The organism is Mesorhizobium sp. M0848 (genome assembly GCF_040319805.1).
In the GTDB taxonomy this organism is placed as follows: domain Bacteria; phylum Pseudomonadota; class Alphaproteobacteria; order Rhizobiales; family Rhizobiaceae; genus Mesorhizobium.
In genome coordinates this window covers 109,784-273,412 of record NZ_JAMYOM010000007.1, presented here as the reverse complement: position 1 = coordinate 273,412, position 163,629 = coordinate 109,784, and the positions used below count along the sequence as shown (strand labels likewise).

152 protein-coding genes, 2 tRNA genes, 1 other RNA gene and 2 pseudogenes are annotated in these 163,629 nt (G+C 63.5%); 96 read left to right on the top strand and 61 right to left on the bottom strand.

The genetic code is table 11. The features are described 5' to 3' along the window. Positions 1-194: 194 nt before the first annotated feature. The 3 genes from NKH95_RS10805 to NKH95_RS10795 are packed head-to-tail and all read left to right on the top strand — an operon-like array spanning position 195 to position 3,702. On the top strand, positions 195-1,706 hold the full coding sequence (locus NKH95_RS10805) for an ABC transporter ATP-binding protein (protein ID WP_128304111.1): 1,512 nt from the start codon (positions 195-197) through the stop codon (positions 1,704-1,706). Then, complete coding sequence (locus tag NKH95_RS10800; protein WP_128304110.1) at positions 1,706-2,761, top strand: ABC transporter permease; 1,056 nt, start codon at positions 1,706-1,708, stop codon at positions 2,759-2,761. The genes NKH95_RS10805 and NKH95_RS10800 overlap by 1 nt, the downstream gene beginning before the upstream one ends. Then, positions 2,758-3,702, top strand: a complete 945-nt coding sequence (locus NKH95_RS10795; RefSeq protein WP_128304109.1) for an ABC transporter permease — start codon at positions 2,758-2,760, stop codon at positions 3,700-3,702. The genes NKH95_RS10800 and NKH95_RS10795 overlap by 4 nt, the downstream gene beginning before the upstream one ends. A gap of 208 nt (positions 3,703-3,910) precedes the next feature. Here NKH95_RS10795 and NKH95_RS10790 read toward each other — a convergent pair whose 3' ends face one another. Further along, on the bottom strand, positions 3,911-4,678 hold the full coding sequence (locus NKH95_RS10790) for an SDR family NAD(P)-dependent oxidoreductase (RefSeq protein WP_023811180.1): 768 nt from the start codon (positions 4,676-4,678) through the stop codon (positions 3,911-3,913). A gap of 290 nt (positions 4,679-4,968) precedes the next feature. On the opposite strand from NKH95_RS10790, the gene NKH95_RS10785 reads away from it, so the two are divergent. Beyond that, positions 4,969-5,124, top strand: a complete 156-nt coding sequence (locus NKH95_RS10785) for a hypothetical protein (protein ID WP_023811179.1) — start codon at positions 4,969-4,971, stop codon at positions 5,122-5,124. 109 nt (positions 5,125-5,233) lie between these two features. After that, positions 5,234-6,175 carry an LLM class flavin-dependent oxidoreductase gene (locus NKH95_RS10780; protein WP_352613059.1) on the top strand — a complete coding sequence of 314 codons (942 nt, stop codon included), beginning with the start codon at positions 5,234-5,236 and terminating at the stop codon, positions 6,173-6,175. Between the two features lie 235 nt (positions 6,176-6,410). Here NKH95_RS10780 and NKH95_RS10775 read toward each other — a convergent pair whose 3' ends face one another. The 6 genes from NKH95_RS10775 to NKH95_RS10750 form a co-directional block, all read right to left on the bottom strand. Continuing rightward, complete coding sequence (locus tag NKH95_RS10775; protein WP_352613057.1) at positions 6,411-7,085, bottom strand: cysteine hydrolase family protein; 675 nt, start codon at positions 7,083-7,085, stop codon at positions 6,411-6,413. A gap of 35 nt (positions 7,086-7,120) precedes the next feature. Continuing rightward, positions 7,121-8,845 (bottom strand): ABC transporter ATP-binding protein, encoded by a 1,725-nt coding sequence (locus tag NKH95_RS10770; protein ID WP_352613055.1) that lies wholly within the window; start codon positions 8,843-8,845, stop codon positions 7,121-7,123. A 109-nt stretch (positions 8,846-8,954) separates the two neighbouring features. Then, positions 8,955-10,958, bottom strand: coding sequence for a Fe(3+)-hydroxamate ABC transporter permease FhuB (gene fhuB, locus NKH95_RS10765; RefSeq protein ID WP_352891513.1), 2,004 nt, complete (start codon positions 10,956-10,958; stop codon positions 8,955-8,957). Then, positions 10,955-11,815 carry an ABC transporter substrate-binding protein gene (locus tag NKH95_RS10760; RefSeq protein WP_352722571.1) on the bottom strand — a complete coding sequence of 287 codons (861 nt, stop codon included), beginning with the start codon at positions 11,813-11,815 and terminating at the stop codon, positions 10,955-10,957. Before NKH95_RS10760 ends, fhuB begins: the two co-directional genes overlap by 4 nt. A 25-nt stretch (positions 11,816-11,840) precedes the next feature. Beyond that, on the bottom strand, positions 11,841-12,467 hold the full coding sequence (locus NKH95_RS10755) for a TonB-dependent siderophore receptor (protein ID WP_352891512.1): 627 nt from the start codon (positions 12,465-12,467) through the stop codon (positions 11,841-11,843). Further along, complete coding sequence (locus tag NKH95_RS10750; protein ID WP_352891510.1) at positions 12,431-14,023, bottom strand: TonB-dependent siderophore receptor; 1,593 nt, start codon at positions 14,021-14,023, stop codon at positions 12,431-12,433. Before NKH95_RS10750 ends, NKH95_RS10755 begins: the two co-directional genes overlap by 37 nt. Before the next feature lie 215 nt (positions 14,024-14,238). On the opposite strand from NKH95_RS10750, the gene NKH95_RS10745 reads away from it, so the two are divergent. From NKH95_RS10745 to NKH95_RS10730, 4 genes are all read left to right on the top strand, one after another. Continuing rightward, positions 14,239-15,030, top strand: a complete 792-nt coding sequence (locus NKH95_RS10745; protein WP_164762277.1) for an ATP-binding cassette domain-containing protein — start codon at positions 14,239-14,241, stop codon at positions 15,028-15,030. A gap of 65 nt (positions 15,031-15,095) precedes the next feature. Beyond that, positions 15,096-16,061: a tonB-system energizer ExbB gene (gene exbB, locus NKH95_RS10740; protein WP_352891508.1), complete on the top strand. Its 966-nt coding sequence runs from the start codon at positions 15,096-15,098 to the stop codon at positions 16,059-16,061. A gap of 5 nt (positions 16,062-16,066) precedes the next feature. Beyond that, positions 16,067-16,534, top strand: a complete 468-nt coding sequence (gene exbD, locus NKH95_RS10735; RefSeq protein ID WP_352442129.1) for a TonB system transport protein ExbD — start codon at positions 16,067-16,069, stop codon at positions 16,532-16,534. Beyond that, positions 16,531-17,475, top strand: coding sequence for an energy transducer TonB family protein (locus NKH95_RS10730; RefSeq protein ID WP_352891507.1), 945 nt, complete (start codon positions 16,531-16,533; stop codon positions 17,473-17,475). The genes exbD and NKH95_RS10730 overlap by 4 nt, the downstream gene beginning before the upstream one ends. Before the next feature lie 150 nt (positions 17,476-17,625). Here the strand turns inward: NKH95_RS10730 and NKH95_RS10725 are convergent, their stop codons facing one another. The 6 genes from NKH95_RS10725 to NKH95_RS10700 all read right to left on the bottom strand — a co-directional run bounded on the left by NKH95_RS10725 (position 17,626) and on the right by NKH95_RS10700 (position 21,295). After that, a complete protein-coding gene (locus tag NKH95_RS10725; protein ID WP_031213427.1) occupies positions 17,626-17,946 on the bottom strand; it encodes a hypothetical protein in 321 nt (106 codons plus the stop codon). A 165-nt stretch (positions 17,947-18,111) separates the two neighbouring features. Continuing rightward, positions 18,112-18,324: a hypothetical protein gene (locus NKH95_RS10720; RefSeq protein ID WP_352891506.1), complete on the bottom strand. Its 213-nt coding sequence runs from the start codon at positions 18,322-18,324 to the stop codon at positions 18,112-18,114. 4 nt (positions 18,325-18,328) lie between these two features. Then, entirely contained in the window at positions 18,329-18,583 is a 255-nt protein-coding gene (locus tag NKH95_RS10715; RefSeq protein WP_023811699.1) for a hypothetical protein, read from the bottom strand. Positions 18,584-18,650: 67 nt separating this feature from the next. After that, complete coding sequence (locus NKH95_RS10710; RefSeq protein ID WP_352891505.1) at positions 18,651-19,613, bottom strand: SagB/ThcOx family dehydrogenase; 963 nt, start codon at positions 19,611-19,613, stop codon at positions 18,651-18,653. A gap of 530 nt (positions 19,614-20,143) precedes the next feature. After that, on the bottom strand, positions 20,144-20,893 hold the full coding sequence (locus NKH95_RS10705; RefSeq protein ID WP_128304096.1) for a helix-turn-helix domain-containing protein: 750 nt from the start codon (positions 20,891-20,893) through the stop codon (positions 20,144-20,146). Positions 20,894-21,219: 326 nt separating this feature from the next. Further along, positions 21,220-21,295, bottom strand: a tRNA-Ala gene (locus tag NKH95_RS10700). A 260-nt stretch (positions 21,296-21,555) separates the two neighbouring features. Between NKH95_RS10700 and NKH95_RS10695 the strand changes: the two genes are divergently transcribed. Then, positions 21,556-21,846, top strand: a complete 291-nt coding sequence (locus tag NKH95_RS10695; RefSeq protein WP_023811703.1) for a YggT family protein — start codon at positions 21,556-21,558, stop codon at positions 21,844-21,846. Positions 21,847-21,859: 13 nt separating this feature from the next. Further along, positions 21,860-22,177, top strand: a complete 318-nt coding sequence (locus NKH95_RS10690; RefSeq protein WP_023811704.1) for a DUF167 family protein — start codon at positions 21,860-21,862, stop codon at positions 22,175-22,177. A 17-nt stretch (positions 22,178-22,194) separates the two neighbouring features. On the opposite strand, the gene NKH95_RS10685 is transcribed toward NKH95_RS10690, so the two are convergent. Genes NKH95_RS10685 through NKH95_RS10675 form a run of 3 tightly spaced genes read right to left on the bottom strand, consistent with a single transcriptional unit; the run spans position 22,195 to position 24,891 of the window. Next, complete coding sequence (locus NKH95_RS10685) at positions 22,195-23,076, bottom strand: MurR/RpiR family transcriptional regulator (RefSeq protein WP_013528979.1); 882 nt, start codon at positions 23,074-23,076, stop codon at positions 22,195-22,197. Between the two features lie 10 nt (positions 23,077-23,086). Then, positions 23,087-24,154, bottom strand: coding sequence for an ABC transporter ATP-binding protein (locus NKH95_RS10680; RefSeq protein WP_023811705.1), 1,068 nt, complete (start codon positions 24,152-24,154; stop codon positions 23,087-23,089). 2 nt (positions 24,155-24,156) lie between these two features. Beyond that, complete coding sequence (locus tag NKH95_RS10675; RefSeq protein ID WP_352891516.1) at positions 24,157-24,891, bottom strand: SDR family oxidoreductase; 735 nt, start codon at positions 24,889-24,891, stop codon at positions 24,157-24,159. 271 nt (positions 24,892-25,162) lie between these two features. On the opposite strand from NKH95_RS10675, the gene NKH95_RS10670 reads away from it, so the two are divergent. The 4 genes from NKH95_RS10670 to NKH95_RS10655 all read left to right on the top strand — a co-directional run bounded on the left by NKH95_RS10670 (position 25,163) and on the right by NKH95_RS10655 (position 29,729). Then, complete coding sequence (locus NKH95_RS10670; protein ID WP_023811707.1) at positions 25,163-26,395, top strand: ABC transporter substrate-binding protein; 1,233 nt, start codon at positions 25,163-25,165, stop codon at positions 26,393-26,395. Between the two features lie 137 nt (positions 26,396-26,532). After that, positions 26,533-27,402 (top strand): carbohydrate ABC transporter permease, encoded by an 870-nt coding sequence (locus NKH95_RS10665; RefSeq protein WP_023811708.1) that lies wholly within the window; start codon positions 26,533-26,535, stop codon positions 27,400-27,402. After that, on the top strand, positions 27,399-28,223 hold the full coding sequence (locus NKH95_RS10660; RefSeq protein WP_013528984.1) for a carbohydrate ABC transporter permease: 825 nt from the start codon (positions 27,399-27,401) through the stop codon (positions 28,221-28,223). Before NKH95_RS10665 ends, NKH95_RS10660 begins: the two co-directional genes overlap by 4 nt. A 24-nt stretch (positions 28,224-28,247) precedes the next feature. Next, on the top strand, positions 28,248-29,729 hold the full coding sequence (locus NKH95_RS10655) for a M81 family metallopeptidase (RefSeq protein WP_352722568.1): 1,482 nt from the start codon (positions 28,248-28,250) through the stop codon (positions 29,727-29,729). Positions 29,730-29,844: 115 nt separating this feature from the next. Here the strand turns inward: NKH95_RS10655 and NKH95_RS10650 are convergent, their stop codons facing one another. From NKH95_RS10650 to NKH95_RS10625, 6 genes are all read right to left on the bottom strand, one after another. After that, a complete protein-coding gene (locus tag NKH95_RS10650) occupies positions 29,845-31,899 on the bottom strand; it encodes a M3 family metallopeptidase (protein WP_023811710.1) in 2,055 nt (684 codons plus the stop codon). Between the two features lie 97 nt (positions 31,900-31,996). Then, a complete protein-coding gene (locus NKH95_RS10645) occupies positions 31,997-32,431 on the bottom strand; it encodes a hypothetical protein (RefSeq protein WP_023811711.1) in 435 nt (144 codons plus the stop codon). Further along, complete coding sequence (locus NKH95_RS10640; protein ID WP_027037320.1) at positions 32,428-33,072, bottom strand: carbonic anhydrase; 645 nt, start codon at positions 33,070-33,072, stop codon at positions 32,428-32,430. Before NKH95_RS10640 ends, NKH95_RS10645 begins: the two co-directional genes overlap by 4 nt. A gap of 148 nt (positions 33,073-33,220) precedes the next feature. Beyond that, positions 33,221-33,991, bottom strand: coding sequence for a DUF429 domain-containing protein (locus tag NKH95_RS10635; RefSeq protein ID WP_352793085.1), 771 nt, complete (start codon positions 33,989-33,991; stop codon positions 33,221-33,223). Beyond that, positions 33,988-34,872 (bottom strand): pyridoxal kinase PdxY, encoded by an 885-nt coding sequence (pdxY, locus tag NKH95_RS10630; protein ID WP_352797653.1) that lies wholly within the window; start codon positions 34,870-34,872, stop codon positions 33,988-33,990. Before pdxY ends, NKH95_RS10635 begins: the two co-directional genes overlap by 4 nt. A gap of 13 nt (positions 34,873-34,885) precedes the next feature. After that, the gene (locus NKH95_RS10625) at positions 34,886-35,137 is read right to left on the bottom strand and encodes a hypothetical protein (protein WP_352797650.1); all 252 of its coding nucleotides are present in this window, start codon (positions 35,135-35,137) and stop codon (positions 34,886-34,888) included. A 162-nt stretch (positions 35,138-35,299) separates the two neighbouring features. Between NKH95_RS10625 and NKH95_RS10620 the strand changes: the two genes are divergently transcribed. The 6 genes from NKH95_RS10620 to ppa all read left to right on the top strand — a co-directional run bounded on the left by NKH95_RS10620 (position 35,300) and on the right by ppa (position 39,757). Further along, a complete protein-coding gene (locus tag NKH95_RS10620; RefSeq protein ID WP_023811716.1) occupies positions 35,300-35,938 on the top strand; it encodes a LemA family protein in 639 nt (212 codons plus the stop codon). Between the two features lie 200 nt (positions 35,939-36,138). After that, the gene (locus NKH95_RS10615) at positions 36,139-36,954 is read left to right on the top strand and encodes a TPM domain-containing protein (protein WP_352772736.1); all 816 of its coding nucleotides are present in this window, start codon (positions 36,139-36,141) and stop codon (positions 36,952-36,954) included. Positions 36,955-36,958: 4 nt separating this feature from the next. Beyond that, the gene (locus NKH95_RS10610; RefSeq protein ID WP_352772738.1) at positions 36,959-37,840 is read left to right on the top strand and encodes a TPM domain-containing protein; all 882 of its coding nucleotides are present in this window, start codon (positions 36,959-36,961) and stop codon (positions 37,838-37,840) included. A gap of 8 nt (positions 37,841-37,848) precedes the next feature. After that, positions 37,849-38,487 (top strand): TPM domain-containing protein, encoded by a 639-nt coding sequence (locus NKH95_RS10605; RefSeq protein ID WP_352772741.1) that lies wholly within the window; start codon positions 37,849-37,851, stop codon positions 38,485-38,487. A 117-nt stretch (positions 38,488-38,604) separates the two neighbouring features. Continuing rightward, on the top strand, positions 38,605-39,111 hold the full coding sequence (locus NKH95_RS10600) for a GNAT family N-acetyltransferase (protein WP_056586049.1): 507 nt from the start codon (positions 38,605-38,607) through the stop codon (positions 39,109-39,111). Between the two features lie 112 nt (positions 39,112-39,223). Then, a complete protein-coding gene (ppa, locus tag NKH95_RS10595) occupies positions 39,224-39,757 on the top strand; it encodes an inorganic diphosphatase (protein ID WP_127294141.1) in 534 nt (177 codons plus the stop codon). Positions 39,758-40,078: 321 nt separating this feature from the next. On the opposite strand, the gene NKH95_RS10590 is transcribed toward ppa, so the two are convergent. Together NKH95_RS10590 and NKH95_RS10585 are read right to left on the bottom strand one after the other, a co-directional pair. Beyond that, the gene (locus tag NKH95_RS10590; protein ID WP_352772744.1) at positions 40,079-40,672 is read right to left on the bottom strand and encodes a hypothetical protein; all 594 of its coding nucleotides are present in this window, start codon (positions 40,670-40,672) and stop codon (positions 40,079-40,081) included. 45 nt (positions 40,673-40,717) lie between these two features. After that, positions 40,718-41,335 carry a TetR/AcrR family transcriptional regulator gene (locus NKH95_RS10585; RefSeq protein ID WP_023811722.1) on the bottom strand — a complete coding sequence of 206 codons (618 nt, stop codon included), beginning with the start codon at positions 41,333-41,335 and terminating at the stop codon, positions 40,718-40,720. Between the two features lie 72 nt (positions 41,336-41,407). Here NKH95_RS10585 and NKH95_RS10580 point away from each other — a divergent pair, with 72 nt between their 5' ends. Together NKH95_RS10580 and NKH95_RS10575 are read left to right on the top strand one after the other, a co-directional pair. Beyond that, positions 41,408-42,691 carry an MFS transporter gene (locus tag NKH95_RS10580; protein WP_352772747.1) on the top strand — a complete coding sequence of 428 codons (1,284 nt, stop codon included), beginning with the start codon at positions 41,408-41,410 and terminating at the stop codon, positions 42,689-42,691. Between the two features lie 286 nt (positions 42,692-42,977). Next, positions 42,978-44,537, top strand: coding sequence for an alkaline phosphatase D family protein (locus NKH95_RS10575; protein WP_502895189.1), 1,560 nt, complete (start codon positions 42,978-42,980; stop codon positions 44,535-44,537). A 91-nt stretch (positions 44,538-44,628) separates the two neighbouring features. On the opposite strand, the gene NKH95_RS10570 is transcribed toward NKH95_RS10575, so the two are convergent. After that, entirely contained in the window at positions 44,629-44,910 is a 282-nt protein-coding gene (locus NKH95_RS10570; RefSeq protein ID WP_352891503.1) for a hypothetical protein, read from the bottom strand. A gap of 197 nt (positions 44,911-45,107) precedes the next feature. Here NKH95_RS10570 and typA point away from each other — a divergent pair, with 197 nt between their 5' ends. Further along, positions 45,108-46,937, top strand: a complete 1,830-nt coding sequence (typA, locus tag NKH95_RS10565) for a translational GTPase TypA (RefSeq protein WP_352891501.1) — start codon at positions 45,108-45,110, stop codon at positions 46,935-46,937. 60 nt (positions 46,938-46,997) lie between these two features. Here typA and NKH95_RS10560 read toward each other — a convergent pair. Beyond that, positions 46,998-47,565, bottom strand: a pseudogene (locus tag NKH95_RS10560) (DUF1062 domain-containing protein). After that, on the bottom strand, positions 47,498-47,767 hold the full coding sequence (locus NKH95_RS10555; protein WP_352891518.1) for a hypothetical protein: 270 nt from the start codon (positions 47,765-47,767) through the stop codon (positions 47,498-47,500). The pseudogene NKH95_RS10560 and the gene NKH95_RS10555 overlap by 68 nt, the downstream one beginning before the upstream one ends. A 253-nt stretch (positions 47,768-48,020) precedes the next feature. Between NKH95_RS10555 and NKH95_RS10550 the strand changes: the two genes are divergently transcribed. Further along, positions 48,021-48,635: a LysE family translocator gene (locus tag NKH95_RS10550; RefSeq protein WP_352891500.1), complete on the top strand. Its 615-nt coding sequence runs from the start codon at positions 48,021-48,023 to the stop codon at positions 48,633-48,635. Between the two features lie 4 nt (positions 48,636-48,639). Here the strand turns inward: NKH95_RS10550 and NKH95_RS10545 are convergent, their stop codons facing one another. After that, positions 48,640-48,963: a YciI family protein gene (locus tag NKH95_RS10545; RefSeq protein WP_023811729.1), complete on the bottom strand. Its 324-nt coding sequence runs from the start codon at positions 48,961-48,963 to the stop codon at positions 48,640-48,642. A gap of 136 nt (positions 48,964-49,099) precedes the next feature. Next, positions 49,100-49,663 carry a peroxidase-related enzyme gene (locus NKH95_RS10540; protein WP_352891499.1) on the bottom strand — a complete coding sequence of 188 codons (564 nt, stop codon included), beginning with the start codon at positions 49,661-49,663 and terminating at the stop codon, positions 49,100-49,102. Positions 49,664-49,797: 134 nt separating this feature from the next. Between NKH95_RS10540 and NKH95_RS10535 the strand changes: the two genes are divergently transcribed. Continuing rightward, on the top strand, positions 49,798-54,588 hold the full coding sequence (locus NKH95_RS10535; protein WP_352891498.1) for an NAD-glutamate dehydrogenase: 4,791 nt from the start codon (positions 49,798-49,800) through the stop codon (positions 54,586-54,588). 84 nt (positions 54,589-54,672) lie between these two features. Here NKH95_RS10535 and NKH95_RS10530 read toward each other — a convergent pair whose 3' ends face one another. Then, positions 54,673-56,817 carry a TonB-dependent siderophore receptor gene (locus tag NKH95_RS10530; RefSeq protein WP_352891497.1) on the bottom strand — a complete coding sequence of 715 codons (2,145 nt, stop codon included), beginning with the start codon at positions 56,815-56,817 and terminating at the stop codon, positions 54,673-54,675. 355 nt (positions 56,818-57,172) lie between these two features. Between NKH95_RS10530 and NKH95_RS10525 the strand changes: the two genes are divergently transcribed. Continuing rightward, positions 57,173-58,549: an MFS transporter gene (locus tag NKH95_RS10525; RefSeq protein ID WP_352891496.1), complete on the top strand. Its 1,377-nt coding sequence runs from the start codon at positions 57,173-57,175 to the stop codon at positions 58,547-58,549. 254 nt (positions 58,550-58,803) lie between these two features. Here the strand turns inward: NKH95_RS10525 and purH are convergent, their stop codons facing one another. The 4 genes from purH to htpX form a co-directional block, all read right to left on the bottom strand. Then, positions 58,804-60,420: a bifunctional phosphoribosylaminoimidazolecarboxamide formyltransferase/IMP cyclohydrolase gene (gene purH / locus NKH95_RS10520; RefSeq protein WP_352891494.1), complete on the bottom strand. Its 1,617-nt coding sequence runs from the start codon at positions 60,418-60,420 to the stop codon at positions 58,804-58,806. Positions 60,421-60,755: 335 nt separating this feature from the next. Continuing rightward, entirely contained in the window at positions 60,756-62,480 is a 1,725-nt protein-coding gene (locus NKH95_RS10515; RefSeq protein WP_352555475.1) for a heparinase II/III family protein, read from the bottom strand. Positions 62,481-62,627: 147 nt separating this feature from the next. Next, complete coding sequence (locus NKH95_RS10510; RefSeq protein ID WP_352891492.1) at positions 62,628-64,016, bottom strand: RsmB/NOP family class I SAM-dependent RNA methyltransferase; 1,389 nt, start codon at positions 64,014-64,016, stop codon at positions 62,628-62,630. Beyond that, on the bottom strand, positions 64,013-65,032 hold the full coding sequence (gene htpX, locus NKH95_RS10505) for a zinc metalloprotease HtpX (RefSeq protein ID WP_352611345.1): 1,020 nt from the start codon (positions 65,030-65,032) through the stop codon (positions 64,013-64,015). Before htpX ends, NKH95_RS10510 begins: the two co-directional genes overlap by 4 nt. A gap of 137 nt (positions 65,033-65,169) precedes the next feature. Between htpX and NKH95_RS10500 the strand changes: the two genes are divergently transcribed. Further along, complete coding sequence (locus NKH95_RS10500) at positions 65,170-65,391, top strand: DUF1674 domain-containing protein (protein ID WP_352555469.1); 222 nt, start codon at positions 65,170-65,172, stop codon at positions 65,389-65,391. Between the two features lie 8 nt (positions 65,392-65,399). Here the strand turns inward: NKH95_RS10500 and NKH95_RS10495 are convergent, their stop codons facing one another. Further along, the gene (locus tag NKH95_RS10495) at positions 65,400-66,065 is read right to left on the bottom strand and encodes an HAD-IA family hydrolase (protein WP_352555467.1); all 666 of its coding nucleotides are present in this window, start codon (positions 66,063-66,065) and stop codon (positions 65,400-65,402) included. 168 nt (positions 66,066-66,233) lie between these two features. Between NKH95_RS10495 and NKH95_RS10490 the strand changes: the two genes are divergently transcribed. From NKH95_RS10490 to NKH95_RS10480, 3 genes are all read left to right on the top strand, one after another. Continuing rightward, on the top strand, positions 66,234-67,103 hold the full coding sequence (locus NKH95_RS10490) for a transglutaminase-like domain-containing protein (protein ID WP_352891491.1): 870 nt from the start codon (positions 66,234-66,236) through the stop codon (positions 67,101-67,103). A 347-nt stretch (positions 67,104-67,450) separates the two neighbouring features. Next, positions 67,451-68,929: a TadE/TadG family type IV pilus assembly protein gene (locus NKH95_RS10485; RefSeq protein WP_352891489.1), complete on the top strand. Its 1,479-nt coding sequence runs from the start codon at positions 67,451-67,453 to the stop codon at positions 68,927-68,929. A 386-nt stretch (positions 68,930-69,315) separates the two neighbouring features. After that, complete coding sequence (locus NKH95_RS10480; RefSeq protein ID WP_352891487.1) at positions 69,316-70,584, top strand: class I SAM-dependent methyltransferase; 1,269 nt, start codon at positions 69,316-69,318, stop codon at positions 70,582-70,584. 1 nt (position 70,585) lies between these two features. On the opposite strand, the gene NKH95_RS10475 is transcribed toward NKH95_RS10480, so the two are convergent. After that, a complete protein-coding gene (locus NKH95_RS10475; protein WP_352891486.1) occupies positions 70,586-71,329 on the bottom strand; it encodes an MOSC domain-containing protein in 744 nt (247 codons plus the stop codon). Beyond that, positions 71,329-73,284, bottom strand: a complete 1,956-nt coding sequence (gene acs / locus NKH95_RS10470) for an acetate--CoA ligase (RefSeq protein WP_352891485.1) — start codon at positions 73,282-73,284, stop codon at positions 71,329-71,331. Before acs ends, NKH95_RS10475 begins: the two co-directional genes overlap by 1 nt. Before the next feature lie 314 nt (positions 73,285-73,598). On the opposite strand from acs, the gene NKH95_RS10465 reads away from it, so the two are divergent. Further along, positions 73,599-73,871 (top strand): usg protein, encoded by a 273-nt coding sequence (locus tag NKH95_RS10465; protein ID WP_109664371.1) that lies wholly within the window; start codon positions 73,599-73,601, stop codon positions 73,869-73,871. A gap of 58 nt (positions 73,872-73,929) precedes the next feature. On the opposite strand, the gene NKH95_RS10460 is transcribed toward NKH95_RS10465, so the two are convergent. Together NKH95_RS10460 and NKH95_RS10455 are read right to left on the bottom strand one after the other, a co-directional pair. Next, positions 73,930-74,964: an aldo/keto reductase gene (locus NKH95_RS10460; RefSeq protein ID WP_352891483.1), complete on the bottom strand. Its 1,035-nt coding sequence runs from the start codon at positions 74,962-74,964 to the stop codon at positions 73,930-73,932. 52 nt (positions 74,965-75,016) lie between these two features. Then, positions 75,017-76,198: an MFS transporter gene (locus NKH95_RS10455; protein WP_352773036.1), complete on the bottom strand. Its 1,182-nt coding sequence runs from the start codon at positions 76,196-76,198 to the stop codon at positions 75,017-75,019. Positions 76,199-76,317: 119 nt separating this feature from the next. Between NKH95_RS10455 and NKH95_RS10450 the strand changes: the two genes are divergently transcribed. Further along, the gene (locus NKH95_RS10450) at positions 76,318-77,226 is read left to right on the top strand and encodes a LysR family transcriptional regulator (protein ID WP_352773033.1); all 909 of its coding nucleotides are present in this window, start codon (positions 76,318-76,320) and stop codon (positions 77,224-77,226) included. Between the two features lie 45 nt (positions 77,227-77,271). On the opposite strand, the gene NKH95_RS10445 is transcribed toward NKH95_RS10450, so the two are convergent. The 3 genes from NKH95_RS10445 to NKH95_RS10435 all read right to left on the bottom strand — a co-directional run bounded on the left by NKH95_RS10445 (position 77,272) and on the right by NKH95_RS10435 (position 79,850). Further along, on the bottom strand, positions 77,272-78,321 hold the full coding sequence (locus tag NKH95_RS10445) for an aldo/keto reductase (protein WP_352773030.1): 1,050 nt from the start codon (positions 78,319-78,321) through the stop codon (positions 77,272-77,274). A 177-nt stretch (positions 78,322-78,498) separates the two neighbouring features. Beyond that, positions 78,499-78,753, bottom strand: a complete 255-nt coding sequence (locus tag NKH95_RS10440; protein WP_127380713.1) for a type II toxin-antitoxin system Phd/YefM family antitoxin — start codon at positions 78,751-78,753, stop codon at positions 78,499-78,501. A 434-nt stretch (positions 78,754-79,187) separates the two neighbouring features. Beyond that, positions 79,188-79,850, bottom strand: a complete 663-nt coding sequence (locus tag NKH95_RS10435) for a YggS family pyridoxal phosphate-dependent enzyme (protein ID WP_352891481.1) — start codon at positions 79,848-79,850, stop codon at positions 79,188-79,190. 155 nt (positions 79,851-80,005) lie between these two features. On the opposite strand from NKH95_RS10435, the gene leuS reads away from it, so the two are divergent. The 3 genes from leuS (at position 80,006) to NKH95_RS10420 (ending at position 86,189) form a co-directional block, all read left to right on the top strand. Then, positions 80,006-82,630 carry a leucine--tRNA ligase gene (gene leuS / locus NKH95_RS10430; protein ID WP_352773025.1) on the top strand — a complete coding sequence of 875 codons (2,625 nt, stop codon included), beginning with the start codon at positions 80,006-80,008 and terminating at the stop codon, positions 82,628-82,630. Continuing rightward, positions 82,617-83,195 (top strand): LPS assembly lipoprotein LptE, encoded by a 579-nt coding sequence (lptE, locus tag NKH95_RS10425; protein ID WP_023811749.1) that lies wholly within the window; start codon positions 82,617-82,619, stop codon positions 83,193-83,195. Before leuS ends, lptE begins: the two co-directional genes overlap by 14 nt. Positions 83,196-83,504: 309 nt before the next feature. Next, entirely contained in the window at positions 83,505-86,189 is a 2,685-nt protein-coding gene (locus NKH95_RS10420; RefSeq protein ID WP_352891479.1) for a DNA translocase FtsK, read from the top strand. Positions 86,190-86,276: 87 nt separating this feature from the next. Here the strand turns inward: NKH95_RS10420 and fsa are convergent, their stop codons facing one another. After that, positions 86,277-86,933, bottom strand: a complete 657-nt coding sequence (fsa, locus tag NKH95_RS10415; protein ID WP_127270489.1) for a fructose-6-phosphate aldolase — start codon at positions 86,931-86,933, stop codon at positions 86,277-86,279. Positions 86,934-87,023: 90 nt separating this feature from the next. Between fsa and NKH95_RS10410 the strand changes: the two genes are divergently transcribed. The 8 genes from NKH95_RS10410 to NKH95_RS10370 all read left to right on the top strand — a co-directional run bounded on the left by NKH95_RS10410 (position 87,024) and on the right by NKH95_RS10370 (position 96,195). Then, positions 87,024-89,207: a primosomal protein N' gene (locus NKH95_RS10410; RefSeq protein ID WP_352891477.1), complete on the top strand. Its 2,184-nt coding sequence runs from the start codon at positions 87,024-87,026 to the stop codon at positions 89,205-89,207. Between the two features lie 366 nt (positions 89,208-89,573). Then, complete coding sequence (locus tag NKH95_RS10400) at positions 89,574-90,269, top strand: aspartate/glutamate racemase family protein (RefSeq protein WP_023811754.1); 696 nt, start codon at positions 89,574-89,576, stop codon at positions 90,267-90,269. A 94-nt stretch (positions 90,270-90,363) separates the two neighbouring features. After that, positions 90,364-90,759 (top strand): AGROH133_08824 family phage infection protein, encoded by a 396-nt coding sequence (locus NKH95_RS10395; RefSeq protein WP_013529034.1) that lies wholly within the window; start codon positions 90,364-90,366, stop codon positions 90,757-90,759. 246 nt (positions 90,760-91,005) lie between these two features. After that, positions 91,006-91,566, top strand: coding sequence for a F0F1 ATP synthase subunit delta (locus NKH95_RS10390; protein ID WP_023762496.1), 561 nt, complete (start codon positions 91,006-91,008; stop codon positions 91,564-91,566). After that, complete coding sequence (gene atpA, locus NKH95_RS10385) at positions 91,566-93,095, top strand: F0F1 ATP synthase subunit alpha (protein WP_023811756.1); 1,530 nt, start codon at positions 91,566-91,568, stop codon at positions 93,093-93,095. Before NKH95_RS10390 ends, atpA begins: the two co-directional genes overlap by 1 nt. Before the next feature lie 31 nt (positions 93,096-93,126). Beyond that, on the top strand, positions 93,127-94,011 hold the full coding sequence (locus NKH95_RS10380; protein ID WP_127261419.1) for a F0F1 ATP synthase subunit gamma: 885 nt from the start codon (positions 93,127-93,129) through the stop codon (positions 94,009-94,011). Between the two features lie 70 nt (positions 94,012-94,081). Next, positions 94,082-95,674, top strand: a complete 1,593-nt coding sequence (gene atpD, locus NKH95_RS10375) for a F0F1 ATP synthase subunit beta (protein ID WP_352799234.1) — start codon at positions 94,082-94,084, stop codon at positions 95,672-95,674. Between the two features lie 113 nt (positions 95,675-95,787). Beyond that, positions 95,788-96,195, top strand: a complete 408-nt coding sequence (locus NKH95_RS10370; RefSeq protein WP_013529039.1) for a F0F1 ATP synthase subunit epsilon — start codon at positions 95,788-95,790, stop codon at positions 96,193-96,195. Between the two features lie 118 nt (positions 96,196-96,313). Here the strand turns inward: NKH95_RS10370 and NKH95_RS10365 are convergent, their stop codons facing one another. Then, positions 96,314-97,849: a mannitol dehydrogenase family protein gene (locus tag NKH95_RS10365; protein ID WP_352891474.1), complete on the bottom strand. Its 1,536-nt coding sequence runs from the start codon at positions 97,847-97,849 to the stop codon at positions 96,314-96,316. A 143-nt stretch (positions 97,850-97,992) separates the two neighbouring features. On the opposite strand from NKH95_RS10365, the gene uxaC reads away from it, so the two are divergent. The 8 genes from uxaC (at position 97,993) to NKH95_RS10325 (ending at position 105,096) form a co-directional block, all read left to right on the top strand. Continuing rightward, positions 97,993-99,405, top strand: a complete 1,413-nt coding sequence (gene uxaC, locus NKH95_RS10360; RefSeq protein ID WP_352891472.1) for a glucuronate isomerase — start codon at positions 97,993-97,995, stop codon at positions 99,403-99,405. A 36-nt stretch (positions 99,406-99,441) separates the two neighbouring features. Next, positions 99,442-100,419, top strand: a complete 978-nt coding sequence (locus NKH95_RS10355; RefSeq protein WP_128304059.1) for a TRAP transporter substrate-binding protein — start codon at positions 99,442-99,444, stop codon at positions 100,417-100,419. Positions 100,420-100,520: 101 nt separating this feature from the next. Further along, positions 100,521-101,051 carry a TRAP transporter small permease gene (locus NKH95_RS10350; protein WP_031213442.1) on the top strand — a complete coding sequence of 177 codons (531 nt, stop codon included), beginning with the start codon at positions 100,521-100,523 and terminating at the stop codon, positions 101,049-101,051. 4 nt (positions 101,052-101,055) lie between these two features. Next, positions 101,056-102,336 carry a TRAP transporter large permease gene (locus NKH95_RS10345; RefSeq protein ID WP_352611358.1) on the top strand — a complete coding sequence of 427 codons (1,281 nt, stop codon included), beginning with the start codon at positions 101,056-101,058 and terminating at the stop codon, positions 102,334-102,336. 7 nt (positions 102,337-102,343) lie between these two features. Continuing rightward, on the top strand, positions 102,344-103,120 hold the full coding sequence (locus tag NKH95_RS10340) for a FadR/GntR family transcriptional regulator (RefSeq protein ID WP_128304058.1): 777 nt from the start codon (positions 102,344-102,346) through the stop codon (positions 103,118-103,120). Between the two features lie 23 nt (positions 103,121-103,143). Continuing rightward, positions 103,144-103,995: a 5-dehydro-4-deoxy-D-glucuronate isomerase gene (gene kduI, locus NKH95_RS10335; protein ID WP_023811766.1), complete on the top strand. Its 852-nt coding sequence runs from the start codon at positions 103,144-103,146 to the stop codon at positions 103,993-103,995. Continuing rightward, on the top strand, positions 103,992-104,750 hold the full coding sequence (kduD, locus tag NKH95_RS10330; protein ID WP_023811767.1) for a 2-dehydro-3-deoxy-D-gluconate 5-dehydrogenase KduD: 759 nt from the start codon (positions 103,992-103,994) through the stop codon (positions 104,748-104,750). Before kduI ends, kduD begins: the two co-directional genes overlap by 4 nt. A 10-nt stretch (positions 104,751-104,760) precedes the next feature. Continuing rightward, on the top strand, positions 104,761-105,096 hold the full coding sequence (locus NKH95_RS10325) for a cupin domain-containing protein (RefSeq protein ID WP_023811768.1): 336 nt from the start codon (positions 104,761-104,763) through the stop codon (positions 105,094-105,096). Positions 105,097-105,253: 157 nt separating this feature from the next. Here the strand turns inward: NKH95_RS10325 and NKH95_RS10320 are convergent, their stop codons facing one another. After that, positions 105,254-106,633 (bottom strand): coniferyl aldehyde dehydrogenase, encoded by a 1,380-nt coding sequence (locus NKH95_RS10320; RefSeq protein WP_352891468.1) that lies wholly within the window; start codon positions 106,631-106,633, stop codon positions 105,254-105,256. Positions 106,634-107,054: 421 nt separating this feature from the next. On the opposite strand from NKH95_RS10320, the gene NKH95_RS10315 reads away from it, so the two are divergent. Together NKH95_RS10315 and recQ are read left to right on the top strand one after the other, a co-directional pair. Beyond that, a complete protein-coding gene (locus NKH95_RS10315) occupies positions 107,055-107,816 on the top strand; it encodes a sulfotransferase family protein (RefSeq protein WP_128304054.1) in 762 nt (253 codons plus the stop codon). Beyond that, positions 107,816-109,657 carry a DNA helicase RecQ gene (recQ, locus tag NKH95_RS10310; protein WP_352891466.1) on the top strand — a complete coding sequence of 614 codons (1,842 nt, stop codon included), beginning with the start codon at positions 107,816-107,818 and terminating at the stop codon, positions 109,655-109,657. Before NKH95_RS10315 ends, recQ begins: the two co-directional genes overlap by 1 nt. A 260-nt stretch (positions 109,658-109,917) precedes the next feature. Here recQ and NKH95_RS10305 read toward each other — a convergent pair whose 3' ends face one another. After that, complete coding sequence (locus NKH95_RS10305) at positions 109,918-110,814, bottom strand: LysR family transcriptional regulator (RefSeq protein ID WP_352677026.1); 897 nt, start codon at positions 110,812-110,814, stop codon at positions 109,918-109,920. A 277-nt stretch (positions 110,815-111,091) separates the two neighbouring features. Between NKH95_RS10305 and NKH95_RS10300 the strand changes: the two genes are divergently transcribed. Continuing rightward, positions 111,092-111,826, top strand: a complete 735-nt coding sequence (locus tag NKH95_RS10300; protein WP_352611363.1) for an SDR family NAD(P)-dependent oxidoreductase — start codon at positions 111,092-111,094, stop codon at positions 111,824-111,826. Between the two features lie 72 nt (positions 111,827-111,898). Next, positions 111,899-112,498, top strand: a complete 600-nt coding sequence (locus tag NKH95_RS10295) for an NADPH-dependent F420 reductase (RefSeq protein ID WP_352441002.1) — start codon at positions 111,899-111,901, stop codon at positions 112,496-112,498. A gap of 96 nt (positions 112,499-112,594) precedes the next feature. On the opposite strand, the gene NKH95_RS10290 is transcribed toward NKH95_RS10295, so the two are convergent. After that, positions 112,595-112,888, bottom strand: a complete 294-nt coding sequence (locus NKH95_RS10290) for a hypothetical protein (RefSeq protein WP_352891459.1) — start codon at positions 112,886-112,888, stop codon at positions 112,595-112,597. 276 nt (positions 112,889-113,164) lie between these two features. Then, a tRNA-Ser gene (locus NKH95_RS10285) sits at positions 113,165-113,254 on the bottom strand. 408 nt (positions 113,255-113,662) lie between these two features. On the opposite strand from NKH95_RS10285, the gene NKH95_RS10280 reads away from it, so the two are divergent. The 4 genes and pseudogenes from NKH95_RS10280 to NKH95_RS10265 form a co-directional block, all read left to right on the top strand. Next, on the top strand, positions 113,663-114,343 hold the full coding sequence (locus NKH95_RS10280; RefSeq protein WP_352441000.1) for a 50S ribosomal protein L21: 681 nt from the start codon (positions 113,663-113,665) through the stop codon (positions 114,341-114,343). A gap of 96 nt (positions 114,344-114,439) precedes the next feature. Then, positions 114,440-114,709 (top strand): 50S ribosomal protein L27, encoded by a 270-nt coding sequence (gene rpmA / locus NKH95_RS10275; RefSeq protein ID WP_013529063.1) that lies wholly within the window; start codon positions 114,440-114,442, stop codon positions 114,707-114,709. A gap of 120 nt (positions 114,710-114,829) precedes the next feature. Next, entirely contained in the window at positions 114,830-115,417 is a 588-nt protein-coding gene (locus tag NKH95_RS10270) for a GNAT family N-acetyltransferase (protein WP_352554292.1), read from the top strand. Between the two features lie 21 nt (positions 115,418-115,438). After that, positions 115,439-115,954, top strand: a pseudogene (locus NKH95_RS10265) (GNAT family N-acetyltransferase); the annotation flags it as partial. Positions 115,955-115,975: 21 nt separating this feature from the next. Here the strand turns inward: NKH95_RS10265 and NKH95_RS10260 are convergent. Next, positions 115,976-116,845 carry an endonuclease/exonuclease/phosphatase family protein gene (locus NKH95_RS10260; RefSeq protein ID WP_352554290.1) on the bottom strand — a complete coding sequence of 290 codons (870 nt, stop codon included), beginning with the start codon at positions 116,843-116,845 and terminating at the stop codon, positions 115,976-115,978. Between the two features lie 134 nt (positions 116,846-116,979). Here NKH95_RS10260 and obgE point away from each other — a divergent pair, with 134 nt between their 5' ends. The 5 genes from obgE to NKH95_RS10235 all read left to right on the top strand — a co-directional run bounded on the left by obgE (position 116,980) and on the right by NKH95_RS10235 (position 122,665). Continuing rightward, the gene (gene obgE / locus NKH95_RS10255; protein ID WP_352891456.1) at positions 116,980-118,011 is read left to right on the top strand and encodes a GTPase ObgE; all 1,032 of its coding nucleotides are present in this window, start codon (positions 116,980-116,982) and stop codon (positions 118,009-118,011) included. Between the two features lie 3 nt (positions 118,012-118,014). After that, positions 118,015-119,187 carry a glutamate 5-kinase gene (gene proB, locus NKH95_RS10250; protein ID WP_023811780.1) on the top strand — a complete coding sequence of 391 codons (1,173 nt, stop codon included), beginning with the start codon at positions 118,015-118,017 and terminating at the stop codon, positions 119,185-119,187. A gap of 2 nt (positions 119,188-119,189) precedes the next feature. Next, entirely contained in the window at positions 119,190-120,476 is a 1,287-nt protein-coding gene (locus tag NKH95_RS10245) for a glutamate-5-semialdehyde dehydrogenase (protein WP_352440998.1), read from the top strand. A 204-nt stretch (positions 120,477-120,680) separates the two neighbouring features. Continuing rightward, positions 120,681-121,313 carry a nicotinate-nucleotide adenylyltransferase gene (locus tag NKH95_RS10240; protein WP_352440997.1) on the top strand — a complete coding sequence of 211 codons (633 nt, stop codon included), beginning with the start codon at positions 120,681-120,683 and terminating at the stop codon, positions 121,311-121,313. A 68-nt stretch (positions 121,314-121,381) separates the two neighbouring features. After that, positions 121,382-122,665 (top strand): MFS transporter, encoded by a 1,284-nt coding sequence (locus NKH95_RS10235; protein ID WP_352440996.1) that lies wholly within the window; start codon positions 121,382-121,384, stop codon positions 122,663-122,665. Between the two features lie 9 nt (positions 122,666-122,674). Here the strand turns inward: NKH95_RS10235 and NKH95_RS10230 are convergent, their stop codons facing one another. Next, positions 122,675-123,526, bottom strand: a complete 852-nt coding sequence (locus NKH95_RS10230; protein ID WP_352440995.1) for a mechanosensitive ion channel family protein — start codon at positions 123,524-123,526, stop codon at positions 122,675-122,677. Between the two features lie 242 nt (positions 123,527-123,768). Between NKH95_RS10230 and rsfS the strand changes: the two genes are divergently transcribed. The 10 genes from rsfS to NKH95_RS10180 all read left to right on the top strand — a co-directional run bounded on the left by rsfS (position 123,769) and on the right by NKH95_RS10180 (position 133,353). Beyond that, on the top strand, positions 123,769-124,146 hold the full coding sequence (rsfS, locus tag NKH95_RS10225; protein ID WP_013529073.1) for a ribosome silencing factor: 378 nt from the start codon (positions 123,769-123,771) through the stop codon (positions 124,144-124,146). Positions 124,147-124,173: 27 nt separating this feature from the next. Further along, positions 124,174-124,656 (top strand): 23S rRNA (pseudouridine(1915)-N(3))-methyltransferase RlmH, encoded by a 483-nt coding sequence (rlmH, locus tag NKH95_RS10220; protein WP_023811784.1) that lies wholly within the window; start codon positions 124,174-124,176, stop codon positions 124,654-124,656. A gap of 124 nt (positions 124,657-124,780) precedes the next feature. Further along, positions 124,781-126,118, top strand: coding sequence for a murein hydrolase activator EnvC family protein (locus NKH95_RS10215; protein WP_352677039.1), 1,338 nt, complete (start codon positions 124,781-124,783; stop codon positions 126,116-126,118). Then, the gene (locus NKH95_RS10210) at positions 126,119-127,450 is read left to right on the top strand and encodes a S41 family peptidase (protein ID WP_023811786.1); all 1,332 of its coding nucleotides are present in this window, start codon (positions 126,119-126,121) and stop codon (positions 127,448-127,450) included. A gap of 211 nt (positions 127,451-127,661) precedes the next feature. Next, positions 127,662-128,840 (top strand): divergent polysaccharide deacetylase family protein, encoded by a 1,179-nt coding sequence (locus tag NKH95_RS10205; protein ID WP_352440993.1) that lies wholly within the window; start codon positions 127,662-127,664, stop codon positions 128,838-128,840. A gap of 156 nt (positions 128,841-128,996) precedes the next feature. After that, the gene (locus NKH95_RS10200; protein WP_023811788.1) at positions 128,997-129,512 is read left to right on the top strand and encodes an RNA pyrophosphohydrolase; all 516 of its coding nucleotides are present in this window, start codon (positions 128,997-128,999) and stop codon (positions 129,510-129,512) included. Positions 129,513-129,589: 77 nt separating this feature from the next. Continuing rightward, complete coding sequence (gene alr, locus NKH95_RS10195) at positions 129,590-130,729, top strand: alanine racemase (protein ID WP_352772993.1); 1,140 nt, start codon at positions 129,590-129,592, stop codon at positions 130,727-130,729. Between the two features lie 273 nt (positions 130,730-131,002). Continuing rightward, positions 131,003-131,419: a nucleoside diphosphate kinase regulator gene (gene rnk, locus NKH95_RS10190; RefSeq protein WP_023811790.1), complete on the top strand. Its 417-nt coding sequence runs from the start codon at positions 131,003-131,005 to the stop codon at positions 131,417-131,419. Positions 131,420-131,433: 14 nt separating this feature from the next. After that, entirely contained in the window at positions 131,434-131,976 is a 543-nt protein-coding gene (locus NKH95_RS10185) for a GreA/GreB family elongation factor (protein WP_352677044.1), read from the top strand. Positions 131,977-132,096: 120 nt separating this feature from the next. After that, positions 132,097-133,353, top strand: coding sequence for a D-amino acid dehydrogenase (locus NKH95_RS10180; RefSeq protein ID WP_128304957.1), 1,257 nt, complete (start codon positions 132,097-132,099; stop codon positions 133,351-133,353). Positions 133,354-133,357: 4 nt separating this feature from the next. Here NKH95_RS10180 and NKH95_RS10175 read toward each other — a convergent pair whose 3' ends face one another. The 3 genes from NKH95_RS10175 to NKH95_RS10165 all read right to left on the bottom strand — a co-directional run bounded on the left by NKH95_RS10175 (position 133,358) and on the right by NKH95_RS10165 (position 137,037). Then, entirely contained in the window at positions 133,358-135,517 is a 2,160-nt protein-coding gene (locus NKH95_RS10175; RefSeq protein ID WP_352864804.1) for a phospholipase D-like domain-containing protein, read from the bottom strand. Next, complete coding sequence (locus tag NKH95_RS10170; RefSeq protein ID WP_023811794.1) at positions 135,514-135,957, bottom strand: phospholipase A2 family protein; 444 nt, start codon at positions 135,955-135,957, stop codon at positions 135,514-135,516. Before NKH95_RS10170 ends, NKH95_RS10175 begins: the two co-directional genes overlap by 4 nt. A gap of 198 nt (positions 135,958-136,155) precedes the next feature. Next, positions 136,156-137,037: a LysR family transcriptional regulator gene (locus tag NKH95_RS10165; protein WP_023811795.1), complete on the bottom strand. Its 882-nt coding sequence runs from the start codon at positions 137,035-137,037 to the stop codon at positions 136,156-136,158. A 376-nt stretch (positions 137,038-137,413) separates the two neighbouring features. Here NKH95_RS10165 and NKH95_RS10160 point away from each other — a divergent pair, with 376 nt between their 5' ends. Together NKH95_RS10160 and NKH95_RS10155 are read left to right on the top strand one after the other, a co-directional pair. Next, positions 137,414-138,910 (top strand): CoA-acylating methylmalonate-semialdehyde dehydrogenase, encoded by a 1,497-nt coding sequence (locus tag NKH95_RS10160; protein ID WP_023811796.1) that lies wholly within the window; start codon positions 137,414-137,416, stop codon positions 138,908-138,910. A 216-nt stretch (positions 138,911-139,126) separates the two neighbouring features. Continuing rightward, positions 139,127-139,426 carry a hypothetical protein gene (locus NKH95_RS10155; RefSeq protein WP_023811797.1) on the top strand — a complete coding sequence of 100 codons (300 nt, stop codon included), beginning with the start codon at positions 139,127-139,129 and terminating at the stop codon, positions 139,424-139,426. 54 nt (positions 139,427-139,480) lie between these two features. Here NKH95_RS10155 and NKH95_RS10150 read toward each other — a convergent pair whose 3' ends face one another. After that, positions 139,481-140,173 carry a GntR family transcriptional regulator gene (locus NKH95_RS10150; protein WP_050592699.1) on the bottom strand — a complete coding sequence of 231 codons (693 nt, stop codon included), beginning with the start codon at positions 140,171-140,173 and terminating at the stop codon, positions 139,481-139,483. 69 nt (positions 140,174-140,242) lie between these two features. Between NKH95_RS10150 and NKH95_RS10145 the strand changes: the two genes are divergently transcribed. The 13 genes from NKH95_RS10145 (at position 140,243) to NKH95_RS10085 (ending at position 155,297) form a co-directional block, all read left to right on the top strand. Continuing rightward, positions 140,243-141,136, top strand: a complete 894-nt coding sequence (locus NKH95_RS10145) for a dihydrodipicolinate synthase family protein (RefSeq protein WP_352760437.1) — start codon at positions 140,243-140,245, stop codon at positions 141,134-141,136. Between the two features lie 59 nt (positions 141,137-141,195). Beyond that, positions 141,196-142,446, top strand: coding sequence for an NAD(P)/FAD-dependent oxidoreductase (locus NKH95_RS10140; RefSeq protein ID WP_023811800.1), 1,251 nt, complete (start codon positions 141,196-141,198; stop codon positions 142,444-142,446). Between the two features lie 31 nt (positions 142,447-142,477). Continuing rightward, positions 142,478-143,479 carry a 4-hydroxyproline epimerase gene (locus tag NKH95_RS10135; protein ID WP_023811801.1) on the top strand — a complete coding sequence of 334 codons (1,002 nt, stop codon included), beginning with the start codon at positions 142,478-142,480 and terminating at the stop codon, positions 143,477-143,479. 334 nt (positions 143,480-143,813) lie between these two features. Further along, the gene (locus NKH95_RS10130) at positions 143,814-144,716 is read left to right on the top strand and encodes a branched-chain amino acid ABC transporter permease (RefSeq protein ID WP_013529092.1); all 903 of its coding nucleotides are present in this window, start codon (positions 143,814-143,816) and stop codon (positions 144,714-144,716) included. Positions 144,717-144,720: 4 nt separating this feature from the next. Continuing rightward, positions 144,721-146,316 carry a high-affinity branched-chain amino acid ABC transporter permease LivM gene (livM, locus tag NKH95_RS10125; RefSeq protein WP_023811802.1) on the top strand — a complete coding sequence of 532 codons (1,596 nt, stop codon included), beginning with the start codon at positions 144,721-144,723 and terminating at the stop codon, positions 146,314-146,316. Further along, on the top strand, positions 146,316-147,884 hold the full coding sequence (locus NKH95_RS10120; RefSeq protein ID WP_352891451.1) for an ATP-binding cassette domain-containing protein: 1,569 nt from the start codon (positions 146,316-146,318) through the stop codon (positions 147,882-147,884). Before livM ends, NKH95_RS10120 begins: the two co-directional genes overlap by 1 nt. Further along, positions 147,884-148,612 (top strand): ABC transporter ATP-binding protein, encoded by a 729-nt coding sequence (locus NKH95_RS10115; RefSeq protein ID WP_127296224.1) that lies wholly within the window; start codon positions 147,884-147,886, stop codon positions 148,610-148,612. Before NKH95_RS10120 ends, NKH95_RS10115 begins: the two co-directional genes overlap by 1 nt. Positions 148,613-148,723: 111 nt before the next feature. After that, positions 148,724-149,071, top strand: a complete 348-nt coding sequence (locus NKH95_RS10110) for a DUF6867 family protein (protein WP_023811804.1) — start codon at positions 148,724-148,726, stop codon at positions 149,069-149,071. 137 nt (positions 149,072-149,208) lie between these two features. Then, complete coding sequence (locus NKH95_RS10105) at positions 149,209-150,327, top strand: branched-chain amino acid ABC transporter substrate-binding protein (RefSeq protein WP_023811805.1); 1,119 nt, start codon at positions 149,209-149,211, stop codon at positions 150,325-150,327. A 285-nt stretch (positions 150,328-150,612) separates the two neighbouring features. After that, the gene (gene pyc, locus NKH95_RS10100; protein WP_352722977.1) at positions 150,613-154,071 is read left to right on the top strand and encodes a pyruvate carboxylase; all 3,459 of its coding nucleotides are present in this window, start codon (positions 150,613-150,615) and stop codon (positions 154,069-154,071) included. Positions 154,072-154,226: 155 nt separating this feature from the next. Continuing rightward, a complete protein-coding gene (locus tag NKH95_RS10095; protein ID WP_013529099.1) occupies positions 154,227-154,487 on the top strand; it encodes a DUF2312 domain-containing protein in 261 nt (86 codons plus the stop codon). Positions 154,488-154,537: 50 nt separating this feature from the next. Then, positions 154,538-154,978, top strand: coding sequence for a hypothetical protein (locus NKH95_RS10090; protein ID WP_352891448.1), 441 nt, complete (start codon positions 154,538-154,540; stop codon positions 154,976-154,978). A 7-nt stretch (positions 154,979-154,985) separates the two neighbouring features. After that, on the top strand, positions 154,986-155,297 hold the full coding sequence (locus NKH95_RS10085; protein ID WP_127270382.1) for a hypothetical protein: 312 nt from the start codon (positions 154,986-154,988) through the stop codon (positions 155,295-155,297). A gap of 80 nt (positions 155,298-155,377) precedes the next feature. Here NKH95_RS10085 and msrB read toward each other — a convergent pair whose 3' ends face one another. The 5 genes from msrB to NKH95_RS10060 all read right to left on the bottom strand — a co-directional run bounded on the left by msrB (position 155,378) and on the right by NKH95_RS10060 (position 159,366). Continuing rightward, the gene (gene msrB, locus NKH95_RS10080) at positions 155,378-155,782 is read right to left on the bottom strand and encodes a peptide-methionine (R)-S-oxide reductase MsrB (RefSeq protein ID WP_127270383.1); all 405 of its coding nucleotides are present in this window, start codon (positions 155,780-155,782) and stop codon (positions 155,378-155,380) included. 197 nt (positions 155,783-155,979) lie between these two features. Beyond that, complete coding sequence (locus NKH95_RS10075) at positions 155,980-156,777, bottom strand: MBL fold metallo-hydrolase (protein WP_023811810.1); 798 nt, start codon at positions 156,775-156,777, stop codon at positions 155,980-155,982. Between the two features lie 19 nt (positions 156,778-156,796). Beyond that, positions 156,797-157,987: a vWA domain-containing protein gene (locus NKH95_RS10070; protein WP_352611383.1), complete on the bottom strand. Its 1,191-nt coding sequence runs from the start codon at positions 157,985-157,987 to the stop codon at positions 156,797-156,799. A 7-nt stretch (positions 157,988-157,994) separates the two neighbouring features. Continuing rightward, entirely contained in the window at positions 157,995-158,441 is a 447-nt protein-coding gene (locus tag NKH95_RS10065; protein ID WP_352611384.1) for a GNAT family N-acetyltransferase, read from the bottom strand. Between the two features lie 85 nt (positions 158,442-158,526). Further along, positions 158,527-159,366, bottom strand: a complete 840-nt coding sequence (locus tag NKH95_RS10060; protein ID WP_023811813.1) for an AAA family ATPase — start codon at positions 159,364-159,366, stop codon at positions 158,527-158,529. A 148-nt stretch (positions 159,367-159,514) separates the two neighbouring features. Here NKH95_RS10060 and ssrS point away from each other — a divergent pair. The 6 genes from ssrS (at position 159,515) to NKH95_RS10030 (ending at position 162,725) form a co-directional block, all read left to right on the top strand. Beyond that, positions 159,515-159,670: non-coding RNA, 6S RNA (gene ssrS / locus NKH95_RS10055), on the top strand. A 96-nt stretch (positions 159,671-159,766) separates the two neighbouring features. After that, complete coding sequence (locus NKH95_RS10050; protein WP_023811814.1) at positions 159,767-160,354, top strand: 5-formyltetrahydrofolate cyclo-ligase; 588 nt, start codon at positions 159,767-159,769, stop codon at positions 160,352-160,354. A 69-nt stretch (positions 160,355-160,423) separates the two neighbouring features. Beyond that, a complete protein-coding gene (locus NKH95_RS10045) occupies positions 160,424-161,248 on the top strand; it encodes a TIGR00282 family metallophosphoesterase (RefSeq protein ID WP_023811815.1) in 825 nt (274 codons plus the stop codon). 74 nt (positions 161,249-161,322) lie between these two features. Then, positions 161,323-162,090: a TerC family protein gene (locus NKH95_RS10040; protein WP_031213449.1), complete on the top strand. Its 768-nt coding sequence runs from the start codon at positions 161,323-161,325 to the stop codon at positions 162,088-162,090. Between the two features lie 79 nt (positions 162,091-162,169). After that, the gene (locus NKH95_RS10035) at positions 162,170-162,457 is read left to right on the top strand and encodes a BrnT family toxin (protein WP_081734874.1); all 288 of its coding nucleotides are present in this window, start codon (positions 162,170-162,172) and stop codon (positions 162,455-162,457) included. Beyond that, positions 162,438-162,725, top strand: coding sequence for a BrnA antitoxin family protein (locus tag NKH95_RS10030; protein WP_023811818.1), 288 nt, complete (start codon positions 162,438-162,440; stop codon positions 162,723-162,725). Before NKH95_RS10035 ends, NKH95_RS10030 begins: the two co-directional genes overlap by 20 nt. Before the next feature lie 6 nt (positions 162,726-162,731). Here NKH95_RS10030 and NKH95_RS10025 read toward each other — a convergent pair whose 3' ends face one another. Continuing rightward, positions 162,732-163,163, bottom strand: coding sequence for an SRPBCC family protein (locus tag NKH95_RS10025; RefSeq protein ID WP_352793039.1), 432 nt, complete (start codon positions 163,161-163,163; stop codon positions 162,732-162,734). Between the two features lie 61 nt (positions 163,164-163,224). Then, positions 163,225-163,587: a VOC family protein gene (locus NKH95_RS10020; protein WP_352554268.1), complete on the bottom strand. Its 363-nt coding sequence runs from the start codon at positions 163,585-163,587 to the stop codon at positions 163,225-163,227. Between the last annotated feature and the right edge of the window lie 42 nt (positions 163,588-163,629).

Here is a 163,629-nt window from a genome sequence, read left to right as displayed (position 1 = left end):
TGCTGCTTTTTTTTTTTTTTTTCTCCTTGGGGCGGGGGGGGGGGGGTGTGGGGGGCGGGCGGGGGGGGGGGGGGGCCCCCTCCTCGTAGGGCGCATCCCCACCCCGTCTCGCAATCTCCGCTTCGCTCCGACTGCGAGCCGACCCTCCCCACAAGGGGGAGGGTGAAGCAGAGCCTCTCTCCGCAGGAGCATCCTTGTCCGCCCCACTCATCGAAATGCGCGGCATCACCAAGAGCTTTGGCGCCGTCAAGGCGAACGAGGCCGTCGATCTCAGCGTCGCGCCCGGCGAGATCCTCGGGCTACTGGGCGAAAACGGCGCCGGCAAGACGACGCTGATGAATGTGCTGTTCGGCGCCTATGCGCCCGACGCCGGCGAGATTCTCATCCAGGGCCAGACGGTGCGGATCACCAGTTCCGCCGATGCGCTGGCCGCCGGCATCGGCATGGTGCACCAGCATTTTCACCTCGCGCCGCGGCTGACGGTGCTGGAAAACCTGCTCATCGGCATTCCCGGCAAGACAGGACGGATCGACCGCGCCGGCGGGCTGGCGCGGCTGGCCGAGATCGGCCGCCAGCATGGGCTGGTGCTTGACCCGGACCTGCCGGTCTCGGCGCTGTCGGTCGGCGAGCAGCAGCGGCTCGAAATCGTCAAGGCGCTGTTTCGTGGCGCCAGGCTGCTGATCCTCGACGAGCCGACGGCGGTGCTGGCGCCAAGCGAGGTCGACGGGCTGTTTTCGGCGTTGCGTTCTATGGCGGCGCAAGGTCTCGGCATCATCTTCATCTCGCACAAGCTCAACGAGGTGCGGGCGCTGACGCATCGCTGCACGGTGCTGCGGCATGGCCGCGTTGCCGGCCGCGTCGATGACCCGGCCAACACGACATCCTCGGAGATGGCAACACTGATGTGCGGCCATGAGATCGTGCCGCCGGCGCGGGGACCATCGGCGCCGGGTGCTGATGTGCTGACGCTCGACGGTATCTCAACCTCGCATCATTCGGGCACGGCGCTGCGCGACGTATCGCTTGCCGTCCGTGCCGGCGAAATCCTCGGCATTGCCGGGGTGTCGGGCAATGGCCAGCGGGCGCTGGCGGAGGTGATCTCCGGCGTGCGGGCGCCCGATGCCGGCCGGATGACGATTGCCGGCCAAAAGGTCTCGCGGTTCTCGCCGCGCGAGGTGCAGGCGCTCGGACTTGGCCGTATCCCGGAAGACCGCATGACGACCGGACTGGTGACCAATCTGCCGCTGGCCGATTCGATGGTGCTGCCGCGCATCGGCACCACAGCGTTCAGCAGCAGGGGCCTGCTCAAGCCCGATGCGATCCGCGCCTTCACTGAGGCGCAGATCAAGGCCTATGATATCAGGTGCCCCGGGCCGATGACCCGCGCCGGGGCGCTGTCCGGCGGCAATCTGCAGAAGGCGTTGTTGGCACGCGAGCTTGCCTTCGATCCGAAGGTGCTTGTTGTCTCGCAGCCGACGCGCGGCCTCGACATCGGAGCCGCCCGCTTCATCCACGAAAAATTCCTCGACATGCGCGCCAAGGGCTGCGGCATCGTCGTCATTGGCGAGGATCTCGAAGAACTGCTGGTGCTCTGCGACCGCATCGCGGTGATGTATGAGGGCCGCATCGTCGGCACGCTCGACAGCGCCGATGCAACGATCGCACGGCTCGGCCTGATGATGACCGGGGCGGAGGGCCACAGCTGATGTTTCGCCTGGAGGTCCGCAGCTCGACGCCGACCTGGTTCAACCTCGCTCTGCCATTGCTCGCGATCGGAGCAACGCTCATCTTGTGCAGCGGCCTTATTGCGCTGGCCGGCCCCGGCGTGCTCGAAGCTTATGGCGTGATGTTCACGGCGTCGCTGGGCGACAGCTATGCGATCACCGAAACGATGGTGCGTGCAACACCCATGATCTTCACCGGACTGGCGGTCGCGGTCGCCTTCCGAGCAAAATTCTGGAACATCGGCGCCGAAGGGCAATTGCTTGCCGGCGCGGTGGCCAGCTGCTTTGTCGGCGCCATTCCAATGCCGGGGCCGCTCGCCATGGTCTTGATGGCGGTGGCGGGCGCCGCAGCGGGAGCCGCAGTCGCGTTGGTGCCGGCGACGCTCAGAGTAAAATTCAAGGTCGATGATGTCGTCAGTTCGCTGTTGCTCAACTCGGTCATCTATTACGCCTTGATGGCGCTGATCGAGGGGCCGTGGAAGGACAGTTTCAGCGGCTATCCGATCTCGCCGCCGATCGAGGATTCGGCCAATTTCCCGGTGCTGCTCGAAGGCACGCGGCTGCATCTCGGCGTCGTCGCGGCACTGATCGCGGCGCCGCTGATCTGGTTCCTGATCGTGCGCACGACGCTCGGCTTCAGGATCAGGGTCACCGGCGAAAACCCGGAAGCCGCCAGATATGGCGGCATCCACGTCGAGCGGGTGCTGATCTCGACGGCGCTGCTGTCCGGCGCGCTGGCCGGATTGGCCGGCGTCGGCGAGGTCGGCGGCGTGCATTTCCAGGTGATGAGCGACATCTCGCCGGGCTACGGTTATTCCGGCATCGTCGTTGCGATGCTGGCGCGGCTCAATCCGCTCGGCGTCGTGCCGGCGGCGATCTTCCTTGCCGCCGTGATGACCGGCGCCGAGGCGATGTCGCGGGCGACCGGCGTGCCGGCCTTCCTCAGCGACGTCATCCAGGGCACCGCATTGCTTGCCATGCTTGTGGCGCTGCTGTTCACCGCCTATCGCATCCGTCGCGTCGGAGTTGCCCGATGAGCGCGGTGTTCGAACAAATATTCCAGGTCGGCTTCCTGGCCGCGATCATCCGCATTGCCACGCCGCTGGCTTTCGCGACGCTCGGCGAAATGTTTTCCGAGCGGGCCGGCGTGCTCAATCTCGGCATCGAAGGCATCATGCTGTTGTCGGCGATGACGGGCTTCACCGCCGCCAGCCTCACCGGCAGCCTGTGGCTTGGCGTGCTGGCGGCGGTGCTCACCGGCATGCTGATGGGCGCGCTGCATGCGCTGTTCACCGTGGCGCTCGGCCTCAGCCAGCACGTCTGCGGCATCGGCGTGACGCTGTTCTCGTCGGGCCTCGCCTATTTCCTCTACCGGCTGATCTTCGGCCAGCAATCAGTGCCGCCCAGCATCAAGGGTTTTCAGACGCTGCCGATCCCTCTCCTGTCTGACATCCCGGTGCTCGGGACGGCGGTGTTCAACCAGTTCGCGCTGGTCTACATGGCGATCCTCGCCATTCCGCTCGCCGCCTTCGTGCTCTACCGCACGCCATGGGGCCTGTCGGTGCGCATGGTCGGCGAAAACCCGCGCGCCGCGGATTCGGCGGGGGTCAGTGTCACCGCCACGCGCTTCCAGGCAGTCATCCTCGGCGGGGCGCTGATGGGGCTGGCCGGCGCCTTCCTGTCGATGGCGCAGTTCAACGCTTTCACCTTCGGCGTGGTGTCGGGGCGCGGCTGGGTGGCGATCGCGCTGGTCGTGTTCGGCCGCTGGGATCCGTGGCGCTCGGCGGGTGCGGCACTGCTGTTCGCCTTCGTCGATGCGCTGCAGCTGCGCATGCAGGCCAGCGGGCTCGGACACATCCCCTACGAGGCGTTCCTGATGCTGCCGTTCATCTTCACCATCGTCGCCATGGCGGTGATGTCGCGCAACGCGGTGGCACCGTCGGCGCTGCTCAAGCCGTTTCGGCGGGAAGAGCGGTAGCAAAGCTTGGGTTCCTCGCCCCGCAAAGCGGGGAGAGGTGGCCGCGAAGCGGTCGGAGAGAGGCCTGCGACGCTGGCGAGTTGTCGCCGAAGCAAGGCAAGGTCGAGCCATTCCCCCTCTCCGTCTCGGCTTCGCCGAGCCACCTCTCCCCCCATTCGTGGGGGCGAGGAACCCGCATCCTGCCAAGTTCGCGCCTTCTTTGAGCGTCTCACATCGCGGTAAAGCCGTTATCCACAAACAGATGCGTGCCGTTGACGAAGCTCGACTCGTCGCTGGCCAGGTAGAGCGCTGCCCTCGCCACCTCTTCCGGTTCGCCGATGCGGCCCTGCTGCGCGGCCAGCGCCGCGTCGGAGACGTCGACGCCGAGCCTGCCGAGGTCGGCGACCTCGCGCAGGCCGTGCGGCGTGCGGATGAAGCCGGGGCAGACCGCATTGCAGCGGATGTTGCGGTCGCGGAACTCGACGGCGATGGCGCGGGCGAACATGTGGCAAGCGCCCTTGGTGGTGTCATAGAGCACTTCGTTGGGAGTCGCCGCCACCGCCGAGATCGACGAAGTACAGACGATCGAGCCGCCGCCGGCCGCAATCATGCCGGGCAAAACGGCGCGCGTCATCAGGAACATCGAGCGCACATTGACGGCATGCAGCCAGTCCCATTCCTGGACCGTCGTCTCCAGGAAGGGTTTGATGACGATGGTGCCGGCGTGGTTGAACAGCACGGTGACCGGTCCGAGTTTTTCGATAGCACCCTTCACCGCCGTTTCGACCTGGGCTTCGTCGGAGACGTCGGCGATGAAATGCTCGGCTATCTGTCCCCGCGCGCGTATCGCCGCTGCGGTTGCGGCGGCCGCCTCGCCGTTGCGGTCGATGATCGCCACCTTGGCGCCTTCGGCGGCGAACAGCTCCGAAGCCGCTCCGCCCATTCCCGTCGCTCCTCCCGAAATGATGGCGACCTTGCCGGCCAGTCTTGTGCCCATTTTTCTGCCCCTGTGTGACGATTTCGCTTTGCTGGTTGGGCGATGCTACCGCGCCCGTGCCGGGCGGCCAATCCACGAATTGAGCGCAGCGAGGGCAAGGCCATAGGTCCATTCGGACGCAGAAGCAAAAAACGGACGCGCCATATGGATCGGCCGTCCGAGCGCTCCCTCTAAGCAAGTGCCTACCAACTTCCGGCATCATAGGAGAAAATTATTCTGTCTTTAGCCCAAAAATAGCAATCGACAAAGTCTACCAGTTTTATAGATTAATCGCCGAGACGGAGGTCGATATGTCCTACATCCAGAACGCCCAGACGGATCGCAGCGCTCAGCGGTCGGCCAATGCCCAGGCCTTTCGCCCGGCCTATGCCGGGGCTTTCGCCTATCTCGTCTTTGCCCTTGCGTTCGTGTTCACCGGGGCAGTTGTTCTGGGCCTTATTCCCTGAGTCGTCAGATCGACCGGGGTTAGCTGCCCACCGCTTTCAGGCAATCGGAGTTGAATGAACCGAATCCTCGGCGTGCTTTCGCGCGCCCGACACAACGGAGGACATGGCAATGCCGATCGAGTTCACGCATATTCCGGGTAAGACCGCCGATGCCGCGGTTCCCTTTTTCTACGACTTTGCCGAGACCGCGACCAAGCTCGGGCTGATCGAGGATGGCGGCTTCCGCAAGATCGTCGTCGACGATTCGGCCGGGCTGCTGACCAACATGGATCTTGCGGCCCAAGTGCTCGATCGCACCTCGTCGCTGGAAGTCGTGCTCACCCATTGGGCGGGCGTGGTCGAACCGACCGTGGCAGCCCGCCAACTGGCGTCGATCGACAGGAAAAGCGGCGGACGCCTGGCGCTGAGGATGATCAGCGAGCCGCTGAGCGACGCCGACGCCGAAACACGGCCGGTCGGGCACACCGTCATTTGGCAGCGCATAGACGAATATCTGGTGTTGCTGAAGCGGCTGTGGTCGAACGACCGGCCCTTCGACCACGAAGGAACGTTCTACAGCATCAAGGGCGGCTACGTGCCGCGCAAGGGACCGCACGGCGCCGACCTGGTCATCCGCATGGGCGGGCAGTCCGGAACGGCACTCAAAGTTGCCGGCCGGCATGCCGATGTCTTTGAATTGGCACCGGGCTCGATCGATGAGATCCGGCAATTGATGGAGCGGGTGCGCCGCTCGGCCGCCGAACATGGCCGGGCCGGCAAGCTGCGCTTCGCGCTTCCGGTCGGGATTCACCAAGGTGCTTCCGCCTCCGGCCACAAGGCAGTCGATGTTGCCGGGCCGCCAGCCCAGGCCGCCCTGTCGCTGCTTGCCTATGCAGCCCTCGGGATCGATGAATTCATGATTGTCGGCGTCGACACGCCGCGTGAGATCGCAACGGTCGGCCGGGAAACCATCGCCCTGCTGCGCAATTCGCTGGCGCGTCGCGAACACGAGGCATTCCAGCCTGGGGCATATGCGTCTCGTGCAGGATTGGAGACGCGCGCAACGGGCTGAGTTCTGGCCTACGGAATGAAAGCTATTCCGGTAACGCCGAGATCCTTAACACCCCCCTCTGTCCTGCCGGACATCTCCCCCGCAAGGGGGGAGATCGACAGCTTCACCCGCAGCGCTCGTCTTGCCACGTTGGCGATTAGTGAAAGCCGAGATGACAGCCAATCTCCCTCCTTGCGGGGGAGATGGCCGGCAGGCCAGAGGGGGGTGCTGTCCCGCCGGCATTGATCTTGGCGCCCTAACTCGCCATGCCCGACAATCGCGACAGGCCTTCAATGACAGCGCTGGAATCAGCGAGCGCGCCAAAGACGCCATCCTCAACCGTCACCATGTGAAGCGCTGCTTCGTGCGCTTGTCTGTCGCCGCTGGCGCAAGCGTCCGAGATCGTCAGGCATTGGAAATTCCGGTCGCAGGCTTCGCGCAGCGTGGTGTGGACGCAGACATCCGTCGTGCATCCGGAAAACATGAGATGCGTGATGCCTTGCGCGCGCAGGACAAGCTCGAAATCCGTATAAATGAAGGCGCTGTTGCAGGTCTTGTCGACAATGATGTCCTGCGGGGCCACATTGATCTCCGGAACGATCTGGAACCCCGTGCCCGAGCGCAGCAGGATATCGGTGCCGTCGAGACCGGCGCGCTTGCGGCGCCATTTTTCGTAAGGCGTCATATCGGCCATATCGGCCCGATAGCCCTGCCTCGTGTGGATGACCCTGACGCCGGCCTTGCGCGCGGCCGCGATCAACCGGCTCACCGTCGGCAGGATCGCCCTTAGAGGCGACGGGTCATAGCCCTGCCTGGCGAAGTAGCCTGATGTCGAAAGGAAATCCTGCTGCAGGTCGATGACGATCAGCGCGGTGTTTTCGGCCACCAGCCTGCCGTCATAGGGGAAATCGAAGGGCGTTGCCTTGATCATCCGGGGCTCCCTGCCTCGGCCGCCACCATAGTGGATCAGCGCGACGACACCAGATGCTGGGCGTCGTGCAGGCGCCGATAGATACCGCCGGCGCGGAGCAGTTCGCTGTGCGAACCCTGTTCGACGACGCCGGACTCCGAGACGACGACGATGCGGTCGGCGCCGCGGATCGTGGCCAGCCGGTGTGCGATGACCAGCGTGGTCCGGCCCTCGGCAAGTTCGGCCAACGACTTCTGGATTTCGCGCTCGGTCTCGGTGTCGAGCGCCGACGTCGCCTCGTCGAGGATGAGGATCGGCGGGTTCTTCAGGAACATGCGGGCGATCGCCAGCCGCTGCTTCTGGCCGCCCGACAATTTTACGCCGCGCTCGCCGATGATCGTGTCATAGCCGGCCGGCAGGCCCGATATCATGCCGTCGAGCTGCGCCCGCCGCGCGGCATCGGTGATGGCCTCGTCGGAGGCGCCGAGACGGCCATAGGCGATGTTTTCGCGGATCGAGCCGCCGAACAGGAAGACATCCTGCTGGACGATGCCGATCTGGCCGCGCAGCGAAGCGAGCGTCATGTCCCTGATATCGATGCCGTCGATGCTGATCCCGCCGGCGCTGACCTCATAGAAACGCGGCAGCAGCGAGCAGATGGTAGTCTTGCCGGCGCCCGACGGTCCGACGAAGGCGATGGTTTCGCCGGCGTGAATGGTGAGATCGATATCCCTGAGCACCGGCTTGCCGTCGCCATAGCCGAAGCTCACACCGCGATATTCGATGTCGCCCTTGAGGCCGCTTACGGTCACGGCACCTGGCCGGTCGGCGATGTCGGGTTCGGTGTCGAGCAACTCGGTGTAGCGGCGGAAGCCGGCAATGCCTTTTGGATAGGTCTCGATCACCGAATTGATCTTCTCGATCGGCCGCACGAAGACGCCGACCAGAAGCAGGAAGCCGACGAAGCCGCCATTGCTCAGGCCTCCCGTAATGACGAGGTAGCTGCCGGCGATCATGACCACGAGCTGGATCAGCCTTATGCCCATATAGTTCAGCGAATTGCTGGCCGACATGATGCGGTAGGCGTCGAGCTTGGTCTGGCGGTAGCGCTGGTTGTCATGCGCGAACAGCGTGCGCTCATGCTCCTCGTTGGCGAAGGCCTGGACGACGCGCATGCCGCCGACATTCTCCTCGATGCGGACGTTGAAATCGCCGACACGCCGGTAGAGCGCCTGCCAGTTGCGCTCCATGCGGTCGCCATAGCGCATCGTCACCCAGGCGATCAGCGGCACGATCACCGCCGTGATCAGCGCCAGATGCATGTTGACGGTGAACATCAGCACGAAGGCGCCGGCGAAGGTCATGATGGCGATGAACAGGTCCTCGGGACCGTGATGGGCGATCTCGCCGATTTCCTCGAGGTCCTTGGTGACACGGCCGACGAGATGGCCGGTCTTGTGGTTGTCGTAGAAGCGGAACGACAGCTTCTGCAGATGGTCGAAACTCTTGCGCCGCATCTCGGTCTCGATGTTGATGCCGAGCATGTGACCCCAATAGGTGACAACCGCCATCAGCACCGTGTTGAGCAGATAGATCACCAGCAGCCCGGCCGACGCGATGATGATCAGCGTCCAGTCCTGCTGCGGCAGCAGCTGGTCGACGAAGGTGCGGACCGCCATGGGAAAGCCGAGTTCGAGCAGACCGGCCAGCACCGCGCAGGAGAAGTCGAGCGCGAACAGCCCCTTCCAGGGCGCGTAATAGGAAAGGAAACGTCTGATCATCGAGGTGAACCGCAAGCTGTTTTGATGGACGCGGCGAGGGCGCCGGCCGCCATCGATGGGCGCTGCTTACAATCGGCAGGGCAGGGCCGGCAATATGCCAGGGCCGACTTCATTGCCTGCCTTTCCACATCAGCGCCATGAAATAGGGGCCGCCGACGAAGGCGGCGATGAGGCCGGCCGGCACTTGCCAGGGAAAGATCAGCGTCCGGCCTGCCCAGTCGGCGGCAACGAGGATCAGCCCGCCTGTCATGGCGGAGGCCAGAAGCTGCGGCACGGCGCGGCGGAAGCCGAGCATGCGTGCGAGGTGCGGCGCCATCAAGCCGACGAAGCTCAGCGGGCCGATGACCAATGTCGCGGTTGCGGTGGCCAATGCGGTGAGCGCAAGCAATGTGGCGCGAACACGTCCCAGTCGCAGGCCAAGGCCACGCGCGGCGGTTTCGCCGAGCGGCATGATGTCGAGCCAGCGCGCCGTCAGTGGCGCCAGGGCGAGGACGGCAACCGCGACCGTTGCGGCGGTGAAAGCATCATTGGGTGTTGCGCGATAGGTCGATCCCGATAGCCAGGCGAGCAGGAAGTCCATGCGCGGATCGCCGCTGGCCAGAAGCAGCGCGGCGAAGGCGGACGCGACAGTGGCAACGGCGACGCCGGCAAGCAGCAGCCGTTCCGGCGACAGTGCATTGCGCCGCCCGGCCAAAACAACGATCGTCAGCGCCAGCATGGCGCCGGCGAGGGCGGCGCCGAGCATTGCCGCGCGGTCGAAGCCGTCGCTGAGCAGCAGCAGCGCCAGCACGCCGAAAGAGGCGCCGCCGGAAATGCCCAGGACCTCGGGCGCGGCCATCGGGTTGCCGGTCATGCGCTGCATCAGCGTGCCGGCGACGGCGAGCAGGACGCCCGCCGACAGGGCGACGACGACGCGAGGCGCGCGCAGGGCAAGCAGCTCGGTCAAATCCGCGGATGCGATCCAGTGCCAACCGCCTGCGGCACGGCCAAAGCCGATGGCGAGGACAACCGCGAGGATAAGCGCCAGCAGGCCCGCGATCAAAGGCAGGCCGTTTGTCGGCAGGCGTACCGACGACATCATGTCGGTCTGCCTTTCGGGAGTGGTTCGCATTCGCGGCAACAGGAACAGCAGCAGCGGTGCGCCGAGCAAAGCGGTCGCGGTGCCGGCGGGGATTTCGCCGGCGAACGGCAGATGCTGCACCAGCCGGTCGGTGAGCCAGAGCAGGGCGCCGCCGACCAGCGGCGACCAGACCAGGCGGCGGCCAAGCGTGCGCGCTCCGGCCAGCCGCGCCAGCGCCGGGGCGGCGAGCGCCACGAAACCGATGACGCCCACCTCGGCGACGACCAGCGCGCTGAGCGAGACGGCGACAGCCATGCCGGCAAGGCGGATGACGGCCGGCCGGGTGCCGAGCGATGCCGCACCGTCGTCGCTGAGATCGAGCAGGCGGAGCGGTCGCCAGAGCAGGAACGCGGCGCAGATGCCGGCCAGCAGCCACGGCGCCAGAACAACGACCGCCGCGTCGCCATTCTGCACCAGCGAGCCGCTCTGCCAGATGAACAGCTCCTCGGTGTATTCGCGGTTGAGCGCCATCAGCAGCGCGCCGGCCGAGCCGAAAGTGAGGCTGACGACGAGGCCGGCGATGATGATCGACACTGGCGAAAAGCTGCGCCCGCGCGCCAGTGCGAAGACGGCTGAGGTGGCGAGCGCGCCGCCGGCCAGCGCCACACCTTCGCGGCCGCCCTCCAGCAGCCATGGTGCATAGAGGGTGGCTGCTGCCAAAGCGAGGCTCGCTCCCGCATTGGTGCCGATCGTGGTCGGCTCGGCCAGCGGATTGCGCAGCACATGCTGCATGATGGCACCGGCGAGACCAAGTGCAGCGCCGGCCAGCATGCTGACGGCGACACGCGGCAGGAAGGCATAGCGATACAGCAACTGCGCTGGATCGGATGTGTCGGGGGCGGTGAGCGCCTGCCACCACAGGTGCGTAGGCAGAAGGTGGATGAGATCGAAAACGGTCAGCATCAGCGCCAGGCCTGCGGGCACGGCCGCCAGCAGGATAAGCGCACCGATGCCGTCGCGCTGTCGCGGCAGGGACATTGCCTGGGAGATCATGCCGCTGCCATGAATTCGGCGAAACGCCCGGCGGCGGCAAGACCACCGAACGGCCAGACCGGCGGAATGGTCCGCACCCGGCCGCTCCTGACGCAAGGCAGATTGGCCCAGAGCGAGCTGCGGGCAATCCTGATCCTGACGTGCGGCGGGATCGGATCGAGCGAGATCAGTTGCGCCTCGCCGACGGCGACCAGTTCCTCGATGCCGACCGTGGAGAAGCCCCATTCATTGGTGGCGGTGGTCCAGGCGTTGACGAGGCCGAGCCGGTCGAGGACATCCTGCAGCAGGCTGCCGGCGCCGTATACGCGGACATGGCGATCGTCGAACATGCTGACGACGCAGACCGGTTTCTGCACCGCCCGCTCCAGCTTGGCACGCGCTTGGGCGATCGAGGCTTCGATGCGCCCGACAAGGTTTCCTGCTTCCGTCCTGCGGCCAAGCATGTCGCCAAGCTGCAGCGTCACCTGTTGCGCCTGCGCGTAAGGTGGAGCCTTGCCGCTGTAGAACGGCACGTTGAAGGTCGGCGCCAATCTGGTGAAGCTGTTCTCGTCCAAGCCATAGCCATAGGCGCCGACGATCAGGTCGGGCCGCAATTCCCGGAGCAGTTCGAGATTGGGTTCGCTGCGCGATCCCAGGTCGACGGTGGCCTGCGGCAGTGCCGGGCCCTGGACCCAGTCGCCATAACCCCTGATGTCGCCGACGGCGAGCGGCGACAGGCCGAGCGAGACCACGATTTCGGCCGACGTCCATTCCAGGCAGACGACGCGGGCAGGTGCCGCGCGTGCCATGCCGCCCGGCAAGGCGAGGCCGGTCGCGGCGAGGCCGGCAAGATACTGGCGCCGTGTCAGCGCCGCCATTTTGGGTCGGCCCGCCACCTTGCTTCTACCATGTGTATTTCACCGAACCGTTGATCCTGCGGCCCTCGCCGTAGAAGCAGCCGAAGCCCGAGGAGAAGCAGGAGGCGACGTAGCGTTTGTCGAACAGATTGCTGGCATTGAGGCTGAGCGTGGCGTTCTGCCAGGCGTAATGCACCGCCGCGTCGGCGAGCACGACCGATGGAACCTTGAAGCTGTTGGCGTCGTCGCCATAGGTCGAGCCGACATAGCGGACGCCGGCACCCAGGCCGAGACCTTCGAGCTTGCCGCTCATGAAGGTGTAATTGGCCCAAAGCGATGCGGAATGGGCCGGCACGCCGAAGGGCATGTTGCCTTCGTTGCTGACCCAGACGCCGTTGACGTCTTCGACAGCGGTCGCCTTGGTGATCTTGGTGTCGAGGTAGGTGTAGGCCGCTCTCAGATCGAGGCCCGCATCCAGGCTCGCCACGGCTTCCAGTTCCACGCCGCGCGAACGGATCTCCCCGGTCTGGAACAGATCGTTGGGTGAGCCCTCATTGCCGGAACGCACGACATTCTGCCGGGTCAAGTCGAAAACTGAGGCCGTGATGAAGGAATTCCAGCCGGTCGGCTGGTACTTCAGCCCGATCTCGTATTGTCTGCCGGTCTCGGGCACGAACAGATGCCGTCGCTGTCGGCGCCCGCCACCGGCTGGAACGATTCGGAATAGCTGACATAGGGCGCAAGCCCGTTGTCGGCGAGGTAGACGAGCCCCGCCCGGCTGGTGAAGGCGTTGTCCTTCTGCTCGGGAATGTAGCCACCGGCCAGATTGTCGTAGACCTTGGCGTCCGACCAATCCTGGCGGCCGCCAAGGGTCAGCCGCCAGTTGCCGAGCTTGATCTGATCCTGCGCATAAAGGCCAACTTGCTGCTGGGTGGTGTCGGTATCGGTGTAGGGCGTCAGATCACCGATCTTGTAGCCGTAGACCGGATCGAAGACGTTGAAACCGTCCTCGACGGTCCCTTCCGAGGCATAGTCGCGGTAAGTATAGCGTTTGTAGTCGAGGCCGACGAGCAGCGTGTGGGCAAGCGGCCCGGTGTCGAAATCGGCTTGTGCCTGGTTATCGATGGTGACGCCGCTGAGCTTGGTGCCACCGGCATCTGCATAACGGTAGTAGTCGCCGCTTGAAGGTTCCAGGCCGTTCGAGTCCGTCAGTCCGCCACCAAAGACGCCTTCCTCGGTGTGGGTAAGGTGGACGTAGCGGGCATGCTGTCGAACCTGCCAGGTTTCGTTGAAACGGTGATCGAATTCGTAGCCGATCGAGGCCTGGTCGTTGTTGTAGGAGTCGAAGCCGGGTTCGCCGACGAACATGCTGTTCGGCAGGTGCTTGCCGTCCTTGCCCGGTATGACCGCGCCGTAGGCAGGCAGATACTGCATCGCCCATCCCGAACGATCGCGCTGATAGTTGGCGAGGATGGTCAGGCTGGTGTCGGCATCTGGCTGCCAGGTGATCGCCGGCGCGATGAAGATGCGGTCGTCCTTGACGAAATCGGTCTGCGTGTCGCCCATGTGAGCGGCACCGGTGAGGCGAAACAGCAGCGACTTGTCGGAGTTCACGGCACCGCTGAAGTCGAACTTGCCTTCATACCGGTTGAAGCTGCCACCACCGAATTCGACCTCGCGCAGGTTTTCCTCGGTTGGCCGTTTGCTGACATAGTTGATGATGCCGCCGGGGCTTGCCTGGCCATAAAGCACCGACGCCGGTCCGCGCAGCACCTCGTAGCGTTCCGCGCCATAGGAATCGAGTGCGGTGAACAGGGTGAAATTGCTCTCCTTGAGCTGCAGCCCGTCCCTGTAGAAGACGCCGCTGGCGTTCGAAATGCCGCGCAACTGCAGGCCGAGGCCGCGATTGTCGGTGCCGTAGAGATTGCCGGTGGCGCCGGGTGTGTAGCGCAACGCGCTGTTCAGGCTGTCGACGGCTTGCGCTTCCATCTGGTCCCTGGTGATGACCGATATCGATTGCGGCGTCTCGATCAGCGGCGTGTCGGTCTTGGTGCCGGTGGAGCCCTTGGTGGCAACGTAGCCCTTAACCGGCCCGAATGCGCTTTCGACACGTTCCTGGACGTTGATCGGGTCCAGGGTGGTGGTGACCGTCTCCTGGGCCAGTGCATGGCCGCAGCCAAGCAGGGCCGGCAGCGACACCGTTGCGATCAGCAGGCGCTTGCGCGCCATCCGGTTCTGCCAAATCGGTCCATGTCCTGAAATCATCCGGTGCGCCTCCTGTTTCCCAATTCCGTGCCGATATCGCCGGTCGCGACGATTTGTTGATCGTTGCAGTCATCTTCAATGTTGACTAGTAAGGTCATGTTTCATAGTCAACCGGGCATGACCCGTCGAAAGCCGGAATCTGGAAATGCGGGCGGCCGCACTGGAGAAAAGCCATGAGCATGGCTGGAATTGATGCCCAGACTGCCTTCCATATCGATGCCGTACGCTTTGCCGTCGGCGAGCGGACGCTGCTCGGTCCGGTTTCGCTCGAACTGGAGCGCTCGCGCGTCTATGGGCTGATCGGCCACAATGGTTCGGGCAAGTCGACGCTTATCAAGCTCATGGCGCGCCAGCAGCCGGCGAGTTCAGGCGCCATCACTTTCGCCAGGCGTCCGTTGCCGCAATGGGGTGCCCGCGAATTTGCCCGCGCGCTTGCCTATCTGCCGCAGACGACCCCTGCGGCGACCGGCCTGACCGTGCGCGAACTGGCGACGCTCGGGCGCTATCCCTGGCATGGCGCGCTTGGCCGTTTCCGCGCCGAGGACAGGCAGCATGTCGAGGAGGCGCTGGCCCTGACCGATATGGAGGGTTTTGCCGACCGGCTGGTGGACGAATTGTCGGGCGGCGAGCGCCAGCGCGCCTGGCTCGCCATGCTGGTGGCGCAGAACGCCGGCGTCATGCTGCTCGACGAGCCGATCTCGGCACTCGACATCGCCCATCAGGTCGAGGTGCTCGGGCTGGTCAAGGAGCTCAGCCGCAAACGCGACCTATGTGTCGTCGTCGTGCTGCACGATCCCAACATGGCGGCGCGCTACTGCGACGAACTGATCGCGCTGAAGGACGGCAAGCTGCTGACGCGCGGCACGCCCGGCGAAATCATGCGCAGCGATGTGCTGAAAGGCATTTTCGGTGTGGAGATGGGCGTGTTCGCGCACCCCGTCACCGGCCAGCCTGTCGGCTATGTGCAGTGACAATATCTGATGCGGCGGCGGGAAATAAAAGGCGGCAGGCCGCTGTGAGAACAAGGAAGAAGCTGTTGTCGAGAACTGGTTTGTTGGCGGCGTTGGTCGCATCCGTCATCCTGTCGGCCGGCAGCACAATGGCCCAGGAGCAACCCGCCGGTGCCGCGCCGGCGGTCGAAGCCCCCGCCGTGCCCGCAGCCCCAGCGCCGATTGCACCCGCACCCGCCGCACCGGCAGTCGCTCCGCCGGCCACAATGGCGCCTTCGCAGCCAGGCACGCAGCCGAATACGGCCGCGCCGGCCGAGGCCGGACCTTCGACGGCGATGGAGATGACCTTGCCGCATGACCTGTCGCCATGGGGCATGTTCATGGCGGCCGATATCGTCGTCAAGGCGGTGATGATCGGGCTGGCCTTTGCCTCCCTCGTCACCTGGACGATATGGTTGGCCAAGTCGCTGGAGCTTTTCGGCGGCAAGCTGCGCATCCGTCGCGCCGTGCGGGCGATCAGCGAGGCCGCCACGCTGAAGCAGGCCAGCCGTACCCTTGACCGCAGCGGCGGCCCCGGCGCGCTGCTGGTTCGGGCGGCCGAGGAGGAGACCGCACTCTCGGCCGGCGCGCTCGATCATGTTTCGGGCGATGGCCTCAAGGAACGGGTCACGTCGCGCCTGTCGCGCATCGAGGCGGCGGCGGCGCGGCGCATGTCGCGCGGCACTGGCGTGCTGGCGACGATCGGCTCGACAGCGCCGTTCGTCGGCCTGTTCGGTACGGTCTGGGGCATCATGAACGCCTTCATTGGCATCTCGCAGGCGCAGACCACCAATCTCGCCGTGGTCGCGCCGGGTATCGCCGAGGCGCTGCTGGCCACCGCGATGGGCCTGGTCGCGGCCATACCGGCCGTCGTCATCTACAACGTCTTTGCCCGCTCGATAGCCGGCTATCGGCAGATCCTCGCCGATGCCGCCGCCGGGGTCGAACGGCTGGTCAGCCGCGACCTGGACTTCCGCACCGTTGCGCCGGCAACGCCACTGGCGGCGGAGTAGGCGCCATGGGAAGCAGAATCCGACAGGCCATGGATGATGATCTCGAGGAAAGCCACGAGATCAACGTCACCCCGTTCATCGATGTCATCCTGGTGCTCTTGATCATCTTCATGGTCGCGGCACCGCTGGCCACGGTGGATGTCAATGTCGATCTGCCTGGTTCGACGGCAACGCCCGCACCGAGGCCCGAGACACCGCTGTTCCTGACGCTGAAGGACGATCTGACGCTGGCGATCGGCAATGACAGCGTGCCGCGCCCGGCTTTCGCCACGACGCTGGACGCCAAGACCAAGGGCGACAAGCAGACGCGCATCTTCCTGCGCGCCGACAAGGCGGTCGCCTATGGCGACCTGATGGAGGCGATGAACCTATTGCGCGGTGCCGGCTATCTGAAGATCGCGCTGGTCGGCCTGGAGACGGCTCCCGCGTCCAATTCTCCGGCGCCCGCAGCCACGGGTGCGCCGACGCCATGACGCAGGCGGTCGCTGTGCCCTCGGTCCAGTTGTCGCGCTTCGGTTGGCGCGACCTTGGCTTGTGGGCCGGTGCTGCCGCGCTGGTCCTTGGAGCCCATGTCGCGGTCGCCTATGCAGTGCAGAACCTCACAATGGTCACCGAAGCGGATGGCGGTCCCCCCCCCGCGCAGATGATCGAGATGGCACCGATGGTGGTGATGCCGGCCGTGGAAGAACAGGTCGCCGCGCTGGATGCGGTGACGCCAGATCAGACCGAACCGACACCGACGACCGAGCCGATACCTGAAGAACCGGTCGAAAAGGCGGAGCCGGTTGTCGAGCCGCCGGAAGCGGTCGCGCCAGACGAGACAGAACCCACCCAGACCGAAACGGTTGAAGAGGTCGATCAGCCGCCGCCGGATGAGGTCGTCCCCGATGTTGCCGAGGCTGTCACGCCCGACGTCGTCATTCCCTTGCCGCAGCCGAAACCGGTCGAAGCTGTCAAAGACAAGAAACCGGTCGCGGCCAAGGCGAAAAAGCCTCTCGAGAAGCCCAAGCCGCGGCCTAAGAAGGAGAAGGCAGCCCCGCCGAAGACGGCAACCGCCACCAGCGCCGACGCACGGCCCGCGGCCAGGACCGCCGCGCCGAAGTCGGCCGGATCGACGTCTCGCTCCGGCGACTCCAGCAAATGGGACTCCCGTCTGGGTGCCTGGATCAAGCGGCACACGCGCTATCCCAGTTCTGCCAAGGCCCGACGCGTCGAAGGCAGGCCGTATGTCGCCTTCACGGTCGACTCGTCCGGCCGGGTCCTGTCCGCCAGGCTCTCTCGTTCCTCGGGGGATGCGGATCTGGACCGTGCGGCGCTCGCCGTGCTGCAAGGCGCCACGGTGCCGGCACCGCCACCGGAACTTGGTTCGCGTCTGAGCCGTACAGCGCCGTTCGTGTTCAGCCTGCGCAACTAGAGCATTCACCGTTTCACGGAAACGGCGAGCTGCTCTAACTCTTTGTTTTGATGCAATTCTCTAGGGAAAGCGCTACGCGCTTTTCCCGGGAAAACCGCTTCACACTTTTCCTAGAATTGCTCTAGAGCCGAACTTGATCGGGCCGGCCTGTCAATAGGCCAGTGACAGGCTCAGGGCCTCGACCTGTTCGAGATAGAATCGGCATTTCGTGCGCAAGGGCCCGAGGCCCGGGTCATCGGCGCCGTTGATCTCGACGGTCTGCATCATGAAGTCGAAATGGGCGTGGAAAGCGTCCACTGTACCCCAGAGACTGTCGGCCTGGCAGCTGTCGGCAATCGCCATCGAGACGAGTTGGCGGGCCTCGACCCGCGCGGCGTCAGGCGACGGCGGCCGCCTGGCGATCAAGACGTCGAGCCGGCTGAAAATGCTTTCCCTGGCATCGACGCTTCTGATGTTGGCTATCATGTTCATGTGCAGGTCCCCCTTGGCATTCCAAACGCGCAATAGGTTCCGGTCCGAAATTGAAAAACTGGTGATCAGAGCATTTTCAGCGGCGCCAATGAACGCGTCGCGTTTGGGCGGGCGACATGCATCAAGCTTGAGCGACCGACCGCCGGTCCTGCGGGCAGGATGCAATCAGGGCGGGATGGCGGTTGCATCGGAGGGATGGCCCCTGATGATGTTGGCGACCTCGGCATCGGCCTGCTCGAACCAGTAGACCATGTCGGCGCGGCGCAGGTCCGTCGCGGCCTTCTTCAGCAAGGGCAGCAGGCTTTGCAACGCGCACAGTGTCTCCCACCGGTTTGGGGAGGTCGAGCCGGCCACCGCGCATGCGGCTGACGATTGCATGTCGCTACGCTCTCCGTGGCTGGACGGCCCGAGTGTCTTTTGCCTGCGCCTTGGGGTGCAGCGGGTTGCCGCTGAGCTGCGCATGCCTGGCCGGCCGTGCGCCGCGAAGAACGTCGAAGGCCTCTGCATAGGCCATGCCGAGCAGATAGGAGATCATCGGAAAACGGCTGGCTTCGGCCATTTGCACGAGCTCATTGGTCATCGACGAAATATATTGAAGACTATCGATTTCCGACTGGCGTAAGGATTGATTTGGCACGTGCTGCTCCTGTCTCTGGTTATACCTAGGGAACGCGTTACTGGCCGCGATGCACATAGTTGGTCGACTAATTGATGGATTGGCCCGCCGTCGAGGGATCTCTTTCCGGGGTCGAGAGGGTCAAGGCATAGATCGGTGCGTCGGTGAAACTGTCGAGACCAAGCAGCCGCTTGATCGCGGAATGACTGAGCGCGGCTGTCGGACATGCCGACAGGCCATGACTGGTCGCCGCCAGCATGATGTTCTGGCCGATATGGCCGGCCTCGATCAGCACGACACGATAGGCGTTGGCGTCCTCATATTTCCACATCGTGCGATCGAGCCTGGCGCAAAGCAGGACCAGGCACGGCATGGCGTCGGCCCACTCCTGTCCGCCGACCAGTTCGGAGATCTTCGGCAGATGGTTTGCAGAAATCCTGCCAAGGTCGTGATCCGCGGCGGAATAGTGATAGACACCGGGTTCGAGGCCATCGACGCCGAGCGCGACCACATAGGCCTCATAGGGATTTCGCGCGCCGCCTGAAGGGGTCATGCCGAGCGGCAGGGTGCCAACGCAATTGGCGGTCTCGCCGATGATGCCGAGCCCTGCGAACAGGCAATCGGAAAGCTGTTTGGCCGTGATGGTGGGCTGAGCCGCCGTGCGGTTGGTGCGGCGCCGCGCCATCAAGCTGAGAAGTTCATTGTCTTCCAGTGCATTCGGCAGCTGGATGGCGCCCGCGGAATTCTTGAGCATGAGGTTCGGCTGCGGCGTATGGCCGGCGCGTTCTATCTGCCGCTCTTCCGCTTGCTCGATGGTCATGTATTCGCTGTCCTGGACGCAGAAATGCATCAGCGCCGTCGGAAGCCCCCAACTCCATTGTCCTGAAAACTGTTCCTCCTGCTCGGCGAGAGGCGATCCGGCTGTGACCAGCGCGGAGAAATCGAGCAACTGGGGAACGACAGCCTTCAACTCGGACTTCGACCATCCATGGGCGCGGGCAATGTCCGCCGTCGATGCCCATTTGTCCCACGATGCGAGAAGGCCGACCATCTCGGGGCTGCATTCAAACACGCTTCTGGTCAGGAAGTTGCATGCCGTGACCTTGTTCGGTCCGGGGTAGAAAACAAGCGTTTTCGAAGAGCGCATTTTCATGAAGCTGGTTGCCATCTGCGGAGCCGAGGCGCCGACAAGCAAGACGCTCGTCGGCGCAGAACGGCTTCAGCGCTTGTTGTAGTGCATGCCCTGCGAAAAGAAGACGGTCTGCGTGCCGGCGGCAATCGTCAGCTTCGGAGCATTGGTCACTTTCTTGGCCATTTTCATCCCTTTCCTGACCCCGATTTGGGATCCGTTGAAAGACCCCCAGAACGGGATCCGCGTGAAGAAAGGTAAGGTCGGAAGAGTTAATGGTTTGTTAAAATTATAGTAAAACCACGAGCCTAAGACGGACCCGTGGATTATCTTTCCTGGCATTAAAGTGTAAAATATCGATTTTATTCAGATACAGAGTAGACAATCGTTGGCATACGCTTTATCGGCGTACGCTTATTCTTATTCGGCGTAAGACACGGCGATCCGAGGGGTTAGCCCAACCCGTCCCGGGTGAGGCTGACAACCAGTTGATCGACGCCCGGATCGTCGAGATTGATGACATGCGCCATGCTGATGGCATCCCTTCGGTGGATGTTGGCGATGTCGCGCCGCATGATGACGGACACGAATGCCGGGCCGGCCTCCGTCAGTAGCATGGCCTTGCCCATCAGCACCGGTTCGGAGATGGGAGCCCATTGCACGGAGATCAGCGACGGCTCCCCGGTCTGGCGGCGATTGATGCCGCTGAAATAAATCCAGTTCAGCCGCGAGATCGCCACGCCATAGTGATTGCCGCGCGCCCGTGCCCAGGTCGATCCCCGGCGCTCCGACCATCCGGTGACCCTTCGGAAGGTGACCAGTTCGGCTTCGCGCCGCACGAAGGTCACCGAGCGCATCAGGAGGTCTAGGCGGCCCGGGATCGAGAAATAGGTGAAATAGGTGCCGCCCGCGATCGAAGGACTGGGAGGGCGGATCATCTGGTTGAACAGGCTCTCGGACACCGGCGGCAAGCCACGCATCGCCGGCTCGGGTGCGCCGGGATCCTGGTACAGTTCGGCCTCGTCGATCCGAAAGTAATCGCATATCAGCTTGGCGGTGGCCTTGTTGGGAACGGTCTGCCCTTGCAGGTAGCGTTCGAACTGCGTGCGGTTGATGTGCAGCTCACGGCACACCGCACTTACGGAGGCATGTTCCTTGCATAGCCGTCTAAGGTTTACAGCGAGATTCTCGCGAATTGACACGTCTTTGCTTCCGCAGGCGGATTTTTCATTTCGACTCGAAATCGATATAGCGCCTCCGGTCGCCCCCGCCGAAACGCCCTGGTCACAACGCACAGAAAAACTGATTTGGTAACGTCAATTTAGTGGGGTGGTTTCCAAAAAAAACGGAAACAATCGGTGAGCGCTTCCGCCATAAGTCCAATTGACAAAAATTTTGCCGGATATTGCGAAATAGGCGATGTAGCGCGGCCTTTTAAGGTGCGCTGGGCACAGCAATGCTAACGCGGGGCAAGCCGGGACGAGCGTCGCGGACCGCATCTGGCGCGGAGAGTGGAGAATTATTCCACTGGTGGAGCTGAGGAGGATCGAACTCCTGACCTCGTCATTGCGAACGACGCGCTCTCCCAGCTGAGCTACAGCCCCGTCCAGCGGATGGGCGCATTTATCGGGCGCCGCGGTTTCCTGTCAAGGCGGAGGTTTGCCGAAATCCAGTGCCGTCAAGCGTCGAGTTGGCGCCGGCGGATAGCGGCCCTTGCCGGTTTTGTGTATTCGCGCCTTCGTTGGGGTGTCGGCGACATGCCGCCCTACAGGTCAGACCGAGCCGGTATTGGCGCCCCACAGAAAGGCGGCCCTTGCCGGTTTCGCGTGCAATGGCTACATGTCGGCAACAATTGGAGACCGGCATGCTCGCCCTCATTCAAACAATCGTCATGGCGCTTGACCTCTACTGGTGGATCATCATCGCCTCGGCGATCTTTTCCTGGCTCTACGCCTTCAACGTCGTCAATTCGAAGAACCAGTTCGTCGGCAGCATCGGCAACATGCTCTACCGGCTGACCGAGCCGGCGTTGCGGCCGATCCGCCGCTTCATGCCGGACCTTGGCGGCATCGACATCTCGCCGATCATCCTGCTTCTGATCCTGTTCTTCCTGCGGCAGTTTCTGCTCACCACGGTGGCGCCTCTGATCCTGTGAGCAGGATGACCTTATGAGCACGCCGTTTCGCCTGCGCGAAAACGGCGCCGAGCTGTTTGTCCGGCTGACGCCAAAAGCTGCGCTGGACAGGCTCGAAGGCTTCGAGGCCACGGCGGACGGGCGAAGCCATCTGAAAGCGCGCGTCCGCGCCGTACCGGAAAACGGCAACGCCAATCATGCGCTCGAAAAGCTGCTGGCCAAGGCTCTGGGCGTGCCCGGGTCCGCTGTCTCGGTTGTCGCTGGCGGCACCGCGCGGCTGAAGACCGTGCGCATTGAAGGCGATCCGGCGACGTTGGCGAATAGCATCGAGGCGCTCGGCCATCAGTCCTGATGTCCTTGTCGGAGGGTTCAATCGCCCAATGGCAAACGCGGATCGTCGACTTTCAACGTGTTCACGCTCTGCTTGATGCGGCGCAGATTCTCCAGAACCCTTGGTCCGCGCGTCTCGGCGACCGAGGTGACGATCATGTCGACGATCGACAGCAGCGCATAGCGCGACGATGTCGGCTTGTAGATATTGCCGTCCTCGAGCGACTGGAAATGGATGACCGTGTCGGCGACCTTGGCGAGTGCGGAGTCCGGCGGGGTGATGGCGATCGTGGTGGCGCCATATTGCTGGGCGACCTGCACCGCATCGATGACCGATCGCGCATAGCCGGAGACAGAGAAGGCGATCAGCGTGGTGTCAGGGGTGGCGACGGCGGCGTACATGCGTTGCAACTGTCCGTCGATCTGCGCCAGCACCGACACGCCAAGCCTGAACAGCCGGTTCTGCATTTCGGTCGCCATCATGGACGAAATGCCACCGGAGCCGATGCACAGCACATTACCGGAAACAGCGATGCGTGCGGCGACGGCGACCAGCGTCGTCATGTCGAGGTTTTCGCTGGCGCGCTGGATGGCCGATATCGCCGCTTCGGTGATGGCGGAAGCGATGCGCTGTTCGCGGGCATCGCGGCTCAACGGTTCCGGCGACAGATACTGGCCGCCGATGGCGATGGCCTGCGCCAGATAGAACTTGAAGTCGCGCAGGCCCTCGCAGCCGAGATTGCGGCAGAACCGCGTCACCGTTGGCTCACTGACGCCGACGCGGGCGGCAATTTCCGAGATCGCTGCCTTGGAGACGAAATCGAGGTCTGCCAAGACGAAGCCGGCCAGCTTGCGATCCGACTTCGTTCCGTCCTGCGACATCAGCTGCAGGCGCGTGATGATGTCGGCCGGCGTCTTCATGCTGCTATTTTCATAGAGGCAGCCCCGTCGCCTTGTCGAACAGATGGATGTTGCCGGGATCGACCGAGACCGGGAGCAGGTCTCCCGGCCTGACCGGCACCCTGTCACGGAACACGGCACGTACCGTATCAGCACCGATAGCGCCGTAGACATGGGTTTCGGAGCCGGTGGGCTCGACGACATCCACCCTGATCGCCATCGCGTCGACAGCCTCGCCGATGACAAAATGCTCGGGCCGGATGCCAGCCTCCACCGCGCTGTCCGCCGGCACCTGTTTGCCGGCAAGCGCAAGCCGCCCGCCACCGGCCGATTCGAACCAGGTTTTCTGAGCTGCCGCCTTGAGCGAACCGGACACAAAGCTCATCGACGGGGAGCCGAGGAAACTAGCCACGAACTTGTTGGCCGGCCTGTCATAGAGCTCCAGCGGCGCCCCCACCTGCTGGATCCTGCCGCGGTCCATCACGACGATGCGGTCGGCCATCGTCATGGCCTCGATCTGGTCGTGGGTGACGTAGACGATCGTCGATTTCAGCCGCTGGTGCAGCGCCTTGATCTCGACGCGCATCTGCACGCGCAATTGTGCGTCGAGGTTGGACAGCGGCTCGTCGAACAGGAACACAGACGGTTCGCGTACGATGGCGCGGCCCATGGCGACGCGCTGGCGCTGGCCGCCCGACAGCTGGCGGGGATAGCGGTCGAGATAGGAGAAGAGATTAAGGACGCCGGACGCCTTCTTGACCTTCTCGTCGACCACCGTGCGCGTCTCACCGCGTATCTTCGGGCCAAAGCCGATATTGTCAGATGCCTTCAGATGCGGAAACAGTGCATAGGACTGGAACACCATGGCGATGTTGCGCTGCTGCGGCGGCAGCGCGTTGGCGCGCACGCCGCCGATCAACAGGTCGCCGGAGGTGATCGTCTCTAGGCCGGCCAGCATGCGCAGCAAGGTCGACTTGCCGCAGCCGGACGGGCCGACCAGCACGACGAACTCGCCGCTCTTGATATCGAGGCTGATGTTCTCGAGGATATTGTGCTGCCCGAAGGATTTCGACAGGTCGCGAAATTCGACGTCGGTCATGGTCACGCTCCCAGAATGTCGTCGATGAATGGCAGGCAACCGGCGGTCAGCCCCGCGTCCACGGGCATCACCACGCCTGTTATTCCAGATGCACGATCGGACGCAAGGAAAGCGACGGCTTCCGCGACTTCCGAAGCGTTGACGATGCGGCCGAGCGGATAGAGCCGCTGCAGCTTGCCGAGGATTTCGGGATCCTTGGCAAGGCGGTGGTCCCAGGCGGCGGTGCGGATCGATCCGGGGCAGACGACATTGGCGCGCAGGCCGCTGCGGCCGAGTTCGACGGCGATCGCCTTGGCGTAAGCGTTGATGCCGGCCTTGGCCGCGGCATAGGCGGGATTGCCGAAATGCGCGATGGCATTGACCGACGAGATGAAGACGACACTGCCGGGGCCGCGGCCGGCCATCGCCTTGACCAGCGGGTCGGCGAAGTTCATCACGCCGGTCAGGTTGAGGTCGAGTTCCTGCTCTATTCTGTCGGGATCGAGCGCCGAAATCGTCTCTGCGCGTGTCCAGCCGGCATTGTTGACGAGAATGTCGGGCACGCCATCGCGGTCGAGGATCGCAGCGATCGCCGTGGTTATCGACGCCTTGTCGAGAAGATCGAAGACGTGGCGGGAGGCAAAATGCGGGCTCTTCAACGCCTCGCTCGACTGGTCGCAGCCTATGACCCTGGCGCCCCTTTGCGCCATCAGCGCCACGATCGCCGTGCCGAGGCCGCCGCCAGCACCCGTCACCACGACAGTCTTGCCCTCGAACTCGGTCCTGCCTTCGAACTTGGCCCTGCCTTCGAACTCGGCCCTGCCTTCGAACTCGGATTGCGAAACCACCGTGCGTCATCCTCCGGGAGTTCTGACAGATCGTGCAAGGCCTGGGCCCGTAAATGTAATTAAGCAACAAAATAATCCGCTTGCAAGCCTTCAAATCATCGATAATGTAGGAAAGTCACATAATCTTCTGCTCCGGCAACGAAGAGGCGCGCAGGCGCAAAATCAAAATGGGAGAGATCAAATGAGCCTTGCAAAATGGACTGTCGGCCTGATGGCCGGAATGAGCACGCTGGCAATTGCGGCGCAGGCGGATGCGGGCGAGGTGCGGGTCACCGTGGCCGAGTACAGCGCCAAGACTGCTCCCTATTTCGCCGACGTCAAGAAGGAATTCGAGGCGGCGAACCCCGGCATCACCGTCAAGTTCGAAGTGGTGCCGTGGGATGTGCTGCTGCAGAAGCTGACCACCGACATCACCGCCGGCACCAATGCCGATCTGTCGATCATCGGCACGCGCTGGCTGATCGACTTCGTCCAGCAGGATGTCGCCGAGCCGCTCGACGGCTACATCAAACCCGACTTCAAGGACCGCTTCATCGATACCTTCCTGTCGCCCTCGATCATGGACGGCAAGACCTACGGCCTGCCGATCGCGGCCTCGGCGCGCGCCATGTACTACAACAAGGAGCTGTTCGAGAAAGCCGACATCGCCAAGCCGCCGGCAACCTGGACCGAGCTGCAGGACGATGCGCGCAAGATCAAGGCGTTGGGGTCCGGCACGTTCGGCTTCGGCCTGCAGGGCAAGGAGATCGAGACCGACGTCTATTACTATTATGCGATGTGGTCGCAGGGTACCGAAATCCTCAACAAGGACGGCACTTCGGGCCTGAGCACGCCAGGTGCGCTTGAGGCCGCCAAGCTCTATAAGTCGATGATCGACGAAGGCCTGACCGAACCCGGCGTCACCTCCAACAACCGCGAGGATGTGCAGAACCTGTTCAAGCAGGGCAAGGTCGGCATGATGATCACCGCACCCTTCCTGTCCAACCAGATCAAGGACGAGGCGCCCAACCTGAAATACGGCGTGGCGGCCATTCCGGCTGGTCCGACCGGCGCGCGCGGTACCTATGGCGTCACCGATTCCATCATCATGTTCAAGAACTCCAAGAACAAGGACGAGGCCTGGAAGCTGCTCGACTTCCTGTTCACCACGGAGCAGCGCGCCAAGTTCACACAGGGCGAAGGCTTCCTGCCGGTGAACAAGGAAGAAGCCAAGATGGACTATTACGTCAACAATGCCGATCTGGCGGCGTTCACCGCGCTCTTGCCCGACGCCCGCTTCGCGCCGGTCATTCCGGGCTGGGAAGAAGTCGCCCAGATCACGTCGGACGCCATGCAGAAGATCTATCTCGGCGGCGACCCCGAGGCAGGATTGAAAGACGCAGCAGCCAAGGCCAATGCAGTGCTGAAGAAGTAGGGCGTATCTCCCTGCGCCCGTGGCGCGCTCCACTCAGGCGGGGCGCGCCACCCCTTGGTTCCCGGCCCGGTGCGGCGGATCCGAAATTCGCATAAGCAGACCTTCTGATCCAGCGCACCGAGGTTGCAGGCCAGCAGATGCAAAATCGTTTCTTGCCCTATCTCCTGACCTTGCCCAGCCTGTTTCTGGCGGCGGTGGTCATCTTCTGGCCGGTCTGGGACCTGATCCAGATCTCGACGCATGAGGTCAGCCGCTTCGGCCAGCTTCGCGACTTCAACGACTTCGCCAATTTCGCGGCACTCGCTGCCGATCCCGATTTCACGGCCGCGCTCTGGCGCACCGGCCAATGGACGGTGATGGTGGTCGGCGGTGCGCTTCTCTTGTCGATCCCGGTGGCGATGATCCTCAACACCGATTTCTATGGCCGCGGCATCGCCCGCGTCATCATCATGCTGCCCTGGGCGGTGTCGCTGACCATGACCGCGGTGGTCTGGCGCTGGGCGCTGAGCGGCGAAAGCGGCATGCTCAATTCGGCGCTGATCGGCCTCGGGCTCATCGATCACAACATCCAATGGCTGGCGAGCGCCGAGACCGCTTTCCCGATGCAGGTGCTGATCGGTATCCTGGTGACGGTGCCGTTCACGACCACGATCTTTCTCGGCGGGCTGTCGTCGATTCCGGACGATCTCTACGAGGCGGCGGCGCTCGAAGGGGCGACGCCGCTGCAGCAGTTCCGCGAAATCACCTTTCCGCTCCTGAAACCGTTCATCAACATCGCCATCGTGCTCAACACCATCTACGTCTTCAATTCCTTCCCGATCATCTGGGTGATGACGCAGGGCGGCCCGGCCAACTCGACCGATATCCTGGTCACCCATCTCTACAAGCTGGCCTTCCGCATCGGCAAGCTGGGCGAAGCGTCGGCGGTGTCGCTGGTGATGTTCGCCATATTGCTGGTCTTCACCATGATCTATGTGCGGCTGGCGATGCGGGAGCAACGCACATGACGAGCAAGCTGAAGCGCTCCATCATCGCCTGGCTGCTGCTGGCGCCGCTGATCGTGGTGACGCTCTTTCCCTTCGCGGTGATGTTCCTGACCGCGGTCAAGCCGAGGCAGGAAGTGCTGTCGCCGACCTGGTGGCCGAGCGAATTCCGCTGGTCGAATTTTTCCGACATGTGGGTGGCGACCGGCTTCGGCCAGGCGCTGCTCAATTCGCTCTACGTGTCTGTGATCGCCACAGTCGGCGCCATCCTGATCTCGGTTCCGGCGGCCTATGCGATGTCGCGCTTCCGCTTTGCCGGCTACGGCGCCTTGCGCCAGTTCCTGCTGATTTCGCAGATGATCTCGCCGATCGTGCTGGTGCTTGGCCTGTTCCGGCTGATGGCGGCCTGGGGCCTGGTCGAGAGCACGACGGCGCTCGGCTTCATCTACATGGCCTTCAACGTCGCCTTCACGGTGTGGATGCTGCAGAGCTATTTCGACACCATTCCGCGCGATCTCGAGGAGGCGGCCTGGATGGAAGGCGCCGGCCGCTGGCTGACCTTGCGCAAGGTGTTCCTGCCGCTCTGCCTGCCGGCGATCGCGGTGACGGCGATCTTCACCTTCATCAATGCCTGGAACGAATTCGTCGTGGCGCTCACCATGTTGCGCAGCCAGGAAAGCTACACGCTGCCGATCCAGGTGTTCTCGCTGGTCGCCGGCCGCTACACCATCGAATGGCATCACGTCATGGCCGCCACGCTGCTGGCGACCTTGCCGGTGGCCATCCTGTTCATCTGGCTACAGCGTTATCTCGTTCGCGGGCTGGCGCTCGGAGCGGTCAAGTAGCCGCTATCTTTCTACGGAGCTTTCATGCGCATCTTCACCGCCTCGCTGGCGACGGAAACCAACACCTTCTCGCCGGTGCCGACCGATAGGGCCTCGTTCGAGATGGCCTTCTATGCCGGGCCCGGCAAACATCCGGACACGCCGACGCTGTGCTCCTCGCCGATGGTGGCGCTGCGCCGGCGGGCAGCGGCCGAAGGCCTCGATGTCATCGAGGGCACCGCAACCTGGGCGGAGCCGGGCGGCCTGGTGCAGCGGCAGACCTATGAGGTTCTGCGCGACGAGATCCTTGGCCAGCTCGAGGCCGCGCTGCCGGTCGATGCTGTCATCCTCGGCCTGCATGGCGCCATGGTGGCGCAAGGCTATGACGACTGCGAAGGCGACCTGCTCGAACGGGTTCGCGCAATGGTCGGGCCGGAGGTGGTGATCGCAGTGGAACTCGATCCGCACAGCCATCTGACACCGAAGCGCGTGGCGGCCTCCGACATCCTCGCCTACTTCCTCGAATTTCCGCACACCGATTTCTACGAGCGCGGCGAACACGTCGTCGAGCTTGGGCTTGCGGCGGCGAGGGGCGAGATCAAGCCGGTCATTTCGACCTTCGATTGCCGCATGATCCAGGTCCTGCCGACCAGCCGCGAGCCGATGCGCTCTTTCGTCGACCGGATCAAGGCGCTGCACGGCAAGGACGGCGTGCTGTCGGTCTCCGTCATCCACGGCTTCATGGCGGCCGACGTGGCCGAGATGGGCACGCGCATCCTGGTCGTCACCGACAATGACAAGGCCAAGGGCGACGCGCTGGCGGAACGGCTCGGGCGGGAACTCTACGCGCTGCGCGAAAAGACGGCGATGACGATGCTGAGCGCCGCCGACGGCATCGATCGGGCGCTGGCCGTGCGCGCCGAGAATCCGGGCAAGCCGGTGGTCATCGCCGATATCTGGGACAATCCCGGCGGCGGTGTGCCCGGCGACGGCACCTTCGTGCTGCGCCAGATGCTGGCGCGTAGCCTGGACAAATTCGCCGTGGCGACGATCTGGGATCCGATCGCCGTCACCTTCTGCCTGGCGGCCGGCGAGGGCGCGGTCATCAACCTGCGCTTCGGCGGCAAGGCCGGGCCGCAGGCCGGCGAGCCGATCGATGCGCGCGTGCGCGTGCTGAAGGCGGTTCCGGAGGGTTGGCAGAGTTTCGGGCCAAGCCGGGTGACGCTCGGGCCGACGGCGCTGGTCCGCCTCGAAGGCACCGAGGTAGACATCATCCTCAACACCAATCGCACGCAGACCTTCGAGCCGGATATCTTTTCCAACATCGGCGTCGATCCGCTGGCCAAGGACGTGCTGCTGATCAAGTCGACCAACCATTTCTACGCCGGCTTCGAGCCGATCGCCGCCGAGATCATCTATGTCTCGGCGCCAAGTTCATATCCCAGCAATCCGGCGGTGACCGATTACAAGAAGCTGACGCGGCCGGTGTGGCCAAGGATTGCGGATCCGTGGAAGGTGGCTGGGTAATCTCCCCCCCTTGCGGGGGAGATGTCGCCGAAGGCGACAGAGGGGGTCGTCGCGCGTGAAGCGCCAACCTTCTTCTGCCGCAGCAGGTCGAGTCCGGTCGAACCGACCCCCAGCGCTACACCAGCCCGCGCTTCACCATCATTGCTTCCGGCGACGGCATCTTGCCGCGAAATGCCGTATAGAGCTCTTCCGGGTCCTTCGAGCCGCCAGCGGCATAGATGTGCTTCCTCAGCCGTTCGGCCAGCGCCGGGTTGAAGGGGTCGCCGGTCTCCTCGAAGGCGGCGAAGGCGTCGGCATCGAGCACCTCCGACCACATGTAGGAGTAATAGCCGGCCGAATAGCCGTCACCGGAAAACACATGGCCGAAATGCGGGGTGCGGTGGCGCATGGCGATGGTGTCAGGCATGTGCAGCTTCGCAAGCGTTTCGGCCTCGAAACGAAGTGGCTCCTGCGGGGCATCAGGCCGTGCATGGTAGGCCATGTCCATCAAGGCGGAGGCGGTGAATTCTACCGTTGCGAAGCCGGCGCCAAACGTGCGCGCGGCCAGCATCTTGTCGAGCAGCGCCTTGGGCATCGGCTTGCCGGTCTTCACATGCAGCGCGTGCTTTTCCAGCACCGCCGGCACGGTCAGCCAATGTTCGTAGAGCTGCGAGGGCAGTTCGACGAAATCGCGGCTGACGGAGGTGCCCGAAACCGAGGGCCAGGTGACGTCGGTCAGCATGCCGTGCAGAGCATGACCGAATTCGTGGAACAGCGTTTTCGCCTCGTCCACCGACAGCAGCGCCGGCTCGCCGGCCGGCGGCTTGGCGAAGTTCATGATGTTGTAGATGACCGGGCTCGCACCGTGGCCGAGCCTGTAGCCGGATTGCAACGCGCTCATCCAGGCGCCAGAGCGCTTTGACGGCCGGGCGAAATAGTCGGCCAGGAACAGGCCGTGCTCGCTGCCATCGGCATTCTTCACCACGAAGACGCGGGCATCCGGATGCCAGGCCGCGATGCCCTTTTTCTCTTCGAAGGTGATGCCGAACAACCGTGTCGCCACATCGAAGCAAGCGTCGATGATGCGGTCGAGCTGCAAATAGGGCTTCAGTTCCGCCTCGTCGAAGGCGAATTTTTCCGCGCGCAGTTTCTCCTGGTAGAAACGCCAGTCCCAGGCAGCGAATTTTTCGTTGCTGCCGGCCTCCGTCGCCAACCGTTGCAATTCGATCTGGTCGCTTGCTGCCTTCTCCAGCGCCTTCTCCCACACCGGATCGAGCAGCGCGTGTACCGCCTTCGGCGTCTTGGCCATGGTGTCATCGAGCTTCAGCGCGGCGAAGGAGGCATAGCCGAGCAGCTTTGCCTTTTCGGCCCGCAGGCGCAGCATGTCGCGCACCACGTTCGTGTTGTCGGTGGTGTCGCCATTCTGCCCGCGCATGGTGAAGGCGCGGAAGGCGATCTCGCGCAGGTCGCGGCGTTCGGAGAAGGTCGAGAACGGCTCATAAATCGAGCGCGACAGAGTGACGGCATAGCGGCCCTTCTGGCCACGCATTTCGGCGGCCTCGGCCATGGAGCTTTTCACGAAATCCGGCAGGCCGGCAAGGTCGGCGTCATCGAGGAACAGCGCCCAGTCGCGCTCGTCGGCCAGCACATTCTGGCCGAAAGCCGTGCCGAGCGAGGACAATTCCTCGCTGATGCGTGCCAGCCGTTTCTTGCCGTCGGCGTCGAGCTTGGCGCCGGAACGGACGAAGCCCTTCCAGGTCTTTTCCAGCACCCGCAGGGTCTCTGCGTCGAGCTTCAGGCTCTCGCGGCGCTGGTAGAGATCGTCGATGCGGGCAAACAGCCGCTCATTCATCGAAATCGCCGAGAAATGCCTGGACATTTTCGGCGAGATGTCGCGCTCCAGCGCCTGGATCGTCTCGTTGGTGTAGGCGCCGGCGCGGCACCAGAAGATCGACGAGACGCGGTCGAGCGCTTCGCCGCCGAGTTCCAGCGCGGCAAGCGTGTTCTCGATGGTCGGCGCATCCTTGCAGCCGGCGATCGCCTCGATCTCGGCCTCGTGCGCCTTCAGCGCCGCGTCGAAGACCGGGGAGAAGTCGCCGTCACCAATGCGCGTGAAATCGGGCAGGCCGAGCGGCCCTTGCCACGCGGTCAGCGGATGGGCGGCGAGGTCGACGGCTTTCGTGGAAGGCATGGACAGTCTTTCGCTGGTGAGGGCAGGCAGGTGGATGGTACCCGATGTAGGGCGCGGCTGGCGGACCCGCAATATGCGGATTTGGCCGATATCGGCCTCAGAAGCCGTCGCAGTTCTCGGCGATCGTGGCTTGCGAACTGGCGGTGATGCGGTTGTCGCTTACCGCGAAGGTTTCGTGCATCAGCATGTCGTTGTTGGGGAAATCGTAGCAGGCGACCACCGTGGTGACGCCGCCTTCGCTTTTCTCGACCCTGTGCCGGATTGCCGCACCGGCAACCGCACCTTTCCACTCGTCGATCGAAGCGATGAATTCCTGCTTGCTTTGCACGATGCCGAGGTCGTCCAGCTTGATGCGGACATCGTCGGCGAGCAGGTCGGACAGTTCGGTGCGGTCGGCGACCAGCAGCGCCGAATACCAGCGGCTGATGAGGGCACGATCATCGGCGCGGGCGGCAATAATCGCTACCAGCAGCGCGGCCGCCGTCAAAACGATCGACCTGATGTTCACCACCTTGCGCGCCGCTGTGTTCATCCCAGCTCCGGCCGTTCGAAATCGCCGGTCTCCTTGTTCATCGTCCAGAGTTCGCCGGTCGAGATATCGAACCAAGCCCCATGCAGCGACAGTCGCCCCTTGCCCTCGAGAATCGAGACGCAAGGAAAGGTTCTGAGGTTGGCGATGGAATAGCGGATCGAGATGCGCTCCAGCGCGGTCTGGCGCTCCGACGCGGTCATGAAGGTGCTGGAGGAGACGGTTTCGGCCGCCGGCGCGATCAGGCTCATCCACTTGCCGATGAAGTCGCCCGGCGAAAGCGGCGCGGAATTGCTGTCGAGCGCGGCACGGATGCCGCCACAGCGGCCATGGCCCATGACGACGATGTTCTTGACCTTGAGGCTCTGCACGGCGAATTCAAGCGCCGCCGAGGTCGAGTGGAACTCGCCGTCGGGAGCATAGGGCGGCACCAGATTACCGACATTGCGCAGCACGAAGAGTTCGCCGGGCCCGGCGTCGAAGATCGCCTCGGGCGCCGAACGCGAATCGCAGCAGGCGACGATCATCGTCTCCGGCGCCTGGCCTTCCCGAGCGAGATCGCGATAGCGCCCGCTCTCTGTGAGATAGCGGCCATTCATGAAATTGCGGTAGCCGGCGAGAAGATGTTCAGGGAGATGGGACATGGGCGGCGTCTGGAGCCTTTCCGGGTTGGATGCGGCAGCTCGTTGCGGTCTAGAGAGGCTCTAGCGGCAAAAGCCGGTCGCGAGCAATGCAGAATTATGAGGGCTGGCTAGAAATGCCATGCATCGAGCGCAACCTTGGCCAACAGCGTTACGCCCAGATGGCGACAGGAATGCCAAAGCTGTCGCGGCGCGGCGGGTCGGGCAGCGGCCGTGCCTCACCGCTGGCGATGCGACCGGCGATCAGCATCATTGCGGCCGCGTCGAGGAAATCATCGGCGGCTGCGCCGCGCGGTGGCGGCTGGTCGAGAAAGCCCGTCTCATAGCCATGCCGGCAAAGCAGAGCCTTGCGTTCCGTCATGCCGGCCGGATTGACGCTGCCCTTGATCTTCTTCGGCAGCTGCATGGCCTGATCGCCGTTCAAGCAGCAGAAAGCGACTTCCGGATGCGATTCGTAGACGCGGCCGCGCAAATCGGGTCGCGCGATCAGCAGGGCGTCGATCTCGCGAATCTTGGCAAAAATGCCGAAGGCCTGGATCGAGACGCCACGCGGCGGGTCGGATGTGGTCATGGCCACCTCGCTTGCCCTGATGTGCGCGGCATACCAGGCTTCGATGGTGGTGAAGCCGTTGGTGTCGGCATAGAGCGCGGCGCGGGAGGGGATCGAGAAGACGCTGGATTGGCGTGCCCCGAGCAGCGGCCGCACCAGCGCTTCGGGGCCGCGACCGCCCTTGCCCGAAAACTCGGGCAGGCCGATCGGCATGTCGACAGCGATGACAGTATCTGTGGGAAGCGATGCGAGCAGGGCGGTGAAGGTTGCAAAGACACCGACCGACGGTGCCATGCCAGAAGCGCGCCGGACGGCGATCCAGCCGGCCTTGCAGCCGTCGACGCCGACAAGCACGGCCTCAGTCGACGTCACGCCCGGCGGCCCCGCCCCGGATGCGTGAGGTGGCGAAGCTGGACCATCGCCATCGGATGCGACAGGCTCTGCGCATCGGTTTCGAGCTGCAGTTCGTCGCCGCCGCGCTTGGCGGTGCGCGCCAGGATCTCGTAGACCGCCGCCGTCGTCGATTGCAGCGCCTTGATCGGCGGCTGGCCGGACAGGATACGTGCCAGATAGACGGCCGCCGTCAGATCGCCCAGGCCATTCGGCGGCTTGTCGATCAGGCGATGTTCGGCGAGCAGCGCCTGGCTGCTATCGAGCAGGAGATTGCCGGTGCCGCCCGTCATCATCGACGGCGCAGAGGTGACCAGCATGGTCAATGGTCCGGCGTGGAGCGCTGCCGCGATCGCCGATTTCAGGTCGGGCAACGCGGCGCCGGCCATCCATTCCAGTTCGTAGCGGTTGGGGGTGGCTATGTCGGCGATCGGCATCAGCCGGTCGCGCATGGCTATGGCGGTTGGCTCGGGCACATAGAGGCCGCCCGAATCACCCATCACGGGATCGCAGATATAGACGGCGCCGGGCGTCCTTGCCTTGACCGCGGCGACCAGCGAGGCGACGGCCTCAGCCTGGCCGGCCTCGCCGAGATAGCCGGACAACACGGCGCCGACTTCACCCAGCCATGGCGCCCGCTCGAGATCGGCCATCAGCGCCTTGAATTGGTCGAGCGGCGGCACGATGCGCGTTGCCCGGCCATGGCCGGGATGCCAGGGCAGGATGACGGTCGGCACCGCCCAGACCGGGAAACCCAGGGTCTCCAGCGCAAAGACGGCGGCACGGTTGCCGACCGAGCCGCGCGCGACATGGCTGGAAATGACGATGACCGCACGCGGCGCGTCGGTTTGTTCGGCGCTCATTGTCGTTTGATTCCTAACTGCCCCGGATGACGTAAAGCACGAGCCAGACCATCAGGCCCAGCGCCAGCAGCAGGCCCAGCGTGCGGCCAAAGCGGGTGCCCCAGACTTCGATCGGATCGGCGCGATCGGCATCGGCCGCGGTAGCGTGATCGTGCATGCCTTTCGCGGCCCGCCCCGCAAACGAGTCGCCGGCCGGATCCGTCTCGTGCGCGATGCGCTCGAGGATACGGCGCGATTCCTTCTCGCTGTCCTGGTGCTCCGCCATGATGATGTCCCGTTTTGCAGGACCTTATCGCGTTCGTACGGCCAATCACAGAGCCTTGCAGCGGCATTGGGCATGCCAGGCGAGGGCTGCCGGCCCGGGCGGTTTTCTTGCGCGCTGATTGTGGTAATGCTTCGCGTGCAACTTCTACCGAGGGACCCCATCATGTTTGCCCAGCGCCTTGCCTCGCCGTCCACGTTCCGCACGCTGCCCGCCTTCCTGATGATGGCGATCGTGCTGCCGCTGCTTGCCGGCTGCGGCTACAACACCATCCCCACAGCGGAAGAAAACGCCAGGGCGGCATGGAGCGAGGTGCTGAACCAGTATCAGCGCCGCGCCGACCTCATCCCCAACCTGGTCGAGACGGTGAAGGGTTATGCCTCGCACGAAAAGGATACGCTCGACGCGGTGGTCGAGGCACGCGCCAAGGCAACGCAGATCACGGTAACACCGGAAACGCTGAAGGATCCCGAAGCCCTCAAGAAGTTTCAGGATGCCCAGGCGGGGCTGACCAGCGCGCTGTCGCGGCTGATCGCGGTCTCGGAGGCCTATCCCGACCTCAAGGCCAATCAGAATTTCCTGGCGCTGCAAGCCCAGCTCGAAGGCACCGAGAACCGCATCGCGGTGTCGCGGCGCGACTACATCCAGGCGGTCAGGGACTACAATCTGACGCTGAGGACCTTTCCCTCGGTGCTGTGGGCGACCTTCTGGTTCCGCGGCAACGAGCCCTTTGCCAATTTCACCGTCGCCGAAGACAAGATGCAGCCGCCGAAGGTCGATTTCGGCACGAAGCAGGGCGGGTGAAGGACGCATGGTGAGCTTGGTCATTGTCGACCTTGTGTTCCTTCACACCCCCCTCTGTCCTGCCGGACATCTCCCCCGCAAGGGGGGAGATCGGCTGCTTTGGCGGATTGGCCAATTTTCAACATCACAGGAAAAGAGCCGTCAGTGAAGACAGCCAATCTCCCCCCTTGCGGGGGAGATGTCCGGCAGGACAGAGGGGGGTGCCAAGAAACGCCAGCCTGACATTCTTGGCTGTCATTCTCAGCTTCCTCTTCCTGCCACTCGCCATCGCCGCCGATCTCCCCGTCCTGACCGGCCGTGTCGTCGACAATGCCGGCATCCTCGATGCCGCGACCAAGGCGGCGCTGACGCGGAAGCTCGCCGACTTCGAGACAAAAGGCTCCGACCAGATCGTCGTCGCGACGATCCCGAGCCTCGACGGCGAGGAGATCGAGCCCTACGCCAACCGGCTGTTCCGCTTCTGGAAACTCGGCCAGGCGAAGGAAAACAACGGCGTGCTCCTGCTGGTCGCCCCGAACGACCGCAAGATGCGCATCGAGGTCGGTTATGGGCTGGAAGGTACGCTGACCGACCTGCATACCAAGCTCATCATCGAAAGCGACATGGTGCCGGCCTTCCGTGCCGGCGATTTCTCCGGCGGTATCAGCAAAGCCGTAGACGACATGATCATGGTGCTGGAAGGAAATCCGGAGGAGCTGGAGGCGCGCGGCGAGCGCAACCAGGAGGCGCCTTTCGAGTCCGACGACCTGTTCTTCACCGTGTTCATCGGCATATGGATAACCATTATGGTCGGCAGTCTTGCTGTCTCCATCTTGCCGCCGATCTTCGGCCAGAAGCTCGGTCCTGGCCGCTACCGCTGGCTCGGCATGACCTTCGAGCCAAGCCGGCGATCCTCCCGTGGTGGCTGGTCGTCGGGAAGTTCCAGCGGCGGCTGGTCTTCGGGGTCAAGCAGCGGTGGAGGCTTTTCCGGCGGCGGCGGTTCGTCCGGCGGCGGCGGCTCGTCGGGAAGCTGGTGATGGCATGACGATACCCAGCATCAGCCTGTCGAAACACGACCGCCTCGCCTCGGCCGTCCTGATTGCCGCGGTCGTGCTGTTCTCCTGCGTCATGGCCTACGCGGCCGACCTGCCGGCGCTGACCGGCCGTGTCGTCGACAATGCCGGCATCATCGATGCCGCGACCAGGGCGGCGCTGACCCAAAAACTCGCCGACTTCGAGACAAAAGGTTCCGATCAGATCGTCGTCGCGACGATCCCCAACCTTGATGGCGAGGAGATCGAGCCCTACGCCAACCGCCTGTTCCGCTTCTGGAAACTTGGCCAGGCGGGCGAGAACAATGGCGTGCTCCTGCTGGTTGCCCCGAACGACCGCAAGATGCGCATCGAGGTCGGTTATGGGCTGGAAGGTACGCTGACCGACCTGCACACCAAGTTGATCATCGAAAACGACATGGCGCCGGCCTTCCGCGCCGGGGACTTCTCCGGCGGTATCAGCAAAGCCGTCGATGACATGGTCATGGTCCTGGAGGGCAATCCCGAAGAACTGGAAGCGCGAGGCAAGCGCAATCCCGCCGATGACGGCACGTCCATCGATCCGATCGTTGCCGTGTTCCTGATCCTGTGGGCGACGATGTTTTTCGGCGGGTTGGCGATGGCGTTCCTGCCGCCGATGTTCGGCACGAAGCTGTCGCCGGGCGTGTACAGATGGCTGGGCATGACGTTTCGTTACGGCCGTGGGCCGAGCGGGTACTCGGGCAGCAGCGGCTGGACAACGGGTTCGTCTTCGGGCGGCTGGTCGTCGGGCAGCTCCGGTGGTGGTTGGTCTTCGGGATCAAGCGGCGGTGGCGGGTTTTCCGGTGGCGGCGGCTCATCGGGTGGTGGCGGTTCTTCAGGAAGCTGGTGAGACATATCATGGCAACACGACCAATCAGCCCGCAGGATCATGAGCGCATCGCAACCGCGATCCGCGCCGCCGAGGAGAAAACCGACGGCGAGATCTACTGCGTCGTGGCCCATGCCAGCGACGGCTATTTCTTCCCGGCCGCCTTCATGGCGACCGTGTGCATGCTGATCGTCAGCCTGGCGGTCGGCTACGGTCTGGAGGCCTGGTGGCTGTCGATCCGGCTGCCGCATTTCGTCCTCGCCCAGCTCCTGGCGCTTGCCTGCGTGCTGGCCTTGTTGTGGGCGCTGCCCGGCCTGCGCATCCATCTGGTGCCGAGGCGGCTGCGCTACCAGGCGGCGCACGCGAACGCGGTCAAGCAGTTCCTTGCCCGCAACGTCCACCGCACCACGGCGCGCACCGGCGTGCTGGTCTTCGTATCGATCGCCGAGCGCTATGCCGAAGTGGTCGCCGATTCGGGCATCGACGCCAAGGTCGGCCAGCATGTCTGGGACGGTGTCGTGCGCGACTTGACCGCGCATGCCGGCGACGACCGGCTTGCCGACGGCTTCGTCAAGGCGATCGAGCAGGTGGGTGCGGTACTGGCCGAGCATTTCCCGGTCACAGTGGGCGACAGCAACGAACTCGACGACCATTTGGTCGAAATCTGAGTCCTTCCAGTGAAGCTTCGAGGGCCCTGTCTTAGGTGGTGACCGCCTGTGAGAAAGCAGCCGGCGGGCCGCCGGGACTCTTGCAATCGGGCGATGCGGGTTTATGGTTAACAAATCATGAATACGCTGACGATCGACATCCGGAAAGCCGACCCGCGCGATGCCAGTGCCATCGCCGAGGTGCATCTGGAGGCCTGGCGCGGCGCCTATTCCGGCATCATTCCGCACCGCACCCTGACATCGATGATCAACCGTCGAGGAGCCGACTGGTGGGCGAATGCGATTCGCCGCGCCGCCACCGTCCTGGTCGTCGAGATCGGCGGCAAGATCGCCGGCTATGCGACGATCGGCAAGAACCGCGCCCGCGAACTGCGCCAGCAAGGCGAAATCTACGAATTGTACCTGCGGCCGGAATATCAGGGCATCGGGCTTGGCAGCCGGCTGTTCGCGGCGGCCAGGGCGCGCCTGGCCGACCATGGGCTGAAAGGCATGGTCGTTTGGGCGCTGGAAGACAACCAGAACGCGCTTGCCTTCTATGCCGGCGCCGGCGGCCGCGATGTAGCCGAAGGCGTCGAGATCTTCGAGCAGAAGGCGCTCAAGAAGGTCGCTTTCGTCTGGGAATGACAGCCCGGCCTTTCGGCCATTGCGTCTCCCGATTTCAGCCAGCACCATTCGCCGCATTGCACCATGGCGCGCCGCCCGCTATCGATCGCCCATCGAGAGAGGGATTTAAGCCATGCGCATCGAAGCCATAGCCAGCGGAAAGAACCCGCCTGAGGACGTCAACGTCATCATCGAGGTGCCGATCGGCGGCGAGCCGATCAAGTATGAGATGGACAAGGAAGCCGGCACGCTGTTCGTCGACCGCTTCCTGCACACCTCGATGCGCTACCCCGGCAACTACGGCTTCGTGCCGCACACGCTGTCGGGCGACGGCGATCCGATCGACGTGCTGGTCTGCAACACGCGCGCCCTGGTGCCGGGCTGCGTCATCAACGTCAGGCCTATCGGCGTGCTGATCATGGAAGACAATGCCGGCCAGGACGAGAAGATCATCGCCGTGCCGTCACCGAAACTGACGCTGCGCTACGAGAACGTCACCGAATACACCCAGCTGCCCGACATCACGCGCCAGCAGGTGCAGCACTTCTTCGAGCACTACAAGGATCTCGAGCCCGGCAAATGGGTCAAGATCGAAGGCTGGCACGATTCCAAATATGCCAAGAAGATGATCGTCGAGGCGATCGAGCGGGCCAAGGCGAGCAAGTAGCTGGGCTTAGGCTCTGCGGAGCATCAACCTCGCAGGGCCTAGGCCTCGCGAGGCCCCTCAACTTCGTCATACCAGGGCGGAGCAGCCGCGAAGCGGCGTCGCGGAGACCCTGGTATCCATGCCGTGACGCTCGGTGAAGTGCGCGGCTAAGCAGAATTCTGCACCGTTGTGGTGTTGTTGGTGTCGCGGCATGGATCCTCGGGTCTGCGCTGCGTCGCTACGCTCCTTGCTGCGCCCGTGGATGACGAAGTCAAAGGCGTTTCGGTCAATCCCGACGTGTGCGACCTGCATGTGGCAGAAGTTCCGTGCTAAGCAACTGATCTAGTTATCCACCCGGCCGAAAGCCGGCACGTTGCCGATGACAGTGCGCCTGTCCTTGCCACAGGCGAAGGTCCGTGCCTTGCCGTCGGCAAGCTTGCGCGCCTGATCGTTGGCGGTGGGATTGCCCGTGGCCAGCACCAGGCCGACGGTGCAGCCGTCGCGGGCTTCCATCTGGCCGACCTTGGCGACGAGCAGCACCTCGGTCGGCTTTTTCTCGTCCTCGGGATTGCTGATCGAGCGGCGATGGATGGCGGCATAGGGCACTGCCGTGTCGCCCTTGGTTTCGATGCGCCATTCGATCTTGGCTCCGGACGAATTGAAGCCGGAAAAGCTTTCCCAGACCGTCGTCATGTCGCCGCCGGGCGGAAAGCCGTAGAACAGCGATTCACGCGCGTCGTCATAGGCGATCAGTACGGGATAGCCGCGATAGCCCGAACAGGCGAGTTCGGCCCAGTCGCCGTCGCCTTCTTCTGCCTGCGCGTAGGTCACGCAGTCCGTTTTCGAATCCAGATCGGTGTAGGCGCTGGAAATGCCGTCGGCTTGCGCCGCCTGACCGAGACCGACCAGAACAAGCGGGATCAGAATGGCACGCATGGCGGTCAATCTCCGTTGCAAGCCGCTGCAGCGTAGCGTCAAACGCTATTTCTTCAAGCTCGCTTCAATCAGCAGGTCGGCATTGCGGGCAACCGCCTGGGCCGGGCCGCCGAGCCCGAACAGCTGGCCGCTGATATAGGCGCCCTCGATCAGCAGCAGCAGGCCGTCGCCGAGCGTGTCAGGGTCTTGCGCGCCCATCGCGGCCGCCATGGCGCGCAGCCGGCGGCGCAGTTCCTGCTTGTTGGCCTCGCTGACCACGCGGGCCGGATGGCTGTGGTCGGGATATTCGACCGCCGCATTGGTCATGCCGCAGCCGCGATAATCCGCCACTTGCGTGCGCTTGCCGATGCGGGTCAGAAAAGCCTTGATCTGTGCGCGCGGCTCGCCGGGATGAGCGGCGACCGCCTCGTCGAAACGCTCCCAATATTCAAGATCGTACTGCCTGAGATAGGAGGCGGCCAGTTCATCCTTGGACGGAAAGCTGCGATAGAGGCTGGGCTTGGTGACGCCGGCACGTTTGACGATCTCGTCGACGCCTATCGCCCTGATGCCGCGCCGGTAGAACAGGTCATAGGCCACATCGAGGATCTTCTTGGCTGCTTTCGGCGGCGCCGACGCATGACCGTCGCTGATGGTCAGATCAATATTTTTGTCCGTTGGCATCGTGTGGCTCGATTGACAATGTTACCGATCGGTACGTATACATACTCCACCTGCAACGTACCGGTCAGTAACATGATAGCTCAATCCCGCCCATTTGGCCAGCGCTACGCTTTCGTCGTGGTCGGCGTCATCTTCCTTAGCCTGCTGGTCGCGGCCGGTCTGCGGTCTGCTCCCTCTGTCATGATGCTGCCGCTGGAGACCAGTTTCGGCTGGCGGCGCGACATCATCTCGCTGGCCGCAGGTGTCGGCATCCTGCTTTACGGCCTGACGGGGCCATTTGCCGCGGCCCTGATGGAGCGCATCGGGCTGCGCCGCACATTGCTGGCCTCGCTGGTGGTGATGTCAGGCTCGACCGCGCTCAGCCTGCTGATGACCAAGCCGTGGCATCTGTTTATCACCTGGGGCGTGTTCTCGGGCATTGGTTCCGGTGCTGTCGCCAGCGTGCTCGGCGCGACCATCGTCAACCGGTGGTTCAAGACCAATCGCGGCCTTGTCATGGGATTGATGTCGGCCTCCAGCGCCTCGGGCATGCTGGTGTTCCTGCCGCTGATCGCCGCGCTGGCGCAGTCGGGCGGCTGGCAGCCGGTTGTCGTTGCGGTCGCGATCGCAACCGCGGCTCTGATACCGCTGGTCTGGCTGCTGGTGCCGGAGCGGCCGGCCTCGATCGGCATGGTGCGCTACGGCGCCGATGCCGACGACCTGCCGCCGGCTCCGCCCGCGTCACAGGGCAATTTCCTCGCGCATACGTTCTCGACGCTGCGCCGCGCCGCCGGCACCCGCGTCTTCTGGTATCTGTTCGCCACCTTCTTCGTCTGCGGCTTCACCACCAACGGGCTGGTCGGCACGCATCTGATCGCGTTCTGTGGCGACATGGGCATCGGCGAGGTGCAGGCCGCCGGCCTGCTGTCGATGATGGGTATCTTCGACCTGATCGGCACGACACTGTCCGGCTGGCTCACCGACCGCTACGACCCGCGCAAGCTGCTCGGCGTCTATTACGGCATTCGCGGCCTGTCGCTGATCTACCTGCCCTATTCCGGCTTCTCGGCGACCAGCCTGATCATCTTCGCCGTGCTCTACGGCCTCGACTGGATCGCCACCGTGCCGCCGACGCTGCGGCTCGCCAATGAGGCGTTCGGCGACCGCAGCGGGCCGATCGTGTTCGGCTGGATCGTCGCCGGACACCAGATCGGTGCGGCGACAGCCGCCGCCTTCGGCGGCACCATGCGCGAGTTGCAGGGCAATTACGAACTGGCGTTCCTGATCGCCGGCATGACGGCAATCGCCGCCGCCTGTATCTCGCTGCTGATCAACACCAGCAAGCCAGCTTTCGAGCCAGAGCCGCAGGCGGCTTGAAGCTCGGCGACGGAGCAAATCTCCCCCTCGAGGGGGAGATGGCCGCGAAGCGGCCAGAGGGGGCGGTCCGACCGGGCTCGGCCTCCTGGTGCAGATGGAGGCTGGCGCTCCATGCGCGGCGACCCCCTCTGTCGCCTTCGGCGACATCTCCCCCTCGAGGGGGGAGATCACCCGCCTGTTGATCGTCAGAAAAACTTCATCATTTCGAGATGTCCCTGAAACATTGACGCTGGATTTTGGTGGCACCGTTCAAGCCATCCAGGAGACAGCCGTGAACAAGCTTTCGATGACCCGCCGCGCTTTTGTCACTTCCGCCGGCGCCGTTGGCCTGGCCGGCGTTTCGAGCCTGGCGCTGCCCTACTATTCGCGTGCCAATCAGCGGCCTTCCTTCACCCATGGCGTTCAGTCCGGCGATGTCGACGCAACCAGCGGCATGGTGTGGACGCGCACCGATCGCCCGTCGCGCGTCATGTTCGAAGTGTCGTCGACGGAGAATTTTGCCAATGCGACGCGCCTGGCGCCTCTCGATACGTCGCCGGCCAGCGATTACACGGTCAAGCGGCTGCTCACCGACCTCGCTTCCGACCAGGACATCTTCTATCGAATGACGGCAGCCGACCTCGCCGACATCAACGCCGTTTCGGAGCCGATCACCGGCCGTTTCAGGACGGCGCCAGCCTCGAAGCGCGACATCCGCTTTGCCTGGTCCGGCGACACCGCCGGCCAGGGCTGGGGCATCGATGAGACCGGCATGAAGACCTACGCCACGATCGGCAAGCACACGCCCGACTTCTTCCTGCATTCGGGCGACACCATCTATGCCGACGGCGCCATGAAGGACGAGGTCGACCTGCCCGGCGGCGGCAAGTGGAAGAACGTCGTGCTGATCGACGGCAAGCGCAAGGTCGCCGAGACGCTGGACGAATACCGGGACCAGTGGAAATACAACATGATGGACAAGAACGTGCTTGGCCTGAGCGCCATCTGTCCGACTTTCTACCAGTGGGACGACCATGAAGTCCTGAACAACTGGTCGGATTCGAAGGATCTCAGCGCCGACGGCCGCTATACGGAAAAATCCATCCACGTGCTGGCGGCCCGTGCGGCGCGGGCTTTCCACGAGATGACGACCATCCGCTACGAACCGTCCGAGCCCGGCCGCGTCTATCGCAAGATCGCTTATGGGCCGCTGCTCGACGTGTTCTTCCTCGACATGCGCTCCTATCGCGGCCCCAATGGTCCCGACATGCAGGATGAGATGACGCCGCAATCGCGCATGCTGGGCGAACAGCAGACGAAATGGCTGAAGCGCGAACTGGCGAATTCGAAGGCGACCTGGAAAATCATCGCCGCCGACATGCCGCTCGGCCTCGTCGTCTGGGACGACGGCACCAAGAAGGTGGGTGCCGAGGCGGTCAGCAATGGCGATAATGACTTGCCAAAAGGGCGCGAGATCGAGATCGCCGACCTGCTGCGCTTCATCAAGAATGCCGGCATCAGCAACACCGTCTGGCTCACCGCAGACGTGCATTACACGGCCGCGCATTATTACAATCCGGACAAGGCGCAGTTCCAGGAGTTCAATCCGTTCTGGGAATTCGTCTCGGGTCCGATCCATGCCGGCACGTTCGGTCCCAACGATTTCGACATGACGTTCGGTCCGGAGTTGAAGTTCATCAAGGTGCCGACCGCCGAACAGGGACAGAACCTGCCGCCCTCGGCGGGTTTGCAATTCTTCGGGCTTGTCGATATTTCAGGCGCCAGCGAGCAGATGACGGTGCGGCTGATGGATCGCGACGACAATGAACTCTACAAGGTGACGCTCGACCCGGTGCGGTCGGCGTAAGCGCACTTTATACCCTCCCCCTTGTGGGGAGGGTCGGCGCGGCGGCTTCGCAAAGCGAAGCTGGCGAGACGGGGCGGGGATGAAGCGCTGACTAGTCCGGGTAGCAGACCATGGGGATATTCGGCCAGACGGCGCTGTCGCAGTTGGCGGCGTCCTGCCGCTGCTTGAAGGCGGCGCTGACCGGGCCGGTCACCACCGGGTCGACGCCGTCGGGCGCGTCGGCGAAAATCTGCTCGGCCGACTGTGCCTCCGACGGCAAGGCAGGCCGGGATTCCTTCATCGTGGCGGCCGACTGCGCGGCGTTGGCCGCCAGCAGGACGGCGAAGGCAACGGAGGCGATGAGCGGCCAAAATCGGTTGAGTTTATCGGTCATGACGTTCGAACTGTCTGGGCCCCGAAGGGTTCCCGCCTTGGTTAACAAAATCATCTCACACGCAGATGCTTAAGATTTGATGAGTATTTGGTGACGCGCCTCCTCTTTCGCAACTGCGAAAAACCCTGTATGAGCCGCGCAACCGAAAGAGGCAGCGCCTTTTGGCCTGCTGCCTGCAACGCTTCCGAGACCAGAACATGAAAATTCGTAATATCGCGATCATCGCGCACGTCGACCATGGAAAGACCACCTTGGTCGACCAGCTTTTGAAGCAGTCCGGCTCCTTCCGAGACAATCAGCGCGTCGCCGAGCGCGCCATGGATTCCAACGACCTCGAAAAGGAACGCGGCATCACCATCCTGGCCAAGGCGACCTCGGTCGACTGGAAGGATACCCGCATCAACATCGTCGACACGCCCGGCCACGCCGATTTTGGCGGCGAGGTCGAACGCATCCTGTCGATGGTGGACTCAGCCATCGTGCTGGTCGATGCCGCCGAAGGGCCGATGCCGCAGACCAAGTTCGTCGTCGGCAAGGCGCTCAAGGTCGGCCTGAAGCCGATCGTCGTCATCAACAAGATCGACCGTCCGGACGCCCGTCATGTCGAGGTGGTCAACGAGGTGTTCGACCTTTTCGCCGCGCTCGACGCCACCGACGAGCAGCTCGACTTCCCGATTCTGTACGGTTCAGGCCGCGATGGCTGGGTTTCGGAAAATCCGGAAGGACCGAAAGACCAGCAGCTGGCGCCGCTGTTCGACCTCGTCATCAAGCATGTGCCGGAGCCGACCGTTCATCCCGGCCCGTTCCGCATGATCGGCACCATCCTGGAAGCCAATCCGTTTCTCGGCCGCATCATCACCGGCCGCATCGAGAGCGGCACGCTGAAGGCCAACCAGCCGGTCAAGGTGCTGCACCATGACGGTACCCAGATCGAAACCGGCCGTATTTCGAAGATCCTGGCCTTCCGCGGCCTCGAGCGCCAGCCGATCGAAGAAGCGCAGGCGGGCGACATCGTCGCCATTGCCGGCCTGTCGAAGGGCACCGTCGCCGACACGTTCTGCGACCTGAGCGTGAGCGAACCGCTGCATGCGCAGCCGATCGATCCGCCGACCGTGACCATGTCGTTCCTGGTCAACGACAGTCCGCTGGCCGGCACCGAAGGCGACAAGGTGACCAGCCGCGTCATCCGCGACCGCCTGCTGCGCGAAGCCGAAGGCAATGTCGCGCTGAAGATCGAGGAATCGCCTGACAAGGATTCGTTCTTCGTCTCCGGCCGCGGCGAATTGCAACTGGCCGTGCTGATCGAGACGATGCGCCGCGAGGGTTTCGAGATTGCCGTGTCGCGTCCGCGCGTCGTCATGCAGAAGGCCGAAAATGGCGACCTGCTCGAGCCGGTCGAAGAAGTCGTCATCGACGTCGACGAGGAGCATGCCGGCGTCGTCGTGCAGAAGATGTCCGAGCGCAAGGCCGAGATGGTCGAACTGCGCCCATCCGGCGGCAACCGCCAGCGCATCGTCTTCCACGCGCCGACCCGTGGCCTGATCGGCTACCAGTCGGAACTGTTGACCGACACGCGCGGCACCGCCGTGATGAACCGGCTTTTCCATGCCTATGAGCCCTACAAGGGCGAATTGCCGGGCCGCACCAATGGCGTGCTGATTTCCAACGAGCAGGGCGAGGCGGTGGCCTACGCCATGTGGAACCTGGAAGACCGCGGTCCGATGGTCATCGATCCCGGCGTCAAGGTCTATCAGGGCATGATCATCGGCATCCACTCCAGAGACAACGATCTCGAAGTGAACGTGCTCAAGGGCAAGAAGCTGACCAACATCCGCGCCGCCGGCAAGGATGAGGCCGTGAAGCTGACGCCGCCGATCCGCATGACGCTGGAGAAGGCTCTGGCCTGGATCCAGGACGACGAGCTGGTCGAGGTGACGCCGAAGACGATCCGTCTGCGCAAGCTCTATCTCGATCCGAACGAGCGCAAGCGCTTCGAGAAGTCGGCCAAGGTGGTCGGCGCGGCGTAAGCTCTCTATTTTCCAACAACCGAGAGGGGCGGAGCAACCAGTGTTCCTCCCCTTTTTCGTTCATCCACCGGCAGCCGAGATGATGGCCTGCCGATCGGTCTCGCCGGCCAGATCGATGCGGATCGCGATTCCCGCGCGGGCCGGCTTGCGCAGGGCCTTTGCTCCATCCGGGTCAACGATGAGCAGCCGCTTCTCCTCCAGTGCCTGAAGCCGTGATCGCGAGATGCCAAGTTCGCCGGCGAGCAGCCGGTCGAGTCGCAGCGATGTCGGCATTTCGAGCCCAAGCTGGATTTCCAACACGGTCGCGGCTTCCCTGGTGTCGCCGAGCCTGCGCTTGTGAACGCTGACATCGGAGAACTCCTCGACGCGCCCGATCCGGTTGCGCAACGCGATTACATCGAAGGCATGACGATGAGCGAGTGCAGGATCGTTGCTTTTCGAGTGCCGCCAGCAGCGCCGGGTCGATGTCGCGGCGGTTGCAGCGCTCGAAAATGCCGAAATTCCAGGAGTTGTCGCAGTCGATGCAGCGATAGATCAGCCACACGTCGATGCGTTTGCCGTTAGCGTTGATGCGGAATTTCCCGCTGCTGCAATAGGCCTTCACAGTGCCGCAGCGATTGCAGCTGATGAGCGGCCGAGGTGGGGTTTTGGGTGCGATCGTCCAATGGATACGCAGTGGTCCAGACATGCCGATAAGCCCTTCCCGTCGGGAAGTTCATCAGGCCGGCGATGTCGAGATGCCCATGCGGGCACGGCGTGGCGGTCGCTTGCAATGATCGGAAATCGGATGTCACGGGCGGCAGCGCGCAACAACGGTTCAGCAGTGCCAAACCGGTCTCGAACCGCCGCCCAGAAGAACACATGGAAATGAAAACAGACACCGCGAATGCGGTGTCATGCAGTGTGTCGGGGGAGTTGGCGAGACCGGCGGTTACGTAGGCAAAGTGAAGCTCGAAATTGTTTTCGCGGCGGCCTTTCTAGCCGCGAGATGCTGGACCGACAAGGGTCTTTTGTCGGTGCTACCGCAGCCGAGCCACTTGCGCTAATATCCGAAATCGAAGGTTTTCAACCAGAGACCCGGTTATGCACCCCACCTCGCTCCAGATTTTCGCCGCCGCTCTGTTCGTTGCCGCGGGCTCGCCCGGGCCATCGATCGCGGCGCTCGTCGCCCGCGTCATCTCGAAAGGGTTTCGCGACGTGTTCCCGTTCCTGCTCGCCATGTGGATCGGCGAGGGCATCTGGCTGTCGCTGGCGGTGTTCGGGCTGGCTGTCGTGGCGCAGACCTTCCATTTCGCCTTCGTCGTGGTGAAATGGGTCGGCGTCGCCTATCTCGCTTACCTCGCCTGGAAGATGTGGACCGCGCCCGTCGATGCAAAAGAGGGCGAGATGCCGCGCGAGGATTCGGCGATAAAACTGTTCTTCGCGGGCATGGCGGTGACGCTCGGCAACCCCAAGATCATGATGTTCTACCTGGCGCTGCTGCCGACCATCATCGATCTCGCTTCGGTCAGCATTGTCGGCTGGGTCGAGCTGACGGCGACCATGGCCGTGGTGCTGGTCGCCATCGATCTCGCCTGGGTGCTCGCCGCTTCGCAGGCGCGCAAGCTTTTGAAGAGCAAGCGCGCCATGAAGATCGCCAACCGTGTCAGCGCGACGACGATGGCCGGCGCGGCGGCCGCGATCGCGGCGCGGTCCTAACCCGTCACATCATTTCAATGATCGGCGCGATTTCGACGCTGAAACCCGGATCCATCAGGATCGGGCAATCCTTGGCCTTGGCGACGGCTTCGTCGATGTCTTTCGCTTCGACGATCGTGTAGCCCGCGGTCGGATTGCTGCCGCCATTGTTCTCGACCTTGCCGCCGGGCAGCACCATCTTCGACATGCCGACCGGATTGCCGCCGTCGACCACGGCCGAGCCGAGCTTGCCGTACCAGCCGTTCCAGGCGTCCATTGCGGCTTTCCGCTCGGCCTCGTCGGTCGGCATCTTGCCCGAGCCATGATAGACGTAGAGATACTTCGCCATGTTCTCCTCCCTTGGTGAGCGGCATCGAACCGGCATGCGGTCATGCCGCCTGCCGATCATCGGACCAAACCGGCAAACAAGCAACGAGAATGCGAAACTGCTAATATAACGCTCGACCTGGCCCAGCTGCCGCGCCTCACCGCGCCATGGCGTGGTATTCGTCGTTCGGCCGCATGTCGATTGCCGCGGCCACCCGGTTCGACATGTTGAAGAAGGCCGCGGTCGAGGCGATGTCCCAGATGTCGCGATCGGTGAAGCCGGCCTGACGCAGCGCGGCCCGGTCGGCCTCGACGATCTTGGCCGGCTGTTCGGTCAGCTTGACGGCGAATTCGAGCATTGCCGTCTGCCTGGGCGAAAGATCGGCGGCGCGGAAATTCATCACGATCATTTCGCCGAGCGCCGGGTCGCCGGAGAGCTGGCGCACCGCCGCGCCGTGCGCGGTCAGGCAATAGTAGCAATGATTGATCGAGGAGACGGCGACCGCGATCATCTCGCGCTCCAGCTTCGACAGGCCGGACTCACCCAGCATCAAATCGTTGTACATGTCGGTGAAGGCGCGCAGCTTCCTATCATCGAAGGCATAGGCCTTGAGCACGTTGGGGACGAGGCCGAGCTTCTCCTCGCATTTGGCGAAATAGGTTTTTGTCGCCTCGCTCAGCTCTCCCTGGCCAAGATCAAGCGCGCTGATTTTGCCGGTCATGGATCATTTCTCCTCGTTGGGCGATTCTTGTTGCCGAATTCCGATATTTCTTTGCAAGCCGTCAAACCTTTGTCGCCAAACAGCGGTCATCTGCTACCATAGTCGTAAAAGCATTGACGGGAGGGACGTGCGTCATGGCCAGCGTGAAATCCGCGAGCAAGCCGAAGAAAAAAGCCACGGCAGCGACAAAAGCGGAGGAAAGGCCAGCCAGGCTTGCGGACTATCTGCTCGCCCGCGCGCCAGCTGAAGACATTGCTCCCTACGATGTGGCCGACCTCGAACGCGCCGCCGATCTCGCCGGCCAGGCAGTCGCCACTCACAGGAAAGGCGAGTGCGTCGTCGCCGTCGATGCCGATTCGGGCGTTGTGCGAGACGGCCGCCCGATGACGGTTGTCACAGTCGTCAACGACAACATGCCGTTCCTGTTCGATTCCATCCTCGGCGAGATCACCGAGACATCGGGCGAACCGACCCTGGTCACTCATCCGGTTATCGTCGTGCGCCACGGCAAGGGCGGCGTGGAAGAAATCCTCGGCGACGGCAATTTCGCCAAGGACGATGGCAGCCACGACAGGCTGAGCGTCATCCATGTCCACATCCCACGGCTGACATCCGAGCAGGCGAGCGGATTGAGCGAGCGGCTGCGCAAGATCCTTGGCCAGGTTCATGCCGCCGTTCACGACTGGAGGCCAATGCTGGCCCGCCTCGATCAGGCGATCTCGGAATTCCGCTATACGGCCGTGCCGCTCGACAAGAAGAGCGTTGCCGAGGCCCTCGCCTTCCTGGAGTGGCTGCGCGACGACAATTTCACCTTCCTTGGCATGCGCGAGTTCAAATACACCGGCGGCGAGGAAAGCGGCACGCTTGAGCGCGCCGAAAAGCCCGGCCTCGGCATCCTGTCTGACCCCGACGTGCTGGTGCTCAGGCGCGGCACCGAAGCGGTGACGACGACGCCGGAGATCCGCGCCTTCCTGCATGGGCCGGAGCCGCTGATCGTCACCAAGGCCAATGCCAAGTCGTCCGTGCACCGCCGCATCTATCTCGATTACATCGGCATCAAAACCTACACCGCCAAGGGTACGCTCGCGGGCGAGTTGCGCATCGTCGGCCTGTTCACCTCGACCGCCTACACGCGCTCGGTGATGAAGATCCCATATCTCAGGTCAAAAGCCGAAACCATCATCGCCAAGTCCGGCTTCGACAGGCACGATCACTCCGGCAAGGCGCTGATCAACGTTTTGGAGAGCTATCCGCGCGACGAACTGTTCCAGGTGCCCGTGCCGGTCCTGAGGAAGCATGCCGCTGCCATTCTCGGCCTGGTCGAGCGGCCGCGGGTGCGGGCGCTGGTGCGCGCCGACCAGTTCGACCGCTTCGTTTCGATCCTCGTCTTTGTGCCGCGCGACCGCTACGACAGCGTCGTGCGCGAGAAGATCGGCTTCTATCTGAAGACCATGTTCGAAGGCCGGCTGTCGGCCTATTACCCGGCCTTCCCCGAAGGCGGGCTGGCGCGTGTGCACTTCATCATCGGCCGCTCCGGCGGCAAGACGCCGAAGGTCGAGCAAGCGACGATCGAGGCGGCGATCCGCGACATCGTGCGCACCTGGGAAGATGCGCTTTCCGATGCGGCGGAGGCCAATGGCGCCGACCAGGCGTTGAAGAGCATCGCCGCGCGGCTGCCGGAAAGCTACCGCGATTCGTTCAGCGCGGCGGTTGCGCTGGCAGATGCGGGGCGCATCGCCAAGATCAGCGCCGGCAATCCGATCGCCATCGACTATTATCGCCATGCCGAACAGAAGCCGCATCAGGCGGCGCTGAAGATCTATCATCACGGCAGCCCGGTGGCGCTGTCGCGCCGGGTGCCGGTGTTGGAAAACATCGGCTTCCGCGTCATCAGCGAACGCACTTTCGAGGTCGGCGACGACCAGTCCGGCCTGGTCTTCATCCACGACATGGAGCTTGAGAACAGCTACGGCAAGCCGATCGATCTGACCGATGGCGGCGCACTTTTCGAGGATGCGTTCCTCTCCGTCTGGCGCGGCGACGTCGACAATGACGGTTACAACGGCCTCGCCCAGACCGCCGGCCTGTGGTCTGGCGAGATCACCATCCTGCGCGCCTATGGCCGCTATCTGCAGCAGGTCGGTATTCCGCAAAGCCAGGATTTCATCGCCGCCGCGCTCAATCGCTATCCCGACATAGCGCGGGGCCTGCATGCGCTGTTCATCGCCCGGCTTGGCCCGACAGCCGAGACCGAAGGCGTGGTGGCGGCAAAGCACCTCAAGGCCAAGATCAAGGATGCGCTGGAGGATGTGCCGAACATCGACGACGACACCATCATCCGGCGCTACCTCAATCTGATCGAAGCCTCGCTGCGCACCAATCATTTCGTTGCCGATACGAAAGAAAAGGGCCAGTCGCTGGCGATCAAGCTCGATTCGCACGCGGTCGAGGGCTTGCCGGCGCCGCGACCGTGGCGGGAGATCTTCGTCTACGGTTCCGAGGTCGAAGGCCTGCATCTGCGCTTCGGTCCGGTGGCGCGCGGCGGTCTGCGCTGGTCGGACCGCGCCCAGGACTATCGCACCGAGGTGCTTGGCCTGGTCAAGGCACAGCAGGTCAAGAATGCCGTCATCGTGCCGGTCGGCGCCAAGGGCGGCTTTTATCCGAAGAAGCTCCCGATGAGCGCCGGCCGCGACGCGATCTTCGAGGCCGGCACCTCGGCCTACAAGAACTTCGTCTCCAGCCTGCTGTCGATCACCGACAATATCGGCCTCGACGGTGTCATCCCGCCGGCCGGCGTCATCAGACGCGACCCGGACGATCCGTATTTCGTCGTTGCCGCCGACAAGGGCACGGCGACCTTCTCCGACACCGCCAACGCGATCTCGGAGAAGCACGGCTTCTGGCTCGACGACGCCTTCGCCAGCGGCGGCTCTGCCGGCTACGACCACAAGAAGATGGGCATCACCGCCAAGGGCGCCTGGGAAGCGGTCAAGCGGCATTTCCGCGAGATCAACCGCGACATCCAGACCTCGTCCTTCACCGTCGTCGGTGTCGGCGACATGTCGGGCGACGTGTTCGGCAACGGCATGCTTTTGTCGCCGAAAACCCGGCTGATCGCCGCCTTCGACCATCGAGACATCTTCATCGATCCCGATCCCGACATGGCAGCCTCCATGCCCGAGCGCGAGCGCATGTTCGCGCTGCCGCGTTCGAGTTGGCAGGACTACGACAAGACGAAACTGTCGGAAGGCGGCATCATCGTCTCGCGCAACCAGAAGTCGATCACCTTGCCGGCGGCGGCGGCGGCGGCGATCGGCCTGGCCAAGACCACCGCCACGCCGGTCGAGATCATGACCGCCATCCTCAAGGCGCCGGTCGATCTCCTGTGGTTCGGCGGCATCGGCACCTATTTGCGGGCATCGACCGAGACCAATGCCGAGGTCGGCGACCGCGCCAACGATGCCATTCGCATCACCGCGCTCGACGTGCGCGCCAAGGTGATCGGCGAGGGCGCCAATCTCGGCGTCACGCAGCGGGCGCGCATCGAGTTCGGCCTAAATGGCGGCCGCTGCAATTCCGACGCCATCGACAATTCGGGCGGCGTCAACTGTTCCGACGTCGAGGTCAACATCAAGATCGCGCTTGCGTCCGCCATGCGCAAGGGGTCGTTGACGCGCCCGGCACGCAACAAGCTGCTGGCCGAGATGACCGACGAGGTCGGCTCGCTGGTGCTGTCCAACAACTACCAGCAGACGCTGGCGCTTTCGATCGCCCGCAAGCGCGGCCTCGCCGACATCGCGCATCAGAGCCGCTTCATGACGGCGCTGGAGGCGCGTGGCCTGCTCGACCGCGCGGTGGAGACGCTGCCATCGCCGGCAGCGCTCGCCGAGCGCGAAGCGCGTGGCGAACCGCTGACCAGAGCCGAGCTCGGCGTGCTGCTCGCCTATGCCAAGATCGTGCTGTTTTCCGACATCGTCGCCAGCGACGTGCCTGACGACGCGCATTTCGACCGCGACCTGATGGGCTATTTCCCCGACCGGATGGCGACGAAATACGCCGCAGAGATCCACGGCCACAGGCTGCGCCGCGAGATCATCACGCGCGTCGTCGCCAACGATCTGGTCAATCGCGGCGGCCCGTCCTTCGTCAACCGGCTGCAGGAAGCCACGGGGCGCTCCGCCGCCGACGTGGTGCGGACCTTCGCGATGGTGCGCGACGGTTTTGCCTTGCCGGCGCTGTATCGCGAGATCGACGCGCTCGACAACCAGATCGACGGCCAGGTGCAGCTCGATCTCTATCAGATGGTCAGCCGGCTGATCTACGTGACCAGCGGCTGGTATCTCAAGAACGATGCCGGCACGGCACCCCTCGGCCAGCGCATCGCCGAGCTGCAGGAAGCACGCAAGGCGCTGGAACCCAAGCTCGTTTCGCTGCTGCCGGCTTTCTCGCGCGAGCGCATCGAGGAGAAGCGGCACGGGCTGTTCAAGAGCGGCGCGCCGGAAGGGCTGGCCGGGCAACTGGCGCTGAGCGAGGTGGCGGAACTTATCCCCGACATCGCGCTGACGGCGCGCACCGCCGGCGCCGATATCGTCGCCGCGGCCAAGGCGTTCTTCGCCGTCAGCGATGCCTTCCGCATCCCGCGTGTCGAGGACGCCGCACGCTCGATCACGCCTTCGGACTACTATGATCAGCTTGCACTGTCGCGCGCCACCGACACGATCGGCGCGGCACGGCGCGGCATCGCGGTGGCGGCACTCACCGGCCACGCCAAGACGGCCGATCCGGTGGTTGCTTGGCTGGACGCCGGCGGCGAGCGGGTGGCGCGCATCCGCGAGCGGCTGCAGGCGCTGACCGAGGGCGGCGACATCACCGTGTCGCGGCTGTCGGTGGCGTCGGGGCTGATGAGCGATCTGACGGGGATGTGAACCGCCGACGATCACCACACGCATCACCGGATGCGTGTGGCTCTTTTCGAATGCCATCCGCTTCGAAACCGGCGTTCAAAAAGCTCACCAGGAATGTTTGAGCGTGCCGACGATCTTCAGCCGGTCGCCGTAGAATTCGGTTCCGTAATAGCTGGTTGTCAAATACTTCCGGTCGAACAGGTTCGTTGCATTCAAGGCCAACGTCACGTCCTTGGTCATCTTGTAGCTGATCGCCGCATCCACCAGTGCGTAGCCGCCAATCGAAACCGTGTTCGCGTCATCTCCGTAGGTTTGCCCGATATAGCGCACGCCGCCGCCGATGGTCAGGTCGCCACGCCGTCCTTCCTCGGGAAGCGTATAATCGACCCAGGCCGAAGCCAGGTGGCGAGGGACACGCTGCGGCCGATTGCCGGCATTCCCGCCAATGCCGTCTTCCAGGATTTCGGCATCCCAGTAGGAATAGGCAAGCGTCAGGTTCAGGTTTTCCGCGATGGCGGCCTTGCCCTCGAGTTCGATGCCGCGGACGCCAACCTTGCCGATCTGCTGCTGGACAACAGGCGTGACATAGGTCGGAACATTGGTTTGGGTAAGGTCGAAGACCGCGGCCGTGAACAGGCCGTCGAAGCCCTCGGGCTTGTACTTGATGCCTGCCTCATACTGCTTGCCCTCTTGAGGCTTCAGCGAACCCGAGACCGCATATCCGTTGGCGCTCGGCGCCACGAGCGGCTGGAAGCTTTCCGAATAGTTGGCGTAGACCGCGAGGTTCGGGGTGAACTTGTAGGTCAGGCCGGCGCGCTTGGTGAAGGCGGATGCGGTGTCGTTGTCCTGCGTTCCCGAGTCGAGATAGTCCGCCGTCGTATGCACGCGGTCCCAGCGCCCGCCCAAGGTGACGATCCAGCGGTCGTCAAACGTCAATTGCTCCTGGGCATAGACACCGACCGCCTGTTGCTTGACCCGCCAGTTCACGTAGGGGCCGAGGTTGATGCAGGACAGACCGCAATAGGTCGGATTGTCGATGTCGATGGGACCGGCGGTGCCGAAGAGGATGTTTTCACGGGTGTTGTCGTTGGCGTAGTCGACGCCGACGAGCGTCTTGCTGTCGATCCCGTCCCAGCCCGTACCGTATTGCAACTGATTGTCGAAGGCATAGCGGTTGGACAGGCCCTCGACCGAAAATGCTGTGCGGTCCGCGGTGGGGTCAAGCGACGCGCCGTAGACCTCGGCGTAGTCGAGGCTCAAATGCGTGTAGCGGGCGTTGGAGCGGAGGGTGAGGTTCTCGTTGAACTCGTGCTCGAATTGGTAGCCGATATCGACCTGCTCCGTGTTGAAGCGGTTGAAATCCGGCTCGCCCAGGAATGTGCCGACGTCGATATTGCCGCCAGCCGGGGTGCCGCGTGCGCCTGTCCCATCTCGCTTGTAATAGTCAGTCAGGATGGTGAGCGACGTTCCTTCCTCGGGCTTGATGGTCAACGCGGGCGCGATGTAAAGCCGATCGTCGTTGGAATAATCCCATCCTTGATCGCCATCCTTGGCCAGCCCGGTGAGCCGATAGGTCCACACGCCATCGGGGTCGATCGGTCCGCCAAAATCAACGCCAACCTCCTTGGTACCGTCGCCATAGGACGTGTAAATCTCCCCCTGCTTCTGGTCCAGCGGCCGCTTGGTGATGGCATTGACCAGTCCGCCAGGGCCGTTGAGACCAAAAAGCGTCGATGTCGATCCCTTCAGGACCTCCACGCGCTGAAGTCCGTAAGGCTCGAGACGGCTGGCCGTGAACCAAGCGGGGATGCGCGCCGTGAGACCATCGCGATAAGTACCGAGCGATGTCTGGTCGAAACCGCGGATACGAATATAGTCGTATCGGTCATCATTGCCGAACTCGTCGGTGAGGACGCTGGATGTGTAGGCCACGGCCTGCTGCAGGCTTTCGACATGGCGCGCCTCCAGTTCCTTCTGGGTTACCACTGAAACCGAGGCGGGAACGTCGACGATCGGCGTATCGGTCTTGGTGGCGGTCGCCGTCTCCTTGGCGACGATCGTTTGATCTGGCCCGACAACGCGGTCGGACTTGCCGGTGACGACGATCGTTTCCAGTTGAGTTGCATTGTCCAGCGAAACGTCCTGGGCCTGGGCGGGCCCCACCACTCCAAAAGATGCCGCTATCAAGGCACTGCTCGCAATCAATCGCTTTGCCTGAGTGCGCAACAATGCCTGTCGATCAATCGTCATCTGTTATTCCCTGTCAGACCAATAGCGAGCAGTTCGACCGGTCACCTTTCCGGTCCTGCGCGAGCGCAATTAGTCAAACAGGACAAAAAGAGTCAACTTAATAATCGGGAAATCCACGCCGGCGGCAATCGCCGCGAAGCAGGGGGTGGAGGACGGCGCCGGACCTTCGGTTCGACTTCCCCCACGAGAAAAACTAAGGGCTTGGCCCCGCGTCGCGGAGGAAAGCCAATTGCTGGGTTTTCCAACAATGAACCCCGGGCAGGGGCAAGGGACGGCACCAAGCTTCGTTCATTGCATGAGCGCATGAAACATGCAGACATGGCGCCCGACACGGAACCGGTGCCGGGGGATCATCATGACGGTAGAGACAGTGCAGCGTGCGTCCGGGCGCGGCATCTGGGGATGGATGTTGTTCGACTGGGCGGCGCAGCCGTTCTTCACCGTCGTCACCACCTTCATCTTCGGGCCTTATTTCGTGTCGCGGATGGCGAGCGATCCGGAAACCGGGCAAGCGGCCTGGGGCTACGGCATTGCCGCGGCCGGCCTTGTCATTGCAGTGCTGTCGCCCATCCTCGGCTCGATCGCCGACCAGACCGGACCGCGCAAGCCTTGGATCGCATTCTTTGCCGCGGTCAAGGTCACCTGCCTTTGCATGCTTTGGTTCGCGGCCCCCGGTTCGAACCTTTTCCTGGTCGTGCTGTTCTTTTCGCTGGCGTCGGTGGCGGCGGAGTTTTCGACCGTGTTCAACGATTCGATGATGCCGCGCCTGGTGCCGAAGAGCGAGATCGGCAGGATCTCCAACATGGCCTGGGGCCTTGGCTATCTCGGCGGCATGATCGCGCTGATCTTCGTCGTCGCTTGCCTGGCCGGTTCGCCGGAGACCGGCAAGACGATCATCGGCATCGACCCGCTGTTCGGGCTCGACCCGAAGCTCGGCGAGGACGCGCGCGCAACCGGGCCTTTGTCAGCCGGCTGGTACTTCCTGTTCATCCTGCCGATGTTCTTTTTCACCCCCGACGCCATCAAGGGCCTGCCGATCGGTCCGGCTGCCCGAGAGGGGTTGGCGGAGCTGAAAGTGACATTGGGCGAGGTGCGCAAGCGCAGCGGTATCTTCCGCTTCCTGGTCGCCCGCATGATCTATCAGGACGGCGTCAACGCGCTGCTGGCGTTGGGCGGCACTTTCGCCGCTGCGATGTTCCACTGGTCGATCACCGAGATCGGTATTTTCGGCATCATTCTCAACGTCGTCGCCATCTTCGGCTGCCTGGTCGCAGCCCGTCTCGACACGGCGCTTGGCTCAAAAACCATCGTCATGATCTCGCTGGTCCTGCTCAGCATCGCCACGATCGGCATCGTCTCGACCGGGCCGGGCTATACGTTGTTCGGCCTCTGGATGATGCCTGGACCGGACAGCGGCGGCCTGTTCGGCACGGCAGCGGAAAAAGCCTACATCTTCTTCGGCCTGTTGATCGGCGTGGCTTTCGGGCCGGTGCAGGCGTCGTCGCGATCCTATATGGCGCGCAGCGTCACGGCGGCAGAATCCGGCCGCTATTTCGGCATTTATGCGCTGGCCGGGCGGGCGACCAGTTTCCTGGCGCCGTTCATGGTCGCGTCGGTCACCCTGGCCAGCGGCTCGGCGCGGCTCGGCATGGCGGTGATCGTGCTGTTCCTGGGCATCGGCATGGCGATCCTGGTCAAGACGCCCTATCCGGCGGACCGGCCGGTGGATTGACTTTACCCTCCCCCTTGTGGGGGTGAGCAGCCGGTTCGCGAAGCGAATTCATCGTGCCAGTGGCACGATGAAAGGCCGGTGAACGCCGGGACGCTGCGAAGCAGCGGGGACCCGGCCCCGCGACTGGTCATTCAGAATTCAGCCCCGAGCCCTTCGCAGGCTCAGGGCGTTCGAAGCTCGAAAAGCCAAGCAATTGGCTTTTCGTTCGCTGCGCGAACCGCTTCTCACCCCCACAAAGGGGAGGGTAAAAGCAGCTAATGGCGGAAATGCCTGACGCCCGTAAACACCATAGCGATGCCGTGCTCGTCGGCGGCGGCAATGACGTCCTTGTCGTTCATCGAGCCACCCGGCTGGATGACGGCGGTGGCGCCGGCAGCGATTGCCGACAGCAAGCCATCGGCGAAGGGGAAGAAGGCGTCGGAGGCGACCACCGAGCCCTTGGTCAGCGGTTCGGCGAGGCCGGCGGCCTCGGCGGCGTCGAGTGCCTTGCGGGCGGCGATGCGTGAGGAATCGACCCGGCTCATCTGGCCGGCGCCAATGCCGACGGTGGCGCCGTCCCTGACGTAGACGATGGCGTTGGACTTGACGTGCTTGGCGATGCGGAAGGCGAATTTCAGGTCGGCCATTTCGGCCGGCGTCGGTGCCCGTGTGGTCACCACTTTCAGTTCGAGGTCGTCGACGACGGCGTTGTCCCGGCCCTGGATGAGCAGGCCGCCGGCGACGGATTTGACCGTCGTGCCCGGCGTGCGCGGGTCCGGCAGCCCACCGGTGACCAGCAGGCGCAAATTCTTCTTCCCCGCCACGATGGCCGCTGCCTCATCGGTGGCGCCGGGCGCGATAATCACCTCGGTGAAGGTTTTTACGATCTCTTCCGCCGCCTCGGCGTCGAGGGTGCGGTTGACGGCGATGATGCCGCCGAAGGCCGAGACCGGGTCGCAGGCCAGCGCCTTGGCGTAGGCGGCTTTCAGCGAGGCGCCTTCGGCAACGCCGCACGGATTGGCGTGCTTGATGATGGCGACGGCAGCGGAAAGGTCGGGGTCGAACTCGCCGACCAGTTCGAAGGCGGCGTCGGTGTCGTTGATGTTGTTGTAGGATAGCTGCTTGCCCTGCAGCTGGCGCGCTGTTGCGACGCCCGGGCGCTTGTCGCCGTTGACGTAGAAGCCGGCGCTCTGATGCGGGTTCTCGCCATAGCGCATCACCTCGACCAGCCTGCCGCCAAAGGCGCGCCATGTCGGATGTTCGATCTCGAGCGCCTCGGCGAACCAGCCGGAGATCGCCGCGTCATAGCTGGCGGTGCGGGCAAAGGCCTTGGCCGCCAGCTTCTTGCGGAAATCCAGCGACAGCGAGCCGATGTTCATCTCCAGCGCATTCAGCACCGAAGCGTAATCGCCGGGATCGGTGACGATGGCGACATAGGCGTGGTTCTTGGCCGAGGCGCGGATCATGGCCGGGCCGCCAATGTCGATGTTTTCGACGATCGACGCGTAGTCGGCGCCGGAGCGGCGGACCTCCTCGAACGGATAGAGATTGGAGACGACGAGATCGATCGGCTCGATGCCGTATTTGCGCATTGCCGCGGAATGCTCCGGATCGTCGCGCACGCCAAGCAGCGCGCCATGCACGCCAGGATGCAAGGTCTTGACGCGGCCGTCCATGATCTCGGGGAAACCGGTGAGCTCGGAGACGTCGCGCACCGCCAGGCCCGCCTCGGTGATCGCCTTTGCCGTGCCGCCGGTCGAGACCAGTTCGACACCGGCCGCTGCCAGCGCTTTGGCGAAATCGATGAGGCCCGTCTTGTCGAAAACGGAGAGCAGGGCGCGACGCACGGGAACAAGGTCTGGTGCGGGAATGTTCTTGGCGGCGACGGCCATGGGCTGGCGGCCTTTCACGACTGGTGTGGTGGATGCCCGCGCCCGTAGCACATGCCGCCCGGAAATCAAACCGGCGGTCAGGTGGGGCAAGGCAACGAATCCGTGTTAACGGGTTTCTTCGGAGACTTCGCAGGCGCGTTGGCTGACGGAGCACCAACGAAAAAACCCGCCTATGCGGCGGGCCACTGGCGCAAACCGGCACCATAGGCAAAAATGTACCATAGCTGAGGGCACGGAGTCAAGAAAAAATTCCTATCATGGGAAAGCTGCCGATGCCCCGAGCTGGTTGTCGTCAGGCCTTTTGTTAACCTGAGTTTGAAGTCCTGTCAGGAGGATCAGTTGTTTTCCGGGTAGCCGGCGATGCTGGTGCGGGTCAGCTGCCAGTGGACTTCGGCGATTTCCGAAGCCTTGAAGGCAAGCACGATCTGGCGGCTGCGGCGCGGGCCGCCAAGGCCGGCGAAATAGATCGATTCCTCGACCTCCGGCACCACTTCGGCTGCTGTGAACACCCAGGTGTCGGCCTGATCGGCGGCCAGCACCAGGCGGTCATGCTCGTCCTGCAAAAGGTTGACGTCGGGATGAACGTGGAAGCGGACGGTGACGAAGTCGCGCCCATTGTTGCGGATCGCCGTATTGCCGGGGCGCTGGAAGCGGTCGCGGCCAGCCAGCACATTGCCGTTCGACGACAGTTTCAGCTCGCGCTCATGCAGGAAGCCGAAGCGCGGGACATAGCCGTCATGGCGGGCGATGAAGCCCTGAACGCCCTTCTGGTCGGTGCGCTTGCACTGCACATGCTGCGGGCCGCCGATCAGCGGCGAACCGAGCAGGTCGTTGACGCGCAACGAATGGCTGAAGCGCGCCGACGAGGTGTCGTTGATGGTGGCGGTCGAGTGCGCGGCGGTGGCGCGCGCCAGCGGCCGGAATTCAGCCGCGCCATAGGTGTCAATGCCGGCATTGACGATGTAGTGCTGGCGGCCGGACGACAGTTCGAAGGCGAGGCAGCTGGCGTGTGCGGCGTTGGACACATCGATCGGCGGCGGCGGGCCGGTGTCGGCGATGACCGTGGTGCCGCCCATCGACAGGCGCTCATAGCCGGAATGCGGCGCATGCAGCAGCGGCGCGCCAGCGGTGTCGTCGTGGCGCAGAATGGTGGCGATGCGGTCGTGGATGGTGGCGCCCATGCCGTTGAAGCGGGCGAGGCTGCCATCCTGATGGCGAAAGAAGCGCAGCGCCGGCAGCATGCGGTCGATGGCGCCGATCAGCGCCTGCGGCGGCGTTTCCGCCTGGTTGGCATAAGTCTGGCGCAGCGGCAGAAGGTCGGCGAGGATTTCCAGGACGACCATCGGATTGCGCGAAATGTGCCCGCCATCGGCGAGGATCTGGCGGTCGAGTTCCTCGGCAAGATTGCGGGTCGCGCCCCGCAGGGCCGATGCCGGTGCCGGCAGGGACAAGGCAGCGAAGGCGAGCGCGATACGGGCCCGCAGCCTGTCCTTGCCGTCGGGCATTTCGCGCGCCATCGACCTGAGGTAGCGGATCTGGATGGCAACCGATTTCAGGAAGGCGCGGTAGAAAGGGAACTCGGCGCCCTGCAATACGACCGAGGAGTGCTGCAACCAGGCGATGATGCGCTTGGCCGTCGTGCCCGGCTCCCAGGCGATGCCGGAAATATGGCTGCCATGCATGGTGATCCAGTCGGAGACCAGGGCGCGGGCATTGGCGGCGGCAAGCTCGGTGCCGGCGGCGCGCATATGGCGCAGCCAGCGAAAGCCGTGCAGCGTCTTCTGCCAGCCGTGATTGGGCACGTGGATCTGGAAAGGCGACTTGCCGCCGGTCTCGACCACGTGCCCCGACAGGGGATAGCGGCCGTAATAGATCTCGAGTGCGATCTGCGGGTCGGCGAGGCGCAGGTCCGGCGGTGCGATCAGCACACGTTCCGGCGTGCGGCCGGAATATCGCCAGCGATAGACAGGCCCGGCGCGCAGGCGTCGGCGCGTTTTGCGCCAGAACTCCTTCGCGACAAGCGTCCACAGACGCGTCGTGCTGCTGGCAGCAAGTGCCAAAACCCCTCCTGATCGTCCTCTACCCCGGCGCCGAGTCTACATGATTGCACGATTCGTGCGAAGGCGAATTCCACGAGCCCACGCCGGTTCACCTGGTTTTGCCCCCGATCCTGCCTAAAAAGTCAGTAGATCCGGGCAGTTCAATTCCTAGCCGGCTCGCCGCATGCGAGCGGCGAAGAAACCATCGAGGCCCGAGCGTTCCGGCGGGCCGAGCTCCAGGTCGGCGGGCGTGGTGCGCAGCGTGCCTTGCGGCGTCAGGAACGGATCGATGCCGGCGATCTCGCCTTGCCGCAACGGATCGTTGGTGATTTCAGGCGTGCCGGCCAGAAAGGCGCGATAGAGATCCTCGCCCTCGAGCGGGTCGAGCGAACAGTTGGAAAAGACGATCGTGCCGCCGGGCTTCACCAGGGTGACGGCGCGGGCGAGCAGCCTGCGTTGCAGGTCGGCCAGTTTTTCGACATCGGCCGAAGTCTTGGTCCATGGCACGTCGGGATGCCGCCGCACCGTGCCGGTCGACGAGCAGGGCGCGTCGAGGAGGATCGCGTCGAAGAGTTCTTCCGGCTCATATTTGAGCAGGTCGGCCTGGACGATTTCGGCCGACAGGCCGAGACGGTCGAGATTCTGCGTCAGCCGCACGAGCCGGTTTTTTGACGTGTCGACGGCGGTGACCTTCGCGCCGGCAACGATCAGCTGCGCGGTCTTGCCGCCGGGCGCGGCGCAGAGATCGGCAACCCGCAATCCCGTGACATCGCCGAACAGCCGGGCGGGCAGGCTGGCCGCGGCGTCCTGGACCCACCAGGCGCCCTCGGCAAAGCCAGGCAATTCAGTGACAGCACCGACAAGATTCTCGACTCGCACCGTGCCTGTCTGCAGGACGATGCCGCCGAGCTTTTCGGCCCAGAGACCGGGATCGGCCTTGACCGAGAAGTCGACCGGCGCCTCAACGCGATGTGCTTCGAGGATCTGTCTGGCCTTCTCGTTGCCGTAGGTGGTCTTCAGCCTGTCGGAAAACCATTTGGGCGCCTCGTCGGTGGCGGCAAGGGCGGCAGGCAATTCCGTTTCCTTGGCCCGTGCCAACGTGCGCAGAACGCCATTGACGAGGCCGGAGAAGCGCACCGTGCGCGGATCGGACTTGGCATGGGTCACCGCAATGTCGACGGCGGCGCTGTCGGGAATATCGAGGAACAGGATCTGTGCTGCGGCCACATGCAATATGTGCGACAAAGCGGTGGCATTGGGCGGCAGCGGTTTTTCCAGGCGCCTCGCCAGCAGCCCTGATATGGTCATGCGATAGCGTAGCGCGGTGACCAGGATGGCGCGGACCAGGCCGCGATCGCGCAAGTCGAGCGCCTTGTATTGCGGGTGGCCGTTCTCGTGATCGGTCAGCCCATCAAGCGGCGTCCTGGCGTCGATGACGGCGGCAAGCAGGCGCGCCGCCGCCTTGCGGGCGGCGAGGCCGGCAACGAAGTCGCCGCCGTCCCTGTGTTCCTGATCACTTGAAACAGTGCGTCGTGGTCCTCTGTCCGCCACGCTCACGACCACCGGCCCTTGGGCCCGGTCGGATTGCGACCCCACGGGTTGGACTTCGGCTGGGCGGGCTCCGCCGACTGCTCGGGCCGCGCTGCCTGATCCCATGGGCCGGATGGCCGTAGTTCGTCCGCCTGGCGTGGCGTTGGGGCCTGGCGCTGGGCGGCCTGGGTTTGGCTGCCGGCCATGTCGCGCGCCATCGCTTGCAAGGCTGCGATGCGGTTCTCAGTGGCGGGGTGGGTGGAGAACAGGCTGTCCATGCGCTCGCCGTGAAGAGGATTGATGATGAAGAGATGCCCGGTCGCGGGATTTCGCTCGGCATCGGGGTTGCGGATGCGTTCGGCGCCGCGGGCGATCTTGTCAAGCGCCGATGCCAGCCAGAGCGGGTGTCCACAGATTTCGGCGCCACGCCGGTCGGCCTCGTATTCGCGGGTCCGGCTGACCGCCATCTGCACGACCATCGCTGCAAACGGAGCCACGATCATCGCAACCAGCACGCCGACAAAGCCGAACGGGTTGTTGTCGCGGTTGCCGCTGAAAAAGAAGGCAAAATTGCCGAGCATTGAAATGGCGCCGGCAAAGGTGGCGACGATCGTCATGGTGAGCGTGTCGCGATGCTGCACATGGGCGAGCTCGTGCGCCATGACCGCCGCGACCTCTTCAGGCGTCAGCGCCTGCAACAGGCCGGTGGAGGCAGCCACCGCCGCATTCTGCGGATTGCGGCCGGTGGCAAAGGCGTTCGGCTGCGGGTTGTCGATCAGATAGGTCTTCGGCATCGGCAGGCCGGCCTGTTTGGCCATTGCCTGGACGATGGCGTAATATTCGGGCGCGTTCCTTTCATCGACCTCGACGGCACGGTTCATCGACAGCACCATCTTGTCGGCATTCCAGTAGCTGAACAGGTTGGTGCCGGCGGCGATCAGCAGCGCGATCATCATGCCGCCGGTTCCGCCGATCAAAAAGCCGACGCCCATGAACAGCGCGGTCATCGCGGCAAGAAGCATGGCGGTGCGGATGGTGTTCATCGTCTGCTCCTGTCCGGGGGATAGCGAAAAGGGGTCGATCGTCGTGGGTTCATGGCTATATGATGGGAAACGCCAGTTCCTGTTTCAATTGACTGGACTCAATCTGCTGACTGGACTCTATCTGCCGAGATTATCGCATGACCGACGAAATCAGTAAAACAGGCTCCGCTCCTGCCGAAGCGGCATCGCAAAGAGAGCTAGCGCCGGCCGCACGCCGTGCGTTGGCCGAGGCCGCAGCGCGGCGGGAACACTACCGCGAAAAGGAGGCCGCGCTGCCGAAGGAGATCGGCGGCCGCGGCGGCAAGGAGCCAGGGCGCTACGGCGACTGGGAAGTAAAGGGCCTGACCAGCGACTTCTAGATGCCTCCCTACGCAGCGTTGCGCTGCGGCTCGAGCGCGATCCAGCCACGCTCGTCGACCGTGATGCCGACCATGTCGTAGCCTGCGATCGCGGCATGTTGCGTTGGCAAGGGGTGCTTGTGCGTGGCGCTGATGACCATGACCGCCGCGCCCGCCGCTTCGGCTGCCGCGATGCCAGCTGGAGCATCCTCGAAGACGAGGCAATCGCGCGCGTCGAAGCCGAGCCGTTCCGCGCCAAGCCGGAAGCAATCGGGCGCCGGCTTGCCGCGGGAGACATCTTCCGCCGCGACGATGACGCCCGGGACGGGGATGCCGGCGGCCTTCATGCGCAACAGCGCCAGCTCGCGCGGGGCGGAGGTGACGATTGCCCAGCGTTCGGGCGGCAGCGAATTGAGAAATGCCACGGCGCCGGCGATCTGGAGAATGCCATCGAGATCGGCCGCCTCGGCCTTCAGCAGCAGATCAGCCTCGTATGCCGGGTCGACGCCCGGCAGTGCCAGGCCGGTGATGGTCTCGATCGCGCGCACGCCATGGATCGTCGGCAGGAAGGCGGCGACGTCGAGGCCTTGGCGACGTGCCCAATCGCTCCACACCCGTTCCGCCGAGGCGATGGAATTGATGAGCGTGCCGTCCATGTCGAAGAGGAAGGCCGCGAATTTTCTGCCTGAATACATGATTTTCCTTGAGTTCGGGGAGCGCTGGTGGGGTTGCCGAACCTAACGTCTCGACCGCGGCAGGGGAAGACACGGGGTGGGCTTTTCGATCGGCCCAGGGAACCACGGTATCCTCCGGGCGTTTGGGAAGGACTGCTTCTCACAACAACGATCGAAGGGGGACCAACGATGCTGATCCGGCTCGGCTACGAAATCGCCATCGAATGCGTAGCCGCCACGCCGGTGATTTCAGTGCTCGAGATCCATCGGGACAGGCAGGCCGACATCAAGCGGCAGACGCGGGTGCTGACCTCGCCCGCGGTGCCGACAAGGCTGTACCATGACCTGCATGGCAATGCCTGCCGGCGCTTCACAGCACCCGCCGGTGGTTTTCGCATCCTGTATGAAGCGGTCGTCGAGGACAGCGGCGAGACGGACGAGGTCAACACGCTGGCCAGGGAAGTGCCGGTGGCGGACCTGCCCGACGAAGTTCTCGGTTATCTCCTGGGCAGCCGCTATTGCGAGACGGATCATCTGAGCAGCCTGGCCTGGGAGCTCTTCGGCGACATCCCGTCCGGCTGGGCGCGCGTGCAGGCGATCGTCGATTATGTCCACAACCGGCTGTCGTTCGGCTATGGCTATGCGCGCTCGACCCGCACCGCGGCGCAGGCGCATGAGGAGCGCGTCGGGGTCTGCCGTGACTTCGCCCATCTGGCGATCACGCTTTGCCGCTGCATGAACATTCCGGCACGCTACGTGAACGGCTATCTCGGCGATATCGGCGTGCCAGCCGATCCGGCGCCGATGGACTTCTCGGCGTGGCTGGAAGTGTTCCTCGACGGCAAATGGTACACGTTCGATCCTCGCCACAACACGCCAAGAATCGGCCGTATCGTCATCGCCCGCGGCCGCGACGCCACCGACGTGCCGCTGCTGCACAGTTTCGGCCCCCACCGGCTCAGCCTGTTCAAGGTGTGGACCTACGAACAGGAAGGCAATCTGTTCAACCCGCCCTACCACGGCATCGACAGGACCGTCAGCGCACAGATGCTGGCGTAGTCGCGAGGCCTACCGATGCAACTGCTCCAGGGTGGTCAGGAGGTTTTCTCCGGGCCGCAACTTTCGGGACACATGGTCCGCTTCGGCACAGTGAGCTTGTGCCGCAACAGGACGCCGTCGACGGCGTCGCGGTGCCTCGGGCCAGATCATGGTAAGCGGCTGGTAAACGCCAGCGCCACGGCGCGTTCCCGTTTACCAACCGTTCACCTTTGTTGGTTCCAAGATTTAACAAAAACAATGACTTGCTACTGGAAAGCCAGCTCTCCGCCAAGCTAGGGCGTCATCCGGCGGGAATCCTGCATTGCCCTTTCCGCGGCGACGAGGCCGAGGCGAGTGGAGGCTGTAGGATGCGGAATTACGGGGGTCTTGTTCACGCGGTTGGCGGGTTCGCCAGGGATCGCGGTGGAAATTTCGCAATCTTGTTCGGCCTCAGCGCCTCGGTCTTGGCGCTGGCTGTCGGCTTCTCGGTCAACGTATCGCAGCTCTACAATGCGAAAACGAGCCTTCAGGGCGTGGTCGACGCCGCGGTCACGTCGACGGCACGCGACCTGACGACCGGTGTCATCAAGGAAGCCGATGCCAACAAATCGGTGCAAGCCTTTCTCGACGCCAACAGCCAGGCAGGCATTCTGCAGGCCGACCAGATCGTACTCGACAAGCTGATCGTCAACAGGACTGCCAAGACGGTCCAGGCCGACGCCCATGTCGATGTCGGGCTGTATTTCCCGATTTTTGGCACGGGCGACATGAAACAAGTCGCCGCCTCCACGACGGCGCTCTATTCGGACAAGACCATCGAAGTGGCGATGATGCTCGACATAACGGGGTCGATGGCCAAGCTCGGCAAGGTCGACAAAATCGGCGATTTGAAAGCAGCTGCAAAAAACGCCGTCCAGACGATGCTGCAGAAGCAGGATCCGCAGAACCCCCGCATCCGCGTCGCGATCGTGCCTTATGCATCTGGCGTGAACGCCGGCAAGCTGGCGGAAAACGTCTATGCCGAGAAGCAAGCCAGCTCTGAGCTCCCACCCATCGCCGGCAGCCCGCTTCTCGTCGCCAAGACAGGCAAAAATCTGCTGCCGTCCTTCAGCGACTACATCTCCATTGTCGGCGCGGCGATGCCACGCCCCGACAATTGCGCCACCGAGCGCAAGGACAAGAACGGCAACGCGGATATGAGCGCCGACGGCCCGGATACCGTTCGCACCGACAGGAACGGCAAGAAATACTATGCGCTGGTCAATCGGGACGATCATCTCGGTGACGGGGACATGAACAGGTGCCCTGATGCGGAAGTGATCCCCCTGACCGCCGAATTCGATGCATTGCTTGAATCGATCGACGACTTCCGGGCCAATGGGTTTACGGCCGGCGCGATCGCCATTCAGTGGACCTATTATATGCTGTCGCCGCAATGGCGCACTGCAATCAGGAATGCCGGTCTCGGCAAAGGCGCCTCGGATGCCGATCCGAAGAAGATCGCCAAGGTCGCGATCCTGATGACCGATGGCCAGTTCAATACCGCCTTCGCCGGCGCTGGGGACAGGTACAACAGCCAGGGCAACCTTGCGCGCGGCAACGCCGAAACGCTGTGCGACAACATGAAAAATGATGGCATCGAGATTTTCACCATCGGCTTCGATCTGGACGACAAGGACATGTCGGTAACCGAGCGGGACCAGGCAAAGGCGGTGCTCAGGGACTGTTCGTCGAAGGATACCTCCGCCGCCAAGAGGCATTTCTTCGACGTGTCCACCGGAGCCGAATTGGACGACGCCTTTCAGGAAATCATTCGCAACACCGAAAAGGTCGCATTGACCCAGTAGTCTAGTCCGCAAACGGAAAAGGCCGCCGCTTCTTTCGAAGCCGGCGGCCTTCCGTGTTTCCGTCCGTGGCGCGGCCCTATGGCGATGACCTATGAGGTCAGCCGCCGCGCATTTCGCGCCTTAACGGGAAGACTGCTTCCCGAAAGTGCAATCCGCTGAGGCCACGTTCTGGAAAACGAAATCACTCGACATCGGATCACCTCCTTTCGATTTGTTGAACACATACTCATGATGGGGTGCGTTGCAGCAAAAGACAAGGCGAAGGTTTGAAAAAGTCGGGAAGGTGCTTTTGGCACGACACTGGGTTGCGGGCTGTCGGCCGGGCAGGCAAGATCATGGCATAGAGCCGAGCCGGCAATCCGGGTCGGCCCCTGTGGGAGGGATGCATGGAGGCAGCCGAGAGAGCGGCGCGGATCGTGCGGACGGTTGTCGAGACGCTGAAACCGGGCTTTGCCGTCAGGCTGTGGACCGGGGAGCGGATCGGCCCCGCCACTGGTCCGGTGCTCACCATCAACGACCAGGACATCGTCTGGCAGATCGTGAAGCGACCGTCCCTGTCGACGCTGATCGAGATGTGGATTTCCAAGACGATCAACATCGAAGACGGAACGATCTTCGACTTCTACGCCCTGCCGTCGCAAGGCAAGCTCAGAACCAAGCTCAAGTCGCTGCCGAAAATGGCGATCCTGCGCGACCTGCCTTCCGTGCTTTTGGCACGCAAGCAGATGACGGCGCGGACCGATCTTTCGGGGCGCAATCCTTATGTCAGCGGCTCGAGCCAGGAGGCGATCCAGCATCACTACGACATTTCGAACGCCTTCTACCGGCTCTTCCTCGACGAGCGCATGGTCTACAGCTGCGGCTACTTCAAGGATTTCGACAACAGCATCGATCAAGCGCAGATCGACAAGCTCGACCATATCTGCCGCAAGCTCCGGCTGAAGCCTGGCGAACGACTGCTCGACATCGGCTGTGGCTGGGGAGCGATGCTGATCCATGCCGCGAAGAACTATGGCGTCATCGGCCACGGTGTCTCGCTGTCGCAGGCCCAGACCGAGCTGGCCCGCGAACGCATTCGCGCCGAGGGGCTGGAGGACCGCATCACCATCGAGATCAAATCCTATGCGGAGCTTACAGGCAGCTTCGACAAGATCTCGTCGATCGGCATGTTCGAGCATCTCGGACTCGCCAACCACGCGACCTATTTCTCAACTGTCCACCGCCTGCTGAAGCCCGGCGGCATCTATCTGCATCACGCCATCACCAGGCGCAGCAAGGGCGACATCAAGAAGACCCTGCGCAAGGGGTCGGAGTTCAAGGCGCTGATCAAATACATTTTCCCCGGCGGCGAACTCGACACGATCGGCATGACAACAGGCAATCTCGAGGCGCACGGCTTCCTGGTCTACGACGTGGAGAATCTGCGCGAGCATTACGCCCGCACCTGTCGCCTGTGGGCCGAGCGCCTGCACGCGCGTTTCGACGAGGCAATCGCCGAGGTGGGCGAAGCCAAGGCACGGCTATGGCTGCTTTACCTGACGGGCTGTTCGATCACCTTCGAACGCGCCTCGGCACAGATTTTCCAGACCGTCGTGACCAAGCGCGCGCGTGGTCCAAGCGGCCTGCCGCCGACGCGGGCGGATCTGTATCGATAGCTTACACGAAGCGCATCGCGTCGCCGACTTCGACGCGCGCCGGCCGGTCGACCGTGCAATAGACCCCGAGATTGTGGGCGTTATGGCGGACAAGGTTGCGCAGGATCGCCGGATCATGATCGAAGCCAGCCTGGGCGACGATGGTGAAACCGCAGCGGCGGCAGGGTTCGGAGACAGTCAGCAGGAGATCGCCGATGGCAAGCTTGCGGCCGATCCATTCCGTTTCGGGAAACGACCCTTCGATTGCCGCCATGTCGACGACGATGTTGGGGCGGAAGCGGCGTGGGTCGGCGACCCCTTCCGGATGCAACGCTTTGAGCCGTGCCAGCGAGGCGGTGGTCAACAGATGGATGGGCGCCTTGCGGTAGCGCTCCGCGGTCAGCGGGCCGGAATAGCTGGGTGCGGCATTCTCGCGGCGAAACGGCCGGATCGAGGCCTCGAAGCCGAGATAGGCCGACACCGCGCGGTCGCTCTCGATACTTGGCGCAGCCAGCCAGTCGCCCCCGGGAACGGCAATCTCGAGTTCCAGGGTCGGCGACAGCCGGGTGCGGATGCGCGGCACCTTGTGCCATTTCGGGTCGCGGTCCGGTCGCGCGATCTCATTGTCGGACGCGTCGACGAGGCCGAATATACGGTCGCCCTCGATGCTCTCGATATCGACCGAGATTGTTTCCCGACGCTCGCCGGCAAGCGAACTCGCCGGATAGCGCCAGAGTTCACTGACAGTGCCAAGCGCTGCCTGCATCAGCTCTTCTTGTTTTGCCGGTTGGCGACCAAATCATCGACGACGGCCGGGTCGGCGAGCGTCGAGGTATCGCCGAGGGCGGAGAAATCGTCCTCGGCAATCTTGCGCAGGATGCGGCGCATGATCTTGCCGGAGCGCGTCTTCGGCAGGCCGGGCGCGAACTGGAGCTTGTCGGGCGAAGCGATGGCCCCGATCTCCTTGCGGACATGGGCGATCAGCTCCTTGCGCAGCTCCTCGCTCGGCTGCTCGCCGGCCATCAGCGTGACGTAGCAGTAGATGCCCTGGCCCTTGATGTCATGCGGATAGCCGACGACGGCGGCTTCCGAAACCTTGTCGTGGCTGACCAGTGCGGATTCGACCTCGGCCGTGCCCATGCGATGGCCGGAGACGTTGATGACGTCGTCGACGCGGCCGGTGATCCAGTAATAGCCATCGGCGTCGCGGCGGCAGCCGTCGCCGGTGAAGTACTTGCCCTTGTAGGTCGAGAAATAGGTCTGGATGAAGCGATCATGATCGCCATAGACGGTGCGCATCTGGCCCGGCCAGGAATCGGTGATGCACAGATTGCCGTCGGCCGCACCTTCCAGCACCTTGCCCTCGCCGTCGACCAGCTGCGGCTTGACGCCGAAGAAGGGCCGTGTCGCCGAACCCGCCTTGAGGTCGGTGGCGCCCGGCAGCGGCGTGATCAGGATGCCGCCGGTCTCGGTCTGCCACCAGGTGTCGACGATCGGCACCTTGCCGTTGCCGACGATGTTGAAATACCACTCCCAAGCTTCCGGATTGATCGGCTCGCCGACCGAACCCAGCACGCGCAGCGACTTGCGCGACGTCTTCTTTACGTGCGCATCGCCGGCGCCCATCAGCGCGCGCAATGCCGTCGGCGCGGTGTAGAAGATATTGACCTTGTGCTTGTCGATGACTTCCCAGAAGCGCGACTGCGACGGGTAGTTCGGCACGCCTTCGAACATCAGCGTGGTGGCGCCGTTGGCGAGCGGGCCATAGACGATGTAGCTGTGGCCGGTGACCCAGCCAACATCGGCGGTGCACCAGTAGATGTCGCCGTCATGGTAGTCGAAGACATATTGGTGCGTCATCGAGACGTAGACGAGATAGCCGGCGGTGGTGTGCAGCACGCCCTTCGGCTTGCCGGTCGAGCCCGATGTGTAAAGGATGAACAGCGGGTCCTCGGCCTTCATCTTCTCGGGCTTGCATTCGGCTTTCACCGTCGCGATCTCGTCGTGGTACCAGACGTCGCGGCCGGGAACCCAGCCGGTCTTGCCGCCGGTGCGGCGCACGACCACCACCTTTTCGACTTTCGTTCCGGCTTTCGCGGCGATCTCGATCGCCTTGTCGGTGTTTTCCTTCAAAGGGATCGGCTTGCCGCCGCGTAGGCCTTCATCAGCCGTGATGACGAAGGTCGACTTGCAGTCGTCGATGCGGCCGGCCAGTGCATCCGGCGAGAAACCGCCGAACACGATCGAATGGACGGCGCCGATGCGTGTGCAGGCCAGCATCGCATAGGCCGCTTCCGGGATCATCGGCATGTAGATGGTGACGCGGTCGCCCTTCTTGACGCCGTGCTTCTTCATCACATTGGCGAGCCGGCAGACATGCTCGTAGAGCTCATTGTAGGTAATCTTCTTGTCGTCGTAGGGATTGTCGCCTTCCCAGATGATGGCGGTCTGGTCGCCGCGCTTCTTCAGGTGCCGGTCGATGCAGTTGTAGGAAACGTTGGTCAGTCCGTCCTCGAACCATTTGATCGAGACCTTGCCGTCGAAGGAGGCGTTCTTGACCTTGCTGAAGGGCTTGAACCAGTCGATGCGCTTGCCGTGCTTGCCCCAGAACTTGTCCGGATTCTTGACGCTGTCGGCATACCATTTGAGATAGGTGTCATTGTCGATCAGCGCGTTTTTCTTCCACGCCGGCTGGACGCGATGGACATGAACCTCGGACATTCCTGACTTTCCTCCCAAACCAATCGCCGGCTTGAAATGTCGGCGGGATCGCGGCGACACGGCCGCGAATTCGGCGGCATTATTACCAGTTCCGCCGTTACGGCAACATTAGACGTTGGATTTGCGCGGCGGGATGCCGCAGGTGTTTTTCCCGCCGCTGTCAGCACTCGATCAGCGTCGCTGCTAACTGCATGTTTTCGCGCGGAAAACCCGTTTTCGATCAGGAAAAATCAATAGACAGTTAAGCAACGGCGCGCACACTCTGACGTTGGGAGGAAAGGAGACTCAACCAGGACCGCCCAAGGGGGACTGCCATGCGCGACCATTCCGAAATGGACCTGATGCTCAAAGGCTATGGCCTGACCACGGCCAAGATTCTCTATCACTTTCCCGATCATCCGCATCTGTTGCAGAGCTTCATCTGGCAGGACTACGATCTGGCGCCACAATTTCCGGTACTGATCAAGTTCATCGAGTTCTGGAAGGCCAAGCTGGACGGGCCGCTGCATTCGATCAGCTACACCCACCAGAAGCTGATCGCGCCGAATGAATGGCGCAAGGTGGATGGCGAGTTCGTGCTGCACTGAACGCGGTACAGCCGATCTCCCCCGCAAGGGGGGAGATTGGCAGCTTCAACGCCAGTGCTCACACCACCGGCGGATTGAGCCGGGCAAAGCCTTCCTGCCGCCGATAGGGGAAATACGGGTAGGGCGCGGTGACTTCGCTTGCCGCGTCGAGTTTCCCGATCTGTTCCGGCGTCAACGTCCAGCCGACGGCGCCGAGGTTCTGGCGCAGCTGTTCTTCGTTGCGAGCGCCGATAATGACGGAGGAAACGGTCGGGCGCTGCAGCAGCCAGTTGATGGCGATCTGCGGCACGGTCTTGCCGGTCTCCAGCGCCACCGCATCAAGCGCATCCATCACCCGATAGAGATGCTCGTCCTCGACCGGCGGTCCGAAGCTTGCCGTGTCGTGCAGCCGGCTCTTCTCCGGCAAAGGCTGGCCACGGCGGATCTTGCCGGTCAGGCGGCCCCAGCCAAGCGGGCTCCACACCAGCGCGCCGACGCCCTGGTCGAGGCCGAGCGGCATCAGCTCCCACTCATAGTCGCGGCCGACAAGCGAATAGTAGACCTGATGGGCGACATAGCGCGGACAGCCTTGGCTGTCGGCTTGCGCCAACGACTTCATCACCTGCCAGCCGGAGAAATTGGAGACGCCGACATAGCGCAGCTTGCCGGCACGAACCAACTCGCCCAGCGTCGACAGAACCTCCTCGATCGGTGTGCCGGCATCGAAGGCGTGCAGCTGCAGCAGGTCGATGTAATCGGTGCCGAGGCGCCTCAGCGCATCATCCACGGATCTGATCAGCCGCGACCGAGACGAGCCATAGTCGGCCGGCCCGTCGCCCATCGGCAGCGCGGTCTTGGTCGAGATCAGCACGGCGTCACGGCGGCCTCTTATGGCTTCGCCCAGCACCTCTTCCGAAGCGCCGTTCGAATAGACGTCGGCGGTGTCGAACAGGTTGACGCCGGCCTCCAGGCAAATGTCGATCAGCCGCCGCGCTTCCCTGGCGTCGCTGTTGCCCCAGGCGCCGAACAGCGGGCCGGAGCCGCCGAAGGTGCCGGCGCCGAATGAGAGTGCGGGCACTTTCAGGCCCGATGCACCGAGACGTCGGTAGTCCATCTTTTTACTCCTGTGGAACGAAGGGTGTGGAAAGCGGGTTTGCAGAGGACGGTCACGACCGGATGGAGGCAGGCTCGCCAAGCGTGACGGTGCGATCGAGACGCAGCGCCAGGCCCGCCACGCCGAGCGCCGCGAGCGGCAGCAGGGCGGCGACCCAGGTGAGGGAACCCAGGCCAAGGCCATGGGCAATGACCGCGCCGCCAAGCCAGGCGCCTGCGGCGTTGCCGAGATTGAAGGCGGCGATGTTGAAGGACGAGGCGAGGCTCTGACCGGCACCTTGCGCCTTGTCCAGCACCCACATCTGCAGGGGCGCCACGGTGGCGAAGGCGGCGGCACCGAGCAGGCCGACATAGATGACGGCCATGACCTGGCTGTGGATGGCAAAGGTCATGGTTGAAAGCACCAGGGCCAGCACCACGAGACTGCCCAGCACGGCCGGCACCAGCCAGCGGTCGGCGACCTTGCCGCCAAGCAAATTGCCGGCGATGAGGCCGCCACCGAAGACGAGCAGGATCGGCGATACCGCTGCTTCCCCAAAGCCGCTGATCTCGGTCAGCAGCGGCGCGATATAGGTGAAGACGGCGAAGACACCGGCATAGCCGAGCACGGTGGTGGCAAGACCGAGCAGGACGGGGGTGCGGCGTAAAACGGCGAGATCGGCGCGCAGATCGCTCTTTTCGGGAGCCGTCTGGCTGCGCGGCACCAGAACCAGGATGACGGCGAAGGCCGCCAGACCGACCAATGTCACCGCCCAGAAGGTCGCCCGCCAGCCGAAGGCCTGGCCGAGCCAGGTGCCGAAGGGCACGCCGAGGATGTTGGCGATGGTCAGGCCGGTGAACATCAGCGCGATCGCCGAAGCCTTCTTGTTGGGTGCGACCAGTCCGGTGGCGACGACAGAGCCGACGCCGAAGAATGTACCGTGGGCAAAAGCGGTGATGATGCGGGCGCCCATCAGCGTCCAGTAGTCGGGCGCCAGTGCACAGGCGAAATTGCCAAGCGTGAAGATCGCCATCAGCACCAGAAGCACGGTCTTGCGTGGCCAGTTACCGGTGACGATGGTCAGCAGGGGCGCGCCGATGACGACGCCAAGCGCATAACCAGAAATGAGCTGGCCGGCGGCCGAGATCGAAACGCCGAGATCCTTGCTGACATCGAGCAGCAGACCCATGATGACGAATTCGGTGACGCCGATGCCGAAGGCACCGGCGGCGAGGGCGTAGAGAGCAAGAGGCATGGCGGTTTCCACTTCGATGACGAAGAGCGCCGTCCCGCGCCCCGACCCCTGAGATCGTGCTCCCCTGCATTGTGAACCAGACTTGCCTTGGGCACATTTTCTGTGAAATAGATTCACAAATGGCCAGGCCTGACATCAACCGCTCCGGCGAGATCGAAGTTTTCGTGCGCGTCGTCGAGGAAGGCAGCTTTTCCTCCGCGGCACGCGCGTTGCGCATGACACCGTCGGCGGTGAGCAAGCTGATCGCGCGGCTGGAGGCCCGGCTTGGCGCGCGGCTGGTCAGTCGTTCGACGCGAAAGCTTCAACTGACGCCGGAAGGCACAGCATTCTACGAGAGCGGCCTGCGCATCCTCGCCGACATGGCGGCGGCCGAGCAGGAGGCGGCGGCGGGTGCGGCACCGCGCGGAAGGCTGCGCGTCAACAGCTACGTGCCCTTCGGGGTACACCGGCTGATCCCGCTTCTGCCACGCTTCCTCGAACGCTACCCCGAGATTTCGGTCGATCTGGTGCTGACCGACAGCGTCATCGACCTGATGGCGGAACGCGCCGATGTCGCCATCCGTGCCGGGCCGCTGAGTGAGTCACGGCTGGTGGCGCGCAAGCTCGGGCAAAGCCCGGTGGTCGTCGTTGCAGCACCTTCCTATCTGGAGAAGCACGGCATGCCACCGACGCCAGCCGATCTCGACAGGCACAACCGCATGGGCTTCGGGTTCGTCAGGCATCTCGATGGCTGGCCGTTCCTCGACGCGGACGGCCGCGCCATCATGGTTCCCATCACCGGCAACACGCTGGTCAGCGATGGCGAGGCGATGCGGCTGATGGCGCTGGCGGGCGCGGGCATCGCCCGGCTGGCGCGCTGGCATGTGGCGGCCGATATCGCCGCCGGTCGGCTGGTGTCGCTGCTGGAGGCATTCAATCCCGGCGACGAGGAGCCCACCCACGCCGTCTATGTCGGCCAGGGCCGGCATCTGCCGGCGCGGGTGCGTGCCTTTCTCGATTTTCTGGGTGAGAGCGTCCGGCTGAGCTGACATCCCGGGAGCCACGGGCTCCCGGGATGTCAGCGTGGGCTATATTTATGCTTTCGGCGTGAACGGCGCCGGGCGGCGGCCCGCTGCCTGGCGCTCCAGCATCCAGCCGGGATATTCGGACGGCAGGGCGCTGACCTCGTCGAGACGAAGCAGATCGTCGCTGTCGAGCTTCACTTCAGTGGCGGCAAGGTTCTGCTCCAGCTGCTCCATGCGGCTGGCGCCGATGATGACGCTCATCACGAAGGGCTTGGCCAGGACATAGCCGAGCGCCACCGTGGCGACGCTGACATCATGCTTTTTGGCGATTTCGCGCATGACGGCAACGGCCGCCCAGGCACGGTCCTCATTGACCGGCGGGAAGTTGAAGGACGCGCGGCGGCCTTCGCCATTGCCGGGCGCGCCGGGGCCATATTTGCCGGACAGCAGGCCACCGGCCATCGGCGACCACACCATCAGGCCGAGCTTCTCCTCATTGAGCAAGGGTACGATTTCGCGCTCGAGGTCGCGGCCGGCGATCGAATAGTAGGATTGCACGGTCTCGAAGCGGGCGAAACCCTTGCGCTCGGCGATGCCGAGCGCCTTGGCGATGCGCCATGCCGCCCAGTTGGAGACGCCGACATAGCGGACCTTGCCGCTGGCAACGAGATCGTCGAGCGCCCGCAGCGTTTCATCGATCGGCGTCACGGTGTCGGTGCCGTGCAGCTGGTAAAGATCGATATGGTCGAGTTGCAGCCGCTTCAGGCTGGCGTCGACCGAGTCCATGATGTGGCCGCGTGAAGAGCCGCGCTGGTTCGGACCGTCGCCCATGGCGCCGTGGGCTTTGGTGGCGATGACCACATTCTGCCTGTTCACGCCGAGATCCCTGAGCGACTGGCCGAGCAGCCGTTCGGATTCGCCAAAGGAGTAGACGTCGGCCGTATCGAAGAAATTGACGCCGGCGGCGAGCGAATGGGCAACGATCTCGTTGACGCCCCTCTGGTCGAGACTGGCGATCAGGCCCCATTGGGCATTTTCACCGGCAGCACCGAAGGTCATGGTGCCGAGGCAGATTTCGGAGACGAACATCCCCGTATTTCCAAACTGATTGTAACGCATGGTGGCGGCTCCAGAGAGTTTGTGATGACGCAAAGCAAATAGGAACGGTACGTTTCGTTTCCAATTGCTGGCTCAACGAGCCCGCCGAGTTGGCCTATAATCCCTCACCGCATCTAATGCCGCCATCAGAAAAGCGCCCGCTGCATTCACCGAACGAGGTTCGCATGAGTATGCGGATTATAAGTCTATAACTCGGATCTTCGTCTTCGGGCGGCGATTGACCTCCTCGACGAAGTCGTCATCCCACACGGGACCTGAGAGAAGATATTCCGCAAGCGAAGGTGTTGCGCCGACCAGTCGGTCGTAGTCCTCGGGGGAGAGTACGACAGCAGTTGGCTTTCCGCGCACCGTGATGGTTTGTGGCCCTTGTTCCCGCGCCTGCCGTACGAGTTTCGACAGATTGTTCTTCGCGTCCTTAAGATGCCAGTTCAAGGGCACTACTCGCTAGATGGCTTCGCTAGTCATATACCAGATGCCGTTGAAGCATGGCAGGGTTTCCGCTCCAACAGATGTGTTCGCTAGTTCCTCGACATGGGTTGGAAGCTATTGGCAGCGAGAATCTATAGCCTCTTTCGGCGGCAGATCGCAAACCTCGGGGATTGGCCTAAACATCTCTCTCGTCGTCATCCACGGGCGGAGCAAGGAGCGCAGCGACGCAGCGCAGACCCGAGGATCCATGCCGCGACATCTGCCGAAGAATGCAGCGGAACAGAATTCTGCACCGCTGCATTTTCCTTGTCGTCACGGCATGGATCCTAGGGTCTGCGCTTCGCGTCGCTCCGCCCTAGGATGACGAAGGTGTGGTGGCCTGCAGCCAATCGAATATGTTGGAATTTAGCGACTAGAGACCGGTCTGTGCATCGGAACTATCGGCTGCCGAAGATCGCCGAACCGACGCGGACGCTGGTGGCGCCGAAGGCGATCGCCGTCTCGTAGTCGCCAGACATGCCCATCGAGAGTTTGGCGACGTCGGCTTCCTTGCCGAGCTTTTCCAACAGCGCGAAGTGCGGGCCGGGGTTCTCATCGGCCGGCGGGATGCACATCAGGCCCTCGATGGCGAGGCCATGCTCGTCGCGGCAGCGGGCGACAAAGGCCACGGCGTCGCGGGGCTCGATGCCTGCCTTCTGCGGCTCGGAGCCGGTGTTGACCTGGACGTAGAGCTTCGGTGCGCGGCCCTGCCTGGCGATCTCCTTGGCCAGTTCGGCGGCGATCTTCTCGCGATCGATCGTCTCGATGACGTCGAACAGCGCCACAGCCTCCTTGGCCTTGTTGGATTGCAGCGGGCCGATCAGATGCAGTTCGATGTCGGGAAATGCGTCCTTCAGATCAGGCCATTTGCCTTGCGCCTCCTGCACGCGGTTCTCGCCGAAGACGCGCTGGCCGGCCTCGATGACCGGGCCGATGTCGGCAGCGTCGAAGGTCTTTGAGACCGCGACCAGCGTCACGACGCCGGCTTCGCGGCCGGCCTCGCGCTCGGCGGCGGCGATCTTCGCCTTGACCGCGAAAAATTGCTGAACGGCGTCACCCATATGCAAATCCTGCTGTTTTGACCGGCGTTTTTGTCAGACGCGATACCCATATGGTTGACGGGTTTGCCAAACCATGGTGAACACCCGGACCACATTCCCTGAACTGCCGAGCCATCGCCCGCAGTTCGCGCCTGCTTTTAAGTGAAAAACGTCCCATGGCAACCGAACGATACAATCCGCGCGCGTCAGAGCCCAAATGGCAGAAGGCCTGGGACGCCAAGAAGCTGTTCGAAGCGCACAATGACGATCCGCGCCCGAAATACTATGTGCTGGAGATGTTTCCCTATCCGTCGGGGCGCATCCATATAGGCCACACCCGCAACTACACGATGGGCGACGTGGTGGCGCGCTACAAGCGGGCCAAGGGCTTCAACGTACTGCACCCGATGGGCTGGGACGCCTTCGGCATGCCGGCCGAAAACGCGGCGATGCAAAACAAGGTCCACCCCAAGGAATGGACCTACCAGAACATCGCCACCATGCGCGAGCAGCTCAAGGTCATGGGCCTGTCGCTGGACTGGGCGCGCGAATTCGCCACCTGCGACGTCGACTACTACCACCGCCAGCAGATGCTGTTCCTCGATTTTGTCGAGAAGGGGCTGGTGACGCGCAAATCCTCCAAGGTCAACTGGGACCCGGAGGACATGACCGTGCTCGCCAACGAGCAGGTCATCGACGGGCGCGGCTGGCGCTCGGGCGCGCTGGTCGAACAGCGCGAACTGACGCAGTGGTTCTTCAAGATCACCGACTTCGCGCAGGATCTGCTGGATTCGCTCGACGGCCTCGACGAATGGCCGGAAAAGGTGAAGCTGATGCAGCAGAACTGGATCGGCCGCTCGGAAGGCCTGCTGATCCGCTGGCCTCTGGCCGACGCCTCTGATGGCGAGCATGAGCTGGAAGTCTATACGACAAGGCCCGACACCATCTTCGGCGCTTCCTTCATGGCTGTCGCCGCCGATCATCCGTTGGCCAAGAAGGCCGCTGCGCACAATCCGGCGCTGGCGAAGTTCATCGAGGATATCGGCCATATGGGCACCTCGGTGGCGGCGCTGGAGACAGCTGAGAAGAAGGGTTTTGACACCGGCATCCGCGTCGTCCATCCGTTTGACGACAACTGGACGCTGCCTGTCTATGTCGCCAATTTCGTGCTGATGGAATACGGCACCGGCGCCATTTTCGGCTGTCCGTCCGGCGACCAGCGCGACCTCGACTTCGCCAACAAATACGGCCTGCCGGTGATTCCGGTGGTGATGCCGGAAGGCGAGAATCCGGCGACGTTCCAGATCATCGATGAAGCCTATGTCGATGACGGCGTGATGATCAATTCGCGCTTTCTCGACGGCATGAAGCCGGATCAGGCTTTCGACGAGGTCGCCAAACTGCTGGAGCAGAAGACGATCGGCAACCGGCCGATGGCCGAGCGCAAGGTGAATTTCCGCCTGCGTGACTGGGGCATTTCGCGCCAGCGCTACTGGGGATGCCCGATCCCGATGATTCATTGCGAGGGTTGCGGCGTGGTGCCGGTGCCGAAGGCGGACCTGCCGGTGAAGCTGCCCGACGATGTCGATTTCGATCGCCCGGGCAATCCGCTCGACCGGCATCCGACATGGCGCCATGTGAAATGTCCGCAATGCGGCAGGGATGCGCGGCGCGAAACCGACACGATGGACACGTTCGTCGATTCGTCGTGGTACTTCGCCCGCTTCACCGCGCCGTGGGCGCATGAACCGACCGATCCCAAGGCGGCCAACGAATGGCTGCCGGTCGACCAGTATATTGGCGGGATCGAGCACGCGATCCTGCATCTGCTCTATTCGCGCTTCTTCACCCGCGCCATGCGCGAGGCCGGCCATGTCGATCTGGCCGAGCCGTTCAAGGGCCTGTTCACGCAAGGCATGGTGGTGCACGAAACCTATCGCGTCGGCTCGGCATCGAATGGCCGCTGGCTGGCGCCCACCGAAGTTCGGCTGGAGGATGTCGACGGCAAGCGCAGCGCCATCGACATCGCCACCGGCGAGGCCGTCACCATCGGTCCGCTGGAAAAGATGTCGAAATCGAAGAAGAACACGGTGAGCCCGGAAGACATCACCGATGGCTACGGCGCCGATACGGCGCGCTGGTTCATGCTGTCGGATTCTCCTCCCGAGCGCGATGTCGAGTGGACCGACGATGGCGCTGCCGGTGCGCATCGCTTCATCCAGCGCATCTGGCGCCTGGTGTCGACGGCGGCCGAAACACTGGCCGGCATCAAGCCCGTGGCGGCCAGCAGCGGTGAGGCCGCGGTGGTTTCCAAGGCCGCGCACAAGATCCTGAAGGCGGTCGGAGAGGATATCGAGAAGCTCGCCTTCAACCGCGCCATCGCCCGCATCTACGAACTGGCCAACGCGCTGACCACGCCGCTCAACGAGGTGGCCGAAGGCAAGGCCGATGCAGCGCTGAAAGGCGCCTGCCGGCAGGCGGTGGAGATTCTCGTGCATCTGATAGCGCCGGTCATGCCGCATCTGGCCGAGGAGTGCTGGGCAGCGCTTGGCGGCACCGATCTCGTTGCCGAACGGCTTTGGCCGGTCTTCGATCCGGCGCTGGTCGTCGACAACGAAGTCACCTATCCGGTACAGGTCAACGGCAAGAAGCGGGGGGATTTGACAATTGCCCGCGACGCGGACCAAGGTGCGGTCGAAAAAGCGGTATTGGCTCTCGACTTCGTGCAGAAAGCACTCGAAGGGAAGGCTCCGCGCAAGGTGATCATCGTGCCGCAGAGGATCGTCAATGTCGTTGCCTGATCGGGAAAAGACAGAGTTGAGCCATTTGCTGCGCCGCATAGCGCTTGCCGGCCTGATAGGTTCGCTCGCGCTTGTCTCGGCCTGCACGGTGCGGCCGCTCTATTCGAGCGCGCCACTGTCGGGTTCGCAGGCCAGTGCCAGTGCCGAACTGGCGTTGATCGGCATCAAGCCGGTCAATACGCGTTACGGCCAACAGGTGCGCAACAATCTGATTTTCGGGTTTGGACGAGGCGCCGGCGAGCCGGCCTCGCCGGCATATTCGCTCAATCTCGGCGTGACCGAAGCGGTCGAGTCCGCGGCACTCGTGCAGGTCGGAACGGATGAAGACGAACCGACCGCCGGTTCCGTGACGCTGACTGGCAGCTATACGCTGGCCGATGCGAAGACCGGCGTGGTGATCGCATCCGGCAAACGTTCGATCACCTCGTCCTTCGACAGGCCGCGTCAGGAATTCGCCGCATACCGGGCGCAGATCGACGCCGAGAATCGCGCTGCGCGAGAGTTGGCGGAAGCGCTGCAGCTGTCCATTGCCCAGGACCTTGTCCGGCACGGCAAGACCGGCTAGCGCACCTCATCGCTTCACGGAAACGGTCTGGCTCCAGGCACGATGGGGTGATCGTGGGATCATGACCAGATTCCCGAACAGAGCCAGATTCCGAACAGGGATTGTCCGAAGATACCCATCGAGCTACTGCGGCGCAGCGAGTAGATCGCGCCACCAGCGTGGGTGCGGGGAGACGACGATCGTGCCGTGTCGCTCGCAGACCACCACGAAGATTTTGGTGCCCAGGGATGGTCGGCGATCCATCCGGGAAGCAACTGTTAACCACTCGCTCCCTATTGCTCGGCAGACATTTCAAAGTGAGTCTTGAGAATGGAAGCCAAGCGTTTTTCCCGGGTCAATTTATCGACGGCTGCATTGCCTGATGGCCCCGAGGGGAAGCGCTTGGAGAGCATCGGCGACAGGGGTGGTCAGCGAAGTTCTTCCGCGGCAGGCGACCTTGATCGTCCGGCTCGCAAGGAGCCGGACGGCCGGCAGCCCACCACACGCCGGGCCGGCTATTCCGCACAGGTGGTCGATCTCGGCGGCAACAAGCGGCCCTATATGGAACCGCGGGGTTGCTCGGACGATACGCCTTCGAAAATCGGCGATATCGAGAGCCCTGCCTGGCAGGAATATTTCTTCCTTGCACCCAACGTGCGTTTTACACGCACGCCGGACTATGAGGCCAGGAAGCATCGTCCGCAGCACGAGCGTGTTGTCGAACACGCCGCGACGCGCCCAGCAGAGCAAGCCGTTGCGCAATCCGTGGTCGGCGGGGCGTCCTCCGCGCCCTCGCTCCTGGCATTGCCGGCGTCGGTGAACAGCCCTGCTTCCCAGCCGCTGGCCGGCCACGCCGCGCAAGGGCCACTGCCGCCGGCTGCTGCTTTTGTTGCCCCGGAGCGCACCAGGGAGAGGGTGCCAGCCGTTGCGCCGGTGCCGCCGAGGTCGGTCGCTACGGCACGGGCATCCGCGCACGCGTCCGTTGCTCCGGGCGCCAAAACGACCACTTCCGAAAGGCTGCGCTGGCCATATCTTTCGGATCATGCCTTCTTCGAGGCCATGGCACCCTATCTGGTCGACGTTTCGTCGCCGGCCCGGCAGACCGGTCCAGCGTCGCCTGCACCGGTCGCCGTAGCGCCAGTGACCACTATGCCGATCGACATTCGCCCGACGACAGGGACCGATGCCACCGCATTGTTTCGTGTCATCGACTGCCTTCCGGGCCAGGTCTTGAAGCCGTTGCCGGATGTTTGGCCGGCCAATTCGAACCGGACCGTCGCCCAACCTGGCGTGCCGGCGAGCAATGCGCCGTCGCCGGTCCAGGCTGTCGCAATCCCAGCCGCCAAAAGCGATGCCGTTTCCGTATCGGCCGCGCCAAGTGTGAACGTCCCTGCCAGGGCCGTTGGCGCCCGCTCCGCGCGCTTGCCTGGGGCTGGAAAGGTCGTGCTGTCAACCGCGGGCGATCCCTATGAGCTTCCCTCGGAAGAGCTGTTGCAGCAGCCACCGGAGGGACAAGGCTTCTACATGTCGCAGGAGCGGCTCGAGCAGAACGCCGATCTGCTGGAAAGCGTGCTCGAGGACTTCGGCGTGCGTGGCGAGATCATTCATGTTCGCCCAGGCCCGGTCGTCACGCTCTATGAGTTCGAGCCGGCGCCGGGCGTCAAATCTTCTCGCGTCATCGGGCTTGCCGACGATATCGCCCGCTCCATGTCGGCGATTTCGGCGCGGGTCGCCGTCGTGCCTGGCCGCAACGTCATCGGCATCGAGCTCCCGAACGAGATGCGCGAAACCGTCTATTTCCGGGAGCTGATCGAATCGGAAGGCTTTCGCAAGACCAGCTGCAAGCTGGCGCTTTGTCTCGGCAAGACGATCGGCGGCGAGCCGGTCATCGCCGAGCTGGCGAAGATGCCGCATTTGCTGGTGGCCGGAACCACCGGCTCCGGCAAGTCGGTCGCCATCAACACCATGATCCTGTCGTTGCTCTATCGGTTGAAGCCGGAAGAATGCCGGCTGATCATGGTCGATCCCAAGATGCTCGAACTCTCTGTCTATGACGGCATCCCGCATCTTCTGACGCCCGTCGTCACGGACCCCAAGAAAGCCGTGACGGCGCTCAAATGGGCGGTGCGCGAAATGGAGGACCGGTATCGCAAGATGGCGCGGCTCGGTGTGCGCAACATCGACGGCTATAACGAGCGTGCCGCCGCTGCCCGCGACAAGGGCGAGACGGTTGTCATGACCGTGCAGACCGGCTTCGAAAAGGGCACCGGCGAACCGCTTTTCGAACAGCAGGAAATCGACCTTGCGCCGATGCCCTACATCGTCGTCATCGTCGACGAGATGGCCGACCTGATGATGGTCGCCGGCAAGGAGATCGAAGGCGCGATCCAGCGTCTGGCGCAGATGGCGCGCGCTGCCGGCATTCACCTGATCATGGCAACGCAGCGCCCCTCGGTCGATGTCATCACGGGCACGATCAAGGCCAACTTCCCGACCCGGATTTCCTTCCAGGTGACATCGAAGATCGACAGCCGCACAATCCTGGGCGAGCAAGGCGCCGAACAATTGCTTGGCCAGGGCGACATGCTGCACATGATGGGCGGCGGGCGCATTTCCCGCGTGCACGGGCCGTTTGTTTCCGACGCGGAGGTCGAGCATGTCGTCGCGCATCTCAAGGCGCAAGGGCGCCCCGAATATCTGGAAACCGTGACGGCCGATGAGGACGAGGAAGAAATCGAAGAAGACCAGGGCGCGGTCTTCGACAAGGGATCCATTGCAGCCGAAGACAGCGACGCGATCTACGACGAGGCGGTCAAGGTGGTGGTGCGCGACAAGAAGTGCTCGACGTCCTACATCCAGCGCCGCCTCGGCATCGGCTACAACCGCGCCGCGTCCCTGGTCGAGCGTATGGAAAAGGAAGGTTTGGTCGGCACACCCAACCATGTCGGCAAACGCGAAATCATCATGGGCCGGCGCCAGCCGGCAAGCGCACCCGAGGACGATGGCGCGGACTGATCGGCAGCCCGCTTGAAGCGCACATGAAAAAGGCCGGTTGCCCGGCCTTTTCATCACAAGCGAATTGGCTTCAGCCGATCGCCATTCTCAGCCGATCTTCTGGCCGGTTTTTGCCCAGTCGGCAAGGAACTGTTCCAGGCCCTTATCGGTCAGCGGGTGCTTGACCAGTGCCTTCAGGGTCGCCGGCGGCGCGGTCACGACATCGGCGCCGATGAGCGCCGCCTGCTTGACATGGTTCACGGTGCGCACCGAAGCGACCAGGATCTCGGTCTGGAAATCGTAATTGTCGTAGATCTGCCTGATCTCCTGGATCAGCTCCATGCCGTCGATGCCGATGTCGTCGACGCGGCCGACGAAGGGCGAGATGAACGAGGCACCGGCCTTGGCCGCCAGCAGCGCCTGGTTGGCCGAAAAGCACAGCGTGACGTTGACCAGGCGGTTCATCTCGGTGCGGATCGTCTTGCAGGCCTTGAGCCCGTCCAGCGTCAGCGGCACCTTGATGCAGACATTGTCGGCGATCTTGGCCAGAACCTTGGCCTGCTGCATCATCTCGGAATATTCGGTGGCGGTGACTTCAGCCGAGACCGGACCCTTGACGATATCGCAAATCTCTTTGGTGACGTCGGCGATCTTGCCGCCGGATTTGAGGATCAGCGACGGATTGGTGGTGACGCCGTCGAGCAGCCCCAGGTCGTTCAGCTCACGGATATCCTTGACGTCGGCGGTGTCGACAAAAAATTTCATGGCGGGTCTCCTGAAGATTTTCATGTGCATGTCATGCACATTCGGGGTCGGCCTTTGATCTAGACCAAAGTCAGGGCAAGGTCACGCCTCATGATCGAAGATTCGCCCTTTGTCGCAGCCGCACCGGTGCTGGTGCCGATGCCCGCCGAACGCCCCTACACCTATGCCGTGCCGGCCGGCATGCGCGTGGTGCCGGGCTCGATCGTGCGCGTGCCGCTTGGGCCGCGCCAGGTCGCCGGCATCGTCTGGGATGGCGCGGTCGAGAAGGTCGACGCGAAAAAGCTGCGCCCCATCGAACAGGTTTTCGACTGCCCGCCGATCGACCGCGCGATGCGCCGCTTCGTCGACTGGGTGGCGCAATACACGCTGTCGCCGCCGGGCATGGTGGCGCGCATGCTGCTCAGGGCGCCGGAGGCTTTCGACCCCGAACCGTGGATCGAGGGATTGCAGCGCACGCTTCTCGCACCCGACCGGATGACGAGCGCCAGGCAGCGCGTGCTGGAGACGGCCGAAGGCGGCCTTGCCTGGACGCGCTCCGGCCTCGCTCACGCCGCCGGCGTGTCGTCGACGGTGATCGACGGCCTGAGGGCGCAAGGCGTGTTCGAGACCGTGATGATCCCGCCGCGCCCGGTGGTGGCCGCGCCCGATCCCGCCTACGCCACACCGGAACTGATGCCGGACCAGAGCGCCGCGGCGCAGATGCTGCGCGCCAATGTCGCAGCCGGCGTGTTCAACGTCGCGCTGCTCGACGGCGTCACCGGATCAGGTAAGACGGAGGTTTATTTCGAAGCGGTGGCGGCTGCGCTCGACCAGGGCAGGCAGGTGCTGATCCTGCTGCCGGAAATCGCGCTGACGCATGCCTTTCTCGAGCGCTTCCAGCAGCGCTTCGGCGCCAAGCCGGGTGAATGGCATTCCGACCTGCCGCCGCGGATGCGCGAGCGGGTTTGGCGGCAAGTGGCGGAAGGCGGCGTGCGGGTCGTCGCCGGTGCGCGTTCGGCGCTGTTCCTGCCGTTCAAGGAGCTTGGCCTGATCGTCGTCGACGAGGAGCACGACCCTGCCTACAAGCAGGAGGACCGCGTCTTCTACAATGCGCGCGATATGGCGGTGGTGCGCGCCCATATCGGCAGCTTTCCGGTCGTGCTGGCGTCGGCGACGCCATCGGTTGAAAGCCGGGTCAATGCCAGCCAAGGTAAATACAACAGAGCGGTGCTTTCCGCTCGCTTCGCCGAGGCGGCGCTTCCGCATCTGAAGGCGGTCGACATGCGGCGCGCGCCTCCGGCGCGTGGCGGTTTCCTGTCGCCGGTGCTGCTCGACCAGATGCGCCAGACGCTGGAGAGGCAGGAGCAGTCGCTGCTGTTCCTCAACCGGCGCGGCTATGCGCCGCTGACGCTGTGCCGGGTCTGCGGCCACCGCTTCGGCTGCCCGGTCTGCTCGGCCTGGCTGGTCGAGCATCGTTTTCGCGGCCAGCTGGTCTGCCATCATTGCGGGCACAATGAGCGCCGCCCCGAAGCCTGCCCGGAATGCGGCACGCTCGATCATCTGGTCGCCTGCGGGCCAGGTGTCGAGCGGATCGCCGAAGAGGTCGTTACGCATTTTCCCGACGCGCGCACCATCGTCTTGTCGTCGGACCTGATGGGCGGCGTAAGGCGGCTGCGGCTGGAACTGGAGGCGATCGCCGATGGCGAGGCCGACATCGTCATCGGCACGCAGCTCGTCGCCAAGGGCCACAACTTTCCCAACATGACCCTGGTCGGCGTCGTCGATGCCGATCTTGGCCTTGCCAATGGCGATCCGCGCGCCGCCGAGCGCACATTTCAGCTGCTCAGCCAGGTCACCGGCCGCGCCGGCCGCACCGGCAAGAAGAGCCTTGGCCTGCTGCAGACTTTTCAGCCCGACCACCCGGTGATGCGGGCGATCGTCTCGGGCGACGCCGAGGCCTTTTACGAGCGCGAGATCGCCGAGCGCGAACGGGCCGCACTGCCGCCCTTCGGCCGGCTCGCAGGCGTCATCGTTAGTGCGGTGACGCGGGCTGAAGCCGAAGGCCATGCACGTGGCCTGCGCCGCGCCGCGCCCGAGGCGACGGATTTGTTCGTGCTCGGCCCGGCGGAGGCGCCGCTGTCACTGCTCGGCGGCCGCCATCGCTTCCGCCTGCTGATCCAGGGCGAGCGGCGCGCCGATATGCAAGGTTTTATCAGGGCCATGCTGGCCAACGGGCCAAAACAGCGCGGTTCGGTCAGGGTGCAGGTCGATATTGATCCGCAGAGCTTTTTGTAGAGGCGATGGCTGCCGGGCGCTTGGTAAGTGGATTCAAATAGGTACGTCGGGCGGCTCAAAACTCGACGTCTCGTGACGGCGATTCGTTTCGCTCAAATTCAATGCCGCCAGGATACCGAAGTAACCAATCAGCCAAATTTCTCCGACTGTCTTGCGAATAGAGCTTTCGCCCTTCATCGACCGGGACGATCATGGCAGCCGGCCTGCCATTTTTTTTATGATGGTTGGCTCGCCGTTTCCCGCAGCCTCCACAATTGCCGAGAGTGTCGCCTTGGCCTGCTGAAGCTGAACGGTTTTCACTGCGACCTCCTTATGCTCTCATGTGTTTATAGTATCGGGGATCGCCCAGGAAAAGGAACAGCCCTTATGAAAACCCTCGGCCTTCTGGGCGGCATGAGCTGGGAATCGACCGCCATCTACTATCGCCTGCTCAACGAGATCGTGCGCGAGCGGCTGGGCGGCTTGCATTCTGCCAAACTCCTGCTGTGGTCCTTCGATTTTGCAGAGATCGCCGAGCGGCAGCATCACGGCGACTGGGACGGCGCCGGCGTGCTTCTCGTCGAAGCAGCGCGCAAACTCGAGGCCGGCGGCGCGGAAGGTCTGCTTTTGTGCACCAACACCATGCACAGGCTGGCCGATGAGGTGCAGGCGTCGGTGTCGATCCCGCTGATCCACATCGCCGACGCCACGGCGGTGGCGGTCAAGCGCGCCGGCATGCAGCGGCCGGCGCTGCTGGCGACGCGCTTCACCATGGAGCAGGACTTCTACAAGGGCCGGCTCGCCGACAGATTTGGATTGAGCCCTGTGGTGCCGGATGCGGCCGGGCGCGACATGGTCCATCGTGTCATCTATGAGGAACTGTGCCAAGGCATCGTCAAGGAGACTTCAAAGGCGGCTTACATAGCCGAGACCGAGCGCCTGCGCCGCGAAGAGGCGGCCGACAGCGTCATCATGGGCTGCACCGAGATCACCATGCTCATCGGCCAGCAGGACTTCGACGTTCCGGTCTTCGACACAACGCGCATCCATGCCGAGGCGGCGGTCGAATTCACGCTGGGCTGACAGGCTTCCGCAAATTGCCGAACTCCATCTGGCGTCCTTTCTTTCCTTCGCTAGAATGCCGGGAATTTCAAAACAGGCATTTCGAGGGGACGAGATGGATTTTGCGCTTCCATGGCCGACGAGCCAGGGCGAATGGCTGGCCTGGTCGAGCGCCGTCTTCACCGTGCTGCTCGGCCTTTTGTTTTTTCTGGCACCTGGTCTCGCCTTCCGTGCCCTGCGCTTGCAGGTCAAGCCAGAGAAGGCTGCCGCGATCGCCGAGGGGCGCGGCAGGATGTCGGGCTTTTATCTCGGTGTCGGCCTGTGCTGTATCCTGCTGGCGCAGCCGCTGATCTACATGGCGCTCGGCTTTTCCTGGTTGTTCACCGCCTTCGGCCGGCTGCTGTCGATGATGTCTGATGGCGCCAACACGCCTTTCAATTGGGTTTCCATTGTGCTGGAATTGGTCCTGGCGGCGTTGCCGCTCGCCTTTGCCTTCGGCTTTCTGCCTTGAATCGTTGGGTATTCCGCGATGGAAGACGGGTGACTTTCCCCGGATGCGACAATAGTGCCTGAAAACCATGCGGAACGACGCATTGCGGTCTTAAAATGCCTGTGCTAGACGGCAATCGACTTTCGGCCGGTGATAGCGGAAGCCGCGCCTCCGTGCTCGAAAAAATGCAGTAAGGTCAAAGATTTAGCCAGAGTTTTTGCTCGCGCCAACAATCTACGGCCTGTCAGACAAGAGAAAAGACGGTCCGTGGCTCAATCGTCATCGCCAATCTCAGGTGTCGCAGAACGCTATGCGGGTTCGCTGTTCGAACTCGCCCTGCAGGCAAATTCCGTGGCCAAGGTCGAAGCCGACCTCAACAGTTTCGAAGCCATGCTCGCGGGCAGCGCTGATCTCACCCGGCTGATCAATAGCCCGGTGTTCTCCAGCGAGGACCAGGCGAAGGCCATTGCGGCGATTGCCGACAAGGCGGGGATTGCCGGCCTCACTGGCAATTTCCTGCGCGTCGTCGCCCGCAACCGCCGGCTGTTCGCCATTCCCGGCATGATCAGGGCGTTCCGCCAGATATCAGCCGAACATCGTGGCGAGACCGCTGCTGAAGTGACGTCGGCGCACGAGCTGACGGCTGCCCAGCAGACCGAACTCAAGGCGGCGCTGAAGAGCGTTGCCGGCAAGGACGTGGCCATCTCCGTCACCGTCGATCCGTCGCTGCTCGGCGGGCTGGTGGTCAAGATGGGCTCGCGCCAGATCGATACGTCGCTCAAAACCAAACTCAATTCGCTCAAGCTTGCACTGAAAGAGGTCGGCTGATGGACATCCGCGCCGCGGAAATTTCCGCAATTCTGAAAGACCAGATCAAGAATTTCGGCAAGGAGGCCGAGGTCTCCGAAGTCGGACAGGTGCTGTCCGTCGGTGACGGTATCGCCCGTGTCTACGGCCTCGACAATGTCCAGGCCGGCGAAATGGTCGAATTCCCCGGCGGCATCCGCGGCATGGCGCTCAACCTCGAAGCCGACAATGTCGGCGTCGTCATCTTCGGCGCCGACCGCGACATCAAGGAAGGCGATATCGTCAAGCGCACCGGCGCGATCGTCGACGTCCCCGTCGGCCCCGGCCTGCTCGGCCGCGTTGTCGATGCGCTCGGCAATCCGATCGACGGCAAGGGTCCGATCAAGGCAGTCGAGCGCAAGCGCGTCGACGTCAAGGCGCCCGGCATCATCCCGCGCAAGTCGGTGAACGAGCCGATGTCGACCGGCCTCAAGGCCATCGATGCGTTGATCCCGGTCGGTCGCGGCCAGCGCGAGCTGGTCATCGGCGATCGCCAGACCGGCAAGACCGCCATCATCCTCGACACGATGCTCAACCAGAAATCGGTGCACGACAACGGCCCCGAGAAGGAAAAGCTCTACTGCGTCTATGTCGCCGTCGGCCAGAAGCGCTCGACCGTCGCGCAGTTCGTCAAGGTGCTGGAAGAGCGCGGCGCGCTCGAATACTCGATCATCGTCGCCGCCACCGCTTCCGATCCGGCACCGATGCAGTTCCTGGCGCCGTTCGCTGGCGCCACCATGGGCGAATATTTCCGCGACAATGGCATGCACGCGCTGATCAGCTATGACGATCTGTCGAAGCAGGCCGTCGCCTATCGCCAGATGTCGCTGCTGCTGCGCCGCCCGCCGGGCCGCGAAGCCTATCCGGGCGACGTCTTCTACCTGCACTCGCGCCTGCTCGAGCGCGCCGCCAAGCTCAACGACGATCTGGGCGGTGGTTCGCTGACCGCGCTGCCGATCATCGAGACGCAGGCCAACGACGTGTCGGCCTACATCCCGACCAACGTGATCTCGATCACCGACGGCCAGATATTCCTCGAAACCAACCTGTTCTTCCAGGGCATCCGTCCTGCGGTGAACGTCGGCCTGTCGGTCAGCCGCGTCGGCTCGGCCGCGCAGATCAAGGCGATGAAGCAGGTTGCCGGCTCGATCAAGGGCGAGCTCGCGCAGTACCGCGAAATGGCGGCCTTCGCGCAGTTCGGCTCCGATCTCGACGCCGCCACGCAGCGCCTGCTCAACCGCGGATCGCGCCTGACCGAACTCCTGAAGCAGCCGCAGTTCTCGCCGCTGAAGACGGAAGAGCAGGTCGCGGTGATCTTCGCCGGCGTCAACGGCTATCTCGACAAGCTGCCGGTCAACCAGGTCGGCAAGTTCGAGCATGGCCTGCTCAGCCACATGCGTTCGGCCGGCAAGGACGTCCTCGATGCCATCCGCAAGGAAAAGGCGCTGTCGGACGATCTGCGCGCCAAGCTGAAGGCCGAGATCGACGCTTTCGCCAAGACCTTCGCCTGAGCGAATTGCAAGACGGGATCAGGTTTGAAGCATGCCTTCATTAAAAGACCTTCGTAACCGTATCGCCTCGGTCAAGGCGACGCAGAAGATCACCAAGGCGATGCAGATGGTCGCCGCGGCGAAGCTGCGCCGTGCGCAAGAGGCTGCGGAAGCGGCGCGCCCCTATTCGGAGCGCATGGGTTCCGTGCTGGCCAACATCACCCAGGCCATCGGCGGCGGCGGCGATGCCCCGGCGCTGATGACCGGCACCGGCAAGGATGACGTGCATCTGCTCGTCGTCTGCACCGCCGAGCGCGGCCTGTGCGGCGGCTTCAATTCGCAGATCGCCCGCCTTGCCCGCGACCATATCCGCAAGCTTTTGGCGGACGGCAAGCAGGTCAAGATCATCTGCGTCGGCAAGAAGGGTTTCGACATCCTGCGCCGCGACTATGCGTCGATGATCATCGACCGCGTCGATCTGCGCGAGGTCAAGACACTCGGCTTCGTCAATGCCGATGCGATCGCCAAGAAGGTCATCCACCTCTTCAATGAGGGCGGCTTCGACATCTGCACGCTGTTCTATTCGCAGTTCAAGTCGGTGATCAGCCAGATCCCGACCGCGCAGCAGATCATTCCGGCCGGCGTTGCTTCGGCTCCTGCCGAGGCGATCGATGGCGGCAACGCCGTCTACGAATATGAGCCGGAGCCGGGCGAAATCCTCTCCGACCTCATTCCGCGCAACATCTCCGTGCAGGTTTTCCGGGCGCTGCTCGAAAATGTGGCCGGCGAAATGGGCGCCAAGATGAGCGCCATGGACAATGCGACGCGCAACGCCGGCGACATGATCAACAAGCTGTCGATCACCTATAACCGCCAGCGGCAGGCGCAGATCACCAAGGAACTGATCGAAATCATTTCGGGCGCCGAGGCGCTCTAGGCGTGGTTCGCGGGTCATCGACCCGCGACTGGACCGCGTGAGAAACAAAGGACGAAAAAGGGTAAAGACGATGGCGAAAGCAGCGACCCCCCAGAAGGCGACATCCAAGACGGCAGCCCCCAAGGCCGCAGCCGCGAAAACCGCAGCCCCCGTGAAGGCGGCAAAGGCTCCAGCAGCCCCGGCCAAGGCGGCAGCACCGGCGAAGGCCGCCGCTGCCAAGACATTGGCAGTGGCCAGCAAGGCAACCGGCGTTGCCGGCAAGGTCCGCCAGGTCATCGGCGCCGTTGTCGACGTGCAGTTCGGCGATCACCTGCCGGCGATCCTGAACGCGCTCGAGACGACCAATGTCGGCAATCGCCTGGTGCTCGAAGTCGCCCAGCATCTGGGTGAAAACACAGTGCGCTGCATCGCCATGGACTCGACCGAAGGTCTGGTTCGCGGCCAGGAAGTGCGTGACACCGGCGCGCCGATCACCGTGCCGGTCGGCCCGGGCATGCTCGGCCGCATCATCAACGTCATCGGCGAGCCGGTCGACGAAGAAGGCCCGGTCGACGCGACCGAAATGCGCTCCATCCACCAGCCGGCTCCGACCTATGTCGAGCAGTCGACGGAAGCGCAGATCCTGATCACCGGCATCAAGGTGCTCGACCTGCTGGCGCCCTACGCCAAGGGCGGCAAGATCGGCCTGTTCGGCGGCGCCGGCGTCGGCAAGACCGTGCTGATCCAGGAACTGATCAACAACATCGCCAAGGCGCATGGCGGCTATTCGGTGTTCGCCGGCGTCGGCGAGCGCACCCGCGAAGGCAACGATCTCTATCACGAGTTCATCGAATCCGGCGTCAACAAGAAGGGCGGCGGCGAAGGCTCCAAGGCCGCACTCGTCTACGGCCAAATGAACGAGCCGCCGGGCGCGCGCGCCCGCGTCGGCCTGACCGGCCTGACGGTTGCCGAATATTTCCGCGACCAGGGCCAGGACGTGCTGTTCTTCGTCGACAACATCTTCCGCTTCACGCAGGCCGGTTCGGAAGTGTCGGCTCTGCTCGGCCGTATTCCTTCGGCCGTGGGCTATCAGCCGACGCTCGCCACCGACATGGGCGCGCTGCAGGAACGCATCACCACCACGACCAAGGGCTCGATCACGTCCGTGCAGGCCATCTATGTGCCCGCCGACGACTTGACCGATCCGGCGCCGGCGACCTCGTTCGCCCACCTTGACGCGACGACGACGCTCAACCGCGCCATCGCCGAAAAGGGCATCTATCCGGCCGTCGATCCGCTGGATTCGACCTCGCGCATGCTCGACCCGCTGGTCGTCGGCGACGAGCATTATGGCGTCGCGCGCCAGGTGCAGTCGATCCTCCAGCGCTACAAGTCGCTGCAGGACATCATCGCCATCCTGGGCATGGACGAGCTGTCGGAAGAGGACAAGCAAACCGTGGCCCGCGCCCGCAAGATCGAGCGCTTCCTGTCGCAGCCGTTCTTCGTCGCCGAAGTGTTCACCGGCGCGCCGGGCAAGCTGGTCGACCTCGCCGACACCATCAAGGGCTTCAAGGGCCTCTGCAACGGCGACTACGATCACCTTCCGGAAGCTGCCTTCTACATGGTCGGCGGCATCGAGGAAGCGGTCGAGAAGGCACAGCGCCTCGCGGCTGAAGCGGCTTAATTTAGGGAATAGGGAGTAGTCAGTAGTGAGTGGGGAATAGCAGCTGCGTAATGTGGACCGGTTAGGGCCACTTACTACTGCCTAGTTCCTATTCCCTACTCACTAAATTGATCATGGCTGAAGCTTTCAAGTTCGAACTGGTCTCGCCGGAGCGTCTGCTCGTTTCCGAGCAGGTCGAATCCGTCGTCATTCCCGGCGCCGAAGGCGAGATGACCGTCATGGCGCATCACGCTCCGGTCATGACCACGATCAAGCCGGGCGTCGTCACGGTGAAGACCGCGGCGGGCGGCGAAGAGCGCTATGTGGTGTTCGGCGGCTTCGCCGACATCGTTCCGGCCGGCTGCACGCTGCTGGCGGAATCGGCTGTCGCGGTGAAGGATGTCGACCGCGCCGATCTCGCGCGCCGCATCCAGGAAGCCAAGGAAGACGCCACTGATGCCAAGGACGACGAGGCTCGCAGCAAGGCGGAACAGTTCCTTAGCCAGCTCACCACGCTGGAAGGCGCCATCCTGCCGGCGTAAGGCCTGAGGGCAGACTCTGGAATTCATGCCATTGGTAGCGCGCAGGACGGGCGTTCTGTCGCGATCCTTCGCGCCTAGGGGCGCTGTCCCGCCGACATCATAACCGCGAGGCCGTAGCTCAGGCCTGCTCGCTCTGTATGCCGAGCGCGGCGAAGGCCAGAACCGGACCATCGCGCCGCAGGTGGACGAGATGGACAGCCACGAGTTCGATCAACGTCTGCCGCTCGGCATGGTCCCTGGCGAAGCCGGCCAGGTCGAACACCGCGGTCACGGTTTCGTTGGCCGGCAGCTGCTCGCTCAAAAGTGCCGTCAGCGCCGCGTCGAGCGGATCGGTGAAATGTCCCGCCGGCAAGGTTTTTCCTCGCGCGGCGCAAGCGGCGATCCAGGCAGCCACCACCAGGGTTAGATGGACCAATTCAGTACCGGCTTCGAGGCATTCGATGGCGGAGGCGACGATGCGCTGCGGCAGTTTCTGGCTGCCGTCATTGGCGATCTGCGCCGTGCGATGGGCAAGTGCAGTGTTGGAAAAACGCTCCGCGAGCTCCGCAGTATAGGCGCTCGTGTCCAATCCGGCATCCTCGGGCAGGGTCGGGATGGCTTCGGCCCACAATGCATCAACGAATTGCCGGATCGCCGGGTCGGCGAAGGCGCGGTCGACGGTGGCATGACCGCTGAGCAGGCCAAGATAGGCGATGGCCGAATGCGAGCCGTTGAGCAGCCTGAGCTTCATGTCCTCGAACGGGCCGACATCGCGAACCATGGTGACGCCGAATTGTTCCCACGCGGGCCGGCCAGTCGGGAACTTATCTTCGACCACCCACTGACAAAACGGCTCGGTCATCACGGGCCAGGCATCCTCGACGCCGAGTTCTTCAGCGATCCGCGCCCGATCGGCGTCAGTGGTTGCGGGCACGATGCGATCGACCATGCTGGAGGGAAACGCGACTTGTTGTGCGATGTGGTCGGCAATTCCGACATCGCTCGATTGCGCGAGCCCGGCATCTCGCAACTGGGCGAATTCGACCAACAGCCGGTGCAGCGTGGCGCCGTTGGCCGGCAAATTGTCGCAACACAGGACAGTGAAGGGCGGCGTGCCGGCGGCGCGTCGCCGGGCAAGCGCCTCGGTCAGAAAACCATGCGCTGTCTTCGGCATCCGGGGATTGGCCAGATCATGGGCGATATCGGGATGTGCGGCGTCCAATCCGCCGCCTGCCGCCCTCAGATAGGCCTTTTCAGTGATCGTCAGCGTGACGATGCGGGTGCGCGGATCGGTCAGCGCGACCAGCACCGCCCTGGGATCCTCCGGCGCCACCAGCATCACACCGATCGAACCGATGACCTGAAGCCTTTCGGTTCCACTGCTTCTGATCGCCAGCGCGTAGAGCCCGTCCTGCGGCGTGAGAGCGTCGCGCGTGTCGGTGCTGCGCAGCGAAACGCCTGTTATGCCCCAATCCGCGTCGCCTGCCGCCAGGCAATCGTCGACATAGGCTGCCTGATGGGCGCGGTGGAAGGCGCCGACACCAAGGTGCACGATGCCCGGGATGACGCGGCTGCGATCATACGCAGGTGTCGCGATCGAAGCCGGCAGTGCGCGCACCGTCTTCGTGGAAAGGCGTTCGGTCGTCGTGGTGCGACTGGTCTGGTCGGATGACATGAGTGGCCTCGGCAGGGATCGGCAAAGCGGCGTAACATTCGATTTCCTGCCACACAATGGGTCGAAAAGTCATCATACAACAATCGGATTTTTGTATGTTGACATTATTTCTTGCCGCCCCTACCGATAGTGGCCTTGGGAGGATGACCGTGACACTGACCCATGCGGATCTGCTGTTTCCCGCCGAGGCGCATTCGCGCGCGATTGCCCGTGATCTCTATGCCGGGATCAAGGACCTGCCCCTTGTCAGCCCGCATGGCCACACCGATCCGCGCTGGTATGCGCTGAACGAGCCATTCCCGGATCCGGCGCAACTGCTCATCGTCCCGGATCACTACATCTTCCGCATGCTGTTCAGCCAGGGCGTCCGCCTCGAGGATCTCGGCGTCGCGACGCTGGACGGCGCGCCTGTCGAAACCGACGGCCGGACGATCTGGCGGCGCTTTGCCGAGCACTATTATCTGTTTCGGGGCACACCGACCCGGCTGTGGTTCGACCACGTACTTGCCGATCTGTTCGGCATCGACGAACCGCTGACCGCCGCGACGGCCGACCGCCACTACGACACGATTGCAACGCTGCTGCAGTGGGAGAATTTTCGCCCGCGCGCGCTGTTCGAGCGTTTCAACATCGAGGTCATCGCGACCACGGAAGGCGCGCTCGACGATCTCAAATGGCACCAGATGATCCGCGACAGCGGCTGGCAGGGCCGTGTGGTCACCGCCTACCGGCCGGATGCCGTCGTCGATCCTGATTTCGAGGGGTTTTCACCCAATCTCGGTCGGCTCGGCGAGATCACCGGCTGCGACACCGGCAGCTGGGCCGGATATCTCGACGCGCATCGCCAGCGGCGCGCCTTCTTCAAAAGCTTCGGCGCGACTTCGTCAGATCATGGCCATCCGACGGCCGAGACCGCCAATCTTTCGGATGCGGCGGCGCAAGAGCTGTTCAATCGGGTTCGCCGTGGTTCCGACGATGAGCGCGAGCGAAAACTGTTCCGCGCCCAGATGCTGACCGAGATGGCCAAGATGAGCCTCGACGATGGGCTGGTCCTGCAGATCCATCCCGGCTCCTGGCGCAACCATTCGCCCGCAATCTTCCAAAAATTCGGCCGCGACAAGGGCTTCGATATCCCGACCCGGACCGACTATGTGACGGCGCTGAAGCCGCTGCTCGACTGCGTCGGGCTGGAGCGCGACCTCACCGTCATTCTCTTTACGCTCGACGAAACCAGCTATGCGCGCGAGCTGGCTCCGCTGGCCGGCGTCTACCCGGCGCTGAAGCTCGGGCCGGCCTGGTGGTTCCACGACAGCCCGGAAGGCATGCAGCGGTTCCGCGAGATGACCACCGAGACGGCCGGCTTCTACAACACCGTCGGCTTCAATGACGATACCCGCGCCTTTCCATCGATCCCGGCACGTCACGATGTGGCGCGGCGGGTCGACTGCGCGTTCCTGGCGCGTCTCGTCGCCGAGCACAGGCTGCGCGAGGACGAGGCGCATGAGCTGGCGCGGGAACTGACCTATACGCTGGCGAAAAAGGCGTATCGGCTCTGAAGGGGCAACTCGCCCGCAATGCAAAGGGAGGAAACCATGTTGCATTTTTCAAGACTGACGGGAGCTGCGCTGCTCGCCGCCGCACTGATGGCCGGAATGGCAAGCGCCCAGACGGTTCTGCGCTCGTCCGACACCCACCCGGACGGCTATCCGACGGTCGAGGCAGTCAAATATTTCGGCGAGCTTGTAAAGGAGCGTACGGCCGGCCGCTATGCGGTCGAGCTCTATCATTCCGCGCAGCTAGGCGAAGAAAAGGACACGATCGAGCAGGTTCGCACCGGCGTGATCGACCTCAACCGCATCTCGATGGCGCCGTTCAACGGGCTCATTCCCGAAACCACTGTGCCCTCGCTGCCCTATATCTTCCGCTCGGAAGACCATATGCACAAGGTCATGGACGGGGCGGTCGGCGATCAGATCGCGGCGGCGTTCGAACAGGTCGGGCTGGTGCTGCTCGCCTTCTATGACAGTGGCGCGCGCTCCTTCTACAATTCGAAGAAACCGATCAACTCATTAGCCGATCTGTCCGGCATGAAGTTCCGCGTCATCCAGTCCGACATCTTCGTCGACATGGTGGCGGCACTCGGCGCCAACGCGACTCCGATGCCGTATGGCGAGGTGTATTCGGCGATCGAGACCGGGGTCATTGACGGCGCGGAAAACAATTTTCCGAGCTACGACACCGCCAAGCATGCGGAAGTCGCCAAGTTCTATTCGCTCGACGAGCACACTATGGTGCCGGAAGCCTTCGTCATGGCGAAGTCGAGCTGGGACAAGCTGACGCCGGAGGATCAGGCGATCTTCAAGGCGGCCGCCAAGGAGAGCGTCGCCAGGCAGCGCGAGCTGTGGACCGCCAAGGTCAAGGAATCGCGCGCCAAAGTCGAAGCGGCCGGTTCGCAGATCACGACGCCGGACAAGCAGCCCTTCATCGACGCCATGGGTCCGGTCTACGAGAAGCACGTCAAGGACGACAAGCTGAAGGCCATGGTCGAAGCCATCAAGGCCGTGCAGTGATCAAGCGGCGGCGCGGGCATTCCGCGCCGCCATCCCCCTTGCGGAGAGAACCGGTGACCTCCAGCCCAGCACACAGACCGCCCCTGTCCGGCGTCGCCCGCATGATGTCGCGCGTCAGCACAGCGGCGCTATGGGTCGCAGGCATCGGGCTGGTGCTGATGACCGCCTTCGTCGCCTGGCAGGTGTTCGGTCGTTATGTCCTGAACCGCTCGCCAAGCTGGACCGAGCAGGGCTCGGTGATGCTGATGAGCTGGTTCATTTTCCTCGGCGCTGCCGTCGGGGTGCGCGAGAACTATCACCTCGGCTTCGACGTCCTGCTCTACGTGCTGCCCAAAGGCGGCAAGCGTTGGCTGCGGATGATCTCGGACCTCGTCGCGCTCGCCTTCGGCATCGGTATGATCTGGTATGGCAGCCAACTGGTCGCATTGACCTGGGGCGCTACCTTGCCGTCGCTCGGCATATCGGGGGGCTGGGACTACGTCCCGCTGGTCGCGGGAGGCGTGCTCGTCGCGCTCTTCACGCTGGAGCGCATCGTGCTTCGTCTCTCCGGTGCGCCGATCGACGATGTGCTCGATGAACTGCCGCCGGCGGAAGTCGCAACCGAACTCGACACGGCGAACGTGAAGGTCTGACGGCATGGAACTCTGGATCCTCTTCGGCGTCTTCACCCTTCTGATGCTTATCGGCACGCCGATCGCTTTCTGCCTCGGCGTCGCAAGCTTTGCCACCGTCCTCTACATGGGCCTGCCGCCGCTCATCGTGTTCCAGCGCCTGAATTCCGGCATGAGCGTCTTTTCGCTGCTGGCCATTCCCTTCTTCATCTATGCCGGCGACTTGATGGTGCGCGGCGGCATCGCCAGCAAGATCGTTGCCTTCGCCGGCTCGCTCGTTGGCCATTTGCGCGGCGGCCTCGGGCAGGTCAACATTGCGACCGCTACACTGTTCGGCGGCATTTCGGGCTCCGCCGTGGCCGAGGCAGCGGCGGTCGGCGGCTTGATGATCCCGCAGATGAAGGCGCGTGGATATGGAGCGGATTACGCCGTCAACGTCACGTCGATGGCGGCGCTGATCGCGCTGCTCCTGCCGCCGTCGCACAACATGATCATCTACTCGATCTCGGCAGGTGGAAAGATCTCCATCGCCGACCTGTTCACGGCCGGCATCATTCCGGGCCTGCTGTTGGCCCTGTCGCTGATGATCACCGCCTATTTCGTGGCGCGCTCCCGCGGCTATCCGACCGAGCCGTTTCCGGGCTTCACCGCCGTCGCGCATCTCTTCGCTGTCGCGGTGCCCGGCCTGCTGCTGATCGCGATCATCTTCGGTGGCGTACGATCGGGCGTTTTCACGGCGACCGAGAGTTCCTGCGTCGCGGTCATCTATGCGTTGCTCGTTACTGTCTTCGTTTACCGGCAGATGACTTGGGAAGGTTTCGTTCATGCCACCCATGGTGCCGTGCGCACCACGGCCATGGTGCTGCTCATCATCGGCATGGCGGCGGCGTTCTCGTGGTTGATGGCCTTCCTGAAAGTGCCGGCAGCGCTCATAGCCTCCATGAACGCGATCTCGGACGATCCGCTGATCGTGCTTCTCCTGCTCAACGTCTTGATGCTGTTCCTCGGCACCTTCATGGACATGGGCCCGACGATTATCATCTGCACGCCGATCTTCCTGCCCGTGGCGCAAGCCTACGGCGTCGACCCGGTGCATTTTGGCGTTATCATGATCCTCAACTTCGGCATCGGGCTGAATACGCCGCCGGTGGGCGCTGTGCAGTTCGTGGCGTGCGCAGTGGGCAAGATATCCGTCTGGGAAGCGATGCGCTCGATCTGGCCGTTCTATGGGGCCGGGCTCGTGGTACTGGGGCTCGTCACTTACATTCCGGCCATTTCGCTCTGGCTACCGAGCGTCTTCAAATAGGGGCGACATGGCATCGGACACCGCAACCGACCTCAGGGTCGAGAGAAAACCCAAACTGTCGGAGACCGTGGTCGCGACGATCCGCAAGCAGTTGCAGGCGGGTGAGATCCTGCCCGGCCATAAATTACCGACCGAAGGCCAACTGACCGAAACCTTCGGCGTCAGCCGCACCGTCATCCGCGAGGCGCTGGCCAAGCTTGCCGCCGACGGGCTGGTCGAACCGCGCCAGGGCGCCGGCGTCTTCGTCACAGAGCACATCTCGACAATGTTCGGCGCGCTGGCCGCCGACATGGGCAGCAAGGATTCGATCGCACTCAACGTGCTCGAAGTGCGGCTGGCGATCGAGATCGAATCGGCCGGGCTCGCCGCCATCCGTCGCAACGCCGCGCAGGAGGCGGCGATCCAGGAAGCCTTCTTCGAATTCGAGCGGCTGCTGCTTGCCAGCGAGCCGACCGGTCCGGCCGACCTCGCCTTCCATCGCGCCATCGCCAGCGCAACCAGCAACCCCTTCTATGTCGAGATGCTCGACGTGCTCGGCCGGCGCGCCATCCCGTGCGACGTGACTTCGCCCTGGTCGACCGAACTGGCGCAATCCGACAGCTATCAGCGCGGGCTCCAGCGCGAGCATCTGGTGATCCTCAACGCCATTACCTCTGGCGATGCCGAGGCCGCGCGCGAGGCGATGCGCGCGCACCTCACAGCCAGCCAGCAGCGTTACCGCGAGCGGCTGCATGCACGTCAGGCTTTTTATTCCAGTTCGGTCAAGGCCGCCGCCGGCAAATGACCCGTTTCAAGTCAGGACCGACAATGAACCAGAGCCATACCGACTACACCTCGCGATTTGCCATTGACCCGGCTGCCGCCGCGGCAATGGGCACCGATGAGCTGCGTCACAACTTCCACATTGACGGCCTGTTCCAGCCTGGCCGCATCAGCCTGACCTACACTCATTACGACCGCATGATCGTCGGCGGCGCCGTGCCGACTGGCGCACCGCTTCAACTGGAAGCGATCAAGCCGACCGGCACCAAGAACTTCCTCGACCGTCGCGAGCTGATCGCCGTCAACATCGGCGGCACGGGCGTCATCACGGCCGGCGGCCAGTCCTTCGAATTGCAGGCGCGCGACATGCTCTATCTCGGCATGGGCACCACCGACGTGTCCTTCGCCTCGGTGGACAAGACCGCGCCGGCTAAATTCTATCTGCTCAGCGCGCCTGCGCATCAGGCCTGGCCCAGCCGGCTGATCCGCATCGGCGACGCCAAGCGCCTCGATCTCGGCAGCAAGGACACCTGCAACGAGCGTTCGATCTTCCAGTTCATCCATGCCGAGGGCGTGAAGACCTGCCAGCTGGTGGTCGGCATGACTCAGTTGGCTCCAGGATCGGTGTGGAACACCATGCCATGCCATGTGCATGACCGGCGCATGGAGGCCTATCTCTATTTCGACCTGGCCGAGACGGCGCGCGTCTTCCATTTCATGGGCGAGCCTGACGAGACGCGCCATATCGTCATGAGCAATGAGGAGGCGGTGCTGTCGCCGGGATGGTCGATCCACTCCGGTGCCGGCACTTCCAATTATGCTTTCATCTGGGCGATGGCCGGCGACAATGTCGACTATACCGATGTCGACCCGGTGGCGTTGGGGGATCTGCGGTGAGCGACCCCTTCAGCCTTACCGGAAAACGTATCCTGGTCACCGGCGCCAACACTGGCATCGGCCAAGGCATCGCCGTGTGCGTCGCACGCGCCGGGGGCGCGGTGGTCGGCGTCGGCCGCTCGTCGATGGACGATACGGCAGACAAGATTGCGGCGGTGGGCGGGCAATTCGAAGCGGTGAGCGCCGACCTTGCCGACACTTCGGCCGCCGGCCTGTTGCTCGACCGGATCTGGGACGAAAGCGGTCCGCTCGACGGGCTGGTCAACAATGCCGGCATCATCCGCCGCGCCGATGCCGTCGATCTCAGAGAGGCCGATTGGGACGACGTCATGGACGTCAACCTGAAGACGGTTTTCTTGCTCTGCCAAAGCTTTGCAAGGCGTGCCTTGGCCGCTGAGCGGAAAGGCAAGATCGTCAACATCGCCTCGGTGCTGGGCTTTCAGGGCGGCATCCGTGTCGCGTCTTACACGGCCTCGAAGCATGGCGTGCTCGGCATCACCCGGCTGCTCGCCTGCGAATGGGCGCAAAAAGGCATCAACGTCAACGCCATCGCGCCGGGCTATATCGAGACCAACAACACGCAGGCGCTGCGCGCCGATCCCGACCGCAGCGCCGCCATCCTGGCGCGGATCCCGGCCGGTCGCTGGGGGGAAGCGGGCGACATTGGCGATGCCGCCGTGTTCCTGCTGGCGCCGGCGTCGAACTACATGCATGGAGCGGTGGTGCCTGTGGATGGCGGCTGGCTTGCGCGATGAGGAGACGACGATGACCACAAAGATTTTCGCGCATGCCGGCGAGGGCGCCTGGACGCCGACCCCGGACGGCAACAGGCGACGCGTTCTCCTGCATACCGACGAGTTGATGCTGGTCGAATTCGGCTTCGACAAGGGTGGCGTCGGCGCCCTGCATTCGCACCCACACGTCCAGGCTAGCTATGTCGCCGAGGGCCGCTTCGAGGTGACCATCGACGGTAGGACCGAAACCATCGAGACCGGCGGCAGCTTCATTGTGCCGTCCGGTCTGGTGCACGGCGTCAAGGCGCTGGAAGCAGGGCGGCTGGTCGACAGCTTCACGCCGCACCGGGCCGATTTCCTCGGCTAGCCAGGGAAGACCCGCACCTCAAAAGAGGCGCGGGTTGTTGCCTGGGCGCTTGTGGCGCCGCGGTACTCAAGACATGACCGCAGGATGCGAACCTGCCGCATGATGGTGAACATAGGCTTAACGCGCCGGGTGTTCGTGATGGCGGTGACTGCGTCGGTCAGGTGATATGCCGGAGCAGGCTGAAGAGCCGCTCGAACGTCTTGCCGTAGGGCGGGCGCAACAAGGCTCCCGCGCTCAGCCGGGACTGCAGGAAAACCGGCTTCTCCTTGCTGAAGGTGCGAAAGCCCCATTCGCCGTGATAGGCGCCCACGCCGCTGGCGCCGACGCCGCCGAAAGGCTGGTTCTCCTGCACCAGATGCAGCATGCAGTCGTTGATGGTGACGCCGCCGGCGACGGTCTCATGCAGGATGCGTTGACGGTTGCCGCTGTCGCGCCCGAACCAGTAGAGCGCCAGCGGCCGGTCCGCCCCATTCACATGCGCGATTGCCTCGTCGATCCCGGTATATTCTACGATGGGCAGCACCGGCCCAAAAATCTCTTCGCGCATCAGCCGCAGGTGCGCGCCGGCATTGCGGACCAGGGTCGGCAGCAATTTCCGGCTGGTACCGCCAAGCTCCTCACTGGCCGGGTTGATTTCGGTGACATCGGCGCCGGCGTCACGCGCTTCAGTGATCATGTCGCGCAGGCGCTGGTGGTGCCGATCGCTGATGATGGCGGTATAATCGGGGTTGTCGCGCAGGGTCGGGTAGAGCTTCGCGATCGCCGTTGCGAGCTTCGCGGCGACCGCGTCTGCTCGCCCCTTCGGGACCAGAAGATAATCCGGCGCGATGCAGGTCTGCCCGGCATTCAACAGCTTGCCGTAGGCAATGCTGGATACCGCCGCGTCGAGGTCGCATGACGGATCGAAGATTGCCGGCGACTTGCCGCCGAGTTCGAGCGTGACCGGGGTCAGGTTGGCTGCCGCGGCTATCGCGACCTGGCGTCCGACCGCGGTCGAGCCGGTGAACAGCAAATGATCGAAAGGCATCGACACGAAGGCCTTTCCCATCTCCGCGTCGCCGCTGATGACGCTGAGCTCATCGGGTGCGAAATGCTCGGCAACGAGTTTGGCCAGCAGCGTTGAAAATGTCGGCGTCAGTTCGGAAGGTTTTATGAGTACGCGGTTGCCGGCGGCAAGGGCCGCGGTGACCGGCGCGACAGCGAGCTGGAAAGGATAATTCCAGGGCGACACGATGCCGACGACACCCAGTGGCTGCGGAAGGAGGCGATTTCTGCCCGGCAGGAACGGCATAGTGGTGGCGACGCGGCGTTCGCGCATCCAGCCCCTGAGGTGCGACAGCGCGTGGCGGATACCGGCGCGCACGACGAACAGTTCCGCAAGACGCGTCTCATGCGCGGAACGGCCGCCAAAGTCGGTGTCGATGGCGGTGCAGATGTCGGCTTCATGCCGCTCGGTCAACGCCAACAGGCGTTTCAGGCGATCCTTGCGGATGCCAAAGTTGGGGAAAGGCTGCGCCTCGAAGGCAGCACGCTGCAACCGAACCGCTCGCCGAGAGCATCCTGAATGGCCTGCAGCATCGCGCCCTCCCTGACTTGTCGGGCCGAGCTTACATCGTGGTGCGTGGCGGAATCCAGCGGGGGTGCAGGTCTCGCAAGGGAAGGTGCTGCGGCGAGCCTTGGATCAATCGGTCAGCTTCCGCGTTCGCGCCGCAGGCTTTCCTTGTGCCGGCTTGTTCTGGTTGTGGTCCGGTGTCAGCTGCGCTAAGGCAAGGTGCCCATGCGGAGAGTCGTTTTGACCGGTTTCCACATCCTCTCCAATCCACGAAATTGCAGCCCGGTGTCTGCCTGATGCAGGCATCGGCGATGAGCATCTTGGCCGTGGCCCGCAGGCGGCGCGTTTCGTCCCGGGTGGCCCTGATGCAAGATCGGGTTGCCGCATTGCGCCAGCGGAATTGCGGATGAAGGGCGCGCGCAGGCTTGAGGCTGCGTTTGGAGCGGCCGCGCGAAGGGTTATGCGGGAGTTTCTGCGATTCGTGCCGCTGTCTCTGAAACAGCGCATGCAAAGACGCACATACGCACGCGCAACGCCCGCCAACAGAATTTTCATTTCGGGCTGCGCGCGCAGCGGGACGACGCTGACACAGCGGCTGATGAGGTGTTTCGGGGATATTTTCGTCCATCCGCCCGAAGCGCGATACACAATGCTGGACATGCTGGATCGGCCGGAATCGAACCTCGTCGTCAAGCGCGATGCGCGCGGTTTTGCGCATCTGGCGAAGCTACCTCCCTCCATCGGCTTGATCTATTGTGTGCGCCATCCATTCGACACGCTGACAAGTTCGCATCCGCAAACACGCCACGAGCGTCGGTTCCACGTCACGCCGCATCGCTGGCTGGCCGAATACGACGCGCTGACCCGGCTGAAGAAGGCACAACCGCACCGGCAGATACTCTTTGTCCGCTACGAAGACATGATCGGCGCGCCCGATGCGCAGCAGGACAGAATCGCGCAGTCGTTCGGACTGACACCGCGCATTCGTTTCAGCGAGGATCCGGACAATCCGATCCGGGTGGCTTCGTTGAGAAAATGGGAACGGAATGAAGAATTCAGGACCTATCTCGACGGTCTGCCCCCGGCATTTCTCGTCGGCGTCCGGCGTTTCTGCGCCGAGTTCGGCTATGACATGCCAATAAGCACGCCGACCGTGGACGCGCGGTGATGCAGGCACCGGCGGCCGTCGCGACAGAAGAGCGAGATCCCAAGCGGCGCGTGCTGAAAGACGTGTTCGGCTTCGATGATTTTCGCCCCGGCCAGGCCGATGTCATGGACGCGCTGCTGGCTGGGCGTCATGTGCTGGCCGTCATGCCGACAGGTGCGGGCAAATCGCTCTGCTACCAAGTGCCGGCACTGGTCCTGGGTGGGCTCACCATTGTCGTTTCGCCGCTGGTGGCGCTGATGCAGGATCAGGTCGCCGCCTTGCGGCTTGCCGGCGTGGCGGCCGACACGATCAATTCCTCGATCGACCGCGATGCCAATATCGCCGCATGGCGTCGCGTCGCCTCGGGCCAGACGCGCCTGCTCTATCTCGCGCCGGAGCGGCTGATGACCGAGCGCATGCTCGAGGCGCTGGCCAGGCTCGATATCAGCCTGATCGCCGTCGACGAGGCGCATTGCATCTCGCAATGGGGGCCGGCGTTCCGGCGCGAATACGAGGACCTGTCGCGTCTGCGCGGCATCTTTCCCAACGTGCCGATCATCGCGCTGACGGCAACGGCGGACGAAGGCACGCGCACCGACATCGAATCCCGGCTGTTTGCCGAGCGCGTCGAGACCCTGGTGCTGGGCTTCGACCGGCCGAACATCAAGCTTGCCATCGAGGCCAAGCAGGACAGCAAGCGGCAGCTGCTGCGCTTCGTCGAGCGTCATCCCGGCCGCAGCGGCATCGTCTATTGCCTGTCGCGCAAGAAGACGGAGGAGATGGCGGCCTTCCTCGAGAAGAACGGCGTCACCGCGCTCGCCTATCATGCCGGCATGAGCAAGGAGGCGCGTGACGCCAACCAGAACAGCTTCATGACCCTGTCCGGCGTCGTCATGGTGGCGACCATCGCTTTCGGCATGGGCATTGACAAGCCTGATGTCGCCTATGTCTTCCACACCGACATGCCGGGCAGCCTGGAGGCCTACTACCAGGAGATCGGCCGCGCCGGCCGCGATGGGCGGGACGCCGAGGCGCATATGCTGTTCGGCCTTGGCGATATCCGCATGCGCCGGATGTTCATCGACGACGAGGATGCTCCGCCCGAGCACAAGAGGCGCTCGCATGGCCGGCTCGACACGCTGATCGGCTATTGCGAGACGGCGCAGTGCCGCCGCCAGGTGCTGCTCGGCTATTTCGGCGAAGAAGCGCAGCCTTGCGGCAATTGCGACACCTGCCTCGACCAGGCGCCGCGCGCCGATGGCGGAGCGGAGGCGCGGATCATCCTGGCGGCGATCGCGCAGAGTGGCGAACGCTTCGGTGCCGGCCATGTCATCGACATCCTGCTCGGCCATGAAACCGAGAAGGTGCTGGCCAGGAACCACCAGAGGCTTGCCGCCTTCGGCAGCGGGCTGGCGCACAAGAAGGATTTTTGGCTGTCGCTGATCCGGCAGCTCGTCGCGGGCGGGTTCCTGATGCCGGATCCGGCCGGCCATGGCGGCCTCGCCATCGCCGAAAAAGGCCATGCGCTTGGCCGTGGCGAGGTGCCGTTCCATTATCGCGTCGAGGTGCGCAGCCGCGCCTTGCGCGGCAAGACGCGCTCCGGGCAGGATTTCGGGCAATCGGATGTGGACACCGGGCTGCTGGCCGCGCTGAAGACCTTGCGACTGCGGCTCGCCAAGGAGCGCCAGGTGCCGGCCTATGTGGTGTTTTCCGATCGCACCCTGATCGACATGGCAGAGCGCCGCCCAAACGACCTCGACGCCTTCGCTGAAGTGAATGGGGTTGGGGCGGCAAAGCTAAAGGAGTTCGGCCAGGTTTTTCTGAGTGCGATTGCCGAGCACCAATCCGATGGTTCGGCCTGAGGTCAGATCAGCGACTGGTCACGCGCCCTGAAGCATAGGGATCTTCGGAGAAGGCATCCGTTCCGAAACCTCCTGTTCCGTCGCCGCCCATTCCTCCACCGCCCATGCCCCCGCCGAGACCGATCAGTTCAATGTTCTCTGGCCGGCCAGTCGACAGATCAGGCCCAGACTGAGGCGTTCATCGACTTCATGGCTGAGCATCTGCAACCGCAATAGGTGCCGCTGTCCGCTTATCCACCGCAGCGTCGACCCGCCGGGCGTCAGTCGCGCGATATGGACAGTCCCGTGAAAAGCGGAGCGTAGGCGGCGAGCCTGCGGGATACGAACTCCGTGAAGAGCCGCACGCGCTTCGTCTTGCGTGTCTCCCCCTGTGTGAGAAGCCAGAGCGTTCCGTACATGTGCAGGTCGGTGCCCGGCACCCTCACCAGCAGGGGGTCGGCATCTCCGACGAAGCACGGCAGTGTCGTGATCCCGAGACCTTGCCGTACGGCAACGATCTGCGCCTCGGCGTCCGTGGTCCTGAATGGAACGCCAGTGGTGCGAACCTCACCCGCGCCGGCCCACTCTGGAATTCCATGAACGCTTATGACGATCCACCGGATGGGATCAGGCGCGCCCGCACGCCACGCGGCCAGGCGATCGCGGGACATGTAGACGCCGCCGAACACCTCCGGTCCCTTCAGGCCGTGAAGATTGAGCGGCAGGGTTTTGCGGTCGTAGACGACGCGGATCGCGACGTCGGCCTCTCGGTTGGTCAGATTTGCCAGCTCGCCGGACGACAGGATTTCCATCTCGATGTCCGGGTGCAGACGCGCGAAATCGGCGAAGTCCGGCATGAGCAGGTGTGTCGCGAGGGGCGGTGCCAGCGTCACCCGCAGAAGCCCGCGCACACCCTGGTCGCGCCCGAAGACGCGCGTCTCCAGCTGGTGCGACGACGCTTCCATCTGGTTCGCGAGATCGAGGACCTCCTCGCCCGCAGCCGTCAGGCGGTAGCCCGAAGGCAGCTTTTCGAACATGTGCGCTCCGAGGCGTTCCTCGAGCTGGGCGACGCGTCGCAGCACGGTCGAGTGATTCACCCCGAGCTGCGCGCCGGCAGCCCGCACCGAGCCTCCGCGCGCGACGGCAAGAAAGTAGCGAATGTCATCCCAGTCGATCATGGTGCAATCCGGCACCGCGCGGTGCGCCTTCCCAAGCCCGTATCTAACGCATGCTACAGCAGTACGGGCGGGACATCATAGCTTATGTCGACAGGGGCGGCGCAATTCCGAATGGCGGACACGGATCGTCACGGCTGGCGTCAGTTCCTGAAAGCGGATCGATTTTGCACCACCGATGTGCGCGCTTCCGCACTCACCGCGTGACTCTGACGGGCCCATCTAGAGGTTCTCGGGGCGTACCCGAACGACCAAAGACAGAGCCTGGAAGGATTGAGTTATGGGAAAACTAGACGGTAAGGTTGCGGTTATTACGGGTGGCGCCACCGGCATCGGCCTCGCCGCTGCAAAGCGCTTCATCGAGGAGGGCGCTTTCGTCTTCATTTTCGGCCGTCGGCAGGATGTGCTCGACGCTGCTGTGGCCAACCTCGGGGCCAATGCCCGCGCGGTGAAAGGCTCGGTTTCCGACGAGGCCGACCTCGACCGGCTCTACGCGGCGGTGAAGGCCGAGCGCGGAACCCTCGACATCGTCTTCGCCAATGCCGGGGCGGGAGGCCTGCTTCCGCTCGGCGAGATCACCGCCGAGCACATTGACGAAACCTTCGACACCAATGTGAAGGGTACGATATTCACGGTCCAGAAGGCGCTGCCGCTGATGGGCGAGGGCGGTTCGATCATCCTGACCGGATCGAGCGCCGGCACCACGGGCGCCCCCGCATTCAGCGTCTACAGCGCGAGTAAGGCGGCCGTGCGCAATCTTGCGCGGAGCTGGGCGGAGGACCTGAAGGGCACCGGCATCCGGGTAAACGTGCTGTCGCCCGGGCCGACAGCGACCGAACTCGCGAAGGCAGCGATAGGGGAGGAGGGCTTGAAGGCCTTCGCCTCGATGAACCCGCTCCAGCGCATGGCCGATCCGGCGGAGATTGGAGCGGCGGCTGCGTTTCTCGCGTCGCCCGACAGCAGCTTCATGACCGCCAGCGAGGTCGCCGTCGACGGGGGCCTGGCGCAAATCTGACGCTACGCCCCGCCGTTCATTCCATTCGATATTCCGGGCCCGCAGGGCGTGGTAAACTGAAGGAGAATATACATGAGCTATGCAATTATTGGCTTCGGCAAGATCGGCCACGCTCTTGCCAAGGCGTTTGCCCGCAACGGCATCGAAGTGTCCGTGGCAACCACGCGCGACCCGGAAAGCTTTGCAGCCGATGCGGCCGCGATCGGACCCACGATTATCCCGAAAACGCTGGCGGAAGCGATCAAGGCGGACATCGTCTTTCTGGCGGTTCGTTTCGAGTCGCACCCAGATGTCGCGAAGGCGCTGTCAAGCTGGGAAGGCAAGACGATCATCGACGCGACGAACGTGTTTCCAGCCCCTGAAGAGCTGGACGGTCTGCCGTCCTCCGCCTTCGTCGCAAAGGCGTTCACCGGTGCCAAGCTCGTCAAAGGGTTCAATCACCTGATTGCAGCCACTTTGGCTGCCGATCCGATCGTCGAGGGCGGGCACCGGGTCGTCTTTCTGTCGAGCGACGACGAGGACGCGATCGCTCCCGTGGCGGCCTTAGCCAAACAACTCGGGTTCGCACCGGTCAAGCTGGGGAAGCTCAACGAGGGTGGCGCACTGGTGCACGCACGCGGCCGCACTTGGGGCCAGCTGATCTTCCAGGACCTGTTCAAGAAGGAGCAGTAACGGATTTATCGTGCACCGACAGAGTGGCCGGTGTTCGACGCCGGCCACATCGTCAGCAACGAGCCGAGCGCGCAAAGTGACGTGCTTGAAAGCGGCTTACATCTGCCTGGGATCCTTCGGCCGACATGTGCCGGCCACCCATGAATCGTAATTGCAATAGCTGACGTCCCAGCCGGCATCGCGTCTTTTGGAAGTTACCTCACGACCGCCCGGGCGGATGGGTCCGAAGCCACCCCAACTGCCATCCGAGCCTTTGCAATTTCCCATGACGCGATAATTGCAGTTGTTTACGACGAAGTTGCCGTCCATCGACACGCATGCCGATGCGACAGTGGAAAGACTGAAGAAGGCCGTGCCGGCGACTGTGACGGCGAGAGAGGCTTTGCGCATAGTGGTCTCCTAACTGGCTGGGCGAACCAACCATTACGAGATCTTGGGCCGGCCACTTCCCCCATTTGGGCCAAACCGGCTGGCAAATTCACAGCGACATGGCTGCGCTTGCGGACAGAAAACCATGTGCGGAGAGCCGAATGGGCCTGCCCATCGCCGAAGCTTTACGCCTCCGCGAAGGCCAGAGTGTCCCGGCTCGGGCGGCTTTGTCCTGTTGGCTGCGCGATATGCGGCAGGCGGCTAGCAGCCCAGGAGATGTCAGGTTCTTGGGCTAAATGGCGGAGAGGGAGGGATTCGAACCCCCGATGGGCTTGCACCCATGCCGCATTTCGAGTGCGGTGCATTCGACCACTCTGCCACCTCTCCGCGGTCATGGCCGGCCGTTGCCGGCGCGGCGCACTAGATAACGGCTGAACGGGCAGGTTACAAGGCCAATCCGTCAGTTATTTGGCTTGCTTGGCAAGCGGCGGATTCACGGCTGGTGGGGTACAGCGAGACCCGAGGCAGATTGCCGACCAGTCACCCACCCTCAGCCCAGGCGGGGCAACGCCGTGGGTATGTCGGCACAGCCGGTCCGTGCCCGCCAATGACGGTCTCGGAAACGGCGCGGCTGGTTTGCCTTGACTCGCCCCCAACCTTCGGTTAGGGACAGCGCGCAATCGGCGTGGAGGGTTCTTCCGCGCCGCTTGTTTTTTGAACCCGCAGACTGACAAAAAGACGGCTGAACCGCCAGAGGCGGTTCATCAAGGCCGACCGAACAGCGAAAGGCAAAAAATGTTCGCAGTCATTAAAACGGGTGGCAAGCAGTATCGCGTTGCCGCCAACGATCTCCTGAAGATCGAAAAAGTCGAAGCCAATGTCGGCGATATGGTCGAAATCGGCCACGTTCTGGCGCATGGCGAAGGCGAGAATGTCACGTTCGGCGCGCCGTTCGTCGACGGCGCGGTGGTCACCGCCGAAGTCGTCGAACAGGGCAAGAACCGCACCGTCATCGCCTTCAAGAAGCGCCGCCGGCAGAATTCGCGCCGCAAGATCGGCCATCGCCAGCTTTTGACCACCGTGCGGATCTCCGAGATCCTGCTGGGTGGCGCCAAGCCGACCAAGACGGCAGCGGCCAAGGCTCCGAAGAAGGTGAAGGCCGAGGCCGCCACCGAGGTGCAGGCGGAAGCCGCGCCGAAGAAGGAGCCCAAGGCCAAGGCAGCCGAGACAAAGGCAGCCGAGACCGCCGCAGCGCCGCTGTTCAAGGCGCCGAAGGGTGAACCGGACGATCTGACCGTGATCAAGGGCATCGGCCCGGTCGCAGCCAAGGACCTGAACGAGCAGGGCATCATCACCTTCGCGCAGCTTGCCAAGCTGACCGAGAAGGATGTCGCCAAGATCGACGAGCACATGCCCTTCAGCGCCGACCAGATCAAGGACTGGCGCGAGCAGGCCAAGGAATTGGCTGCGAAGTAATTTTCTGGCGATTGGGTCGCCGGATCGGACTTGAAACGGAACGCGAACGCGTTCATAAGGCCTTTAGGCGCCTTGCGGCGCAACGGAGTTAGTTAGATGGCACACAAGAAAGCTGGCGGCTCGTCGCGCAACGGTCGCGACTCGCATTCCAAGCGTCTGGGCGTGAAGAAGTTCGGCGGCGAAGCCGTCATCCCGGGCAACATCATCATTCGTCAACGCGGCACCACGTGGCATCCCGGCGTCAATGTCGGCATGGGCACGGACCATACGCTTTTTGCGCTCGAGACCGGCGCCGTGACGTTCAACAAAAAAGCCAACGGCCGAACCTACGTATCGGTCAACCCGATTGCCAAAGCCGCGGAGTAGCCGGTTCCGCACTAGAACACCGGCGCCCATCTCGGGAACCGGTGTCTGGCAAGGCCAGGAAAAGGATCAGGGGAGATGGGTTTCCATCTCCCCTTTTTCTTGTGCCTGGAGGACTTTCAAATGGTTGCCGAAGCGGAAGACTCAGAAGACGGAAGTTACGCGATAGACTGCCCGGTGCTGGTCACCGAGCGGCTGGTGATGCGGGCGCCCCATGAAGGCGATGTCGCGCAACTGGTCGAACTTGCCGACAACCGTCATGTCGCCGAAATGCTGGCACGCATGCCGCACCCCTATGGTGAGGCCGAGGCGCGCGCTTTCCTTGCCATGACCAGGTCGCGCCGGGCCGGCATCGCCTATGCCCTGACGCTGGCCGGAACCGACACGTTCGTCGGTTGTGCCGGTCTCAACACCACCGAACGCGGGCTGGAACTCGGCTACTGGATCGGCGAGCCTTACTGGAAGAAGGGCTATGCGACGGAAGCAGCCCATGCGCTGGTCGATCTCGCCTTCCAGAGGACGTCGATCCAGGTGCTGCAGGCCTCGACGCGGGTCATCAATCCGGCCTCGCGCCGCGTCATCCACAAATGCGGGTTCCAATATGCCGGCCAGGGCATGCTGAATTCGATCGTCGCCGGCCAGGTTCCCGTCGAGCGCTACCGGCTCGATCGCAAGACCTGGACCAGCCTGCGGAACTGGGTACATTTTTGATGTGTGACGACGGTCAAGCCAATGGTCGACAGCAGCGATATTGAAACGGTCGCGATCGCGCCGATGACGCCCGGGGATATCGAAAGCTTTCATCGCGCGCTCGATGTCGTCGCGCGTGAGCGAAAGTACCTGTCCTTCCTAGAGGCGCCACCGCTGGATCAAGTCAGAAGTTTCGCAATGGACCGTATCGGGAGAGGCGATCCGGGGTTCGTGGCCGTTGTTCGTGGCGAGGTCGTCGGCTGGTGCGACATCTCACGCCACGATCGGCTCATCCATGCGCATCGCGGCTCCCTCGGAATGGGGATCATTCCTTCCTATCGGGAGCGTGGCCTGGGACTGCGGCTCATCAATGCGACCTTGGCACAGGCGCGCAAGACCGGCTTTATCCGCGTCGAGCTTTCCGTGCATTCCGACAATGCTCGCGCCATCTCTCTTTACGACAAGGTCGGGTTTGTCAGGGAGGGCGTGCAGCGCGACGCCGTCCATATCGACGGGGAATACCGCGATACGATCATGATGGCGATCGTCGAACGTGAAACACTGCCGGATGAAAGGCCATCAGCCCAGTTCGACCCACACCGGCAGGTGGTCCGAACCGTCAGCTTTCCGGTCGACCCACAGGCGCTGCAGGGATCTGGCAAGCGAAGCGCTTGTGAAGATATAGTCGATGCGCTTGTGGCGGCTGGGGTCGGTGGGTTGTTTCGGGTCGACCCAGCTGATGAGATCGTCGCCGGTGGCGTTCAGGCGCAAGGCGGCATCGACGGCAAAGTCGGCGGTCAGCGGCATGCCGAATTCATGGTCCGGCCGGCCGGCGAGTTCGACATATTCGGGTGAACCGGCCAGCATGTTGAAATCGCCCATGCCGACAAAGGCTTCGGGATGCGGCAATTCTGGCAGGCCGATCTCGGCGACGCCGGACAGCGCGCCGCCTTCGAGCGCGTAGTTCAGCATGCGTTGGCGCAGGAACTGGATCTGGCTGGCGCGTTCGACGGGGCTGCGGTGATCGAGATGGATGGAATAGAAGCGGATGAAACCAAGCGGCGTCTCGATCAGCGCTTCCAGCGCGCCACGCTGGAAGTTCATCATCTCGAAGCTGCGGCTGCGCGGCAAAAGCAGGTTGCGCGACAGATGAATAGGCGTTTTCGACAGCACCATGTTGCCGAGCTGGAAGGTTTTCGTGATGGCGCGGCCATTGTCGATGTGCGAACCGATATTGGCCTCGAAATTGCTGCCATAGACGGCGAAGTAGTCGGGCAGCGCCTCGCCGATCTCGGCGACCATGTCGCGGCCGCTATTCCTGGGATTGTTGCGGGTCACCTCCTGCAAAGCGATCACGTCGGCGCCGCGCACGGCATCAGCGATGCGCCCGACATCGTATTGCCCGTCGAGGCCGATGCCGTACTGGATGTTGTAAGTTACAAGCTTCATTCCGGCATCTCTCCGGCCGATCCCACGCGGCCATTGTCACAAAACGGCCTCGCCCTTCGCCGCGCCTTGGTTTAGAGCAAGGGCCAAGGTTTAGAGCAATGCCGCAAGGCCACTAGTAGAAACTGTACAATCCCATGAAATTTCTCGATCAAGCCAAGGTCTACATCCGCTCCGGTGACGGTGGCGCCGGTTCGGTGTCGTTCCGGCGCGAAAAGTTCATCGAGTTCGGCGGGCCGGATGGCGGTGATGGCGGCCGTGGCGGCGATGTCTGGCTGGAGGCGGTCGACGGGTTGAACACGCTCATAGACTACCGCTACCAGCAGCATTTCAAGGCCAAGACCGGCGTCCACGGCATGGGCCGCAACATGACCGGTGCCAAGGGCGCCGATGTCACGCTGAAGGTGCCGGCGGGAACGCAGGTGTTCGAAGAGGACAACGAGACGCTGATCTGCGATCTGACCGTGGTCGGCCAGCGCTTTCTGCTGGCCAAGGGCGGAAATGGCGGTTTCGGCAACCAACATTTCAAGACCTCGACCAACCAGGCGCCGCGCCGCGCCAATCCCGGCCTGCCGGGGCAGGAGCTCAACATCTGGCTGCGGCTGAAGCTGATCGCCGATGCCGGGCTGGTCGGGCTGCCCAATGCCGGCAAGTCGACATTCCTGGCGGCGGTCACCGCGGCCAAGCCGAAGATCGCCGACTATCCGTTCACGACGCTGCATCCCGGCCTCGGCGTCGCCCGGATCGACGCGCGCGAGTTCGTCATCGCCGACATTCCGGGTCTCATCGAAGGCGCGCATGAGGGCGTCGGCATTGGCGATCGCTTTCTTGGCCATGTCGAGCGCACGCGCGTGCTGCTGCATCTGGTTTCGGCGCAGGAGGAAAATCCGGGCAAAGCCTACAAGACCGTGCGCGCGGAACTTGAGGCCTATGGCAACGGCCTGACCGACAAGGTCGAGATCGTGGCGCTTTCCCAGGTCGACACGCTCGACGCCGAGGCACGCAAGAAGAAGGTCGCGTCGCTGAAGCGCGCCGCCGGCCGCGCGCCGATGCTGTTGTCGGCGGTCACCGGCGAAGGTGTCGAGGCGGTGCTGCGGGCGCTGATGTCGGTGGTGGGCGAGGCGCGTGCGCGGATCGCGGCTCCGGTCGAGACGCGCTGGGACAAGTAGGCCATGCAGTCGCTGAAAAAATATCGGCGCATCACCGTCAAGATCGGCTCGGCGCTGCTCGTCGACCGAACGTCAGGCCTGAAGCGCGACTGGCTGGCCTCGCTTGCCGACGATATTGCGGTGCTTGCGCAGGGCGGCGCTGAAATCCTCGTCGTCTCCTCCGGCGCCATCGCGCTTGGCCGCACCATCCTTGGCCTCGGCAAGCGAGCCCTGAAACTGGAGGAGAGCCAGGCGGCGGCAGCCGTGGGACAGATCGCATTGGCCGGCGCCTGGTCGGACGCGCTCGGCAAGGGCAGCCTGAAATCGGGCCAGATCCTGCTGACGCTCGGCGACACCGAGGAGCGCCGCCGTTATCTCAATGCGCGGGCGACGATCTCGACACTCTTGAAGATGAAGGCAGTGCCGGTCATCAACGAGAACGACACGGTGGCGACTTCCGAAATCCGCTACGGCGACAATGACCGGCTGGCGGCTCGCGTCGCCACCATGATGGGCGCCGACCTCCTGGTGCTGCTCTCAGACATCGACGGGCTCTATACGGCGCCGCCGGCGCGTGACCCCCATGCCAAATTCATTCCGGTGGTCGACCGGATCACGCCCGATATCGAGGCGATGGCGGGTGCGGCCGCTTCCGAACTGTCGCGCGGCGGCATGCGCACGAAGCTCGATGCCGGCAAGATCGCCACCGCCGCCGGCACCGCGATGATCATCACGTCGGGCACGCGGCTGTCGCCGCTGATGGCGATCGAACGCGGCGAACGCGCCACCTTCTTCCGGCCGAGTTCCAATCCGGTCAAGGGTTACAAGACCTGGATCGCCGGCCAACTCGAACCGGCCGGCCGGCTGACAGTCGATGCCGGCGCCATCGGCGCGCTGCTGTCGGGCAAGTCGCTGCTGCCGGCGGGCGTCAAGCTGGTCAGCGGCAATTTCTCGCGCGGCGACACGGTGGCGATCCTGTCGCCCGAGGGCCGCGAGATCGCGCGCGGGCTGGTTGCCTACGATGCCGCCGATGCCGTAAGGATCGCTGGCCTGAAGACGGCCGAGATCGAAACCGTGCTCGGCTACGAGGCGCGTTCGGCGATGATCCACCGCGACGACCTTGTGGTGAGTCATTCTGGTGCCCAAGTAGGGGCTAGCGACCAAGTACTGGCCGGTGGCGCCATAAGCGGAGGATGAGCATGCTGAAGCAGCATGAAAAATCCGGAGAAGACACAGTGGCGCTGATGGCCGATATCGGCCGCCGCGCCCGCGCTGCCGCCCGACCGTTGGCCATTGCCACCACCGCCGCCAAGAATGCTGCACTTGCCGCCATGGCCGAGGCGATCGTCGCCAGGCAGCAAGACATTCTCGACGCCAACGCCATCGATGTCTCGAACGGCCAGGAATCCGGGCTTTCCGCCTCCTTCATGGACCGGCTGAAGCTCGATCCGGCGCGCATTCGCGCCATGGCCGACGGCATCAGGGAGATCGCCGAATTGCGCGACCCGGTTGGCGACGTGATCGCACAATGGGATCGGCCGAACGGTCTGCATATCGAGCGCGTGCGCACGCCGCTCGGCGTCGTCGGCGTCATCTATGAGAGCCGCCCGAACGTCACCGCCGATGCCGGCGCGCTGTGCCTCAAGGCCGGCAATCCGGTAATCCTGCGCGGCGGCTCGGATTCGCTCAATTCCTCGGCCGCCATCCACGCCTGCCTGGTCGAAGGGCTGAAGGAAGCCGGCCTGCCGGAGGACGCCATCCAACTGGTGCCGATCACCGACCGCGCCGCCGTCGGCGAGATGCTGAAAGGCTTGGGCGGTATGCTCGACGTCATCATTCCGCGCGGTGGCAAAAGCCTCGTCGGGCGGGTGCAGGCCGAGGCACGGGTGCCGGTCTTCGCGCATCTCGAAGGCATCTGCCATCTCTACATCGACCGTTCGGCCGAGCTCCAAATGGCGGTGCGGATCGCCGTTAACGCCAAGATGCGGCGCACCGGCGTCTGCGGTGCCGCAGAGACGCTGCTGGTCGACCGCGCGGTCGCCTCCACGCATCTGGTGCCGATCCTCAACGCACTGCGCGCGGCCGGCTGCGAGATCCATGCCGATGCCGAGGTGCTGAAAGTGTTTTTCGACGCCAGGCCGGCGACCGATGCCGACTGGGTGACTGAATATCTCGATGCCATCATCGCGGTGAAGCTGGTCGACGGTATCAAGGGTGCGATCGATCACATCGAGACGTTTTCCTCGCATCACACCGAGGCGATCGTCGCCGAGGATGCGCAAGCGGTCGAAAAATTCTTCAACGAGATCGATTCGGCGATCCTGCTGCACAACGCATCGACGCAGTTCGCCGACGGCGGCGAGTTCGGCATGGGCGCCGAGATCGGCATCGCCACCGGCAAGATGCATGCGCGCGGACCGGTGGGCGTCGAGCAACTGACGTCGTTCAAATACCGCGTGCGCGGGTCTGGACAGGTGAGGCCTTGACGTATTTCGCCCAAAGGGCCTGAAGCTTGCGCCCAGCCACCCCCCTCTGTCCTGCCGGACATCTCCCCCGCAAGGGGGGAGATTGGCTGGCATTTCGGGTTTCGCCGATCTCCAACGCGGCAAGATTTACGCCTTCGCCGAAACTGCTGATCTTCCCCCTTGCGGGGGAGATGGCCGGCAGGGCAGAGGGGGGTGCCTAGCGCGATGCTATCCCCTTCCCACCCCCCCGTTCCCTCCCATTATCTCAAAATGCCGCATGCCGAGAAAGGCCTCGCCGTCGGCCTGTTCGGCGGCTCGTTCAATCCGCCGCATGCCGGCCACGCGCTGGTCGCCGAGATTGCACTGCGGCGCCTGGCGCTCGACCAGCTGTGGTGGATGGTGACGCCGGGCAATCCGCTGAAGAACACCAGGGAGTTGGCGCCGCTGGGCGAGCGGCTGCAGCTGTCCGAGCAGATCGCCAAGAACCCGAAGATCAAGGTCACCGCCTTCGAGGCGGCGCATCACGTCCGCTACACCGCCGACACGCTGGCGCTGGTCAAGGCGCGCAATCCCGGTGTCGACTTCGTCTGGATCATGGGTGCGGATAGTTTGCGCGATTTTCACCGCTGGCAGCGCTGGCGCGAGATCGTCATGACCTTCCCGATCGCCGTCATCGACCGCCCTGGCGCGACGCTGTCGTTCCTGTCCTCGGTCGTCGCCAAGACCTTCGACTATGCCCGCATCGACGAGGGCGATGCGCCGCGGCTTGCCCGCATGAAGGCACCGGCCTGGACCTTCATCCACGGCCCGCGCTCGTCGCTGTCATCGAGCGCGATCCGCAAGCTGGCGAAGGGGTGAGCCCGACCGCCCGGCCATGTCGCTTTTATCGCTCCCTTTGCCCGTTTCATGGGCAATCCTGAGCAGGCATGTCGATTCCCAGGAAAACCCGCAGCGAAGCCGAGCAGGGCGCCGAGCCCACGCCGCTGATCGCGATTGCCAGCGTCATCGTGTCGATGGCACTGATTGCCGTCGGCAACGGGCTGATGTTTGCCTATATCCCGGTTCGGCTCGGCGCCGAGGGTTTCGATCCGACCTGGGCCGGGCTGATCATCACCGGACTTTCGGCCGGCGGGCTGGCGGGCTGCATCCTGACCGGACCGCTGGTGCGAAGGGTCGGCCATGCCCGTGCCTTCATGGTGTTGTCGGCGCTGATCGCGCTGGCCAACGCCGCGGTCGGCGCCGGGGTCCATCCGCTGCTGTGGATAGCCGCCCGCGCGCTCTACGGCTTTGCCATCTGCGGCCTGTTCATCGTCGCGCAGAGCTGGCTCAACGATGCCGTTGCCAACGCCATCCGCGGCCGGGTGATGGCTTTCTTCTACGTTGCCTATGTCGCCGGGCTCGGCGTCGGCTACGCGACGCTGGCGCTGGTCGATATCAGGACAGCGGATGCGCCGCTGATCGGCATCGTCTTCACCGCGCTATCGATCCTCCCTGTCGGGATGACCAAACTTGCCCAGCCGCCGGCACCGCAGGCGGCCTCGGTGGCGCTGCGCCGTGCCTGGCGGGTTTCACCGGTCGGCGTCGCCGGCATGCTTGCGGTCGGCGGCCTGTCGATGTCGATTGCGGGCTTCGCGCCGATCCACGCCACGGCCAAGGGCTACAGCCAGGCCGATGTGGCGCTGCTGCTTTCGGCGATGCCTCTCGGCACGCTGATCCTGCAGATCCCGCTTGGCTGGATTTCCGACCGAACCGACCGCCGCTATGTGCTGATCGCCGCATCCGCGCTCGCCATGGTTGCCGGCCTGTTTGCGCTCGGGTTCGATGGCGGCGCGTTGGCCGCGTTGGTTGTGATCTATATCGTGTGGGACGGCGCCTCGGAATCGATCTATTCGCTGGCCAGCGCACATGCCGCCGACCGCGCCGGCAAGGACGACATGGTGGCGCTGTCCAGTTCGCTTTTGTTTGCCTGGTCGCTGTCGGGTTTCGTCGTGCCCGGCATCGTGACGGCGCTTTCAGCCGTCTTCGGAACGCAGGCTTTCATCTATGTGGCTGTTCTCATCGCCGCAGCCTTCTGCCTGTTCGTGCTTTTGCGCGTGTTCACGACGCGTGCGGTCCCGGTCGGTGAAACCGGCAGCTTCGCACCGATGACGGCGCAGGCGCCGTTGCCGGTCGAACTTGCCTTCGCACCGGACGATGAGGGCCGGCACTGAGCCAACCGACTATTGTCGACGGGCTTCCGGTTGGGGCGCTTCCGGCGGCGGCAGCGGGATCGATATGCCTTCGCTATCGAACTCCTGTTTGGCGCGCTTGGTGAGATCGGTCTGGGTGGCGAAGAAGTCCGCCGACGATGTCCAATAGCGCAGGGCAATCGAAACAGTGCTGTCGCCCAATGTCGAGACGAAAGCGATCGGTGCCGGCTCACGTTTCACTCGCCGTTCGGCCGCGGCAATGGCAAGCAAGGCTTTCTGCGCCCTGTCGATGTCGTTCCAGGAGCCGATGCTGAGTATGATGTCGCTGCGGCGTACGCCGTTGCGCGAAAAGTTGCGCACCGGCTGGTTCCACAGCGTCGAGTTCGGCGCCAATATGTAGACCCCGTCGGCCGTCCTGAGCTTGGTCGCGAACAGGCCGATCTCCTCGATCGTACCGGCGATCGAACCGACCTCGACGGATTCGCCGATGCGGAACGGCCGCAGCGCCAGAAGCATGATGCCGGCGGCGATGTTTTGCAGCGTGCCCTGCAACGCCAGGCCGATGGCGAGGCCAATGGCACCGATCGCGGCAATGATCGAGGCCGTCTGCACGCCGAACTGGCCGAGCACCATGATGGTGACGAGGATCAGGATGGCGTAGCGGACGATCTTCGAGAAGAAATGCCGCAACGTCGCGTCGAAACCATGGATATGGCCGAGACCAGCGAAGATCGAACGTTCGGCAAGACCGGCGACGATGTAGCCGACAATCAAGAGGATGACGGCACCGATGGCCGAGAAGGAGTACGAAACAATCAGCGTGCTCAGTTGGGCGAGGCCAGCCTGGACGCTGAGAAAAGCGTTTTGCGGGTCGATCGGCATGGGGGAAATCCGGTTGGTCGGTGAGCCGATAACCCATGCGGGCGGTGAGGGTTCCGATCTTTTCCGGCGTGCGGCGGAACCACAAGAGCGACAATACGTTCGTGCGAGGCAGGGTCCCGTCTTGAAACTGTCAGGGAACTCTGCCTATCTAAGTGGTGTCACCTGCTTCAAGGGGTGATTTGGTTGTTCTTGCTGCGAAAGGAAATACACTGAGAACAGCACTGCGGAAGAAGGCCGATATCATGCCTTCGCCGGCCAGGATCAGCGTAGACGACGCCGTGTCCCGCGCCATCAAGACAGTCCTTGCCAGTCTGGAAGACTCCAAGGCCGAAAACATTGTCTCCATCGACATCCAGGGGAAATCGAGCCTCGGCGACTACATGGTCGTCGCTTCGGGCCGATCGCACCGTCATGTCGCGGCTGTCGCCGATCATCTTCTCAAAGCGATCAAGGATGCCGGTCTCGGCACCGCGCGCGTCGAGGGGCTATCCGGCGCCGACTGGGTCCTGATCGATTCTGGCGACATCATCGTCCATGTCTTCCGCCCCGAAGTCCGCGAATTCTACAATCTCGAAAAGATGTGGCAGGCGCCGGACCTCGAGGAAGAAACGCTCCACTAAGTCGTTCGCGCGGCTTACAAGGCGAGGATGAAGATATCAGTTCATGCCGTGGGCCGGATGAAAGCCGGCCCCGAAAAGCTGCTGGCCGACCGCTATTTCGAGCGTTTCGCCAAGAGCGGCCCGGTAGTGGGGCTTGAATTTGGCGGCATTGCCGAGATTGCCGAGGGGCGCGGCCAGACCGCCAACGAGCGGCGGCGTGAGGAAGGCCAGAAACTGCAGACGCAGTTGCAGCCCGGAACCGCTTTGATCCTCCTTGACGAACGCGGCAAAAGCTTTTCCTCGGAAGATTTCGCCGGGCGCCTCGGCCTGTTGCGTGACGGTGGCCGCAAGGCGTTGGTCATCGCCATCGGCGGCGCCGACGGCCACGATCAGTCGCTGCGCGACCAGGCCGAACTAGTGATGTCGTTCGGATTGCTGACATGGCCGCATCAACTGGTGCGCGTGATGCTGGGAGAGCAGCTTTATCGTGTGGCCACCATCCTTTCGGGACATCCCTACCATCGCTCGTAAACCGGTGAATTGGTGCGACACACCCGGATTTCCGCCCCAATGCCGAGGCAAGATTGCATCGAGTGGGCGGTTTCGAACATGGTTGATTGTTCGTTAACGAAGCCACGCATAGAGTCGGGCTTCAATGTCTGAAGACAGCAAATCAAGAACGGGCTCCTGGCGCGCGCGCTGCGGCATCGCGGCGGCGGTACTTGTGCTGTCGCTGCATGCGGGGCGGGCGGAAAACACGCTCGACATGGCTCCCGATCCGGATCAGAGCCGGGCCGAATATGAACGGGTCTCGAAGGAGATCACGCTGTCGTCGGAACGATTGGCCAAACTCTCCGCCGATATCGCGACGATCAAGAAGGATCACGCCTCGATCACCGCCGCATTGATCCAGTCGGCGATGACCGAGCAGAAGCTCGGCCAGGACATCGAGGACATCGGCGCTCGGCTGGAAGGACTGAAGGGCCAGGAACAGAAGATCCGCGCCTCGCTGATGGCGCGGCGCGACGTTCTGGCCGAAGTGCTGGGCGCGTTGCAGCGCATGGGCCTCAACCCGCCGCCGGCGATCCTGGTCAAGCCCGAGGACGCGCTGTCGTCGGTGCGCAGCGCCATCCTGCTCGGCGCGGTGGTACCCGAACTGCGCCAGCAGACCGATAGCCTGCTTGCCGATCTCAAGGAACAAACCAGGATTACGGCGTCGATCGAGGCCGAACGGGCGCGGCTGACGGCGGCGGTCGGCGACCAGACGGCGGAAAAGAAGCGGCTCGGCATGCTGCTGGAGGCCAAGCAGAAGCTCGAAGCCGACACGCAAACGCAAATGGCCGCGGAAAAGCAGCGATCCGAAGCGCTGGCGGCCAAGGCCGGCAGCCTGAAAGAGTTGATCGCCTCGCTCGAAGCGCAGGCCGACAAGAGCCGCAAGGCCGCCGATGCGGCCAAGGCCGCCGAGCAGAAGACGGCGGATGGCGACAACGCATCTGCGCCGGCGGAATTGGCGTCGCTGCCGGTGCCGGAAGGCAACCAACTTGCCGCCGCGGCACCCTTTTCAGCCTTGCAAGGACAGATCGCGCTGCCGGTGACCGGCCGCATCAAACGGCGATACGGCGCCGATGACGGTAACGGCGCGGTGATGCTTGGCGACATGGTTGCGACACAATCGGGAGCCATCGTCACCGCGCCGGCGGATGGAAATGTGCTTTATGCGGGGCCGTTTCGGTCTTATGGTCAACTCTTGATCCTGAACGCAGGCGACGGCTATCATGTCGTTTTGGCGGGGATGAGCAGAATCAGCGTCGCGACCGGTCAATCAGTGCTTGCAGGAGAGCCGATCGGTGCGATGGGAGAGGCCCGGGTGGCGAGCACCTCGGTTTCGAAGAATGGAAATGCCACGCCGGAACTCTATGTCGAGTTCCGCAAGGATGGAAAACCCGTCGATCCGGCCCCATGGTGGGCGGACCGTTTTTCTGGAAGGACGTGAATAATGCGGAAACTGTCGCTTCTGTTTGCCGGTGCGCTGATGGGCGCGTCCGCCATGAGCCTGGTCTATGGCGCACCCGGCTCGGCGGCGAACGCTGCAGGGTCGGAGACCTACAAGCAACTGGCGATCTTCGGCGATATCTTCGAGCGGGTGCGGGCACAGTATGTGACACCGCCCGACGACAAGTCGCTGGTCGAGAATGCCATCAACGGCATGCTGGCTTCGCTTGACCCGCACTCCTCCTACATGAATGCCGAGCAGGCGCAGGATATGCGCGTCCAGACCAAGGGCGAGTTCGGTGGCCTCGGCATCGAAGTCACCATGGAGAACGACCTGGTCAAGGTGATCACGCCGATCGACGACACACCGGCCGCCAAGGCAGGCGTGCTGGCCGGCGACTACATCGCCAAGATCGACGGCGAAGAGGTTCGCGGCCTGACCCTCAACGATGCGGTCGACAAGATGCGCGGCCTGGTCAACACGCCGATCAAGCTGACCATCCTGCGCCAGGGCGCCGACAAGCCGATCGAACTGACGGTCGTGCGCGACATCATCAAGGTCAAGGCGGTCAAGTTCCGGGTCGAGAACGACATCGGCTACATGAAGATCACCTCCTTCACCGAAAAGACCTATGACGACCTCGAGAACGCCATCGACACCATCAAGAAGCAGATTCCCGACGACAAGCTGAAGGGCTACGTTCTGGATCTCCGCCTCAATCCGGGTGGCCTGCTCGACCAGGCGGTGAGCGTGTCCGATGCCTTCCTCAACCGCGGCGAGATCGTTTCGACGCGTGGCCGCGACCCCAAGGACGTCACCCGCTTCGACGCCAAGCCCAAGCAGGTCGACGACATCAACGGCAAGCCGATGATCGTCCTGGTCAATGGCGGTTCGGCCAGTGCATCGGAAATCGTCGCCGGCGCGCTGCAGGATCTGCGCCGCGTCACGGTGGTCGGCACGCAGTCCTTCGGCAAGGGTTCGGTGCAGACCATCATTCCGCTCGGCGAGAATGGTGCGCTCAGGCTGACGACGGCGCTCTATTACACGCCGTCCGGCAAGTCGATCCAGGGCAAGGGCATCACGCCCGACATCAAGGTCGACCAGCCGCTGCCGCCGGAACTGCAGGGCAGGGACCTGACGCGCGGCGAATCCGACCTCAAGGGCCATATCAAGGGCGCCGATGAGAGCACGACCGGTTCGGGCTCGGCAGCTTATGTGCCGCCGGATCCGAAAGACGATCTGCAGCTCATCTATGCCGAGCAGCTGCTGCGCGGCCAGAAGACCGATCCGGCCTTCCCGCCCAATCCGCAAAAGGCGGTTCTCAACCAGTAAGGATCTGGAGCGGCCACGCGCCGCTCCATCTTTCTGTTTGAGCCTGATGGAAGCAATGCGATGCTGCCGGGACCGAAAGGTTCCGGCAGTTTGATTCGGGGGGCGAGGCAAAGCTCCCAAGACATGGCGCGGGGTGCGCCGGGATTGATGAATTCGCGCATGTCCTTTCGAAGCGGCTTCGCCTTCGGAGCCATGCGCCCGGGGATTAGGCTTGGCTGACATCGGCAAGGACATCGAACGCCCGCTCGGACAGGCAGTCCGGCCGCCGCGCGCCGCCGGCAAGCTCAGCGGCGGTGCGATCATGGCGACCGTGGCCGTGCTGGCGGTGGCAGGCGTCTCCGGCGCGATCGCGCTCAGGGAAAAGCCGTTTCGAAAGCCGCAAGAGGTTGCAGTTTCAACGCCGAAAGTGACCGCGGCGGCCGAACCTGCCCCTGCGCCGCCTGCATTGGCCCCGGCGGCACCGAAGCCGGAGGCGCCGGTCAAATCAGGCGGGCCGCAGATCATCCATGTGCAGACGGAGGAGGGCGATGGGCCGCCCAAGGCAGCGATCGTCATTCGCGATCCGTCGACCATCGGCCAGAACCTGAAGATCGCGCATATTCCCGACAAGGCGCTGATCGAGACCAGCGAGACTGGGCCGTTGCCGGTGCGCGCCACCGATGGCAGACGGCCGTTCGACGTCTATGCGCGGCCCTGGTCGGGCGGGCGCGGCGCACGGGTGGCGATCGTCATCGGCGGGCTTTCGGTTTCGCAGACCGGCACCCAGGCGGCCATCGCCAAGCTGCCGGCGGAAGTGACGCTGGCCTTCGCGCCGCAAGGCAACAGCATCGGCCGGTGGATGCAGGCAGCCAGGCAGAGCGGCCACGAGATCGTCATGCAGGTGCCGCTCGAACCGTTCGATTATCCGAAGGTAAATCCGGGCCGCAACACGCTGACGGTGGCGGCGAGCGCGGATGAGAACCTGAAAAGCCTGCACTGGGCACTGTCGCGGACGACCAACTATACCGGCGTCATGAACTATATGGGCGCCCGTTTTTCCGCCGACGCGGCGGCGATGGAGCCGTTCATCGCCGAGCTCGGCAAACGCGGCCTTGCCTATATCGATGACGGCTCGTCGGCTCGCAGCCTGGCGCCGGACCTGGCGCTGAAGGACGGCGTGCCCTTCGTCGCCGGCGACATGGCGATCGATGCCGTGCAGGATCGCGGCGAAATCCTGAAGAAGCTCGACAGTCTGGAGGCGACCGCGCGGGCCAAAGGCACCGCCGTCGGCATCGGTTCGGCCTTCGACCTGACGGTCGATACGGTGTCGTCCTGGGTGGTCGAGGCCAAGAAGCGCGGCATCGAGATCGTGCCGATTTCAGCGGTGGCCATTGACCCGCAAAAAGGCTAACAGCCGTCTTGATAATTCTACTCCGGCGGGCATCTGTCGACGTTTTCTGCGCTTCCGGTGCTCACGTACTTTAAGTACGCTCCGCTCCGGTTCTCGAAAACGCTCGCCACCTGCCTCACCGGAGCGAATTCTCAAAACGGCTGGACCCCATCACGCATGGCTAAAAAGATTGATCGCGAAACGCTGCCTTATCGTCCCTGTGTCGGGCTGATGATCCTCAATGCCGAGGGCCTTGTCTGGGTCGGGCACCGGATTGCCGAACCGGACAGCGAATTTGCCGGCACGACGCAGCTCTGGCAGATGCCGCAAGGCGGTATCGACAAGGGCGAGGAGCCGCTGCAGGCGGCCGAGCGCGAACTCTATGAGGAGACCGGCATGCGAGGCGTCTCGCTGCTGGCCGAGGCGCCGGACTGGATCAACTATGATTTGCCGGACCATCTCGTCGGCATCGCCTTCAAGGGCCGGTATCGCGGCCAGACGCAGAAATGGTTCGCCTTTCGCTTCCACGGCGACACCAGCGAGATCCAGATCAACCCGCCGCCGGGCGGCCACACCGCAGAGTTCGACGAATGGGCATGGCGGCCTATGCAGGATTTGCCCGACCTGATCGTGCCGTTCAAGCGCCATGTCTATGAGGATGTGGTGGCGGCGTTCCGGCATCTGGTGCAATAGCCGCTATACAACAACCGCGGTTGCCGCGCCGGCCCGGCGGTCCTATTGATGTATCCACTACCACGCGAAGGGTCGCCATGAACGACGCCCCCCAAAAGCCGCCGCCAGAAGAGGTCACCGCCACAAGCGAAGTGGCGGCTGGGGCCATCCTCACCATCGATCTCGGTGCAATCCGTGAAAACTACCGGCGGCTGAAAGCGCGGTTGGGCGATGTTGCCTGCGCTGGTGTGCTCAAGGCGGACGGCTACGGCGTTGGCGCCGGCCAGGTCGCGGCGGCGCTGCTGCGCGAAGGCTGCGATGTCTTCTTCGTTGCGCTCCTGGGCGAAGGCGTCGCCCTGCGCCGCTCGCTTGGTCCGGGCCCTGCCATTTTCGTGTTGAACGGCATTCCGCCCGGTGCCGAGCGGGACGCTGTGGCGGCAGACATTTGCGCCGTCATCAACAGCCCGGAACAATTGGTGGCCTGGCGTGTGGCGGCTCGCCGCGCCGGCCGAAAACTGCCGGCCGCGATCCAGGTCGACAGCGGCATGTCGCGGCTCGGCATGGCGCCCCGGGATGTGGAGCGCGTTGCCGCCGATCCGCAGGCCTTCGACGGCATCGACATCCGGTTCGTGATGAGTCATCTGGCCTGCGCCGACGAGCCGGAGCACCCGGCCAATGAGCGGCAGCGGCTGGCATTCGAGCAGCTGCGCAAGATGCTGCCGGCGGCACCGGCCTCGCTGACCAATTCCTCCGGCATCTTTCTTGGGGAACGCTTTCGCTACGATCTCGCCCGCCCCGGTGCCGCGCTCTATGGCATCAATCCGACGCCGGCAAAGCCCAATCCGATGCTGCCGGTGGTGCGGCTGCAGGCAAAGGTGGCACAGACGCGCAGCGTCGAAAAGGGCGCGGGCGTCGGCTATGGCCATACCTATCAAGCGCAAGGCCCGCTCAGGCTGGCGACGATTTCGTTCGGCTACGCGGATGGCTGGCAGCGCCGCGCCGCGTCCGCCGCCTGGTTCGAGGGCGTGCGCCTGCCTTTCCTCGGGCGAGTGTCGATGGACTCGATCATTCTCGACATTTCCGCCCTGCCGGCCGGCAGGCTGCGCGAGGGTGATCTCGTCGAACTGCTCGGTCCCTCGCAAAGTGTCGACGACGCTGCCGGCCATGCCGGCACCATCGGCTACGAGATTCTGACCAGCCTCGGCTCGCGCTTCCATCGGCGCTATGTCGGCGGTTGAGCGGTTTGGCCACGCTTGACAAGCGGACGCCTGTCGGCAAGGCTCCTTGCATGAGCAACCCAGCTTATATCAGAACCTTGTTCAGGGTCTGCCCGATCGCGGGATCGTAGCCCCGGCGCGGCCGCCTTTTGGCGTCCGTCCGAACCGGGGCATTTCTACCTGATCATCATTCCCGAGCCAGACAGCTTCGCGGCTGCCGGCTTTTCATCAAGCCACCGTTTGTGCGGCGGCAGGCGCGCGTCTGTTCGATGCGCCAAGTCATCGAGGTTTGCCATGCAACATGCAACAGGATTGCGTCCACCGAGCCGGCCTCTGGTCAGCGATGCCGACCACCACAGGCTGACCGGCCTGGCGCGGGCGTCGCTCGACCGCGTGCCCGAGACGGCCGAAGAACTGCTTTCGGAAATGGACCGCGCCATCGTCACGGCAGCGGCTTCCATGCCGGCCAACGTGGTGCGGATGGGTTCGACGGTGACAATCCGCAACGATGGCGGGGAGCGCATCACACTGGTCTATCCCGGCGATGCCGACATCAGTGAAAACAGGATCTCGGTGCTGACGCCGTTGGGGACGGCGCTCATCGGCGCCACCATCGGGCAGACAGTGCGCTGGAGCAGTCGTGGCGGCCGGGAACTGTCGGCGACCATCGAAGTGGTCGATGCGCCGGCCTGCGGGCGGGAAGGGTCCTGATCATGGAGACGGCGATGACAGGCGCGAATTTCCGGCTGACGACAAAGGACTTCGCCGTCCTCGAGATCATGTTGGAGCGTCGGCGGGCTTTCGCGGATCCGATTGTTCCAATGCTTGAAGACAAGCTTTCCAAAGCCGAGGTCGTCGCGATCGATTCGGTCGGATCCGATATCGTGACGCTGAACAGCAGGCTGGTGTTTCGTGTCGATGCCGGCCCTGCCCAGACCCGGACCCTGGTGCAGAACGAGGTGCGCGGTCCGGTCGGCTCCAGCCTGTCGATCATGACAAGGCGGGGGCTTTGCATGCTCGGCATGGCCGAGGGCCGGACTGCATGGATCGAACAGGCCGACGGCAGGCGGGAGTCGGTCCTGGTCGCAACCGTGCTCTACCAGCCGGAGGCCGCGCGGCGTGCCGTCAGGGAGAGATCCCAAGTCGAGGCGCGACGGCCGCATGGGCTCACCCTCGTCTACAGCGCCGCAGCCGATTGGCGGCCCCTTGGCGAAAGGGCCGGAATGCGGCAGACAGGGGATGACGACCCCGGTCCCACGGCGGCGTGAACAGGCAACACTGCACGATCCCGAAAGTCGGCATCGATTTTCGCCGGGGATCGTGCGCAAATCGGAAATGCGGCCGCGTCCAGGCGTCCCTAGGACGTGCGGCGCGGCAAGGAGTGAACGATGAAGATCATGGTGCTGGGCGGCGGCGTCATCGGAGTGACCACGGCGTACTTCCTTGCCGAGGCCGGCCACGAGGTGACGGTTCTCGACCGCCAGAAAGGCCCGGCGCTGGAAACCAGCTTCGCCAATGCCGGCGAGATTTCGCCCGGCTACGCCTCGCCCTGGGCCGGACCCGGCATTCCGCTGAAGGCGATCAAATGGCTGCTGATGAAGCATGGCCCGCTGGTGGTGCGGCCGGCCTTCGATCCGCATATGTGGACATGGCTGATCAAGATGCTGCGCAACTGCACCGCCGAGCGCTATGCGATCAACAAGGCGCGCATGGTTCCGCTCGCCGAATACAGCCGCGACACGCTGAAGGCGCTGCGCGAAGCGACCGGCATCGCCTATGACGAGCGTACCCAGGGCACGCTGCAGCTGTTCCGTACGCAAAAGCAGCTCGACGGCACCGGCGGCGATGTCGAGGTGCTGAAGAAGTACGGCGTGCCCTACGAGATCCTCGAGCAGGACGGTTGCATCGCGGCTGAGCCTGGCCTTGCCGGGGTGCGCGAAAAGTTCGTCGGCGGCCTCAGGCTGCCGCACGACGAGACCGGCGACTGCAAGATGTTCACCGACAGGCTGGCCGAACTCTGTGTGGCCCGCGGCGTCAAGTTCGAATACGACGTGACGATCTGGCGCGTCATCCGCAGCCGCAACCGCATCGCCAATCTCAGCACCAGCAAAGGCTGGAAGACCGCCGACGCCTATGTGATGGCGCTGGGCAGTTATTCGGCAGGTTTCATGCGCCGGGTGAAGCGGCCGATCCCGGTCTATCCGGTCAAGGGCTATTCGATCACCGTGCCGATCAAGGACGCCGCCGCGGCACCGGTGTCGACGGTGATGGACGAGACCTACAAGGTGGCGATCACCCGGCTCGGCGACCGCATCCGGGTTGGCGGTACGGCCGAGATTTCCGGCTTCGACCTCAGGCTGCACGAATCGCGGCGGCGCACGCTGGAACACTCGGTCGGCGATCTCTTTCCGGGCGCCGGCGCGATGCGGGACGCGACGTTCTGGTGCGGGCTGCGGCCGATGACGCCGGACGGTCCGCCGCTGATCGGCCGCACCGAGCTCTCCAATCTCTATCTCAACACCGGCCACGGCACGCTCGGCTGGACCATGGCTTGCGGCTCGGGCAAGGTTCTGGCCGACATCATCTCCAGCCGGGTGCCGGACATCGATGTCCGCGACCTCGCTCAGGAGCGTTATCTGCGATAAGAGGTCAGAACGCCTGTCGGACCCAGTCCTCGTCGAACAGCAGCCGGTAGGCCCACGGTATCGTCACATTGGTGGCGACCGGGTTCGAGTGGGCGACATAGTCGTCATAGATCGGCTTCATCCTGGTGTAGAAGGCCGGATCGAGCACCATCATGCCGTTCTCCGAGTCGTGAAAGAAGCTGCGGTTGTTGAGATTGACCGACGAGATGGCGACCAGCCTTTCGTCGATCATCATGATCTTGGAATGCAGCACCACGTCAGGCGACTTGAACTCGCGGATGTTGATGCGGTCGCCATATTTCTCGACGAACAGCTTGTTGAGCGCGGTGAGAAACTTGCCGCCGATATCGCCCTTGAGATCGATGCGGCCGACAATGTCGATCCTCACGCCGCGGGCGAGCGCCCGGTCAACAGCCTGGGCAAGCTTGGGCGTCAGGTTGAGGTAGGGGTTGACGATCTGGATATGGTGCCGGGCGGCGTCGACCAGCTCGACGAAATAGTCCTCCAGCGCATGACCATCCTCGTAAGGCACCGAAATGAAGTGTCGTGCCGTGCCTGACGGGCGGGCGCCGTCGGACCGGACCGGAATGGAGAAGGGGCGCGCCAGATTGGTGTCGGCGTCGCGCAGCCACATTGTCGAAAGATGCGCAGCCAGCGTTTCGACCGTGGCCGGATCGGCGAACTCGATGTCGAAGTCGCTCCAGTTCGAATAGTAGTTCAGCGAAAACCCGTCGGTCTTGTCGTATTGCTCAAGGTCTGGATAGCGCGACAGATCGATCGGCTGGTGGAACAGGAAGCCGTCATGGATGTTGCGGCCACCGATGATGGCGCGTGAGCGCCCGGGATCGTCGGCAAGCGTTGCCAGCATCTTGACGTGATGGACCTTGTGCAGTTGTGAGGTCTGCTCGTCGATCGGCGCGCCATGGTCCGCCCGCCAGCGATATTCTTGCAATTCGACATTGGGGAATTCGGCGGCCAGCCGGTGCAGCAGGGCGTCGTCCTTGTCGCGCTCCAGAACGTCGGTGACGATGATGCGGACCTTGGTGCCTAGTGCTGCATGATGGCGGATCAACCGCTCGATGATGCGACCGGAGAAGTCGGCCTTGAACTCCAGCGACGACAGATAGATCAGCTTCAGCCTTGGTGCCCTGGAGAAATCGAGCGGCAGTTCCGGATCGCCCTTGTCGATGGCGCTGTCGGACAGTGGTGCTCCCATCAGCGCCTCGACCTTGGCGTTGAAGCCGTCGCGCGATTTGCGCAGCAGGCGCGGCTTTCCGATCGGCAAGGCACAGGTCTGCGAGAGCCAGCGGCTGGCATAGAAGGCGCGGCTGAGCGGATCGAGGCCGGTTGGGTCTGGCGTCGGGCAACGCTCGTAGCGGCTGTCGAAGGCGGCGAGAGCCGGATCGGCGGTCTCTTCGCGCTGGATGGTGAGCGGCGCGCCGGCCGGGGCAAGGCTGGAGCGGATCCTTGCCGTGCAGCGGTTCAGGCCGTCACTCGGGAACAGGCTGACCGTGTCGTCCTCGCCGGACAGGCGAAAGCGGAATGCGGTGCCCGTGGCGATTGTGCGTGAACCGCCGCCGGCACGGATCGCCAGCGAGCCGTCGCAGGTGCCCTCGATGTCGGCCGGTTGCTTTCCAGCCTGGCGCAGCACGATCTCGACGCTGCGCGCCTGCAGACCGGAGAAATCGAAGATCCTGGGCGTCGAAGGCTGCGCTGCCGCATCGATGTAGAGCGTCTGCCGCGACACCCGCCAGCGTCCGTCGAAATGGCCGTCGCCGCTGCTGCCGCTGGCCGGCGGCAGATGCGTTTCGGCAACCGGCCCGGCCAGTTGCTGCAGTGTCCGGTAAGTCGCCTGGAAATCGCCATTGCGGATCTCATAGCGGTCGTGACCGAAAGGGCCGGTGCCGTTGGCGCGGTCCATCGCGCCGAGCTGGTGGTGGGCGAGCAGCGCCAGGAACCGCTTTTCGTAGTCGCTTGTGCTGGCGTCGCCGAAAAACTGCGCGGCGGCGATCTGCGGCCCAGCTGTCTTGGCCGATAGCGAGGGTCGAGCGCAGGCCGTCTGGCCTTGCAGGAGATCGCAGGCACTGCGACCAGCGCCGCCGGCACAGCCGCCAAGGGCGGCCAGCCCGAATAGAACGAGGGCGACAGATGCGCGGCCCTTCACCCGGCCGCTCCGGCATTCAGGACGCTCAGTTGCGCCGGGTCACGCGGCGGCATGAAGCCCTGCGGGAAGACCTTGCAGACGGGGATGGCGAAGGTGGCGATCAGCAATTCGGCCTCGCCGCGCATTTTGCGCGGCGCTGTCTTGTCGTCGCGTATCGCTTTCGCGGAGGTGACGAGGGCGCCATCGCAGTCACAATGGTTGTGGCGGGCGATGTAACAGGCGTCATGCGTCCGGCAGGCCGTGTCGAGGCGGTTGACCGGCCGGAACGACAGATCGCCGGTGCGGGTGCCGGGGCCGCAATAATTGCCGAAGACGAAAGGCGAAGGCCGCGCCATGGCGTTGCGGATCGGTTTGGGCAGTTCGGCCTCCGGGACCTTCGTCCACGGATTGGCGCAAGCGGAAACGAAAAGCAGCGGCAGGATGGCAAGAACGGCTCGCATGTCTATCCGCGCCAGCTTTCTGAAAGATGTCCCTACGCGGCGACCGCGCGCCTGATGCCACACTCGCCGGTTTTGTGGCAAGGAAAAGGCGCACGGCTAAAGCGCAGCGCGTTTGAAAGGATTCATGCGATGCGCTTTAGCGTCTTTGTTTATGCATGTCGTTCTCCCAAAACCGAGATCACTTTTGGGCGACATGCATCAGACAAACAGGTTTCGCTCCCGCTCCACTGCCTTGGTGATGAAGCTGGCAACGATCTGGACGCGGCGCAGCGGCCTGACCGATTCGTGATAGACCAGCCAGTAGGCACGGCGGATGGGCGCGACAGCATCGACGGACACAAGTTCCGGCATCGAGCGGGCGACGAATGTGTGCAGGATGCCGATGCCGGCGCCCGAGCGCACCGCTTCGGCCTGGCCGAGCGCCGAGGAGATGGCGAAGCTGGTGCGCCAGTCGGCGCTGAATTCGGCCGCGTAGTCGAGCGAGGGACTGACGATGAGGTCCGGCACATAGCCGATCAATGTGTGCTGGCCAAGCTCGGCGGCGGTTTGGGGCAAACCATGCACGTCAGCATAGGCGCGGGAGGCAAACAGGCCGAGCGAGTAGTCGACCAGCTTTCCCGCCACCAGCCGACCCTCCGTCGGCCGCTCGACGGTGATGGCGATGTCGGCCTCGCGCCGCGACAGAGAGAAGGAGCGCGGCACCGGCACCAACTGGATCGTCAGCTCGCGGTGCAGGGCGGTCAGCGCGCCAAGGCGCTTGGCCAGGAAGGCGACACCAAACCCGTCCGGCGCGCCGATGCGCACCGTGCCGGAGACATCGTCGCCTTCGCCGGCAACGGTCGAACGTGCGGCGATCATGTCGCCTTCCATGCGCTCGGCAATGTCGAGAAAGCGCTCGCCGGCAGGCGTCAGCTCGCTGCCGGTGGTCAACCGGCGAAACAGCTTTGTCCGCAGCGCATCCTCGAGTGCGGCGATGCGGCGCGAGACAGTGGCGTGGTTGAGCTCCAGCCGTTTGGCCGCGCCAAGGATCTGGCCGGCGCGCGCCACGGCGAGGAAGATGCGGACGTCATCCCAGTTCATGGGGATGGTCCAGATGACAATTATCGACGCTGTGTTCTTTGGCGCCCCCCTCTGTCCTGCCGGACATCTCCCCCTCTAGGGGGGAGATTGGCAGCTTCGCCGACAGCTCGTCGTTGACTGCCTCGATGATCGGCGAAAGCAGAGGTGACGGCGCAATCTCCCCCCTAGAGGGGGAGATGTCCGGCAGGACAGAGGGGGGCGCGAAGGAACTCAGCCTATCGATCCTTGGGTCGTCGCGTGACCCCGCCATTTGCGGGAATTGATGCTCGCTCGTCAATCGTTATCTATTCTCCGCACAACGGTTGCGTTCTCACTCGCGTTGCCATCCGCCGGCCAAAGGCGGACAATGCAGCATCACAAACAAGGGAGAGAAATCATGATCGACTATGGTCATTTCATCGGCGGCAAGCATGTCGCCGGGACCAGCGGCCGCAAGCAGGATGTCATGCAGCCGATGGACGGCTCCGTGCGCGGCACGGTGGCGCTGGCCTCGCAGGCGGAACTGCGCGCGGCGGTCGAGAATGCCAAGGCAGCGCAGCCGAAATGGGCCGCGACCAACCCGCAGCGCCGCGTGCGCGTGCTGATGAAGTTTCTCGAACTGGTCGCCCGCGACTATGACGAACTGGCCGACATCCTGGCGCGTGAGCATGGCAAGACGATCGCCGACGCCAAGGGCGACATCCAGCGCGGCCTCGAAGTGGTCGAAGTCTGCATCGGCGCGCCGCATATGATGAAGGGCGAATTCACCGACGGCGCCGGCCCCGGCATCGACGTCTATTCGATGCGCCAGCCGCTCGGCGTCGTCGCCGGCATCACGCCGTTCAACTTCCCGGCAATGATCCCGCTGTGGAAGATCGCGCCGGCCATCGCCTGCGGCAACGCCTTCATCCTGAAGCCTTCGGAGCGCGATCCCGGCGTGCCGATGCGCATTGCCGAACTGTTCCTCGAAGCCGGCCTGCCGGCAGGCATCCTCAACGTCGTCAACGGCGACAAGGACGTGGTCGACGCCATCCTCGACGATCCCGACATCAAGGCCATCGGCTTTGTCGGCTCGACGCCGATCGCCCATTACATCTATTCGCGCGGCACGGCCGCCGGCAAGCGCGTGCAGTGCTTCGGCGGCGCCAAGAACCACATGATCATCATGCCCGATGCCGACATGGACCAGACCGTCGATGCGTTGATCGGCGCCGGCTACGGCTCGGCCGGCGAGCGGTGCATGGCGATCTCGGTCGCCGTCCCGGTCGGCAACGATACCGCCAACCGGCTGATGGAAAAACTGATCCCGCGCGTTGAAAGCCTGAAGGTCGGTCCTTCGACGGACTCTTCCGCCGATTTCGGCCCGCTGGTGACGGCGCAGGCATTGGAACGCGTTAAGGGCTATGTTGACACCGGCGTCAAGGAAGGCGCCAAGCTGGTCGTCGACGGCCGCGGCTTCTCGATGCAGGGTTATGAAGACGGCTACTATATGGGTGGCTGCCTGTTCGACAACGTGACCGCCGATATGCGCATCTACAAGGAAGAGATCTTTGGGCCGGTGCTCTCTGTTGTGCGCGCGCCGACCTATGAGAGCGCGATCAAGCTCGCCAACGATCACGAGATGGGCAATGGCGTCGCCATCTTCACCCGTGACGGCGATGCCGCGCGCGACTTTGCAAGCCGTGTCCAGGTCGGCATGGTCGGCATCAACGTGCCGATCCCGGTGCCGATCGCCTACTACACCTTCGGCGGCTGGAAGGCATCTTCCTTCGGCGACCTCAACCAGCATGGCCCGGACGCGTTCCGCTTCTACACCAAGACCAAGACCGTGACCTCGCGCTGGCCGTCCGGCATCAAGGACGGTGCCGAATTCGTCATCCCGACGATGAACTGAGCCGGACAACAAATTGGTTTGGATTCAACGCTCGGGCGCTCGCGCCCGGGCGTTTTTTTGCAATCGGTGGCGACCCTATCCGTTGAACGCTAATGTGATGGAACCAAGTAGCATCTGCCGTCTTGGTTTGCAGTCCTGCCGCAAGGAGGTACGGCAGATCAAGCAACGGCGCTGGCGACAGCTTCGGGGACATCGTTTGGCGCAAGGAGGTGTCAGATGACCCGTCTTGTGGCAACGCTATTTTTCGCGGCGGTTTCCGCGTTTCCGGCCGCCCCGGCGATGGCAGAGCAATGCGCGGCCCGTGCGGATATGATCAAAGCGCTCGGGGAAAAATTCCACGAAAGCGAAGCGGCGCGGGGCCTGGTCAACCCGAGCCTGATTCTTGAGATATTCGTCTCCGACCAGGGCACCTGGACAATTCTTGCCACCGACACGCATGGTCAGAGCTGCGTCATCACGGCAGGCGAAGGCTGGGACGGTCCGTTGATGGCGGCGGCTGCCTTGCCCGGGACTTAACCCGAGCTTCGAGGAAGCGCCAACGACGAGAGCGCAGCGGATATAAAAGGACGTTCAGCGCGTGGCGGCCGTCTCGGCGTGGCCGCGCAACAGCGCCATCAGGCGTTTGGCGTCCTTGGCCGCGGCCTCCTCGTCGCCGGCAAGGATTGAGCGGATCAGCGCGACATGGTGCTCGGCGGATTCGGCAAGACCGGTTTCGGCCTTGTAGCGGAACCAGAAGCGGCGGCTGTGGGTCTGCAAGGGGGCGGCCAAACGGGCGGCGAAGGGATTGTCGGCAGCCAGCGCCAGCGCTTCGTCGAGAGCCTTGTCGGCCTGGATGAAGGCAAGCACATTGCCCGAGATCACCGCTTTCTGCATGGCGAGCGCTGCTTCGTGAAACAAGTCGGCGGCTTCGCGGGTGACGAAGCGGGCGGCCGAGCGGGCGAGCACCACCTCGACGCCGCGACGTGCATCGAGGACGCGCAGCCAGTCGCCGGCATGGAGCGGGGCGATGGCGATCCCGGCGCGCGGCCTGATGTCAAGCAGCCCTTCCCAGGCCAACCGCTGGATCGCCTCGCGCACTGGTGTCCTGCCAAGCCCGAGCCTGTCGATCAGAGCGCCCTCGGTGACGAAGCTTGCCGGGGCCAGTTCGAGCGTGACGATCATGTGCTCGAGCACATGGTAGGCCCTGGTCGCGGCCGGCTCCGTCGCGGTGCTTGCTGCCGTGGATATCAAATGCGCTCTCCTGATATATCTTGCATATATCATAACAGAATCCGCATTGACAGCGGGTTTGTTAATAGATATACCACTGATATATCAGATGGAGAGATGATCATGTGGACCGGAGTTTTTCCTGCCGTCACGACCAAATTCACCGCGGATGATCGTCTCGATCATGCCGAGATGGAGCGCTGCTTCAGCCTGCAGATGGAGGCCGGCTGCGACGGCATCATCGTCTGCGGATCGCTCGGCGAAGGGCCGATGCTGTCGCCCGACGAGAAGATCGAGGTGCTGAAGACCGCACAGAAGGTCGCCGGCAAGAAGCCGGTGCTGCTGACCGTCAACGAGGCCGGCACACGCGAGGCGGCCAGCATCGCCAAGCGCGCGAGCCGGGAAGGCGCCAATGGCCTCATGGTCGTGCCGAGCCCGATCTACCACACCAATGCGGAAGAGACCGTCGGGGCGTTGCGCGCGGTCGCGCAGGCGGGCGACCTGCCGGTCATGATCTACTCCAACCGGCTTGCCTACCGCGTCGACGTCACGGTGGACCAGATGGAAGAGCTGGCATCGGACAAGCGCTTCGTCGCCGTCAAGGAATCCTCCGACGACATCCGCCGCTCGACCGAGATCATCAATCGCCTGGGCAACCGCTATGACCTGTTCACCGGCGTCGACAATCTCGCCTTCGAAGCGCTGTCGGTTGGCGCCATCGGCTGGGTGGCCGGACTGGTCACCGCGTTCCCCCGCGAGACGGTCGCCCTCTACCAGCTGATGAAGCAGGGCCGCCGCGAGGAGGCGCTCGCCATCTACCGCTGGTTCCGGCCGCTGCTCGATCTCGATGTCTCGACTTACCTGGTCCAAAACATCAAGCTTGCCGAAGTGTTCGCGATCAACACAAATGACCGCGTTCGCATGCCGCGCCAGCCGCTGTCTGGAGAGCGCCGCAAGGCTGTCGAGAAGATCGTCAAGGATGCGCTCGCCGTGCGGCCGACACTGCCGCAGTTCTGAGCTGGTATGAAGCGAGCGGGGCGGAGACTGGGACATGCATGCAGGGGTGACGTACAAAGATGAATAGCGATGTTCCAATCGACATCGCCATCATCGGTGGCGGCATCATCGGCATCTGTGCCGCTGCGTCTCTCGCCGAGGCCGGACGCAGGGCCACCGTCTTCGACCGCACCGGCATTTGCGAGGAGACGAGCTCCGGCAATGCCGCCGCCTTCGCCTTCTCCGACGTGCTGCCGCTGGCCCACAAGGGCATGATCCGGCAGCTGCCGAAATGGCTGGCCGATCCGCTTGGCCCGCTCAGCATTCCGCCCGCCCATCTGCCGAGGCTTCTGCCCTGGCTAATCCGCTTCTGGCGCGCCGGGGCGCCCGGGAAATACGAGGCGAGCCTTGCCGCTCAGGCGGGCATGATGAAGCTCGCCGAGGCGGAGTGGATGGGCTTGCTCGATCGCTCCGGTACGCGGTCGATGCTGCGCGAGGACGGTTCACTGGAGCTCTATGAAAGCGAAGCCGAATTTCAGGCCGGGCTGCCTGGCTGGGCGGCGCGTGAGCGTTTCGGCATCGGTTTCCGCCATGTCGAGGGCGAGGAACTGGCCGCCTTGCAGCCGGGGCTGTCGCCGCGCTTCATCAAAGGCACGTTCGTGCCGGGATGGAAGACGGTCGCCGACCCGAAACTGCTGGGCAAGGCGGTGTGGGCCTATGCGCAGGCCAAGGGCGCCCGCTTTGAGCTGGCCCGGATCAGCCAAGTCGCGGCGGATCAGGATGGTGCGACGCTGACGTTGGCAGACGGCACCACAAGGCAGGCGCGACAACTTGTCGTCGCCGCCGGCGCATGGTCGCATCTGCTGGCGCGGCAGCTCGGCGATCGCATTCCGCTGGAGACCGAGCGCGGCTACAACACCACGTTGCCGACGAGTGCCTTCGACGTGAAGCGGATGCTGATCTTCTCCGGCCATGGTTTCGTCGTCACGCCGCTCGAAACGGGCCTGCGTGTCGGTGGCGCCGTTGAACTCGGCGGCATCGAGCGGCCGCCCAATTATGCCAGGTCGAAAGCGCTGCTGCGGAAGGCACAGAAATTCTTGCCGGGGCTCGATCCCTCGGGTGGGCGCGAATGGATGGGGTTCCGCCCCTCGCTGCCGGATTCAGTGCCCGTCATCGGCGGCGCGCCGGGAAAGCGGTCGGTGGTCTATGCCTTCGGCCATGGCCATCTCGGCCTGACCCAGGCGGCGGCCACCGGACGGTTGATCAGGGATCTTGTCCTGGGGCAGACTCCACCGATCGATCTGGCCCCCTTCAGTCCGCAACGATTTTGATTTTTCGGGTTTTTGATTTTCGAGGAGCGTCATGGCCAAGAAATCCTTCTTCTGCATAGACGGCCACACCTGCGGCAATCCGGTGCGGCTGGTCGCCGGCGGCGGCCCGCTGCTGCAGGGCGCGACTATGATGGAGCGGCGTGCGCATTTTCTGGCCGAGTATGACTGGATCCGCACCGGACTGATGTTCGAGCCGCGCGGCCACGACGTGATGTCCGGCTCGATCCTCTATCCGCCGACGCGCGAGGATTGCGATATCGCCATCCTGTTCATCGAAACCTCCGGCTGCCTGCCGATGTGTGGGCATGGCACCATTGGTACGGTGACGATGGCCATCGAACACGGACTGATCAAGCCGAAGACGCCGGGCGTGCTTCGGCTCGACACGCCGGCCGGCCTTGTCATCGCCGAATACAAACAGGTCGGCGACTATGTCGAGGAGGTGCGCATCACCAATGTGCCGTCCTTCCTCCATGCCGAGGGGCTGACGGTCGAATGCCCTGGGCTCGGCGAAATCACCGTCGATGTCGCCTATGGCGGCAACTTCTACGCCATCGTCGAGCCGCAGGAGAACTATCGCGACATGGCCGATTATTCGGCGGGCGACTTCATCGCCTGGAGCCCGGTGGTGCGCCAGCGGCTCAACGAGAAATATTCCTTCGTCCATCCCGAGAACCCTGGCATCAACCGGCTGTCGCACATGCTGTGGACCGGTGCGCCGACGGTGGATGGCGCGGATGCCCGCAATGCCGTGTTCTACGGCGACAAGGCGATCGACCGCTCGCCCTGCGGCACCGGCACCTCGGCGCGCATGGCGCAGCTTCATGCCAAGGGCAAACTCAAGGCCGGCGACAGCTTCGTCCATGAATCGATCATCGGTTCGCTGTTCAAGGGCAAGGTCGAAAAGGATGTCAGCGTGGCCGGCAAGCCGGCCATCATTCCCTCGATCGGCGGCTGGGCGCGGATGACCGGACTGAACACCATCTTCATCGACGACCGCGACCCGTTCGCTCACGGATTTGTTGTCAAGTGATGGGGATCCTGACCTTGCGGAAAGCAACGGCTTGAAAAATGGATCGTGCCAAAAACGCAAGGATTCCTTTCATCACCTAATTTTGACGGCGATTTCTTCGAAACGGAGCGCATGATGCGGTCGAATCGTCAAAGACATTGCGTTATGCCAATGGTAGGGTCCGCGATAGTCCAGGGGCTGGATGATGGAAAACGGGCAATCGGACAGCGTGCTTCGAAAACACGCATGACGATTGAAAAATGACGTTGCAATCCGGGCTCGAAACTTTACGACTAGGGGAAATACGAAAAGGAATGCGTCTGCATGGGCGACATTCCAGGGGAGCCATGTACACATGCAGTACTTTGTCCAGCAGCTTATCAACGGGCTGACGCTGGGATCGATCTATGGGCTGATCGCGATCGGCTACACGATGGTCTACGGCATCATCGGCATGATCAATTTCGCCCATGGCGACATCTTCATGGTGGGTGCCTTCACGGCACTGATCGTCTTCCTCGCCCTTGGCGCGCTGTTCTATTCGGTGCCGGTTGTGCTGGCGCTGCTGATCATGATGATCGTGGCGATGCTGCTCACCAGCCTCTATAACTGGACGATCGAAAAGGTCGCCTACCGGCCGTTGCGCGGTTCGTTCCGACTGGCCCCGCTGATCACTGCCATCGGCATGTCGATCGCGCTGTCGAACTTCGTCCAGGTGACGCAGGGTCCACGCAACAAGCCGATCCCGCCGATGGTCAGCCAGGTTTACAACATCAACGGCATCAGCGTGTCGCTGAAGCAGATCATCATCGTCGTCGTCACGGCGCTGCTGCTGGCGCTGTTCTGGTATCTGGTCAACAAGACCTCGCTCGGGCGAGCGCAACGGGCCTGTGAGCAGGACCGCAAGATGGCGGCGCTGCTCGGCATCGATGTCGACCGTACCATCTCGATCACCTTCATCATGGGTGCGGCCCTTGCCGCGGTCGCCGGCACTTTGTTCCTGATGTATTACGGCGTCATTGCCTTCTCGGATGGCTTCACGCCGGGCGTGAAGGCCTTCACGGCGGCGGTGCTGGGCGGCATTGGTTCGCTGCCTGGGGCGGTGGTCGGCGGGCTGATGATCGGCTTCATCGAGAGCATGTGGTCGGCCTATTTCTCGATCGACTACAAGGACGTCGCGGCGTTCTCGATCCTGGCCATCGTGCTGATCTTCCTGCCTTCCGGCATATTGGGCCGGCCAGAAGTCGAAAAGGTCTGAGACTATGGCCGTCACCGTATCTCCGGAGCGCGACACCGTCGCCACCCCCATGCAGCGCGCGTTGCGCGAGGCACTTTATGCCGCTGCCATATCGTTCGGCCTGTTCGTGCTGTTCATCGGCCTGAAGACCGGCCAGAACATTTCCAATGAACTGGTCCTGACGACACGCTGGGGCCTGCTTGCCGCCGTGGTGATCGCCACGGCTGTCGGGCGCTTCCTCTATGTCGCTTATGGCCAGCCCTTCCTCGCCAACCAGAAGATCACCGACGTCGCCACCGGCCTGCTGCCGGCCAGCGTGGCGTCACGCTTCTTCCAGTTGCCGGCCTTCATCGTGGCCTTGGTCGCGGCGGTGGTGTTGTTTGCGGTCAACAGCTCTCTCGTCGGATGGGTGGGAGCCGAGCCGGCGGGCTATCTGCAGTTCCTGCGCGCCCTGGCAGTCATCTATGTGCTGGCCTGCGTGATCTATTATTTCCGGGGCTTCATCCATGCTAACTTCACCAAACTCGGCATTGCCGCGCTGATCCTCTATCCGATCCTGGTAGTGGCGATCCTGTCGCTGATGTCCTGGTCGTTCGTCGGCGGTCTGCAAGGTTCGCTGAAATGGGTCGACAATTTCGGCATCCAGATCCTGATCTATGTGATGCTGGCCTGGGGCCTGAACATTGTCGTCGGCCTCGCCGGCCTGCTCGACCTCGGTTATGTCGCTTTCTACGCGGTCGGCGCCTATGCCTATGCGCTGCTCGGCACGCAATACGGCCTGTCGTTCTGGATCCTTTTGCCGGCCGCCGGCGCCATGGCCGCCTTCTGGGGCGTGCTGCTCGGTTTTCCGGTGCTGCGCCTGCGTGGCGACTATCTGGCGATCGTCACCTTGGCTTTCGGTGAGATCATCCGCCTGGTCCTGATCAACTGGCGTGAGGTCACCAACGGTTCGGCCGGTATTTCCGGCATTCCGAAGGTCACCTTCTTCGGCCTGATGACCTTCAACGTGTCGGACCCCAATTACATCGCCAAGGTGCTGCATCTCGCGACATCGAGCGCCTACTACAAGATCTTCCTCTATTACCTGATCCTGGCGCTGGCGCTGCTGACAGCCTTCGTTACCATCCGGCTGCGGCGCATGCCGGTCGGCCGTGCCTGGGAAGCGTTGCGGGAGGACGAGATCGCCTGCCGTTCGCTCGGCATCAACACCACCACTACGAAGCTTACAGCCTTTGCCACGGGTGCGATGTTCGGCGGCTTCGCCGGCGCGTTCTTCGCCGCACGGCAGGGCTTCGTCAGCCCGGAATCCTTCGTCTTCCTGGAATCGGCCATCATCCTGGCCATCGTCGTTCTCGGTGGCATGGGCTCGCTGGTCGGCATCGCGGTCGCCGCAATGGTGATGATCGGCGGTACCGAGGCGTTGCGCGAACTCGACTTCCTCAAGCAGGTCTTCGGACCGGACTTCACACCGGAACTCTACCGCATGCTTCTGTTCGGCATGGCCATGGTCATCGTCATGCTGTGGAAGCCGCGCGGCTTCGTCGGCAGTCGTGAACCAACCGCCTTCCTCAAGGAGCGAAAGGCTGTCTCAAGCTCCTTCACCAAGGAAGGACACGGCTGATGAATGCGAACCCTGTTCAGAAGGCCAATTCCGGCGTGAACGACGCTATCCTGCAGGTCGATCATCTGTCGATGAAGTTCGGCGGCCTGGTGGCCATCGGCGATCTGTCTTTCGCCGCCAAGCGCGGCGAGATCACCGCGCTGATCGGCCCCAACGGCGCCGGCAAGACCACGGTGTTCAACTGCATCACCGGCTTTTACAAGCCCTCGGAAGGCATGATCACGCTCAACCGGAACGATGGTTCGACCTTCCTGCTCGAGCGGCTGCCCAACCATGAGATCCCGGCGCGCGCCAAGGTGGCGCGCACCTTCCAGAACATCCGCCTGTTCTCCGGCATGACCCTGCTGGAGAACCTGCTGGTCGCCCAGCACAACAAACTGATGAAGGCATCGGGCTACACGGTGCTTGGCCTGTTCGGCTTCAGCGGCTATCGCAAGGCCTCGGCCGAATCGGTGGAGCTCGCCAAGCATTGGCTGGAAAAGGCCGATCTTGTCGACCGTGCCGACGACCCGGCCGGCGACCTGCCCTATGGCGCGCAGCGCCGTCTCGAAATCGCTCGCGCCATGTGCACGGGACCCGAGCTTCTGTGCCTCGATGAACCGGCGGCCGGCCTCAATCCGAAGGAATCGGCGGCGCTCAACGAGCTGCTGATCGACATCAAGAACACATCTGGCACCTCGATCCTGTTGATCGAGCACGACATGTCGGTGGTCATGCAAATCTCCGACCATGTCGTGGTGCTGGAGTATGGCCGCAAGATTTCCGACGGCAGCCCGCAGTCCGTGCGCACAGATCCGCGCGTCATCGCCGCCTATCTCGGCGTCGACGACGAAGAAGTCGAAGCCGTCCTTACCGAAGTCGGCGACGAAGATGTCATTGAACAGCTGGATACAGGGCCGGATGCCGCGCATGGTCCGGGAACATCGTCGTCCTATCTCGCCGGGCCGGTGACCGACACGGTCGGCCACAGTTCGGGCGAGCGGGTTACGGTGGCCAAGGGAGCGTCAAAGGCCGGTCAGGTCGACGCCAGGTCGCTCGCCGCGGCAAACAAGGCAGCCTCGCTGGCAGCCGTACCGGCGGCGAAGGCAAAGCCTGCTCCGAAAGCGGCTTCAAAGGCGGCAACCGGCACGGCGGCGAAGTCGACCGCGTCGGCCAAGCCGGCAGTCAAGGCCACGGCGAAGGCTGGAGAGATCTCCAATCGGCTGGCGGCGCCTCGCGGCGGCAAGGCCGATAATTTGACCCGCATCAAGGGCATCGGTACGGTCAACGAGAAGAAGCTCAACGATCACGGCATCTTCCACTTCGACCAGATCGGCGCCTGGAAAAAGGCCGACGTCGAGGCCGCCGAAGCCTATCTCGCCTTTGACGGACGTATCGCGCGCGAGGAATGGGTCAAACAGGCCAGGTTGCTCGGCCAAGGCAAGGACACGGAATTCTCGCGCCGCGTCGATGCGGGCAAGGTGGCGACAAGCCATGCTTCCGCAAAGACTGCAAAGGCAGCCTCCGGAAAGACCGCGAGCAAGACCGCTGCCAAGCCCGTGGCGGGCAAGCGCGGAGGGGGCAAGTGATGGCCGCGACAACGCTGCTCGATATCAAGGGCGTGCAGACTTACTACGGCAACATCCGAGCCTTGAACGGCGTCGATGTCACTGTGAAGGAAGGTGAGATCGTGGCGCTGATCGGTGCCAATGGCGCCGGCAAGTCGACGCTGATGATGACCATTTTCGGCGCGCCGCGGGCTCGCGCCGGCACCATCACCTTTGCCGGCACCGACATAACCCAGATGCCGACGCACGAGATCGCGCGCATGCGCATTGCCCAGTCGCCCGAGGGCCGGCGGATCTTTCCGCGCATGACGGTGATGGAAAACCTGCAGATGGGCGCCAGCCTCGACAACCTCAAGCATTATGACGAGGACGTCGAGAAGGTGTTCACGCTGTTCCCGCGTTTGAAAGAGCGCATCACCCAGCGCGGCGGCACGCTGTCGGGCGGTGAGCAGCAGATGCTGTCGATCGGACGCGCGCTGATGGCACGACCGAAGCTGCTTTTGCTCGACGAGCCGTCGCTGGGTCTCGCGCCGCTGATCGTCAAGCAGATCTTCGACGCCATCCGCGAACTGAACCGCACCCAGGGGCTGACCGTGTTCCTGGTCGAGCAGAACGCCTTCGGCGCGCTCAAGCTCGCCACGCGCGGCTACGTCATGGTCAACGGCAATGTGACGATGAGCGGCACCGGCAAGGAGCTGCTCGCCAATCCGGAAGTGCGCGCCGCCTATCTCGAAGGCGGACACCACTGAGTTCGGAGCGGAATGCGTGCATTCGCCATTCCGCTCCAGATTGTTTGTTTGTCGCATGATCTTGTCCGGAAAGTCCGCAACTTTTCGGGATCATGCTAAGGAGACTTCACCATGCAGGGCATTCTTTACGAGGAACCCTCGATCTGGCAGTTCTTCTTCGTCACCTGTCTGCTCGGCGGCTGGGCGGCGTGGATGACCGGCAAGGCCAGTGCTCAGACGTGGCGCAGCTTCATCCAGCTGTTCGCCTATATGCTGGGCCTCGGCATCGCGATCCGCTTCATCCATCACGCGCTGTTCGGCGGCACCATGTTCTCGCTGCACTATTATGTCGTCGACACCATCGTGCTGATGATCCTCGGCTTCGTCGGCTATCAATACACGCGCACCAACCAGATGGTGACACAGTATAATTGGCTCTACGAAAGAGCTTCACTCTTGAGCTGGAAACCGAAAGGCTGACGTTCATCATTAACGCCGTCTCGAAATTGAATCGGCGTGACAAGTGCCTGAAAATCGGCAAACTATGCTTTCTGCGATAAGGGTGGGCATCGCATGAAAGCTTCATCCACGCCCACTCCGTAAATGGGAGCGTTTAAATGAAAAAGTCACTTTTGTCCGCCGTCGCCCTGACCGCGCTGGTCGCGTTCGGCGGCAACGCGTGGGCTGACGTCATGTTCGGCGTCGCCGGTCCGATCACCGGTCCGAACGCCGCCTTCGGCGCACAGCTTCAGAAGGGTGCGGAAGCGGCCGTCGCCGACATCAATGCCAAGGGCGGCATCAACGGCGAGCAGATCAAGCTCGAAGTCGGCGACGACGTCTCCGATCCGAAGCAGGGCATCTCGGTTGCGAACAAGTTCGTCGGCGACGGCGTCAAGTTCGTGGTCGGCCACTTCAACTCGGGCGTTTCGATTCCGGCTTCGGAAGTCTATGCGGAAAACGGCATTGTCGAAGTGACGCCGGCCGCGACCAACCCGCAGTTCACCGAGCGCGGCCTGTGGAATGTGTTCCGCACCTGCGGACGCGATGACCAGCAGGGTAGCATTGCCGGTGCTTATCTCGCCGCGAACTTCAAGGACGCCAAGATCGCCGTCATCCACGACAAGACCACCTATGGCCAGGGTCTTGCCGACGAAACCAAGAAGGCAATGAATGCCAAGGGCCTGACGGAAGTCATGTATGAAGGCATCAATGTCGGCGACAAGGACTTCTCGGCGCTGATCGCCAAGATGAAGGAAGCCGGCGTTTCGATCATCTACTGGGGCGGCCTGCACACCGAAGCAGGCCTGATCATCCGCCAGGCGGCCGACCAGGGCCTCAAGGCGACACTGATTTCCGGCGACGGCATCGTGTCGAACGAACTGGCTTCGATCGCGGGCGACGCTGTTGCAGGCACGCTCAACACGTTCGGTCCGGATCCGCGCCTGATCCCCGCCAATAAGGAACTCGTCGAGAAGTTCCGCGCGCAGGGTTTCGAACCGGAAGCCTATACGCTCTACTCCTACGCCGCAGTACAGGCTATCGCCGAGGCAGCGACCGCTGCCAAGTCGAACGACCCGCAGGCAGTTGCCAAGGCGCTGCATGAAAACGGCCCGTTCAAGACCGTGCTCGGCGATCTGTCCTATGACGCCAAGGGCGACCCGACGCTGCCCGGCTACGTGATGTACGAATGGAAGAAGGGCGACGACGGCAAGTACACCTACATCCAGAAGATGTAAGACTCGTCAGTCTCCAGACCGTTTGCGGATGCCCGGCGCCTCGCGCCGGGCATTTTCTTTTGCCATTCAGGGGGCGACCGATGGAGCCGGGTCCCTTAGCCGGGAATGATCGTGCGTCACGGCAGAGCCGGCGCTTTTTCTGGCTGTTTGGATGAATGCGATGGCCTCTGGCGCAATGATTCCATTTCAATCGGTTTAAATGCGCGTCAAATTTGTTTGCACTGCAGCATTTTCACGCTAATCATTGCGCCGATTTCTCTTCCTTCCGTTGCTGGAGCCCAGTCCTTGGCCATCACGAAGATCCTCGTCGCCAACCGGTCCGAAATCGCCATTCGCGTCTTTCGCGCGGCCAACGAACTCGGCCTCAAAACCGTGGCGATCTGGGCCGAAGAAGACAAATACTCCCTGCATCGCTTCAAGGCCGACGAGAGCTACCAGGTCGGGCGCGGACCGCATCTGACCCGGGACATGGGGCCGATCGAAAGCTATCTGTCGATCGAGGAGGTGATCCGCGTCGCCAGGCTGTCGGGTGCCGATGCTATCCATCCCGGCTACGGATTGTTGTCGGAAAGTCCCGAATTCGCCGACGCCTGTGCCGAAGCCGGCATTACCTTCATCGGGCCGAAGCCGGACACAATGCGGCGGCTCGGCAACAAGGTCGCGGCGCGCAATCTCGCCATCGAGGTCGGGGTGCCGGTGATCCCCGCCACCGATCCGTTGCCGGATGACATGGAGGCGGTCAAGAAACTGGCCAAGGGAATCGGCTATCCCGTGATGCTGAAGGCATCATGGGGTGGCGGCGGCCGCGGCATGCGCGCCATCCGCGCCGAAGCCGACCTTGCCCGTGAAGTCACCGAAGGCAAGCGTGAGGCGAAAGCCGCCTTCGGCAAGGACGAGGTCTATCTCGAAAAGCTGATCGAACGCGCGCGCCATGTCGAGGTGCAGGTGCTGGGCGACACCCATGGCAATGCGGTGCACCTGTTCGAGCGCGACTGTTCGATCCAGCGCCGCAACCAGAAGGTCGTCGAGCGGGCGCCGGCGCCCTATCTCGAAATGTCGCAGCGCGAGGAGCTTTGCGGCCATGCGCTGAAGATCGCCCGCGAGACCAGTTATATCGGCGCCGGCACGGTCGAGTTCCTGCAGGATGCCGACACCGGCAAATTCTATTTCATCGAGGTCAACCCGCGCATCCAGGTCGAGCACACCGTCACCGAGCAGGTGACCGGCATCGATATCGTCAAGGCGCAGATCCATATCCTCGACGGCTTTGCCATCGGCACACCGGAATCAGGCGTGCCGGCGCAGAAGGACATAAGGCTGAACGGCCACGCGCTGCAGTGCCGCATCACCACGGAAGACCCCGAGCACAATTTCATCCCCGATTACGGACGCATTACCGCCTATCGCGGCGCAACAGGCTTCGGCATCCGCCTCGATGGCGGCACCGCCTATTCGGGCGCTGTCATCACCCGCTTCTACGATCCGCTGCTGGAGAAGGTGACGGCGTGGGCGCCGACGCCGGCCGAGACGATCGCCCGCATGAACCGGGCGCTGCGCGAGTTCCGCATCCGCGGCGTCGCCACCAATCTGACCTTCCTCGAAGCGATCATCAACCACCCGAGCTTCGCCGACAATTCCTACACGACCAAGTTCATCGACACGACGCCGGAACTGTTCCAGCAGGTCAAGCGCCAGGACCGCGCCACCAAGCTCATCAACTATCTCGCCGACGTCAGCGTCAACGGCCATCCCGAGACGCGCGGCCGGCCGCAGCCGAAGGCCGATGCGGCCGCACCCGTGGTGCCTTACCTCAACGGCAATGTGCCCGGCGGCAGCAAGCAGAAGCTGGATGTGCTCGGGCCGGAGAAGTTCGCCGCCTGGATGCGCGATCAGAGGCAAGTGCTGGTCACGGACACGACGATGCGCGATGGCCACCAGTCGTTGCTCGCCACGCGTGTGCGAACGCATGACATTGCCGGCATCGCCGGTACCTATGCGCGTGCCTTGCCGCAGCTTCTATCGCTGGAATGCTGGGGCGGCGCCACCTTCGATGTCGCCATGCGCTTCCTCACCGAGGATCCGTGGGAGCGGCTGTCGCTGGTGCGCGAGGCGGCGCCCAATCTGCTGTTGCAGATGCTACTGCGCGGCGCCAATGGCGTCGGCTACACCAACTATCCCGACAATGTCGTGCAGCATTTCGTCAAGCAGGCAGCAAGCGGTGGCATCGACCTGTTCCGGGTCTTCGATTGCCTGAACTGGGTCGACAATATGCGCGTCGCCATGGATGCGGTCGGCGCCGAGGGTAAGCTGATCGAAGCGGCGATCTGCTACACCGGCGACATCCTCGATCCGGCGCGGGCGAAATACGACCTCAAATACTATGTCGGCCTGGCCAAGGAATTGCAGGCGGCCGGCGCCCACATCATTGCCGTCAAGGACATGGCCGGACTGCTGAAGCCGGCGGCGGCACGCGTGCTGTTCAAGGCGCTGCGCGAGGCGACCGACCTGCCGATCCATTTCCACACCCACGACACGTCGGGCCTGTCGGCGGCGACGGTGCTGGCGGCGGTGGAAAGCGGCGTCGACGCCATAGACGCGGCGATGGATGCTTTCTCCGGCAACACCTCGCAGCCATGCCTTGGCTCGCTCGTCGAGGCGCTGAAGGGCACAGAACGCGACCCCGGTCTCGACCCGCAATGGATCAGGAAAATCTCGTTCTACTGGGAAGCGGTGCGCAACCAGTACGCCGCCTTTGAAAGCGACCTCAAGGGGCCAGCTTCGGAAGTCTATCTGCACGAGATGCCGGGCGGGCAGTTCACCAATTTGAAGGAACAGGCGCGCTCGCTCGGACTGGAGACGCGCTGGCACGAGGTGGCGCAGACCTATCACGACGTCAATCTGATGTTCGGCGACATCGTCAAGGTGACGCCGTCCTCCAAGGTCGTCGGCGACATGGCATTGATGATGGTCAGCCAGGATCTCACCGTTGCCGATGTCGAAAACCCGGACAAGGATATCGCATTCCCGGATTCGGTCGTCTCGATGCTGCGCGGCGACCTTGGCCAGTCGCCAGGCGGGTGGCCGGCGGCGCTGCAGGGGAAGGCGCTGAAGGGCGACAAGCCGATCACGGTGCGGCCCGGCTCACTGCTCAAGCCAGCCGACCTAAAGGCCAACCGCAAGGAAATCGAGGAGAAGCTCGAGCGCAAGCTATCGGAGTTCGAATTCGCCTCGTGGCTGATGTATCCAAAGGTGTTTACGGATTTCGCCGGAGCGCAGGAAACCTATGGGCCGGTCAGCGTCCTGCCGACGCCGACCTATTTCTACGGCATGAAGCCGGAAGACGAGATCTTCGTCGACATCGAGAAGGGCAAGACGCTGGTGGTCCGATGCCTTGCCATCGGCGATGTCGACGAAAAGGGCATGGTCACCGTGTTCTTCGAGCTCAACGGCCAGCCGCGTCGTGTCAAGGTGCCCGACCGGGCGCATGGCGCGTCCGCCGCCAAAGCCCGCCGCAAGGCCGAACCCGGCAACGAGGCGCATGTCGGCGCACCGATGCCGGGCGTCGTCTCGGCGCTTTCGGTGGCTGCCGGCCAGGCTGTGAAGGCCGGTGACGTGCTGCTTTCCATCGAAGCGATGAAGATGGAGACGGCGCTGCATGCCGAGCGCGACGGCACCGTTGCCGAGGTGCTGGTCAAGGCGGGCGACCAGATCGATGCCAAGGATCTGCTGATCGCTTTCAATTAGAGTTCGCAAAACGGACCGGTTGTCGGCTTCTGGCGGCAGCCCGCGTGGCTTGGTCGATAACGGCTTGACCCGCCGCCGCCGGTCGGGCATCGAACCGGCTCAAATTTTGCCGCAGTCGTCCGCGAGTCGCGGAGCCGATGCTTTTGGAGAAAAATATGGCCGACGATATCACCGATACCAGCCAGACTGTTGCCGCCGGCCAGCTGCGTGCCTTCATCGAGCGCATAGAGCGGCTCGAGGAAGAGAAGAAAACCATTTCTGACGATATCAAGGAAGTGTTCGCCGAGGCCAAGGGCACTGGGTTCGACACCAAGGCGATGCGCACGATCATCCGGCTGCGCAAGAAGGACCAGGCCGAGCGGCAGGAAGAGGAAACCATCCTCGATCTGTATAAGGCCGCACTCGGCATGGTGTAAGATCAGCCGGCCCCGGCACCGACACGGTTGCCGGAGATACGGTTTAAGCCATGAGCGAAATCGACTTCGGCGCCCGCCGCGCCTCTGAATTCCGCCAGCGCGGCTTCTGGACGCTGTTCGCTGTGCGGCATCCGGAAGAAAGGGCTCTGATGGCGCGGCGCGGACCCTGGTTCTGGCAGCGCGGGCTGCCCGACTTCGCCTTGGTCCTTTCCATGTATGTCGCGCCGGCGCAGAGCCAGGTCGGCGTCTTCTTCGGTCGCAACGAGAAGTTCGGCGCCACGCAAGCCTGGTCGCGGCTGAAGCCGTTTCAGCGTGAAATCGAAGACAGGCTGAAGCTCAGGCCGGAACAGAGTTGCGAGGGCCTCGGCATCAATTCGATGTGGCGGGTGAACTGCTATGCCGAGGACAACTGGCCAGCCATGGCCGACTGGCTGGTGACCGAATGTTCGCGCTTCGAGCGTGCGGTAACCGAAGTCCTGGGGCAGGGATAGACATCCGGTGTTGCCAGAAGGTATCGGCTCCTTTTTCCGCTCACGCTGGCAAGGCCAGGTGCCGCTCGATCGGCTGTTCTGGCGCGACCTTGTCCTCGTCGGCACCGCGGTCAGCATCGCCGCATCGGTGCTGGCGCTCGTCTTGCTCGGATTGAAGTTGCCGCTCGGGCTTGTGCTGGCAGTGCATTTCGCGTCGGTGCCCTACAGCCTGTTCCTGACCTTGGCGGTGTGGCGGACCACCGAAAAGATTCCCGGGGCCAAGGCCTGGATGATGACGCTTGGCGCCACGCTGTGGCTGGTGGCGATGATCGTGGTCTGATCGTCTGCCCAGAGGGGGGCGACGGATATTTGAACGAAAAGGGCGACAGATGCCGCCCTATAGTGTCGAACCCGGATGGCTCAAGCCGAGGGCTCGAATTTCAGCGCCACGCCGTTGATGCAATAGCGCAGGCCGGTCGGCGGCGGGCCGTCCTCGAAGACATGGCCGAGATGGCTGCCGCAGCGGGCGCAATGGCATTCGGTGCGAACCATGCCGTAGCTGCGGTCGACGGTGTTTTCGACCGAGCCCGGCACCGGGTCGTTGAAGCTCGGCCAGCCGGTGCCGCTCTCGAACTTCAGCTTGGATTCGAACAAAGGCTGGTCGCAGCCGGCGCAGGAAAAGGTGCCGGCGCGCTTCTCGTAGAGCAAAGCGCAGCTTCCCGGCCGCTCGGTGCCGTGACCGCGCATGACGGCATACTGCTCCGGCGTCAGCCGGGCGCGCCATTCGGCGTCGGTGCGGGTTACAGGGTAGGTGTGGGTGTCCATGTGATCTCCTCAGCCTTGCCGGCTCGCTCCTACAGCGCCGCGCGTCCATCGGACGCGCAAGGGACGCTGTAGCACTTTGGTTTTGCGCATGATCCTTTCCGAACCGGAGGCTCGGGGTCATGCGCGGATTGCAACCTCATATTCGCACCAAGATAGGCATTTGTTACGGCATTTTCCCGCATTTTCGATCGTGATCTTCATGCGATCGCCGCCAGATAGCGATCGACCGAAGCAGCCAACGCCGCTTTTGCGCCTCCGATGACATTCTGGTTCCACCACGCGCCGTAGATATGGTCGAACGCGAATGGCTCCATCGCCGCCGCGATGCGGCGCACGGCCGCTGCATTGAGCGGAATGTAGTTCGGATAGCTGTACATGAAGCTGACATGGCGGCGCGTCGGCGTCACCTGCAGGATATCGCCGGCCAGCAAGACGTCGCCGCCATCGCGTTTCCAGTGCAGCACCTGACCGCCGGCAAAGTGGCCACCGCAGCGGATGAGCGTCAGCGAAGGGTTTATGGCCAGCGTCTCGCCTTCCCAGCTGACGATCGCCTTGTGCGGCCGCATGATCCACTGGCGGTCATCGGCGTGGAGATAGATCGGCACGCCGCCAAACGCCTCGCTCCAACAGACCATCACCGAATAATAATGGCAGTGCGAGATGGCGATCGCCGCCAGGCCGCCGCGGCGGTTGATCTCGGCCACCGCCTCGTCGCTGACCATCGAAACGCAGTCCCACAGCACGTTGCCGTGTGGCGTCTGTGCCAGCAGCGCCCGCTGGCCGATGGCGAAGCGCGGCTCGATGCCGAAGGCGAGAACGCCGGCATCATCCTTCATCACAAGCCGATGCCCTTCAGCAAGTTCCTCCGGCGTGATCCACGCCTGCCCTTCCCAGCGCACATATTGGCGCTCGTCCTCGCAGATCGGGCAATGTTTTGGAGGCGTCTCTGTCGCCGCGAACTGGACGCCGCATTGCAGGCAGAGAAAGCAGGTCATCGGATCTCCTGTCAGTCTTTCAGTGTTTTCTTGAAAGCTGCCTGGTCGCGCCCTCAAGCCCGGCCAAAGTCAGCGGGAACATGCGGCCGCCGAAGATGTCGCGGATCATCGCAGTCGAATGGGTGTAGCCCCAGTTCTTGGGGTCTTCGGGGTTCAGCCATACCGCGTTCGGCCATTGCTGCAGCAGACGGCCGAGCCAGACACTGCCTGCCTCCGGATTCCAGTGCTCGACCGAACCGCCGGGATGAGCGATCTCGTAAGGGCTCATCGAGGCGTCACCGACGACGATCACCTTGTAGTCCGGGCCATATTTGTGGAGGAGGTCGAAGGTCGGAATCACCTCGGCATGCCTGCGGCGATTATCCTTCCACACACCCTCATAGAGGCAGTTGTGGAAATAGAAATATTCGAGCTGGCGGAATTCGGCGCGGGCGGCCGAGAACAGCTCCTCGACGCTCTTGATGTGGTCGTCCATCGAGCCGCCGACATCGAAGAACATCAAAAGCTTCACCGCGTTGCGCCGTTCGGGCCGCGTCTGCACGTCGAGATAGCCATGTTCGGCGGTGGCGTGGATGGTGCCGGGCAGGTCGAATTCCTCCTCGGCGCCTTCGCGCACCCAGCGACGCAAGCGCTTCAGCGCGATCTTGATGTTGCGGGTGCCGAGTTCGACGGCATCATCGAAATTCCTGAACTCACGTCTGTCCCACACCTTCACCGCGCGGCGGTTGCGGCTTTCATGCTGGCCGATACGCACACCTTCGGGATTGTAGCCATAGGCGCCGAAGGGCGAGGTGCCGCCGGTGCCGATCCATTTCGAGCCGCCCTGGTGGCGGCCTTTTTGCTCGTCCAGCCGCTGCTTCAAGGTCTCCATCAATTTCTCGAAACCGCCCAGCGCCTCGACCAGTTTTTTCTCTTCGTCGGTCAGGTGCTTTTCGGCGATGCGGCGCAACCATTCCTCGGGAATGTCAGCGACATCGACGGCATCCGGCCCGCCCAGCGCTTCGATGCCCTTGAAGACATGCGCAAACACCTGGTCGAAGCGGTCGATATGGCGCTCGTCCTTCACCAGCACCGCACGGGCGAGGTAATAAAAACCTTCGACGTCGTAGTCGACCAGCCCGGCTTCCAGTCCCTCCAGCAGCGACAGATATTCCCTGAGCGAAACGGGAACACGCGCGGCCTTCAGTTCGAGGAAGAAGGGGATGAACATTGTCTATCTACAGCAGATCATACTCGATGAAGCCGGTGCGGCGCGCGACATGGTCGTAGAGTTTGCGCGCGGTGGTGTTGGTTTCGTGCGTCATCCAGTAAACGTTCTTGACGCCGATTTTCGCGGCTTCTTGTCTTACTGCCTCGATCAGCGCAGCACCAATGCCCTTGCCGCGCACGTCAGGGTCGGCGAACAGATCCTGCAGATAGCAGTTGTTTTTTTCCGACCAGCCTGAGCGGTGGTAGAGATAGTGGGTGAGGCCAACCGCCTTGCTGTCCAGCGTGGCGATGAAGCCTTTCGGCTCGAACTCACCCTCGGTGAACAGCCGCTTCCAGGTGATGGCGTAGACCTCTTCCGGCAGCTTCGTCTCATAGAAGGTGAGGTAGTCGGTCCACAGCCGCCGCCAATCGGCGCGGTCGGACTGCGCGAGCGGGCGGACGATAATCTCAGCCATGTCATCTCCTCTGAAGGTTTGGCCGAGGCTGCCTGCCTGTTCGGCTGCTGGCAACGGTCCACAGAAGCGAAAGCGCTGCTGCTACCTATTGCTGCCTTCGTGCCATGAACGCCAGCCGCTCGAACAAATGCACGTCCTGCTCGTTCTTCAGCAATGCGCCATGCAACTTGGGCAGGGCGTTCTTCGGATCGGCGCGCAGATCTTCCGGCGCGATGTCGTCGGCGACCAGCAGCCTTATCCAGTCGAGCGCCTCGGAGGTCGACGGCTTCTTCTTCAAGCCGGGCACGTCGCGGATTTCGTAGAACTGGGTCAGCGCCGCGCGCACCAGGTTCTGCTTGATGCCGGGATAGTGGACATCGACGATTCTATGCAGCGTGTCGACGTCGGGAAAGCGGATGTAGTGGAAGAAGCAGCGGCGCAGGAACGCGTCCGGCAACTCCTTCTCGTTGTTGGAGGTGATGATGACGATCGGCCTGACGGCGGCGCGGATGGTTTCGCCGGTCTCGTAGACGAAGAACTCCATCCGATCGAGTTCCTGCAGGAGGTCGTTGGGGAATTCGATGTCGGCCTTGTCGATCTCGTCGATCAAAAGCACGACCTTCCTGCCGGCGGCGAACGCCTCCCAGAGCTTGCCGCGCTTGATGTAGTTCCTGATGTCGTTGAAGCGCTCGTCACCAAGCTGGCTGTCGCGCAGGCGCGAGACGGCGTCATATTCGTAAAGGCCCTGCTGCGCCCTGGTGGTCGACTTGACGTGCCATTCGATGAGGTCGAGGCCAAGTGCTGACGCCACCTGGCGGGCCAGCTCCGTCTTGCCGGTGCCTGGCTCGCCCTTGACCAGCAAGGGCCGCTCCAGCGCGATCGCCGCGTTGACGGCCACCATCAGATCCTTGTCGGCGACATAGGCCGCCGTGCCTTCGAAACGCATTCTTGCTCCTCGGTTGATCATGGCAACCGTAAGGACGCGGCTCACCCTGTGCAAGGGTGCGCCGGCCGCGACGAATGGGCTTGAACCCTGATGGAAACATATGCCCGTCTCACTGGCGCTTAGCCGGCCGGCAGCCTATATTGGGCGGGACGGTCTGTGCTTCCCGGCAGGAGAACATTTTCCCCGGGGCCTTAACGATCCTTAGGGAGCTGTCCCTGGGAAGACCCGTGGGTTTTCTCACACGGCGCCCACCTACTTTGTAGGTTCCCGGGATCGCTCTCTCCACCGGTTGTGTGGATCGTCACTTATTGCCACGCGTCCCGCATTTCGGTGGATGATTGCGGTGGAAAACGTCGCTCCCAAAACTCCATCCAGATCTGACCTTTTCTAGCCTGGCTGAATGACCTCTCTCAAAGACCTGAAAAAGCAGCTTCGCCGTGAGGCCCTCGGACGCCGCGATGCGCTCGATGAATTCTGGCGGGTGGAGGTCGCGCTTGAAATGGCCGAGACGGCACGCGATCTCCTCCACGTCGAGCCGGGCCAGATCGTTTCCGGCTTCTGGCCGATGCGTTCCGAAGTCGACGTTCGGCCGTTGATGTTTGCCTTGCGTGAAAAGGGCGCGCGGCTTTGCCTGCCGGCCATTCTCGACAAGACCACCATCGTCTTTCGCGAACTGGTGCGCGGCGCGCCGATGGTCGAGATGGGTTTCGGCACGGTCGGCCCTCACGAGGAAGCCGAGGTGCTCGACCCCTCTGTGATGCTGGTGCCGCTCGCCGCTTTCGATGCGCGCGGCCATCGCATCGGCTATGGTGCCGGCTATTACGACCGCGCCATCGCCAAGCTGATCGACAAGGGACAGCCGCCGCGGCTGGTCGGCATCGCCTTCGACTGCCAGGAGGTGGCAATGGTGCCGGATGAGGAACATGACGTCGTCATTCCGGAAATACTGACCGAGAGCGGGTTGCGCCGCTTCGCGCCAAAATTGTAGATAAGTACAAGGGACGCATGATCTTCACTGGCGTCATGCAGCTTTCGCTGACCTTCGGTGCGGGATCATATGAGACTTCTCTTCCTCGGTGACATGGTTGGAAAGACAGGACGGACGGCGGTGTGGGAACAACTGCCCGGCCTGATCTCCGACTTCAAACTCGATTTCGTCATCGTCAATGGCGAGAACGCCGCGGGCGGCTTCGGCATCACCGAAGATATCTTTCGCGAGACGATCGCCGCTGGTGCTGATGTCGTCACCACCGGCAACCATGTCTGGGACCAACGCGACGCGCTCGCCTTCGCGCCGCGCGAAGAGCGCTTCCTGCGTCCCTCCAACTTTCCCAAGGGCACGCCCGGGCGCGGCTCCGGTGTCTATATCGCCAGGAGCGGCGCGCGCGTGCTGGTCGCCAACATCATGGGCCGGGTGTTCATGCATCCCGAGCTCGACGATCCGTTCCAGGCCGGCGAACGCGAGCTTGCCGCCTGTCCGCTCGGCGAGCAGGCGGATGCCGTGATTATCGACTTCCACGCCGAGGCGACCTCGGAAAAGATGTGCTTCGCGCATTTCGTCGACGGCCGCGCCAGCCTCGTCGTCGGCACCCACACCCACCAGCCGACCGGCGATCACCAGGTCCTCAACGGCGGCACCGGTTATATGTCCGACGCCGGCATGTGCGGGGACTACGATTCCTCGCTCGGCATGGACAAGGAGGAGCCGCTCAACCGGTTCCTGTCGAAGGTGCCGAAAGGCCGCTTCGAGGCGGCGACCGGACCGGCGACCTTGTGCGGCGTTGGCGTCGATATTTCCGACCGCACAGGGCTGACCGAGCGGATCGCGCCGTTTCGTCGCGGGCCACGGCTGGAAGAAACCGCACCGTCCTTCTGGTCCTGACATTGATATAGGCACGCTTAGTACCTAACTGCCGGCGACACTGCTCTAGATCGTTAAAAGAGGGGACGACCTCCATGCAGCTCATCGAATTCCTGGCGCCGCATTTCCAATTCGTGTCCGACCCGACCGCCTGGGTCGCGCTGCTGACGCTGATTGTGCTCGAGGTCGTGCTCGGCATCGACAACCTGATCTTCATCTCGATCCTGACCAACAAGCTGCCGGAAGCACAACGGGCCCGTGCCCGCCGGCTCGGCATCTCGGCGGCGCTGATCATGCGGCTGGTGCTGCTGGCCACCATTTCGATCATCGTCCAGCTGACCACGCCGGTGTTCACGGCCTTCGGCCACGGTTTTTCCTGGCGCGACCTGATCCTGATTGCCGGCGGCCTGTTCCTGGTCTGGAAGGCGACCAAGGAGATCCATCACACGGTCGATCCCGACGACCACAAGGATACGATGATGGGCGAGACGCTGCAGATCAGCCTTGCCGGCGCGATCTTCCAGATCCTGCTGCTCGACCTGGTCTTCTCGATCGATTCGATCATCACCGCCGTCGGCATGACCGACGAGATCGCCATCATGTACATCGCCGTGATCGTGGCGGTGAGCGTGATGATGCTGGCGGCCGGGCCGCTGGCCAACTTCATCGCCAAGAACCCGAGCATTGTCATGCTGGCGCTGGGCTTCCTTCTGATGATCGGCATGACACTGATCGCAGACGGCATGGGCTACCATGTGCCCAAGGGCTACATCTATGCGGCGATGGGCTTTTCGGCATTGGTCGAGGGACTCAACATGCTGGCGCGGCGACGTAGGAAGGCGAAATCGGGTGGCGGGCACTGAGCTTGGGCTTGGGCGCATGCCGCGTTTGGATTGACTTTTACGGATTTGTACATACAATACTGTAGTCGATGGTGCTACTTTGCAGTTTGAATGGGATCCTGAAAAAGCGAGGCGCAATCTTGCCAAGCACGGCATCGCCTTTGATCTTGCACGAAAGGTGTTCGATGATCCGCTCCATCTCATCGTGCCTGACCGGTTTGAAGATGGTGAGCAACGATGGCACGCGATCGGGATGATTGAGGCTGTCGCGGTATTGCTGGTTGTGCATACCTACCCCGGTCGCGAAGATGAAGAACGGGTTCGGATCGTTGGTGCTCGGAAAGCGACAACGCATGAAAGGAAGCGCTATGAACAGGAAGGACCTTAGCCAGGATCTGCGCAATCAACTTGCCAAGCTGGCCGATTTGCCCGACAGCGAGATTGATACCTCGGACATTCCAGAAGCTCCGGCCGAGAACTGGATTCATGCTCGCCGTGGACATCTTTACCGACCACTCAAGCAGCCGGTCACCATTAGGCTCGATGCCGATGTGCTATCCTGGTTTAAGGAACATGTCGGAGGCGGTGGCTATCAAACCGAAATCAATCGCGTACTTCGCCATCATGTGACCGAACAGGAAAAGCGGCGAGGTTGATCCGATTTAGTTAGCCGGCACGCCCTTCGGGTGACGGTCGCCGATCAGGCCGAGCGTCAGGCCCTGTTCCAGCCACGCCTTGGCGCCGGCCAGTACCAGCGTGAAGCCGCCGGTTGAGCCGACGGCCTCTTTCACCTGCTCGTCGCCATTGCCGGCAAAGCCGAAATTGCGAACCTCGAGAAAAGTCGTCTCGTCGGGCATTTCGGTGAAGGTCCAGACCACCGTGGTCGGCGGATCGCTCCATTGCATGACGATCTTTTCGTTCGCGACGATCTCGCTGACGTCGACCGTCGTCGACACGCCGTACATGCGCCATTCCCAGCGGATCTGCTTGCCGCTGTCCAGCCGGCCGCTGCCATGAGTGAACCAGAATTTCGTTGTAATGGCGGGGTCGACGATGGCCTCGAACACCTCGGCGACAGGCCGCCGGATCAGCATGCCGGCTTCGGCGGTCGGTTTTTCTGGATGTCCATCGGATGCTCCTTTCGTGGCTTGGCGCTCACCAGGCGTCCGGTTCGCGCAGCATGTGGATGATATTGGCGGGGTTGGTGATCCAGCCGCCGCGGAAGCCCTCGCCCAGGGGCTCGATGGCATCGCAACGCACAACGCCAGCCTTGGCTAAATGATCCGCAGCCATGGGGAAATCCTTGGTGAACAGTTCCAGCCACACTTCGGCGTGGCTCATCATCGGCGCCTCGTCGATCCACAGACGGTTGGGGCCAAGCTCGAAGCCGATGGCCGGCGCCTTGTCCGTGAAAGGCTTCAGGCCGACGACGTCGCGGTAGAAGGCGATCGTCGCCTGATACTGGTGCGGCGGCACCTTCATGGCGATGTTGATGCCGCCGGTGATTTTCGTGGTCATAGCTGGCTCCGTTGTCGTGTTCAGCTGTTGTTGGTCGCCCTT

Excerpts from the sequence above, each read along its gene's own strand:
- NKH95_RS10800 (WP_128304110.1), top strand. The coding sequence starts at position 1,706 with ATGTTTCGCCTGGAGGTCCGCAGCTCGACGCCGACCTGGTTCAACCTC.
- NKH95_RS10795 (WP_128304109.1), top strand. The coding sequence starts at position 2,758 with ATGAGCGCGGTGTTCGAACAAATATTCCAGGTCGGCTTCCTGGCCGCG.
- NKH95_RS10790 (WP_023811180.1), bottom strand. The coding sequence starts at position 4,678 with ATGGGCACAAGACTGGCCGGCAAGGTCGCCATCATTTCGGGAGGAGCG.
- NKH95_RS10785 (WP_023811179.1), top strand. The coding sequence starts at position 4,969 with ATGTCCTACATCCAGAACGCCCAGACGGATCGCAGCGCTCAGCGGTCG.
- NKH95_RS10780 (WP_352613059.1), top strand. The coding sequence starts at position 5,234 with ATGCCGATCGAGTTCACGCATATTCCGGGTAAGACCGCCGATGCCGCG.
- NKH95_RS10775 (WP_352613057.1), bottom strand. The coding sequence starts at position 7,085 with ATGATCAAGGCAACGCCCTTCGATTTCCCCTATGACGGCAGGCTGGTG.
- NKH95_RS10770 (WP_352613055.1), bottom strand. The coding sequence starts at position 8,845 with ATGATCAGACGTTTCCTTTCCTATTACGCGCCCTGGAAGGGGCTGTTC.
- fhuB (WP_352891513.1), bottom strand. The coding sequence starts at position 10,958 with ATGATCTCCCAGGCAATGTCCCTGCCGCGACAGCGCGACGGCATCGGT.
- NKH95_RS10760 (WP_352722571.1), bottom strand. The coding sequence starts at position 11,815 with ATGGCGGCGCTGACACGGCGCCAGTATCTTGCCGGCCTCGCCGCGACC.
- NKH95_RS10750 (WP_352891510.1), bottom strand. The coding sequence starts at position 14,023 with ATGGCGCGCAAGCGCCTGCTGATCGCAACGGTGTCGCTGCCGGCCCTG.
- NKH95_RS10745 (WP_164762277.1), top strand. The coding sequence starts at position 14,239 with ATGGCTGGAATTGATGCCCAGACTGCCTTCCATATCGATGCCGTACGC.
- exbD (WP_352442129.1), top strand. The coding sequence starts at position 16,067 with ATGGGAAGCAGAATCCGACAGGCCATGGATGATGATCTCGAGGAAAGC.
- NKH95_RS10730 (WP_352891507.1), top strand. The coding sequence starts at position 16,531 with ATGACGCAGGCGGTCGCTGTGCCCTCGGTCCAGTTGTCGCGCTTCGGT.
- NKH95_RS10725 (WP_031213427.1), bottom strand. The coding sequence starts at position 17,946 with ATGAACATGATAGCCAACATCAGAAGCGTCGATGCCAGGGAAAGCATT.
- NKH95_RS10720 (WP_352891506.1), bottom strand. The coding sequence starts at position 18,324 with ATGCAATCGTCAGCCGCATGCGCGGTGGCCGGCTCGACCTCCCCAAAC.
- NKH95_RS10710 (WP_352891505.1), bottom strand. The coding sequence starts at position 19,613 with ATGGTCGGCCTTCTCGCATCGTGGGACAAATGGGCATCGACGGCGGAC.
- NKH95_RS10695 (WP_023811703.1), top strand. The coding sequence starts at position 21,556 with ATGCTCGCCCTCATTCAAACAATCGTCATGGCGCTTGACCTCTACTGG.
- NKH95_RS10690 (WP_023811704.1), top strand. The coding sequence starts at position 21,860 with ATGAGCACGCCGTTTCGCCTGCGCGAAAACGGCGCCGAGCTGTTTGTC.
- NKH95_RS10685 (WP_013528979.1), bottom strand. The coding sequence starts at position 23,076 with ATGAAGACGCCGGCCGACATCATCACGCGCCTGCAGCTGATGTCGCAG.
- NKH95_RS10680 (WP_023811705.1), bottom strand. The coding sequence starts at position 24,154 with ATGACCGACGTCGAATTTCGCGACCTGTCGAAATCCTTCGGGCAGCAC.
- NKH95_RS10670 (WP_023811707.1), top strand. The coding sequence starts at position 25,163 with ATGAGCCTTGCAAAATGGACTGTCGGCCTGATGGCCGGAATGAGCACG.
- NKH95_RS10665 (WP_023811708.1), top strand. The coding sequence starts at position 26,533 with ATGCAAAATCGTTTCTTGCCCTATCTCCTGACCTTGCCCAGCCTGTTT.
- NKH95_RS10660 (WP_013528984.1), top strand. The coding sequence starts at position 27,399 with ATGACGAGCAAGCTGAAGCGCTCCATCATCGCCTGGCTGCTGCTGGCG.
- NKH95_RS10655 (WP_352722568.1), top strand. The coding sequence starts at position 28,248 with ATGCGCATCTTCACCGCCTCGCTGGCGACGGAAACCAACACCTTCTCG.
- NKH95_RS10650 (WP_023811710.1), bottom strand. The coding sequence starts at position 31,899 with ATGCCTTCCACGAAAGCCGTCGACCTCGCCGCCCATCCGCTGACCGCG.
- NKH95_RS10645 (WP_023811711.1), bottom strand. The coding sequence starts at position 32,431 with ATGAACACAGCGGCGCGCAAGGTGGTGAACATCAGGTCGATCGTTTTG.
- NKH95_RS10640 (WP_027037320.1), bottom strand. The coding sequence starts at position 33,072 with ATGTCCCATCTCCCTGAACATCTTCTCGCCGGCTACCGCAATTTCATG.
- pdxY (WP_352797653.1), bottom strand. The coding sequence starts at position 34,872 with ATGAGCGCCGAACAAACCGACGCGCCGCGTGCGGTCATCGTCATTTCC.
- NKH95_RS10625 (WP_352797650.1), bottom strand. The coding sequence starts at position 35,137 with ATGGCGGAGCACCAGGACAGCGAGAAGGAATCGCGCCGTATCCTCGAG.
- NKH95_RS10620 (WP_023811716.1), top strand. The coding sequence starts at position 35,300 with ATGTTTGCCCAGCGCCTTGCCTCGCCGTCCACGTTCCGCACGCTGCCC.
- NKH95_RS10610 (WP_352772738.1), top strand. The coding sequence starts at position 36,959 with ATGACGATACCCAGCATCAGCCTGTCGAAACACGACCGCCTCGCCTCG.
- NKH95_RS10605 (WP_352772741.1), top strand. The coding sequence starts at position 37,849 with ATGGCAACACGACCAATCAGCCCGCAGGATCATGAGCGCATCGCAACC.
- NKH95_RS10600 (WP_056586049.1), top strand. The coding sequence starts at position 38,605 with ATGAATACGCTGACGATCGACATCCGGAAAGCCGACCCGCGCGATGCC.
- ppa (WP_127294141.1), top strand. The coding sequence starts at position 39,224 with ATGCGCATCGAAGCCATAGCCAGCGGAAAGAACCCGCCTGAGGACGTC.
- NKH95_RS10590 (WP_352772744.1), bottom strand. The coding sequence starts at position 40,672 with ATGCGTGCCATTCTGATCCCGCTTGTTCTGGTCGGTCTCGGTCAGGCG.
- NKH95_RS10585 (WP_023811722.1), bottom strand. The coding sequence starts at position 41,335 with ATGCCAACGGACAAAAATATTGATCTGACCATCAGCGACGGTCATGCG.
- NKH95_RS10580 (WP_352772747.1), top strand. The coding sequence starts at position 41,408 with ATGATAGCTCAATCCCGCCCATTTGGCCAGCGCTACGCTTTCGTCGTG.
- NKH95_RS10575 (WP_502895189.1), top strand. The coding sequence starts at position 42,978 with ATGACCCGCCGCGCTTTTGTCACTTCCGCCGGCGCCGTTGGCCTGGCC.
- NKH95_RS10570 (WP_352891503.1), bottom strand. The coding sequence starts at position 44,910 with ATGACCGATAAACTCAACCGATTTTGGCCGCTCATCGCCTCCGTTGCC.
- typA (WP_352891501.1), top strand. The coding sequence starts at position 45,108 with ATGAAAATTCGTAATATCGCGATCATCGCGCACGTCGACCATGGAAAG.
- NKH95_RS10550 (WP_352891500.1), top strand. The coding sequence starts at position 48,021 with ATGCACCCCACCTCGCTCCAGATTTTCGCCGCCGCTCTGTTCGTTGCC.
- NKH95_RS10545 (WP_023811729.1), bottom strand. The coding sequence starts at position 48,963 with ATGGCGAAGTATCTCTACGTCTATCATGGCTCGGGCAAGATGCCGACC.
- NKH95_RS10540 (WP_352891499.1), bottom strand. The coding sequence starts at position 49,663 with ATGACCGGCAAAATCAGCGCGCTTGATCTTGGCCAGGGAGAGCTGAGC.
- NKH95_RS10535 (WP_352891498.1), top strand. The coding sequence starts at position 49,798 with ATGGCCAGCGTGAAATCCGCGAGCAAGCCGAAGAAAAAAGCCACGGCA.
- NKH95_RS10530 (WP_352891497.1), bottom strand. The coding sequence starts at position 56,817 with ATGACGATTGATCGACAGGCATTGTTGCGCACTCAGGCAAAGCGATTG.
- NKH95_RS10525 (WP_352891496.1), top strand. The coding sequence starts at position 57,173 with ATGACGGTAGAGACAGTGCAGCGTGCGTCCGGGCGCGGCATCTGGGGA.
- purH (WP_352891494.1), bottom strand. The coding sequence starts at position 60,420 with ATGGCCGTCGCCGCCAAGAACATTCCCGCACCAGACCTTGTTCCCGTG.
- htpX (WP_352611345.1), bottom strand. The coding sequence starts at position 65,032 with ATGAACACCATCCGCACCGCCATGCTTCTTGCCGCGATGACCGCGCTG.
- NKH95_RS10500 (WP_352555469.1), top strand. The coding sequence starts at position 65,170 with ATGACCGACGAAATCAGTAAAACAGGCTCCGCTCCTGCCGAAGCGGCA.
- NKH95_RS10495 (WP_352555467.1), bottom strand. The coding sequence starts at position 66,065 with ATGTATTCAGGCAGAAAATTCGCGGCCTTCCTCTTCGACATGGACGGC.
- NKH95_RS10490 (WP_352891491.1), top strand. The coding sequence starts at position 66,234 with ATGCTGATCCGGCTCGGCTACGAAATCGCCATCGAATGCGTAGCCGCC.
- NKH95_RS10485 (WP_352891489.1), top strand. The coding sequence starts at position 67,451 with ATGCGGAATTACGGGGGTCTTGTTCACGCGGTTGGCGGGTTCGCCAGG.
- NKH95_RS10480 (WP_352891487.1), top strand. The coding sequence starts at position 69,316 with ATGGAGGCAGCCGAGAGAGCGGCGCGGATCGTGCGGACGGTTGTCGAG.
- NKH95_RS10475 (WP_352891486.1), bottom strand. The coding sequence starts at position 71,329 with ATGCAGGCAGCGCTTGGCACTGTCAGTGAACTCTGGCGCTATCCGGCG.
- acs (WP_352891485.1), bottom strand. The coding sequence starts at position 73,284 with ATGTCCGAGGTTCATGTCCATCGCGTCCAGCCGGCGTGGAAGAAAAAC.
- NKH95_RS10465 (WP_109664371.1), top strand. The coding sequence starts at position 73,599 with ATGCGCGACCATTCCGAAATGGACCTGATGCTCAAAGGCTATGGCCTG.
- NKH95_RS10460 (WP_352891483.1), bottom strand. The coding sequence starts at position 74,964 with ATGGACTACCGACGTCTCGGTGCATCGGGCCTGAAAGTGCCCGCACTC.
- NKH95_RS10455 (WP_352773036.1), bottom strand. The coding sequence starts at position 76,198 with ATGCCTCTTGCTCTCTACGCCCTCGCCGCCGGTGCCTTCGGCATCGGC.
- NKH95_RS10450 (WP_352773033.1), top strand. The coding sequence starts at position 76,318 with ATGGCCAGGCCTGACATCAACCGCTCCGGCGAGATCGAAGTTTTCGTG.
- NKH95_RS10445 (WP_352773030.1), bottom strand. The coding sequence starts at position 78,321 with ATGCGTTACAATCAGTTTGGAAATACGGGGATGTTCGTCTCCGAAATC.
- NKH95_RS10435 (WP_352891481.1), bottom strand. The coding sequence starts at position 79,850 with ATGGGTGACGCCGTTCAGCAATTTTTCGCGGTCAAGGCGAAGATCGCC.
- leuS (WP_352773025.1), top strand. The coding sequence starts at position 80,006 with ATGGCAACCGAACGATACAATCCGCGCGCGTCAGAGCCCAAATGGCAG.
- lptE (WP_023811749.1), top strand. The coding sequence starts at position 82,617 with ATGTCGTTGCCTGATCGGGAAAAGACAGAGTTGAGCCATTTGCTGCGC.
- NKH95_RS10420 (WP_352891479.1), top strand. The coding sequence starts at position 83,505 with ATGGAAGCCAAGCGTTTTTCCCGGGTCAATTTATCGACGGCTGCATTG.
- fsa (WP_127270489.1), bottom strand. The coding sequence starts at position 86,933 with ATGAAATTTTTTGTCGACACCGCCGACGTCAAGGATATCCGTGAGCTG.
- NKH95_RS10410 (WP_352891477.1), top strand. The coding sequence starts at position 87,024 with ATGATCGAAGATTCGCCCTTTGTCGCAGCCGCACCGGTGCTGGTGCCG.
- NKH95_RS10400 (WP_023811754.1), top strand. The coding sequence starts at position 89,574 with ATGAAAACCCTCGGCCTTCTGGGCGGCATGAGCTGGGAATCGACCGCC.
- NKH95_RS10395 (WP_013529034.1), top strand. The coding sequence starts at position 90,364 with ATGGATTTTGCGCTTCCATGGCCGACGAGCCAGGGCGAATGGCTGGCC.
- atpA (WP_023811756.1), top strand. The coding sequence starts at position 91,566 with ATGGACATCCGCGCCGCGGAAATTTCCGCAATTCTGAAAGACCAGATC.
- NKH95_RS10380 (WP_127261419.1), top strand. The coding sequence starts at position 93,127 with ATGCCTTCATTAAAAGACCTTCGTAACCGTATCGCCTCGGTCAAGGCG.
- atpD (WP_352799234.1), top strand. The coding sequence starts at position 94,082 with ATGGCGAAAGCAGCGACCCCCCAGAAGGCGACATCCAAGACGGCAGCC.
- NKH95_RS10370 (WP_013529039.1), top strand. The coding sequence starts at position 95,788 with ATGGCTGAAGCTTTCAAGTTCGAACTGGTCTCGCCGGAGCGTCTGCTC.
- NKH95_RS10365 (WP_352891474.1), bottom strand. The coding sequence starts at position 97,849 with ATGTCATCCGACCAGACCAGTCGCACCACGACGACCGAACGCCTTTCC.
- uxaC (WP_352891472.1), top strand. The coding sequence starts at position 97,993 with ATGACCGTGACACTGACCCATGCGGATCTGCTGTTTCCCGCCGAGGCG.
- NKH95_RS10355 (WP_128304059.1), top strand. The coding sequence starts at position 99,442 with ATGTTGCATTTTTCAAGACTGACGGGAGCTGCGCTGCTCGCCGCCGCA.
- NKH95_RS10350 (WP_031213442.1), top strand. The coding sequence starts at position 100,521 with ATGATGTCGCGCGTCAGCACAGCGGCGCTATGGGTCGCAGGCATCGGG.
- NKH95_RS10345 (WP_352611358.1), top strand. The coding sequence starts at position 101,056 with ATGGAACTCTGGATCCTCTTCGGCGTCTTCACCCTTCTGATGCTTATC.
- NKH95_RS10340 (WP_128304058.1), top strand. The coding sequence starts at position 102,344 with ATGGCATCGGACACCGCAACCGACCTCAGGGTCGAGAGAAAACCCAAA.
- kduI (WP_023811766.1), top strand. The coding sequence starts at position 103,144 with ATGAACCAGAGCCATACCGACTACACCTCGCGATTTGCCATTGACCCG.
- NKH95_RS10325 (WP_023811768.1), top strand. The coding sequence starts at position 104,761 with ATGACCACAAAGATTTTCGCGCATGCCGGCGAGGGCGCCTGGACGCCG.
- NKH95_RS10315 (WP_128304054.1), top strand. The coding sequence starts at position 107,055 with ATGAAGGGCGCGCGCAGGCTTGAGGCTGCGTTTGGAGCGGCCGCGCGA.
- recQ (WP_352891466.1), top strand. The coding sequence starts at position 107,816 with ATGCAGGCACCGGCGGCCGTCGCGACAGAAGAGCGAGATCCCAAGCGG.
- NKH95_RS10305 (WP_352677026.1), bottom strand. The coding sequence starts at position 110,814 with ATGATCGACTGGGATGACATTCGCTACTTTCTTGCCGTCGCGCGCGGA.
- NKH95_RS10300 (WP_352611363.1), top strand. The coding sequence starts at position 111,092 with ATGGGAAAACTAGACGGTAAGGTTGCGGTTATTACGGGTGGCGCCACC.
- NKH95_RS10295 (WP_352441002.1), top strand. The coding sequence starts at position 111,899 with ATGAGCTATGCAATTATTGGCTTCGGCAAGATCGGCCACGCTCTTGCC.
- NKH95_RS10290 (WP_352891459.1), bottom strand. The coding sequence starts at position 112,888 with ATGCGCAAAGCCTCTCTCGCCGTCACAGTCGCCGGCACGGCCTTCTTC.
- NKH95_RS10280 (WP_352441000.1), top strand. The coding sequence starts at position 113,663 with ATGTTCGCAGTCATTAAAACGGGTGGCAAGCAGTATCGCGTTGCCGCC.
- rpmA (WP_013529063.1), top strand. The coding sequence starts at position 114,440 with ATGGCACACAAGAAAGCTGGCGGCTCGTCGCGCAACGGTCGCGACTCG.
- NKH95_RS10270 (WP_352554292.1), top strand. The coding sequence starts at position 114,830 with ATGGTTGCCGAAGCGGAAGACTCAGAAGACGGAAGTTACGCGATAGAC.
- NKH95_RS10260 (WP_352554290.1), bottom strand. The coding sequence starts at position 116,845 with ATGAAGCTTGTAACTTACAACATCCAGTACGGCATCGGCCTCGACGGG.
- obgE (WP_352891456.1), top strand. The coding sequence starts at position 116,980 with ATGAAATTTCTCGATCAAGCCAAGGTCTACATCCGCTCCGGTGACGGT.
- proB (WP_023811780.1), top strand. The coding sequence starts at position 118,015 with ATGCAGTCGCTGAAAAAATATCGGCGCATCACCGTCAAGATCGGCTCG.
- NKH95_RS10245 (WP_352440998.1), top strand. The coding sequence starts at position 119,190 with ATGCTGAAGCAGCATGAAAAATCCGGAGAAGACACAGTGGCGCTGATG.
- NKH95_RS10240 (WP_352440997.1), top strand. The coding sequence starts at position 120,681 with ATGCTATCCCCTTCCCACCCCCCCGTTCCCTCCCATTATCTCAAAATG.
- NKH95_RS10235 (WP_352440996.1), top strand. The coding sequence starts at position 121,382 with ATGTCGATTCCCAGGAAAACCCGCAGCGAAGCCGAGCAGGGCGCCGAG.
- NKH95_RS10230 (WP_352440995.1), bottom strand. The coding sequence starts at position 123,526 with ATGCCGATCGACCCGCAAAACGCTTTTCTCAGCGTCCAGGCTGGCCTC.
- rsfS (WP_013529073.1), top strand. The coding sequence starts at position 123,769 with ATGCCTTCGCCGGCCAGGATCAGCGTAGACGACGCCGTGTCCCGCGCC.
- rlmH (WP_023811784.1), top strand. The coding sequence starts at position 124,174 with ATGAAGATATCAGTTCATGCCGTGGGCCGGATGAAAGCCGGCCCCGAA.
- NKH95_RS10215 (WP_352677039.1), top strand. The coding sequence starts at position 124,781 with ATGTCTGAAGACAGCAAATCAAGAACGGGCTCCTGGCGCGCGCGCTGC.
- NKH95_RS10200 (WP_023811788.1), top strand. The coding sequence starts at position 128,997 with ATGGCTAAAAAGATTGATCGCGAAACGCTGCCTTATCGTCCCTGTGTC.
- alr (WP_352772993.1), top strand. The coding sequence starts at position 129,590 with ATGAACGACGCCCCCCAAAAGCCGCCGCCAGAAGAGGTCACCGCCACA.
- rnk (WP_023811790.1), top strand. The coding sequence starts at position 131,003 with ATGCAACATGCAACAGGATTGCGTCCACCGAGCCGGCCTCTGGTCAGC.
- NKH95_RS10185 (WP_352677044.1), top strand. The coding sequence starts at position 131,434 with ATGACAGGCGCGAATTTCCGGCTGACGACAAAGGACTTCGCCGTCCTC.
- NKH95_RS10180 (WP_128304957.1), top strand. The coding sequence starts at position 132,097 with ATGAAGATCATGGTGCTGGGCGGCGGCGTCATCGGAGTGACCACGGCG.
- NKH95_RS10170 (WP_023811794.1), bottom strand. The coding sequence starts at position 135,957 with ATGCGAGCCGTTCTTGCCATCCTGCCGCTGCTTTTCGTTTCCGCTTGC.
- NKH95_RS10165 (WP_023811795.1), bottom strand. The coding sequence starts at position 137,037 with ATGAACTGGGATGACGTCCGCATCTTCCTCGCCGTGGCGCGCGCCGGC.
- NKH95_RS10160 (WP_023811796.1), top strand. The coding sequence starts at position 137,414 with ATGATCGACTATGGTCATTTCATCGGCGGCAAGCATGTCGCCGGGACC.
- NKH95_RS10155 (WP_023811797.1), top strand. The coding sequence starts at position 139,127 with ATGACCCGTCTTGTGGCAACGCTATTTTTCGCGGCGGTTTCCGCGTTT.
- NKH95_RS10150 (WP_050592699.1), bottom strand. The coding sequence starts at position 140,173 with ATGATATATGCAAGATATATCAGGAGAGCGCATTTGATATCCACGGCA.
- NKH95_RS10145 (WP_352760437.1), top strand. The coding sequence starts at position 140,243 with ATGTGGACCGGAGTTTTTCCTGCCGTCACGACCAAATTCACCGCGGAT.
- NKH95_RS10140 (WP_023811800.1), top strand. The coding sequence starts at position 141,196 with ATGAATAGCGATGTTCCAATCGACATCGCCATCATCGGTGGCGGCATC.
- NKH95_RS10135 (WP_023811801.1), top strand. The coding sequence starts at position 142,478 with ATGGCCAAGAAATCCTTCTTCTGCATAGACGGCCACACCTGCGGCAAT.
- NKH95_RS10130 (WP_013529092.1), top strand. The coding sequence starts at position 143,814 with ATGCAGTACTTTGTCCAGCAGCTTATCAACGGGCTGACGCTGGGATCG.
- livM (WP_023811802.1), top strand. The coding sequence starts at position 144,721 with ATGGCCGTCACCGTATCTCCGGAGCGCGACACCGTCGCCACCCCCATG.
- NKH95_RS10120 (WP_352891451.1), top strand. The coding sequence starts at position 146,316 with ATGAATGCGAACCCTGTTCAGAAGGCCAATTCCGGCGTGAACGACGCT.
- NKH95_RS10115 (WP_127296224.1), top strand. The coding sequence starts at position 147,884 with ATGGCCGCGACAACGCTGCTCGATATCAAGGGCGTGCAGACTTACTAC.
- NKH95_RS10110 (WP_023811804.1), top strand. The coding sequence starts at position 148,724 with ATGCAGGGCATTCTTTACGAGGAACCCTCGATCTGGCAGTTCTTCTTC.
- NKH95_RS10105 (WP_023811805.1), top strand. The coding sequence starts at position 149,209 with ATGAAAAAGTCACTTTTGTCCGCCGTCGCCCTGACCGCGCTGGTCGCG.
- NKH95_RS10095 (WP_013529099.1), top strand. The coding sequence starts at position 154,227 with ATGGCCGACGATATCACCGATACCAGCCAGACTGTTGCCGCCGGCCAG.
- NKH95_RS10090 (WP_352891448.1), top strand. The coding sequence starts at position 154,538 with ATGAGCGAAATCGACTTCGGCGCCCGCCGCGCCTCTGAATTCCGCCAG.
- msrB (WP_127270383.1), bottom strand. The coding sequence starts at position 155,782 with ATGGACACCCACACCTACCCTGTAACCCGCACCGACGCCGAATGGCGC.
- NKH95_RS10075 (WP_023811810.1), bottom strand. The coding sequence starts at position 156,777 with ATGACCTGCTTTCTCTGCCTGCAATGCGGCGTCCAGTTCGCGGCGACA.
- NKH95_RS10070 (WP_352611383.1), bottom strand. The coding sequence starts at position 157,987 with ATGTTCATCCCCTTCTTCCTCGAACTGAAGGCCGCGCGTGTTCCCGTT.
- NKH95_RS10065 (WP_352611384.1), bottom strand. The coding sequence starts at position 158,441 with ATGGCTGAGATTATCGTCCGCCCGCTCGCGCAGTCCGACCGCGCCGAT.
- NKH95_RS10060 (WP_023811813.1), bottom strand. The coding sequence starts at position 159,366 with ATGCGTTTCGAAGGCACGGCGGCCTATGTCGCCGACAAGGATCTGATG.
- NKH95_RS10050 (WP_023811814.1), top strand. The coding sequence starts at position 159,767 with ATGACCTCTCTCAAAGACCTGAAAAAGCAGCTTCGCCGTGAGGCCCTC.
- NKH95_RS10045 (WP_023811815.1), top strand. The coding sequence starts at position 160,424 with ATGAGACTTCTCTTCCTCGGTGACATGGTTGGAAAGACAGGACGGACG.
- NKH95_RS10040 (WP_031213449.1), top strand. The coding sequence starts at position 161,323 with ATGCAGCTCATCGAATTCCTGGCGCCGCATTTCCAATTCGTGTCCGAC.
- NKH95_RS10030 (WP_023811818.1), top strand. The coding sequence starts at position 162,438 with ATGAACAGGAAGGACCTTAGCCAGGATCTGCGCAATCAACTTGCCAAG.
- NKH95_RS10025 (WP_352793039.1), bottom strand. The coding sequence starts at position 163,163 with ATGCTGATCCGGCGGCCTGTCGCCGAGGTGTTCGAGGCCATCGTCGAC.
- NKH95_RS10020 (WP_352554268.1), bottom strand. The coding sequence starts at position 163,587 with ATGACCACGAAAATCACCGGCGGCATCAACATCGCCATGAAGGTGCCG.